204 protein-coding genes, 3 tRNA genes and 1 pseudogene (2 of these 208 running past the window's edge) are annotated in these 230,159 nt (G+C 70.0%); 119 read left to right on the forward strand and 89 right to left on the reverse strand.

Annotation, left to right across the window (positions count from 1 at the left end; genetic code table 11):
- The 4 genes from efeB to AB0K36_RS02320 form a co-directional block, all read left to right on the forward strand.
- On the forward strand, positions 1-1,211 hold the 3' portion of the coding sequence (gene efeB, locus AB0K36_RS02305; protein WP_364587106.1) for an iron uptake transporter deferrochelatase/peroxidase subunit. 55 nt of this gene lie to the left of the window's left edge; the window shows 1,211 of its 1,266 coding nt (coding positions 56-1,266); its start codon lies off the left edge, out of view; the stop codon is at positions 1,209-1,211.
- 32 nt (positions 1,212-1,243) lie between these two features.
- Entirely contained in the window at positions 1,244-2,179 is a 936-nt protein-coding gene (pheA, locus tag AB0K36_RS02310) for a prephenate dehydratase (protein WP_159690004.1), read from the forward strand.
- A 566-nt stretch (positions 2,180-2,745) separates the two neighbouring features.
- Positions 2,746-4,023, forward strand: coding sequence for a serine--tRNA ligase (gene serS / locus AB0K36_RS02315; protein WP_189474278.1), 1,278 nt, complete (start codon positions 2,746-2,748; stop codon positions 4,021-4,023).
- Positions 4,020-4,832, forward strand: coding sequence for an HAD family hydrolase (locus tag AB0K36_RS02320; RefSeq protein ID WP_364587110.1), 813 nt, complete (start codon positions 4,020-4,022; stop codon positions 4,830-4,832). Before serS ends, AB0K36_RS02320 begins: the two co-directional genes overlap by 4 nt.
- A gap of 255 nt (positions 4,833-5,087) precedes the next feature.
- Here AB0K36_RS02320 and AB0K36_RS02325 read toward each other — a convergent pair whose 3' ends face one another.
- The 5 genes from AB0K36_RS02325 to AB0K36_RS02345 form a co-directional block, all read right to left on the reverse strand.
- Entirely contained in the window at positions 5,088-5,780 is a 693-nt protein-coding gene (locus tag AB0K36_RS02325) for a hypothetical protein (protein WP_364587113.1), read from the reverse strand.
- A 269-nt stretch (positions 5,781-6,049) separates the two neighbouring features.
- Positions 6,050-6,769, reverse strand: a complete 720-nt coding sequence (locus AB0K36_RS02330; protein ID WP_159689993.1) for an ABC transporter permease — start codon at positions 6,767-6,769, stop codon at positions 6,050-6,052.
- Positions 6,770-6,786: 17 nt separating this feature from the next.
- On the reverse strand, positions 6,787-7,698 hold the full coding sequence (locus tag AB0K36_RS02335) for an ABC transporter ATP-binding protein (RefSeq protein ID WP_159689990.1): 912 nt from the start codon (positions 7,696-7,698) through the stop codon (positions 6,787-6,789).
- 49 nt (positions 7,699-7,747) lie between these two features.
- Positions 7,748-8,656, reverse strand: a complete 909-nt coding sequence (locus tag AB0K36_RS02340) for an ABC transporter permease (protein ID WP_364587117.1) — start codon at positions 8,654-8,656, stop codon at positions 7,748-7,750.
- Entirely contained in the window at positions 8,656-9,615 is a 960-nt protein-coding gene (locus AB0K36_RS02345; protein ID WP_364587716.1) for an ABC transporter ATP-binding protein, read from the reverse strand. The genes AB0K36_RS02340 and AB0K36_RS02345 overlap by 1 nt, the downstream gene beginning before the upstream one ends.
- A gap of 360 nt (positions 9,616-9,975) precedes the next feature.
- Here AB0K36_RS02345 and AB0K36_RS02350 point away from each other — a divergent pair, with 360 nt between their 5' ends.
- The 3 genes from AB0K36_RS02350 (at position 9,976) to AB0K36_RS02360 (ending at position 13,466) form a co-directional block, all read left to right on the forward strand.
- Complete coding sequence (locus AB0K36_RS02350; RefSeq protein ID WP_364587120.1) at positions 9,976-11,772, forward strand: SDR family oxidoreductase; 1,797 nt, start codon at positions 9,976-9,978, stop codon at positions 11,770-11,772.
- Between the two features lie 33 nt (positions 11,773-11,805).
- On the forward strand, positions 11,806-12,747 hold the full coding sequence (locus AB0K36_RS02355; RefSeq protein WP_364587123.1) for a MerR family transcriptional regulator: 942 nt from the start codon (positions 11,806-11,808) through the stop codon (positions 12,745-12,747).
- Between the two features lie 128 nt (positions 12,748-12,875).
- Complete coding sequence (locus tag AB0K36_RS02360) at positions 12,876-13,466, forward strand: RNA 2'-phosphotransferase (RefSeq protein WP_364587126.1); 591 nt, start codon at positions 12,876-12,878, stop codon at positions 13,464-13,466.
- Positions 13,467-13,489: 23 nt separating this feature from the next.
- Here AB0K36_RS02360 and AB0K36_RS02365 read toward each other — a convergent pair whose 3' ends face one another.
- On the reverse strand, positions 13,490-14,389 hold the full coding sequence (locus AB0K36_RS02365) for an LLM class flavin-dependent oxidoreductase (RefSeq protein WP_364587129.1): 900 nt from the start codon (positions 14,387-14,389) through the stop codon (positions 13,490-13,492).
- Between the two features lie 95 nt (positions 14,390-14,484).
- Here AB0K36_RS02365 and AB0K36_RS02370 point away from each other — a divergent pair, with 95 nt between their 5' ends.
- Entirely contained in the window at positions 14,485-15,351 is an 867-nt protein-coding gene (locus AB0K36_RS02370; protein WP_364587132.1) for an HAD hydrolase family protein, read from the forward strand.
- A gap of 78 nt (positions 15,352-15,429) precedes the next feature.
- Here AB0K36_RS02370 and AB0K36_RS02375 read toward each other — a convergent pair whose 3' ends face one another.
- From AB0K36_RS02375 to hisC, 6 genes are all read right to left on the reverse strand, one after another.
- A complete protein-coding gene (locus AB0K36_RS02375) occupies positions 15,430-16,476 on the reverse strand; it encodes a M23 family metallopeptidase (RefSeq protein ID WP_364587135.1) in 1,047 nt (348 codons plus the stop codon).
- Between the two features lie 480 nt (positions 16,477-16,956).
- On the reverse strand, positions 16,957-18,708 hold the full coding sequence (locus AB0K36_RS02380) for a sensor histidine kinase (RefSeq protein WP_364587138.1): 1,752 nt from the start codon (positions 18,706-18,708) through the stop codon (positions 16,957-16,959).
- A 9-nt stretch (positions 18,709-18,717) separates the two neighbouring features.
- Complete coding sequence (cydD, locus tag AB0K36_RS02385) at positions 18,718-22,332, reverse strand: thiol reductant ABC exporter subunit CydD (RefSeq protein ID WP_364587141.1); 3,615 nt, start codon at positions 22,330-22,332, stop codon at positions 18,718-18,720.
- A gap of 15 nt (positions 22,333-22,347) precedes the next feature.
- Positions 22,348-23,349 (reverse strand): cytochrome d ubiquinol oxidase subunit II, encoded by a 1,002-nt coding sequence (cydB, locus tag AB0K36_RS02390; protein ID WP_364587144.1) that lies wholly within the window; start codon positions 23,347-23,349, stop codon positions 22,348-22,350.
- A gap of 23 nt (positions 23,350-23,372) precedes the next feature.
- Positions 23,373-24,881, reverse strand: a complete 1,509-nt coding sequence (locus tag AB0K36_RS02395) for a cytochrome ubiquinol oxidase subunit I (RefSeq protein WP_364587147.1) — start codon at positions 24,879-24,881, stop codon at positions 23,373-23,375.
- Positions 24,882-25,131: 250 nt separating this feature from the next.
- Positions 25,132-26,211: a histidinol-phosphate transaminase gene (gene hisC / locus AB0K36_RS02400; protein ID WP_364587149.1), complete on the reverse strand. Its 1,080-nt coding sequence runs from the start codon at positions 26,209-26,211 to the stop codon at positions 25,132-25,134.
- A 403-nt stretch (positions 26,212-26,614) separates the two neighbouring features.
- Between hisC and AB0K36_RS02405 the strand changes: the two genes are divergently transcribed.
- From AB0K36_RS02405 to AB0K36_RS02415, 3 genes are all read left to right on the forward strand, one after another.
- Complete coding sequence (locus AB0K36_RS02405) at positions 26,615-27,727, forward strand: LacI family DNA-binding transcriptional regulator (RefSeq protein ID WP_364587152.1); 1,113 nt, start codon at positions 26,615-26,617, stop codon at positions 27,725-27,727.
- A 181-nt stretch (positions 27,728-27,908) separates the two neighbouring features.
- A complete protein-coding gene (locus AB0K36_RS02410) occupies positions 27,909-29,006 on the forward strand; it encodes a metallophosphoesterase (RefSeq protein WP_435877767.1) in 1,098 nt (365 codons plus the stop codon).
- A 145-nt stretch (positions 29,007-29,151) separates the two neighbouring features.
- Entirely contained in the window at positions 29,152-29,982 is an 831-nt protein-coding gene (locus AB0K36_RS02415) for a hypothetical protein (RefSeq protein ID WP_364587158.1), read from the forward strand.
- A 101-nt stretch (positions 29,983-30,083) separates the two neighbouring features.
- Here AB0K36_RS02415 and thiC read toward each other — a convergent pair whose 3' ends face one another.
- Complete coding sequence (thiC, locus tag AB0K36_RS02420; RefSeq protein ID WP_364587161.1) at positions 30,084-31,871, reverse strand: phosphomethylpyrimidine synthase ThiC; 1,788 nt, start codon at positions 31,869-31,871, stop codon at positions 30,084-30,086.
- A gap of 196 nt (positions 31,872-32,067) precedes the next feature.
- Here thiC and AB0K36_RS02425 point away from each other — a divergent pair, with 196 nt between their 5' ends.
- Positions 32,068-33,402 (forward strand): YibE/F family protein, encoded by a 1,335-nt coding sequence (locus AB0K36_RS02425; protein ID WP_364587164.1) that lies wholly within the window; start codon positions 32,068-32,070, stop codon positions 33,400-33,402.
- Between the two features lie 32 nt (positions 33,403-33,434).
- On the opposite strand, the gene AB0K36_RS02430 is transcribed toward AB0K36_RS02425, so the two are convergent.
- From AB0K36_RS02430 to AB0K36_RS02445, 4 genes are all read right to left on the reverse strand, one after another.
- Positions 33,435-33,869 carry an SsgA family sporulation/cell division regulator gene (locus AB0K36_RS02430; protein WP_364587167.1) on the reverse strand — a complete coding sequence of 145 codons (435 nt, stop codon included), beginning with the start codon at positions 33,867-33,869 and terminating at the stop codon, positions 33,435-33,437.
- Between the two features lie 135 nt (positions 33,870-34,004).
- Complete coding sequence (locus AB0K36_RS02435; RefSeq protein ID WP_364587170.1) at positions 34,005-34,772, reverse strand: IclR family transcriptional regulator; 768 nt, start codon at positions 34,770-34,772, stop codon at positions 34,005-34,007.
- Between the two features lie 249 nt (positions 34,773-35,021).
- A complete protein-coding gene (locus AB0K36_RS02440) occupies positions 35,022-35,234 on the reverse strand; it encodes a DUF5326 family protein (protein WP_189473268.1) in 213 nt (70 codons plus the stop codon).
- Positions 35,235-35,362: 128 nt separating this feature from the next.
- Entirely contained in the window at positions 35,363-35,680 is a 318-nt protein-coding gene (locus tag AB0K36_RS02445) for a cupin domain-containing protein (RefSeq protein ID WP_005315079.1), read from the reverse strand.
- 51 nt (positions 35,681-35,731) lie between these two features.
- On the opposite strand from AB0K36_RS02445, the gene AB0K36_RS02450 reads away from it, so the two are divergent.
- The 5 genes from AB0K36_RS02450 (at position 35,732) to AB0K36_RS02470 (ending at position 39,405) form a co-directional block, all read left to right on the forward strand.
- Positions 35,732-36,109, forward strand: coding sequence for a phage holin family protein (locus AB0K36_RS02450; RefSeq protein ID WP_364587173.1), 378 nt, complete (start codon positions 35,732-35,734; stop codon positions 36,107-36,109).
- A 7-nt stretch (positions 36,110-36,116) separates the two neighbouring features.
- Positions 36,117-36,614, forward strand: a complete 498-nt coding sequence (locus AB0K36_RS02455; protein ID WP_364587176.1) for a low molecular weight protein-tyrosine-phosphatase — start codon at positions 36,117-36,119, stop codon at positions 36,612-36,614.
- Positions 36,611-37,777, forward strand: coding sequence for a cystathionine gamma-lyase (locus AB0K36_RS02460; protein WP_364587179.1), 1,167 nt, complete (start codon positions 36,611-36,613; stop codon positions 37,775-37,777). Before AB0K36_RS02455 ends, AB0K36_RS02460 begins: the two co-directional genes overlap by 4 nt.
- 196 nt (positions 37,778-37,973) lie before the next feature.
- The gene (locus AB0K36_RS02465) at positions 37,974-38,864 is read left to right on the forward strand and encodes a LysR family transcriptional regulator (protein WP_364587182.1); all 891 of its coding nucleotides are present in this window, start codon (positions 37,974-37,976) and stop codon (positions 38,862-38,864) included.
- A 61-nt stretch (positions 38,865-38,925) separates the two neighbouring features.
- Entirely contained in the window at positions 38,926-39,405 is a 480-nt protein-coding gene (locus tag AB0K36_RS02470) for an NUDIX domain-containing protein (protein ID WP_189473100.1), read from the forward strand.
- Between the two features lie 14 nt (positions 39,406-39,419).
- On the opposite strand, the gene AB0K36_RS02475 is transcribed toward AB0K36_RS02470, so the two are convergent.
- A complete protein-coding gene (locus AB0K36_RS02475; RefSeq protein ID WP_364587185.1) occupies positions 39,420-40,061 on the reverse strand; it encodes an HAD family hydrolase in 642 nt (213 codons plus the stop codon).
- A gap of 77 nt (positions 40,062-40,138) precedes the next feature.
- Here AB0K36_RS02475 and AB0K36_RS02480 point away from each other — a divergent pair, with 77 nt between their 5' ends.
- From AB0K36_RS02480 to AB0K36_RS02490, 3 genes are all read left to right on the forward strand, one after another.
- Positions 40,139-40,684, forward strand: coding sequence for a DUF2269 domain-containing protein (locus AB0K36_RS02480; RefSeq protein ID WP_364587188.1), 546 nt, complete (start codon positions 40,139-40,141; stop codon positions 40,682-40,684).
- Between the two features lie 4 nt (positions 40,685-40,688).
- On the forward strand, positions 40,689-41,543 hold the full coding sequence (locus AB0K36_RS02485) for a GNAT family N-acetyltransferase (protein WP_364587191.1): 855 nt from the start codon (positions 40,689-40,691) through the stop codon (positions 41,541-41,543).
- A gap of 124 nt (positions 41,544-41,667) precedes the next feature.
- Positions 41,668-42,135, forward strand: a complete 468-nt coding sequence (locus AB0K36_RS02490) for a MarR family winged helix-turn-helix transcriptional regulator (RefSeq protein ID WP_364587194.1) — start codon at positions 41,668-41,670, stop codon at positions 42,133-42,135.
- A 109-nt stretch (positions 42,136-42,244) separates the two neighbouring features.
- Here the strand turns inward: AB0K36_RS02490 and AB0K36_RS02495 are convergent, their stop codons facing one another.
- The 3 genes from AB0K36_RS02495 to AB0K36_RS02505 all read right to left on the reverse strand — a co-directional run bounded on the left by AB0K36_RS02495 (position 42,245) and on the right by AB0K36_RS02505 (position 46,765).
- The gene (locus AB0K36_RS02495) at positions 42,245-43,627 is read right to left on the reverse strand and encodes a serine hydrolase domain-containing protein (RefSeq protein ID WP_364587197.1); all 1,383 of its coding nucleotides are present in this window, start codon (positions 43,625-43,627) and stop codon (positions 42,245-42,247) included.
- Between the two features lie 134 nt (positions 43,628-43,761).
- On the reverse strand, positions 43,762-46,152 hold the full coding sequence (locus AB0K36_RS02500) for an ATP-binding cassette domain-containing protein (protein WP_364587200.1): 2,391 nt from the start codon (positions 46,150-46,152) through the stop codon (positions 43,762-43,764).
- Positions 46,153-46,354: 202 nt separating this feature from the next.
- Positions 46,355-46,765 carry a VOC family protein gene (locus AB0K36_RS02505; RefSeq protein ID WP_189473114.1) on the reverse strand — a complete coding sequence of 137 codons (411 nt, stop codon included), beginning with the start codon at positions 46,763-46,765 and terminating at the stop codon, positions 46,355-46,357.
- Positions 46,766-46,973: 208 nt separating this feature from the next.
- Between AB0K36_RS02505 and AB0K36_RS02510 the strand changes: the two genes are divergently transcribed.
- The gene (locus AB0K36_RS02510) at positions 46,974-47,348 is read left to right on the forward strand and encodes a helix-turn-helix transcriptional regulator (protein WP_364587719.1); all 375 of its coding nucleotides are present in this window, start codon (positions 46,974-46,976) and stop codon (positions 47,346-47,348) included.
- 9 nt (positions 47,349-47,357) lie between these two features.
- Entirely contained in the window at positions 47,358-47,774 is a 417-nt protein-coding gene (locus tag AB0K36_RS02515; RefSeq protein ID WP_189473118.1) for a VOC family protein, read from the forward strand.
- 66 nt (positions 47,775-47,840) lie between these two features.
- Here AB0K36_RS02515 and dnaB read toward each other — a convergent pair whose 3' ends face one another.
- Positions 47,841-49,301 carry a replicative DNA helicase gene (gene dnaB / locus AB0K36_RS02520; RefSeq protein WP_364587722.1) on the reverse strand — a complete coding sequence of 487 codons (1,461 nt, stop codon included), beginning with the start codon at positions 49,299-49,301 and terminating at the stop codon, positions 47,841-47,843.
- 457 nt (positions 49,302-49,758) lie between these two features.
- On the opposite strand from dnaB, the gene AB0K36_RS02525 reads away from it, so the two are divergent.
- A complete protein-coding gene (locus AB0K36_RS02525) occupies positions 49,759-51,096 on the forward strand; it encodes an MATE family efflux transporter (protein ID WP_364587203.1) in 1,338 nt (445 codons plus the stop codon).
- A gap of 112 nt (positions 51,097-51,208) precedes the next feature.
- Here the strand turns inward: AB0K36_RS02525 and rplI are convergent, their stop codons facing one another.
- The 4 genes from rplI to rpsF all read right to left on the reverse strand — a co-directional run bounded on the left by rplI (position 51,209) and on the right by rpsF (position 52,917).
- Positions 51,209-51,655 (reverse strand): 50S ribosomal protein L9, encoded by a 447-nt coding sequence (gene rplI / locus AB0K36_RS02530; protein WP_189473123.1) that lies wholly within the window; start codon positions 51,653-51,655, stop codon positions 51,209-51,211.
- Positions 51,656-51,673: 18 nt separating this feature from the next.
- Positions 51,674-51,910 (reverse strand): 30S ribosomal protein S18, encoded by a 237-nt coding sequence (gene rpsR / locus AB0K36_RS02535; RefSeq protein ID WP_003956534.1) that lies wholly within the window; start codon positions 51,908-51,910, stop codon positions 51,674-51,676.
- Positions 51,911-51,952: 42 nt separating this feature from the next.
- Positions 51,953-52,552 (reverse strand): single-stranded DNA-binding protein, encoded by a 600-nt coding sequence (locus tag AB0K36_RS02540; RefSeq protein ID WP_364587207.1) that lies wholly within the window; start codon positions 52,550-52,552, stop codon positions 51,953-51,955.
- Between the two features lie 74 nt (positions 52,553-52,626).
- Entirely contained in the window at positions 52,627-52,917 is a 291-nt protein-coding gene (gene rpsF, locus AB0K36_RS02545) for a 30S ribosomal protein S6 (protein WP_093655579.1), read from the reverse strand.
- Between the two features lie 270 nt (positions 52,918-53,187).
- Here rpsF and AB0K36_RS02550 point away from each other — a divergent pair, with 270 nt between their 5' ends.
- The 3 genes from AB0K36_RS02550 to AB0K36_RS02560 all read left to right on the forward strand — a co-directional run bounded on the left by AB0K36_RS02550 (position 53,188) and on the right by AB0K36_RS02560 (position 55,889).
- Positions 53,188-53,502, forward strand: coding sequence for a hypothetical protein (locus AB0K36_RS02550; protein ID WP_364587210.1), 315 nt, complete (start codon positions 53,188-53,190; stop codon positions 53,500-53,502).
- A gap of 160 nt (positions 53,503-53,662) precedes the next feature.
- On the forward strand, positions 53,663-54,781 hold the full coding sequence (locus AB0K36_RS02555; RefSeq protein WP_005315017.1) for a lipid II:glycine glycyltransferase FemX: 1,119 nt from the start codon (positions 53,663-53,665) through the stop codon (positions 54,779-54,781).
- A 76-nt stretch (positions 54,782-54,857) separates the two neighbouring features.
- Entirely contained in the window at positions 54,858-55,889 is a 1,032-nt protein-coding gene (locus AB0K36_RS02560) for an alanine racemase (RefSeq protein WP_159689867.1), read from the forward strand.
- 77 nt (positions 55,890-55,966) lie between these two features.
- On the opposite strand, the gene AB0K36_RS02565 is transcribed toward AB0K36_RS02560, so the two are convergent.
- Together AB0K36_RS02565 and AB0K36_RS02570 are read right to left on the reverse strand one after the other, a co-directional pair.
- Positions 55,967-57,508, reverse strand: coding sequence for a glycosyltransferase family 87 protein (locus AB0K36_RS02565; RefSeq protein WP_364587213.1), 1,542 nt, complete (start codon positions 57,506-57,508; stop codon positions 55,967-55,969).
- A gap of 119 nt (positions 57,509-57,627) precedes the next feature.
- Complete coding sequence (locus AB0K36_RS02570) at positions 57,628-60,024, reverse strand: transglycosylase domain-containing protein (protein WP_364587726.1); 2,397 nt, start codon at positions 60,022-60,024, stop codon at positions 57,628-57,630.
- Between AB0K36_RS02570 and AB0K36_RS02575 the strand changes: the two genes are divergently transcribed.
- From AB0K36_RS02575 to AB0K36_RS02595, 5 genes are all read left to right on the forward strand, one after another.
- On the forward strand, positions 60,004-60,183 hold the full coding sequence (locus tag AB0K36_RS02575) for a hypothetical protein (RefSeq protein WP_364587752.1): 180 nt from the start codon (positions 60,004-60,006) through the stop codon (positions 60,181-60,183). The two genes, AB0K36_RS02570 and AB0K36_RS02575, sit on opposite strands and share 21 nt — an antisense overlap.
- Positions 60,184-60,674: 491 nt before the next feature.
- The gene (locus tag AB0K36_RS02580; RefSeq protein ID WP_364587216.1) at positions 60,675-61,388 is read left to right on the forward strand and encodes a PadR family transcriptional regulator; all 714 of its coding nucleotides are present in this window, start codon (positions 60,675-60,677) and stop codon (positions 61,386-61,388) included.
- A 60-nt stretch (positions 61,389-61,448) separates the two neighbouring features.
- Complete coding sequence (locus AB0K36_RS02585; protein WP_364587219.1) at positions 61,449-62,531, forward strand: inositol-3-phosphate synthase; 1,083 nt, start codon at positions 61,449-61,451, stop codon at positions 62,529-62,531.
- A gap of 76 nt (positions 62,532-62,607) precedes the next feature.
- Positions 62,608-63,876 (forward strand): MFS transporter, encoded by a 1,269-nt coding sequence (locus tag AB0K36_RS02590; protein WP_364587222.1) that lies wholly within the window; start codon positions 62,608-62,610, stop codon positions 63,874-63,876.
- Positions 63,877-63,923: 47 nt separating this feature from the next.
- A complete protein-coding gene (locus tag AB0K36_RS02595; protein ID WP_364587225.1) occupies positions 63,924-64,430 on the forward strand; it encodes an LppU/SCO3897 family protein in 507 nt (168 codons plus the stop codon).
- 93 nt (positions 64,431-64,523) lie between these two features.
- On the opposite strand, the gene AB0K36_RS02600 is transcribed toward AB0K36_RS02595, so the two are convergent.
- A complete protein-coding gene (locus AB0K36_RS02600) occupies positions 64,524-65,990 on the reverse strand; it encodes a CCA tRNA nucleotidyltransferase (protein ID WP_364587228.1) in 1,467 nt (488 codons plus the stop codon).
- A 179-nt stretch (positions 65,991-66,169) separates the two neighbouring features.
- On the opposite strand from AB0K36_RS02600, the gene AB0K36_RS02605 reads away from it, so the two are divergent.
- From AB0K36_RS02605 to trxA, 8 genes and pseudogenes are all read left to right on the forward strand, one after another.
- On the forward strand, positions 66,170-68,497 hold the full coding sequence (locus AB0K36_RS02605) for a DUF6049 family protein (protein WP_364587231.1): 2,328 nt from the start codon (positions 66,170-66,172) through the stop codon (positions 68,495-68,497).
- A 45-nt stretch (positions 68,498-68,542) separates the two neighbouring features.
- Entirely contained in the window at positions 68,543-70,687 is a 2,145-nt protein-coding gene (murJ, locus tag AB0K36_RS02610; protein ID WP_364587234.1) for a murein biosynthesis integral membrane protein MurJ, read from the forward strand.
- 148 nt (positions 70,688-70,835) lie between these two features.
- Entirely contained in the window at positions 70,836-72,590 is a 1,755-nt protein-coding gene (locus tag AB0K36_RS02615) for a protein kinase family protein (protein WP_364587237.1), read from the forward strand.
- Positions 72,591-72,617: 27 nt separating this feature from the next.
- Positions 72,618-73,322, forward strand: a complete 705-nt coding sequence (gene sigM / locus AB0K36_RS02620) for an RNA polymerase sigma factor SigM (protein ID WP_364587240.1) — start codon at positions 72,618-72,620, stop codon at positions 73,320-73,322.
- A pseudogene (locus tag AB0K36_RS34780) lies at positions 73,319-73,429 on the forward strand (hypothetical protein); the annotation flags it as partial. The gene sigM and the pseudogene AB0K36_RS34780, both read left to right, overlap by 4 nt.
- Before the next feature lie 360 nt (positions 73,430-73,789).
- Positions 73,790-74,224, forward strand: coding sequence for an RsmA family anti-sigma factor (locus tag AB0K36_RS02630; RefSeq protein ID WP_364587755.1), 435 nt, complete (start codon positions 73,790-73,792; stop codon positions 74,222-74,224).
- A gap of 124 nt (positions 74,225-74,348) precedes the next feature.
- Entirely contained in the window at positions 74,349-75,323 is a 975-nt protein-coding gene (trxB, locus tag AB0K36_RS02635) for a thioredoxin-disulfide reductase (RefSeq protein ID WP_364587243.1), read from the forward strand.
- Positions 75,324-75,376: 53 nt separating this feature from the next.
- Positions 75,377-75,709, forward strand: coding sequence for a thioredoxin (gene trxA / locus AB0K36_RS02640; RefSeq protein WP_189473150.1), 333 nt, complete (start codon positions 75,377-75,379; stop codon positions 75,707-75,709).
- A 76-nt stretch (positions 75,710-75,785) separates the two neighbouring features.
- On the opposite strand, the gene AB0K36_RS02645 is transcribed toward trxA, so the two are convergent.
- The 9 genes from AB0K36_RS02645 to rpmH all read right to left on the reverse strand — a co-directional run bounded on the left by AB0K36_RS02645 (position 75,786) and on the right by rpmH (position 82,665).
- A complete protein-coding gene (locus tag AB0K36_RS02645) occupies positions 75,786-76,403 on the reverse strand; it encodes a GNAT family N-acetyltransferase (RefSeq protein WP_189473151.1) in 618 nt (205 codons plus the stop codon).
- Positions 76,404-76,721: 318 nt separating this feature from the next.
- Positions 76,722-77,819 carry a ParB/RepB/Spo0J family partition protein gene (locus AB0K36_RS02650; RefSeq protein ID WP_364587247.1) on the reverse strand — a complete coding sequence of 366 codons (1,098 nt, stop codon included), beginning with the start codon at positions 77,817-77,819 and terminating at the stop codon, positions 76,722-76,724.
- Positions 77,816-78,889 (reverse strand): ParA family protein, encoded by a 1,074-nt coding sequence (locus AB0K36_RS02655; RefSeq protein WP_189473153.1) that lies wholly within the window; start codon positions 78,887-78,889, stop codon positions 77,816-77,818. The genes AB0K36_RS02650 and AB0K36_RS02655 overlap by 4 nt, the downstream gene beginning before the upstream one ends.
- A gap of 233 nt (positions 78,890-79,122) precedes the next feature.
- Positions 79,123-79,839, reverse strand: coding sequence for a 16S rRNA (guanine(527)-N(7))-methyltransferase RsmG (gene rsmG, locus AB0K36_RS02660; RefSeq protein WP_189473154.1), 717 nt, complete (start codon positions 79,837-79,839; stop codon positions 79,123-79,125).
- 112 nt (positions 79,840-79,951) lie between these two features.
- Positions 79,952-80,464, reverse strand: a complete 513-nt coding sequence (locus AB0K36_RS02665; protein ID WP_189473155.1) for a Jag family protein — start codon at positions 80,462-80,464, stop codon at positions 79,952-79,954.
- Positions 80,465-80,476: 12 nt separating this feature from the next.
- Positions 80,477-81,775 carry a membrane protein insertase YidC gene (yidC, locus tag AB0K36_RS02670; RefSeq protein WP_364587250.1) on the reverse strand — a complete coding sequence of 433 codons (1,299 nt, stop codon included), beginning with the start codon at positions 81,773-81,775 and terminating at the stop codon, positions 80,477-80,479.
- Between the two features lie 3 nt (positions 81,776-81,778).
- A complete protein-coding gene (yidD, locus tag AB0K36_RS02675) occupies positions 81,779-82,141 on the reverse strand; it encodes a membrane protein insertion efficiency factor YidD (RefSeq protein ID WP_189473157.1) in 363 nt (120 codons plus the stop codon).
- Complete coding sequence (gene rnpA, locus AB0K36_RS02680; protein ID WP_005314963.1) at positions 82,138-82,509, reverse strand: ribonuclease P protein component; 372 nt, start codon at positions 82,507-82,509, stop codon at positions 82,138-82,140. Before rnpA ends, yidD begins: the two co-directional genes overlap by 4 nt.
- Before the next feature lie 18 nt (positions 82,510-82,527).
- Positions 82,528-82,665, reverse strand: a complete 138-nt coding sequence (gene rpmH / locus AB0K36_RS02685; RefSeq protein WP_014047156.1) for a 50S ribosomal protein L34 — start codon at positions 82,663-82,665, stop codon at positions 82,528-82,530.
- A 360-nt stretch (positions 82,666-83,025) separates the two neighbouring features.
- Between rpmH and dnaA the strand changes: the two genes are divergently transcribed.
- The 11 genes from dnaA (at position 83,026) to AB0K36_RS02740 (ending at position 97,503) form a co-directional block, all read left to right on the forward strand.
- Complete coding sequence (gene dnaA, locus AB0K36_RS02690; protein WP_364587255.1) at positions 83,026-84,771, forward strand: chromosomal replication initiator protein DnaA; 1,746 nt, start codon at positions 83,026-83,028, stop codon at positions 84,769-84,771.
- A gap of 814 nt (positions 84,772-85,585) precedes the next feature.
- Entirely contained in the window at positions 85,586-86,716 is a 1,131-nt protein-coding gene (gene dnaN, locus AB0K36_RS02695; RefSeq protein WP_005314958.1) for a DNA polymerase III subunit beta, read from the forward strand.
- Positions 86,717-86,817: 101 nt separating this feature from the next.
- Positions 86,818-87,696, forward strand: a complete 879-nt coding sequence (gene gnd / locus AB0K36_RS02700; RefSeq protein WP_159689825.1) for a phosphogluconate dehydrogenase (NAD(+)-dependent, decarboxylating) — start codon at positions 86,818-86,820, stop codon at positions 87,694-87,696.
- Between the two features lie 57 nt (positions 87,697-87,753).
- Positions 87,754-88,881 (forward strand): DNA replication/repair protein RecF, encoded by a 1,128-nt coding sequence (gene recF, locus AB0K36_RS02705; protein WP_364587258.1) that lies wholly within the window; start codon positions 87,754-87,756, stop codon positions 88,879-88,881.
- Positions 88,878-89,438, forward strand: a complete 561-nt coding sequence (locus AB0K36_RS02710; RefSeq protein WP_364587261.1) for a DciA family protein — start codon at positions 88,878-88,880, stop codon at positions 89,436-89,438. Before recF ends, AB0K36_RS02710 begins: the two co-directional genes overlap by 4 nt.
- Positions 89,439-89,747: 309 nt before the next feature.
- The gene (gene gyrB, locus AB0K36_RS02715) at positions 89,748-91,817 is read left to right on the forward strand and encodes a DNA topoisomerase (ATP-hydrolyzing) subunit B (RefSeq protein WP_364587264.1); all 2,070 of its coding nucleotides are present in this window, start codon (positions 89,748-89,750) and stop codon (positions 91,815-91,817) included.
- Between the two features lie 41 nt (positions 91,818-91,858).
- The gene (gene gyrA / locus AB0K36_RS02720) at positions 91,859-94,483 is read left to right on the forward strand and encodes a DNA gyrase subunit A (protein WP_189473163.1); all 2,625 of its coding nucleotides are present in this window, start codon (positions 91,859-91,861) and stop codon (positions 94,481-94,483) included.
- Between the two features lie 87 nt (positions 94,484-94,570).
- Positions 94,571-95,152: a DUF3566 domain-containing protein gene (locus AB0K36_RS02725; protein ID WP_364587267.1), complete on the forward strand. Its 582-nt coding sequence runs from the start codon at positions 94,571-94,573 to the stop codon at positions 95,150-95,152.
- Between the two features lie 82 nt (positions 95,153-95,234).
- Positions 95,235-95,308: transfer RNA gene (locus tag AB0K36_RS02730), tRNA-Ile, on the forward strand.
- 170 nt (positions 95,309-95,478) lie between these two features.
- The gene (locus AB0K36_RS02735) at positions 95,479-95,613 is read left to right on the forward strand and encodes a DLW-39 family protein (protein ID WP_003958712.1); all 135 of its coding nucleotides are present in this window, start codon (positions 95,479-95,481) and stop codon (positions 95,611-95,613) included.
- Positions 95,614-96,093: 480 nt separating this feature from the next.
- On the forward strand, positions 96,094-97,503 hold the full coding sequence (locus AB0K36_RS02740; RefSeq protein WP_364587270.1) for a hypothetical protein: 1,410 nt from the start codon (positions 96,094-96,096) through the stop codon (positions 97,501-97,503).
- A gap of 178 nt (positions 97,504-97,681) precedes the next feature.
- Here the strand turns inward: AB0K36_RS02740 and AB0K36_RS02745 are convergent, their stop codons facing one another.
- Together AB0K36_RS02745 and AB0K36_RS02750 are read right to left on the reverse strand one after the other, a co-directional pair.
- On the reverse strand, positions 97,682-99,031 hold the full coding sequence (locus AB0K36_RS02745; protein ID WP_364587273.1) for a serine/threonine-protein kinase: 1,350 nt from the start codon (positions 99,029-99,031) through the stop codon (positions 97,682-97,684).
- A gap of 49 nt (positions 99,032-99,080) precedes the next feature.
- Positions 99,081-99,629 (reverse strand): helix-turn-helix domain-containing protein, encoded by a 549-nt coding sequence (locus AB0K36_RS02750; protein WP_189473167.1) that lies wholly within the window; start codon positions 99,627-99,629, stop codon positions 99,081-99,083.
- Positions 99,630-99,818: 189 nt separating this feature from the next.
- Between AB0K36_RS02750 and AB0K36_RS02755 the strand changes: the two genes are divergently transcribed.
- The 15 genes from AB0K36_RS02755 (at position 99,819) to AB0K36_RS02825 (ending at position 114,193) form a co-directional block, all read left to right on the forward strand.
- Positions 99,819-99,891, forward strand: a tRNA-Ala gene (locus AB0K36_RS02755).
- Positions 99,892-100,235: 344 nt separating this feature from the next.
- Positions 100,236-100,511 (forward strand): hypothetical protein, encoded by a 276-nt coding sequence (locus AB0K36_RS02760; protein WP_364587276.1) that lies wholly within the window; start codon positions 100,236-100,238, stop codon positions 100,509-100,511.
- A 61-nt stretch (positions 100,512-100,572) separates the two neighbouring features.
- Positions 100,573-101,715, forward strand: a complete 1,143-nt coding sequence (gene lxmK / locus AB0K36_RS02765; RefSeq protein WP_364587279.1) for a class V lanthionine synthetase subunit LxmK — start codon at positions 100,573-100,575, stop codon at positions 101,713-101,715.
- A complete protein-coding gene (locus AB0K36_RS02770; RefSeq protein WP_364587282.1) occupies positions 101,712-102,677 on the forward strand; it encodes a T3SS effector HopA1 family protein in 966 nt (321 codons plus the stop codon). Before lxmK ends, AB0K36_RS02770 begins: the two co-directional genes overlap by 4 nt.
- 160 nt (positions 102,678-102,837) lie before the next feature.
- Complete coding sequence (locus tag AB0K36_RS02775; RefSeq protein WP_037774183.1) at positions 102,838-103,032, forward strand: LxmA leader domain family RiPP; 195 nt, start codon at positions 102,838-102,840, stop codon at positions 103,030-103,032.
- A 71-nt stretch (positions 103,033-103,103) separates the two neighbouring features.
- Entirely contained in the window at positions 103,104-103,283 is a 180-nt protein-coding gene (locus tag AB0K36_RS02780) for an LxmA leader domain family RiPP (RefSeq protein WP_005314921.1), read from the forward strand.
- 2 nt (positions 103,284-103,285) lie between these two features.
- Positions 103,286-103,474, forward strand: coding sequence for an LxmA leader domain family RiPP (locus tag AB0K36_RS02785; RefSeq protein WP_364587285.1), 189 nt, complete (start codon positions 103,286-103,288; stop codon positions 103,472-103,474).
- 124 nt (positions 103,475-103,598) lie between these two features.
- Complete coding sequence (locus AB0K36_RS02790) at positions 103,599-104,666, forward strand: methyltransferase (RefSeq protein ID WP_364587288.1); 1,068 nt, start codon at positions 103,599-103,601, stop codon at positions 104,664-104,666.
- Positions 104,659-105,558 (forward strand): ABC transporter ATP-binding protein, encoded by a 900-nt coding sequence (locus tag AB0K36_RS02795; protein ID WP_364587291.1) that lies wholly within the window; start codon positions 104,659-104,661, stop codon positions 105,556-105,558. The genes AB0K36_RS02790 and AB0K36_RS02795 overlap by 8 nt, the downstream gene beginning before the upstream one ends.
- A 115-nt stretch (positions 105,559-105,673) precedes the next feature.
- Positions 105,674-106,882 carry an ABC transporter permease gene (locus AB0K36_RS02800; protein ID WP_364587294.1) on the forward strand — a complete coding sequence of 403 codons (1,209 nt, stop codon included), beginning with the start codon at positions 105,674-105,676 and terminating at the stop codon, positions 106,880-106,882.
- 208 nt (positions 106,883-107,090) lie between these two features.
- Positions 107,091-108,905 carry an ABC transporter ATP-binding protein gene (locus AB0K36_RS02805; protein ID WP_364587297.1) on the forward strand — a complete coding sequence of 605 codons (1,815 nt, stop codon included), beginning with the start codon at positions 107,091-107,093 and terminating at the stop codon, positions 108,903-108,905.
- A gap of 131 nt (positions 108,906-109,036) precedes the next feature.
- A complete protein-coding gene (locus tag AB0K36_RS02810) occupies positions 109,037-110,029 on the forward strand; it encodes an LLM class flavin-dependent oxidoreductase (protein ID WP_364587300.1) in 993 nt (330 codons plus the stop codon).
- Between the two features lie 179 nt (positions 110,030-110,208).
- Complete coding sequence (locus tag AB0K36_RS02815; protein ID WP_364587303.1) at positions 110,209-110,799, forward strand: flavoprotein; 591 nt, start codon at positions 110,209-110,211, stop codon at positions 110,797-110,799.
- Positions 110,796-111,683, forward strand: coding sequence for a phosphotransferase family protein (locus AB0K36_RS02820; RefSeq protein WP_364587306.1), 888 nt, complete (start codon positions 110,796-110,798; stop codon positions 111,681-111,683). The genes AB0K36_RS02815 and AB0K36_RS02820 overlap by 4 nt, the downstream gene beginning before the upstream one ends.
- Positions 111,680-114,193, forward strand: a complete 2,514-nt coding sequence (locus AB0K36_RS02825) for a M16 family metallopeptidase (protein ID WP_364587309.1) — start codon at positions 111,680-111,682, stop codon at positions 114,191-114,193. Before AB0K36_RS02820 ends, AB0K36_RS02825 begins: the two co-directional genes overlap by 4 nt.
- A gap of 88 nt (positions 114,194-114,281) precedes the next feature.
- Here AB0K36_RS02825 and AB0K36_RS02830 read toward each other — a convergent pair whose 3' ends face one another.
- On the reverse strand, positions 114,282-114,719 hold the full coding sequence (locus tag AB0K36_RS02830; protein ID WP_364587312.1) for a hypothetical protein: 438 nt from the start codon (positions 114,717-114,719) through the stop codon (positions 114,282-114,284).
- Between the two features lie 202 nt (positions 114,720-114,921).
- Here AB0K36_RS02830 and AB0K36_RS02835 point away from each other — a divergent pair, with 202 nt between their 5' ends.
- Positions 114,922-115,206 (forward strand): hypothetical protein, encoded by a 285-nt coding sequence (locus AB0K36_RS02835; protein ID WP_364587314.1) that lies wholly within the window; start codon positions 114,922-114,924, stop codon positions 115,204-115,206.
- A 61-nt stretch (positions 115,207-115,267) separates the two neighbouring features.
- Here the strand turns inward: AB0K36_RS02835 and AB0K36_RS02840 are convergent, their stop codons facing one another.
- Entirely contained in the window at positions 115,268-116,269 is a 1,002-nt protein-coding gene (locus AB0K36_RS02840) for a helix-turn-helix domain-containing protein (protein ID WP_005314895.1), read from the reverse strand.
- A 456-nt stretch (positions 116,270-116,725) separates the two neighbouring features.
- Here AB0K36_RS02840 and AB0K36_RS34690 point away from each other — a divergent pair, with 456 nt between their 5' ends.
- Positions 116,726-117,523 (forward strand): DUF6344 domain-containing protein, encoded by a 798-nt coding sequence (locus tag AB0K36_RS34690; protein WP_435877761.1) that lies wholly within the window; start codon positions 116,726-116,728, stop codon positions 117,521-117,523.
- Positions 117,524-117,575: 52 nt separating this feature from the next.
- Here the strand turns inward: AB0K36_RS34690 and AB0K36_RS02850 are convergent, their stop codons facing one another.
- Positions 117,576-118,253 carry a DUF5324 family protein gene (locus AB0K36_RS02850; protein WP_364587317.1) on the reverse strand — a complete coding sequence of 226 codons (678 nt, stop codon included), beginning with the start codon at positions 118,251-118,253 and terminating at the stop codon, positions 117,576-117,578.
- 275 nt (positions 118,254-118,528) lie between these two features.
- On the opposite strand from AB0K36_RS02850, the gene AB0K36_RS02855 reads away from it, so the two are divergent.
- Positions 118,529-119,056, forward strand: coding sequence for a peptidylprolyl isomerase (locus AB0K36_RS02855; protein WP_189473187.1), 528 nt, complete (start codon positions 118,529-118,531; stop codon positions 119,054-119,056).
- Positions 119,057-119,157: 101 nt separating this feature from the next.
- Complete coding sequence (locus AB0K36_RS02860) at positions 119,158-120,057, forward strand: rhomboid family intramembrane serine protease (protein ID WP_364587320.1); 900 nt, start codon at positions 119,158-119,160, stop codon at positions 120,055-120,057.
- Positions 120,058-120,328: 271 nt separating this feature from the next.
- On the opposite strand, the gene crgA is transcribed toward AB0K36_RS02860, so the two are convergent.
- A complete protein-coding gene (crgA, locus tag AB0K36_RS02865) occupies positions 120,329-120,586 on the reverse strand; it encodes a cell division protein CrgA (protein WP_159689758.1) in 258 nt (85 codons plus the stop codon).
- A gap of 140 nt (positions 120,587-120,726) precedes the next feature.
- On the opposite strand from crgA, the gene AB0K36_RS02870 reads away from it, so the two are divergent.
- The 6 genes from AB0K36_RS02870 to AB0K36_RS02895 are packed head-to-tail and all read left to right on the forward strand — an operon-like array spanning position 120,727 to position 125,076.
- Complete coding sequence (locus AB0K36_RS02870) at positions 120,727-121,494, forward strand: DUF881 domain-containing protein (RefSeq protein ID WP_364587323.1); 768 nt, start codon at positions 120,727-120,729, stop codon at positions 121,492-121,494.
- 33 nt (positions 121,495-121,527) lie between these two features.
- On the forward strand, positions 121,528-122,226 hold the full coding sequence (locus AB0K36_RS02875; protein ID WP_364587729.1) for a class E sortase: 699 nt from the start codon (positions 121,528-121,530) through the stop codon (positions 122,224-122,226).
- Between the two features lie 56 nt (positions 122,227-122,282).
- Positions 122,283-122,456: a hypothetical protein gene (locus AB0K36_RS02880; RefSeq protein WP_159689746.1), complete on the forward strand. Its 174-nt coding sequence runs from the start codon at positions 122,283-122,285 to the stop codon at positions 122,454-122,456.
- The gene (locus AB0K36_RS02885) at positions 122,453-123,091 is read left to right on the forward strand and encodes an aminodeoxychorismate/anthranilate synthase component II (RefSeq protein WP_364587327.1); all 639 of its coding nucleotides are present in this window, start codon (positions 122,453-122,455) and stop codon (positions 123,089-123,091) included. Before AB0K36_RS02880 ends, AB0K36_RS02885 begins: the two co-directional genes overlap by 4 nt.
- Positions 123,088-124,371: a class E sortase gene (locus AB0K36_RS02890; RefSeq protein WP_364587330.1), complete on the forward strand. Its 1,284-nt coding sequence runs from the start codon at positions 123,088-123,090 to the stop codon at positions 124,369-124,371. Before AB0K36_RS02885 ends, AB0K36_RS02890 begins: the two co-directional genes overlap by 4 nt.
- 27 nt (positions 124,372-124,398) lie before the next feature.
- On the forward strand, positions 124,399-125,076 hold the full coding sequence (locus AB0K36_RS02895; protein ID WP_364587333.1) for a class E sortase: 678 nt from the start codon (positions 124,399-124,401) through the stop codon (positions 125,074-125,076).
- Between the two features lie 83 nt (positions 125,077-125,159).
- Here AB0K36_RS02895 and pknB read toward each other — a convergent pair whose 3' ends face one another.
- The 6 genes from pknB to AB0K36_RS02925 form a co-directional block, all read right to left on the reverse strand.
- Positions 125,160-127,187: a Stk1 family PASTA domain-containing Ser/Thr kinase gene (pknB, locus tag AB0K36_RS02900; protein ID WP_364587336.1), complete on the reverse strand. Its 2,028-nt coding sequence runs from the start codon at positions 127,185-127,187 to the stop codon at positions 125,160-125,162.
- A gap of 169 nt (positions 127,188-127,356) precedes the next feature.
- Positions 127,357-128,817, reverse strand: coding sequence for a peptidoglycan D,D-transpeptidase FtsI family protein (locus tag AB0K36_RS02905; protein ID WP_189473201.1), 1,461 nt, complete (start codon positions 128,815-128,817; stop codon positions 127,357-127,359).
- The gene (locus AB0K36_RS02910) at positions 128,814-130,241 is read right to left on the reverse strand and encodes an FtsW/RodA/SpoVE family cell cycle protein (protein ID WP_159689727.1); all 1,428 of its coding nucleotides are present in this window, start codon (positions 130,239-130,241) and stop codon (positions 128,814-128,816) included. Before AB0K36_RS02910 ends, AB0K36_RS02905 begins: the two co-directional genes overlap by 4 nt.
- Positions 130,242-130,266: 25 nt before the next feature.
- Positions 130,267-131,760 (reverse strand): Stp1/IreP family PP2C-type Ser/Thr phosphatase, encoded by a 1,494-nt coding sequence (locus tag AB0K36_RS02915; protein WP_364587339.1) that lies wholly within the window; start codon positions 131,758-131,760, stop codon positions 130,267-130,269.
- A gap of 141 nt (positions 131,761-131,901) precedes the next feature.
- Positions 131,902-132,414, reverse strand: coding sequence for an FHA domain-containing protein FhaB/FipA (locus AB0K36_RS02920; RefSeq protein ID WP_005314841.1), 513 nt, complete (start codon positions 132,412-132,414; stop codon positions 131,902-131,904).
- 10 nt (positions 132,415-132,424) lie between these two features.
- The gene (locus AB0K36_RS02925) at positions 132,425-133,273 is read right to left on the reverse strand and encodes an FHA domain-containing protein (RefSeq protein ID WP_189473206.1); all 849 of its coding nucleotides are present in this window, start codon (positions 133,271-133,273) and stop codon (positions 132,425-132,427) included.
- 338 nt (positions 133,274-133,611) lie between these two features.
- On the opposite strand from AB0K36_RS02925, the gene AB0K36_RS02930 reads away from it, so the two are divergent.
- From AB0K36_RS02930 to AB0K36_RS02945, 4 genes are all read left to right on the forward strand, one after another.
- Positions 133,612-133,695: transfer RNA gene (locus tag AB0K36_RS02930), tRNA-Leu, on the forward strand.
- 271 nt (positions 133,696-133,966) lie between these two features.
- Positions 133,967-135,466: a DUF2252 domain-containing protein gene (locus AB0K36_RS02935; RefSeq protein ID WP_364587343.1), complete on the forward strand. Its 1,500-nt coding sequence runs from the start codon at positions 133,967-133,969 to the stop codon at positions 135,464-135,466.
- A gap of 33 nt (positions 135,467-135,499) precedes the next feature.
- Positions 135,500-136,357 carry a J domain-containing protein gene (locus AB0K36_RS02940; RefSeq protein WP_364587346.1) on the forward strand — a complete coding sequence of 286 codons (858 nt, stop codon included), beginning with the start codon at positions 135,500-135,502 and terminating at the stop codon, positions 136,355-136,357.
- A gap of 90 nt (positions 136,358-136,447) precedes the next feature.
- Complete coding sequence (locus AB0K36_RS02945) at positions 136,448-136,792, forward strand: rhodanese-like domain-containing protein (protein ID WP_364587349.1); 345 nt, start codon at positions 136,448-136,450, stop codon at positions 136,790-136,792.
- Positions 136,793-136,837: 45 nt separating this feature from the next.
- Here AB0K36_RS02945 and AB0K36_RS02950 read toward each other — a convergent pair whose 3' ends face one another.
- The 6 genes from AB0K36_RS02950 to paaA form a co-directional block, all read right to left on the reverse strand.
- On the reverse strand, positions 136,838-137,980 hold the full coding sequence (locus AB0K36_RS02950; protein ID WP_364587352.1) for an acyl-CoA dehydrogenase family protein: 1,143 nt from the start codon (positions 137,978-137,980) through the stop codon (positions 136,838-136,840).
- A gap of 286 nt (positions 137,981-138,266) precedes the next feature.
- Positions 138,267-139,322, reverse strand: a complete 1,056-nt coding sequence (locus tag AB0K36_RS02955; RefSeq protein WP_364587355.1) for a 2Fe-2S iron-sulfur cluster-binding protein — start codon at positions 139,320-139,322, stop codon at positions 138,267-138,269.
- Positions 139,323-139,841 (reverse strand): 1,2-phenylacetyl-CoA epoxidase subunit PaaD, encoded by a 519-nt coding sequence (gene paaD / locus AB0K36_RS02960; protein WP_364587358.1) that lies wholly within the window; start codon positions 139,839-139,841, stop codon positions 139,323-139,325. It lies immediately after the preceding gene.
- A complete protein-coding gene (gene paaC / locus AB0K36_RS02965) occupies positions 139,835-140,575 on the reverse strand; it encodes a 1,2-phenylacetyl-CoA epoxidase subunit PaaC (RefSeq protein WP_364587732.1) in 741 nt (246 codons plus the stop codon). The genes paaD and paaC overlap by 7 nt, the downstream gene beginning before the upstream one ends.
- Before the next feature lie 32 nt (positions 140,576-140,607).
- A complete protein-coding gene (paaB, locus tag AB0K36_RS02970) occupies positions 140,608-140,898 on the reverse strand; it encodes a 1,2-phenylacetyl-CoA epoxidase subunit PaaB (RefSeq protein WP_159689704.1) in 291 nt (96 codons plus the stop codon).
- Entirely contained in the window at positions 140,895-141,863 is a 969-nt protein-coding gene (gene paaA, locus AB0K36_RS02975) for a 1,2-phenylacetyl-CoA epoxidase subunit PaaA (RefSeq protein WP_364587361.1), read from the reverse strand. Before paaA ends, paaB begins: the two co-directional genes overlap by 4 nt.
- A 390-nt stretch (positions 141,864-142,253) precedes the next feature.
- On the opposite strand from paaA, the gene AB0K36_RS02980 reads away from it, so the two are divergent.
- From AB0K36_RS02980 to AB0K36_RS02990, 3 genes are read left to right on the forward strand one after another with little or no spacing between them, the layout of a single operon-like run.
- Positions 142,254-142,922: a DUF5819 family protein gene (locus AB0K36_RS02980; protein WP_435877762.1), complete on the forward strand. Its 669-nt coding sequence runs from the start codon at positions 142,254-142,256 to the stop codon at positions 142,920-142,922.
- Positions 142,919-144,097: an HTTM domain-containing protein gene (locus AB0K36_RS02985; protein ID WP_364587367.1), complete on the forward strand. Its 1,179-nt coding sequence runs from the start codon at positions 142,919-142,921 to the stop codon at positions 144,095-144,097. The genes AB0K36_RS02980 and AB0K36_RS02985 overlap by 4 nt, the downstream gene beginning before the upstream one ends.
- On the forward strand, positions 144,094-144,753 hold the full coding sequence (locus tag AB0K36_RS02990; RefSeq protein WP_364587370.1) for a TrmH family RNA methyltransferase: 660 nt from the start codon (positions 144,094-144,096) through the stop codon (positions 144,751-144,753). Before AB0K36_RS02985 ends, AB0K36_RS02990 begins: the two co-directional genes overlap by 4 nt.
- 119 nt (positions 144,754-144,872) lie before the next feature.
- Here AB0K36_RS02990 and paaN read toward each other — a convergent pair whose 3' ends face one another.
- Positions 144,873-146,549, reverse strand: coding sequence for a phenylacetic acid degradation protein PaaN (paaN, locus tag AB0K36_RS02995; RefSeq protein ID WP_364587373.1), 1,677 nt, complete (start codon positions 146,547-146,549; stop codon positions 144,873-144,875).
- Positions 146,550-146,671: 122 nt separating this feature from the next.
- Between paaN and AB0K36_RS03000 the strand changes: the two genes are divergently transcribed.
- Together AB0K36_RS03000 and AB0K36_RS03005 are read left to right on the forward strand one after the other, a co-directional pair.
- Positions 146,672-148,210: a 3-hydroxyacyl-CoA dehydrogenase gene (locus AB0K36_RS03000; RefSeq protein WP_364587375.1), complete on the forward strand. Its 1,539-nt coding sequence runs from the start codon at positions 146,672-146,674 to the stop codon at positions 148,208-148,210.
- Complete coding sequence (locus AB0K36_RS03005; RefSeq protein WP_307707410.1) at positions 148,207-148,800, forward strand: TetR/AcrR family transcriptional regulator; 594 nt, start codon at positions 148,207-148,209, stop codon at positions 148,798-148,800. Before AB0K36_RS03000 ends, AB0K36_RS03005 begins: the two co-directional genes overlap by 4 nt.
- Positions 148,801-148,847: 47 nt before the next feature.
- On the opposite strand, the gene AB0K36_RS03010 is transcribed toward AB0K36_RS03005, so the two are convergent.
- The gene (locus AB0K36_RS03010) at positions 148,848-149,384 is read right to left on the reverse strand and encodes an Lrp/AsnC family transcriptional regulator (protein WP_364587735.1); all 537 of its coding nucleotides are present in this window, start codon (positions 149,382-149,384) and stop codon (positions 148,848-148,850) included.
- 229 nt (positions 149,385-149,613) lie between these two features.
- Here AB0K36_RS03010 and pdhA (AB0K36_RS03015) point away from each other — a divergent pair, with 229 nt between their 5' ends.
- The 7 genes from pdhA (AB0K36_RS03015) to AB0K36_RS03045 all read left to right on the forward strand — a co-directional run bounded on the left by pdhA (AB0K36_RS03015) (position 149,614) and on the right by AB0K36_RS03045 (position 157,707).
- Positions 149,614-150,756: a pyruvate dehydrogenase (acetyl-transferring) E1 component subunit alpha gene (pdhA, locus tag AB0K36_RS03015; protein WP_364587738.1), complete on the forward strand. Its 1,143-nt coding sequence runs from the start codon at positions 149,614-149,616 to the stop codon at positions 150,754-150,756.
- The gene (locus AB0K36_RS03020) at positions 150,753-151,757 is read left to right on the forward strand and encodes an alpha-ketoacid dehydrogenase subunit beta (RefSeq protein ID WP_364587379.1); all 1,005 of its coding nucleotides are present in this window, start codon (positions 150,753-150,755) and stop codon (positions 151,755-151,757) included. Before pdhA (AB0K36_RS03015) ends, AB0K36_RS03020 begins: the two co-directional genes overlap by 4 nt.
- The gene (locus tag AB0K36_RS03025) at positions 151,757-153,187 is read left to right on the forward strand and encodes a dihydrolipoamide acetyltransferase family protein (RefSeq protein WP_364587382.1); all 1,431 of its coding nucleotides are present in this window, start codon (positions 151,757-151,759) and stop codon (positions 153,185-153,187) included. The genes AB0K36_RS03020 and AB0K36_RS03025 overlap by 1 nt, the downstream gene beginning before the upstream one ends.
- Before the next feature lie 120 nt (positions 153,188-153,307).
- Positions 153,308-154,207, forward strand: coding sequence for an NTP transferase domain-containing protein (locus tag AB0K36_RS03030; RefSeq protein WP_364587385.1), 900 nt, complete (start codon positions 153,308-153,310; stop codon positions 154,205-154,207).
- Positions 154,204-155,631: a molybdopterin molybdotransferase MoeA gene (locus tag AB0K36_RS03035; RefSeq protein WP_364587388.1), complete on the forward strand. Its 1,428-nt coding sequence runs from the start codon at positions 154,204-154,206 to the stop codon at positions 155,629-155,631. Before AB0K36_RS03030 ends, AB0K36_RS03035 begins: the two co-directional genes overlap by 4 nt.
- On the forward strand, positions 155,628-156,707 hold the full coding sequence (locus AB0K36_RS03040; RefSeq protein ID WP_189473223.1) for a potassium channel family protein: 1,080 nt from the start codon (positions 155,628-155,630) through the stop codon (positions 156,705-156,707). The genes AB0K36_RS03035 and AB0K36_RS03040 overlap by 4 nt, the downstream gene beginning before the upstream one ends.
- 10 nt (positions 156,708-156,717) lie before the next feature.
- The gene (locus AB0K36_RS03045) at positions 156,718-157,707 is read left to right on the forward strand and encodes an NAD(P)H-quinone oxidoreductase (protein ID WP_364587391.1); all 990 of its coding nucleotides are present in this window, start codon (positions 156,718-156,720) and stop codon (positions 157,705-157,707) included.
- Between the two features lie 240 nt (positions 157,708-157,947).
- Here AB0K36_RS03045 and AB0K36_RS03050 read toward each other — a convergent pair whose 3' ends face one another.
- The 6 genes from AB0K36_RS03050 to AB0K36_RS03075 form a co-directional block, all read right to left on the reverse strand.
- A complete protein-coding gene (locus AB0K36_RS03050) occupies positions 157,948-158,490 on the reverse strand; it encodes a bacterial proteasome activator family protein (protein ID WP_189473225.1) in 543 nt (180 codons plus the stop codon).
- 145 nt (positions 158,491-158,635) lie between these two features.
- Positions 158,636-161,500, reverse strand: coding sequence for an ABC transporter permease (locus AB0K36_RS03055; RefSeq protein WP_364587394.1), 2,865 nt, complete (start codon positions 161,498-161,500; stop codon positions 158,636-158,638).
- Positions 161,497-162,258: an ABC transporter ATP-binding protein gene (locus tag AB0K36_RS03060; protein ID WP_189473227.1), complete on the reverse strand. Its 762-nt coding sequence runs from the start codon at positions 162,256-162,258 to the stop codon at positions 161,497-161,499. Before AB0K36_RS03060 ends, AB0K36_RS03055 begins: the two co-directional genes overlap by 4 nt.
- A gap of 398 nt (positions 162,259-162,656) precedes the next feature.
- Complete coding sequence (locus tag AB0K36_RS03065) at positions 162,657-163,298, reverse strand: PadR family transcriptional regulator (protein WP_364587397.1); 642 nt, start codon at positions 163,296-163,298, stop codon at positions 162,657-162,659.
- A gap of 84 nt (positions 163,299-163,382) precedes the next feature.
- Positions 163,383-163,958, reverse strand: coding sequence for a hypothetical protein (locus AB0K36_RS03070; RefSeq protein WP_364587400.1), 576 nt, complete (start codon positions 163,956-163,958; stop codon positions 163,383-163,385).
- A gap of 185 nt (positions 163,959-164,143) precedes the next feature.
- Entirely contained in the window at positions 164,144-165,748 is a 1,605-nt protein-coding gene (locus AB0K36_RS03075; protein ID WP_364587403.1) for a protein kinase domain-containing protein, read from the reverse strand.
- Positions 165,749-166,118: 370 nt separating this feature from the next.
- Here AB0K36_RS03075 and AB0K36_RS03080 point away from each other — a divergent pair, with 370 nt between their 5' ends.
- Positions 166,119-167,672, forward strand: coding sequence for a protein kinase domain-containing protein (locus AB0K36_RS03080; protein ID WP_364587406.1), 1,554 nt, complete (start codon positions 166,119-166,121; stop codon positions 167,670-167,672).
- Between the two features lie 52 nt (positions 167,673-167,724).
- On the opposite strand, the gene AB0K36_RS03085 is transcribed toward AB0K36_RS03080, so the two are convergent.
- The 3 genes from AB0K36_RS03085 to AB0K36_RS03095 form a co-directional block, all read right to left on the reverse strand.
- Positions 167,725-168,732 carry a phosphotransferase gene (locus tag AB0K36_RS03085; protein WP_364587409.1) on the reverse strand — a complete coding sequence of 336 codons (1,008 nt, stop codon included), beginning with the start codon at positions 168,730-168,732 and terminating at the stop codon, positions 167,725-167,727.
- A gap of 15 nt (positions 168,733-168,747) precedes the next feature.
- The gene (locus AB0K36_RS03090) at positions 168,748-169,164 is read right to left on the reverse strand and encodes a pyridoxamine 5'-phosphate oxidase family protein (protein WP_364587412.1); all 417 of its coding nucleotides are present in this window, start codon (positions 169,162-169,164) and stop codon (positions 168,748-168,750) included.
- 121 nt (positions 169,165-169,285) lie between these two features.
- A complete protein-coding gene (locus AB0K36_RS03095; RefSeq protein ID WP_364587415.1) occupies positions 169,286-169,951 on the reverse strand; it encodes a response regulator in 666 nt (221 codons plus the stop codon).
- A gap of 327 nt (positions 169,952-170,278) precedes the next feature.
- Here AB0K36_RS03095 and pdhA (AB0K36_RS03100) point away from each other — a divergent pair, with 327 nt between their 5' ends.
- From pdhA (AB0K36_RS03100) to AB0K36_RS03120, 5 genes are all read left to right on the forward strand, one after another.
- The gene (gene pdhA / locus AB0K36_RS03100; protein ID WP_037774160.1) at positions 170,279-171,430 is read left to right on the forward strand and encodes a pyruvate dehydrogenase (acetyl-transferring) E1 component subunit alpha; all 1,152 of its coding nucleotides are present in this window, start codon (positions 170,279-170,281) and stop codon (positions 171,428-171,430) included.
- A 2-nt stretch (positions 171,431-171,432) separates the two neighbouring features.
- Positions 171,433-172,413, forward strand: coding sequence for an alpha-ketoacid dehydrogenase subunit beta (locus tag AB0K36_RS03105; protein WP_189473234.1), 981 nt, complete (start codon positions 171,433-171,435; stop codon positions 172,411-172,413).
- A 14-nt stretch (positions 172,414-172,427) separates the two neighbouring features.
- Positions 172,428-173,858: a dihydrolipoamide acetyltransferase family protein gene (locus tag AB0K36_RS03110; protein WP_364587420.1), complete on the forward strand. Its 1,431-nt coding sequence runs from the start codon at positions 172,428-172,430 to the stop codon at positions 173,856-173,858.
- 160 nt (positions 173,859-174,018) lie between these two features.
- Positions 174,019-174,672 (forward strand): GntR family transcriptional regulator, encoded by a 654-nt coding sequence (locus tag AB0K36_RS03115; RefSeq protein ID WP_189473236.1) that lies wholly within the window; start codon positions 174,019-174,021, stop codon positions 174,670-174,672.
- Positions 174,669-175,976 carry an MFS transporter gene (locus tag AB0K36_RS03120; RefSeq protein WP_364587423.1) on the forward strand — a complete coding sequence of 436 codons (1,308 nt, stop codon included), beginning with the start codon at positions 174,669-174,671 and terminating at the stop codon, positions 175,974-175,976. Before AB0K36_RS03115 ends, AB0K36_RS03120 begins: the two co-directional genes overlap by 4 nt.
- 120 nt (positions 175,977-176,096) lie before the next feature.
- Here AB0K36_RS03120 and AB0K36_RS03125 read toward each other — a convergent pair whose 3' ends face one another.
- Positions 176,097-176,921, reverse strand: a complete 825-nt coding sequence (locus AB0K36_RS03125; protein ID WP_364587426.1) for a maleylpyruvate isomerase family mycothiol-dependent enzyme — start codon at positions 176,919-176,921, stop codon at positions 176,097-176,099.
- 167 nt (positions 176,922-177,088) lie between these two features.
- Here AB0K36_RS03125 and AB0K36_RS03130 point away from each other — a divergent pair, with 167 nt between their 5' ends.
- The gene (locus AB0K36_RS03130; RefSeq protein ID WP_189473239.1) at positions 177,089-177,895 is read left to right on the forward strand and encodes a carbon-nitrogen family hydrolase; all 807 of its coding nucleotides are present in this window, start codon (positions 177,089-177,091) and stop codon (positions 177,893-177,895) included.
- 39 nt (positions 177,896-177,934) lie between these two features.
- Here the strand turns inward: AB0K36_RS03130 and AB0K36_RS03135 are convergent, their stop codons facing one another.
- A complete protein-coding gene (locus tag AB0K36_RS03135; RefSeq protein WP_364587429.1) occupies positions 177,935-178,429 on the reverse strand; it encodes an LURP-one-related/scramblase family protein in 495 nt (164 codons plus the stop codon).
- Positions 178,430-178,616: 187 nt separating this feature from the next.
- On the opposite strand from AB0K36_RS03135, the gene AB0K36_RS03140 reads away from it, so the two are divergent.
- A complete protein-coding gene (locus tag AB0K36_RS03140) occupies positions 178,617-180,434 on the forward strand; it encodes an NHL domain-containing thioredoxin family protein (protein ID WP_364587432.1) in 1,818 nt (605 codons plus the stop codon).
- Between the two features lie 147 nt (positions 180,435-180,581).
- Here AB0K36_RS03140 and AB0K36_RS03145 read toward each other — a convergent pair whose 3' ends face one another.
- The 3 genes from AB0K36_RS03145 to AB0K36_RS03155 all read right to left on the reverse strand — a co-directional run bounded on the left by AB0K36_RS03145 (position 180,582) and on the right by AB0K36_RS03155 (position 184,400).
- Positions 180,582-180,881 carry a hypothetical protein gene (locus AB0K36_RS03145; protein ID WP_364587435.1) on the reverse strand — a complete coding sequence of 100 codons (300 nt, stop codon included), beginning with the start codon at positions 180,879-180,881 and terminating at the stop codon, positions 180,582-180,584.
- A 207-nt stretch (positions 180,882-181,088) separates the two neighbouring features.
- Positions 181,089-182,384, reverse strand: coding sequence for a M18 family aminopeptidase (locus AB0K36_RS03150; RefSeq protein ID WP_364587438.1), 1,296 nt, complete (start codon positions 182,382-182,384; stop codon positions 181,089-181,091).
- A 189-nt stretch (positions 182,385-182,573) separates the two neighbouring features.
- Positions 182,574-184,400, reverse strand: a complete 1,827-nt coding sequence (locus tag AB0K36_RS03155; RefSeq protein ID WP_364587441.1) for an acyl-CoA dehydrogenase — start codon at positions 184,398-184,400, stop codon at positions 182,574-182,576.
- Positions 184,401-184,532: 132 nt separating this feature from the next.
- Here AB0K36_RS03155 and AB0K36_RS03160 point away from each other — a divergent pair, with 132 nt between their 5' ends.
- From AB0K36_RS03160 to AB0K36_RS03170, 3 genes are all read left to right on the forward strand, one after another.
- Positions 184,533-184,985: an SseB family protein gene (locus tag AB0K36_RS03160; protein ID WP_005314710.1), complete on the forward strand. Its 453-nt coding sequence runs from the start codon at positions 184,533-184,535 to the stop codon at positions 184,983-184,985.
- 143 nt (positions 184,986-185,128) lie between these two features.
- On the forward strand, positions 185,129-186,085 hold the full coding sequence (locus AB0K36_RS03165; RefSeq protein WP_364587444.1) for a pirin family protein: 957 nt from the start codon (positions 185,129-185,131) through the stop codon (positions 186,083-186,085).
- 162 nt (positions 186,086-186,247) lie between these two features.
- Positions 186,248-187,315 carry an AI-2E family transporter gene (locus AB0K36_RS03170; RefSeq protein ID WP_364587741.1) on the forward strand — a complete coding sequence of 356 codons (1,068 nt, stop codon included), beginning with the start codon at positions 186,248-186,250 and terminating at the stop codon, positions 187,313-187,315.
- Here the strand turns inward: AB0K36_RS03170 and AB0K36_RS03175 are convergent.
- Complete coding sequence (locus tag AB0K36_RS03175) at positions 187,243-189,369, reverse strand: ATP-binding SpoIIE family protein phosphatase (protein WP_364587447.1); 2,127 nt, start codon at positions 189,367-189,369, stop codon at positions 187,243-187,245. The two genes, AB0K36_RS03170 and AB0K36_RS03175, sit on opposite strands and share 73 nt — an antisense overlap.
- 139 nt (positions 189,370-189,508) lie before the next feature.
- On the opposite strand from AB0K36_RS03175, the gene aspS reads away from it, so the two are divergent.
- Positions 189,509-191,281 (forward strand): aspartate--tRNA ligase, encoded by a 1,773-nt coding sequence (gene aspS, locus AB0K36_RS03180; RefSeq protein ID WP_364587450.1) that lies wholly within the window; start codon positions 189,509-189,511, stop codon positions 191,279-191,281.
- Between the two features lie 151 nt (positions 191,282-191,432).
- On the opposite strand, the gene metG is transcribed toward aspS, so the two are convergent.
- Together metG and AB0K36_RS03190 are read right to left on the reverse strand one after the other, a co-directional pair.
- The gene (metG, locus tag AB0K36_RS03185; RefSeq protein WP_364587453.1) at positions 191,433-193,040 is read right to left on the reverse strand and encodes a methionine--tRNA ligase; all 1,608 of its coding nucleotides are present in this window, start codon (positions 193,038-193,040) and stop codon (positions 191,433-191,435) included.
- Between the two features lie 141 nt (positions 193,041-193,181).
- The gene (locus AB0K36_RS03190; RefSeq protein WP_364587456.1) at positions 193,182-194,894 is read right to left on the reverse strand and encodes a VWA domain-containing protein; all 1,713 of its coding nucleotides are present in this window, start codon (positions 194,892-194,894) and stop codon (positions 193,182-193,184) included.
- Between the two features lie 273 nt (positions 194,895-195,167).
- Between AB0K36_RS03190 and AB0K36_RS03195 the strand changes: the two genes are divergently transcribed.
- Positions 195,168-197,216: a PhoX family protein gene (locus AB0K36_RS03195; RefSeq protein WP_364587459.1), complete on the forward strand. Its 2,049-nt coding sequence runs from the start codon at positions 195,168-195,170 to the stop codon at positions 197,214-197,216.
- Between the two features lie 13 nt (positions 197,217-197,229).
- On the opposite strand, the gene AB0K36_RS03200 is transcribed toward AB0K36_RS03195, so the two are convergent.
- Together AB0K36_RS03200 and AB0K36_RS03205 are read right to left on the reverse strand one after the other, a co-directional pair.
- A complete protein-coding gene (locus tag AB0K36_RS03200) occupies positions 197,230-198,186 on the reverse strand; it encodes a hypothetical protein (protein ID WP_364587462.1) in 957 nt (318 codons plus the stop codon).
- Positions 198,187-198,246: 60 nt separating this feature from the next.
- Positions 198,247-199,719 (reverse strand): APC family permease, encoded by a 1,473-nt coding sequence (locus AB0K36_RS03205; RefSeq protein ID WP_364587465.1) that lies wholly within the window; start codon positions 199,717-199,719, stop codon positions 198,247-198,249.
- A gap of 265 nt (positions 199,720-199,984) precedes the next feature.
- On the opposite strand from AB0K36_RS03205, the gene AB0K36_RS03210 reads away from it, so the two are divergent.
- Positions 199,985-200,389 carry an RNA-binding S4 domain-containing protein gene (locus AB0K36_RS03210; protein WP_364587468.1) on the forward strand — a complete coding sequence of 135 codons (405 nt, stop codon included), beginning with the start codon at positions 199,985-199,987 and terminating at the stop codon, positions 200,387-200,389.
- Positions 200,390-200,436: 47 nt separating this feature from the next.
- Here the strand turns inward: AB0K36_RS03210 and AB0K36_RS03215 are convergent, their stop codons facing one another.
- From AB0K36_RS03215 to AB0K36_RS03225, 3 genes are all read right to left on the reverse strand, one after another.
- Positions 200,437-202,398: an FUSC family protein gene (locus AB0K36_RS03215; protein ID WP_364587471.1), complete on the reverse strand. Its 1,962-nt coding sequence runs from the start codon at positions 202,396-202,398 to the stop codon at positions 200,437-200,439.
- A gap of 135 nt (positions 202,399-202,533) precedes the next feature.
- The gene (locus AB0K36_RS03220) at positions 202,534-202,803 is read right to left on the reverse strand and encodes a DUF2630 family protein (RefSeq protein WP_189473253.1); all 270 of its coding nucleotides are present in this window, start codon (positions 202,801-202,803) and stop codon (positions 202,534-202,536) included.
- Positions 202,804-202,964: 161 nt separating this feature from the next.
- Entirely contained in the window at positions 202,965-203,990 is a 1,026-nt protein-coding gene (locus tag AB0K36_RS03225; protein WP_364587474.1) for an endonuclease/exonuclease/phosphatase family protein, read from the reverse strand.
- A gap of 193 nt (positions 203,991-204,183) precedes the next feature.
- Here AB0K36_RS03225 and AB0K36_RS03230 point away from each other — a divergent pair, with 193 nt between their 5' ends.
- From AB0K36_RS03230 to AB0K36_RS03240, 3 genes are all read left to right on the forward strand, one after another.
- Positions 204,184-204,588 carry a hypothetical protein gene (locus AB0K36_RS03230; protein WP_364587477.1) on the forward strand — a complete coding sequence of 135 codons (405 nt, stop codon included), beginning with the start codon at positions 204,184-204,186 and terminating at the stop codon, positions 204,586-204,588.
- A gap of 235 nt (positions 204,589-204,823) precedes the next feature.
- Positions 204,824-205,792 (forward strand): ATP-binding cassette domain-containing protein, encoded by a 969-nt coding sequence (locus AB0K36_RS03235; protein WP_364587480.1) that lies wholly within the window; start codon positions 204,824-204,826, stop codon positions 205,790-205,792.
- Positions 205,789-206,646: an ABC transporter permease gene (locus AB0K36_RS03240; protein ID WP_364587483.1), complete on the forward strand. Its 858-nt coding sequence runs from the start codon at positions 205,789-205,791 to the stop codon at positions 206,644-206,646. Before AB0K36_RS03235 ends, AB0K36_RS03240 begins: the two co-directional genes overlap by 4 nt.
- A gap of 98 nt (positions 206,647-206,744) precedes the next feature.
- Here AB0K36_RS03240 and AB0K36_RS03245 read toward each other — a convergent pair whose 3' ends face one another.
- The 4 genes from AB0K36_RS03245 to AB0K36_RS03260 form a co-directional block, all read right to left on the reverse strand.
- Positions 206,745-207,197 (reverse strand): universal stress protein, encoded by a 453-nt coding sequence (locus tag AB0K36_RS03245; protein WP_364587486.1) that lies wholly within the window; start codon positions 207,195-207,197, stop codon positions 206,745-206,747.
- 68 nt (positions 207,198-207,265) lie between these two features.
- Positions 207,266-207,877: an FMN reductase gene (locus AB0K36_RS03250; protein ID WP_364587489.1), complete on the reverse strand. Its 612-nt coding sequence runs from the start codon at positions 207,875-207,877 to the stop codon at positions 207,266-207,268.
- Positions 207,874-208,968, reverse strand: coding sequence for an LLM class flavin-dependent oxidoreductase (locus AB0K36_RS03255; RefSeq protein WP_364587492.1), 1,095 nt, complete (start codon positions 208,966-208,968; stop codon positions 207,874-207,876). The genes AB0K36_RS03250 and AB0K36_RS03255 overlap by 4 nt, the downstream gene beginning before the upstream one ends.
- A gap of 129 nt (positions 208,969-209,097) precedes the next feature.
- Positions 209,098-209,886 carry a bestrophin-like domain gene (locus tag AB0K36_RS03260; protein ID WP_364587495.1) on the reverse strand — a complete coding sequence of 263 codons (789 nt, stop codon included), beginning with the start codon at positions 209,884-209,886 and terminating at the stop codon, positions 209,098-209,100.
- Positions 209,887-210,795: 909 nt separating this feature from the next.
- Here AB0K36_RS03260 and AB0K36_RS03265 point away from each other — a divergent pair.
- From AB0K36_RS03265 to AB0K36_RS03280, 4 genes are all read left to right on the forward strand, one after another.
- Positions 210,796-212,844, forward strand: a complete 2,049-nt coding sequence (locus AB0K36_RS03265) for an FAD-dependent oxidoreductase (RefSeq protein WP_364587497.1) — start codon at positions 210,796-210,798, stop codon at positions 212,842-212,844.
- Between the two features lie 181 nt (positions 212,845-213,025).
- Complete coding sequence (locus AB0K36_RS03270; protein ID WP_189473264.1) at positions 213,026-213,910, forward strand: septum formation family protein; 885 nt, start codon at positions 213,026-213,028, stop codon at positions 213,908-213,910.
- A 103-nt stretch (positions 213,911-214,013) separates the two neighbouring features.
- Complete coding sequence (locus AB0K36_RS03275) at positions 214,014-214,589, forward strand: PadR family transcriptional regulator (protein ID WP_364587501.1); 576 nt, start codon at positions 214,014-214,016, stop codon at positions 214,587-214,589.
- 12 nt (positions 214,590-214,601) lie between these two features.
- The gene (locus AB0K36_RS03280) at positions 214,602-214,784 is read left to right on the forward strand and encodes a hypothetical protein (protein WP_159689553.1); all 183 of its coding nucleotides are present in this window, start codon (positions 214,602-214,604) and stop codon (positions 214,782-214,784) included.
- A gap of 67 nt (positions 214,785-214,851) precedes the next feature.
- Here AB0K36_RS03280 and AB0K36_RS03285 read toward each other — a convergent pair whose 3' ends face one another.
- Positions 214,852-215,412: a potassium channel family protein gene (locus AB0K36_RS03285; protein WP_435877768.1), complete on the reverse strand. Its 561-nt coding sequence runs from the start codon at positions 215,410-215,412 to the stop codon at positions 214,852-214,854.
- A gap of 165 nt (positions 215,413-215,577) precedes the next feature.
- The gene (locus AB0K36_RS03290; protein WP_364587505.1) at positions 215,578-216,345 is read right to left on the reverse strand and encodes a DUF72 domain-containing protein; all 768 of its coding nucleotides are present in this window, start codon (positions 216,343-216,345) and stop codon (positions 215,578-215,580) included.
- A 323-nt stretch (positions 216,346-216,668) separates the two neighbouring features.
- Between AB0K36_RS03290 and AB0K36_RS03295 the strand changes: the two genes are divergently transcribed.
- Positions 216,669-218,390: a ricin-type beta-trefoil lectin domain protein gene (locus tag AB0K36_RS03295; RefSeq protein ID WP_364587508.1), complete on the forward strand. Its 1,722-nt coding sequence runs from the start codon at positions 216,669-216,671 to the stop codon at positions 218,388-218,390.
- Between the two features lie 92 nt (positions 218,391-218,482).
- Here the strand turns inward: AB0K36_RS03295 and AB0K36_RS03300 are convergent, their stop codons facing one another.
- Positions 218,483-219,805: an extracellular catalytic domain type 1 short-chain-length polyhydroxyalkanoate depolymerase gene (locus AB0K36_RS03300; protein ID WP_364587511.1), complete on the reverse strand. Its 1,323-nt coding sequence runs from the start codon at positions 219,803-219,805 to the stop codon at positions 218,483-218,485.
- Between the two features lie 27 nt (positions 219,806-219,832).
- Between AB0K36_RS03300 and AB0K36_RS03305 the strand changes: the two genes are divergently transcribed.
- Positions 219,833-221,104 (forward strand): PucR family transcriptional regulator, encoded by a 1,272-nt coding sequence (locus AB0K36_RS03305; protein WP_364587514.1) that lies wholly within the window; start codon positions 219,833-219,835, stop codon positions 221,102-221,104.
- A 12-nt stretch (positions 221,105-221,116) separates the two neighbouring features.
- On the opposite strand, the gene AB0K36_RS03310 is transcribed toward AB0K36_RS03305, so the two are convergent.
- Positions 221,117-222,076: an alpha/beta hydrolase gene (locus AB0K36_RS03310; protein ID WP_364587517.1), complete on the reverse strand. Its 960-nt coding sequence runs from the start codon at positions 222,074-222,076 to the stop codon at positions 221,117-221,119.
- A gap of 573 nt (positions 222,077-222,649) precedes the next feature.
- On the opposite strand from AB0K36_RS03310, the gene AB0K36_RS03315 reads away from it, so the two are divergent.
- The 5 genes from AB0K36_RS03315 to AB0K36_RS03340 all read left to right on the forward strand — a co-directional run bounded on the left by AB0K36_RS03315 (position 222,650) and on the right by AB0K36_RS03340 (position 229,415).
- On the forward strand, positions 222,650-223,324 hold the full coding sequence (locus tag AB0K36_RS03315; protein WP_364587520.1) for a polysaccharide deacetylase family protein: 675 nt from the start codon (positions 222,650-222,652) through the stop codon (positions 223,322-223,324).
- 31 nt (positions 223,325-223,355) lie between these two features.
- Positions 223,356-224,705, forward strand: coding sequence for an SGNH/GDSL hydrolase family protein (locus AB0K36_RS03320; protein WP_364587523.1), 1,350 nt, complete (start codon positions 223,356-223,358; stop codon positions 224,703-224,705).
- A gap of 804 nt (positions 224,706-225,509) precedes the next feature.
- Positions 225,510-227,051: an alanine/glycine:cation symporter family protein gene (locus AB0K36_RS03330; protein WP_364587526.1), complete on the forward strand. Its 1,542-nt coding sequence runs from the start codon at positions 225,510-225,512 to the stop codon at positions 227,049-227,051.
- A 278-nt stretch (positions 227,052-227,329) separates the two neighbouring features.
- Positions 227,330-228,703, forward strand: a complete 1,374-nt coding sequence (locus tag AB0K36_RS03335) for a TrkH family potassium uptake protein (RefSeq protein ID WP_364587529.1) — start codon at positions 227,330-227,332, stop codon at positions 228,701-228,703.
- The gene (locus AB0K36_RS03340; protein WP_364587531.1) at positions 228,696-229,415 is read left to right on the forward strand and encodes a potassium channel family protein; all 720 of its coding nucleotides are present in this window, start codon (positions 228,696-228,698) and stop codon (positions 229,413-229,415) included. The genes AB0K36_RS03335 and AB0K36_RS03340 overlap by 8 nt, the downstream gene beginning before the upstream one ends.
- A gap of 88 nt (positions 229,416-229,503) precedes the next feature.
- Here the strand turns inward: AB0K36_RS03340 and AB0K36_RS03345 are convergent, their stop codons facing one another.
- A protein-coding gene (locus AB0K36_RS03345) for a helix-turn-helix transcriptional regulator (RefSeq protein WP_364587534.1) crosses the window boundary here: on the reverse strand, positions 229,504-230,159 show its 3' portion. Its footprint extends 313 nt past the window's final position; only the last 656 of its 969 coding nucleotides appear in the window; its start codon lies beyond the right edge, outside the window — the gene reads right to left on this strand; its stop codon occupies positions 229,504-229,506.

The raw sequence follows: 230,159 nt of genomic DNA on the forward strand, positions 1-230,159 counted from the left end.
GACGACGACTGCTCGGCACCGCGGGCGCCGCCGGCGCGACCGGTCTCGTGCTGGGCGCGGCGGGCGGCGCCGCGGCGTACGCGGTGGCCGTGGAGAGCCCCACGGCGCTCTCCACGGTCGGGGCCACGGGTGTCGCCTTCCACGACCGCCCGCACCAGGCGGGCATCACCGAACCCCAGCAGGCGCACGGCCATCTGGCGGCCTTCGACCTCGTACCCGGCGCGGGGCGCAAGGAGGCGGCGGCGCTGATGCGGCGCTGGTCGTCCCTGTCCGCCGACCTGATGGCCGGCCGGCCCGCCGGCGACGGCGACACGGGCGTCGCGCTGGACGCGGGACCGTCCTCGCTCACCGTCACCTTCGGATTCGGCCGTACCTTCTTCGACCGCACGGGCCTGGTGGCGCAGCGGCCGCCGGGTCTCGACCCGCTGCCGGCGTTCTCCTCCGACCAGCTGGACGCGGGACGTTCCGACGGCGATCTCTGGGTACAGATCGGGGCCGACGACGCTCTCGTCGCCTTCCACGCGCTGCGCGCGATCCAGAAGGCGGCGGGTGCGGCGGCGCGGGTGCGCTGGCAGATGAGCGGCTTCAACCGCTCGCCCGGCGCGACCGCGCAGCCGATGACCGCGCGCAATCTGATGGGACAGGTCGACGGCACAGGAAATCCCAAGCCGTCGGAACCCGACTTCGAGCAGCGGATCTTCGTACCGTCCGGCAGTGATCAACCGTGGCTCGACGGCGGGTCGTACGCCGTGGTGCGCCGCATCAGGATGCTGCTCGACGACTGGGAGAAGCTCTCGCTCCACAAGCAGGAGCAGGTCATCGGACGGCGGAAGTCGGACGGCGCCCCGCTGACCGGCGGCACGGAGACGACGGAGCTCGCCCTCGACGAGACCGGGCCGGACGGGAAGCTGGTCGTGCCGGAGAACGCGCACGCCCGTATCTCGGCGCCGGAGCAGAACGGCGGAGCCGCGATGCTGCGCCGGCCCTTCTCCTTCCATGACGGGTTCGGCCCGGACGGAACCCCCGACGCCGGGCTGCTCTTCATCTGCTGGCAGGCCGACCCGCTGCGGGGCTTCGTGCCCGTGCAGCGCAAGCTGGACCGGGGCGACGCCCTCTCGGCATTCATCCGGCACGAGGCGAGCGGACTGTTCGCCGTGCCGGCGGCCCCGAAGAAGGGCGAGTACGTGGGGCAGCGGTTGCTGGAGACGTGATGGGCGGTTCCGCGGCCCATTAGGGTGACGGTATGTCGGCCACGCGCTTCACATATCTCGGTCCCGAGGGCACCTTCACCGAAGCCGCCCTGCGTACTCTCCCGGAAGCCGCGACCAGGGAACTCGTCCCGATGGTCTCCGTCCCCGCCGCGCTCGACGCCGTACGGGCCGGGGAGGCGGCGGCCGCCCTCGTACCGATCGAGAACTCCGTGGAGGGCGGCGTCACGGCCACGCTCGACGAGCTGGCCTCGGGCGAGCCGCTGATGATCTACCGCGAGGTGCTGCTGCCCATCGCCTTCGCGCTGCTGGTGCGGCCGGGGACGAAGCTCTCCGAGGTGAAGACGGTGACCGGCCACCCGGTCGCACAACCGCAGGTCCGGAACTGGCTGCGCAACAACCTTCCCGACGCGCTGTGGGAGTCGGCCGCCTCCAACGCGGACGGCGCCCGGCTGGTGCAGGAAGGCCGCTACGACGCCGCCTTCGCCGGCGAGTTCGCGGCGGCCACGTACGGCCTGGTGCCCCTGGTCAGCGAGATCCACGACGCGGAGAACGCGGAGACGCGCTTCGTCCTGGTGGGGCGGCCCGCGAGGCCCTCGGCCCCGACCGGTGCCGACAAGACGTCCGTCGTCATCTGGCTGGGCGACGACCACCCCGGCGCGCTGCTGGAACTGCTCCAGGAGTTCGCGGTGCGCGGCGTCAACCTGATGCTGATCCAGTCCCGGCCGACGGGCGCCGGCATCGGCAACTACTGCTTCGCGGTGGACGCGGAAGGCCATATCGCGGACCGGCGGGTGGGCGAGGCCTTGATGGGGCTGAAGCGCATCTGTCCCAAGGTGCGTTTCCTCGGTTCCTATCCGAGGGCCGGTGTGACGGCGGACGACGTGCGGCCGCTGCGTGCCGGAACCTCGGACGTGGAATTCACGGCCGCGTCCGACTGGCTGGCGCGCTGCCAGGACGGCCGGGCCTGAGGCGTCCTGCCCTGGGGCGGCTGGTCCTACCTGCAGATTTTCGTTGTCCACAGAACTTTTCCACAGGCACGCTTCTCGACCTGGGGACAAGTCGACAACAGAACGTCACAGGGTCGACAAATCGGCCGACCCGCACACTTCCGTCCACAGAGCGACAGGTCGGCCCCTGTCACCCAAATTCCATTGATCAACTCTTTGGAGCGAGGAATTCCCACCCGAATGAGTGTGTGAGGCCGGTTTGAGATGGGAATTCCCGGCCCTGCGGACGCCCACCGGAATGATCACTTCCGTAATCCACAGATCATGCACACAGGCTGTGGATAACTTTACGGACCGGCGCATCCCTGTGGACAAGCCCCTCCAGGCGCGGCCGCCGGGGAGCATCCGGCCAAAGCTGGAAGCACCCCCGTGCACCCTTTCGGCGAAAGAGCCTTGATTGTTTGACGCTGCCTGATTTGTTGTGCCGCACCTTTATCAATTTGGCCAACTGCCCACAATCCGGGCAAAGCGACACGCACTTAGATATCGGGTGGGGTGGGGCGAGTCGGCACCGGTAGCCTGGTGGGGTGATTGACCTTCGCCTGCTCCGTGAGGACCCTGACCGTGTCCGCGCCTCCCAGCGCGCCCGTGGAGAGGACGTCGGCCTCGTCGACGCCCTGCTCTCCGCCGACGAGCGGCGAAGGTCCTCGGGCCTCCGCTTCGACGAGCTGCGCTCCGAGCAGAAGTCGCTCGGCAAGCTGATCCCCAAGGCCACGCCGGACGAGCGCGCCGAACTGCTCAAGAAGGCCGAGCAGCTCAAGAGCGACGTCAAGGCCGCCGAGGCCGAGCAGAACGACGCCGAGGAAGAGACCCGCCGGCTGCTGCTGCAGCTCGGCAACCTCGTCCACGAAGACGTCCCGGTCGGCGGCGAGGAGGACTTCGTCGTCCTCGAGACGCACGGCACGATCCGCGACTTCGGCGCGGAGGGCTTCACCCCCAAGGATCACCTCGAGCTCGGCGAGGCGCTCGGCGCCATCGACGTCGAGCGCGGCGCCAAGGTGTCCGGCTCGCGCTTCTACTACCTCACCGGTGTCGGCGCGCTTCTCGAGCTCGCCCTCGTCAACGCGGCGATCGCGCAGGCCACGGAGGCCGGCTTCATCCCGATGCTCACGCCCGCGCTGGTCCGCCCGCGCGCCATGGAGGGCACCGGGTTCCTCGGCCAGGCCTCGGAGAACGTGTACCACCTGGAGAAGGACGACTACTACCTGGTCGGCACGTCCGAAGTACCGCTCGCCGCGTACCACATGGACGAGATCCTCGACGCCGACAAGCTGCCGCTGCGGTACGCCGGCTTCTCGCCCTGCTTCCGCCGGGAGGCCGGCACCTACGGCAAGGACACCCGCGGCATCTTCCGCGTCCACCAGTTCGACAAGGTCGAGATGTTCTCGTACGTCGCGCCGGAGGACGCGGAGGCCGAGCACAAGCGGCTGCTGGACTGGGAGAAGCAGTGGCTGACCGCCCTGGAGCTGCCGTTCCAGGTGATCGACGTGGCCACCGGTGACCTCGGCGCGTCCGCGTCGCGCAAGTTCGACTGCGAGGCGTGGATCCCGACGCAGGGCAAGTACCGCGAGCTGACCTCCGCCTCGAACTGCGACGGCTTCCAGGCGCGCCGCCTGTCCGTGCGTATGCGCGAAGGCAAGAAGGTGCAGCCGCTGGCGACGCTGAACGGAACGCTGTGCGCCGTGCCGCGCACCATCGTGGCGATCCTCGAGAACCACCAGCTGGCCGACGGTTCCGTGCGGGTTCCCGAGGTGCTGCGCCCGTATCTGGGTGGACGCGAACTGCTGGAGCCGATCTCCAAGTGAGCCCCGCCCCCTTCCCGTACAAGCTCGTCGCCACCGACCTCGACGGAACGCTGCTGCGCGGCGACGACACGGTCTCGCAGCGCACGCGCGACGCGCTCGCCGCTGTCACGGAGGCGGGCGCCGCGCACATCGTCGTCACCGGTCGTGCGGTGCCATGGACGCGGCACATCCTCGACGACCTCGGGTACGACGGTCTGGCGGTCTGCGGGCAGGGGGCGCAGGTCTACCACGCCGGCGAGCACCGGCTGCTGACCTCCGTGACGCTCGACCGGCAGCTGGCCGGGCTGGCCCTTTCCAAGATCGAGGCCGAGGTGGGGCCGCTGCTGCTCGCCGCGAGCCGCGACGGACTCGAGGGCGACGTGCTGGTCGGCTCCGGTTACCGGGTGCTCGAGGGCCCGCTTCCGTACGTGCCCATGCACGACCCCGCCGACCTGTGGGCAGCACCGTTGAACAAGGTCTACATACAGCACCCGACGCTCGGCGACGACGAACTGGCGAAGGCGGCCAGGGAGACGGTCGGGAACCTGGTGGACGTGGTCATGGCCGGCGCGGGCGTCGTGGAGATCCTGCCGCTGGGACTGAGCAAGGCCACCGGCCTGTCACTGGCCGCCCGGCGGCTGGGACTGCGGGCGGCGGACACCATCGCCTTCGGTGACATGCCGAACGACATCCCGATGTTCGGCTGGGCGGCGCACGGCGTGGCGATGGCGAACGCGCACGACGAACTGAAGGCCGTGGCCCACGAGATCACCGCGTCTAACGACAACGACGGCATCGCGGTGGTGCTGGAGCACCTGCTCGCCGGTTGAGTGTCCGGGAGGGGGCGGCCCGCGCGGATGCGCGCTCGAAGCGGCCGCCCCCTGGGCGGCCGCCCGGCGGCCGTGCGGAGTGTGATGACTACTCCGCGGCCTGCCGGTTGCCGCCTCGACGGGAGCACGACGGACTCGGGCTCGAACCCTCGGTCATCGCCGCGCTCCTCTCCCGGTCGGTGGCGCCGGTCGCACAGATGTGCTGTCCCGGCCCCACAACTGTGCCGGGCCGGTCGGTCCGGCGCCACCGATTAATCAGCGGTGCCTGCGACGACGAAGATCCCGCAACTGACGGGCGAAGTCGTCCATCCTGGCGTCCATCCGGGCCATGTCGTCGGACAGCTCGCACAGCCGGTTGCTCATCGCGGCGACGACCCGGTTGGTGGCGTCGAGCCGGTGGTCGAGGCGGTCGAGCCGCTCCGACATCCGGTTGAGCACCGGACCCAGTTCCTGCAGGGCCGTGCCGACACCGGCGAGGCAGTGCTCGACGGCTGTGACACGCCGGTCGAGGGAGGCGTAGCCCTCACGCAGGGACTCCTCGGCGTCGAGGAGGTGGGTGCGGACGCGGCGGGCGATGTCACTGTCGCGCAGCAGCATCGCGATGTTGAGCACCGTCCGGCGGGTGAAGAGGGTGAGGCTGGAGCGGCGCTGTGGATAACTTTTCGCTCCGGCCGCGGATGAGAGTGACATCTTGTCACTCTGATATTCGCGCAGGTCAGAGCCACGCAGTACGTGCATTCCGTTCTCTGCGAGCTCCTCGCGGTGCCGTGACGTCACCTGCCTGATGACCTCTGTGGATACTTCGAAGTAGCGCGCGACGCCCTCTGTGGACACATGAATGCTGTCGGGCAGCAGGGCAAGAGCCTTCACCTTGTCCAGCGCCTCGACCCGCCCCGCGTGCTCGACGCGCATCGCGCGCGACTCGAGCAGGGCAATTTCCGTCGGCATGGGAATGCCTTCCGTTCGTGAAACCTTCAGGGACAGCCCTCTCCCCGGGCCCAGGAGCGGAGGTCGGCTCACGGTGCATCCCACTCAATGACCGGCCCGGGCGAGAACGTCGCCCCGGCACCGGCAATCCCCGACTTCACGAACCCTCGACGTCACGAACTCCAGTTGCCTCCACGCACGGTGGACAACGAGCCGATAACCGTACAGTTACGCGATATGCCGCGGCCCCTGCCGGAAGGGCAGGGGCCGCGGCCGGGACCGATCGCGGCTCACTCCTCGCCGGCGAGCTTGAGCACCCGCAGCTTCTGGCCCGCGTACCAGGTCGCGGCCACCGTGACGCCGGCTAGCAGCGCCACCGCCGCGGGCAGGCCCACGTCGGAGCCGATCAGCCCTTCGCCGCCGATCTTCTCGGCGAGCGCCAGCGACCACTGCTGGACGCTGAGCGTGCGGGCGCCGGGCACCAGGCTGCCGAAGAGGGTCTCCCACACCAGGGCGTAGACGAGGCCGATGACCACCGCGTGCCGGCTGACCGTGCCGAGCAGCAGGAAGAGCGCGCTGTAGGCGATCGACGCCACCAGGGCCGCCACGGTGTAGGCGATGGCCACCTGCTGGCCGTTGCCGTTCAGGATGAAACCGGCGATGAACGTGGGCACCGCGGAGAAGGCCATCGTGACGGCGATCGCGACGATGAGTTTGGTGAAGATGATCGTCGGCCGCTTCACCGGCTTGGCGAGCAGATAGACGATCGAGCCGTCGTCGATCTCGGGGCCGATCGACCCCGTGCCGGCGATGACACCGATCAGGGGCACCATCGTGGCGATGGCGAACCCGCCGAGGACATCGGCGGCGACCTGGTCGTCCGCCCCGTTGAAGCCCCGTACGGCGGCCGCGATCAGCAGCAGCAGTCCGGGGAGCACGAACAGGATCGCGGCTCGGCGCCTGCCGAGGACGGCCCGATAGGTGAGCCGGGCGACTGTGGGGTTGTACATGTCCGTCACAGCTCCTTTCAGGCCGCTACGAGGTAGGAGAAGACCGACTCGAGGGACTCGTCCGAGGGCGAGACCGTCAGCAGCCGGATGGAGTGCTCGCGGGCGACCTTCGGAAGGAGCTCGGTGAACCGGCCGAAGTCGACTGCCTGGATACGCAGCGCGCCCTCGGCCAGGTCGACCTCGATCCCCGCGGTCGACGGGTCGGCGATCAGGGCGGCGGCGAGCGCCCGGTCGTCGCTGGAGCGCACCAGATAGCGGTGCGGCCGGTCGGTCATCAGCCGGCGGATACGGCGGAAATCACCGCTGGCCGCGTGGCGTCCGGCGACGATCACCTCGATGTGCGAGGCGAGTTGCTCCACCTCCTCCAGGATGTGCGAGGAGAACAGGACCGTGCGGCCCTCGGCGCCCATCCGTCGCAGCAGATCCATCAGCTGCATCCGCTGGCGCGGGTCCATGCCGTTGAACGGTTCGTCGAGCAGCAGCACCGACGGGTCGTGCACGAGGGCGGAAGCCATCTTCACCCGCTGGCGCATGCCCTTGCTGTACGTGGAGACCTTGCGGTCCTGCGCGTACTCCATCTCGACCGTCGCGAGAGCCCTTTGGGCCTCCTTCGCGCCCAGGCCGTGCAGTTCGGCGTTGGCGACCACGAACTCACGGCCGGTGAGGAAGTCGTACATCGCCTCCCGCTCCGGGACGACCCCGATCTGCCGGTAGACGGACTCGTTGCGCCAGATCTGGGCCCCGTCGAGGGTGACGGTGCCGTTCGAGGGGGCGAGGAAGCCGCCCATCATGTTGATGAGGGTGGACTTCCCCGCGCCGTTGGGGCCGAGGAGGCCGGTGACGCCGGGGCCGATGGTCATCGTCACGTCGTTGACGGCGACGACGTTGCCGAACCACCGCGAGGTGTTGTCGATGCGAAGAGTGCTCATGGGCGCAGCGCATTCCTAGGAAGGGTGGTGGCGGGCGACGGTTCCGGGCTCACAGCCCGACCTTTCGGTAGCGGCGCATGAGGACGCCGTACGAACCGGCGACGAGCGCGAGGACGACGAGCAGATAGACGACTCCGACGCCGGCGCCGGGTCCCTCGCCGCCGGGGAAGGCGGAGGTCGCGCCGAGGAAGGCGGTCTGCAGCCCGTCGATGAGCGTGACCGGTGAGAACAGGCCCAGCCACTGGATCACTCCGGCGGAGCCCGTCTCCCAGGCGATGGCCTGGACGGTGGAGACCGCGCCGTAGGTGATGGTGAGCGTCGCGATCACGGCGGCGACGCCGAAGCCGCGGCGGGGGGTGAACGCGGCGAGCACGAGCCCGATCCCGCCGAAGAGGACGGAGAGCACAGCCACGGAGACCAGTCCCTGCGCGAAGCCCTTCGTCTGGTCGGCGAAGTCGAACTTCGCCAGCAGCGCGCCCGCGTAGAGGATCACCAGCGGTGCGGCGGTGAGCACGAAGACGGCGGAGGCCATGGCCGCGAACTTGGCGAGGACGTAGTCGACGCGTTCGATCGGCCGTGAGAAGTACAGCGGCACGGACTTGAAACGCAGATCGCGGGAGACGGACTGCGGTGCCTGCGAGGCGAGGAACAGCGCGATCAGGGCCTGCATGATGATCGCGTAGCGCGTGTACTTCAGCGGCAGGTCGGTCATGTTGGGGGTGGCGACGGCCACGGCCACGATGATCGCCGCGACCATGCACATGATGCCGAGCAGGATCATCGGCAGCACCTTGGACTTGGCCGAGCGGCCGAGACCGAAGGCGCCGCGCAGCGACTGCGAGTAGAGGGAGCGGCGCGCGTAGGCGCGGCCGAGGCGGGGGCCGTCGTAGTTGCGGTATCCGATGTTGTGGATCCGCGTCGTACCGGGGACCTGGCCGCCCTGGGTCTGGGTGCTCATCAGGCCTGCACCTCCATGGCCTTGGCGGCCTCAGGGCGGAAGACCTCCGCGATGTGGTGGCGTCGCTGTTCCATGCGGACGAGCCCGAGGCCGAGTTCGGCGACGGCGTCGCGCACGGTGTCGTACGTCTCCTCGCCGGCCGCCTCGAGCAGGAGGATGTGGCCGGCGCCGGGCAGCCCGTCCTCCGTGCGGTCGTGCAGCTTGAGCCCGGCGGCGGTGAGGGCCGCACGGAGCGCGGCCGTACCGTCGGGGTGTGCGTCGGAGTCGGTGACCTCGACCGCGAGGGTGGTCGTCGTCTGCGTGAACTCCTTGGTGGAACTGGAGCGCAGCAGGGTGCCGCCGTCCACGACGACGACATGGTCGCAGGTGCGCTCGAGCTCTCCGAGCAGATGAGAGGTGACCAGGACCGAGATGCCGAAGTCGGTGTGGACCCGCCGGATCAGGTTGAGCATCTCGTCACGGCCGACCGGGTCGAGACCGTTGGTCGGCTCGTCGAGCAGGACCAGCTTGGGGTCGTGGACCAGGGCCTGCGCGAGTTTCACCCGCTGCTTCATGCCGGTCGAGTAACCCCCGATGGGGCGGTACCGCTCCTCGTACAGGCCGACGTGGCGCAGCGTGTCCGCGGTGCGTTCTCGTGCGGCGGTCGGCGGGAGGCCGGACATGCGCGCCATGTGGACGACGAACTCCGTGGCGGAGACGTCCGGCGGCAGGCAGTCGTGCTCGGGCATGTAGCCCACCTGCTCGCGGATACGGGCGCCGTTGGTGGCGACGTCCAGGCCGAGCACGGCGGCGCGGCCTTCCGTGGCGGGGGACAGACCCAGCAGGATCTTGATCAACGTGGACTTGCCGGCTCCGTTGGCGCCCACCAGGCCGGTCACACCGGGGCCGATGTCCAAGGAGAGCCGGTCAAGCGCGGTCACCCTGGGGAACCGCTTGCTCAGGCTTTCGGTCGCGATCACAGTCACGTTTCGAAGGTAGTGGCGTGCGGCAGGTCTGACGTCAGCCTCGCGGCTCTTTCCGTCTCCGACTCAAGAGGTACAGGCCCGTAAGGGCTGTCCGACCTTGGTGGACGGGACCGTCGGGGGCGTACCCGGCGGTCGCGTCCCTCCACAGGCGCCGCATGCCCCTTGACGTAGCCGCCGGGCATTGTCACATTCATCAGTGGCAGGTTACGGCGCGTGCCGCCCGGGGGACGGACGGTGGCAGGGGGATCCGGGGGCTCGGTGACCGCATGGCGGCCGCGGCTCCGACGACCCTGGCGAAGCGCTTTTCCGGCCGGACGATGCCCGCGTGCGGAAGCTGTGCCGAGGAGAGGACCGTTGAGCGTGCGAGGACTGCCGACGGCGCGCGAGCGCCGGATCAGTACGGGAGGGATCGAGCTGTGCGTCGCCGAGCTCGGCGACCCGACACGGCCGACCGTGGTGCTCGTCCACGGCTACCCCGACAGCAAGGAGGTCTGGTCGGAGGTCGCGACCCGCCTCGCGGAAAGCTTCCATGTGGTGCTGTACGACGTCCGTGGACACGGCCGCTCCACGGCCCCGGTCCCGTTGCGCGGCGGATTCACCCTGGAGAAGCTGACGGACGACTTCCTGGCGGTCGCCGACGCCGTGAGCCCGGACCGGCCCGTGCACCTGGTCGGACACGACTGGGGCTCCGTGCAGGGATGGGAGTTCGTCACGGTCGGGCGCACCGAGGGCCGCATCGCCTCCTTCACCTCCATGTCGGGCCCGTCCCTGGACCACTTCGGCCACTGGATCAAACGACGGACGATGCGTCCCACCCCCAGGAGGGTCGGACAGCTGCTCGGCCAGGGCGCCAAGTCCTGGTACGTGTACCTGCTGCACACACCGGTACTGCCCGAGCTGGCCTGGCGCGGCCCGCTGGGCAGGTACTGGCCGGGGATTCTTCAGCGGGTCGAGAAGGTGCCCCAGGGCGACTACCCGACGGCGTCACTGCCGCAGGACGCGGCCCGCGGCGCCTGGCTCTACCGCGACAACGTCCGTGCGCGGCTGCGCCGGCCGCGCGTAGACGCCCACGCCCACGCTCCGGTCCAGCTGATCACTCCGACCGGTGACGCGTTCCTCTCCGAGCGGCTGTACGACGATCTCGACGAGTGGGTACCGCGGTTGACCCGTCGCTCACTGGCGGCCAAACACTGGGTTCCCCGGACCCGGCCCGATCAACTCGGCACATGGATCACCGACTTCGTCGAGACGCACGAGGGCGGTGCCGACGGGTCGGGCGGGTCCGGCAGGCGGCAGACGGGGGCGCGGCCCGCAACGGGCCCGTATGCGGAACACTTCGCCGGCCGGCCGGTCCTCGTGACAGGGGCGGCCAGCGGCATCGGCCGGGCCACGGCGCTCGCCTTCGCGGCGGCCGGGGCGCGCGTCGTGGCCGCGGACCGGGACGCCGTCGGCGCGGCCGGCACGGCTGAGGCGTGCCTGCTCGGAGGCGCCCTCGACGCCTGGGCCGAGGTGGTGGACGTCAGCGACGAGCAGGCCATGGAAAAGCTGGCGGAGAAGGTGGCCGCCGAGTACGGCGTCGTCGATGTGCTGGTCAACAACGCCGGGATCGGGCTCTCCGGGCCCTTCCTGGACACGAGCTCGGAGGACTGGAAGAAGGTCCTGGACGTCAACTTGTGGGGAGTGATCCACGGTTGCCGGATCTTCGGCGGTCAGATGGCCGAGCGCGGCCAGGGTGGCCACATAGTCAACATCGCCTCCGCCGCCGCCTATCTGCCGTCGAGGGCCCTTCCCGCGTACAGCACCTCGAAGGCCGCGGTGCTGATGCTCAGCGAGTGCCTGCGCGCCGAGCTGGCCGGCCGGGACATCGGGGTCACCGCTGTCTGCCCCGGGATCGTCAACACCAACATCACCGCCACCGCTCGCTTCGCAGGGGTGGACGAGATGGAGGAGAAGCGGCGGCAGAAGAAGACGGCCCGGCTGTACGGGCTGCGCAACTACCCTCCGGAGAAGGTCGCGGACGCCGTCCTGCGGGCGGTGGTGCGGAACCAGGCCGTCGTACCGGTCACTCCGGAGGCCCGAGCAGCCCACCTGCTGTCACGCGTCTCACCGGGACTGCTGCGCGCGTTCGCCAGAATCAGGCCGAGGCTTTGACGCTTGCCTCCGGCCGTAGTTGAGGGAGCGGGTTTGCCGGAACAGTCCGCAGCCGAATACCGGATCGAGGACCTGGCGCACCACAGCGGGGCCACGGTCCGGACCATCCGCGCCTATCAGGACCGCGGGCTGCTGCCCAGGCCGGAGCGGCGGGGCCGTTCCAACGTGTACGGCCCCGTGCACCTCGACCGCCTGCACCAGATAGCGGACCTCCTCGACCGGGGTTACACACTGGCTTCCATCAAGGAGCTTCTGGACGCCTGGGACACCGGCCGTGGTCTCGGCGGAGTGCTCGGTCTGGTGGCCGAGGTGCAGGGTCCGTGGACCGACGAGAAGGTCGCGAGGATCTCCCGCGCCGAGCTGGAGCGACGGTTCGGCGGGGTTCCCGACGAGGACGCTCTCGCGGAAGCGGTGACGCTCGGCGTACTGGAACCGGTCCCTGGCAACGAGGACGAATTCCTCGTACCTAGTCCACAAGAGCTGGCCGTGGCAGTCGAGTTGCATGCGGCGGGCGTGCCACTGGTCGCGATCTCGGGGCATCTCAAGGAGGTTCGGCAGCAGGTCGAGCACATTGCCTGCCGATTCCTGGAGTTCACGACGGAGCACGTCTTCGCGCGGTTCCTGGAGCATGGCCCGCCGACCGATGCCGACGCGACGGAGGCAGCGGCACTGGTGCGGCGGCTGCGCCCTCTCGCCCAGCAGACGATCGACGCCGAACTGGCCCGTGCCATGCGGGTGTTCGCCACTCTCCACCTCCGTCAGCACCTCCTGCCCGACGCGCCGCCGAGAGCGGAGGAAGAGCGCACGACGGTCGCCCTGCCGGCCGGGACGATGCGGGCCGTACGGCGGCTGGTTGGCGTGGCCGACGCCGCGGCCTTTGTTCACGCCGCCACCGAACGGGAGCTGCACAACAGGACATTGGATGCATTGACGTCAAATTATGCGAAGTCAGGGCAAGTTGATCAAATCGACTGAGTTGCAAGAGGAGTTCTCCACAGAATCGCCAATTCCCCTGTGGATAAGCGGAGTTGGTTGTGGATCAAACCTCGGTGCCGAACTTTTCTCAGTGGCGTCGGCGACATCCCACCGGGCACGCTGGCGGCATGAACCCGAAACCTGAGAACGGCGGAGCAGCGCCGCCCGACGAGAGACGCACCGTCAAGGTGTCGAAGTACCTCTCGAAGCATCTGCGTCACCAACCGGAGCGGATCGGCATCACTCTCGACGCCAACGGCTGGGTGGAGATCGACGAGCTGATGCGTGCCGCGTCCGAGCACGGCTTCCGTTTCACCCGTGCAGAGCTCGACCATGTCGTCGCCGTCAACGACAAACGCCGCTTCACCATCGAGGGCACACTGATCCGCGCCAACCAGGGGCACACCGTCGCCGTCGATCTCGACCTGCCCACCGCGGAGCCACCCGAGTACCTGTACCACGGGACCGTCTCCCGCAACCTGGACGCGATCCGCGCGGACGGCCTGCTGCCCATGGCCCGACACGACGTGCACCTGTCGCCGGACCGGGAGACGGCGACCCGCGTGGGCGCCCGGCGCGGCCGCCCCGTCGTCCTCTCCATCCACGCGGGAGCGCTGCACCGGGCCGGCCATGTCTTCCGGGTGAGCGCCAACGGCGTCTGGCTCACCGCCTCCGTACCGCCCCGGTTCATCCGCTTCCCCGACGCACGGCGCCCCTGAGGGCAGCGGCGCCCGCGTCCGCGTCAGCCGCCCAGCTGGGCCGGCGCCTCGGTCGCGATCCGCTCGAAGACCGCCTGGTCGGCGGCGAAGTCCGAGTCGGGGATCGGGGCGTGGACGACGATCTCGGTGAACCCGAGCTCGATGTGCTTGCCCGCGAAGTCCACGAACGCGTCCAGTGACTCCAGCGGACGCCCGCGGTCGGGGGTGAAGCCGGTGAGCAGGATCTTGTCCAGCTCCGCCACGTTCCGGCCGGTCTCGGCACAGGCCTTGGCGAGCTTGTCGATCTGGCCGCCGATGGCCTCCAGGGACTGCTCGGGGGTGCCCGTCTCGAACAGCTTCGGATCTCCGGTGGTCACCCATGCCTGCCCGTACCTGGCTGCAAGCTTCAGCCCGCGCGGGCCGGTCGCGGCGATCGCGAACGGGAGCCGCGGCCGCTGTACGCACCCAGGGATGTTCCTGGCCTCCACCGCCGAGTAGAAGGCCCCCTCGTGCGTCACGGAACCCTCGGTCAGCAGCCGGTCGAGCAGCGGCACGAACTCGGCGAAGCGGTCCGCCCGCTCCCGCGGTGTCCACGCCTCCTGGCCCAGGGCGGTGGCGTCGAAGCCCGTTCCGCCGGCACCGATCCCCAGCGTGATCCGCCCGTCCGACACGTCGTCCAGCGAGATCAGGTCCTTCGCCAGGGTCACCGGATGCCGGAAGTTCGGCGAGGTGACCAGCGTCCCGAGGCGCAGCCGCTCGGTCGCCGCGGCAGCGGCGGTCAGCGTCGGGACGGCCCCGTACCAGGGACCGTCACGGAAGGTCCGCCACGAGAGGTGGTCGTACGTGTACGCGGTGTGGAAGCCGAGCTGCTCGGCGCGCAGCCATTCGTCGCGGCCACCGCTCCGCCAGGGGCGGACGGGGAGTATCACAGTGCTCAGACGCATGGCCCCGAGCCTACGTGGCCGGGCCGGTTTGCCGGTGTCCACTCAAATGTGCGCCCTCTCGCACGCACGTGCACCCGGTACGGGAGAATGAACCTGTGACCTCAGCTACCGATCCCCTCCGCCTGCCCGCCACCACACCCCGGCTGATCGCCACCGACCTCGACGGCACTCTGCTGCGCGACGACAAGTCGGTCTCCGACCGTACGATCGCCGCACTCGCGGCCGCCGAGGAGGCAGGGATCGAGGTCTTCTTCGTCACGGGCAGGCCCGCCCGCTGGATGGACGTCGTCAGCGCCCACGTCCACGGCCACGGACTCGCCATCTGCGCGAACGGCGCCGCAGTGGTCGACCTGCATGCCGGCGGCAAGATGCTGGAGGTCCGCGACCTGCCCCGGGACACGGCCATGGAGGTCGTGCGGACGCTGCGCACGACCGCCCCCGGCACGGCGTTCGCGGTCGAGCTGACGACCGGCATCCACTACGAGCCCGACTATCCGCCCTTCCATCTCGACCCGGGGGCGACCATCGCTCCCGTGGAGAAGCTGCTCCACGAGGAGGAGCCGGGCGAGGGCGCCCCCGTGCTCAAGCTGCTCGCCCACCATCCGGACCTCCAGCCTGACGGCTTCCTCACGCTGGCCCGCACGGCGGCGGGCGCCGTCGCGTCGTTCACCCGCTCCAGCCCGACCGCGCTCCTGGAGGTCAGCGGACCGGGCGTGAGCAAGGCCAGCACCCTCGCGCTGTGCTGCGCACAGCGGGGCATCTCCTCCGACGAGGTGGTGGCGTTCGGTGACATGCCGAACGACGTGGAGATGCTGACCTGGGCCGGAACCTCCTACGCCATGGGCAACGCCCATCCCGACGTGATCGCGGCCGCCTCCGGGCGCACGGTCGCCAACAACGACGACGGTGTCGCGGTCGTCATCGAAGAGATCCTGGCCCGGCGCTCGGGGCAGCAGCTCTGACACGGGTTCCCCGCATCCTCGACGGTGTGCCGCGCTGAAGCAGAGGCCGTGCGCGGCTCCTGTCAGTGGGTCGACCGCTCAGAGGATCACACCGCGCTCGCGCAGCCACACGGCCGGATCCACACCGGAACCCAGATACGGCGTGAGCCGCACCTCGAAGTGGAGGTGCGGCCCCGTCGAATTCCCCGTCGTACCCGCCTGCCCGATCCACTGACCGGTGGCCACCCGCTCGCCCTGGTCGACGGTGACCCCCGCCAGGTGCGCGTACTGGGAGTAGTAGCCGTCGGGGTGCTGCACCAGGACCTCGATCCCGAAGGCCCCGCCGCACGACACGGAGGCCACCCGCCCCGCCCCGACCGACCGCACAGGGGCTCCGATGTCGACGGCGAAGTCCTGGCCCGTGTGCCGGCTCGCCCATCGCTCACCGGCACCTCCGAAACCGGCGGACAGCGCGTAGTTCTCCACGGGCGTCACCCACTCGGGGCCCCGCGGGGCCCTGCCCGGCTGCTCGATGCGTACGGCCCCGGCGCACCTGCCCGCCGCCACGCTGCGGTCCGCCTCGGCCTGAAGCTTCCACTGCGCGGACTCCAGCTTCGTCTCGATACCGCGCTTGACGACTGCCAGCCGTGCGTTGCGTGCGGCGAGGTTCTGCCATGCGGCACGGGCGCTCGTCTCCGCCGCGACGAGATCGCGCTCCGCCGTCCGCTCGCGGTCCAGCAGCCGGCTGACCGCCTTCTCGGCCCGGGCGGCGAGCCGGTAGCCGCGCAGCAGCGCATCCGGATCGTCCGCGAGCAGGAGGCGGCCGGTGTGGGCGAGCGAACCGCCGGTGCGGTACTGCTCCCGGGCGACGCCGCCGATGGCGTCATGGACGGCGCCGAGGCGCTCCCGTTGTCGGGCGACCCTGCCTTCGAGCCGCTTCGCCGTGGCCCGCTGCCGCTCCGCGGCGCGCCTGCCTTGCTCGTACTGCTCCGTCGCCTTGGCCGCCTCCGCGTACAGCCGTGCCACTTCGGCGCCCGCCGGTGGCGCCGGGCCGTCGGACGCCACGGCTGTGGATGCCGGCGTGCCGAGGAGCGTGCACAGCATCACCGGGACGATCAGAAACCGGTCGCGGTGTCTCGAGCTCATTGACGGATCGTCACCCGGGAACGGCGGGATGCCGGGGACCGGAACGGTGTCGTACGGCCGGCTGGCCCAGTCACAGCCGCAACACGGGCGACAACGAGGGTGCGGCCCCTCCGGTGGGGTCAGGCCGTCCGGGGACGGTCCGATCCCGGACGGCCACGTCGGGACCAGGGTCCCGTCGGTCCGAATCCGGGTCAGCCCAGTACCGGCCAGGGCCGCATCAGACACAGCCCGTCCGAGCCGGAACCGGGCCCAGGCCCGTCCAAGGCAGCATCAGACACCGGCCCGTCCGAGCCAGAACCGGGCCCAGCTCCGCCCCAGTAGGGTCAGGCACCGGTCCTCCAAAGCGGAAGCAGGGCCCCGGCAGGCGACGTCCGGCAACGGGTCCCGGTTGGATCAGGGCCGGACCAGGCCGACGTCGGTCGAAGACCGTTCGGCCCAACTCCTCCCCGCCCGGGCCAAGCCCGGGCCCGCCAGGTCCGGTCAGTCCCCGGTGGTCGGTGGCCGGAGCTGTCCCGTCGGCGTGGGCCGCAGCGGGGCCTCCCACGTGACGGTGGTTCCGGCCCCGTCGTGGCCGATGCCGGGCCCGTAGCGGCTCGATCCGCCGAGCGATTCCGCCCGCCGCGCGAGGTTGCGCAGTCCGCTGCGCCTGCCGCCGGGCGGCATTCCGACGCCGTCGTCGGCGACCGTCAGGCGTACGCCTTCGGTGCCGTCGGGGAGCCGCACGGTCGCGTCGACGACGACCTCGATGCGCGACGCACCCGCATGCCGGAAGGCGTTGGAGAGGGCCTCCCGAAGCGCTGCCACCAGGTTCTTCCCGGTGAGTTCGCCGACCGCCCGGTCGATCGGTCCGACGAAGCTGTGGCCGGGCCGGAAACCCAGCGGCACGGCCGCCATGTTGATCTCCCGCGTCACGCGGGTGCGCAGGCCCGAGGGCGCTTCCGCCGCCCCCTGCTGGAGGGCGAAGACAGCCGTACGGATCTCCTGGATGGTCACGTCGAGTTCGTCGACGGCCCTGCCGATTCCGTCCCGTACCGCGGGAACGGCGGAGCCGCGCTGTGCGCTCTCGAGCATCATGCCGGTGGCGAAGAGCCGTTGGATGACGAGGTCGTGCAGATCGCGGGCGATACGGTCCCGGTCCTCGAGCACCGCCAGCCGCTCCCGGTCCCGCTGGGCCTCCGCCATCATCAGCGCCAGCGCGGCCTGTGAGGCGAACCGGGTGGCGAGCGTGCGCTCTGCCTCGGTGAACGGGGGCGCCCCGGCCTCCCGCGGTGTGGCGAGCGCGCCGAGCACGCGTCCGCCGCTCTGCAGCGGCAGCATCATGGTAGGTCCGTACCGGTGGGCCACCCTGGTGAGCATCCGCGGGTCGGTGGCCGCGTCCGTGGCGAACACGGCCCGGCCCGCCAGGAGTCGGGCCACGACGGGACTGTCCGCGGGGATCACCACGCCGAGGGAGGCGGCGGGCCGGTCCGCGGAGACGGCGACGACCTCCAGGCCGCCGTCCTGGGTCGTCAGCAACACGATCCCGGCGGCCGAGTCGGCAAGGTGGCGCGCCTGTTCCGCGACGACGGAGAGCGCGTCGTCCGCGTCGCTTCCGGCGAGCAGCGCGGTGGTGACGGCCACCGATCCGTCGATCCACCGCTCGCGCCGGCGGGCCGCCTCGTACAGCCGGGCGTTGCCGATGGCGATACCCGCCTCGGCGGCGAGCAGCCTGACCATGTGGAGGTCGTCGACGTCGAACGACCCCCCGTCGGCCTTCTCCGTCAGGTACAGATTTCCGAAGATCTCGCCCTCGACACGGATGGGTACCCCGATGAAGGAACGCATCGGCGGGTGTCCGGGGGGAAATCCGGTGGCCCTGGGATCGGTCGTCAGGTCGGTGAGCCGTACCGGTGAGGGCTCACGGACCAGCGCACCCAGCAGCCCCCGCCGGCCGTCGGGCCGGCGCCCGATGCGCCGCGCCACCTCCTCGTCGACGCCGCACGTCACGAAGTCGGCGAGGCCCTGCCCCTGGGCGTCGAAGACGCCGATCGCCGCGTAGCGGGCGTCTGCCAGCGCGGCGGCGGTCCGGCAGATCCGGTCGAGCGTCCCGTGCAGTTCCAGTCCGGTGCCGACCGATCGCATGGCCTCCAGGAGCTGCGGCACCCGGGTGGTGACCTCCGCGGACAGCACCGGAGGGGCAGGCGCCTCCCGGGCCGCGGCATCGGATGGGCCCTGTGGTTCGGAGGCGGTCATGCCCTGAGACTAATTAGTCCCATTTGACAGGGAAAGTCGGGCACCGATCCGGTCGGCGGCGTACTCGCGCTCGAGCATCGTCCGCAGCGGCCCGTCGATCACGGCAAGGGCCTCGTACGTCCCTCGCTGCACCACCCGTCCGGATTCCAGCACCACGATCTCGTCGACCGCGTCCAGGCCGCGCAACCGATGCGTGATCAGCACGGTCGCCGGCGCTGTCGCGGCGGCGGCCGCCGGACCCGTCCCGTACGCGGGCGGGGCGGCTGTCGCTCCTGCCGGGCCTCCCGGACGCGTCACGTGCCGTTCCGTCACCGCCAGAAGGTCGGCGGTGAGCGCGTCGGCCGTCGCCAGGTCGAGATGTTCGGCGGGCTCGTCCAGTACGAGTACGGGGAAGGCGGCGAGGAGGGCCCGCGCCAGGGCGAGCCTCTGCCGCTGACCTCCGGAGAGCCGGGCGCCGTGCTCCCCGACGAGGGTGTCGAGTCCGTCGGGGAGGGCGTCGACCCAGTCCAGCAGCCGGGCGTCGTCGAGCGCTCCCCTCAGCTCCTCCTCCGTGGCGTCCGGCCGGGCGAGCCTGAGGTTCTCGCGTACCGAACTGTCGAAGAGATGGGCGTCCTGGGCACACAGCCCCACGAACCGCCGCACGGCGTCGCCTTCCATCTCACCGGCGGGCACACCGCCGAGGGTGTACGTCCCCGATCCGGCGTCCAGGAACCGGAGCAGCACCTGCGCGAGCGTCGTCTTCCCCGAGCCCGAGACACCGACGACGGCGACCCGCTTCCCGGGGGTCAACGTCAGGTCGAACCCGCTCAGCGCGTCCCGCCGCTGGTCCGCGTACCGGGCGCCGATACCGCGGAGCTCCAGCGGGAATGCCGTGGCGGGCGGAGCGGCCGGCCGGACCGGCTCCCGCACGGGAACGGGCGCGTCGATGACCTCGTACACCCGCTCCGCGCTGCGCGCGACCCGCCGCCGGTACTGCACCGCGAGGGGCAGGGCGGAGACCGCCTCGAAGGCGGCGAGCGGTGTGAGCACGACGACCGCCAGGCTGGTCCCGTCGAGACGCCCCGCCGCCACCGCCTGCACACCGACCAGTGCGGTACCCACCACGGTCAGGGAGCAGACGAGGGCGGAGAGCCCACCGCCGAGCGCGGTGGCGGCGGACTGGCGTGCCGCGATGCGGGTCAGTGCCCGGTCGGCGTCGCGTGCCGAAGCGACACGCCGCGGCAGCGCACCGGCGACGGACAGTTCGGCCGTCCCCCTCAGCAGGTCGACGACCCTGGTCGCCAGGACGCCGCGGGCGGGGGCGAGTTGCCGCTCGGCACGCCGGGCGATCGTCCCGCCGATCAGCGGGACGCCCACTCCTGCCACGAGCAGTCCGACGGCGAGGACCAGGCCCGCCTCGGGCAGCAGCCAGGCGGTGAAACCGACCGACCCGGCGCAGACCAGGACCGCCGTGCCGGCAGGCAGCAGCCAGCGCAGCCAGTAGTCCTGGAGGGCGTCCACATCGGTGACGAGCCGGGACAGCAGGTCACCGCGCCTGGTCCGGCCCAGTCCGGCTGGCGCGATGCGTTCGAGCCTGCGGTACACCTCGACGCGCATCTCGGCGAGCATGCGCAGCACGGCGTCGTGGGACACGAGCCGCTCCGCGTACCGGAAGACGGCGCGTCCGATCCCGAATGCCCGGGTGGCCGTCACGGCCACCATCAGGTGCAGCACCGGCGGCTGTTCGGACGCACGGGAGATGAGCCATCCCGACACGGCCATGAGCCCGACCGCCGAGCCGAGAGCGAGACTGCCCAGCAGCAGGGCCAGTGCGAGCCGTCCGCGCAGGTGCCGGGCCGCTTCCCGTACCCGTACCAGCGGCCGGCGTGCCGTCCCGCCCGGCGCTCGGGCCGGGGCCGGACTTCCCGCAGACGCCGGATCGGCCGCCATAGCTCCCGCCGCCTTGGCTGCCGTTGCCGCCGGTGCACCGATCTCCGCATGCTGAGGGACTGCCGGCCGGGAGAGTGTGACGACCCGGTCCGCCACCGCCAGGAGTGCCGGACGGTGTACGACCAGCAGCACGGTCCGGCCCTCGGCCAGCCGCCGCACCGCCTCGACGATGCCTTCCTCCGTCGCCCCGTCCAGCGCGGCCGTCGGCTCGTCGAGCAGCAGCAGCGGCCTGTCCGCGAGGAACGCCCTTGCCAGCGCGAGCCGTTGCCGCTGCCCTGCGGAAAGACCGGCGCCGTCCTCGCCGATCAGCGTGTCCGGCCCCTCGGGGAGGTCGGCGACGAAGTCGTACGCCCCCGCCTCGCGCAACGCCCCCACGACGGCCGCGTCGTCCGCGTCCGGCCTCGCGAGCCGCACGTTCTCCGCGATCGTTCCGGCGAAGAGATACGGCAGCTGGGGAACCCAGGCGACCTGCCGCCTCCACTCCTCCATGTCCAGATCCGCCAGGTCCGTGCCACCGACGCGTACGCGGCCTTCTGCCGGGTCCACGAACCCCAGCAGCACGTCGAGCAGGGTGGATTTGCCGACGCCGCTCTCCCCGACGAGGGCGACCGTCTCGCCCGGCTCGACCACCAGCGAGGTACGGCTCAACGACGCTTCGCGACGGCCCTGGTGGCGGACCGTCACCCCGTCGACCTCCAGACGGAGCGTGCCGGGAACGGGAGCCGCACCGGATCGCCGCGGTGCGGTCTCGAGCACGTCGAAGATCTCCTCCGCCGCGGAGAGTCCCTCCGCGGCGGCGTGGAACTGGGCCCCCACCTGCCGGATCGGCAGGTACGCCTCGGGCGCGAGGACGAGGATCACCAGTCCGGTGTACAGATCCAGATCACCGTGGACCAGTCGCATACCGACACCCACGGCCACCAGGGCCACCGACAGCGTCGACAGCAGCTCCAGCGCGAAGGACGACAGGAACGCGATCCGCAAGGTGCGCATGGTCGCTCGGCGGTACTGGGTGGTGATGGTCCGGATGGACTCGGCCTGCGCCTTCGCCCGTCCGAACACCTTCAGTGTCGGCAGCCCCGCGACCACGTCCAGAAAGTGGCCGGACAGCCGGGACAGCAACCGCCATTGGCGGTCCATGCTCGACTGTGTCGCCCAGCCGATCAGCACCATGAACGCCGGGATCAGCGGCAGGGTCACCACGATGATCCCGGCCGAGACCCAGTCCTCCGTCACGATGCGGGCGAGCACCGCCACCGGCACCACGACCGCGAGCCCCAGTTGCGGCAGATAGCGCGAGAAGTAGTCGTCCAGCGCGTCGACGCCGCGCGTGGCCAGCGCGACGAGCGAGCCGGTGTTCTGTCCGCTCAGCCTGCCCGGCCCCAGCTCTGCGGCCCGTTCCAGGAGCCGGCGCCGGAGCTCGGACTTGACCGCGGCGCTCGCACGGTGCGCGGCCAGTTCCGTCAACCAGGAAACGGCCGCGCGTCCGACCGCCACCGCGGCCAGCAGCATCAGCGGTGTGCCCAGCCCCGCAGCGGACAGCCCTTCCTGGAACGCCCCGACCACCACCTCGGCGATGAGCATCGCCTGGGCGATGACCAGGACCGCTCCGGCGATCCCGAGCACCACTACTGCGGCCAGGAAGCGGCGGGTCGCGTGCGCGTACCGCAGCAGCCGCGGGTCGATCGGTTTCACGTGAAACATCCCCCGCTAGTGCGCATCGGCGATGTGCTGGGTGCCGATCCGCTTGCGGAACACCCAGTAGGTCCACCCCTGGTAGAGCATCACCAGCGGGGCAGCGACGGCCGCACACCACGTCATGATCTTCAGGGTGTACGGGCTGGACGAGGCATTGGTGACGGTCAGGCTCCATGCCTCGTCGAGAGTGGAGGGCATCACGTCGGGGAAGAGCGCCAGGAACAGCATCGCCACCGAGGCGGCGACAGCCACTCCAGAGAGAGCGAACGACCAGCCCTCCCGGACCGCCTTCACCGCGACGACCGATCCGGCCAGCGCCAGCACCGCCACGATCAGCGCCACCAGGCTCTTGCCGTCACCGCGCAACGCCTGGGTCCACAGCAGGAAGCCGAGCGCCGGGGCCATGGTGAGCAGTCCGAGCTTCAGGGCCAGTGCCCTGGCGCGGATCCTGATGCCCCCCGCCGTCTTCAGCGCCGCGAAGACCGCGCCGTGGAACGTGAACAGCGTGAGCGTCACCAGCCCGCCGAGCAGGGCGTACGGGTTGAGGAGGTCGAGGAGACCGCCGACGTACTCCTTGTTCTCGTCGATCTCCACGCCCCGCGTGATGTTCCCGAAGGCGACGCCCCACAGGAAGGCCGGCAGCAACGAGGTCCAGAAGATCGCGTGCTCCCAGTTGGTCTGCCAGCGCTCCTCCTTCCGCTTGTGCCGGTACTCGAACGCGACGCCCCGCACGATCAGGCAGACGAGGATGAGCAGGAGCGGGAGGTAGAAGCCCGAGAAGAGCGTGGCGTACCACTCGGGGAACGCGGCGAACGTGGCGCCGCCCGCCGTGAGCAGCCACACCTCGTTGCCGTCCCAGACCGGTCCGATGGTGTTGATCAGGACACGTCGCTCCGAGCGGTCCCTCGCCAGCAGCTTGGTGAGGACGCCGATACCGAAATCGAAGCCCTCCAGGAAGAAGTAGCCGATCCACAGGACGGCGATGAGTGCGAACCAGACGGTGTGGAGTTCCATGCCTCAGCAGCTCCTCAGCGGACTCAGTACGAGAAGGCCATCGGCCGGTCGGCGTCACGGTCGTCGCCGCCGATCTTGGTGGGCGGGGTGAGGTCGGCCTCCGTGAGTTCGGGCGGCCCGGCCTTGACGTACTTCACGAGCAGCCTGACCTCGATCACCGCGAGCACGGCGTAGAGCAGCGTGAAGACGGCCATCGAGATGAGCACCTCGCCCTGGGACACACCGGGGGAGACCGCGTCGCGAGTGCGCATGACTCCGTAGACGACCCACGGCTGCCGGCCCATCTCGGTGAAGATCCAGCCCCAGGAGTTGGCGATCAGGGGGAAGGCCATCGTCCACAGCGCGATCAGCCAGTACCACCTGCCCAGACGAGGGCTGAGCGCCATGTTCCTGAAGAGCACGAGGTTGGGCACTTCGTCTTCACCCGTGCGCAGCGCGGCGGGCAGCAGGAACTTTCTGCGGGTCAGCCAGAGCCCGATCATCCCGATGGTGAGCGAGGCCATGCCGAAGCCGATCATCCAGCGGAAGCCCCAGTAGGCGACCGGGATGTTGGGCCGGTAGTCGCCGGGCCCGTACGTCTCCTGGAGTTCCTCGTTGACGTCGTTGATGCCTGGGACGTGGGAGTCGAAGTCGCTGTGCGCGAGGAAGGACAGCAGGCCCGGGATCTCGATGGCCACCTTGTTGTGACCCTTGTCGACGTCCCCGTAGGCGAAGACCGAGAACGGCGCGGGGGCCTCGCCGTCCCAGAGCGCCTCGGCGGCCGCCATCTTCATGGGCTGCTGCTCGTACATCACCTTGCCGAGCAGGTCACCGCTGACCGCGGTCATCAGACCGGCGATCGCGACCGTGACCAGGCCCACCCGCAGGGACGACCGCATGACGGGGATGTGCTTCCGGCGCGCCAGGTGGAAGGCCGATATGCCCGCCATGAAGGCTCCGCCGACGAGGAAGGCCGCCGTCATGGTGTGGAAGAACTGGGTGAGCGCGGTGTTCTGGGTCAGGACCAGCCAGAAGTCGGTGAGCTCGGCCCGTCCGCGCTCCTCGTTGATCCGGTAGCCGACCGGGTGCTGCATCCAGGAGTTGGCCGCCAGGATGAAGTAGGCGGAGAGGACCGTGCCGATCGAGACCATCCAGATGCAGGCCAGGTGGATCTTCTGCGGCAGCTTGTCCCAGCCGAAGATCCACAGCCCGATGAACGTGGACTCGAAGAAGAAGGCGATCAGCGCCTCGAAGGCGAGGGGGGCGCCGAAGACGTCACCGACGAAGCGCGAGTAGTCGGACCAGTTCATCCCGAACTGGAACTCCTGGACGATGCCCGTGACGACGCCCATGGCGATGTTGATCAGGAAGAGCTTCCCCCAGAATTTGGTGGCCCTGAGGTACTTCTCCTTACCCGTGCGCACCCAGGCGGTCTGCAGGCCGGCGGTGAGTGCCGCGAGCGAGATCGTGAGGGGGACGAACAGGAAGTGGTAGACGGTGGTGATGCCGAACTGCCATCGCGCCAAGGTCTCTGGCGCCAGAGCGAGGTCCACGTCGTCTCTCCTTACGTCGCCGTGGTCACAGCGGCAGCCGCCCCCTCCCTTCGGCTGATTCCGGGAGGAACCGGGACGCGCTTGTGAACGCGTTCACATTCACAAGCATTATTGCGCACAGCCATTCGGACACGTCGACCGGGGGTGCCCCTTGCACGGAGAACCCCCGCGAGCAGAGTGCTCGCGGGGGCCGGAAGGTTTCTCCTGTTCAGACCACCTGCCGCCCGCCAGGGCACCGGGCGGCAGGCCGTCAGTCCTCCTTGCGGAACGTCCCGGCCGTGTGCAGAAACACATCGTTCGCCTCGCACTCGCCGATGGTCACGCGCACACCCTCACCCGCGAACGGCCGGACGACCACGCCGGCCTTCTCGCACGCGGCGGCGAAATCGAGCGTGCGGTCGCCGAGGCGCATCCAGACGAAGTTCGCCTGCGTCTCGGGAACCGTCCAGCCCTGCTCGACCAGGGCATGGTGCACCCGGGCCCGCTCCGTGACCAGACTGCCGACCCGGCCCAGCAGCTCGTCCTCGGCGCGGAGCGAGGCGACCGCCGCGTCCTGCGCGAGCTGGCTGACCCCGAAGGGGACCGCCGTCTTGCGCAGCGCCGCGGCCACCGGCTCATGGGCGACCGCGAAGCCGACCCGCAGCCCCGCCAGCCCGTATGCCTTGGAGAAGGTGCGCAGCACCGCGACGTTCGGCCGGTCACGGTAGATCTCGAGGCCGTCGGGGACATCGGCGTCGCGGATGAATTCCCGGTACGCCTCGTCGAGCACCACCAGGACGTCCGAGGGCACCCGGTCCAGGAACCGCTCCAGCTCGGCACGCCGCACGACGGTGCCGGTCGGGTTGTTCGGGTTGCAGACGAAGATGAGGCGGGTGCGGTCGGTGATCGCCTCGGCCATGGCGTCGAGGTCGTGCACCTCTCCCTCGGTCAGCGGGACCTGCACGGACGTCGCTCCGCTGATCTGCGTGATGATCGGGTACGCCTCGAAGGAGCGCCAGGCGTAGATCACTTCGTCGCCGGGTCCGGAGGTGGACTGCAGCAGCGACTGCGCCACACCGACGGATCCGGTGCCCGTCGCCAGGTGGGTCACCGGCACCCCGAACCGGTCCGCGAGCTCGTTCATCAGCCCGGTGCAGGCCATGTCGGGGTAGCGGTTGAAGTTCTGCGCCGCGGCGATCGCGCTCTCCATCACGCCGGGCAGCGGCGGATAGGGGTTCTCGTTGGAGGACAGCTTGTAGGCGACCGGGCCGCCGGCCGCCGCGGGCTTGCCCGGCTTGTATGTGGGGATGCCGTCCAGCTCGGCGCGCAGCTTGGGGCTCGTCTCGCTCACCGCAGGTCCTCCTCGACCGTCCGTGCACATCGGTACTCAACCAATACTGCTCACCTTATGAGGATTCCCCTCTGCTGCGTATGGCCGGAGGCACGGAACCTGGCGAAGCCCTTCGGGAAGGCTTCGCGAGGGCCCGATCCAGGGGGAGCGCCCAAGACTCTGGCGCGCGCCGGTGGCTCACGCCGTGGCGCGCATCCCCCGTAGTGATGAGTTGAGACCTCTTCGAGACATGGAGCCTTCGCCAGGCCTCAGCGGCCCGGTACCCGATACTCCATTGCACCGATGGTCAACTTCCATTGTTTCCAAGGGAGTCGGGCTTAAACGATCATGCAGAAACGTGCCTGTCAACGTGCGCATATGCGACCGGCCCTACCACCTGCGCGAGCCCTACTATCGGCTCGCCATGACAGCAGCAGGGAAGCATCAGGTGAGCCGGACGGACACATCCCGCCGGAGCGGTAGGCAAGGCCGGGCAGGCATCAGGGACGTGGCCGCCGCGGCCGGGGTCTCCATCACAACCGTCTCCGACGCCCTCAACGGCAAGGGCCGGCTCCCGGACGCCACCCGCCGACACGTCCGCGAGGTCGCAGACCGGCTGGGCTACCGCCCCTCCGCCGCGGCCCGAACCCTCCGTACCGGAAAGTCGGGCTTAATCGGCCTGACCGTGACGACGTACGGGGATGAACCTTTCACCTTCACGGAGTTCGCGTACTTCGCCGAGATGGCCAGAGCCGCGACCTCGGCCGCGCTCGCCCGCGGCTACGCACTCGTCATTCTGCCCGCCACCTCACGACACGACGTCTGGTCGAACGTCGCCCTCGACGGCACGGTCGTCATCGACCCCTCGGACCACGACCCGGTGGTCACGGAGCTGGTGCGCCAAGGACTGCCGGTCGTCTCCGACGGCCGCCCCGCGGGCACCCTCCCGGTCACCGCCTGGGTGGACAACGACCACGAAGCCGCCGTACTCGATCTGCTCGACCACCTCGCCGCCGCCGGGGCCCGCCGCATCGGCCTGCTCACCGGCACCACCACGGACACGTACACCCGGCTGTCCACCACCGCCTACCTCAACTGGTGCGAGCGCGTCGGCCAGGACCCGGTCTACGAGTCCTACCCCGCGCACGACCCGTGCGCGGGCGCCGTCGCCGCCGACCGGCTGCTGGCCCGGCCGGACCGGCCCGACGCCGTGTACGGACTCTTCGACCCCAACGGCACCGATCTGCTGGCCGCCGCCCGCAGGTACGGCCTGCGCGTCCCCGACGATCTGCTCCTCGTGTGCTGCAGCGAGTCGACCGTGTACGCGACCACGGAGCCGCCCATCACCACGCTCTCGCTCAAGCCGCGCAGAATCGGCACGGCGGTCGTCCAGTTGCTGATCGACGCGATCGAGGGAATCGACGAGGACCGGCCGGTCGAGCAGGTGATACCGACCGAACTGATCGTCAGGACCTCGTCGCAGCGCCGTCCTCCGCGGACAACCGTGAGCCCACCACGGTCTCCTTCGAAGAACTGAACCGTCCCCACAAAGGACTGGACCTTCCCAATTGGGACGAAACGACCGACGCACCAGGGATACGCAAGGATTTCACCACCCCTGGTGCGTCACACACCGCCTGGCTCATTCCTATGATGGGCGAACGACACCGCGGACCACCCCGACCAGGCTGGGCCGAGAGGTGAACGGCGGCGCGACGGTGGTGGAGGGGTCGATGACTCAGGGGGCCGGTCAAGGACCCGTGGTCCGGACGGCGACGTTGCGCGATTTCCGCGTACCGCCGTACGCGCAGGTTCCCGTGCAGTCACACACAGCGGACCCGATCCGTTCGGGCCATCCTGGCAACGCCTTCCCCGAGGGCGAGCCGCCGGAGGGTTACACGCCCACCGCGCGCGATCTTCCCGTCATCGGCCGCGGCGGCCCGGGCGACACCGTCCAGATCCATGTCGACCCGGACGAGGCGCCCGCTCCCGACGGACGGGGCCCGCTGTACGTCGTCGGCGACGTCCACGGCTACCTCGACGAGCTCGTCGCCGCCCTGGCCGCGAAGGGCCTCATCGACGCCGAAGGGCACTGGGCCGCCGGCAACGCCCGGCTGTGGTTCCTCGGCGACTTCACCGACCGTGGTCCCGACGGGATCGGCGTCATCGACCTGGTCATGCGCCTCTCCGCGGAGGCCGCCGCTGCCGGCGGCTACTGCAAGGCCCTGATGGGCAACCACGAACTGCTGCTGATCGGCGCCAAACGCTTCGGGGACACGCCCGTCAACTCCGGTGCCGGCACCGCCACCTTCCAGGCCGCGTGGCTCCTCAACGGCGGCCAGAAGACGGACATGGACCGGCTGCAGGAGGTCCACCTGCAGTGGATGGCCAGGCTCGACGCGATCGTCGAGGAGGACAGCCATCTGCTGCTGCACTCCGACACGACCGCGTATCTCGACTACGGGTCCACCATCGCGGACGTCAACGACACCGTGCATGCGGTCCTCACCCGGGCCGACGCGGACGAATGCTGGGACCTCTTCCGCAAGTTCACCAAGCGCTTCGCGTTCCGCGACGAGGGCGGACCGGAGGCGGTGCGCGAGCTCCTCTCCGCCTATGGCGGCCGGCGCATCGTGCATGGTCACAGCCCCATCCCGTATCTGCTGGGCGAGGTGGGCACGGAGGACGGCGAGGACGGCGACCGCCCGGCGGTCGAGGGCCCGCACGTCTACGCGGACGGGCTCGCCATCGCCATGGACGGCGGCGTGACCATGGCCGGAAAGCTTCTTGTCCAGCAACTCCCCCTGACGGACTGAGCCGACTACGGCAGGCGATTTACGGAAACCCCCTGTCACCCTGTGCCGTAACCGCTCTACCATCGGCTTATCCGTAGCAGACTCTCCTCCGTTTCCGCTCGACCGCCCGCCATACGGGCCGTCCGGCCCTACGGAGCATCGGGGGATGCACATGAACAGCGCTCCGCACCTGCTGAACGAGGACCGCGCCGAGTACCAGCGGGTCCTCGACGAAGCACTGCGCAACGCCCATGAACGCCCTGACCTCGCCGCCGTGGGGCTACGCCTCAACGCCGAGCAGTTGCGCACCATGGCGCTCAACGCGACGGCATTGATAGCGGCTTCCGCCGCCGCCGAGTACGAGCATTACGTGAAGGTGCGCCGGGAGATGCGCACGTCCACGGCGGCCGCCTCGGCAGGCGGCTCCGTGCTGTCCCCGGCCGTCGGGCAGAGCGCGGAGAGCGGCGGCGCCGGCTTCGCCGCCGTCATCGCGGTGCTCGCCCCCGTCCTCGCCGGGACCGCCGCGGCGATCTTCCTGCTCGTCGGCTACATCCTGAAGATGCTCAGCCCGACGCCGTCGTTCGCCGACGCCCTGCTGACGGCCGGGTGGTTCTTCGGCGCCCTCACCGCGGCCGCCATCCTGGTCGCCGCGGTGGGGCTGCTCCTGACCGCTCTGCGCAACGGCGCCGCCCAGGTGGCGGAACAGGTGCCCGCCGGAGAGCTGCCGGACGAGGTGTCCAGAGCGAAGGACGCCTGGCGCCACGCACTCCTCGAGCGCGGAATCCTGCCCTTCCTCCGGGCGGCGCTCGCCGACCCGAGCGCCGATCCGGCGTCCACCGCACCACCACGGCCGGTCAGCCGGATCCCCAAGATCGGGTTCAGCGGACCGGAGTTCTCCAGCCCCGCGGAGGGGTCGACCGCCGGGCAGCGGCCGACCTTCACCAGCCCGGACTTCACCAGCCCCGACTTCGGCGGGCCGGAACACCGACCGGAGTGATCAGCGGCCGGCACCCGGCCGGGGCGGGTGCGGGTCGGGTGGAGGACGCGGGCCGGTCCACAGACCCGGCCCGCCCACTCACCCGTCGCTGCGTCTGCGGGTCAGTCCGCGAGCGGCAGATAGACCCGGTTGCCCGCCGCGGCGAACTCCTTCGACTTCTCCAGCATCCCGGCCTCGATCTCCTCCGGAGTCGCGTCCGCGTCGCCGCCGTGCTTGCGCCGGATGTCCTGGGAGATCTTCATCGAGCAGAACTTCGGACCGCACATCGAGCAGAAGTGCGCCGTCTTCGCCGGCTCGGCCGGCAGCGTCTCGTCGTGGAACTCCCTGGCCGTGTCCGGGTCGAGTGCCAGATTGAACTGGTCCTCCCACCGGAACTCGAAGCGCGCGTCCGACAGCGCGTCGTCCCACTCCTGGGCACCCGGGTGGCCCTTGGCGAGGTCCGCCGCATGCGCGGCGATCTTGTAGGTGATGACGCCGGTCTTCACGTCGTCACGGTTCGGAAGGCCCAGGTGCTCCTTGGGCGTCACGTAGCAGAGCATGGCCGTACCCCACCAAGCGATCATCGCCGCTCCGATGCCGGAGGTGATGTGGTCGTAGGCGGGAGCCACATCGGTGGTGAGCGGGCCGAGGGTGTAGAACGGGGCCTCCTCGCAGATCTCCTGCTGGAGGTCGATGTTCTCCTTGATCTTGTGCATCGGGACGTGACCGGGGCCTTCGATCATCGTCTGCACATTGAAACGCTTGGCGATCGAGTTCAGCTCCCCGAGCGTCCTCAACTCGGCGAACTGTGCCTCGTCGTTGGCGTCCGCGATCGAGCCGGGCCGCAGGCCGTCACCGAGGGAGTACGTCACGTCGTACGCCGCGAGGATCTCGCACAGCTCCTCGAAGTGCTCGTACAGGAAGGACTCCTTGTGGTGCGCGAGGCACCACGCCGCCATGATCGAGCCACCGCGCGAGACGATGCCGGTCTTGCGGCGCGCCGTCAACGGCACGTAGCGCAGCAGCACTCCCGCGTGGACCGTCATGTAGTCGACACCCTGCTCGGCCTGCTCGATGACGGTGTCCTTGTAGACGTCCCAGGTCAGCTCCTCGGCCTTGCCGTCGACCTTCTCCAATGCCTGGTACAGCGGCACGGTGCCGATCGGCACGGGGGAGTTGCGCAGCACCCACTCACGGGTCGTGTGGATGTTGCGCCCCGTCGAGAGGTCCATGACCGTGTCGGCGCCCCAGCGGGTCGCCCACGTCATCTTCTCCACCTCCTCCTCGATGGAGGAGGTGACCGCGGAGTTGCCGATGTTGGCGTTGACCTTCACCAGGAACCGCTTCCCGATGATCATCGGCTCGATCTCGGGATGGTTCACGTTCGCCGGGAGCACGGCCCGGCCGGCCGCGATCTCCTCCCGGACCACCTCGGGGGAGACGTTCTCGCGGATGGCGACGTACTCCATCTCCGGCGTGATCTCACCCCGGCGGGCATACGCGAGCTGGGTGACCGCCTGGCCGTCACGTCCGCGGCGGGGCTGGCGCGGGCGGCCGGGGAACACCGCGTCGAGGTTGCGCAGCCCGCCGCGCGGCGACGTGTGCTTGATCCCGTCGTCCTCGGGCCTGACGGGCCGCCCCGCGTACTCCTCGGTGTCGCCGCGACCGATGATCCAGTTCTCCCGCAGCGGCGGCAGGCCACGGCGAACGTCGGTCTCGACGTTCGGGTCGGTGTACGGGCCGGACGTGTCGTAGAGCGTCACGTCCTTGCCGTTGGTGAGATGCACCTTGCGGACCGGCACACGGAGGTCGGGGCGCGAACCCTCGACGTATCCCTTGTGCCAGCCGATGGACTTCCCGGCCTCGTCGTTCTGGTTCGAGGCAGGCGTGCGTGCGTCCGATACGGTCATGAGACCTACTCCCTACGCCGGCATTACCCGGTAACAGGTTCGGCGGTCGGCGCAGCTGTCCCGTACGGATGTACGAAGGTCAGCGCCCTCTCAGCCCGGTGCTCCGAGCTCCCGCGTGTGCAAAGGTGCCACCACGCTAGCGTCATATCTGGCGCGCTGAACAGAGGGCCCCTCCCGCTCTTGCGATGATCGGTCCGTGACCTCATCGCCGCAGCCCCCAGAACCGCACGGCCAGGCCCACAGTCATGCGCACAGTCATGGGCCCGCCGCGCCAGTCTCCAAGCACCTTCGCAAGGTCATCGCCGCTGTCCTGATTCCCTTCGCGACGGCCGTCCTCGTCGGGCTCGCCGTGCTGTGGCCGGGGGGCGCACCCGGCCATGAGCGCACCGGTGTCGGCTTCGACCGGCAGACCGAGCAGGGCAAGGTGGTCTCTCTCGAGCGGGTCGACTGCAAGGACGTCAACGCCGCTCAGGTCCCGCCGACCGGCGACACCTCCACGCCGGAGGGCCGCGAGGCGGTCAACTCGCAGCAGGGCCGGTGCGCCAAGGCGACCGTCGAAGTGACCACGGGCGACGACAAGGGCCGCACCTTCGTCGAGATCGTCCAACCGGACGCGCCGCGGCAGTTGGAGGAAGGCCAGGGTGTGGTCGTCGCGTACGCCCCGGACGCACCCCGCGATCTCCAGTACTCGGTGACGGACGTCGACCGGGGATTCCCGATGGCGCTGCTGGCCGGGATCTTCGCACTCGTCGTGGTGCTCGTCGGCCGGATGCGCGGCGTGATGGCCCTGATCTCGCTCGCCGTCTCGTTCGCCCTCCTGACGCTCTTCATCCTGCCCGCGATCCTGCAAGGGTCCAATCCCCTGATCGTGGCCATCGTCGGGGCGAGCGCCATCATGCTGATCGCGCTCTACATGTGCCACGGAGTGACCGCGCGGACCTCCGTCGCGGTGCTCGGGACACTGATCTCCTTGCTGCTGATCGGGCTGCTCGGTTCACTGTTCATCGGCTGGGCGAGTCTGAGCGGGAACACCGACGACAACACCGGTCTGATCCACGGCCTGTATCCGGAGATCGACATGAGCGGCCTGCTGCTGGCCGGCGTCATCATCGGCTCGCTCGGTGTCCTGGACGACGTGACGGTGACGCAGACCTCCGCCGTGTGGGAACTGCATCAGGCCGATCCCGACATGGGACCCCGGGTGCTCTACCGCTCGGCCATCCGCATCGGCCGCGACCACATCGCGTCCGTCGTCAACACGCTGGTGCTCGCCTACGCCGGTGCGGCGCTGCCGCTGCTGCTGCTCTTCTCCATCGCGCAGTCCAGCGTGGGCACCGTCGCCAACAGCGAGTTGGTGGCCGAAGAGATCGTACGGATGCTGGTGGGCTCGATCGGCCTGGTCGCTTCGGTGCCGGTGACGACCGCCCTCGCCGCCCTGGTCGTCTCCGCGGACCGTTCCGGTCCGGCGGGGCCGGGCAACGCGAACGGGGCGGCGGTGCGGACCGGCAGGGGGCGGCGGCGCAAGGCATGAGCGGACGGCGAAGCCGGCGGCGAGCAGGCGCGTCAGCCGGCGTTCTCCTCGGCGAGGATGCGGCCGAGCGCCTCCCCCAGACTGAGCTCGAAGTGACCGAGAGTGAGCTCCTGCCCCATGGGCAGCAGCTTGTCCGTGCGGTCGAGAAAAGCGACCAGCGGCGCCGCTCCCGCCCTGAACAGTGCCGAATCCGCGCCGACGCGAAGCCTGATGATCACGTCCGACAGGCTTTCCGGTCCGACGGGCGCGATGTGCACATCACCGTCGCCGCTCGGCCCGTTGATCCCGTCGAGCAGCAACTCCCGCCCGAATGCCCAGGTCACAGGCGCATCACCGGGCAGGTGGAAGGTCATCCGCACCGCGTACGGATCCCCTGTCTCGTAATCCAGTCCCACCGGAATCCGGAAGGAGAGTTCCTCGGAGACGAGGAACCTCATCAGAACCTCGGCCTGGACCGACTCGCGCATCACATACCCCGCAGCAGATGAAGCAATGAATGAACCCGCACTGACAAAGCAGAAGGAAACGACCAGGAACGATCCCCCTAGGCCCTCTTGACGCCATCGTGGTCGAAGGCTTAGCAGATCACAAGGAGTGATATTTCAGATACTGATAGAGAAGGCAAGTGACCCCAACAGCCCACCGATTCCGGTGCGCAACTGCTCAACTGCCGGAAGCAGCCTGGCCTCCTGGTCCAACGGAAGTGAAATGGCCATCGTTGCGGCATGGCAACCAAGAGTGATCGGAATGGCGGCACAGACCGTGCCAAGCGCATATTCCTGCCGTTCGACGACGGGTTCCATCGAGCCACGGGCGGCCAGCCGTTCGAGCATCGTGCGCCCGTCACGCACCGTGTACGGCGTCACCGGCTGCACGGGATGGCGGCTCAGGTGGTCGCGGCGCGACGATTCGTCGAGCTGTCCGAGCAGGCACTGGCCGATCGCATGCGCGTGTCCGGTCTCCCGGAAGTCCGCCCATTCGGGCACCGCGGGAGCGTAGGGCGTGTCGGAGACCGCGACGATGTCGATCTCACCCTCGCGGTAGAGGGCGAAGTAGACGGGGACGCCGATCGCGTCCCGCCAGTGCGCGAGGGAATCCTCGAGGGTGGTGCGACGATTCCCAAGCTTGCCGCCGACCAGGCGTTCGACGGCCTCCCCGAGCGTGTACACGCCGCTCCGACGCCGCAGATAGTCGTCGTGGGTCAGGGTCCGCAGCAGGTGGTAGGCGGTGGGCAGAGGGATCCCGGCCTCACGGGCGAGCTGTTTCGCGGGAGCCCCGTCCGGATGCGCGCCGGCCGCTTCCAGCAGCCTCAACGCACGCTGCACGGAGCTGATCAGGGTAGGTGCAGCGGCTTTCGTCGCCCCGGCCACAGGTCACCCCCAGGCATGGTGGCGGGCAGCACGCCCACCCGCGGGGGTGCCGCCCCCGCGCGGCCGCCGCGGCCCCGAGCCCTTCACGGGCATCGGCCCCGGGGCACCGTGAAGTGCTGGTGGGAGCGCCAGGCTTCCAGGTGTCCCGAGGGGCGGCAGATGGGGAGCCACTTTAACGGGAGCGCCTGACCGCGTATGCCGATTGCCCGGCCGTTCCCCCGGCCGGGCTAACGGCGGCGGGACGTAGGGCTACCAGTCACTGCGTGAGCTGGAGGACGACATGAACTTCCTTACGACGAAGACCAGTCCGCCGACCAGGGCGACGAAGACCAGCAGCTTGAAGAGAAGCCCGATCACGAACCCGACGACGCTCGCGATGAGTCCACCGAACACGACCAGCGCGATCACAGGGATCGCGACCCACTTGACCCACCACGGCATCCCCGTGAAGATCTCCCGCACAGCCATCGTCCCTACCTCGTTTCTCCGGTTTGCCTGCCTTCGATGCTAGGCGGGCGGAAGCGTGGAAGGGGGCCCGCGACCCCTTGAACTCCCCTGACCGAACCCCTAGGGACCGGCGGGGTGGACCGTCAGCTCTCAGGCGGAGAGAAGACCACCATGACCCGCAGGTCCTCGCTGATGTGGTGGAACTTGTGCGGGACCCCCGCCGGCACGTAGACGACGCTGCCACGCCCCACCTGCGTGGTCTCCATGCCCACGGTGATCGCCGCCCGGCCGCTGACCACGAAGTAGACCTCGTCCTGCTTGTGGGGCAGCTGGGGGTCGATCTCACCGGCATCCAGCGCGTACAGGCCGACCGACATGTTCCGTTCCCGCAGGAACTGCAGATATGCCCCGTCGTTCGCGGCGCGTTCCGCCTCGAGTTCGTCCAGCCGGAATGCCTTCATGCCTGTCCCGCCCCTGCCGTCGGTCCGATCACGTCTGCCACGATCAGACACATGATGAATTTTCTAGTCAAGACGATCGCCAACGCAGGCGCCCTCTGGGTGGCCGTGTGGTTGCTGCAGGACATCACACTGACCGGTGACAGCACGGGCAAGAAGGCCTGGACGCTGGTCCTGGTCGCTCTTCTCTTCGGCCTGGTGAACTTCGTCGTCAAGCCTGTGGTGAAGCTGCTGACCCTGCCACTGTTCATCCTTACCCTCGGTCTGATCACACTGGTGATCAATGCTCTGATGCTGCTCCTCACGTCCTGGCTCGCCGACAAGCTGGACCTCAGCTTCCACGTCGACGGCTTCTGGACGGCGGTGCTCGGCGCCCTGATCATCTCCGTCGTCTCCTGGGCGCTGAACCTCGTCCTGCCCGACAAGGACTGAGCAGCGTATGAATTCCCCGTATCGCGTGGGCTTCGTGTGCACGGGAAACATCTGCCGGTCGCCGATGGCCGAGGCGGTCTTCCGCGCCTTCGTCGAGGACGCCGGGCTCGGCCCCGTCGTCCGTGTCGACAGCGCCGGCACCGGTGGCTGGCACGAAGGGGACGGTGCCGACCCGCGCACCGTCTCCGTGCTCGAGGCGAACGGCTACCTCTCTGATCACTCCGCAAGGCAGTTCCGGTCGGAGTGGTTCGACGGCCTGGACCTCGTGATCGCGCTGGACGCAGGGCACTTGCGAGCGCTGCGGAGGCTGGCGCCGACGCCGGCGGACGCCGCGAAGGTGCGGCTGTTGCGCTCGTACGACCCCGCCCAGCCGGAGGACCTCGACGTCCCCGACCCGTACTACGGCGGCATGGACGGATTCGAGGAGTGCCTGGAGATGGTGGAGGCGGCGGGCAAGGGCCTGCTCGACGCCGTGAGAACTGCACTTGAGGAGCGAGCGGCATGACAGGCACGACCCAGGGGGACGGCACCACGGCGGTACGGGCGGGGCTGCCCGAACCGGTGAAGTACGAACCGACCCTGCCCGGGCCCGTCTTCGCGGCTCACTTCCATCTGCCCGGAGAGCCGACGGGCCCCTACACCTACGGCCGCGACGAGAACCCGACCTGGACCCATCTGGAGCGGGCCATCGGTGAGCTCGAGGCCCCGGGGGAGGCCGTCGAGACCGTCACGTTCGCCTCCGGCATGGCGGCGATCTCCGCCGTTCTCATGTCGCAGCTGAAGGCGGGAGACGTCGTCGTGATGCCCGACGACGGTTATCAGGCACTGCCTCTGGTGCACGAGCAGCTGCGCGCGTTCGGCATCGAGGTACGCACGGCGCCGACCGCCGGGGACGCACAGGCCGCCCTGATCGACGGGGCGCGCCTGCTGTGGATCGAGACGCCCTCCAACCCGGGACTCGACGTGTGCGACGTGCGGCGGCTGGCCGAGCTCGCCCACGCGGCAGGCGCGCTCGTCGCCGTGGACAACACGCTGGCCACCCCCCTCGGCCAGCGGCCGCTCGAGCTGGGCGCCGATTTCTCCGTGGCCAGCGACACCAAGGGCATGACCGGCCACGGAGACATCCTGCTCGGCCACGTGACCTGCCGTGATCCGCAGCTCGCGGCCGGAGTACGGCGGTGGCGCAAGATCGTCGGGGCGATCCCGGGCCCGATGGAGTCCTGGCTCGCGCACCGGTCGCTCGCCACACTGCAGCTGCGCGCGGACCGGCAGAGCGCGAACGCGCTGGCCGTCGCACAGGCGTTGAACGGCCGTGCCGAGGTCAGCGGTCTGCGTCATCCCGGATTGCCGAACGACCCTTCGCACAAGATCGCCGCACAGCAGATGCGGCGCTTCGGATGCGTCGTCTCCTTCAACCTGCCCGACCGGGCTCACGCGGAGCGCTTCCTCAACGGGCTGCGCCTGGTCGACGACGCCACCAGCTTCGGCGGGGTGCGCTCGACCGCCGAACGCCGCGGCCGGTGGGGCGGTGACGCCGTACCCGAGGGCTTCATCCGCTTCTCCGCCGGCGCCGAGGACGGCGACGACCTGGTGGCCGACGTGCTTCACGCACTGGACGCGGCCGCCGCCCCGGCAGGGGACGTATCGCCGTCCACGCCCACGGCCTGACCCGGCGCACGGTGACGGGCGGTCCGAGCCTCCCCCCTCATGGCTCGGACCGCCCTCGGCTCCTGCGCGCGAAGAACCGTGCCGACAAGGCTAGTTGACTCTGCGTCAGTGTCCAATCACGCTAGCGACAGAGACCTATCGACTTATTTATAGTTGGCCGGGTTCGGGGGCAACGTCGGATCGGGAAGGGCATGGCATGGATCTGGCCCTACTGCGCACATTCGTCACCGTGCACCGGGCCGGGTCGTTCACACGCGCCGCCGCACTGCTCGGACTCTCCCAGCCCGCGGTCACCGGTCAGATCCGCACGCTGGAGCGACAGCTCGGCAGGCCGCTCTTCCTCCGGCAGGCGCGCGGCGTCACCCCGACCACCATCGGGGACGAACTCGCACACCGCGCGGCACCGCATCTGGACGCCCTGCTCGAGATAGCCGAGGTAGGTCTCGACACCGAGACCGGCATCCGCACGCTCCACCTCGCAGGGCCGCCCGAATTCACCTCCGCGCGCGCACTTCCCGCACTCACGCCCCTGATCGGCCAGGGATCCACCCTGCGCGCCTCCTTCGGGACCGCGGAGGAGGTCCTCGAAGGCCTCGCCGCAGGCCACCACGACCTCGCCATCACCACCGCCAGGCCCCGTGGCCGGATCCTCACCGCCACGCCACTGTGCGACGAGGAGCACGTGCTCGTCGCCGCTCCCCGCTGGGCGGTCCACCTGGGGCCCTCGGTGTTACGCAAGGGCCATGTGGTCCTCGAGCAGCTCCCGGTGGTCGAGGTCCATGAGTCCCTGCCGTTCGTCTCGAGGTACTGGCACTCCGTCTTCGACTCACGGCCGGCCGCGGCCGGCACCGTCATCGCGCCCGATCTGAGGGCCGTCCTGGAAGCGACCGCATCCGGAGCCGGGCTCGCCGTACTGCCGCGCTACCTGTGCGAGGACGCCCTCGAACGCGGCCGCGTCGTCGCTCTCCTCGAACCACCGGTGCCTCCCCTGCGCACGTACTTCCTGGTCATACGCACCGGCACCCTCGCCCATCCCCACATCGCCCGGGCGCACGAAGGCCTGCTGCGCGCCGCGGCCGATTGGTGAGGACACGGCACAGAATGCCCACAGGAGTTTCAAGAGCGAAGACATGGGCCACTCTCTTGCCATGACCGAACGACCAGTGGTCAAGCGCACCGCACGCGCCATCCTGCTCGACGGCGACGACCTCATCCTGATCAAGCGGACCAAGCCCGGCGTGGATCCCTACTGGCTCACGCCCGGCGGCGGGGTCGAGCCCGAGGACGCCACTGTCGTCGACGCCCTCCACCGGGAGGTCGACGAGGAGCTCGGCGCCAAGATCACCGATGTCGTTCCGTGCTTCGTCGACACCGTCGAGCACATCGCCGACGGCGGCGTGACAGGGGTGAAGGTGCAGCACTTCTTCGTCTGCCGTCTGGAATCCATGGACCCTTCCTTGCGACACGGCCCGGAGGTCGACGAACCCTGCGGAGGGTACGAGATCGTGCGGGTGCCGTTCAGCCGCGTCGGAATCGCCGCCGTCCATCTGGTGCCCCTGTCGCTGCGCCACTACCTGGACGGCAACATCGAAGGCGTCAGGGCCATGCACGCACCCGACCTCGGTTGATCCGCCGGATCGAACTATCCGGCGGGCAGCACCAGTTCATACGCCTCGCGCAGATCACTCCCCACATAGGTGTGGCTGGCCAGTCCGGCGACATGGTGGTCGGCGTTCACGGCCACCGCCGTGGGCACCGCTGCGAAGATCGCGGCATCCGACAGGGAATCCCCGTAGGCGACGCAGTCGTCCAGCCCCAGTCCGAAGCCTGTGCAGAGCCGGCCGGCGATGTCCACCTTCGCGGCCGCGCTGAGGATGCCTGCCGGATCCACAGGCTGGGTGAACGGAACGTCGGGGAAACGTGATCCATGAGCCGCGTGGGCGCCCCAGTCCAGCAGCCGCTCCACGAAGAACGACGGCGACAGGGAGATCACAGCGCAGTAGTCACCACGCGAGCGGATCTCGCGCCACACCTCCCGGATGCCCATGAGCCAGGGAGCGGACTCAAAGGCAGCCGCCACATGGGCCTCGGTGAGGTCCGTCCACAAGGCGTGCACACGCACCGCGTACTCCGGAGGACCGATCCGGCCTGCGATCAGGTCCCGCTCCACCTCACCGATCTCCTCCAGCAACCCGAGCTGGCGTGATATCTCGACCGGGGCCGCCGAGCCGCGGATCAGCGTGCCGTCCAGATCGAAGATGTGAAGCCTTGGCCGTCTGCTCATGTACGCCGAGGTTAGTACCCGTGATTACTCCCGCTGTCAGACGCAGCAGGACCATCGCGACAGGCACCGTGTTTCACGTGAAACCACTCAAGCGTCCCGTTCGCCGCACCACACTCGTCGTCCATGTCGCCGCGTCGGCCGGCTGGCTCGGTCTCACCCTCGGTCTGCTGGCCCTTGCGCTCGCGGCGTACACCTCGGAATCCACGTCCATGGCCGAAGCTTCGTACCGGTCGATGGAGGTCTTCACCGACTGGCTGGTGCTTCCCCTGGCGCTGCTCACTCTGACCAGTGGCCTCGTACTGTCACTGGGCACGCAGTGGGGACTGGCGCGCCATCGATGGGTGTTCATCAAGTTCTGGCTCACCCTCGCGACCACCACGGCATCCGCCCTTGTGCTTCGCCCTGGGGTCGACAGGGCCGCCGACACCATCACCTCGGGCGGAGTGGTCGCCGAGCCTCGCGACCTTCTGATGGGACCGGCGGTATCCCTGACCGCTTATGTGTTCATGACCGTCGTCTCGGTCCTCAAGCCGTGGGGCCTCACTCGCCGCGGCCGCCGACTTCGTGTCTCGACCAGTTCACGAAAAGTGGTGGACGAACGATCAACGCGTCAGACAGCCTGACCTCATGCAGACACCGCTGTCCCAACTTCCCATCAGGCGCCTCACCAAGGACGACGTGGCCGCGTGTGCCGATCTCTCCGAGGACCGCGGGTGGCCGCGGGAGGAGCACAAGTGGGGTCTGCTCCTCACCGCAGGTACGGGATACGGGATCGACGACCCCGACGGCAAGGGCCTGGTCACCTCCTGCGTCGTCACGCACTACGGCACCGGCCTTGCCGCCATCGGCATGGTGCTGGTGGCTGAGCGGTACTCCCGCCAGGGCGTCGGGCGCCGTCTGATGAAGCACGTGCTGCAGGAGATGAGCAGCACTCCGCTCACCCTCCATGCCACGCCCTACGGACAGCCCCTCTACGAAGAACTGGGTTTCACCACGACCGGCCGAGCGGAGATGGTCCGGGGCCGCTTCACCGATTCCGACCCACAACCGCAGGTGTCGACCCGCCCTGCGACCGCCGAGGACCTCGCCGCGGTTATCCGCATGGACACCGAGGTCTTCGGCCTCGACCGCACCCACATGATCACGCGGCTTCCCTCGTTCGCCGACCAGTTCCGCGTCGCGGAAGAGGACGGCACACTGACGGGCTACGCGGCGGCCTGGCCGAACATGGACACCCATGTCATCGGTCCTCTGATCGCCCGGGACACGGAGACCGCGAAGGCTCTGATCTCCTCGCTGGCCGACGGAACGGACCGGCCGCTGCGCACCGACATCGACGTGCGGCACAAGGAGCTTCTCGACTGGGTGAAGGAGCGGGGCCTGGAGCCGATCGCCTTCAACGCCGTGATGACCCTCGGAACAGCGGACCTTCCCGGCGACTGGAGCCGCCGTTTCGCGCCGCTGACGGTCGCGGCGGGCTAGTCGGTCAGTCGGGCCATGGAACCCAGGGGCACATAGTTGCACGCGCCCTTAAATTGCATACGCGGTCTATTGCAGTTATGGCCTACCCTGGTGGTAAGCCGCTCCGACCCCGAGGAGGAGACAGATGACAGCGACCGACCCCGCCCTTACCGCCCTCGCGCAGGGGTGGTGCGCTCTCTCGCTGCTTCACGGCCGGATCGAATCCCACATCGGCCGGGCCCTCGAGGCGAAGCACAACCTCAGCGTCCGCGAGTACTCCCTCCTTGATGTTCTCAGCCGCCAGCACAGCGGCGAGGGCGGCCATCTCCAGATGAAGCAGGTCGCCGACGCCGTGGTCCTCAGCCAGAGCGCCACCACCCGGCTGGTCACTCGCCTCGAGGACCGTGGACTTCTGGCCCGCTACCTCTGCCCCACCGACCGGCGGGGCATCTACACCGACGTCAGCGAAGCGGGCCTGCAGCTGCTGTCCGAAGCCCGGCCCACCAACGATGCGGCACTTCGCGAGGCACTCGATGAGGCGGCCAAGGACCCGGAGCTCGCCCCGCTGGTCAGAGCCGTCGAGGAGCTCAAGGCGCCCGCTGCCGCGGCATAGGCCTGGGGCCGCGGCCGGGCGGCCGCTGGTGGCAGCGGCGCCCTGCGGCCGATCGACGTTTCACGTGAAACCGGACACCGCCGGTTTCACGTGAAACCTCACCTGCGCTTCAGAAGCGGAATCCCCGCCAGCCCTCGGGGTCCACGCCCCCGGGCACAGCGTCGCCGGGCTCGTAGGGCTCCCGGGTGAAGACGAACGAGCCCAGATCCAGATGACTCACCGAACCGTCACCTCGGCGCACCACCCGCAGTGTCTCTCCTGCGTAGTAGCCGTCGAGGCCGGTCCACGTCCCGTCGGCGCCGACCAGAAAGCGCGACCGGCGGCCCCCGCCGCGCAGCGGCTCCAGCTCCACACCCCGATCGGCGACGAGACGCAGGACATAGGCAGAGGTCCCCCAGTACCAGGGGCCGGTCAGTCCCAGGAGCTCCTGGTCGACCTCGGGCAGCGGTCGCCACGGCTCAGGAATCTTCGGCTCGGCGTCGGCGACGATGTGCACGAGGTCTGCGGCGACCGTCGCCGCCGGCGGCCCCGAGGTGGCGTTGGCGAGCGCCACCGCAGCGACGCCGTCCTCCACGCTCACCCACAGTCCCGCGACGAATCCGGGCAACGAGCCGGAGTGGCCGACGAGAGTCCGCCCCTCGTGCCGCAGGATCTGGAGCCCGAGCCCATAGGTGCCGTTCCACTCCCCCGCCTCCAGCGGCACGGACGGCACCCGCATCTCCCGCACGGACTCGGCACCGAGCACCCGCTCGTCACCCGCGGCCAGGAAGGCGGCGAACCGGCACAGGTCGGCAGGGGTGGACCAGAGCTGCCCGGCTGGGGCCATGAGCCCGAGGTCCTCGACAGGCTCGGGAAGCATCACGTCCGCCCAGGGGTGAACGGCCCAGCCGCCTGCATGGGGAGCCTGCGGCTGTGCACTCGTCCGCTCCAGCCCAAGAGGCTCGAGGATCTCCCGCCTCAGCGCCTCCTCCCATGACACCCCTCGGACGGCTTCGACCAGCGATCCGAGCAGGGTGTAGCCAGGGTTGGAGTAGTGGTGCCGTCGGCCGGCGGGGTGCATCGCCGTGTCTTCACCGAGCACGTCGGAGAGCTCGGGACGCATCGAACCAGGGGTCCGCTCCCACCACGGCGGCGGGGTCTCGGCGCTCAGGCCGGCACTGTGCCCCAGCAGTTGGGCAATGGTCGACTCACCCACTCCTGTGCCGGGCAGATGCTTGTCCAGCGGGTCGTCGAGACCGAGCAGCCCCTCGTCACGCAGCCGCATCACCAGGACGGCGGTGAACGTCTTGGTGATGGAACCGATGCGGTACTGGGTGTCCGCGTCAGGAGCGTGACCGGCGACGGACGTACGGGACCCCGTCCACACCAGGTGCCCATTCCGTTGTACCGCGGCGGCCAGCGACGGTGCCCGCCCTTCGCTCTGGGCTACGGCGATGCGGTACAGCAGGGCACGTCGGGTACCGGGCAGCAGTTCTTCCATGGCTGAAGTCATGGCTCAGGTCTATCGGTGACGTCCATCTGCGTCGACCGCATTACCGCTGACACGGGGACGCACCGGTGACACGGGGACGAGGTCGTCGAGCGTGCGTCGAGCAACCTCGTCCCGGCGTGTCCGTGAAGCCTCGGTCAACTGCGGACGTAGGCCGCGAGGTGCTCCCCGGTGAGGGTGGAGCGCGCGGCGACGAGGTCGGCCGGTGTGCCCTCGAAGACGATCCGGCCGCCGTCGTGGCCGGCGCCGGGACCGAGGTCGATGATCCAGTCGGCGTGCGCCATCACGGCCTGGTGGTGCTCGATGACGATGACCGACTTGCCGGAGTCGACGAGCCGGTCGAGAAGGCCGAGCAGCTGCTCGACGTCGGCGAGGTGAAGGCCGGTGGTCGGCTCGTCGAGGATGTAGACGCCGCCCTTCTCGCCCATGTGTGTGGCCAGCTTGAGTCGTTGCCGCTCGCCGCCGGACAGCGTGGTGAGAGGCTGCCCCAGGGTCAGATAGCCGAGGCCGACATCGGCGAGCCGCTCAAGGATCTTGTGCGCGGTCGGCGTGTGCGCCTCGCCGGCGCCGAAGAAGTCCTCTGCCTCGGTCACCGACATCGCCAGCACCTCGCTGATGTCGCGGCCGCCGAGGTGGTACTCCAGCACCGACGCCTGGAACCGCTTGCCCTCGCACTCCTCGCACGGTGTGGCGACGCCGGCCATCATCGCCAGGTCGATGTAGGTGACGCCGGCGCCGTTGCAGTTCGGGCAGGCGCCCTCGGAGTTGGCGCTGAACAGCGCCGGCTTCACGCCGTTGGCCTTCGCGAACGCCTTGCGGATCGGGTCGAGCAGTCCGGTGTAGGTCGCCGGGTTGCTCCGCCGGGAGCCGCGGATCGCGCCTTGATCGACCGACACGACATCCTCGCCGGCCGGGATCGACCCGTGCAGGAGCGAACTCTTCCCGGAACCGGCGACGCCCGTGACGACGGCGAGCACGCCGAGCGGGATGTCGACGTCGACGTCACGCAGATTGTTCGCCGTCGCGCCGCGGATCTCCAGCGTGCCGGTGGGCTTGCGCACCGTCTCCTTGAGAGCCGCCCGGTCGTCGAGATGACGGCCGGTGATGGTGTCACCGGCCCGCAGGCCCTCGACGGTGCCCTCGAAGCAGACGGTGCCACCCGCCGTACCGGCTCCAGGACCGAGGTCGACCACGTGGTCGGCGATCGCGATCGTCTCCGGCTTGTGCTCCACGACGAGCACCGTGTTCCCCTTGTCCCGCAGCCGCAGCAGCAGGTCGTTCATCCGCTGGATGTCATGGGGGTGCAGGCCGATGGTCGGCTCGTCGAAGACGTAGGTGACGTCGGTGAGCGAGGAACCGAGGTGGCGGATCATCTTGACGCGCTGCGCCTCGCCGCCCGAGAGCGTGCCCGACGGCCGGTCCAGCGAGAGGTATCCCAGCCCGATCTCCACGAACGAGTCGAGAGTTCCCCCCAGCGTCGTCAGCAACGGTGCCACCGACGGCTCGTCGAGGCCGCGGACCCACTCGGCCAGGTCGCTGATCTGCATCACGCAGGCGTCGGCGATGCTGATGCCCTTGATCTTCGACGACCGGGCCCCCTCGCTGAGCCGCGTCCCGTCGCACTCGGGGCAGGTGGTGAAGGTGACCGCCCGCTCCACGAACGCCCGGATGTGCGGCTGCATCGCCTCCTTGTCCTTGGACAGGAACGACTTCTGGATCTTGGGGATCAGCCCCTCGTAGGTGAGGTTGACTCCTTCGACCTTCACCTTGGTCGGCTCCCGGTAAAGGAAGTCCTGCATCTCCTTCTTGGTGAACTTGCGGATCGGCTTGTCCGGGTCGAGGAAGCCCGACTCGGCGTACAGCCGCACGGTCCAGAAGCTGTCCGACTTCCAGCCGGGGATGGTGAAGGCGCCCTCGGCGATCGACTTGGAGTCGTCGTAGAGCTGGGTGAGGTCGATGTCCGAGACCGAACCCCGGCCTTCGCAGCGCTGGCACATGCCACCGGTGCGGGTGAAGGTGGCCTTCACCGCCTTCTTCGCACCGCGCTCGACGGTGATCGCACCGCTCGCCCGGACCGACGGGACATTGAAGGCGTACGCGCTGGGCGGGCCGATGTGCGGCTGCCCGAGCCGGCTGAAGAGGATGCGCAGCATCGCGTTGGCGTCGGTGGCGGTGCCCACCGTGGAGCGGGGGTCGGCACCCAGACGCTGCTGGTCGACAGTGATCACAGTCGTCAGCCCGTCGAGTACGTCCACCTCGGGACGGGCCAGCGTCGGCATGAAGCCCTGGACGAAGGCACTGTAGGTCTCGTTGATCATCCGCTGCGATTCCGCGGCGATCGTGTTGAACACGAGCGAGCTCTTGCCCGAGCCGGAGACACCGGTGAACACCGTCAGACGGCGCTTCGGGATCTCGATGCTGACGTCCTTGAGGTTGTTCTCCCGCGCGCCGTGCACCCGGATCAGATCGTGGCTGTCGGCAACGTGCGACGCAGGCGATCGCGTGTCCGTCCTCGTGGCCTTGCTCATCGTGTCTCCATCTGTTGGGCGGGCCGCCTTCGCGGTCTCCGTCGGCGTCGCCTGCTCGACTGGTCGGCTTCGAGCAGTATGTCTGTTTCTCCTTCGCCGGCGCGGCCGAGGCGACGATCCTCTGTGACGCGGGCGACCGGGGTTCCACCGTCGTTCTGCACGGCCCCGTCCATGCAGATCACGACCGCGATCGCCGGACGGCTCAGCGGAGTTCGTTGATGCGGATCACGTTGCCGGCGGGGTCGCGGAACGCGCAGTCGCGGATGCCGTAGGGCTGCTCGGTCGGCTCCTGGACGACCTCGGCACCGCCGGCCTGCAACCGCGCGAAGGTGCCGTCGAGGTCGGCGGCGGCCAGGGTGATGCGGGCGTAGCGGCCCTTGGCCATCATCTCGGCGATGGTGCGACGCTCTTCGTCGGTGGTGCCGGGGTCGGCGGCCGGCGGCTCCAGGACGATGGACGTCCCGGGCCGGTCGGCGGGGCCGACCGTGATCCAGCGCATGTCGCCGTATCCGACGTCGTTGCGGACCTCGAAGCCGAGGGTGTCGCGGTAGAAGGCCAGGGAGGCGTCCGGGTCGGTGTGCGGGAGGAAGGTCCAGTGAATGCTGATGTCCATGGCGATCACGCTAGTTACGGCGCCATGGCCCGCGCTTCTCGATTCCTGACCGATCCCGTCGCCGCTCTCGCCACGGCCCCTCTCGCCGACTCGGGCTCCGCGTATCGTCCCTGTTCCCCCATCGCCGGCCGCGGCGCTGTGGGAAAATGCTCAGGTGAGACGGCAGGATCTCGACGACCTCGTACGCCTGCGGCGGGCCCGCGACCGGATGGACCGCGACTACGCCGAGCCGCTCGACGTCCCGGCACTTGCCCGTGACGCCCTGATGTCGCCGGGACATTTCTCGCGCAGCTTCCGTGCCGCCTACGGCGAGACGCCGTACAGCTACCTGATGACCCGTCGCATCGAACGCGCCAAGGCACTGCTGCGGCGCGGCGACCTCACGGTGACCGACGTCTGCTTCGCGGTCGGCTGTTCGTCGCTGGGGTCGTTCAGCTCGCGCTTCACCGAGCTGGTCGGCGAGACCCCGAGCACCTACCGGGCCCGGAGCCACGACCAGGGCGCCGCCATCCCGGCATGCATGGCCAAGATCCACACGCGGCCGGTCAGGAACGGAGAAGCGAACCCCGCCGCCCGGCCGTAGCGTGACGGCATGGACATCAGGCTCTCCCAATGCTTCATCGCCGTCGACGACCACGACAAGGCGATCGCCTTCTACCGCGACGTGCTCGGCCTTGAGGTGCGCAACGACGTGGGGTTCGAGGGGATGCGCTGGGTGACCGTCGGCGCGCCCTCACAGCCGGACGTCGACATCGTCCTCGAACCGCCCGTCGCCGACCCGAACGCCTCACCGGCCGACAAGCAGGCCATGGCGGAGTTGATGGCCAAGGGCCTGCTGCGCGGCGTCATCTTCGCGACGGACGACTGCGACGCCACCTTCGAGCGCATCAGCGCCGCGGGTGGCGAGGTGTTGCAGGAGCCGATGGACCAGCCCTACGGCGTCCGCGACTGCGGCTTCCGCGACCCTGCCGGCAACCTGCTGCGCTTCACCCAGCCCCTCGGGAAGTGAGCCCCTGCCGGACCGTTCATCAACCGTTCCAACGCCTCCGTCACACCCCAAGGCCCTCGCCGGGCATCAGGTCTGTGCCATGTCCACGAACCGCGAGTAGTGGCCCTGGAAGGCCACGGTGATCGTCGCAGTGGGGCCGTTACGGTGCTTGGCCACGATCAGGTCCGCCTCGCCTGCGCGCGGGGACTCCTTCTCGTAGGCGTCCTCACGGTGCAGAAGGATGACCATGTCCGCGTCCTGCTCGATCGAGCCGGATTCACGGAGGTCTGACACCATCGGCTTCTTGTCCGTGCGCTGCTCGGGGCCACGGTTCAGCTGGGAGAGCGCGATCACGGGAACCTCGAGCTCCTTCGCGAGCAGCTTGAGGTTACGGGACATGTCGGAGACTTCCTGCTGGCGGCTCTCGGCCCGCTTCGAACCGCCCGACTGCATCAGCTGCAAGTAGTCGATGACGACGAGCTTGAGGTCGTTCCGCTGCTTCAGCCGGCGGCACTTCGCGCGGATCTCCATCATCGAGAGGTTCGGCGAGTCGTCGATGTAGAGAGGCGCCTGCGACACGTCCGGCATCCTGCGAGCCAGTCGCGTCCAGTCCTCGTCCGTCATCGTGCCCGACCGCATGTGGTGCAGAGCCACCCTGGCCTCTGCGGACAGCAGTCGCATCGCGATCTCGTTGCGGCCCATCTCGAGCGAGAAGATCACGCTGGGCAGGTTGTTCTTGATCGAAGCGGCCCGCGCGAAGTCGAGCGCCAGCGTCGACTTACCCATCGCCGGACGCGCGGCGATCACGATCATCTGGCCGGGGTGCAGGCCGTTGGTCAGGGAGTCGAAGTCGGTGAAGCCCGTCGGCACACCGGTCATCTCGCCGCTGCGGGAACCGATCGCCTCGATCTCGTCGAGGGCGCCCTCCATGATGTCGCCGAGCGGCAGGTAGTCCTCGCTCGTGCGCTGCTCGGTGACGGCATAGATCTCGGCCTGGGCGGAGTTCACGATCTCGTCGACGTCACCGTCGGCGGCATAACCCATCTGCGTGATCTTGGTGCCGGCTTCCACCAGCCTGCGCAGCACGGCCCGTTCGTGGACGATCTCCGCGTAGTACGAGGCGTTGGCCGCTGTCGGGACCGACTGGACCAGCGTGTGGAGGTACGGTGCGCCGCCGACCCGGGTGATCTCGCCCCGCTTGACCAGCTCGGCCGCCACGGTGATGGGGTCGGCCGGCTCGCCCTTGGCGTACAGGTCGAGGATGGCCTGGTAGACCGTCTCGTGCGCCGGCCGGTAGAAGTCGTGGCCCTTGATGATCTCGACGACGTCGGCGATCGCGTCCTTGGACAGCAGCATGCCGCCGAGGACCGACTGCTCGGCGTCCAGGTCCTGCGGCGGGACGCGCTCGAACCCGGGGGAGCCCCCGTCCCAGCCGCCGCTCTCCCCGCCTCGGTCGTGCTGGTCCTCACGGCCGCGCCCTTCGTGGCGCCGCTGACGGGAGGCGGGGAGACGGTCCCCCGGACTGTCGGCCGCCCACGGGTCGTCCAAGGGTTCGGAAATGCTCACCCGGGCCACCTCCTCCCGTCCGCTCCACGGACCTACGCCGTGGCAGTCTTTTCTATGCCACGGCACTGACAGATCGAGTCGCCGGACTCCGTTCGAAGCAGGGGCTTCCGCACGTCGGGCGACGGTCCACGGTAGGCCCGGCGGGGGCATCAGCCAATCTGGTTATCCACAGGCACTGTGGACGAAGGATCAGATGCTGTGGAGAACCCTCCGCAACCTGTGCACGGACCGGGGGACAGCACTGTGGAAAAGTTCACGTCCCGCCCCTCTCATCCCGTCTCACCTGCGGTTTTCGCATCCACCGCCTGTGGGGGAGAAAAACTTTGTCCGCCGGATCAAGATCAGAACAAACGGCGCACGAACCAAGGGGTGACACCCCTCAAGGTAAGGACTGCTGGCAGCTTGCATCACTTACCTGTGGAAGATTAGATTGGCGCCCATGACACAGGTACCGGCAGGGCCGAAGGAACGTCTGCGGCGACACGACCGGGAGATCATCGCGCTCGCTGTTCCGGCCTTCGGCGCCCTTGTCGCCGAGCCGCTGTTCGTCATGGTCGACAGCGCCATCATCGGCCATCTCGGTACCCCGCAACTGGCGGGCCTGGGCGTAGCGGCTGCCCTGTTGATGACCGCGGTGAGTGTGTTCGTCTTTCTGGCCTATGCGACCACGGCCGCCGTTGCCCGTCGGGTCGGAGCGGGTGACCTCCAGTCAGCGATTCGGCAGGGGATGGACGGCATCTGGCTGGCTCTGTTCCTCGGGCTCGCCGTCATCGCCGTCACTCTTCCCGCAGCCCCATGGCTGGTGGAGGTCTTCGGAGCTTCCGATACCGCCGCACCTCATGCGATCACGTATCTCCGCATCTCCAGTCTCGGCATCCCCGCCATGCTGATCGTGCTCGCGGCCACCGGAGTGCTCCGGGGTCTCCAGGACACCCGTACCCCCCTCTATGTCGCGGTCGGCGGCTTTGCCGCCAACGCGGGACTCAACGCCGGACTGGTCTACGGAGCCGGCTTCGGTATCGCCGGCTCGGCCTGGGGCACCGTGATCGCACAGTGCGGAATGGCGGCCGCCTACCTGATCGTCGTCGTCAGGGGAGCGCGTAAGCACGGGTCCTCACTCCGTCCCGACGCGGCAGGTATCCGGGCGAGCGCCCAGGCAGGGGTACCGCTGCTCGTGCGTACGCTCTCCCTGCGAGCGGTCCTTATGATCGCCACCGCGGTGGCGGCCAGGCTGGGCGACACGGACATCGCCGCTCACCAGATCGTGCTGTCCCTCTGGAGTCTGATGGCCTTCGCGCTGGACGCGATCGCCATCGCCGGACAGGCCATCATCGGGCGCTATCTGGGAGCCGGTGACGCGGAAGGCGCCAAGCAGGCCTGCCGGCGGATGGTGCAGTGGGGAGTGGTCTCGGGCGTGGTGCTCGGGATCCTGGTGGTGGCCGCCCGGCCCTTCTTCATCCCTCTCTTCACGAGTGATCAGGCTGTCCGTGACACATTGCTCCCCGCGCTGCTGGTCGTCGCGGTGTCCCAGCCGATCGCCGGTGTGGTGTTCGTGCTGGACGGTGTCCTGATGGGCGCCGGTGACGGCCCTTATCTGGCAGCGGCCATGCTGCTCACCCTGGCCGTCTTCGCCCCGGTCGCCTTGCTGGTTCCCGCCCTCGGAGGTGGACTGACCACTCTGTGGTGGGCGATGACCTTGATGATGACCGTCCGTCTGATCACGCTGTGGTGGCGGGCACGTTCCGGTCGATGGATCGTGACGGGGGCTGCCCGCTGATCGCCGTTTCACGTGAAACGGCGCCACCATGAAAGACCCGCCACCGCGAGACGGCGGAAGGGCCGCACCCGTCGGGTGCGGCCCTTCCTACTTCTCTGCCGAGTGTCAGCGCTTAGGCGGCGATGACCTCGACGCCGAGCTGCGCGGCAACCTCGGGGTGCAGACGCACAGACACCTGGTGCGAGCCCAGGGTCTTGATCGGCGAACCGAGCTCGACACGACGCTTGTCGACCTCCGGGCCACCGGCAGCCTTGATCGCCGAGGCGATGTCAGCCGGGGTGACGGAGCCGAAGAGGCGGCCGGCGTCGCCGGAGCGAACGGCAAGGCGCACCTTGACGGCCTCGAGCTGACCCTTGATGGAGTTGGCCTGCTCGATGGTCGCGATCTCGTGGATCTTGCGGGCGCGGCGGATCTGCGCCACGTCCTTCTCGCCACCCTTGGTCCAGCGGATCGCGAAACCGCGCGGGACCAGGTAGTTGCGAGCGTATCCGTCCTTGACGTCGACGACGTCGCCGGCGGCACCGAGGCCAGAAACCTCGTGGGTGAGGATGATCTTCATGTTTCGGTCACCCTTCCCTTATCGCGCGGTGGACGTGTAGGGCAGCAGCGCCATCTCACGGCTGTTCTTGACGGCCGTGGCGACGTCACGCTGGTGCTGCGTGCAGTTGCCGGTCACGCGGCGGGCACGGATCTTGCCGCGGTCGGAAATGAACTTCCGCAGCATGTTCGTGTCCTTGTAGTCCACGTACACGGTCTTGTCCTTGCAGAAAGCGCAGACCTTCTTCTTAGGCTTGCGCACAGGCGGCTTCGCCATGGTGTATCTCCTGTGTGATCAAGAAGTGGGGTACGAGCTGCCCTAGAAGGGCGGCTCGTCCGAGTAGCCGCCGCCAGAGCCCCCGGAGCCGCCGGAGCTTCCGCCCCAGCCGCCCCCGCCCTGCTGGCCGCCGCCGGACGGCGCACTGGTGGCCCAGGGGTCGTCGGCGGGAGCACCGCCGCCACCCTGCGGCTGACCACCGCCGGGGCCGCCGCCCCAGCTGCCGCCGCCCTGCTGGCCGCCGGCACCGCCGCCGTAGCCGCCCTGGCCGCCGCGACCGGTGGTCTTGGTGACCTTGGCCGTGGCGTTCTTGAGGCTGGGGCCGACTTCCTCGACGTCCAGCTCGTAGACCGTGCGCTTGACGCCCTCGCGGTCCTCGTAGGACCGCTGCTTGAGCCGGCCCTGCACGACGACACGCATGCCGCGCTGGAGCGACTCGGCGACGTTCTCCGCCGCCTGACGCCAGACCGAGCAGGTGAGGAAGAGGCTCTCGCCGTCCTTCCACTCGTTGGTCTGGCGGTCGAAGGTGCGGGGAGTGGACGCGACGCGGAACTTCGCGACCGCCGCACCGGACGGGGTGAAGCGCAGCTCGGGGTCGTCGACGAGATTGCCGACGACCGTGATGACGGTCTCGCCTGCCATGGGTGAACCTCTCGGCGGGATTGCTGCTGGCTGCTTGCTGCTACTCGAAACCCGATGACCTCTGAGCTAGGTGCTCAGTGGGTCTCGGGACGGAGGACCTTGGTCCGGAGGACCGACTCGTTCAGGTTCATCTGGCGGTCGAGCTCCTTGACGACCGCAGGCTCGGCCTGCAGGTCGATGACCGAGTAGATGCCCTCGGGCTTCTTCTTGATCTCGTAAGCGAGACGACGACGGCCCCAGGTGTCGACCTTCTCAACCTTTCCGTTGCCCTCACGGACGACGGAGAGGAAGTTCTCGATCAGCGGGGAGACAGAACGCTCCTCGAGATCGGGGTCGAGGATGACCATCACCTCGTAGTGACGCATGTGGAACCCACCTCCTTTGGACTCAGCGGCCACGGTCGTTCCGTGGCAGGAGGGTCGTGATGCGTAAGCAACGGTATCGGCCGCCACTGACAATCCCCCTCGTCGAGTGGAGATCGCGTCGTGGCCTGGACAGACACCGGTGCAGACCGTACAGAGTACCCGCACTCCGGCTTCCGGTTGAAATCCGGTGGCCCATGGCCGCAATCTGTACACATCGGGTGGACGCGGCGCTACGATGCGCCGCCTTCCGGCAAAGCCAGGAGGTGCCTCATGGCACAGGCAATGCGACGTCACTCCTCTATCTCGCTGTTCGCCACGGACGGCAAGCCTCATCCCCTTCAGGACACCCTGATGGCGGTGACGCTGGTACTGGGCGCTCTCGCGTTCATCTCGGCGATGTTCCACAACCTGCATCTGCTCAGCTCGTGGGCGGGGCTCATCGGAATCGCGACAGGTGCCTACGGGCAGTTCATCTCCGCGACGACCCGTGAGCGGTTCCTGCTGATCATCGGGCTGGGCGCGTCCGCGGTGGGGTTCTTCCTCGGGATGGCGCACGGCGGGCTCTTCGGTGGCGTCCTCGGCTGAGGCCGGGGGGCGTCGAACCCAGGGGCGGGGGCGGGAGCGGGCCGACCGGCGGCCCGCTCCCGCGCACAGCCATTCGGGCCCCAGCCTCGGACCAGTAGGCTTCGGCGCGAGAGCCGGAGCCCCTGACCCATGGGGACACACCTGCCGAGGAGCGCCCCGCATGAGCCTGACCCTGAGGACCATCAGTCGTGAGCAGCATCTGGCATACATCCAGACCCTGCCCTCGGCGAGTCACTGCCAGGTCCCGGCGTGGGCGGACGTGAAGACGGAATGGCGCTCGGAGAACCTCGGCTGGTTCGACAAGAACGGTGAGCTCGTCGGCGCGGGCCTGGTGCTCTACCGCCAGCTGCCCAAGATCAAGCGGTATCTGGCGTACCTCCCCGAGGGCCCGGTGATCAACTGGTACGCCCCCAACCTGGACGACTGGCTCCAGCCGATGCTGGCGCACCTGAAGAACCAGGGCGCGTTCTCGGTGAAGATGGGTCCACCCGTCGTGATCCGCCGCTGGGACGCCCCGGCGATCAAGGCCGGCATCCAGGACCCGGACGTGAAGCGACTGCGCGACGTGGAAGCGACGCACATCGAACCGCGCGCGTTCGAAGTGGCGGACAGGCTGCGGAAGATGGGCTGGCAACAGGGCGAGGACGGCGGTGCCGGCTTCGGTGACGTCCAACCCCGCTACGTCTATCAGGTGCCGCTGGCCAACCGCTCGCTCGACGACGTCCTCAAGGGCTTCAACCAGCTGTGGCGGCGCAACATCAAGAAGGCCGAGAAGGCCGGCGTGGAGGTCGTGCAGGGCCGCTACGAGGACCTGGCCGAATGGCAGCGGCTGTACGAGATCACTGCTGAGCGGGACCGCTTCCGGCCGCGCCCCCTCTCGTACTTCCAGCGCATGTGGACGGTGCTGAACAACGAGGACCCGAACCGCATGCGCCTGTACTTCGCGCGGCACAACGGGGTCAACCTGTCCGCGGCCACGATGCTGGTCGTCGGTGGCCATGTCTGGTACTCGTACGGCGCCTCCGACAACATCGGGCGCGAGGTCAGGCCCTCGAACGCGATGCAGTGGCGGATGCTCCGCGACGCGTACGCCATGGGCGCGACGGTCTACGACCTGCGGGGCATCAGCGACTCTCTCGACGAGACGGACCACCTCTTCGGGCTGATCCAGTTCAAGGTCGGGACCGGCGGTGAGGCCGTCGAGTACGTCGGTGAGTGGGACTTCCCGCTGAACAAGCTCCTCCACAAGGCGCTGGACATCTACATGTCGCGTCGCTGACGACGCCGCGGCCGACTCCGTAGTCTCGTACATGTCTCTGATACACCGCAGCCACCAGAAAGGTTCCGGGCCGGCCATGGCGCTCTCCCTCTACGTCGACACCGCTCGCTGGCGGGCGCACCAGAAGTCGGTGATCGACCAGTTCCCCGGTCTCGTCCCGGTCTGCAAGGGCAATGGCTACGGCTTCGGCCACGAACGGCTGTCGGAGGAGGCGTCACGCTTCGGCGCCGACATGCTCGCCGTGGGCACGACGTACGAGGCCGCACGGATCAAGGACTGGTTCAGCGGCGATCTCCTGGTGCTCACGCCCTTCCGGCGTGGTGAGGAACCGGTGCCGCTGCCCGACAGGGTGGTCCGCTCCGTCTCCTCGGTCGACGGTGTGCACGCGCTGGTGGGAGCCCGCGTCGTCATCGAGTGCATGAGCTCGATGAAGCGCCACGGCATCTCCGAGCAGGATCTCGGCCAGCTGCACGCCGCCATCGAGGACGTACGGCTGGAGGGCTTCGCCCTGCACCTGCCGCTGGACCGGACCGACGGTTCCGACGCGGTCGAGGAAGTCATCGGCTGGATGGACCGGCTGCGTGCGGCCAGGCTGCCGCTGCACACGATGTTCGTGAGCCATCTGCGCGCCCAGGAGCAGGCCCGGCTGCAGCAGCAGTTCCCGCAGACCCGCTTCCGCGCGCGGATCGGGACACGGCTGTGGCTCGGCGACCACGAGGCCACCGAGTACCGCGGCGCCGTTCTCGACGTCACCCGCGTGGCCCGGGGGGATCGTTTCGGCTACCGCCAGCAGAAGGCCGCCTCCGACGGCTGGCTCGTCGTGGTGGCGGGCGGCACGTCGCACGGTGTCGGTCTGGAGGCGCCCAAGGCGCTGCACGGCGTGATGCCGCGCGCGAAGGGCGTAGCACGGGCGGGTCTGGCGACGGTCAACCGCAATCTGTCGCCGTTCGTGTGGGCGGGCAAGCAGCGCTGGTTCGCCGAGCCGCCCCACATGCAGGTCTCGATCCTGTTCGTGCCCGCCGACGCTCAGGAGCCGAAGGTCGGTGACGAGTTGGTGGCGCACCTCAGGCACACGACGACCCAGTTCGACCGGCTGGTGGACCGCTAGCAGGCCCTCGTCCCCCTGCCGACTGTCCGGGGACGGACGCGCGCCGTCCCCGGGCGTGCCGCGCTCGCAGAGGGGCTTCAGACGGAAGGATGCGGTCCGGTCTCCCGCCCGCTCCCGGCCTCAACGCCCCACTCGACGCGCGGACCTTCCTCGGCGTGAGCGGCGTGCCGCGGCGGATGCGCCGCCGGCCCCAGCACGAACGCGTCCGGAGCGCCGTCGAGAACGCCCCCTCCCGGATCGTCGGAGCCGTCCTGACGTACCCCGTCCCGTTCCGGCATGAGGATGTCGCGCACGATCACGGCGCACAGGTACAGCGTCCCGAGCAGATGCAGCGCGATGGCCAGCTGGTAGCCCTCTTGCGGCAGCCCCTGGTGCTTGGGGCTGGTCGTGTAGGCGAGGTACATCCAGATGCCCAGGTAGTACATGACCTCGCACGCCTGCCAGATGAGGAAGTCACGCCAACGGGGACGGGCGAGGGCGGCGAGCGGGATCAGCCACAGCACGTACTGCGGCGAGTAGACCTTGTTGGTGAGGATGAAGGCGGCCACGACCAGGAAGGCGAGCTGGGCGAAGCGGGGGCGGCGCGGTGCCCTCAGCGTGAGCAGACCGACGCCCGCGCAGGCCAGGACCATCAGCAGGGTTGCGTAGGTGTTGACCCTCTCGACGTCGATGGACTGACCGGTGCGCTGCGTGATGATCAGCCAGAACGATCCGAAGTCGACCTGGCGTTCCTGGCTGAAGGTGTAGAACTTCTTCCAGCCCTCCGGCGCGAACAGCATCACGGGCAGATTGACCACGAGCCAGGCTGCCGCCGCGCCGAGCGTCGCCGTGATGAACTCCCGCCACTTGCCCGCCCGCCAGCACAGGACGAGCAGAGGGCCGAGCAGCAGCACCGGATAGAGCTTGGCGGCGGTCGCGAGTCCGATCAGGACGCCGAAGGCGAGAACCCTGCCGCGTGACCACATCAGCATCGCCGCAGCGGTGAGAGCCACCGCGAGCAGGTCCCAGTTGATGGTGGCCGTCAGCGCGAAGGCAGGGGCGAGAGCGACGAGCAGCGCGTCCCAGGGGCGCCGGCGGTGGGTGCGGGCGACACAGACCGCGATGACCGCGGCGCAGATCATCAGCAGCCCCGCGTTGACCATCCAGTACATCTGCTGCTGCGCCAGGCCGGAGCCGCCGCCGAGGCGGCCGATCCAGGAGGCGACCTGCATGAAGAGGCCCGTCAGTACGGGGTACTCGAGGTACTCCATGTCACCGGGCAGCCGGTCGAAGTACGGGATCAGGCCTTCGGAGAAGCCGCGGCCCACGAACAGATGCGGGATGTCCGAGTAACAGGCATGGGTGTACTGCGAGCTGGTGCCCCTGAACCATGCCCAGTTGTAGCAGGGCAGCTTCTGCACCATGCCCAGCGCGAACATGCCGATGGCGACCAGCGCCACCACACGCACGGGGGTGAGCGGGCCGTCCCCGCTGCGCGACGCCCAGCGCCCGGCCGGGCCGCCGATCAGCTCGCTGCCTGCCGCGGCGATCCGGTCACGCCGTGTGGGGCGTACGTCGGAAGCCTCGGGGCGTAGGTCAGGCCGTTCGTCGTACACGCTCGTCTCGTCTGCGCTGGGCATGGTGCACATCCTGCCGTACGGGGAGGGGGATACGACGAGGGCCGCCGCTCCGGGGGCTCGGCACGGATGCCGATCCATTCCCGGTGCGGCGGCCTCGTCATGGCCGGTGCGGGTGACCGTCAGCCTTCGCCGTCGGTGCCTCCGAAGAGGCCGCCGCCCCCGTTGCCACCGCCGTTCCCGTTGCCTCCGCCGCCGTCGGCGCCGCCATCGGTGCCGGGTGATGAAGACGGGCTCGACGTCACGCCGCCGTTGTCACCACCCTGATCGGTGCCGCCGTTGCCGCCGCCACCGTCGACGCCGCAGGTCCAGTCCTCCCACGGGTTGCAGGACTCCGAGGGGCCGGGGCTGGTGGACGGGCTGGGTGATGTCGACGGGGACGGGGACGCGGACGGAGACTCGGACGGGCTGCTGCTCGGCGTCGGGGACGGGCTGACAGCACCGCCGCCCCAGACCGCCTCACCGTCGATCGGTTCCGGCTTCGGGAACTTGAGGACCTTGGTGCCCTTGAGCGCTTCAGTCATGTAGTCCTGGAAGATCTCGGACGGGAACGACGAACCGTGGATCTTCTTCTGACCGCCGGTGTCGTACATCTCGAGGAACTCGCGCTTCTTGTTCTTCTCGTTGTCGTCCAGGCGGTACATGTCGATGGCCGTCGACAGCTGGGGCGTGTAGCCGACGAACCAGGCCGACTTGTTGCCGTCCGTCGTACCGGTCTTGCCGGCGACCTGCCGCCCCTTGACCTGGGCGTTGTTACCGGTGCCTTCGGGATCCTCGACGACGTCCCTGAGCACGTCGGTCACGTTGTTGGCGATGTCCTCGTCGAATGCCTGCTCGGCCTTGTCCTCGTGCTTGTAGACGGTCACGCCCTCGTGCTTGACCTCTGTCACCGAATACGGGTCACGCTGCTCACCCTCGGCGGCGAAGGTGCCGTAGGCGCCTGCCATACGGATGGCGCTTGGCTCGGAGATACCGAGCGAGAAGGAGGGCACGTTCGACTTGCTCAGGCTGGACTCCAGCAGACCGGCGGCGATGGCCGCGTCCCTCACCTGCGGGATACCGATGTCCATGCCGAGCTGCACGTAGGGGGAGTTGGCGGAGTGGATCATCGCCTCGCGCAGGCTGATGTTGCCGTAGCTCTGCTGACCGTCGTTGGTCTGATTCCACTCCTTCCCTTCTTCGTTCTGCCAGACGGAACCGTCGTAGTTCTTGATCTTCAGCTTGTTCTTGCCGCTGTACCGGCTCTTGTCGGGGTCGACGATCCGGCGGTCGTCGGGCCCCTGCTCCTCCCCGAGCTCGGGGTTGCGGACGCCGTCGCGCATGGCAGCGGCGAGGACGAAGGGCTTGAACGTCGATCCGACCTGGGCGCCGGTGGCATCGGCGTTGTTGGTGAAGTGCTTGGTGGCGTCCTCACCGCCGTAGATCGCGACGATCTTGCCCGTCCCGGGCTCGACCGAGGCGCCGCCGAACTGGACGTGCGTGTCCGTCTTCGGGCGCTTCTTCGGGTCGATGTTCTCGTCGCGGACCTTCTTGACCGCCTTCTCGAGGGCCGCGACCCGCTTCTTGTTGAAGGTCGTGTAGATCTCGTAGCCGCCCTTGGACAGGTCGACTTCCTCGTCGTGGTTGTTGAGGAAATTGGCCTTGGCCAGGTCGACCAGATAACCGATCTGACCGCCGAGCTGGGCGTTCTTACGGGGCGACTCCGACTTCGGAAGCTCCGTGTACTTCTGGCGCTCCGCCGCGTCGAGGTACTTGTCCTTGACCATCTCGTCGAGGATCCAGCTCCAGCGGATCTTCATCCGCTTGGTGTTGGCCTCCTCGTTCGCCGCGGGGTCGATCGCCGTGGCGCCGGCGGGGTCGTAGTAGGTCGCGCCCTTGAGGAGCGACGCCAGGAAGGCGCACTCGCTCACGTTCAGCTTGTCGGCGTCCTTGTTGAAGTACGTGCGGGCCGCGGCCTGGATGCCGTAGGCGCCTCGACCGTAGTAGGAGGTGTTGAGGTACCCCTCCATGACGTCTTCCTTCTTCATCTCCGTGTCGATCTTCATGGAGATGAAGAGCTCTTGGAACTTACGGCTGAGGGTCTGGTCCTGGTTGTCCAGCATCGCGTTCTTCACGTACTGCTGGGTGATGGTGGACCCACCCTGGGTCTGCTCGCCCCGGGCCATGTTGAAGAGGGCCCGGCCGATGCCCATCGGGTCGATGCCCGAGTCGTCGCGGAAGGTCTTGTTCTCCGCGGAGATGACCGCGTTCTGCATCTCGATGGGGATCTTCGAGATGGGGATGATCTGCCGGTTGACCTCACCACCGGTGGCCACCATCTGGGTGCCGTCGTCCCAGTAGTAGACGTTGTTCTGCGCTCCGGCGATCAACGCCTGCTCGGGCACACCCACCATGGCGTAGGCGATGGTGCCCGCCGTCATCAGACTGGCGAGGAAGCCGAGGAACAGGCCGGTCACGAGCTTCCACGAGGGCACCCAGCGCCGCCACCCGTACCTGTCGTGGCGCGGGTAGTCGATCAGCCTCTTCTTGCCCGGCCGCCCACCACGGCGGCCGGCACCGTCGTATCCGCCGTCACCGCCACCCCCGCCACGACGGCCACCGCGCCCTCCATGGCCGCCGCGCTGTGCGGCGCGGCGCGCCTCGGCGCGACTGCTGTAGGGCCGTTCCTCACCATGTGAAGCGGCAGGTGAGGCCGACGTGGCGCCCCGGGGTGGGACGCCCCGGCGGCCTGAAGACTGCTGGGCGGCGCGTCTGGCCGCGGCGCGCCCGCCACCCTGTGGCTGCGGCGGTTTGCGACGGTGCTCGCTCATCGAACGACTACTCCTCGGGCAGGCGAGACGCCTGGAAGCGGCAGTTGAGTTCCGGTCCCCCCGAAATGGATACGGACGAGCTCTGGGAAGGGCTCATCCGCTGTGCATCCACGGCGATGACGCATGGAGACGTCACATGGTTCCCGGTGGTCTGCATCCGCACAGACTACGCACGGCCAAAACCCTCCTAGGCCTGAAGTTCACCCCATTTCAGGCAACTCTCTCCCTATGAATTGACGATGTGACGCCGCTCACCATGGCGCCCCTTGTCGGGACAGTCGCGCCGTTCTATCGTGCTGATGTATCGAGTCGATACATCAGCACGGCATACACGGCCAGGACCGGCGAGGGAGGCGACTGTGAGCAGGCGCTCCGGCATCCTCGAGTTCGCCGTCCTCGGTCTGCTCCGCGAAGCCCCGATGCACGGTTACGAGCTGCGCAAGCGGCTCAACACGTCACTGGGAATCTTCCGGGCCTTCAGTTACGGGACCCTCTACCCCTGCCTCAAGACGCTGGTCGCCAACGGCTGGTTGATCGAGGAACCGGGAAACGCTCCCGAGGACGCCCTCGCAGCCTCGCTCGCGGGCCGGCGCGCCAAGATCGTCTACCGGCTGACGGCGGAAGGTAAGGAGCACTTCGAAGAGCTGCTCTCCCACACCGGCCCCGACAGCTGGGAGGACGAGCACTTCGCGGCACGCTTCGCCTTTTTCGGGCAGACCGAGCGCGAAGTGCGGATGCGGGTGCTGGAAGGCCGCCGCAGCCGGCTGGAGGAGCGTCTGGAGAAGATGAGCGCCTCCTTGGCCCGCACCCGGGAGCGCCTCGACGACTACACCCTCGAGCTGCAGCGGCACGGCATGGAGTCCGTGGAACGTGAAGTGCGATGGCTGAACGAGCTCATCGAGAGCGAGCGGGCAGGGCGGGATCAGAGATCCTCGCCCGAGAGCACCGCGCAGCAGGACAACACATCTGGAGCGACGGGCGGCCTGCCCCGGCACAGGGGTGCCGAGTCTTCCGGAGGGACGCCTCCCGATGACTCCACCCCGCCGGATCCGTCCGACGACCCCGCCAAGTGAAGCCCCGCGCACCGCAGGGTTTCATCCGGAACACCGAGAACACACAGGGAGCAACCGCCAATGGGTTCGGTTCGCGTAGCCATCGTCGGCGTGGGCAACTGCGCCGCCTCGCTGGTGCAGGGCGTCGAGTACTACAAGGACGCCGACCCGGCCGGCAAGGTGCCGGGTCTGATGCACGTCCAGTTCGGCGACTACCACGTCCGTGACGTCGAGTTCGTGGCCGCCTTCGACGTGGACGCCAAGAAGGTCGGCCTCGACCTCTCGGACGCCATCGGCGCCAGCGAGAACAACACCATCAAGATCTGCGACGTGCCGAACACCGGCGTCACGGTTCAGCGTGGCCACACGCTCGACGGTCTCGGCAAGTACTACCGCGAGACCATCGAGGAGTCCCCCGAGGCGCCGGTCGACATCGTCCAGACCCTCAAGGACAAGCAGGTCGACGTCCTGGTCTGCTACCTGCCCGTCGGCTCCGAGGAAGCTGCGAAGTACTACGCGCAGTGCGCCATCGACGCCAAGGTCGCGTTCGTCAACGCCCTCCCGGTCTTCATCGCCGGCACCAAGGAGTGGGCGGACAAGTTCACCGAGGCCGGTGTCCCGATCGTCGGCGATGACATCAAGTCCCAGGTCGGCGCCACCATCACGCACCGCGTGATGGCCAAGCTCTTCGAGGACCGGGGCGTCATCCTGGACCGCACGATGCAGCTGAACGTCGGCGGCAACATGGACTTCAAGAACATGCTCGAGCGTGAGCGCCTGGAGTCCAAGAAGATCTCGAAGACGCAGGCCGTCACCTCGCAGATCCCCGACCGCGACATGGGCGAGAAGAACGTCCACATCGGGCCGTCGGACTACGTGGCCTGGCTGGACGACCGCAAGTGGGCCTACGTGCGCCTCGAGGGCCGTGCCTTCGGTGACGTCCCGCTGAACCTCGAGTACAAGCTCGAGGTCTGGGACTCCCCGAACTCTGCCGGTGTCATCATCGACGCCGTGCGCGCCGCGAAGATCGCCAAGGACCGCGGCATCGGCGGCCCCATCCTCTCCGCGTCCTCGTACTTCATGAAGTCCCCGCCGGTGCAGTACTTCGACGACGAGGCTCGCGAGAACGTCGAGAAGTTCATCCATGGCGAGGTCGAGCGCTAAGCGTTTCCACCTGCCGTCGCGGAGGGTCCCCGGGTCGTACACCCGGGGACCCTCCGCGTGTGTGACCCTTGCTCGCATGCCCGTCGTACGTGATCTGCGCGTACTCCTGCGCCTCGCCGACTTCCGCCGGCTGTTGACCGTGCGTCTGCTCTCACAGGCAGCCGACGGCGTCTACCAGGTCGCTCTCGCCACATACGTGGTCTTCTCCCCGGAGCAGCAGACCTCTCCGGCCGCGATCGCGTCCGCCATGGCCGTCCTGCTCCTCCCCTACTCCCTGGTCGGCCCGTTCGCCGGGGTGCTGCTCGACCGGTGGCAGCGCCGCCAGGTGTTCCTCTACGGGAACCTGCTTCGTGCACTGCTCGCTTGTTGTACCGCCCTGTTGATCCTCCTTTCCGTCCCCGACTGGCTCTTCTACGCCTCGGCCCTGTCGGTCACGGCCGTCAATCGCTTCGTTCTGGCCGGGCTTTCCGCGGCGCTGCCACGCGTCGTTGATTCCGAGCACCTCGTCATGGCCAACTCCCTCTCGCCCACCGCGGGGACGCTCGCGGCGACAGCCGGCGGCGGTCTCGCCTTCCTTGTACGACTGATCGCCTCGGACTCGGACGCTGCGGTGGTCCTGTTCGGAGCGGCGCTCTACCTCGGCGCGGCCCTGGCTTCACTGCGGATGGGCAGAGAGCTGCTCGGCCCGGACCCCGACGTGGTCCAGCCCCGTCTGGGTGCCGCGATCGCCTCTACGGCGCGGGGACTGCTCGAAGGGCTGCGATACCTGAAACAGCGGCCTGCGGCGACCCATGCGCTCGCCGCCATGACGCTGCTGCGCTTCTGCTACGGAGCGCTGACGGTGATGGTGCTCATGCTCTGCCGCAACGCCTGGTCCACCGACGAGTCGGACGGACTCGCGCTGTTGGGACTGGCTCTGGCCGCCTCGGGCGCCGGCTTCTTCGCTGCGGCCGTGCTGACCCCGTGGGCGATCGGGAAGCTGGGCCGGTACGGATGGATGGTGGCCTGCGCGGCGACTGCCGCAGTCCTCGTACCTTCTCTGGCCCTGCCGTTCAGGCCCGGCCCGATGCTTGCCGCGGCCTTCCTGCTCGGGCTCGTGACCCAGGGGGCGAAGATCGCGACGGACACGGTGGTGCAGACATCCGTGGAAGACGCGTTCCGTGGCCGGGTCTTCTCCCTCTACGACGTGCTGTTCAACGTCGCCTTCGTCGGCGCGGCGGGCGTCGCCGCGTTGATGCTTCCCCCCGACGGCCGGTCGGTTCCGCTGGTCCTGATGGTGGCGGGGGTCTATGCCACGGCGGCCGCGGGCCTGGTGCGTTGGGGCCATGCAGGTCGAGTGCTATAGCGTGCCCGCGTCAAACACCGAGAGCACTTTCACAGGGGGAATCCCGCATGACCTATCCGCCGCAGCAGGGACAGGGCCCCTACGGGCAGCCGCCGCAGCAGCCGCAGCCGGGCTACGGTTACCCGCAGCAGCCGCACACACAGCAGCCCCAGCCTGGCTATGGACAGACTCAGCCGCAGCAGTGGGGCACAGCACCGACGCCGCCCCCCGCGCCCTCGGGCGGTGGTCTCAGCCTCAAGAAGAAGTTCCAGATAGTCGTGGGCGTTCTGGCCGTCATCGCCTTCGCCGTGTTCTGGTTCATGGGCCGCGACGATGCCGACACAGCGAAGGCCGGCGATTGCCTCAAGAACAGCGGCAATGACATCAACCCGGATCTCCAGGTCGTCGACTGCGGCGGCGCCGAGGCGGCCTACAAGGTGGTCTCCGTGCACAGCGACACGACGGACCAGAAGGTCTGCGAAGGCAAGGCCGACATCGGTTACTACGAGCAGACCAGCGGTCGGCGCAGCTCCGGCAAGTCGTTCGTGCTCTGCCTGAACGAGATCAAGAAGTAGCCGCTGCAGCGGGGCTTGTTTCACGTGAAACAAGCCCACTCGGCTCGTGGCGACGGCGCGATGTTTCACGTGAAACATCGCGCCGTTTCACGCTCAGCCCTGCTTGGCCCACCACTCCATGAGCGCCGACACCGCAGCGTCGCGCTCCATCGGCCCGTTCTCCAGCCGCAGCTCGAGAAGGAACGCGTACGCCTTGCCGACCACAGGGCCAGGACCGATGCCCAGAACTTCCTGAATCTCGTTGCCGTTCAGGTCCGGCCTGATGGCATCCAGCTCCTCCTGCTCCTGGAGCTGCGCAATGCGGTCCTCAAGACCGTCGTAGGCGCGTGAGAGGGCTGCCGCCTTCCGCTTGTTCCGCGTGGTGCAGTCGGAGCGGGTCAGCTTGTGCAGGCGGTCCAGAAGCGGCCCGGCGTCACGCACATACCGCCGCACAGCGGAGTCGGTCCACTCACCGGTTCCATAGCCGTGGAAGCGCAGATGCAGCTCCACGAGCCGCGAGACGTCCCTGACCATCTCGTTCGAGTACTTCAGCGACGTCATACGCTTCTTGGTCATCTTCGCCCCCACCACCTCGTGGTGATGGAAGGAGACCCGGCCGTCCTGCTCGAAGCGGCGAGTCCGGGGCTTACCGATGTCGTGCAGCAACGCGGCCAGCCGGAGCACCAGATCGGGCCCGTCCTTCTCGAGGGCGATGGCCTGGTCCAGCACGGTCAGCGAGTGCTCGTAGACGTCCTTGTGCCGATGATGCTCGTCACTCTCCAGACGGAGCGCCGGCAGCTCGGGCAGCACATGGGTGGCAAGGCCCGTGTCGACGAGGAGCGACAGTCCCTTACGGGGGTGTCCGGACATGAGCAGCTTGTTGAACTCGTCACGCACCCGTTCGGCCGAGACGATCTCGATGCGCTCCGCCATGGCCTTCATGGCAGCGACGACGTCCGGCGCCACCTCGAAGTCGAGCTGCGCGGCGAAACGGGCGGCCCTCATCATCCGCAGCGGGTCGTCGGAGAAGGACTCCTCGGGAGTTCCGGGCGTACGCAGAACCTTCGCGGCAAGGTCCTTGAGACCCCCGTGGGGATCGATGAACTCCTTGGCCGGCAGCGCAACGGCCATCGCGTTGACCGTGAAGTCACGCCGGACCAGGTCCTCCTCGATCGAGTCGCCGTAGGACACCTCCGGCTTACGTGACGTCCGGTCGTATGCCTCCGAGCGGTACGTCGTCACCTCGATCTGGAAGGGCTGGACCGCGTCACCGACGCGTCCGGCCTTCTGAGCACCGACCGTGCCGAAGGCGATACCGACGTCCCACACCGAATCCGCCCACGGCCGGACGATCTTCAGCACATCCTCGGGGCGGGCGTCCGTCGTAAAGTCGAGGTCATTGCCGAGCCGACCGAGCAACGCATCACGGACCGACCCTCCGACCAGGGCAAGACTGAATCCGGCATCCTGGAAACGGCGCGCCAGGTCGTCGGCGACGGGTGACACCCGCAGCAGTTCGCTCACCGCGCGGTGTTGCGCCTGGCTCAGGGCAGTGGGGTTGTCTTCATTGGCGTTCGGCACAACAGAAAAGGGTACGTGCCCGGGCCGACCGGGTCGTCCCTGTTTCCGGCGCCCCGCCGGTCCGTTCCGATCTTGTGGGGCACTCCGCGGCACTTGAACACAGCGGGCCTCGTTACCATGCGTGGACGCAAGAGCAGAGAACCACCAAGGACAGCAGACGACGAGGGACGGGCGAGCGCGTGGCCGAGGCGGCAGACTTCCAGGGGATGCGTAGTTCTCCTGCGCGCCGGTGGCTGCGTCGCACAGCCTCCCTGATCACCGGCGTGCCACTCCTGACCGGACTGCTGTGCGGCCCGGCAGCACCCGCGGCACAGGCCGCGGAACCCACCGGATCCCGGACCGTGGATGTGTCGCTGGACACGGTGACGCCGGAAGCGCCCGGGAAGGACGACACGATCACGGTCTCGGGGACCGTGGTCAACGAGGGTCGACGAACGATCACAGGCGCACACGTCGATCTCCGGGTGGGCCCCAAGCTGGCCGGCAGAACAGGCATCGACCGGGCCGCCGAGAGGACCGGCTACACCTACGGTGTGGACGGCCCGACGGTCGACGACAAATACAGCGTCGAGCTCCCGAAGCTCGCCTCGGGCATCAGTTACGACTTCAAGCTCTCGGTGCCCGCCGAGGAACTCGATCTCGACGACAACGGAGGCGTCTACGAGCTCGGTGTGTCCCTGACGGGGCAGACCTCGAGCCAGTCCTTCGAGCGCGTCCTCGGCATCGAGCGGACCTTCCTTCCGTGGCAGCCGGAGAGCTTGGAGAAGAAGACACGGCTCACCTATCTCTGGCCGCTGATCTCCTCGACCCACCTCACGTCGGAAACCGGCTCGGACGAACAGCAGACCCCTGTCTTCGAGGACGAGGCGCTGGCGGCCGAGCTTGCTCCCGGCGGGCGGCTCGACCAGCTGGTGTCACTCGGCAAGGAGCTGCCGGTCACCTGGGTCATCGACCCGGACCTACTGGCCACCGTCGACGCCATGACGCGGAGCTACCGGGTCAAGAGCGGGGACTCCACGGTCGCCGGCAGGAACCAGGCCGTCGCCAAGCGATGGCTGAGCTCGGTCGAGGCCGCGGTACAGGGCAAGAAGGTGGTCGCCCTCCCGTTCGCGGACCCGGATCTCGCCTCGCTGGCGCACAGGGGCAAGTCGGTCTCCGGCTCGCTCAGCCATCTCCAGCCGGCCACCCAAGTGTCGGAGATCACAGTGGAGACGATTCTCCATGTGAAGCCCTCCGTCGACTTCGCCTGGCCGGTGGACGGCGCGATCGACTCGTCGATCGTGGACGTGGCCACCTCGGCCGGCGCACACAAGGTGATCGCGCGGAGCGACAGCCTCCAGGACAACCTGTCGTACACCCCCACCGCGGCCCGTCCCATCGGTGGCGGCACCACGGCCGTGGTCGCGGACGCCCGCCTGTCGACCGCCTTCCAGGGCGACATGACGGACGCCGGCGACTCCACGCTCGCGGTCCAGAAATTCCTGGCACAGTCGCTGGCCCTCAGCCTCCAGGACCCCGAGAAGCAGCGGAGCATCGTCGTCGCCCCGCAGCGCGTGCCCACAGTTGCCCAGGCCCAGTCCATGGCGCGCGCCCTACGTGCCCTCGAGCCCAAGCGCTGGACACAGCCGATGGACCTGGTGGCGGCGGCGTCCGCCGAACCGGACGCCGATGCGAACACCAAGGTGCCCAGCGCTGCCCAGTACCCTGCACGGCTGCGCCGACAGGAGCTGCCGGTCCAGGCCTTCGAGAACATCGGCGAGACACAGAGCACGCTGGACAAGTTCAAGGTCATCCTCACCTTCGCCGACCGCGTGGAAGCCCCCTTCGGCAGGGCGATCGACCGTGAGCTGTCGACGGCGTGGCGGGGCAAGCCCGAGGCGGCTCAGCGCTACCGCGACGAGGTCCAGTCCTATCTGCGGAGCCTCACCGAAGAGGTCCGGCTGATCGAGAAGTCGGACGTGACCCTCTCCGGTCGCAGTGCGACCATCCCCGTCACGGTGCAGAACCAGCTGGTCCAGGGCATCGACGACCTTGTGCTGCGGCTGAGGTCCAACAACCCGAACCGTCTCCACTTCGATGGGGACAAGGGCATGGCGGAGCAGCCGATCAAGGTCGAGGGAGGCCACAGCCAGTCGGTGAAGTTCCCGGCGGCGGCCAATGCCAACGGTCAGGTCCAGATGACCGCCCAGCTCTTCACGAAGGACGGCACACCGTACGGCCCCGAAATGTCGTTCACGGTGAGGGTCTCCGAGATCACTCCGACCGTCATGCTCGTCATCGCCGGCGGTGTTCTCCTGCTCGTCCTCGCAGGCATCAGGATGTACACCCAGCGCAAGCGAGCTGCCGCCGGGGAGACCGGCGATGCCGAAGAGCCCGGGACCTCGGACACGCCGGACACAGAGGGCGGCGGCAGCGGCTCGGATCCAGGGCAGCCGAGTGACCTCGCCCCTGACACCGGACCGGAAAGCGGCAACCCGTCCGGCGCTGGTGAGAAAGTGGACCGTTGAGCGATGTCGTGGCCGGTCGGCCGGGGACGATGAGGTGGGGTAGTCATGAACGCGCCGTACGACGGTGACCGCGGTCAGGGCGCGGGCGGTGACCCCGCAGGCTCCTTTCCGCCGCAGCAGCCCTCGTCAGACCCGTATGCGCAGGACCCCTATGTCCAGGACGCCTACGCCCCGGATCCCTTCCAGGCTCAGGACCTCGCGGCTCAGGACCCGGTGAACGAAGCGCTCTACGACCGCTCCGCGCACCCCCCGCCGCCTCCCGGCACCTACGAGGAGCCGCAGCCGCTCTACCAGCAGCCCGCGACGCCCCAGTACGCCCCGGACCCCCGCATCTGGGCGCAGACCCCGCCACCGGAGCCGGAAGGCCCCTCCCGCCACCTCCCGTACGGCGACGACGCGCGGACCACACAGTTCACCGGAGTCGACGACCTGGTCACGCGGGCCGGCGAGGAGAAGCCGGAGCCCGACGCGTTCGCTCATCTCTTCAAGGACCAGCAGTCCTCGGTGCCGCCGCCCGCTCCCGAACCGATGCCGGCGCCGCCTGCGCCCAAGAAGCCCGCCGGCCGGGCCACGGGCCTGCTGAAGTCGAGTGCTGTGATGGCGGCCGGAACCCTGGTCTCCCGCCTCACGGGCTTCGTACGCAGTCTCGTGATCACCGCCGCCCTCGGCGCCGCGCTCCTCGGCGACACGTACACCATCGCCTACACGCTGCCGACGATGATCTACATCCTCACGGTCGGCGGCGGGCTCAACTCCGTCTTCGTTCCGCAGCTGGTCCGTGCGATGAAGAACGACGACGACGGCGGCGAGGCCTACGCCAACCGTCTGCTCACGCTCGTGATGGTGGCTCTCGGCGCGATCGTCGCCGTCGCCGTCTTCGCGGCACCGCTGCTGATCCGGCTGATGTCGGACACGATCGCGAGCGATCAGGCGGCCAACAGCGTCGCGGTCACGTTCGCCCGCTACTGCCTGCCCACGATCTTCTTCATGGGCGTCCATGTGGTCATGGGCCAGATCCTCAACGCCCGCGGCAGGTTCGGCGCGATGATGTGGACCCCGGTCCTCAACAACATCGTCATGATCACCACCTTCGGGCTGTTCATCTGGGTGTACGGCACCTCTGCCGAATCCCAGATGGGTGTGCAGACGATTCCCGCGGAGGGTGTCCGGCTGCTGGGCATCGGGACGCTGCTCGGTCTCGTCGTCCAGGCACTGGCGATGATCCCGTACCTCCGGGAGACGGGCTTCCGTTTCCGTCCCCGGTTCGACTGGAAGGGGCACGGTCTCGGCAAGACCGTGAAGCTGGCCAAGTGGACGGTCCTCTTCGTCCTGGCGAACCAGGCGGGAGTGCTGGTCGTCACCCAGCTCGCCACGGCCGCGGGCGAGGCGTCAGGAAAGCAGGGCGCGGGCTTCATCGCCTACACCAACGCCCAGCTGATCTGGGGCATGCCGCAGGCCATCATCACCGTCTCCGTCATGGCTGCCCTGCTGCCGCGCATCTCCCGCGCGGCCCACGACAACGATCCCGGTGCCGTCCGCGACGACATCTCCCAGGGCCTTCGCAATTCGGCCGTCGCCATCGTTCCCGTGTCGTTCGCGTTCCTCGCGCTCGGACTGCCCATGTCGACGCTGCTCTTCGCCTCCACCGGTACCGAGGCGGCCCGGGGCATGGGCTTCATCCTCATGGCCTTCGGACTCGGCCTCATCCCGTACTCCGTGCAATACGTGGTGCTGCGCGGCTTCTACGCCTACGAGGACACCCGGACGCCCTTCTACAACACGGTCATCGTCGCCGTCGTCAACGCCGGTGCTTCCGCCCTTTGTTACGTGCTGCTGCCCGCCCAGTGGGCGGTGGTCGGCATGGCAGCCTCCTACGGGCTCGCCTACGCCGTCGGTGTCGGCGTCGCCTGGCGGAGGCTCAAGAACCGTCTCGGCGGCGATCTGGACGGCGCTCACATCATGCGCACCTATGCACGGCTGTCCATGGCGTCCGTCCCCGCGGCAGTGGTCGGCGGCGCCGTGGCCTACGGCATTCTGACGGGACTCGGCAGCGGCGCGGGGGGCTCCGTGGTCGCGCTCGTCGTCGGCGGCGTCGCACTGCTGGGAGTCTTCTTCGTGGCAGCGAAGAGGATGCGTATCGAGGAACTCAACGCCATGGTCGGCATGGTCCGTGGCCGGCTCGGCCGCTAGACGCCGTCACACGCACGCCGACGGCCGGCTTCGGGCAGGTTCCGCACAACCATCGTCGGACGCCGTGTGTCGTGCATAGCGTCGGACTGTGGGCACAATTGGCATGGCTGTTGGACATGGCGCAACGGATGGGGAGGCAGGAACGACGGTGGCGGAACGTAGCACGGCTGCCGTCGACGTGGCCGACAACGGCGGGGACGAACCGCTGACCGCGAAGGCGGGCAAGGCCACGACCGACGGGGCGGCAGACACCCAGGCGGCAGAGTCTCCGGCAGCGGGCTCTCAAGACGCGGCGGAAAAGGCCGCGCTCGACAGGGACGGCGAACGGCAGGGCGGCGAACCGTCCTACTCGACGCCCGAACTTCACAGCGGTCACAAACTCGCCAGACGCTATCGGCTCGAGGAGTGCGTCACCCGTCTGGACGGTTTCAGCAGTTGGCGCGCCGTCGACGAGAAACTCCGGCGCGCGGTCGGCGTGCACATCCTGCCGGCCGACCACCCCAGAGCACGCTCGGTTCTGGCGGCTGCCAGGTCCTCGGCCCTCCTCGGCGACCCCCGTTTCGTCCAGGTCCTCGACGCGGTCGAGGAGAACGACCTCGTCTACGTCGTGCACGAATGGCTGCCCGACGCCGTTGAGCTGACCGCCCTCCTGGCCGCCGGCCCGTTCGAGCCGCACGACGCGTACCAGCTCGTCGACCAGGTCTCCCAGGCGATGGCTGCCGCCCACCGGGAGGGACTCGCCCACCTGAGGCTCACCCCCGGTGCTGTGCTGCGCACCTCGACAGGGCAGTACCGGATCCGCGGACTGGCGGTGAACGCCGCCCTGCGCGGTATCTCCGTCGACGGCCCCCAGCGCACCGACACCGAAGCCATCGGTGCCCTCCTGTACGCGGCACTCACCCAGCGCTGGCCGTACGAGAACGACGCGTACGGCCTCACGGGCCTCCCCAAGGGAGTCGGCCTCGTGGCTCCCGACCAGGTGCGGGCCGGCGTCCACCGCGGCCTGTCCGAGCTGGCCATGCGGGCCCTGGTCAACGACGGCGCCACCGCGTCCCGCCAGGAACCGCCCTGCACGACGCCTGACGAACTGGCCAAGGCCGTCGCCGCGATGCCGCGCATCCGCCCGCCGGAGCCGGCCTTCACGGCACCACCCGAGTACCAGCGCACGACCTATCAACAGGGCAACTACGCCCGCCCCGCGCCCATGCCGGGAGCCGGCGCCGCCCAGCCGACGCCGACCCCGCCGCCGCCCTTGCAGACCCGTACGGGCAAGGCCCTCAAGTGGGCCGTTTCGGCACTCCTCATTGCCGCTCTCGGACTCGGTAGCTGGCAGGTCGCCGACAAGTTGCTGGACAACCGCAACGGCTCGGAAGAGCCCGGGACCTCGGAGACCGAGACCACGAACCAGGACGGGGACAAGCCCGACGCACCCGTGCCTCTGGCCGTCCAGGACGCCCAGGAGTACGCACCGGACGGGTCGCCGCAGAACGCGAACAACGTCGGGGCCACTCATGACTCGGACAGCACCACCTATTGGCGGAGCCGGAGCTACTTCGACGGACCGGATCTGGTGCCGTCCGTGAAGCAGGGCGTGGGCATCGTCTACGACCTCGGTTCCGACAAAGACGTCGCCGGCGCGTCCATAGCGTTGCGCTACGGCGGAGATCACACCACCATCAGCGTCTACGCCGTTGATTCGCTGAATCCGTCCGGTCCGGTCAGCTCCATGAAGCAGATCGCAACCGGCCGTACCAGCGATTCCACTCTGAAGGTGACCGCCAAGGCGCCGGTGAAGAGCCGGTACGTGCTGCTGTGGATGACGGCGATGCCGTACTCGCCGCAGGACGAGTACAGCGATCCGGGCTACAAGCAGGGCATCACGGACGTCGCCTTCACCGGCTGACACGGAGGTATGGGAGGGGGCTCACCGTTGGACGACGCGACACTCGGAGACGTAAGCGACCAGGACCTGCTGGCCCGCCACGTCGACGGGGACCCGGACGCCTTCGGCGAGCTCGTACGTCGCCACCGCGACAGGCTGTGGGCCGTGGCGTTGCGCACGTTGGGGGACCGTGAAGAGGCCGCCGACGCGGTTCAGGACGCTCTCGTATCGGCCTTCCGCGCGGCGCACACCTTCCGGGGTCATTCGGCCGTCACGACGTGGCTGCACCGCATCACGGTCAACGCCTGCCTGGACCGCGCACGGAAGGCTGCCTCACGCAAGACCTCGCCCGTGGACGACACGGAGCGCCTGGAGCAGCTCCTGGAGCCCCACGAGTCGGCAGAGGCTCCCGCCGAGCGTCACGATCTCCACCGGGAGCTCCTGGCCGCCCTGGCGAAACTTCCGGTGGACCAGCGCGCGGCGCTGGTACTCGTGGACATGCAGGGCTATCCCGTCGCCGAAGCCGCGCGCCTGCTGGATGTCCCTACGGGAACGGTGAAGAGCCGCTGTGCCCGGGGCCGCGCCCGTCTCCTGCCCATGCTCGCGCATCTGCGTGGTCAGGCCGGGGATAACACCGACCTCACCATGGGAAGGAACCGGACGCCGGGGACATCCGTCCCACCGGCGTCTGGACCAAGAGAGACAGGGCCGAGTGACCCTGCGGCAGTGAAGGGCGGAGGTGGGCGCGCGTGACATCGACCGACACGACTGGGCACCCGCACGTCTCGGAAATCTCCGACCTCACCGAAGGCCTTCTCCCGCCGGCACGCACGGCCGAGGTGCGCCGTCACCTCGATGACTGTCCACTGTGCGCCGACGTGCAGACGTCTCTTGAAGAGATCCGTGGTCTGTTGGGCACCCTGCCGGGGCCTCCACGCATGCCTGCCGACATCGTCGGCCGAATCGATGCCGCTCTGGCCGCAGAGGCTCTCCTCGAAGCCACGGCACCTGAAGATCGAGCGCATGTTTCACGTGAAACAGTGCCTCGCTCGCCGGCAGCAGAGACTGCGTCGACGTCCGTCCGACCGGCAGGACACCCCCGTGCGACGACCGGTCCGGGTCGAAACGGACGGGCTCGTCGTCGACGCGGTGCCGTTCTCGGCGCCGTCTTCGGGGCCGCCGCGGTAGGCGTCGGCGTGATGTTCCTCCAGTCGGCCCAGATGAACACTGCCAACGACGCTTCGGCCGGCAAGAAGGAGACGAGTGTGAGCTCCGCGGCGCGGGACACCGTGGAGTTCTCTGGCAGCACCCTCGAACGTCGGGTCCAGTCACTGCTGGCGGCCGGACCGGCGCCAGAGGCTGAGCCCAGGATCGAGAAGGTCCCCTCCCTCGAGAGCGGGCCCGCCACGATGTCGCCCAAGGACGCTCCGGACGCCGCGGTGCCTGCCTGTATTCAGCAGGGAACCGGCCGGACGGACGGCCCCATCGCCGCTGAGCGGGGCACTTATGAAGGCGTCAACGCCTACCTCGTCCTGATGGCACACGCCAGGGACAGCACCCAGGTCCAGGCCTACGTCGTCGATGCCGCATGCGTGGATCACGCGGCGAAGTCGCCCGGAGAGCTGCTCCACACGGAGTCCTATCCCCGCCCTTGAGACATCGTCTGTGCCGCTCCGGCTTCACGGGAATGCAAGCCCCGTAGGATCCGTTGGGTGGGGTGAGAGTCCATGAACCCGCCCCGTAGGCAGTAGGCAGTCTGCAGAGACGAGGAACAAACCCGTGAGCGACGTCCGTAACGTGATCATCATCGGCTCCGGGCCCGCGGGCTATACAGCGGCGCTCTACACCGCGCGGGCATCGCTTCAGCCGCTGGTGTTCGAGGGAGCTGTCACCGCCGGCGGTGCGCTGATGAACACGACCGAGGTGGAGAACTTCCCGGGCTTCCGCGACGGCATCATGGGGCCCGACCTCATGGACAACATGCGCGCTCAGGCCGAGCGCTTCGGAGCCGAACTCGTGCCCGACGACATCGTGTCCGTCGACCTCACCGGCGACATCAAGACCGTCACCGACACGGCCGGCACCGTCCACCGCGCGAAGGCCGTGATCGTCACCACCGGCTCCCAGCACCGCAAGCTCGGCCTCCCCAACGAGGACGTGCTCTCCGGCCGCGGTGTCTCCTGGTGCGCGACCTGTGACGGCTTCTTCTTCAAGGACCAGGACATCGCTGTCGTCGGCGGTGGCGACACGGCGATGGAGGAAGCCACCTTCCTCTCCCGCTTCGCCAAGTCCGTCACGATCATCCACCGACGGGACACCCTGCGGGCCTCCAAGGCCATGCAGGAGCGGGCCTTCGCCGACCCGAAGATCTCTTTCGCCTGGGACAGCGAGGTCGCCGAGATCCACGGTGACCAGAAGCTCGCGGGTCTGACCCTGAACAACACCAAGACGGGCGAGAAGTCGCCGCTCGCGGTGACGGGTCTGTTCATCGCGGTGGGCCACGACCCCCGGACTGAGCTGTTCAAGGGACAGCTCGAACTGGACGGCGAGGGCTACCTGAAGGTCGACGCCCCGTCGACCCGCACCAACGTCACCGGAGTGTTCGCCGCCGGTGACGTCGTCGACCACACCTACCGTCAGGCCATCACGGCCGCCGGGACCGGCTGCGCCGCTGCCCTGGACGCGGAGCGCTTCCTCGCCGCTCTTTCGGACAGCGAGAAGGCGGCCGAGCCGGAGAAGACCCCCGTGGTCTGACCATCCCTGGACCACCCCACCCCACACCCCGCAGAGAAGTTAAGGAGGCCGCCGTGGCCGGCGCCCTGAAGAACGTGACTGATGACTCCTTCGAGGAGGAGGTCCTCAAGAGCGACAAGCCCGTGCTCGTGGACTTCTGGGCCGCCTGGTGCGGTCCGTGCCGCCAGATCGCGCCGTCCCTCGAAGCCATCGCGGCGGAGCACGGCGACAAGATCCAGGTCGTGAAGCTCAACATCGACGAGAACCCGGCCACCGCAGCCAAGTACGGCGTCATGTCGATCCCGACGCTGAACGTGTACCAGAACGGCGAGGTCGCCAAGACCATCGTCGGCGCGAAGCCGAAGGCCGCGATCGTCCGCGACCTCGAGACCTTCATCGGAGAGTAGAGACGTCTCCGCTGTTTCACGTGAAACATGAATGGGCCCATCCCCAAGGGGGACGGGCCCATTCTCACGTTCGCAATCAGAGAGGCCGCAGTGCCGGCTCCTTCTGCACTGCTCCCAGCAGGCGGTCCAGAGCCAGCTCCACATCTTCCTTCCAGGAGAGTGTCGTGCGCAGCTCCAAGCGCAGGCGTGGATATGTGGGGTGCGGTCGGACCGTCTTGAAGCCGACCGCGAGGAGATGGTCGGCCGGCAGGACACAAGCCGGTTCCTGCCACCGTGCATTGCCGAATGCCTCGATCGCACGGAACCCCCGGCGCAGCAGGTCCTTGGCGACCGTCTGGACGATGACCCGCCCAAGGCCCTGCCCCTGATAGCCAGGCATGACCCACGCCGTCATCAGTTGGACCGCGTCGGCTGCGACGGGGCTCGTGGGGAAGGCGGTGGAGCGCGGTACATACGCAGGCGGGGCATAGACAACGAAGCCCACCGGAACCTCGTCCACGTAGACCACGCGACCACAGGAACCCCACTCGAGGAGGACAGCCGAGATCCAGGCCTCCTTCTCGAGCTCAGGGGTTCCGGCCTTTACCGCGGCTTCACCGCTGACCGGGTCAAGTTCCCAGAAGACGCACGCACGACAACGCTTGGGAAGGTCCGAAAGGTTGTCCAGCGTGAGCGGTACGAGCCGACGCCCCATGGAGGCTGTTCCTCACTTCCCTCGTGTGCCGCGCTGCGAGCATCTGCCAGCCTGCTCCGCTCGAGGAGGAAGCTGCTGACGAAGCCGCTCACCGCCCCGAGCCCCAGGCCTGCCATCACCAGTCGGCCGCAGATCACCGATCGCATGGCCTTGCCTCTTTCCGAAGTGGCTCAAGGAGGATGCGTCATACCAGAACGCATCGTATCCACCCGACCCCGGCACGGATACCGCACCAAGCCGAAGGGGCGGGTGGTGTTCCGGAGCACGGAACACCACCCGCCCCTTCAGACAGCTTCGACACCGCCGAGCAGAGGAGACTCAGGCGTCGTCGTCCTCGGCGGAGCCCTCGCCGAGTCCCTTCTCCAGCACGCGTCCTTCACCAGGAGCGAGCGTGCCCAGGATTCGCTCAAGGTCGTCCATCGAGGCGAACTCGACAACGATCTTGCCCTTCTTCTGACCGAGGTCGACCTTCACTCGCGTCTCGAAGCGATCGGAGAGCCGAGAGGCAAGATCCGTGAGTGCCGGGGACAGCCGGGTGCCGGCCCGGGGTCCCTTCGGCTTGGGCGCGGTCTTGGGGTTCGAGTTCAGCAGCGTCACGATCTCTTCGACGGCCCTGACCGAGAGGCCCTCGGCGACGATCCGGTGCGCCAGCCGGTCCTGCTCCTCCGAGTCGTCCACAGAGAGCAGAGCCCGGGCGTGCCCGGCTGAGAGCACTCCCGCCGCGACCCGGCGCTGGACGGGCGGGGAAAGCCGCAGCAGGCGAAGCGTGTTGGACACCTGCGGGCGAGAACGCCCGATCCGGTCCGCCAGCTGATCGTGGGTGCAGTTGAAGTCCTTCAACAGCTGGTCGTAGGCGGCCGCCTCTTCCAGCGGGTTCAACTGGGCCCGGTGCAGGTTCTCCAGGAGAGCATCCAGCAGCAGCTTCTCGTCATCGGTGTCCCTGACGATTGCGGGGATCCGATCGAGGCCGGCCTCCCTGCAGGCCCGCCAGCGACGCTCACCCATGATGAGCTCATAGCGGTCCGGGCCCAACTGCCGTACCACAACCGGCTGAAGGAGCCCCACTTCCTTGATGGAGGTGACCAGCTCAGCGAGGGCATCCTCGTCGAAGACTTCGCGCGGCTGACGCGGGTTGGGCGTGATCGCGCCGAGCGGTACCTCGGCGAAATGCGCACCAGCCGGAGAGCTCGCCGACGTGCCCGCAGCCTCCCCTTCCTGGGCGGGGGCCGCTGCCTGGGGCGTCACTGCTGTGGGCAGCGTGGCGACCTTGGCCGCCGCCACTCCCCGTTCCGCGGTCAGCACAGGGGACGATCCGGGTGATGACTCCGGTCCCGAGGCAGTCGGCTGCTTCTCCTGCGGAGCGGCAGGAATCAGCGCACCGAGCCCACGCCCCAATCCTCTACGTCGCTCGCTCACTGGATCCCCTCCGACATGTTCTGCTGACTGTTCTGGCCCACCTGGGCGTGGTGCGGGTCGTACTGCACTCCGACCCCACGCAGCGCGATCTCGCGTGCGGCTTCGAGATACGACAGGGAACCGCTGGACCCCGGATCGTAGGTCAGCACCGTCTGCCCATAGCTCGGCGCCTCCGAAATGCGCACCGAGCGCGGGATGCTCGTGCGCAGGACCTCTTCGCCGAAGTGACTGCGCACCTCGTCCGCGACCTGCGAGGCGAGCCGTGTCCTGCCGTCGTACATCGTGAGCAGGATGGTCGAGACATGCAGCGCCGGGTTGAGATGGCCGCGCACCAGGTCCACGTTCCGCAACAACTGCCCGAGCCCCTCCAGCGCGTAGTACTCGCACTGGATGGGGATCAATACCTCAGCGCCGGCGACCAGCGCGTTGACCGTCAGCAGGCCCAGCGAGGGCGGACAGTCGATGAGGATGTAGTCCAGCGGCTGCTCATAGGCCTGGATCGCCCGCTGCAGTCTGCTCTCCCGCGCCACCAGCGACACCAGCTCGATCTCCGCACCGGCGAGATCGATGGTGGCGGGGGCGCAGAAGAGTCCTTCGACGTCCGGGACCGGCTGGACCACTTCGGCGAGAGGCCTGCTCTCCACCAGGACGTCATAGATCGAGGGAACTTCCGCATGATGATCGATCCCCAGAGCCGTGGAGGCGTTTCCCTGCGGATCCAGGTCGATCACCAGAACGCGCGCGCCGTGCAAGGCGAGCGAAGCGGCGAGATTGACCGTGGTGGTGGTCTTACCTACGCCGCCCTTCTGATTGGCAACGACCATGATGCGTGTCTGCTCAGGTCGGGGCAGACCCTCACCGGCACGCCCCAGCGCCTCCACGGCCAGCTGAGCAGCACGGCCGATGGGGGTGTCATCCATGGGGGGCGGTGTTTCACGTGAAACATCGTCCCCCGCGGACTCGGTACGGGGACCGGGGACCGGATCGGTCATCGGTCCCGCGATGTTGGCGTCGGACCGCAAGGATTCACTCTCCTCGACATCAGGCTCGCAATGAGCAGAGCCTGCCATGCTTTCGGGGTCGCGAACCAGCGAGCCCCGTGGATCTGTGGAGGAATCCACCTCTGTGGACAACTCTGTAGCCCTCAAGAGGGGCCTGCGGCCCTTGATCGGGGCGGCCGCACGGCCGCGGCTGATGATTCCCTGCAGCAGTGAGCGACGTTTCACGTGAAACACGATGCCCAAGCCGCATGACCAGACCGGGACGACACTCCGAAATCAGTACGTATGGCAACGTGTATGGCTCAGCGGCGACGGCGCGTGCGACTGGTGCGAGCCGCTTTCGCCCTCTTCGCGGCGAACCTCACACCGCCAGGGCTCTCCCCGACCTCCACCCGCACGACTGTGGACAGTGGATCAACGAGGCCTTCACCGACCTGAAGGACCGAGGTCTCCACCACACCCAGCTTGCTGAGTGCGGCGCGTGCGCCCTGGATCTCCTCTTCGGCGGTGTCGCCCTTGAGAGCCAGCATCTCGCCGTAGGGCCGCAGCAGAGGCACGCCCCAGCCGGCGAGACGGTCCAGCGGGGCGACTGCCCGCGCCGTGACCACGTGCACCGGAGGAACCTTCCCGAGGACTTCCTCGGCCCGTCCACGCACCACGGTCACATGGTCCAGGCCGAGCAGCTCCACCACTTCCTGCAGGAAGTTCGTCCTACGGAGCAACGGTTCGAGAAGGGTGATCTTCAGATCCGGTCGCACCAGCGCCAGCGGGATCCCGGGGAGCCCCGCGCCGGAGCCGACGTCGCAGACCGTGACGCCCTCCGGCACCACTTCCGAGAGGACGGCGCAGTTCAGCAGATGCCGCTCCCACAGCCGCGGCACTTCGCGTGGGCCGATCAGACCGCGCTTGACCCCGGCGTCCGCGAGCAGCTCCGCGTACCGCACGGCTTCGGGAAAGTACTCTCCGAACACCTTCCGTGCCGCCTCGGGCGCCTGGGGAAGCTGTGCTGCCTCCGTCACGGGGACCGTCCTTCCGTACCGCACTGCCGCAAAGTGGACTGTGGTGGCTGACTAACAGGCTGACAAAGATCGGCCCCGCCTGCGAACAGACGGGGCCGACAGAACAAAGCGGTCAGGCAGGGAGCACGACGACGAAGCGCTGAGGCTCCTCGCCCTCGGACTCGCTGCGCAGTCCCGCCGCCGCGACGGCGTCATGGACGACCTTGCGCTCGAAGGGCGTCATCGGGTCGAGCTTCACCGGCTCACCGGTGCTCTTCACCTCGGCAGCGGCCTTCGCACCCAGCTCGGCCAGCTCGGTGCGCTTGTTCGCCCGGAAGCCGGCGATGTCCAGCATCAGCCGGCTACGGTCGCCCGTCTCCCGATGCACGGCCAGACGCGTCAGCTCCTGAAGCGCCTCAAGAACCTCGCCGTCCTTGCCCACGAGCTTCTGCAGGTCACGGCCGGCGGTGTCGCTGATGATCGAAACCGCAGCGCGGTCGGCCTCGACATCCATGTCGATGTCACCGTCGAGGTCTGCGATGTCGAGCAGGCCCTCGAGGTAATCGGCCGCGATCTCCCCTTCCTGCTCGAGGCGGGTCAGGGTGTCGCCACCCTCGGCGGCGGCGGAGATGGTGCCTTCCGTCACGGATGCTCCTTCTTACTTCTTGGACGACGGGTGCTTGGGCCGCTGCGAGCCCTTGCGCTGTCCGGACTTGGGCTGGCGTGCGGAGCCGGTGGCCTTGTTACCGCCGGCACCCTGCTTGGCGTCGCCCTGGGAGGAACCGGCCCTGGAGCGGCCCTCCGCCGGCTTGTCCTTTTCCAGGGAGGTCTTGGCAGTGGCGCCTGCGGGGTCGGAACCCTTGGCGGCACCCGGCTGGGCCGTCGTGGTCTGGCGCTTGGACTTGCTCTGGCGCTTGGGCTGCTGGCGCCTCTGCGCGGCTCCACCCTCGGCCTCGGCCTCGGCGGTCTCGCTCTTGGTCACCGTGCCGTCCGCCTGCGCGGCCAGGCCGGCCTTGGCGAGACCGGAGATGAACCGGCGCTCGTTGTCGTTGCGGTCGGTCCCCTTGGCCACGATCGCCTGGATGACACTGCGCTTGCGCCGCGAGCGGACCTCGCCCTGTGCGGTGATGCTCTTGAGCAGCCGCTGCAGGTAGTGGTCCTGGGCCTTGCTGCCCGGGGTGGGGTTCTGGTTGATCACGTACATCTGCTGGCCCATGGTCCACACGTTGGTGGTCAGCCAGTAGACGAGGACACCGACGGGGAAGTTGATGCCCATGACGGCGAAGATCAGCGGGAAGATGTACATCAGCATCTTCTGCTGCTGCATGTACGGCGTCTTGACCGTGAGGTCGACGTTCTTCTGCATCAGCTGACGCTGGGTGTAGAACTGCGACGCCGACATCAGGATGATCATGATGGCGGTGACGATGCGGACGTCGGTCAGCGAGGCGTTGAGCGCCTCCACCTTGGCCGGGTCGTCCATGAACTTCGCGGCGATCGGAGCACCAAAGATGTGCGCCTCACGCGCGCTGTTCACGAGATCCTTGTTGAGCACCCCGATCTCGTCACCCGAGGCGATCTTGCTGAGCACGTGGTACAGCGCGAAGAAGAACGGCGACTGGGCCAGGATGGGAAGGCACGAGGAGAGCGGGTTGGTGCCCGTCTCCTTGTACAGCTTCATCATCTCTTCGGACTGACGCTGTCGGTCGTTCTTGTAGCGCTCCTGGATCGCCTTCATCTTCGGCTGGAGCGCCTGCATGTTCCGGGTCGACTTGATCTGCTTCACGAAGAGCGGGATCAGACAGATCCGGATCAGGATCACCAGCGACACGATGGACAGTCCCCAGGCCCATCCCGTGTCAGGGCCGAAGATCGCCCCGTAGAGACTGTGGAACTGGACGATGATCCACGAGACAGGCGTGGTGATAAAACTGAACAGACTGGCAATCGTGTCCACTAATCAGGCTCCTTGAGCATTGGGCGAGGTCTCTGCGGCCGGGCCCTGGGATACGGAGGCCGCTCCCGGGGCAGGCAGATCAGCGGCGGCGTCCCCGCCCTTGCTGTCGCCGCGCAAGGCATTACGCAGCATTTCGTGCCACCGCGGGCGCTTGCGCTCAGGCACGTGGTCCACCCCGCCCGGCGACCACGGATTGCACCGCAGGATGCGCCAGGCGGTCAGCACCGTGCCCTTGACCGCGCCGTGCCGGTCGATGGCCGTGTATCCGTAGTGGGAACACGACGGGTAGTACCTGCAGACGGGCCCCAGCAGCGGGCTGATCGTCCACTGATAGATCTTGATCAGAGCCAGCAGCGGGTACTTCATCGCGCGCCCCCTCCCAGCAGCCGCTGAAGAGCGGCGTCCAGGTCTCGGGCCAGCTGTGCATGTTCGGCGTCACCCGCGCCGGGCAGCGCCCGTACGACCACCAGGCTACCGGGGGGCAGCTCGGAGAGCCGATCGCGTATGAGATGGCGCAGTCTCCGCTTGACCTTGTTGCGGACCACAGCACCGCCCACAGCCTTGCTCACGACGAAACCCGCACACGTCGGGGAGGCGCTCTCCCCAGGCGCGTGCGGGTCCGTTGTGCCGCTGCGAAGGTGGACGACGAGTAGTGGGCGGCCTGCCCTGCGTCCCCGCCGTACCGCAGTCGCGAAGTCCTCGCGCCGCCTCAGCCGATTCTCGGTAGGCAGCACGTCATGACCTGTACGCGATCAGGCGGACAGGTTGGCGCGACCCTTGCCACGGCGGTTCGCCAGGATGGCGCGGCCGGCACGGGTACGCATGCGCAGGCGGAAACCGTGGGTCTTCGCGCGACGACGGTTGTTCGGCTGGAAGGTGCGCTTGCTCACTCGGGGGCTCCAGAAATGATTCGTAGACGGCGGGACATCGCCTGGCTGTCACCGTGCGCCCACGAGAAGCTCGCGTTTACGCCCGTGTGCACCGCTTCACAATCACAGATCGTGATCTTTGCCCATCGGAGGCAGGCGGCAGCAGCCATCGACAACTCGACCTGGTCACGGTACGCGCGGCTGCGCCATCCGGTCAAACCGTCCCCATGGCGTGGTCCACTGTGCACAGGCTGTGGACAACAACTTGAACCACGCGGGTCGCCCTGACTACCGTGGCTGAACTTGGATTCTTTTCCTGCCTGTCTTCCCATCCCGTCCCGAGAACCACACATTCGTGGGACCTGCGAGAGAGCGTGCCTTGTGGCTGACGTACCTGCCGATCTTGCCGCAGTGTGGCCACGAGTGCTGGAGCAGCTCCTCGATGAGGGCCAGCAGGGCGTCGAGCCGAAGGACAAACAGTGGATCGAGCGCTGCCAGCCGCTCGCCCTGGTCGCCGACACCGCACTGCTCGCCGTCCCCAATGAATGGGGCAAGCGCGTGCTCGAAGGCCGGCTCGCCCCCCTCATCAGCGAGACGCTGAGCCGTGAGTGCGGCCGTCCCATCCGGATCGCGATCACCGTCGACGATTCCGTCGGCGAGGGGCCGGTCCCCCAGGGGCCTCCTCAGCAGCAGCAGCCTCGTTACCAGGGACCGCAGCACGACGAGCCCCGGCCCGGAGATCCGTACGACTCGTACGGTCACCGCTCCTCCGACGACGGGCTGCCGACGGCCCGGCCCGCCTATCCCGAGTACCAGCAGCGCCCGGAGCCGGGCTCCTGGCCGCGTACCCAGGAGGACCTGTCGTGGCAGCAGCCGCGGCTCGGGGGCTTCCAGGACCGCGACCCGTACGCCTCCGCGCCGCAGCGGCAGCCTCAGCACGATTACCGGTCGCCGCAGCCGCCCGAGCGCCGGCAGTACGACTCACGTCCGGAGCGGCATTCGATGCAGGAGCCGCAGGCTCCGCACCGCGGCCCCTCGGGAGCTCCTGGGCCGCTCGGCGCTCAGCCGGCACCGGCGCCGGGCCCCGGCGAGCCTCACGCCCGCCTCAATCCCAAGTACTTGTTCGACACCTTCGTCATCGGCGCGTCCAACCGCTTCGCACACGCCGCGGCCGTCGCTGTCGCCGAGGCTCCGGCCAAGGCGTACAACCCCCTCTTCATCTACGGGGAGTCGGGGCTCGGCAAGACGCACCTCCTGCACGCGATCGGGCACTACGCGCGCAGCCTCTACCCGGGGACCCGCGTCCGGTACGTGAGTTCGGAGGAGTTCACCAACGAGTTCATCAACTCGATCCGGGACGGCAAGGGCGACACCTTCCGCAAGCGCTACCGGGACGTCGACATCCTCCTCGTCGACGACATCCAGTTCCTCGCGAGCAAGGAGTCGACGCAGGAGGAGTTCTTCCACACCTTCAACACCCTCCACAACGCCAACAAGCAGATCGTGCTGTCCTCCGACCGGCCGCCCAAGCAGCTGATGACGCTGGAGGACCGGCTCCGCAACCGGTTCGAGTGGGGCCTGACCACGGACGTGCAGCCGCCGGAGCTCGAGACGCGCATCGCGATCCTCCGGAAGAAGGCCGTCCAGGAGCAGCTCAACGCCCCGCCGGAGGTACTGGAGTTCATCGCCTCCCGCATCTCGCGCAACATCCGTGAGCTCGAGGGCGCGCTGATCCGTGTGACGGCGTTCGCGTCCCTCAACCGGCAGCCGGTGGACCTGGGGCTCACCGAGATCGTGCTGAAGGATCTGATCCCCGGCGGCGAGGACGCGGCTCCCGAGATCACCGCCGGCGCCATCATGGCGGCGACCGCGGACTACTTCGGGCTCACGGTCGAGGACCTCTGCGGCTCCTCTCGCAGCCGGGTGCTCGTGACGGCGAGGCAGATCGCCATGTACCTGTGCAGGGAGCTGACGGATCTGTCGCTGCCGAAGATCGGCGCACAGTTCGGCGGCCGGGACCATACGACGGTGATGCACGCGGACCGGAAGATCCGGGCCCTCATGGCGGAGCGGCGGTCCATCTACAACCAGGTCACCGAGCTCACCAACCGCATCAAGAACGGCTGACAGGCCGGCCACGACGGCCTCTGAGGGCGCTCCGGGAACCGTCCCGGAGCGCCCTCAGGCGTTTCGCCCGCACCGGTGTGTTCGAATTCGAGCCGGCCTCGAGCCGTTCTCCACAGTTGTGCGGGGAATCCTCCGTCCACAGCCTGGGGACCAGGAAGTTGTCCACGACCGGTCCACAGGCACACCGACCACCGGGCCGTCACCCCAGGTCAGCCCCTTGGGGATTTGTGGCAAACCACGTTCCACAGACTGTGGACACGAAAAGCTTCCACAGGCTGTGATCGTCGTTGTCCACCGCCGCCCCACAGGCAACGGCCCGTTGCCCACAGCTTCTCCACACCCCTGTCCACTGTTCGGCAACGAAACACACCCGCTCACCGCGTCGAGTGAAAGCCGTCACACCAACGAGGTCGGTTGGCCTGTGGGGAACCGGGGTAAAGCTGGGGACGGGACTGGGGAGAAGTCCCCGCGGCCTGTGCATCGGGTGTGCAGAACTTTCGCGTGTCCACAGAAGCGCCCGGTTGTCCACGGTCCCCGCCCACAGGCGCGGTGGACAAAAAAGCGGGCTTGACCTGGGCAAACGACGTTATCCACCGTTTCCACAGCCCCTACTACTACTCCCACCTAGAGTTACCGGGGAATTCGCTTCGAAGAAGGCCCTGTGCACAACTCGAGCCCGGACCGCCGGGCAGCTCTTGCCACGACTTGACCCCGACCCGCACCGACTGTCGGCGTCGTGCGTCAGACTGGTCCCCGGCATCAAGCCGACGAGAAGGCCAGCAGGGCGAGCCAGCAACAGCAGGAGGCGGTTCCGGTGAAGATCCGGGTGGAGCGCGATGTACTCGCGGAGGCGGTGGCGTGGGTGGCCCGTAGCCTCCCGGCCCGGCCGCCGGCGCCCGTTCTCGCGGGCCTTCTCCTGAAGGCGGAGGACGGCGCCGTCAGCTTCTCGAGCTTCGACTACGAGGTCTCGGCCCGTGTGTCGGTGGAGGCTGAGGTGGACGAGGACGGCACCGTCCTGGTCTCCGGCCGCCTTCTCGCCGACATCTGCCGCGCCCTCCCCAACCGTCCGGTGGAGATTTCCACAGACGGTGTACGAGCGACCGTGGTCTGCGGCTCCTCCCGATTCACACTCCACACCCTGCCTGTGGAGGAGTACCCGGCACTGCCGCAGATGCCGACCGCGACCGGCACCGTGCCCGGTGAGGTCTTCGCCTCGGCCGCTGCCCAGGTCGCCATCGCCGCCGGCCGCGACGACACGCTCCCCGTCCTGACCGGTGTGCGCATCGAGATCGAGGGCGACACCGTCACGCTGGCGTCCACCGACCGCTACCGCTTCGCCGTCCGCGAGTTCCTGTGGAAGCCCGAGAACCCGGACGCCTCCGCGGTCGCCCTGGTGCCCGCCAAGACGCTGCTGGACACCGCCAAGGCGCTCACCAGCGGTGACACCGTCACCCTGGCGCTGTCGGGTTCCGGCGCCGGTGAGGGCCTGATCGGTTTCGAAGGAGCGGGGCGCCGGACCACGACGCGACTGCTCGAGGGCGACCTGCCGAAGTACCGGACGCTCTTCCCGACCGAGTTCAACTCGGTGGCCGTCATCGAGACTGCGCCGTTCGTCGAGGCCGTCAAGCGCGTGGCCCTCGTCGCCGAGCGCAACACCCCGGTGCGCCTCAGCTTCGAGCAGGGCGTGCTGATCCTGGAGGCAGGATCCAGCGACGACGCACAGGCTGTGGAGCGGGTCGACGCGCAGCTCGAGGGCGACGACATCTCGATCGCCTTCAACCCGACCTTCCTGCTGGACGGGCTGAGCGCGATCGACTCGCCCGTCGCCCAGCTCTCGTTCACCACCTCCACCAAGCCGGCGCTGCTGAGCGGCCGGCCGGCCGTGGACGCCGAGGCGGACGAGGCCTACAAGTACCTGATCATGCCGGTGCGGCTGAGCGGCTGATCAGCGGCTTCTGAGCGCTTGACCCCACAGGTGTGCACCCGTGTCCGGGCGTAGGCTCGGACACGGGTAGGTACTGCACACAACGATTGAGGAATCATCTGATGGAGCTCGGTCTCGTCGGTCTCGGCAAGATGGGCGGCAACATGCGTGAGCGCATTCGCCGCGCCGGCCACACCGTCATCGGGTACGACCGCAACCCTGACGTCGCTGATGTCCACAGCCTCGAGGAGCTTGTGGGCAAGCTCAAGGGCCCGCGGGTCGTCTGGGTCATGGTCCCGGCCGGCGCCGCCACGCAGTCCACGATCGACGAGCTGGCCGAGCTGCTCTCCCCGGGCGACGTGGTCGTCGACGGCGGCAACTCCCGCTGGACCGACGACGAGAAGCACGCAGTCGAGCTGGGTCTGAAGGGCATCGGCTTCGTCGACTGCGGTGTGTCCGGCGGTGTGTGGGGCCTGGAGAACGGCTATGCGCTGATGTACGGCGGTGACGCCGAGAACGTCGCGAAGGTGCAGCCGATCTTCGACGCCCTCAAGCCCGAGGGCGAGTTCGGCTCGGTCCACGCGGGCCGGGTCGGCGCGGGCCACTTCGCGAAGATGGTCCACAACGGCATCGAGTACGCGATGATGCAGGCCTACGCCGAGGGCTGGGAGCTCCTGGAGAAGGTCGACTCGGTCACCGATGTGCGCGAGGTCTTCCGTTCCTGGCAGGAGGGCACGGTCATCCGCTCCTGGCTGCTCGACCTCGCGGTCAACGCGCTGGACGAGGACGAGCACCTCGAGCAGCTGCGCGGTTATGCACAGGACTCGGGCGAGGGCCGGTGGACGGTGGAAGCCGCCATCGACAACGCCGTCCCGCTGCCCGCGATCACCGCGTCGCTGTTCGCCCGTTTCGCGTCCCGTCAGGACGACTCCCCGCAGATGAAGATGATCGCCGCGCTGCGCAACCAGTTCGGTGGCCACGCGGTGGAGAGCAAGAAGTAGTCCACAGGCTGTGCACCAGTGGTGCACAGCCATGCCGGGGGAAGGTCGGCGCACACCATGCACGTCACGCATCTGTCGCTGGCCGACTTCCGCTCGTACGCCCGGGTCGAGGTCCCTCTCGATCCGGGCGTCACCGCTTTCGTGGGGGCGAACGGGCAGGGCAAGACGAATCTCGTCGAGGCCGTCGGCTATCTCGCCACGCTCGCCAGCCACCGCGTTTCCTCGGATGCGCCGCTGGTACGGATGGGGGCCGACCGGGCCGTGATCCGGGCCGCTGTGACCCAGGGGGAGCGCTCGCAGCTCGTCGAGCTCGAACTCAATCCAGGACGGGCGAACCGTGCCCGGATCAACAGGTCGTCGCAGGTCAGGCCGCGTGACGTGCTGGGGATAGTGCGGACGGTGCTCTTCGCCCCGGAGGACCTGTCGCTGGTCAAGGGGGATCCCGGCGAGCGCAGGCGCTTCCTCGACGAGCTGGTCACGGCGCGCTCGCCGCGCATGGCGGCCGTGCGCTCCGACTACGAGCGTGTGCTGAAGCAGCGCAACACCTTGCTGAAGTCGGCGGCCATGGCGCGGCGGCACGGTGGCCGTGGCATGGACCTGTCCACCCTCGACGTCTGGGACCAGCATCTGGCTCGCGCGGGCGCCGAGGTGACCGCCCAGCGGCTCGACCTGATCGCCGCCCTGCAGCCGCTCGCGGACAAGGCGTACGAGGCGCTCGCACCGGGAGGCGGTCCCGTCGCGCTCGAGTACCGGTCCTCGGCGGGCCCCATGGACGAGGCGCACGGCCGCGAAGCGCTGTTCGAGCAGCTGACGGCGGCGCTGGCCGATGTGCGCAAGCAGGAGATCGAGCGGGGCGTGACCCTGGTCGGTCCCCACCGTGACGAACTGGTCCTGAAACTGGGGCAGATGCCCGCCAAGGGGTACGCGAGCCACGGCGAGTCCTGGTCGTACGCGCTGGCGCTGCGGCTGGCCTCGTACGACCTGCTGCGGGCCGAGGGCAACGAACCCGTTCTGGTCCTCGACGACGTCTTCGCGGAGCTGGACGCCCGGCGCCGGGAGCGGCTGGCCGAACTGGTGGCCCCTGGCGAGCAGGTGCTGGTGACAGCGGCCGTGGACGACGACGTCCCGGGAGTGCTGGCGGGTGCCCGCTACGAGGTCTCTGGCGGGACGGTGCAGCGCGTATGACCGGCGAGGGCGGCGAGGGGCCGGCAGCGGCGGGGCCGTCGGGCGCCGGCGAGTCCTCCGGCGTGGACCTGGCACGCGTGGCGCTGCGCGCCGCGAAGGAGCAGGCAAAGGCCCGTGGCGCGGCGGCGCAGCAGAAGAAGCAGGCCAGGCGGGGCGGCGGGCTCCGTTCCGGAGCCCGGGCCGACGGGCGCGATCCGCTGCCGCTGGGGGCGGCGATCAACCGGCTGATCACCGAGCGGGGCTGGGAGACGCCGGCCGCCGTGGGCGGGGTGATGGGCCGCTGGCCGCAGATCGTGGGCGAGGACCTGGCCAACCACTGTGTCCCGCTGCGATACGACGAGGCTCCGGACGAGCGCCTGCTGACCGTGCAGTGCGACTCGACGGCGTGGGCCACCCAGCTGCGGCTGCTGGCTCCGCGCCTGGTCGCCCGGCTCAACGAGGACCTCGGGCACGGGACCGTCCGCGCGATCAAGGTGCTCGGTCCCCAAGGCCCCGCGCGCCGGTTCGGACCCTTGCGGGCACCGGGAAGTACGGGCCCCGGGGACACGTACGGCTGACGTCCGGACGTCGCGTGGACACCGATGTGGCAGAAGGAAACCGCCGTCGCGGATGAGGTGTCCCTCACGGTAGCGAGAGGTTGACAGCCCGAAAGCGCTCAAAGCCCGTGTGAGCCTCTTGGAGCCCCTTCCCGGATATGGGGAGTCGGACGGCGATGGTTCAGGGCGCCACAGGCGGACTCAGCTACCGGCAAACCGCCATTAGTGTCGGCGTTACCGGTAGACTGGTGGACAGTCCCGCTTCTGTTGCGGGACACGTCGATTAGATGCCGAACGACGCAGCCGCTCCCGCATGCCGGTGAACGGCTCGTGCTGTGCCAGAAAGGGCGCTTCGTGGCCGATTCCGGCAACCCCAACGAGAACACTCCGTCCACCCCTGCCGGTGGGAACGGCGAGGTCACAGCCTCGTACGACGCCAGCGCGATCACCGTCCTCGAGGGTCTGGACGCGGTCCGCAAGCGCCCCGGCATGTACATCGGCTCGACCGGTGAGCGTGGACTCCACCACCTCGTCCAAGAGGTCGTCGACAACTCCGTCGACGAGGCGATGGCCGGCCACGCCGACGCCATCGACGTCACGATCCTCGCCGACGGCGGCGTACGCGTCATCGACAACGGCCGTGGCATCCCGGTGGGCATCCACCCCGTCGAGAAGAAGCCGGCCGTCGAGGTCGTGCTCACCGTGCTGCACGCGGGCGGCAAGTTCGGCGGCGGCGGCTATGCCGTCTCCGGCGGTCTGCACGGCGTCGGTGTCTCCGTGGTGAACGCGCTGTCCTACAAGCTCGCCGTCGAGATCAGGACGGACGGTTACCGCTGGACGCAGGAGTACAAGTCGGGCGTCCCCACCGCGCCGCTGGAGCGGCACGAGGCCACCACCGAGACCGGCACCTCGGTCACCTTCTGGGCCGACGGCGACATCTTCGAGACGACGGAGTACTCCTTCGAGACGCTCTCGCGCCGTTTCCAGGAGATGGCCTTCCTCAACAAGGGCCTGACCCTGACGCTGACCGACGAGCGCGAGTCGGCGAAGGCCACCGCGGGCGCGGAGACGGGCCAGGAGCCGGAGGACATCGAGCAGCCGGCCCGTACGGTCAAGTACCACTACGAGGGCGGCATCGTCGACTTCGTGAAGTACCTGAACTCCCGCAAGGGCGAGCTCATCCACCCCACGGTCATCGACATCGAGGCCGAGGACAGGGAGCGGATGCTCTCCGTCGAGATCGCGATGCAGTGGAACTCGCAGTACACGGAGGGGGTCTACTCCTTCGCGAACACGATCCACACGCACGAGGGCGGCACCCACGAAGAGGGCTTCCGCTCCGCACTCACCGGTCTGGTGAACCGTTACGCGCGCGAGAAGAAGCTGCTGCGCGAGAAGGACGACAACCTCTCCGGCGAGGACATCCGCGAGGGTCTCACCGCGATCATCTCGGTCAAGCTGGGCGAGCCGCAGTTCGAGGGCCAGACGAAGACGAAGCTGGGCAACACGGAGGCCAAGACCTTCGTGCAGAAGGTCGTCCACGAGACACTGACCGACTGGTTCGACCGCAATCCGAACGAGGCCGCGGACATCATCCGCAAGGGCATCCAGGCGCAGACGGCCCGCGTCGCGGCCCGTAAGGCGCGGGACCTGACGCGCCGCAAGGGTCTGCTGGAGTCGGCGTCGCTGCCGGGCAAGCTGAGCGACTGCCAGTCCAACGACCCGACGAAGTGCGAGATCTTCATCGTCGAGGGTGACTCTGCCGGCGGCTCTGCCAAGTCCGGACGTAACCCGATGTACCAGGCCATCCTGCCCATCCGCGGCAAGATCCTGAACGTCGAGAAGGCGCGGATCGACAAGATCCTCCAGAACACCGAGGTCCAGGCGCTGATTTCGGCCTTCGGCACCGGTGTCCACGAGGACTTCGACATCGAGAAGCTCCGCTATCACAAGATCATTCTGATGGCGGACGCCGACGTCGACGGCCAGCACATCAACACCCTGCTGCTGACGTTCCTGTTCCGCTTCATGCGGCCGCTCGTCGAGGCGGGTCACGTCTTCCTCTCGCGCCCGCCGCTGTACAAGATCAAGTGGGGCCGGGACGACTTCGAGTACGCCTACTCCGACCGCGAGCGCGACGCCCTGGTCGAGCTGGGCAAGCGGGGCGGCAAGCGGATCAGGGAAGACTCCATCCAGCGCTTCAAGGGCCTCGGCGAGATGAACGCCGAGGAACTGCGCATCACCACCATGGACCAGGACCACCGAGTGCTCGGCCAGGTCACGCTGGACGACGCGGCCCAGGCCGACGACCTGTTCTCCGTGCTCATGGGTGAGGACGTGGAGGCGCGGCGTTCGTTCATCCAGCGCAACGCCAAGGACGTTCGCTTCCTCGACATCTGAGTCGGTCTCAGCTGACCGTACGAAAGGACTGAAGACCAGCAATGGCCGACGAGAACACGACAGTGACGCCTGAAGAGGAGCCCATCGTTCCGGGCGTGGGCATGCGCGTGGAGCCCGTGGGGCTCGAGACCGAGATGCAGCGCTCGTATCTCGACTACGCGATGTCCGTCATCGTCTCGCGTGCGCTGCCGGACGTGCGGGACGGGCTCAAGCCCGTCCACCGCCGTGTGCTGTACGCGATGTACGACGGTGGCTACCGGCCCGAGAAGGGCTTCTACAAGTGCGCCCGCGTCGTCGGCGACGTCATGGGCACCTACCACCCGCACGGCGACTCCTCGATCTACGACGCCTTGGTCCGCCTGGCCCAGCCGTGGTCGATGCGCATGCCGCTGGTGGACTCCAACGGCAACTTCGGCTCCCCGGGCAACGACCCGGCCGCCGCCATGCGGTACACCGAGTGCAAGCTCATGCCGCAGTCGATGGAGATGCTCCGGGACATCGACGAGGAGACCGTCGACTTCCAGGACAACTACGACGGCCGCAACCAGGAGCCGACGGTTCTGCCGGCGCGCTTCCCGAACCTCCTGGTCAACGGCTCGGCCGGCATCGCGGTCGGTATGGCGACCAACATCCCGCCGCACAACCTGCGCGAGGTCGCGGCCGGTGCGCAGTGGGCGCTGGAGCACCCGGACGCTCCGCACGAGGAACTGCTCGACGCGCTCATCGAGCGGATCAAGGGCCCGGACTTCCCGTCCGGCGCGCTGGTCGTGGGACGCAAGGGCATCGAGGAGGCGTACCGCACCGGTCGCGGCTCCATCACGATGCGCGCGGTCGTCGAGGTCGAGGAGATCCAGAACCGCCAGTGCCTGGTGGTCACGGAGCTTCCCTACCAGGTCAACCCGGACAACCTCGCGCAGAAGATCGCCGATCTGGTCAAGGACGGCAAGATCGGCGGCATCGCCGACGTCCGTGACGAGACGTCTTCGCGCACCGGCCAGCGCCTGGTGATCGTGCTGAAGCGCGACGCCGTCGCCAAGGTCGTGCTGAACAACCTCTACAAGCACACCGACCTGCAGACGAACTTCGGCGCGAACATGCTGGCGCTCGTCGACGGCGTGCCGCGCACCCTGTCGCTGGACGCGTTCATCCGCCACTGGGTGACGCACCAGATCGAGGTCATCGTCCGGCGCACCAAGTTCCGCCTGCGCAAGGCGGAGGAGCGCGCGCACATCCTGCGCGGTCTGCTCAAGGCACTGGACGCGATCGACGAGGTCATCGCGCTGATCCGGCGCAGCGACACGGTCGACGTCGCACGAGAGGGCCTGATGGGCCTGCTCGAGATCGACGAGATCCAGGCCAACGCCATCCTCGAGATGCAGCTGCGCCGACTGGCCGCCCTGGAGCGCCAGAAGATCGTCCAGGAGCACGACGAACTCCAGGCGAAGATCAACGAGTACAACGCGATCCTCGCCTCGCCGGAGAAGCAGCGCGGCATCGTCAGCGACGAACTCGCCGCGCTCGTCGAGAAGTTCGGCGACGACCGGCGCTCGAAGCTGGTGCCCTTCGACGGTGACATGTCCATCGAGGACCTGATCGCCGAGGAGGACATCGTCGTCACGATCACGCGTGGCGGCTATGTGAAGCGCACCAAGACCGACGACTACCGCTCCCAGAAGCGCGGTGGCAAGGGCGTGCGCGGGACGAAGCTCAAGGAAGACGACATCGTCGACCACTTCTTCGTCTCCACCACCCACCACTGGCTGCTGTTCTTCACCAACAAGGGCCGGGTGTACCGGGCCAAGGCGTACGAGCTGCCGGACGCCGGCCGTGACGCCCGCGGCCAGCACGTCGCGAACCTGCTGGCATTCCAGCCGGACGAGCAGATCGCCGAGATCCTCGCGATCCGCGACTACGAGGCCGCGCCGTACCTGGTGCTCGCCACCAAGGCCGGCCTGGTGAAGAAGACGTCCCTGAAGGACTACGACTCGCCCCGCTCCGGCGGTGTCATCGCGATCAACCTCCGGGAGACGGAGAGCGGCGACGACGACGAACTGATCGGCGCGGAGCTGGTGTCGGCGGAGGACGATCTGCTGCTCATCAGTAAGAAGGCGCAGTCGATCCGGTTCACCGCGACCGACGAGGCGCTGCGGCCGATGGGCCGCGCGACCTCCGGCGTCAAGGGCATGAGTTTCCGAGAGGGCGACGAACTGCTCTCGATGAATGTCGTCCGGCCCGGTACGTTCGTGTTCACAGCCACCGATGGCGGGTACGCGAAGCGGACCGCCGTCGACGAGTACCGCGTCCAGGGCCGCGGCGGCCTCGGTATCAAGGCCGCCAAGATCGTGGAGGACCGTGGGTCTCTCGTGGGCGCGTTGGTGGTCGAGGAGACCGACGAGATCCTGGCCATCACGCTCGGCGGCGGTGTGATTCGTACGCGAGTCAACGAAGTCAGGGAGACGGGCCGTGACACCATGGGCGTCCAACTGATCAACCTGGGCAAGCGCGATGCCGTCGTCGGTATCGCTCGCAACGCCGAGGCCGGTCGTGAGGCCGAAGAGGTCGAGGCGGCCGTCGAGGCCGAAGGGACCGAGGAGGCCGCCGTCGAGGCGACGGCCGAGGCGGCAGCCGAGGGCACACAGTCCTCGGCCGGGGAGCACGAGGAGTAAAGCGTGAGTGGAGCCACGGGCGCCGGACCGGCAGCATCCGGAGCGAACGGTGCCCGTGGCCCTGCCGCGGACTCCCAGGGGGCCACAGTGACGGACACCCGGGGGCAGCAGCCCCCGTACCAGATGTTTGGCGGCGAGCAGCCTGCCCAGCAGCAGGCCGGCCAGCCGTACCACCCGCCGCAGGCGTATCCGTCGCCCGGCGGGACCCAGGGCGGTCAGCAGCGGCCGTCCCAAGGTCCGGGCGCGGGTCCGGGCGCGGCGGTGCGCAGGCCGCGCACAGGGGCCCGTACGACGCCGCGCACGCGCAAGGCGCGGCTGCGGGTGGCCAAGGCCGACCCCTGGTCGGTGATGAAGGTCAGCTTCCTGCTCTCCATCGCGCTCGGCGTGTGCACCGTGGTCGCGGCCGCGGTGCTGTGGATGGTCATGGACGCGATGGGCGTCTTCTCGACCGTCGGCGGCACGATCAGTGAGGCGACCGGCTCCAACGAGAGCAACGGCTTCGACCTCCAGTCGTTCCTGTCGCTGCCGCGGGTGCTCATCTTCACCTCGGTGATCGCGGTGATCGATGTGGTGCTCGCCACAGCGCTGGCGACCCTCGGAGCCTTCATCTACAACCTCTCCGCCGGTTTTGTGGGCGGAGTCGAGCTCACGCTCGCCGAGGACGAGTAGCGCCGCGGAGGGGTCCTCGGATTCCGATTTTGGCGCTGCACCGCGTGTGCGCTAATCTTCAGAGGTCAGCGCGCAGCGCGGAGGGGCTATAGCTCAGTTGGTTAGAGCGCATCCCTGATAAGGATGAGGCCACAGGTTCAAATCCTGTTAGCCCCACAGTGACGACAGGCCCGGACGGAGATTCTCCGCCGGGCCTGTCGCTTTGTGCCCGGCACGAGTTGGTGTGCTGCGGGTGCCGCCGGGCGTAGGTCACCGATCGGTATCGGTCGGTGTGTATAGTCGGGCGCCAGAAGTCCTCATACGTCAAGGAAAGACGAGGTCGCGCGGTGAAGAAGCTTCTCCTGGTCGCACTGGCCGCCATCGGCGGGCTCCTCGTGTACCGCCAGATCCAGGCGGATCGCGCCGAGCAGGATCTGTGGACGGAGGCGACCGACTCCGTGCCCGCAGGTTCGGGTGTGTGAGACGCAACGTTTCTTGGACATGAGCCCCGGTCGCCGTAGCGGCCGGGGCTCTGTGCTGCCCGGCCTGAGGATGCCGCGGCCGGAGGGGCTGCGGATGCCTCTGTCCGGAAAGGAGTCACGGACCGTCATCGGTTGTGACGGGATCCTGTGGATTTCGCTTCCGTGAATGAATTGCTTGCGGTAGCGAACCGTGGGTCGTTCCCGGCTGTGTGGGAAAGCCGCCCCGCCGTGGATCAGGGACCGGACAGGGGCGCCGGTGGTGGCGTGCCGGGATGCCGTGGCGGACCACGGGGGACGATTCGCCCGTGCGCGCAGACAGCGGAGCGGGGTCCGGGGCAGGATGGTCCGGGCCACGGTCGCGTGGTGCCGGGCGCGGGGCGTCCAGGCCCCGGCCGGGGTGTCGTTCCTGGGGCGGCGAGGAGCACGGCGGCCACAGACCGTCCGGCTATCGGCGGACTCATCGACCACAAGGAGAAGCGCGTGAAGAGGCAGCGCGGCAGGGCCCGGGTGGCGCTCGCCGGGGCGGCGGCGTTGTGCGCGGTGGCGGCGCTGCCGGGGCAGTCCTGGGCGGCGGGCCGGCCGAGCCCCTATGCCTTCGAGGCGGAGGCCAAGCCGGTGAAGGGCACGCCCGTCAACATCAACGGCCCCGAGCTGACAGCCGGTTCGGCGTACAAGGACTCGATCAAGCCGGGTGAGAAGCGCTATTACCGCGTCAACCTGGACGCCAGGTCCAACGCCTATGTGTCGGCGGTCGCGGTTCCCCGGCTGGGCACCAAGGTCACCTACGCGGACCAGCTCGAGGTGTCCATCGAGAACGGCTCGGGCACCGAGTGCAGCGACGGTGAGGCGCGGTTCGGGTCGGCCGCCTACCCCCGGCCGGTGGCCGACTACGCGAGCCGCAGGATCGAGAAGGACAACAGCAGCTGTCAGGAGGCCGGGGCGTACTACGTGCTCCTGGAGCGGGACTCGGACGCCGCGTCCACGACCGAACCGTGGGACGTGGAACTCCGCTTCGCCTCCGAACCGGCGCTGAAGTCCGCCGGACCCACCGCGGCTCCCGAGGGCTGGCCCTCCGCCTCGCCCGCGGTACCGGCAGGCGGTCCGCAGCAGCGCCACGGAGGCACGAGCTTCCACGACTCCACCAGCCTCAAGCAGGGCGAATGGCAGGACAGCATCAAGCCCGGCGAGACGCTCTTCTACCGGGTGCCGGTCGACTGGGGCCAGCAGATCTTCGTCCGCGCCGACCTCGCCAACAGCCCGAGCGGCGACGCGGCGAAGAGCGTCGGCAACGCCCTGGTGCTCGCCCTGCACAACCCGGCGAGGGGCTTCGTCGACGACGAGTCGGGCATGTACTACGACGGCAAGCAGAAGTCGGTCTCGCTGGACCCGCTGCCACCCGTGAGGTACGAGAACCGCTACGACTCCGACAGCGCCACCAGCGCCATGCGGTTCGCCGGCTGGTACTACCTCTCGGTCACGCTCAGCCCGGAGATCGAGGAGGCGTACGGCGGCAACGCCGTCCCGCTGACGCTGCGCGTGAACGTCAAGGGGGACGCGAAGGCAGCACCCGCGTACGCCGGGCCGGCCGGTGACTTCCGCGTCACGGAAGACGACCAGGCGGCCGCGGAGAGCGGTGCGAGCGCCCAGGAAGCGGCCAAGAGCGACACGATGATGCTCGTCGCGGTCGGCGGGCTCGGAGCGGGGACCGTGCTGGTGCTCGGGCTCGGCGTCTGGACGCTGCTGGCACGGCGCAGGCAGCCCGTGGACGCGGCACCGGCCGCCTGTTCCGTGCCCGGCCAGGGCGGCCCGCAGGGGCCCGCTCAGGGAGTGGGGCACGCACCCGCCCAGGGCTACGGGTACGGGCAGTACGGGCCGCCGCCGGGGCAGTAGCGGCCGGCCAGCCGGCCGGACGGGCGGTGGTCACCGGTTCCGCGGCGACGGGTGCCGGGGGCGGCACGGCTCTCCTGCCCGGCGACTGCCGCTACGGAGTACGGTCCCGCCCGAGGACTGCTCGGCGGGGAGTACGGCCCTGCCCGGCGACCGTTGCGCAGGGGCAGGCGACGCCGACTCAGACCTGGGTCAGCGCCCAGATGCCCACCGCGAAGCACAGCACAGCGACGAGCAGCACCGGGACCGCGACCTTCGGGGGCGGTCCCGGTCGCTTTCCGGTCCCTGCCGGCGGAACCTGCGGGCCGTGAGCGGTGTAAGTACGAGTAGAGGGACCGCCGTACGACGTCGCCGGCGGCTGATGGGGGGAGGCGGCATGCGCGGTGACAGCATCGGCAGCCTGCACATGGGCGGGGACGCCAGGAGCCGCACCGGCCGGACCGGGGACCGGGCCCGGGACCGAGGGCGGAACGGGTGCGGGACCAGACGCGGGCTGCGCCCCGGCGGGAGAGGCCGGCGGAGCGTGCGGCCCGCCGGTGTGCGGCAGTGGGGATGGCTGCTGTGGTGGCGGAGCCAGATGGAAGCTGCCCGTCTCCGAAGGGGGAGAAGGCGGCAGCACGGCCGTGCTCCGGTCGGCGGCCTGCTGCGCCGTCTCCGGCCCGTTCGGGCCGAACCCCGGCGGCAGCGGACCGAGTTGGTCGAAGATCTCGACGGGCTCCTCGCCCGGTACCGGCTCGGGAAGCAGGTCGACGGCAGCCGTGAGGGCCTTGCGTGCCCCTGTGGCGGTACGGAACCGCGCCTGCGGATCGGGCTGGAGCAACCCTGCCAGCACCTGCCAGAGCGGCTCCGGAATGCCCTGGGGGGCACTCGGTGTGCCGTGGGCGGCGTAGTGCTCGACCAGGGCCTGGGAGTCGGGTTTGCGGCCCTGCAGCAAATAGAGGCCGACCAGGCCCGCCGCGAACAGGTCGGCCGTGAAGTCGGGCTCCGCGCCGAGCATCTGCTCCGGCGCGAAGTAACCCGGCGTGCCCACCACATAGTTGGTCTCGGTCAGCCGGGGCTCGCCCTTGCGCATCGAGATCCCGAAGTCGGAGACCCGAAGATGGGGCCGTCCCTTTCCTGTCGCCTCCATCAGGATGTTGGCGGGCTTGATGTCGCGGTGCACGACGCCTTCCGCGTGGACCGCGGCGAGACCGGACAGCAGCTGGTCGAGCAGGGTGCAGACGAAGCGCGGCGGCAGCGGCCCGTAGTCACCGATGACATGGGCCAGCGAACCGCCGCTCACCAGGTCCATGGTGAACAGAACCTTGTCGTCGTCCGCGGCCCAGCTGGCCGGAGCGAGCACATGGGGATGGTCGATGCGCATCGCCTGCTCCCGCACGAATCGGAGCAGCGTGTGCGCATCGCTCTGCTGGAGAACCTTCGCCGCCACATAACGGCGGCGACGGTGGTCCCAGGCGCGCCAGACGGCGCCGACACCACCGCGCCCGATCGGATCGATCAGTTCGTACCGACCGGCGAAGACCTCACCCATTGTGCTGCGCCAGCTCCCCGTTCCTCATGGAGGCGACCGCCCGCCTCGTTCAGCTCTGGTGCGACTCGAAGTGCGAGACCGCGTCGGCAGTGCGCCCGGCGCCGTACACCCGGAGGAACTCTGCCAGCTCCGGGTGGGTGGGGGCGAGTGAGTCCGCCGCATCGATGATGTCCCCGGCCGCCGCGACGGAGCGCAGCAGGGACTGGATCTCACGCACCACGCGACGGACCGTCGGCGCCCCCGAGCCGCTGGTCGACGGGGCGGTGCTGGTGAGGACCGAGCCGCCCTGAGACTTCTTGATCTCGTCCATCCGCGCGGTCGCCTCCACGGCACTCACACTGCCGTCGGCGACCTGACCTGCCAATTCCTGCAGCGCCTGAACGCGTTGGACCACCGCCGGGTTTCCGATCTTCGCCCGCTGGCCGCTCATCAGCTGGGAAAGCATCGGAGCCGAGAGACCGAGGACGCCGGCGAGTCGCGCCTGGTTGAGCCCCAGGTCATCGATCAAACGACGGAAGAGAGCACCGAGGGGCTCCCCGTACCAGCTGCGCTGCAGTTCCCTGGCTCTTGCGGTTGTCTCCTGCTGCGCTGCGTCCATTGCGTCTCCCCATCGCTTCCCCAAGCGGCTTCGCTGCTGCGAACCTTGTGCTGCATCTTACGGAGCGTGGTCGGTCACGGGGAGTCCCGGCCGGAACCCCGATATTTTTGCAGGATCACGGGGATGACCCGGTACTCTTGTGCACGACGGTTGCCGGGGCACGGTTGCCCACGGCCCTTCCGTCGTTCCGGGGCCTTAGCTCAGTTGGTAGAGCGCTGTCTTTGCATGGCAGATGTCAGGGGTTCGACTCCCCTAGGCTCCACAGCAGGAAGAGGTCCCCCGACCGCGGAAGCCGGTCGGGGGACCTCTTCGTTGTTTCCGCCGACGCGCGCCCCGTGCCCGACGTGATCCGTCGCCGAGCCCCGCGGCGCTCCCTTCCATGTGGCCGCCGCCTGCTCCGGGACCAGCGCGCCCGTTCTCTGCGGGGCGTCCGCCGATTCCTTTCCCGGCACCTTCATGCCCGTTTCCGGGGTCTGCACCATGCTGCACGAGCGGCTGCAGCAAGCTGACACTTCTTTCCCTTCTGGCACCCCCGTCCCACTGGCAGTCTTCTCGTACAGGCAAACGGGCCGGGAACAAAACCCGGAAAGTCCAGTAGGGGGAACCATGAAGAAGAACACCGCGCTCCGCACCGCAGGCGCTTTCTTCCTCGTCATCGGCGGCCTTGCGATCGCCGCCGCTCCGGCGCAGGCGAATGAGGCTCCCGGCGCGGGTACCGGTATTCCTTCCTCCATCACCTGGCAGACCACGGCGCCGATCCCGGCCGACGGTTCCATCACCTGGCAGAGCCCGGTTCCGGACGCGTCGGTCCTCGATTCCATCACCTGGCAGGTCGTGGCCCCGGGCCTGCCGAACGGCGACAACTCCATCACCTGGCAGTAATACGCCGGCGGGCCGGTTCGGAAAAAGAAGCTGTCCACGGAGAAAGCGCGAACGAGGAATCATGACAGTGATGCTGGAGGCCACGGAACAGGCGGCCAAGCCCGGCTACAAGCCGGTGGACCTGGACCGGTACCCCGCGGTGGACGCCTTGGTCCAGCGCCTCGGACTCGGGGTCTTCGACCGCGACACGCTCACCGCCCCGGTCGGTCGCAACGACTGCTGGGCCGGGGTCACCGACCGGGGCCACCCCGTCTTCGTCAAGCGCCTGGTCGGTCCCGAGGACGATGTGCGGGCCAGGATGCGCAGGCTCCGGTCCTTCGAACGGTGCGCGCGGACGCTGCCCCTGGACGCGCTGCGCGGGCCCCGGCTGCTCGGCTTCGACGACGCGGCCGCCCTGGTCGCCTTCGCTCTGGTGGAAGACGCGCGCAACGGCGCGGAGCTGATGGTCGACGAGGCCTTCGACGGCGACCTCGCCCGCCGGATCGGCACCGCCATCGGGCTGCTGCACGAAGCACGGCCCGCCGGTTACCAAGAATTCGACGACTCGCCGCCCACCCAGCCTTCCGTACGCCTTCTCCACGGAATTCCGCTGCCGATGTTCGAGAACCTCAGCTTCGGTGAGACGCAGGCCTGGCGGCTCATGCAGCAGGACACGGAATTGGTCCGCGGGGTCACCCGGCTGCGCGAACAGGAGAAGCGGGCTCCCAAGGTTCCTTCTCACTGCGATCTGCGCGTGGACCAGTTCCTGATCAAGGGTGAGGAATTCCATGTGACCGACTGGGAGGAGTTCCGCCTCGCCGATCCCGCCCGTGACGTCGGTTCCTTCACCGGCGAATGGCTCTACCGCTCGGTGCTGGACATCGTGACGAATCGCGGCGACGCGACGACGTTCGAGGTCGAGCTCACCCATGACATCGTGCTCAGCCGCGGCGCGGAAAAACTGGAACGACTTCTTCCGATCATCCGTGAGTTCTGGTCCGGATACCGAAAGGCCCGCCCCGAGATCGACCCGGGACTGGCCCACAGGGCGACCGCCTTCGCCGGTTGGCATCTGCTGGATCGGCTCATGGCCGGCTCGCAGCGCAGCGCACGCCTCTCCGGCATCGAGCGCGCAGCCGCCGGTATCGGCCGCGCGGCCCTGCTCGCCCCGCACAAGTTCGCGGCCACGCTCGGCCTCGACGATTCCGAGGAGATCAGCAGATGACGGCGATCACCGCCGCCACGGCACTGCCGGACCGGCTCGTCAGAGCCCTTCGGGACGTTCACGTCACCGACGACGGCACCACCGCCCGTCTTGGTTCCCGTACGGTCACCTCCGACAACCCACGTGAGATGCGCAGGCTCCTCGCCGAAGCGCTGTACGACGTGCTCCACGCCGGCCAGGATGTGGACAAGGGCGACCTGCCTCTCAATCTGCGTGACGAGAGCTTCGAGAAGGAACTCGCCGCGGTGGTACCGCACCGCGGCACCACAACCCGGGTGCGGGCGCTCGACGCCGGTGACCACACCGCGGCCGGTGACGGACCGCTGCTCGTGGAACGGGACGGCGTCCGCGTGTGGGTTCCCCGCGACCACGTCGTGGACGGCGACCCCGCCGTCCCCGGCAGCATCCTGACCCTGCGCGTCGCCGCGCTGCGACCCGCCCTGTCGCCGGGCTTCTTCATGGTCGACGGCGCGCGCCCCAGGCCGCGCGGCGACCGCACGCTACGGGTGTACGTGCACGTCACGGCCGCCCGGTTCGCGCCGCCCGTGTGGGGACGGGTGCTCGCCCGTCTGGAGGCCGACGGTGTCCCCTACCGCAGCAAGGCGCTGTCCGCCCGTGCGCTGTACCCCCGGCGTGATGCGCTGGTGGTCTATCTGACGGGAGAGGCGGCGGACGCGGCCGGCGCTGTGGCCGAGGCGGTACGCGGCGCTGACGGCGTGGGACCGGAAACGTCCGTGTTCACCCGCGAGTTGGCCCCGGGCGTCTCCGTCGCGGAGGAGCCGGACGACCCGCGACCAGCCATGTCCGGACTGAGCTTCGGCCAGCACCGGGCCACCGCCACCGCGCACGCCCTGCTCGACGCCGCCCGCGGCGACGGACCGTTCGAGGAGCTGCTGGCCGAGGCGCTGAGCGACGCGGGCGCCGACCCGGCCGCCCCGTACCGGAATCTGCCTCGCCGCTGAGGACCCCTGCCGGAGCCGGTTTTTCCCCCGTCCCGGTTCCGGCAGGAAGAACCGCTCACACGGCTGAGGCGGTTGCAGGGGGCGACCCAGAGCGCCCTCTGTTTTCGACTCAGCCTCGTCCGGGCCGGCCGATGCCGACCCCTGCTTCCAGGAGAACACCATGCAGAACAACACCGAGATCATGGACCTCATCGCCAACTACGACGCCTACGCCGATGTCGACGAGCTGAACGTCACGGCCGCCGCGGACGCCCCGGCCACCACCCCGGTCTGCGCCGCGAGCGTCGCCAGCTCCACCTGGTGCGCCTCGGCCGCCTCGGCGATCTCCGGTGCCACCTACGAGGCCGGCTGCTGACACGCACCTCGTGTTCCGGGCGCCACTGCGCGCCCACATCTGACGAGTACCTGACATACGAAGGAGTTTCCATGGACAAGACCGGTGCGATCACCGAGCTGATCGAGGGCTACGACTCGTACAGCGACGCGGAGGAGCTCAACTCCACCGCCGCCGCCGAGGCCCCGGCCACCAGCGCCCCGTGCGGCGCGGCCAGCGTCTCCTGGCTCGCCAGCCAGTTCACCGTCAAGACGTACAAGGAAGGCTGCTGACCATGGCCGACTTCCAGCAGACGGGTTCCATCAGCGAGCTCGTCGCCGGCTACGACACGTACAGCGAGGCGGGCGAGCTCGTCGCGGAGGCGGCGGCGGATGCTCCGGCGTCCACCCCGACCTGCGCCGCGGCGACCATCTCCTGGCTGGGCAGCCAGCTCACGGTGAAGACGTACAAGGAAGGCTGCTGAGCGGACGGCACCAGCCGGGCGTCCGGGCGTGGCACCGCCGCACCAGCGGCGGTCCCGCCCGGCCCCGCCCGGCCCCTTCCCCGGCACGGACCCGCCCTCAGGGCGAGAAAGGCACGACACCGTCATGTCTGTCACCACAGCGGAACGCACCGAAGGCGCGACCGGGGACGACGCGCTCCGGACCGCCCAGGAGCGCGCCCAGGAACTGATGGGGATGGCCGACATCCTGCGTCCCGCCGCCGTCCGCACGGCGGCCACCCTGCGGCTGGCCGACCACATCGACGCCGGCGCCACCGGCACGGCCGAGCTCGCGAAGCTGACCGACACGCGTCCCGAACTGCTCGACATGCTGCTGCGCCACCTGGTGCGGCTCGGCATCCTCGACCGGGACGAGCACGACGGAAGCTACTCCGTCACAGGCCTCGGCTCGCTCCTGCGTGACGCCGACCCGGCGGGGCTCCGGCAGCACCTCAGCATGGACGGCCTGTTCGGCCGTACCGACCTCGCGCTGATCAACATCCTCCACACCGTGCGGACCGGAGAGCCGGCACACGCCTCCGTCTTCGGCCAGGGCTACTGGGAGACCGTCAACGAGGATCCGCGGTTCGCGGCGGCCTTCCGGAAGGAGGGACCCCAGCAACTGGGCTGGGGCGCCGATTTGATCCACGAGGCCTACGACTGGTCGGACGTGGGATCGGTCACCGACGTCGGCGGCAACAACGGCACGCTCCTCATCGAACTCGCCCTGCGCAACCCGCACCTGCGCGGTCGGGTCCTCGACCTCAAGAACGCCTCCGAAGTGGCGGCACTGCGCTTCGAGGAAAGCGGACTGGACGACCGGCTCACCGCCGAGACGGGCAGCTTCTTCGACCCCATCACCCCCGGCTCCGACGTCTACCTGCTGTCCGCGATCCTGGCGGACTGGGACGACGAGCAGGCAGTCGCGATATTGCGCCGGGTCGCGGAGGCGGCAGGCCACGACGGCCGGGTCCTCATCGCCGACGTCAGCATTCCGGTGGAGGCCGACGGTCCCGCGACCGCCGCCACCGAGCTCTACATCCGTGCCGTGATGCCGCGCCCGGTCCGCACGGTCGCCGAGATCAAGGCACTGGCCGCCACGGCCGGCCTGCGGCTCTCGTGGGAGGGCCCGGCCACCCCGGTCCGTTCCCTGCTGGAGTTCCGCAATGCTTGAGTTCCACGCGCTGCACAAGGCCTTCGGTGAGCGGAAGGTGCTGCGCGGGCTGACGTTCGGCGTCAGGCCGGGCGAACTCTTCGGCTTCTGCGGGGCCAACGGCGCCGGCAAGACGACAGCCATGCGCATCGCACTCGGTGTACTGCAGGCGGACAGCGGCGAGGTCCGCTGGCAGGGCCGGCCGGTCGACGCCGCCTCACGGGCCCGCATCGGCTACATGCCGGAGGAGCGGGGCCTCTACGCCAAGATGACGCCGCGCGACCAGCTCGTGCACTTCGCTGTTCTGAGCGGTGTCGAGCGGGCTGTCGCACGCCACCGTGCGGAGGAGTGGATGGAGAGGCTCGGCGTCGTCGCGGCACCCAAGGACGCGCTGGAGAGGCTCTCGCTGGGCAATCAGCAGAAGGTCCAGCTCATCGCCTCCCTCATCCACGACCCTGATGTCCTGGTGCTCGACGAACCCTTCTCCGGACTCGACCCGGTGGCCGTGGACGCCATGGCCGACGCACTGACGGACTTCGCCCGCCGAGGGGTTCCCGTGGTCTTCTCCAGCCACCAGCTCGACCTCGTGGAACGGCTCTGCGACCGCGTCGGAATCGTCAGGGACGGTGCTCTCGTCGCGGAAGGCACCGTCGAGGACCTGCGCGCCGGTGCCGACCGCGGACCGGTCGAGATCGAACTGAGCGGCGCCCGAGACGACTGGTCCGGCGCTCTTGAAGGCATCGACGGCGTCGAGGTCGTCGGGCAGCAGGGCCGTACGGTCCTGCTCCGGGTGGCCGACGGCGTACCGGCCGCGCGGATCCTCGACGTGGCGGGTGCTGCGGGCGAGGTCGAGCGCTTCGGGCGCCGCATGCCGGCACTCGCCGACATCTTCCGTGAATCAGTGGGGGGTTGACCCCCCGATGGCACCTCAGACGATGAAACGCGACGATCACATGGCACAGCAGACGGAACAACAGTCCGCGGCTCCGACCGGACAGCATTCCGCGGACCACAGGGGAGCCGGGGCCGTGCCGCGGCCAGGTGACGAGACGGGAACGGACCCGCGCCGCGTGCGCGACGGCGCGCTCGTCCTCGCCATCGCCCGCAGGGAACTCGTACAGCAACTGACCAACAAGGCCTTCTGGATGTCGGTCGCGATCACCGCGATCATGATGGCCGTCACCTTCGGTGCCACCAGCCACTTCCAGAGCGGCGGGGGCGAACGGCCGAGCGTGGTCCTCACCGGGGAGCAGTCGGCGCTCGCGCCCGCCCTGAGCCCCCACGCCGACGTCTCCACCGCCCCTGACGCGGACACGGCCCGGGCAGCGGTGCGTGACGGCAAGGCCGATGCCGCCGTGATCGACGGACCGGGCGGCATCGTCGTCCAGCGCGAACTGCCGGAAGAGCTGGGCCGCCTGCTCCAGGAGGCCCACCGGGCCGTCGTCCTCGACGCGTCGCTGCGCGGGCACGGGCTGAGCGCGGCGGAGGCCGCCGAGGCCGCCGCGGTGCCCCCGCTGCCGACCACCACGCTGGACCCGGACGCCGTACGCACGATCCAGCGCACGACCACCGCGGCCACCGCGGTCTTCATCCTCTTCATGCTGATGCTGGTGTCCGGCCTCGCCGTCGCACAGGGTGTCGCGGAGGAGAAGTCCAGCCGGATCGCGGAAGTGCTGCTCGCCAAGGTCAGGGCCCGCCATCTGTTGGCAGGGAAGATCGTGGGCCTCGGCGCCTCGGCCCTGGTCCAGATCCTGGTGCTGGCAACGGCCTGCCTGGGCGCGGCGGTCGCCTTCGGTCTCTTCGAGGCCCCGGCGGACGCCGTCGGTGCCGGACTGAACGTGCTGGTCTGGTTCGTCCCCGGCTACATCCTCTTCGTGACGCTCTACGCGGTGGCCGGCTCTCTCGTCTCCCGCCCCGAAGACGTCAACCATGTGGTCGGACCGGTCAACGGCATCCAGATGCTCGGACTGATCGGGCCCGGTCTGGCCCTGGCCGGGTCGACCGACTCGGCCACCGTCGAGATCCTCTCGCTGGTGCCCGGCGTCTCCTGGGCCGCCATGCCTGTCCGCATGGCCTACGAGGACGTGCCCTGGTGGCAGATCGGCACGGCTTTCGGGCTGATGCTCGTCACCGCCGCCGTACTGATCCGCCTCGGCGGCCGGGTCTACGCCGGAGGGCTGCTGCAGCACGGCGGGATCGTCAAGGTGAAGGACGCCCTGCGCGGCGCCCGTCTCTGAGCCGGACGCCGTCCCTGAGACGGCCCCCGTCTCCGCCCCGCGCCGCCGCACCTCCAGCCCGCCGCGCGCCGCCGTCACGACGCCGCACCTCCAGCCCGCTGCGCGCTGGAAAGAGCTGCCGTGAACGGCTTCGGCACAGCCGCCTGGCCGGCGTGAAGCCGATGCGCGCCGCGCCCGACCACCGTACTGATCTGAGGAGTTGGATGCCATGAAGCACACAGCCGGGCCCGGGGCGGCCCCCGCGGCCGAGCTGAAGGTGCTGCGGGAACTCGCCCGCGGCAACGGACCGCAACTGGCGGCCGTCGGCCTGCTCGCCCTTGTCTCCACCGGGGCGACGCTCGCTCTGCCGCTGGTCGTCGGCAAACTGCTCGGCGCGATCCAGAGCGGGGAAGGCCTTGCCGTATGGGCCACCGTGATGGTGGCCGCGGGATTCGGGTCCGCCGCCGCCGGAGCGCTGGCGTCCTTCCTGCTCGGCCGGATGGGTCAGCGGCTGATCTGCCGGCTGCGGGTGCGGACCATGCGGCACTCGCTCGGTCTGCGGCTCGCTGATGCCCGGCGGGAGGGCAGCGGCAATCTCGTGGCCCGGCTGACCTCGGACGCCGCCCGGATCAAGAACCTGATCGACATCGGCCCCGTGCAGCTGCCGATGGCAGGCATCACCGTCCTCGGCACCCTGGTGGTCATGGGGCTGCTCGACTGGGTCCTGCTGCTGATCACGGTCGGCGCGTTCCTGGCCGCCGTCGGCATCATCACGCTCGTCGTGAAGGGGCTGCGCCGCAAATACGCCGCCGTGGGCGAGGAGGTCGGCACACTCGCCCAGAGCTTCGTCGCCGCACTCGACTCACTGACCGTCATCAAGGCGTACCGGGCCGAGGACGTTGTGTCCGCGAGCCTGGCGGAGCGCGCCCGGCGGGTGGCGAAGCTCGAGACGGATGCCGCGCGCATGGAGTCCTTGATGGTGCCGGTGATCAATCTCGGACAGCAGATCGCGTTGGTCGCCGTCGTCGTCGGCGGCGGTGCGCGCATGCTGGACGGCCACCTCGTTCTCGCGGACTTCGTCGCCTTCCTTCTCTACCTGCTGCAGCTGACCGCTCCGCTGATCATGGCGGCCTCCGGGGTCAGCGGGATCCAGCTGGGCCTGGTGGCCCGTAAGCGGTTCGAAGACATCTTCGCGCTGCCGGCCGAGGAGGGCACCTACTCGCCGACCGTGTCGGAAGCCGCGCCCCTGTCCGCCTCCGTGCAGACACGAGCCGTAGCCTCCGCAGAGGTTCCGGCCGTCCGCTTCGAGGATGTGGTGTTCGGCTACGAGGCCGAGCGCCCGGTGCTGCGCGGCGCCCGCTTCACTGTTCCCGGTCGGGGACTTACCGCGGTCGTGGGTCTGTCCGGCTCGGGGAAGACCACAGTCCTCTCTCTGATCGAGCGCTTCATGGAGCCCGACAGCGGCCGCATCGAGGTCCACGGCCGGAACCTGGCCGACTGGTCCCCGGCCGATCTGCGGAGCCGTATCGCCTATGTCGACCAGGCATCCACCCTGCTTCAGGAGTCCGTGCGGGCCAACCTCGTCCTCGGACGCCGGCGGCCTGCCGACGACGCCACCCTCTACTCCGTACTGGACAGGGTCGGTCTCGCCGAGGACATCCGGGCGCTCCCCGAGGGTCTGGACACCGTGCTCGACGGCGCCACCGGGCTGTCCGGCGGCCAGCGGCAGCGACTGGCGCTGGCCCGTGCGGTCCTGGCCGACGCGGACCTGGTGCTCCTCGACGAGCCCACCTCGCATCTGGACAGCGTCAACGAGCAACGGCTGCGACTGGCCGTCGACCGACTGGCGGCAGAGCGTGCCGTGGTCGTCGTCGCCCACCGGATCTCCACCATCCAGCACGCGGATCACGTGGTCGTCATGGACCGGGGTGCCGTCATCGACGAGGGAGGGCACGCCGCTCTTGTGGACCGCTGCCCGGCCTACGCCGAGCTCGTGGCAGGCCAGTCGCTCGGTGCGGATTTCCGCGCCCCCATCGCCGCCTGACCGGCTCCCCGCCTTGGCCAGACCGCCGGCTTGTTTCACGTGAAACATCGTCCGGCCGCCACCGCCCTGCCACGTTTCACGTGAAACACGGTCGGGCCGACATCGCCCCGACACCGTTCCCAGGAGCCTTCATGACCGGCACCGCCGTCTCCGCAGCCACGCCTCAGTACTCGGTGCTGATGCCCTTCACCCCGTCGCGTCCGGAGCAGGCACTGCCGTACGCGGCGCTGACCCAATGGACCGGCGCCCACCGGCTGTGGCAGGGCCAGTCCTCCGTCGGTGAACCGCACCAGACGTTCGCCTACATGGCCGCCTCCGGCTTCCGCGTCCCGGCCGGTACCGGAGTGACCGTGATGCCGCTGCGTCACCCGTACGAAGCCGCACTTCAGGCACAGTCGCTGGCGGTCACCATGAACCATCCCGTGGTGGCGGGCTTCGGCCCAGGTGCCGGCGTCCTGCAGAAGAACCTGCTCGGTGCTCCCTATCGCAGTCAGCTCGGCGCGTGCCGGGAGTACGTCACGGCTGTACGCGGGCTGCTGGACGGTGAAGCGGTCGACCTGGACGGCGAGTTCTTCCGGGTCCGCGGCCGACTCCCGGTGCAGCCGCGGCCCGAGGTGGAGGTAGGGCTCGGAGTACTGCGCCCCGGAATGGCCAGGCTCGCCGGTGAGGTCGCCGACACGGCCATCACCTGGCTGACCCCCGCGAAATACCTGCGCGACGTGGTGGTGCCGGCGCTCGAGGAAGGCGCGGCACGCGCCGGACGTGACCGGCCCCGGCTGGTGGCCATGGTGCCGGTGGCCCTGGCCGCGGACGGCCGGGAACCGACGGATGTGGCACTCGCCAGCAACTCGGCCCACATGTCGCTGCCGCACTACCGGGACATGCTGCGCCGGTCCGGAATCGATGTGGACATGGAGACCGACCCGGTGGCCAGTGCCAAGGCCCTGATCGAGGGCGGCGCCTTTGTGTACGGCGGGCCGCTGGACATCGCCGAGGCGTTCGCCGAGTACCGAAGCGCCGGTGTCGACGAGATCGTCCTGAACGTCTCCGGGGTTTTCGCCACCACCGGGACCCGGACAGCCCTGAAGGAACTGGAAACGCTCCTGCGTGAGGTGCTCTCATGACCCGAACCCCGCTGTGGTCCCCGCAAGCTCCCTCCCCCGCACGGACCCTGCTGCCCCGCTCGCCCGCGGCTCCGAATGGTGTGACTCCATCCGCCGATGCTTCGTCGGCAGCGCGTCCAGTGGCTGCTCCGTCATCACAGGAGTCACCGGCGCCGACGCCACAGGCACCTGAACTGGGCGTGGAGCGACTCCTGGTGGTGAGCACCGGCTCCGCGTACGCGACCAGCCTTCCCTTCTGGCTCGACTGGCTGCGCGCCTCCTACACCGGCCTCGAAGTGTCCGTCGTCCTCACCGGCAGCGCCCGGCGGTTCGTCACCCGGCAGGCGCTCGCCCACCGGGTCGCCGGCGACGTCCTCTTCGACGAGTGGCCGGAGGACGAGGTGCACGCCCGCCATGTGGCGCTCGCCGAATGGGCCGAGGCACTCGTCGTCTACCCCGCGACGCTCCACTACACGGCACGTCTGGCCCTCGGCCTCGCGGACAGCCCTTCCCTGCTCGCCGCCCAGTGCACCCGCGCTCCGATCGCCGTGGCGCCCGCACTCCCGCCCGGCGGTCTCGACAGTCCTGCCTTCCGTGAGCACTGGTCGCAGCTGTCGGCCCGTCCCAACGTCGTGATGGTGCCGCCCGAGCAGGGCCGGAGCCTGACCACCGGCCGTATGGAGGCATGGGTCCCACCGACCCTGCCCGAGGTGATCGAGCGGCTCGAGGGCCGACGCGTCCAGCTCGTCGACGACCAACGTGTCCACCCGGAAAGAAAGGCGCTGCTGTGACGCTCCCGACCATCGAAGCGGGCGCGGTGACCCGCTACGGCACCGGCCTGCTGCGCACCGAGGTCCGTCCGTTGCCCGGCGGGCTCCACCAGTGGCGCAGGTCTCCCGGTCCGTATGCTCCCGCTCCGTTCGTTCCCGTGCCGCGTACACCGCTCGCCGTGACAGGTCCCGGTGCCCGTGTCGTCTTCGGCGCGGCCGACGGCAGCGGCCGCACGTACCACCTCGAGGGGGAGCACTCCGTCGCGTATCTGCTGCTCACGGGTGGCCCAGGTGCCGTCCCACCGCAGGCACTGCGGGACCTCGGCACGACCCTGAGGGTGCTGCACGACGTGCCGCCGCCGGCCTCGGCCCGCGCCCACGGGTCCCGCGGGCTCGACCGGCTGGACAGCTGGCTGACCGGCCGCGCCCCGACACCGCGCGCGGCACATGCCGCCGAGCAGATGCGCAAGGCGCTCGGTGACCCGGCATGGGCGACGGTACGGGGATGGCACCAGCGGGTCCTCGGGGACACTCCCACGGTGCTGGCCCACGGTGCGGCCGGCCTGGGCTCGCTGATAGCCGGCCCGGACGGTTCGGCCACGCTGCTGGCCGGTGAGGACCTGAGCGTCCTTCCCTGGTACGTCGACATCGGCTGGATCATCGGCGAACTCGTCGAACTCAAATGGCAGTTGGGCGGCGACCCCGTCGCCTGGCAGGCCCACATCGACGCTCTGTGCGAGGGGTACGGCCGTGATCCGGGCGCCGACTGGCAGTGGCTCGCGGTGCTGCGCATCATGCTGCACGTCCACGACATCGCCGCGTATCTCGACGAACCGGTGGACAGCTTCCAGCAGTACGCCGACTTCCTGCGCTTCCTCATCGGCCTTCGGGGAGCGGTGACATGACGCTGGCGCCGCCGGCCACCGCCGGCCTGGACCGTTTCACGCTGCCCAACGGACTGCGGGTGCTGCTGCAGCATCAGCCGGGCATCCCGCGGGCGGCCGTGTCCGTGCACTACGGCGTCGGATTCCGCTCCGAGCCACCCGGCCGCGAAGGCTTCGCACACCTCTTCGAGCACCTCATGTTCCGTGGCAGCGCCAGCCTTCCCGGAGGCCGGTTCTACGACCACGTGCACCGGCTCGGCAGCCGTGCCAACGGAACCACGCACCAGGACTACACGGACTACTACCAGGTCGCGCCGGCGGAGGCCCTGGAACAGGCGCTCTTCGCGGAGGCCGACCGGATGCGGGCGCCCCTTTTCACAGAACTCCACCTCGCCGAACAGCTGGCAGGTGTGGCGGAAGAGATCCACGGCGCGACCACGGACCGGCCTTACGGCGGCCTCCCCTGGCCGCTGCTGCCCGGGGTTCTCTTCAGCCGGCATGCCAACGCCCATGACGGATACGGCGATCCGGGAGTGCTGGCGCAGACCACGATCGAGGACTGCGAGGAGTTCTTCACCGCGCACTACGCACCGGGCAACGCGGTCCTCACCGTTGTCGGCGCGGCCGAGCCGACTGTCACCCGCGCGCTGATCGAGCACCATTTCGGCGGTATCCCCGCTCGTCCGCATCCCCTGCCACCCACCCTTCACGAGCCCCTTCCGACGGCGGACCGCTGGGCCAGGTACCAGGAGCCCGGGGTCAGCGCCACCGTGCTGGCCATGGGCCACCGCCTGCCCGACCCGGAGACCGATCTGCCCGGATATCTCGCGCATGCCGTCCTGGCCGCACTGCTGAACCGACACGGGGCCGCCGCCCTCGGCCTTCCCTCTGCCGCCGCGAGCTGTGGATTCTTCGGGCCGCTGGACGCCAGGGACCCGGATCCGCTGGTGGTGACGGCCGTCCTTCCGGCCGGCCGGACCCCCGAGCAGGTGGTCCGTGCGATCAGCGACCGGCTGCGTACCTGGGCCGAGGATCCCGGCCTGGACGACGCCGTCCCCCGGGCGGCCCGGCTGATGGCGGTGGAGCACGAGCGCGCCCACGCGGACATCGAGACAAGGTCCCGCGCGCTCGGCCGGCTGGAGAGCCTGTTCGGCAGAGCGGAACTGCTCGAAGAGCTCCCTGGGCTGATCAGGGCCGTGAGAACCGATCAGGTGGCCGAGGCGGCTCGTGCACTGGCGCAGCAGCCGAAAGCGGTCCTGGTCATCGAGCCGGGCGACCGTCGCACCCGTCCCGTTCCGGTGCGCCCGGATGGCCCGTCGGCGACCGCGGCCGGCCGGGCCGCGGAGGAGGTCGGCGCGTTCCCGCGCCCCGGCGCTCTGCCGGTGCCCGGACCCGGAGCGCCGCTCGAGCCGGGACGCCTGCCCACCCGGGAAGTGGAACTGCCCGGAGGCCCGCGTGTGGTCGCGGTCGCCGATCGCCGCTCCCCTCTGGTGGAACTGCGCTGGCGAGTGCCGCTCGGGCGGGCCGGATGGCGTAACCCGGCCGCCGCCCGCGAACGGTTCCGTGTCCGTGCCCGGCACATCCGTGCCGCCGCGCGGACCGAGGACTTCGGCGGATCGCTCGCTGTCGCCGTCGACGGTGAATGGCTGGACGTCTCGGGTCACGCACCGACCGGACGGACCGCCGACTGGCTGACGGTGCTCGCCGACCTGGCGCCCGCCATGTCCGCCGAGCGCTCGACCCTCGATCGTCCGGGTACGCCGGATTCCCCGCGTACTCCGGATGAGGAGCTCGACGACCGTGTGCGTGCGCAGCTGATCCCGCACGCCACGGTCGGCGCCGGCACGCTGATCGCCGTAGGGGAGCTGGACCCGGACACCCTGGTCGGCCGGGCGGCGGACACGCTCGACCCCTGGACCACGGTGTGCGAGCAGTCCGCATCCGCGCCGGAAACCGCCGGGCCGCCGTACAGGCAGGACGACGGACCGCCGCGGGAGTTGCACGCCGTCGACGGCACGCATGTGCGGCTTCTGCTGTCCGTCATGGAGCGGCCCGTCACCGGTGCGGCCGACGAGGCAGCACGGTTCCTGGCCACGGCGGCCATGGGCGGTTTCTTCGGCGGCCGGCTCGCCGGGCGGTTCGCGGACCGCACGGTCGCGGGCTTCGAGATGTACACGGGGCGGGACACGGTCTGCGGGGTGCCGCGTGCCTTTCTGCGCGGACGAGTGCCTGCCGACGCTGTGGAGGAAGCGTGGGCCGGCATCCGCGCCGAGGCCGGCCGGCTTGCCGCCGAGCCCTTCACGGAACGGGAACTGCGGCCCGTACGTGACTTCTGCGCCGCCCAGTTGCTCGCCGCATTCGATTCCCCGGCGGCCCGCGCGGACCTGCTCCGGCGAACGGTGTCCAGCGGGGGCGATGCCGGCCTTCCCCTCCTGCTGCCCGGTCTGCTGCGTGTGGTCGCCGCCGAGGACGTCTCCCGCGCGGCCGGGCGGCTGTTCCTGCCACGGTCCGTGCCGGCGGCCGCCCACTGAGGTGGGGACGACGGAAAGCGCCACCGGGTCGGTCGGGACCCGGTGGCGCCGTAAGCGGGGAGGCGGAGCAAGGACGATGGGTGGGAGGTCAGGAGTGGCCGGGACGGGTGACGGCGCGGTCCGCCTGACGGCCCAGGACCACGGTCAGGGCGAGCGCCACGAGACCGGCGGCACTCGCCGCGCCGGTGAGGTCGGTTCCCAGACCGAGTCCGAGGCCCACCGCGGTGACCACCCCGAGCAGTACGAGGTAGAGACCGAAGAGGTTGCGCGAACCGGTCGCGGAGAGCGCCTTCGTGGCGGCGCGGCCACGGGTGCGGGACGCGGCCCAGGTCAGCAGGGAGGGGCCGAGGACGGCACCGGCGATCGGGCCGGCGGGCACGAGGCTGCCACCGATGTCGATGCAGACGAAGGCGACGGCGAGCGACGCGCCGAGCCCCGGGTAGTACCACCAGGGACTCCTGCCGGGGGATGTGTCCTGTCGGCCGTCACCGGTGCTGTGTGGGGGGTGCACTGATTCGTTTGCCATGCACAGAAAGCTAGTTGGGCCCGGACCGGGCAGACAGCCGCGGCGGCTGCAGGATCATGGCCCCCCGCTGCAGCATGCTGTCAGCGAGGGGACCTCCCCGCGGCTCACCCGGGTGCCAGGCTCACCCTGATCCCCACGCACGGGCGGGGGACAGGACGACGGGGGACACGACGGCTCATGCGAGCTCTACCGGGAGGAACCAATGAAGGACGACGGGCCGGCCGAAGCGCCGCCGGGCACCGCTGAGCAGCTGTTGTTCACGGTGGTCCGGACCGACGAGACCGCCGCGCCGGGCCAGACGACGGCGATCCGGCTCATCGGGCTGCTGCCCGCCGACTGGGCATGCGTGTCGACGGTCGGCAACAACGAGATCGCCCTGGGCATCCCTCTGCGCTCCGTTCCCGGAACCCCCGGTGAGATCCGCGCGCGTCTGGAGACGGTGCTCACGGACAGCGCGCTGACCGGGTGGCGCATCAGACCGTCCTAGAAGGCCCCGCAGCGGCGGGCCGGGTGGCCGCCCGGCCGCCCCGCCACCGCGGACCCACGCGTCAGACCCAGCCTCGTTCCCGAGCCAGCAGTGCCGCCTGCGCACGGCTGCCGGCGCCGAGGATGCGGAGCAGGTCGGCGATGTGCCGCCGATAGGTCCGCACGGAGATCTTCAGCTCCCTGGCACCGACCTCGTCCTTCTCGACCCGGCACATGGATTCCAGCACCAGCCGCTCCGTCTCGGACAGCCCGCCGCTGGTGGTGTCCGTCGGATCGGTGAGCTCGGCCAGGGGCTGGGCCTGGTCCCAGATCTTCTCGAACAGCGCCAGGATGTTGGCCACGAGCCCGGTCTCCCGCGCCATCAGCGCGCCCCGTGCCGTGTCCGACGGATCGAGCGGGACGAGCGCCGTGCGCCGGTCGAAGACGATGATGCGCTCCGTCACCTCCTCTGTCACCCGGATCTCGGCCCCGTGCGCGGCGATCTCCCGCAGGTAGGCGAGCGTCGGCGGATCGTCGAGGGCCTCCTTGATGACGATGTTCCGGATGCGCAGGCCCCGCCGCAGGCAGCGCAGGTCCAGGGGGCGCGAGTGCGCGATGCTGTCGGCGGTCAGCGCGGTGTAGGGGTCGACGGACAGCACCTCCTCACGGGCGAAGAAGGCCAGGTCGTCCAGTCGGCTGCGGATCTGCGGAATGCTCTCCATCCGCTCCACGCTCTGCGGCGGGAGCGCGTGCACCCCTTGTTCGGCACAGAGGGAGGCCGTCAAGTGGCGTGCCTGCGTGACGGCTTGCAACTCCTGATGCAGTTCCCGCAGGCGTACGTCGATCAGCTGGTCGACGGCCGTGGCCGGGTCCGCCGCGGACAGGGTGGGGCCGCCTTCGCCTTCCGTGGATCTCAGCAGACGCAGTTCGCACAGCCGGTCCCTGGCGGCCGCGGCGGACTCGAGCGAGGTGTGGAACAGAAGATGGATGTCGTCCGCGGAGGTGTCGGGATTACGCAGGAAGTGCCGGTAGATCGACTCCTCCAGTGCGGAGATACCCAGGACGGACAGGTCGTTGACGGTCAAATCTTGCTCCCCGGTTTTCTGCCGACGCGCCTGGTCAGGTGGCGTGCGCGGCGTTGGGGCTGATCGTAATGGGATAGCAAAGTAGGCAAGTAGCCCCCGTAGCGGCGCGATCCGCGTCTGTCGAATCGGATCCCGGCGCTTCTTCCGTGCCCGTGTTGCCTCCTGAAGGGGGATCAGGCCGGCGCGAGGACGGCGGATCGCCCCCGCGCCGGCCTGCGGACAACAGGCGCCGCGTACGCGCTGACCTGCGCGATCACTGGGTGGCGAGAGGTGGAGGAAGCCCATGGACGGCCTCGGGCGGGTACGCAACTCGGAGGCTGTTCCCCGGCGGGCTGGACCATCCGAGTGGTGTTCATCAGAAGAACTGCGCAGCGGCGGCGTCGCTCCCCCACTTCTCGGAATGCGTACACATCATGAGGAAGGTATGTAAAGCGCTCAACCCGAAAGCGAGGGGTCATGGCCACCTTCAAGGTCAGGAATCTGTGGAACGCGTTCATCACCGCGTTCTTTGCTCTGCTTGCCTCGGTGGGGTTCACCACCGCCGCGACCGCCGCCACGGCACAGCCGGCCGCGCAGTCCCCGGAGGAGCCGGCCGGCGCGGCCCGTCCGAAGGCGCTGCGCGCGACGGTTCCGGCTCAGACCAGGCGGGAAGTCACATGGCCGGCGCCGACGGTGCGCGACCGGTCGCTGCCACCCACGATGAAGCAGCGCATCAGCGCCGAGGCACACGGGTCGTCTCCCGCTGTGCGGCATCTGTCAGGGCTCGACAGGAGCGGCGCGTACCCGGTCGCACCGTACGGAGGCGCGTTCGGCGCCCCCGCGTCACCCGGTGTCTCCTCGGCAGCCGCACCTGTTCCCGCGGTGCCGTCCCCCGCAGCATCCGCCTCCGCCGACGCGGCAAGGCCCACCACCCGCTTCGGTGACAGCCCGTCGATGAGCAACGCCACAGGCGCCGACACTCGGTCCGGCAACCGGACCGCTCCTTCGGCCGCCCCCTCCGCGGACTCCCAGGCCGGCGTCTCCGACGGCTCCTCCGCCGCAACCACGGCCGACGTCGCCGACAGCTCTTCCGGTGCCGCTCCGACCGGTGCTGCCGAAGTCTCTGCCGCGCCGGCCACGGTCTCCCGCACCCTCGCGGCCGTCCCCGCCGAGTCCCCGGCGGACGCCCCCGCAGACTCCGCGGTCGTCCTCACGGCCGATTTCGCGGCCGCGCGCAATGACCAGGGTGACGGCCCCGCACTCCTCGCAGCATGAGGCGCCGGGAGCGTTCTCCACTCCCGGCGCCTGTCGTAGGACGGACAAGTCGTCAGCGGCGGTCCTCGTCGCCCGCCTCGGCCTCGTCCTGCTTCACCTGGACGTCAGGGTCCAGCCCGGCCTGGGTGCTGCCGTCGACCGACGTCAGCGGGGCACGGTCGGAGACCTCCGTCGCAGCGGGCGGTTCCACCAGCCAGTCGGGATTGGCCTGCTTGTCCCACCACTTCCAAGCGGCGAAAGCCCCGCCGGCCAGTACGCCGAGGACCGCGAGACCCTTGGCGAGACGACCGGCCTTCGACCGCCGCTCGTGCTTCCTCACAAGCTTCCGAATCTCCTTGGCCGTCACCTGACCGCGTAGCGCGGCCAGAGCGGCAGCCGAACGGGCCGTAGCCTCCTCACGAACGGGCTGAGCCACGGCCATCGCGTGCTCGACACGCGGGACGGTGTAGTCGGCCGCCTGACGGGCGGCCCTCCTGGCCTGTACCGCTGCGCGGCGCGCGGCCACATCGACTTTCGGCGGTACGTGTGGTGCGACACGACTGCCGTACTGAACACGGGCCGCGGTAGCGGCCTGCGAAACCTTCGGCGCGAGCCGTACGCGGGCCTCGTGCGCATAATGCGCGGCCTGGTCCTTGGCCGTGCCGGCGTAAGGCGCCACCACGTCCGCGGCGTGCAGCACGCTGTCCTTCGCCGTACCGGTCGCGGCGCGCACGCTGTCCATGCGGGTCACGGGATCCTCCTCCTCGGTGGCGTTCTGAGGGTGACCGGGGTTGTCCCCAGTTGGGGTACAGTCCCGCCTTTCCACCCGATTGAAAATCATGCCCGTTGAACGCCGCCCCGGCATGCGGGGCGGGCATCCGGGTCATGCCGGGAGCTTGTGGACGACGATGCCACGGATCCCCCCAAAGCGTGCCGCTCGGGCGACGACCCGGCGGCCTTTCTCCGTGAGCGGCTCTTCCGTGCAAGGATCGGGAGACGTCAGAGAAGACTTACGGAAGGCAGATCGTGGCCGAGCAGCTTTACGCCACCCTGAAGACCAACCAAGGCGACATCGAGATCCGGCTTCTGCCGAACCACGCGCCCAAGACGGTCAAGAACTTCGTCGAGCTCGCGCAGGGCAAGAGGGAGTGGGTCAATCCGGCGACCGGCAAGAAGTCCACGGACAGGCTGTACGACGGCACGGTCTTCCACCGCGTGATCAGCGGCTTCATGATTCAGGGCGGCGACCCGCTGGGCAACGGCACGGGCGGCCCGGGCTACGAGTTCGAGGACGAGTTCCACCCGGACCTGGCCTTCGACAAGCCGTACCTGCTGGCCATGGCCAACGCCGGTCCGGGGACCAACGGCTCCCAGTTCTTCATCACCGTGGCCCCGACCGCGTGGCTGACGCGCAAGCACACCATTTTCGGTGAGGTCAGCACCGACGCCGGCAAGAAGGTCGTCGACGCGATCGTGGGCACCCAGACGAACCCGCGCACCGACCGGCCCGTCAACGACGTCGTGATCGAGTCCGTCGTCGTCGAGACGCGCTGACGCCCGCCGCAGGCGGTTTTCCCCAGGGGAACCTTTGCGCCCCGTCCATCCGTAAGGATGGGCGGGGCGACGTCGTGAGCCCAGATTGGTGAGGTGATCCCATGGACCAGGCGCCAGGCGGTCCGCAGGAGCCGGGGGACGCCCACGGCCTGCGCAGTTGCTACCGCCACCCCGGCCGCGAGACGGGCATCACGTGCACCCGTTGCGAGCGGCCGATCTGCACGGACTGCATGGTCGACGCGTCTGTCGGGTTCCACTGCCCGGAGTGCGTCCGCACCGGTTCCGGTACGGGACACCACCCGAACGCGACCCGGCCGCGGACCATCGCGGGTGGTGCGATCACGGCAGACCCACGGCTGATGACAAAGATCATCCTGGCCCTCAACATCGCCATGTTCGGTCTGGCGCTCGGGCTCGAGGACCAGTTCGTCCACCGGTTCACGATGATCGGCTACGCGTACGACCGTAGCCTCGCGGAGGTCGTGGGCGTCGCGGACGGCGAGTGGTACCGCCTGGCCACGGCGATGTTCCTCCATCAGGAGGCGTGGCACATCTTCTTCAACATGCTGCTGCTGTGGTGGCTGGGCGGCCCGCTGGAGGAGGCGCTCGGGCGGGTGCGCTACCTCGCGCTCTACCTGATCTCGGGCCTGGCCGGCAGCGCCCTCACCTATCTGCTCGAGACGCCGGACCAAGGGTCGCTGGGCGCCTCCGGCGCGATTTACGGCCTGCTCGGCGCCACCGTGGTGCTGATGCGCAGGCTGCGGCAGGACCTGCGTCCGATCATGGTGCTCATCGCGATCAACCTGGTCATCACGTTCTTCTGGGCGAACATCGCCTGGCAGGCGCACATCGGCGGCCTGGTCGCCGGAGTCGTGATCGCGTACGGCCTGGTGCACGCACCGCAGGGAAAGCGCCGCAACGCCGTGCAGCTCGCCGTCTGCGCGGCGGTCCTACTCCTGAGCGTCGTCGCTGTCGTGGCCAGGACCGCCGCCATCACATGACCTGACAGCAACGGGAGTGGAGCTTTCCCCAGAGTTGTCCACAGCGTGTGGCGGATCTTGTGCATCGTGTGTGGAACAAGCGTGCCCCTTGTCCCTGACCTGGGTTTTTTCAGGAGAGACAAGGGGCTGATCGCTTCACCGGCCCGGCTGCCGCAGTCACATCGGCGTCAACGGGCCGAGAGTTATCCACAGATCTTCTGACCTTTTCCCCGGCCTGTGGAAAACGGTGTGGACAACTGGGGACCCGGCCCCGTGCCCGGCTGCGGAGCAGCTACTTCCACTGGGTGGAGACGCCGAACCCGGCGGCGATGAAACCGAAGCCGGCGACGATGTTCCAGTTGCCGAAGCTCTTGATCGGCAGGTCGCCCTCGGTCACGTAGAACAGGACGATCCAAGCGAGTCCGATCAGGAACAGGGCGAGCATCACCGGCGCGACCCAGCTGCGGTTGGTGAGCTTTATGGTCGCCGCCTGCTTCGCGGCCGGAGGCGGCGTGAAGTCGGCCTTCTTGCGGATACGTGACTTCGGCACGAGGGACTCTCCTGTCGATGCGCTGCGTTACCGCGCAGGGAACTGTGGCTGGCGCCGGGGCCGGAGCCAGGGGGGCCACTGCCGCCCCCGGGCGTCCGTTAGCGTAGTGCTTCCGCGGTGCCGAAGGAGATAAGGGTACGTTGAGCAATTCTGCCGACTCCCCGCAAGGCCCCGTTCGCCGCTCGAAGTGGCGACCGGTCCGGCTGCTGACGGCTGCCGTTTTCGCCCTCGCGGGGCTGATCTTCGTGACCAGCTTCAACACCGCCAAGGGTACGGACCTGCGCACCGACGACTCCTTGCTGAGGCTCTCGGACCTGATCAAGCAGCGCAGCGAGAAGAACGGCGACCTCGAGGAGTCCACCTCGGCCGTGCGCGGCGACGTGGACGCCCTCGCACAGCGCGACGACGGCTCCACCGAGGCCGAGGACGCGAAGCTGGCGGCGCTGGAGAAGACCGCGGGCACGGAGCCCCTCAAAGGCAGTGCCCTGACCGTCACCCTCGACGACGCCCCGCCGGACGCCCGGGCCGCCCCCGGCTACCCGGAGCCGCAGGCCAACGACCTGGTCATCCACCAGCAGGACCTGCAAGCCGTCGTCAACGCCCTGTGGCAGGGCGGCGCCAAGGGCATCCGCGTCATGGACCAGCGGCTGATCTCCACCAGCGCCGTGCGCTGCGTGGGCAACACGCTGATCCTCCAGGGCCGGGTCTACTCACCGCCCTACAAGGTCACCGCCGTCGGTGACCAGGACGTGCTCAAGAAGGCACTCGCCGACTCTCCCGCGATCCAGAACTACCAGCTGTACGTGGAGGCCTACGGTCTCGGCTGGAAGGTCGACGAGAACGAGACCGTGACTCTCCCCGGCTACTCCGGCACAGTGGATCTGCACTACGCGAAACCCGTCGGGTAAGCCTGCCTGTGGCGCTTGGGGGAGCCGGTGTCGATATCGGTGCGTGCGCTCGTGAGGACCTTCAGCGAGCTGTGCATCACCATCGGCGCCCTGATCGTGCTTTTCGTCGTCCATCTGCTGTTCTGGACCGGGATCGAGGCCGACAGGGCCACGGCCGGCGAGATCGGCAGACTGCGGGCCGACTGGGCGGCGAACGCGCCCGAGCCCGGCAGTGCACCCGCACCCGGGCCGACGGCCACGGCGTACGAGCCAGGTGAGCCCTTCGCGGTCATGTACATCCCCCGGTTCGGCAAGAACTGGGACCGGCCCGTTCTCCAGGGCACGGAGCCCGGGGTGCTCAGGAAGGGGCTCGGGCACTACGCCTCCACGGGCAGGCTCGGAGCCACCGGCAACTTCGCGGTCGCGGGCCACCGTCGTACGCACGGAGACCCGTTCAAGGATTTTCCGGAGCTGCGTCCCGGTGACGAAGTCGTGCTCACCGACGGTACGACCTGGTTCACCTACCGCATCGCGAACAGGCCCCACCGGACCGTCCCCGACGACATCGGCGTGATCGAACCGGTGCCCCGCCCGCTCCGGCGGGAGGCGGCACCCTTCGACGAGCCGGGGCGCTATCTGACACTCACCACCTGCGAGCCCGAGTGGGGCAGCAGCCACCGTCTCGTCGTCTGGGCGCACCTCGATGCGACCCACCCTGTGACCGACGGCGAACCACCGGCTTTGCGCAGCTGACCCACAGGCCTCCGCGGCCCTTTAGTCTGGTGCCGTACCGAACGGAAAGGGACGGCATGTACGGCTGGATCTGGCGGCATCTGCCGGGCAACGCGTGGGTGCGGGCGGCTCTCTCGCTCGTGCTCGTCCTGGCGGTCGTCTACGTGCTGTTCCAGTACGTCTTCCCGTGGGCCGAACCGTTGCTCCCGTTCGGTGACGTGACGGTCGACGGAGAGGGAGCAGCCCGATGAGCGCGCGCATTCTCGTCGTCGACAACTACGACAGCTTTGTCTTCAACCTCGTCCAGTACCTGTACCAGCTCGGCGCGGAGTGCGAGGTGGTGCGCAACGACGAGGTCGCCCTCGAGCACGCGCAGGACGGCTTCGACGGGGTGCTGCTGTCACCCGGTCCCGGCGCTCCCGAGGAGGCCGGCGTGTGCATCGACATGGTGCGGCACTGCGCGGCCACCGGAGTGCCCGTGTTCGGCGTGTGCCTGGGCATGCAGTCGATGGCCGTCGCGTACGGCGGGGTGGTGGACCGGGCCCCCGAGCTGCTGCACGGCAAGACCTCGCCGGTCACCCACGAGGGCACGGGCGTCTTCGAGGGCCTGCCGTCACCCTTCATCGCGACCCGCTACCACTCGCTGGCGGCGGAGCCGGCGCGGTTCCCGGCCGAGCTGGAAGTGACGGCCCGTACGGCGGACGGCATCATCATGGGGCTGCGCCACCGTGAACTGCCGGTCGAGGGCGTGCAGTTCCACCCCGAGTCGGTTCTCACCGAACACGGCCATCGGATGCTCGCCAACTGGCTGGAGCAGTGCGGCGACGCCGGGGCTGTCGGGCGTTCGGCGGGACTCGCACCGGTGGTGGGCAAGGCTCTGGCGTGAGCGCCGTGCGCCCGGGGCACGAGCACGAATACGAGTACGAGGGCCGGTACGGGTACGGCCCCGAGGGGCAGGAGCCCGCGTACGACCCGTTGACGGACCCCCTGCCTCCTGACCGGCAGGGCTCACCGTGGTTCCGGGCGACGAACATCCCGCCGGAAGCGGACGACGCGGCACCGGACTTCGGCGCCACCGGCATGGCGGCGCCCGCCGGGCCACAGCGGCAGGAGCCGGAGCCGCAGGAGTGGGCGGCGCTCCAACAGCCCCTGAACGCCGCGGAGGAGCCCCCGCACGACTGGTACGCGCCCGGGGCGGCGGCGGACCCTGTCACGGCCTCCTTGCCCGCACAGGCGCCCGCGCCGGGGCAGGAACAACGGCGAACCCCCGTGTCGGACCCGATTCTTGTGCCCGACGACGAGACGGTGGCCCTGCGCACGTCCGACACCCGCCGTGCGGCGGAGACACCACCGGGTCCGGGGCGGGCCGAGCGGCGACGCGCCGCCAAGGGCCGCGGTCGCAGACGCGCTTCCGCCCCGGCAGCGGCACCGGTGGCCGGGGAGCCGGGGAAGCCGCTCTCCCGGGTCGAGGCCCGGCGTGCGGCGCGTGCCGCGAAGGACAGCCCGGCGGTCATCGCCAGCCGTGCCATCGGTGAACTGTTCATCACCTTCGGCGTATTGATGCTGCTGTTCGTCACCTACCAGCTGTGGTGGACGAACGTGCTCGCCGGACAACAGGCCGACAAGGCGGCGAACAAGATCCAGGACGACTGGGCGAACGGCCGCAAGCCCGACGCGTTCGAGCCCGGTCAGGGATTCGCCATCATGTACATCCCCAAGCTGGACGTCGTCGTGCCGATCGCGGAGGGCATCGACAAGCAGAGCGTGCTCGACCGGGGCATGGTCGGCCACTACGGCGAGGGAAAGCTCAAGACGGCGATGCCCGAGGACAAACAGGGCAACTTCGCGGTCGCGGGCCACCGCAACACCCACGGCGAGCCGTTCCGGTACATCAACCGCCTCGAGCCCGGAGATCCGATCGTCGTCGAGACGCAGGACACGTACTACACGTACGAGATGGCGAACATCCTTCCGCAGACCTCGCCGTCGAACGTGAGCGTGATCAGTCCTGTACCGGCGCAGTCCGGGTTCAAGGGGCCCGGCCGTTACATCACATTGACGACCTGCACCCCAGAATTCACGAGTACATATCGAATGATCGTGTGGGGCAAGATGGTCGAGGAACGGCCGCGCAGCAAGGGCAAACCCGACGCGCTCGTCGGCTGAGACACCTCAAGACAGGGAACAGGTGCAGTGGCACGTGCACGAGGCCGGGTCGCCGGCGCCATCAGTGTCTTCGGAGAGCTGCTGATCACCGCGGGTGTGGTGCTGGGGCTCTTCGTCGTCTACTCGCTGTGGTGGACCAACGTTCTGGCCGACCGCGAGTCGTCCAGGCAGGGCGACCGGATCCGCGACGACTGGGCGAACAGCGGCCCCGGGGCGCTGGACACGAAGGACGGCATCGGCTTCCTCCACGTACCCGCGATGGGCGACGACGAGGTCCTGGTGAAGAAGGGCACGAACACCAAGGAGCTCAACAACGGCATCGCCGGTTACTACACCGAGCCGATCAAGTCGGCCCTCCCCTGGGACGACAAGGGCAACTTCACGCTGGCCGCGCACAGGGACGGGCACGGAGCCAAGTTCCACAACATCCACAAGATCAAGAACGGTGATCCGGTCGTCTTCGAGACCAAGGACACCTGGTACGTCTACAAGGTCTACAAGACGCTGCCGAAGACGTCGAAGTACAACGTGGAGGTCCTGCAGCCGGTCCCGAAGGAGTCCGGGAAGACGAAGCCGGGCCGCTACATCACGCTGACGACGTGCACGCCGATCTACACCTCGGACTACCGGTACATCGTGTGGGGCGAGCTGGAGCGCACGGAAAAGGTCGACGCGAAGCGCACGCCTCCGGCGGAGCTGCGCTAGGTTCCCACCGCCCCGGACGCGGGTGAGCCCCGGCACCCTTGGGGGTGCCGGGGCTCACTGCTTGCCGTTCGCGGAGGCGGGCGTCAGTCGTCGCCGCCGATTCCGCCGAAGAAGCCGCCGCCGTCGTTGCCGCCGTTCCCGTTGCCGCCGTTGCCGCCGTCACCACCGATCGTCGTGAGGACGATCGGTGTGGTGGCCGGGTCGGCGGGAGTGCCGGGGGGAGGATTGGAGCCGGTGACGATCGCGTTGTCGTCGCCCGGGTTGCCGGGCGCGACCTGTACGTTGGTGAAGCCGGCCTGGGCAAGGATCTGCTTCGCCTCACCGACCCGCTTGCCAAGGATCTGGGCGGGGACCGGTACCTGGGTCTGGGCCGGGCCCTTGGAGACCTGGAGGGTGACCTTGCTGCCCTTGGCCACCTTGCCGGGCTGCGGGTCCTGGGCGACGACCTGGTTCGCCGGCTTGTCCGAGTCGACGTCGACCCTGACGACCTCGAACCCGAGCAGCTCGAGCTGGTTCTTCGCCTGTTCGAACTGCTGGTCGACGACGTTGGGCAGGTCCCGCTTGGCCTGCTTGGCGACGGTCAGTGTCACCGTCGCGCCGGTCTCGGCCATGGAGCGGCCTTCGGGGGTCTGCTCGAGGACCGTGCCGGGCTCCTCCTCCGCGGACTCGACTTCCTTCGTCTCGACCTCGAACTTGTCAGCTTCGAGGATCTCCGTCGCGGATTCGACGTCCTTGTCCACGACGTCCGGGACCTTGACCTTCGGCGCGCCCTCCGAGACGACGACCTGGATCGTCTCGCCCTCGTTCATCTTCTCCGGGGGCGCCGGGTCCTGGGAGCAGATACTGCCCTTCGGCTGGTCGCAGCGCGCCGTGCTGGCCTGGGAGACCTCCACCTTGGAGTTCTCGGCCGCTCTCTGGGCGTCGCTCATCGTGAGGCCGACCAGCCGCGGCACGTCCACCTCTGCGGTGCCGCCGGTGGGACCGAAGAGGGACTTGCCGATCAGCACCGCGCCGACGAGCACCAGGATGCCCGCGAGCACCAGCAGGATCGTCGAGGTGTTGGACTTCTTCTGGCGGCGGCGGTCCGGACGGTCGTCGTAGGAGCCGAAGCCGCCGTCGTCCGGGTTCATGGGCGGCAGCATCGACGTCTGGCCGGCCGGGTCGGCCTGGCGCAGCGCCGCGGTCTGCTGGTCGTCCCCGTAACCGCCGCCGTAGCCGACCGCACCCATCGCGGCCGTGGCCGCGACCGGCTGGCCGTCGAGGCACGCCTCGATGTCCGCGCGCATCTCGTCCGCGGACTGGTAGCGGTAGTCGGGGTCCTTGACGAGCGCCTTCAACACGATCGCGTCCATCTCGGGCGTGATCTCGGGGTCGAAGTTGCTCGGCGGCTGAGGCTCTTCCCGTACGTGCTGGTAGGCCACCGCCACCGGGGAGTCGCCCACGAAGGGGGGACGCACGGTGAGGAGCTCGTAGAGCAGGCAGCCGGTGGAGTAGAGGTCCGAGCGGGCGTCGACCTGCTCGCCCTTGGCCTGCTCCGGGGAGAGGTACTGGGCGGTGCCGATGACGGCGGCCGTCTGCGTCATGGTCATGCCGGAGTCGCCCATGGCCCGGGCGATGCCGAAGTCCATGACCTTGACCTGACCGGTGCGCGTCAGCATGACGTTCGCCGGCTTGATGTCACGGTGGACGATCCCGGCGCGGTGCGAGTACTCCAGCGCCTGGAGGATGCCCACGGTCATCTCGAGCGTGCGCTCGGGCAGCAGCTTGCGGCCGGAGTGAAGCAGCTCACGCAGCGTGGAGCCGTCGACGTACTCCATGACGATGTACGGGATCGAGACCCCGGACCCGCCGGCGCCGCCGTCGTACACCATGTCCTCGCCGGTGTCGTAGACAGCGACGATCGCGGGGTGGTTGAGGGAGGCGGCAGACTGGGCCTCACGGCGGAACCGGGCCTGGAAGGACGGGTCGCGGGCGAGGTCGGCCCGCAGCGTCTTCACGGCGACAGTGCGGCCGAGCCGGGTGTCGTGGGCGAGGTAGACCTCGGCCATGCCACCACGGCCGAGCACCGAGCCCAGTTCATACCGGCCGCCGAGGCGACGCGGCTCTTCCATAACTGTTCCAGCCCTCTCCGTCAGTCCCGACCGCACCCGTGTGTGGTCCTCCGGTGTGCTGTTTCGCGCAAAGGCTACCGGGCACGCCGTACTTGATCCGCCCGCAATCGGCAGCTGATACCCGACCGGTATCGCAATGTGCAGGTATGGAGGCCGGGAGTGATCCTCGTCACTGCCTGTCGCCCAGCACCGCCTGCATCACGGCCTTGGCGATCGGGGCCGCGAGGCCGCCACCCGAGATGTCGTCACGGCGGGCGTTGCTGTCCTCGACGACGACCGCGACGGCTACCGGTGAGCCGTTGTCGGTCTTGGCGTACGAGATGAACCAGGCGTACGGGTTCTTGCTGTTGTTCTCACCGTGCTGCGCCGTACCGGTCTTTCCGCCGACCTTGACGCCGTCGATGGCGGCGTTGCCGCCGGTGCCGTTCTCGACGACGTTCTCCATCATCTGCTGGAGCAGCTGGGCGTTCTCCGCGGAGATCGGCCGGCTCATCTCCTCAGGGTCGTTCTGCTGGATGACGTCCAAGTCGGGGGAGACCAGCTTGTCGACCATGTACGGCTTCATCAGCCTGCCGTCGTTGGCGATCGCCGCCGTGACCATCGCCATCTGCAGCGGGGTGGCCGCGGTGTTGAACTGGCCGATGGAGGACTGCGCGTTGCCGTCCCGGCTCATCTTCTTGTCGTAGACGGAGGCGGCGGCACGGATCGGGGTGTCGATCTCCGTGTTGTTGAAGCCGAACTTCTCCGCCATCTCGACCATCTTGTCGCGGCTCACGTCATCGCCCAGCTTGGCGAAGACGGAGTTGCAGGAGACCTCCATGGCCCTGTTCAGGGTGGCGTTCTCGCAGCCACTCGCGTGGTTGACCATGGGGGTGCGGGTGCCCGGCAGGATGTACGGCTCCGGAGTCTCCGTCGGGTCGTTGATGTCCTTGACCGCACCGTATTCGAGTGCCGCGGCAGCCGTGAGCACCTTGAACGTGGAGCCCGGCGGGTACGTCTCGCGCAGCGCGCGGTTGAGCATCGGCTTGTCGGGGTCGTTGGTCAGCGCTGTCCACGCCTTCCCGTCCTTCTCCAGACGGCCGGCGAAGGACGAGGGATCGTACGACGGGGTGGAGGCCAGGGCGAGGATCTTGCCGGTCTTCGGGTCGATCGCCGCGACGGCGCCCTTCTTGTCGCCGAGTCCCTTGTAGGCCGCTTCCTGCGCCTTGCCGCTGAGGGTGGTGACGGCGTTGCCGCCCTTCTTCTTGTCGCCGGTGAACATCGCCATCGTGCGGTCGAAGAAGAGCTGGTCCGAATTGCCGCTGAGGATGCCGTCCTCGAGCTTCTCGAGCTGATTGGCACCGAAGACCTGCGAGGCGTAACCCGTCACGGGAGCCCACATGGGCCCGTTGGTGTAGGTCCGCTTGTACTTGTAGTAGTTGTCGTCCGTCTCGACGGAGCCGGTGATCGACTTGCCGTCGACGATGATGTTGCCGCGTTCGTGCGCGTAGCGCTCGATCTCGACGCGCTTGTTGTACTTGTTCGCGTTGAGCTCGTCGGCCCGGACGTACTGGAGCCAGTTGTCCCGGATCATCAGGGCGAGGACCAGGATTCCGCAGAAGATCGCGATCCGGCGCAGAGGCTTGTTCACGGTCGGACCACCTGGGTCATCTCGGCGTCAGGGGACGGTGCGGGGGAAGGCGCGGGGCGGCGCGCGGTGTCGCTGATACGGATCAGGATGCCGATCAGCGCCCAGTTGGCGATCACGGACGAACCACCGGCCGCGAGGAACGGCATCGTCATACCGGTCAGCGGGATGAGGCCCATCACACCGCCCGCGACGACGAAGACCTGGAGCGCGAACGCGCCGGAGAGGCCGATCGCGAAGAGCTTTCCGAACGGGTCGCGCGCGGCGAGGGCCGTGCGGACACCGCGCTCGATGATGAGTCCGTACAGGAGCAGGAACGCCATCACGCCCGCCAGGCCGAGCTCTTCGCCGACGGTGGCGAAGATGAAGTCGGAGTTGGCGGCGAAGGCGATCAGGTCGGAGTTGCCCTGTCCCCAGCCGGTACCCAGCGTTCCACCGGCGCCGAACGACATCAGCACCTGGGTCATCTGGTCGCAGGCGTTCAGCATGTTCGAGCCTTCGGGGGCCGTCTCCAGGCATCCGAACGGGTCGAGCCACGCTGCCACACGGGACTGGACATGGCTGGCGAACGAGGAGACGACGACGGCTCCGCCCGCGGACATCAGCAGACCCATGACGATCCAGCTGGTCCGCTCGGTGGCGACGTACAGCATGATCACGAACATGCCGAAGAACAGCAGCGAGGTGCCGAGGTCGTTCTCGAAGACCAGGATGAGCAGGCTCATCGCCCAGATCGTGAGGATCGGTCCGAGGTCACGACCGCGCGGCAGATAGAGCCCCATGAACCGGCGGCTGGCGAGGGCGAGCGCGTCACGCTTCACCATCAGGTAGCCGGAGAAGAACACCGCGATCACGATCTTCGCGAACTCACCGGGCTGGATGGAGAAGCCGCCGACCCGGATCCAGATCTTGGCGCCGAAGACGTCCGCGCCGAGCCCCGGGACGAGCGGCAGCAGCAGCAGGACGATGGAGACCGCCATCGAGATGTACGTGAAGCGCTGCAGGACCCGGTGGTCCTTCATGACCAGCAGCACGCCGACGAACAGCGCGATGCCGAGTGCCGAGTACATCAGCTGGTTCGTCGCCTGCGGGGCGAAGTCGCTGCGCGCGAGGAGCCGGGGAGACTGGTCCAGCCGCCAGATGAGCACCAGGCCGAGGCCGTTCAGCAGTGTCGCCAGCGGCAGCATCAGCGGATCGGCGTACCTGGCGAACCGGCGCACCACGAGGTGGGCCACGCCCGCGAGCAGGCCGAGGCCGAGGCCGTAACCGAGGACGCCTGCCGGCAGCTCGCCGTCGAGGGCGAGGCCGACGTTGATGTAGGCGAACACCGGGATGGCGACGGCGAAACCGAGCAGCATCAGCTCGGTGTTCCGCCGGCTCGGTGCGTCGATCGCGCCGATCGTGGTCGTGTTGGTGACAACGCTCATGGTGGAGAAGGCCCCCTACGGACGATTACTGCTTGCCGCAGTTCGAGGCCAGCTTCTGCTCCTCCTCCGAGAGGGTGGGACCCGGGGAGGGAGAGGCTGCGGTCGGCTTGGTCTGTGCGTCCTGGGTAGTGGGCGTGCCGGCGGTGCCGCCGGCCTCGCCCTCGCCGGGAGGCGGGGTGCTCGCGCGATCGGCCGCCTCGCGCCGCTCCTCGTTCTTCTTGCAGGCGCCTGCCTGCTTGGCGAGCTCGTCGATCTTCGCGCGGGCCGTGACGAGGCTGTCCTCGGTGATCGTCGCCTCGACCTGCTTGCGCTGGTAGGGCGGTAGGTACTTGAGTTCGATCTCGGGGTGGTCCTTCTCGACCTCCGAGAGCGAGAGCCAGGCGAGGTCCTGGCTGATGCCGCGGTACAGGGCTACGTGCTCGCCCTTGGTGCCCACGTAGTACTGGGTCTGCGTCCAGCGGTAGCCGCCGTACAGACCGCCGCCGAGGACCGCCAGCGCGAGCACGGTGTACAGCGAGCGCTTCAGCCACTTACGGCCTCCGCGCTTGACGAAGTCGTCGTCCGTGTAGGCGCCGAAGCTGCCCTCGGGGGGCATGCCGCCGTAGCCGCCGTCGCCGGATCCGGGCGGGCCGAAACTCCCGTTGGGGGCCTCCGGCGCGGAGGGACGTCCCAGTCCCGCGGCGCGGCCGGCCGGCGTCTGCATGGCGCCGCCGTCGTTCAGCTGGTGCTGGTTCTCGGCGACCGCGCCGACGACGACGGGGGTGTCGCTGAGCTGCCCGGCCAGGGTGTCGCCCGAGTCGGTGTCGAGGACGTCGGCGACGATGCAGGTGATGTTGTCGGGACCGCCGCCGCGCAGGGCGAGCTGGATCAGGTCCTGCACGGTCTCCTGCGGGCCCTGGTAGCTGGCGAGCGTCTCCTCCATGGTCTGGTGGGAGACGACGCCGGACAGCCCGTCGGAGCAGATCAGGTAGCGGTCACCGGCGCGGACCTCGCGGATGGAGAGGTCGGGCTCCACATGGTCGCCGCTACCGAGCGCGCGCATCAGCAGGGAGCGCTGCGGGTGGGTGGTGGCTTCCTCTTCGGTGATCCGGCCCTCGTCCACGAGCCGCTGTACCCAGGTGTGGTCCTGGGTGATCTGCGTCAGCACGCCGTCGCGCAGCAGGTACGCGCGGGAGTCGCCGACGTGGACGAGGCCGAGCCGCTGGCCCGTCCACAGCAGGGCGGTGAGCGTGGTGCCCATGCCCTCGAGCTGCGGGTCCTCCTCGACCATCATCCGGAGCTGGTCGTTGGCACGCTGAACGGCGGTGCCGAGCGAGGTGAGGATGTCGGAGCCGGGCACGTCGTCGTCGAGGGTGACCAGCGTGGAGATGACCTCGGAGGAGGCGACCTCGCCGGCCGCCTGGCCACCCATGCCGTCGGCGATGGCCAGCAGACGGGGGCCGGCGTAACCGGAGTCCTCGTTGCCCTCGCGGATCATGCCTTTGTGCGATCCGGCGGCGAAACGCAGAGAAAGACTCATGCGCACCTCACCCGTCGGCTCGCCGGTCGACTGTCGCGCCAGCCGGTCTCGAGCCACACTGCCCACCCTCCGGTCGGGAGCCCGTGCCGGTCGCCGGTGGGGACCGCTGCGGCTCGCTCGCTCCGCTCGCTCATTGTCGTACTACTTCCGCAGCTCGATGACGGTCTTGCCGATGCGGATCGGCGCGCCCAGCGGAATCGGTGTCGGGGTGGTGAGTCGGGTCCGGTCGAGATATGTGCCGTTGGTGGACCCGAGATCCTCGACGATCCACTGGCCGTCACGGTCCGGGTAGATCCTGGCATGCCTGCTGGACGCGTAGTCGTCGTCCAGCACGATCGTGGAGTCGTGCGCCCGGCCCAGGGTGATGGTCTGGCCCTGGAGGGCGACGGTGGTGCCTGTGAGTGTGCCTTCGGACACGACCAGCTTCGTCGGCGCTCCACGCCGCTGGCGGCCGCCGGCCTGTTGGCGCTGCTGCGGCGGCGCGGCGTTCTGGCGCGGCTGCTGCGGACGCGCGTCGGCGCCGCGGCGCGAACCGCGCTGCGTCACCCGCGTACCGAACAGATCGCTGCGAATGACCTGGACGGCCACGATGACGAACAGCCACAGAACGGCCAGGAAACCTAGCCGCATGACCGTCAGGGTCAGCTCTGACATTGCCCCCGCTTCACCCTTCGGCTTGCCGGTAAACGATGGTGGTGCTGCCCACGACGATCCGCGAGCCGTCGCGGAGCGTAGCGCGGGTGGTGTGCTGCCCGTCCACCACGATGCCGTTGGTGGACCCGAGATCCTGGATCGTCGAGGGCGTTCCGGTCCGGATCTCACAGTGCCGGCGCGATACGCCGGGGTCGTCGATCCGCACATCGGCGTCGGTGCTGCGACCCAGCACCAGCGTCGGGCGGGAGATCTGATGGCGGGTGCCATTGATCTCGATCCAGCGTCGTACTTGTGCGTTCGGCATGGCGCCCGGGCCTGCTGCGCGCTGGCCCGCAGCGGGGCCGGGACGCGGACCCGCGGCCATGCCGGGAGGTGGTGCGGCCGGCATGGGAGGAGCACCGGCTGGAGGGTAACCGTAGCCGCCGGCGGGGCCGGCCACTGCCTGGGGGCCTCCGCCGGGCCTGCCTCCGGGGGCCTGTGACGTACTCGACGCCAGTGTGCGGCTGCGTACCCGGTACAGACCCGTGTCGAGGTCGTCCGCCTTCTCGAGGTGGACCTTGATCGGGCCCATGAAGGTGTAGCGCTGCTGCTTGGCGTAGTCACGGACCAGGCCGGAGAGCTCGTCGCCGAGCTGGCCCGAGTACGGGCTCAGGCGCTCGAAGTCGGGCGCGCTGAGCTCGACGATGAAATCGTTGGGGACGACGGTCCGTTCGCGGTTCCAGATCGTCGCGTTGTTGTCGCACTCCCGCTGGAGGGCGCCCGCGATCTCGACAGGCTGGACCTCGGACTTGAACACCTTGGCGAAGGTGCCGTTGACCAGACCTTCGAGACGCTGCTCGAAACGCTTCAGGACTCCCATGGGGCACCTCCTCCGTTGCTGTCGTCCTGGTACTGCTTACTGATCGTATCCACGCGTCGGGAAATCGGCTGGTTCCCCTTGTCTGCCCCGTCGATGAGTGTCACCTCTCACACCGGATCGTAGAGGCGGCCTCCTGACAGTGTCCCGCACCCGGGGTGCATACAGGAGGAGTGGGGGGCGCCGCCGTTCGTTCCCCCGACCGCTCGCTTCGTTCCCTGTTCGTTCACCGGGCCACCCAAACAAACGGATGTGAATCCACCCTGTGCAGCGTGCTAATCTTCTGCATGTCGCCAGGGGGTCGCACCGAACAGGTGAGGCACTCGAGCACAACACCCAATGCGCGGGTGGCGGAATAGGCAGACGCGCTGGATTCAGGTTCCAGTGCCCGAAAGGGCGTGGGGGTTCAACTCCCCCCTCGCGCACAGCGGAGAAGGGTCTCCACCGGACGAAAGTCCTGGTGGGGGCCCTTTTCTCATGCCTCGGAGCGGGTCGGGCGCGTACGTCGGTACGCCGGGGCCACCGCTGATGTTTCACGTGGAACGTCCGCCGGCCGGCGACTGATCGGGATCGGTTCCGCCCTGGCTGCGCGGCTTGTACCGGGGTTTTCCACAGGGGCAGACGGCCGTCGGGACACGGCGGTACCGTCAGGGCACTTGATGTTGATGGCGCACGTCGCCGGGGGAGGCCGCGGGCATGAGTGAAACCATGGCGACGGTGTCGGAGCAGCCGACGGAGCCCGGCCGGGAGAGCCAAGGCGGCGCGGCCTCCCGCGGTTCCGTCGGGGTGCCGTGTCCGCGTATTCCCGTGGTGGCGGGGTTCGCACCCCGCAGGGCGTCGGGCGTGACCTCTCCGAAGGACGCCGGCAAGGCGCTTCGTAAGAAGGTGTCACGGTCCTCGCACGACCAGCTCCAGCCCCCGGTGGGGCGCCCGGACGCCGTGCAGGCGGTGGAGGAGTCGAGCCGCGGACGAGTGCCGGAGCTCACTCCGATACGGGTGGGACGGATGGCGGCCTCCCCGTTCGCGTTCCTGCGGGGCGCGGCCGGTCTGATGGCCCACGATCTGGTGGGCACCCCGGTCACCGGTATCGCCGCACAGATATGTGGTGACGCGCACGCCGCGAACTTCGGCCTCTACGGAGACGCCCGTGGCCGGCTCGTGATGGACCTCAACGATTTCGACGAGACCGTCGTCGGCCCCTGGGAGTGGGACCTCAAGCGGCTTGCGGTGTCGCTGGTGCTGGCGGGCCGCGTGGCGGGCGGCAGTGAGGACTCCTGCCGCGCGGCGGCCTTCGACGCCGTGGGCGCCTATCGCCGGACCATGCGGTTGCTGGCCAAGCTGCCGGCCCTGGACGCGTGGAACGCCATCGCCGACGAAGAGCTCGTCTCGCACACGGACGCGCGGGATCTCCTGGGTACGCTGGAGCGGGTCGCGGCAAAGGCCCGCAACAACACGAGTGCGCGTTTCGCGGCCAGGTCGACCGAGGTCGTGGGGGAGGGCGACGATGCCGGCGGGCGTCGCTTCGTGGACGCCCCGCCGGTCCTGCGCCGCGTGTCGGACGAGGAGGCGGCAGCGGTCGCGGCCTCGCTCGGGGAGTATCTGACCACCGTCGCGGAGGACCGTCGTCCGCTGCTCGCCCGCTACGCGATACACGACGTGGCCTTCCGCGTGGTGGGGACCGGAAGCGTGGGGACGCGCTCGTATGTGGTGCTCCTCCTCGACCACCGCGGCGATCCGTTGGTGCTGCAGGTGAAGGAGGCCCGTGCCTCGGCGCTCCTCCCTCACCTGACGTCCGTCGGCTTCCCGGCACCGGACCCGGAGCACGAGGGGCGCCGGGTGGTGCAGGGGCAGAAGCGGATGCAGGTCGTCAGCGACAGCCTGCTGGGCTGGACGACGGTGGAAGGTCGCCCCTTCCAGGTGCGGCAGTTCAGGAATCGCAAGGGGAGTGTCGACCCCGCGGCTCTCACCTCCGACCAGCTCGACGACTACGGCCGGATGACGGGGGCGCTGCTCGCCCGTGCCCATGCCCACAGCGCCGATCCGCGGCTGCTCGCCGGGTACTGCGGCAGGAGCGAGGAGCTCGACGAGGCGGTTGCCGCGTTCGCGGTGACGTACGCGGACCGTACGGAAGCGGACCACGCGGACCTGCTGACCGCCATCAAGAGTGGTCGGACAGCCGCTGAGCTGGGTGTGTGACAACGGGGCCGGCCACGCCCGTAGGCTGGAGCGGTGACTCAGGATGCCGCCGGGGGACCGACGACCCACAACGACGACGACCAGTCTGTGCGGCATGCCGCACAGACCGGCGAGCAGGACCGGCCCGAGGCCAGGCTGGCGAAGGCAGTGGGGGCGGCGGAGCACGCGCTGATCGAGTTCGAGATCGCGGTGGAGACCTTCCGGGTCGAGGTGGAGAACTTTTCCCGGCTGCACCACCAGAAGCTCGGGCCGATGTACGCGCGGCTGGACGAGCTCGACGCGCAGATCGCGGAAGCCCGGGCGGCACGCAGCGGTGATCCGGAGGATCTGCGGAAGGCGCAGGAGGCACGGGCCCTGGTGCTTCCGATGCCCGGCGTCGACGAGCTGTTCCATGACTGGATGGACTCCGAGGGCCTCTCCCCCGAGGCCGCGGCGATGCTCACCGATCAGCCCGTACAGGCGCCGAAGCGGGTCCGGCCGAGCGAAGAGGCACGCAAGCTCTACCGTGAGCTGGCCCGCAAGGCGCACCCCGACCTGGCACAGGACGAGACGGAGCGGGCGCGACGCGACGAGTTCATCGCGCGTGTGAACGCCGCCTACGGTCTCGGTGACGCGGCGAAGCTGAGGGAGCTGGCGGAGGAATGGGCCGCCGGCCCCGCGCCGGCCGCACCGCGTCCCAGTGAGCGCGAGGAGCTCTACGCCCGGCTCGAGTGGCTGGCCCAGCGCAAGGAGCTTCTGACCGTGGTCGCACGGGAGCTGGAGGAAAGCGCGATCGGCGCGATGCTGCGGATGGCGCCCGATGATCCGGACCGGCTGCTGGAGGAGATCGCCGAGCAGCTGCTGGCGCAGGTGGCCGAGCGTGAGGCCGAACTCGCCGCGCTCGTGCAGTAGGTTTTCCGGAGCCCTCGGCAGTCGGGATCCCGCACCGGACCGCTGCGGTACGAGGGCCGGCCCCCACACGAAAGAGAGAAGGCATCACTCATGAACTTCGCCCCGCTGCCCTCCGTGGAAGCCACGGCGGTACCGGACGACGCCCTGGTGCTGGACGTCCGGGAGGCCGACGAGTGGGCTGCCGGGCATGTCGAAGGCGCGCTGCACGTGCCGATGAGCGACTTCGTGGCCCGGTTCGGGCAGGTGACGGAGGCGCTGGCCGACGGGCGCCGCGCCTTTGTGATGTGCCGGGTCGGCGGTCGCTCCGCGCAGGTGACGCAGTATCTGGTGCAGCAGGGCCTCGACGCGGTGAACGTCGACGGGGGCATGCTCGCCTGGGACGGGGCGGGACGCCCCATGGTCGCCGAGAACGGCAGCCCCGCCTTCGTGCTCTGACCGCCCGCGGCCCCGGCGGGCACGCGGTCGGCCGCCCACCGGGCGCTAGTCGAGCGGATGGGCGGCGAGAAGGTCGCCCAGAGCCTCCTCATGAGCGGCGGCGGGACCGAGGGAGAGCTCGAGCTGCTTTGCCCAGGCGTGGTAGCGGTGGAGCGGATAGTCGACGTCCGCGCCGAACCCGCCGTGCAGATGCTGAGCGGTCTGGACCACGCGCCTCACCCCTTCCGACGCCCAGATCTTGGCCACCGCGATGTCGCCGGCGGGCGGCAGCGCTCCGCCGGAGCCGGTGCCGATCCGCCAGGCGGCCTGCCAGAGGGTGGCCTCCATGGCGCGCAGGTCCATGTACCGGTCGGCTGCCTGCACGGCCACGGCCTGGAAAGTGGCCACCGGGAAGCCGAACTGCTCACGCCTGCCGGTGTATTCGCCGGTCATGGCCAGCACCTGCTCCCCGAGGCCGAGCGCCAAGGCGCAGGTGCCCGTGGCGAGAAGGCCGCGGAGAAACTCCCAGGCCTGCTCGTCGTCGATCAGACGGTTCTCGTCGATCCGTACACCGTCGAGGCGGACCTCCGCCAGGCGCTCGCCGTTGGTGGAGATCTGCTCGGCCAGGGCGAGGCCGTCGTGGATCCGAGGGACGAGGGCGAGGACCGGCCTGCCGCCACCTGTGTGGGCGGGGACGGCGACAAGGTCCGCGCACTGTGCCCAGGGCACCGCGGTCTGAGCCCCGTCGAGGATCCAGTCGCCTGTTGACCCGGCCTGACGGTGTGCGGTGACGGCGAGCTCGGCGGCGTCGTGGCCTGTGCGTCCGCTGGCTCCGGCCGTGAGCACAAGACCGCCGTTCCCGACGCGGGGGAGGACCTCTTCCCGGAGCGCGGCACTGCCGTAGCGCTCCACGGTCATGGCGACGGCGCTCGTCTCCAGCAGCGGCACGCGCGCCAGTACCTTGGCGGACTCGCGCAGCACCAGGCAGAGCGCGATGGGATCGAGACCGGCGCCGTCGTGCTCCCGCGACAGCATCAGCCCCAGCAGGCCGGAGTCGGCAAGCCGGGCCCACAGCACACGGTCGAAGTCCTCGGCGACCGCACCGGCGGTCATCGCGGGGCTCGGTACCGCGTCGGGCGCCACAGCCGAGAAAACGGCCTTCGCCGCCTCTGCGGCTGCCAGGTGTTCCTCGGTGAAGGTGAAGTCCACTGCCCGCTCCTTCCAACGACCGCCGTATCTGACGGACCGTCAAGATAGGTCAGGCCGGGCAGGAAGGGAATGGGCGCGGAGCCCGGGAGAACACGGTCGATGGTCTTCCGGGCCGGCCGGCGACGCGCGCCTTTGCGCTGTGTCAGCGGTTTGCCCGCTGGTGGCAGCGGCACAGGCTCCCCTCAGCGGCACGGACTCCCCTCAGCGGTACAGACTCCTCAGCGGTACAGACTCCTCAGCAGTACAGACCTTCTCAGCTGTACCGGCTTCTCAGCTGTGCGGGTTGTCAGCGGTCGAAGTCCAACTCCACCTTCGCCGTGGCGGGATGGGACTGGCAGGCCAGGACATAGCCGGCTTCTGTCTCCTCCGGCTCCAGTGCGAAGTTGCGGTCCATACGGACCTCGCCCGACACCAGGAACGCCCGGCACGTACCGCACACGCCGCCCTTGCAGGCGTACGGGGCGTCCGCCCTGCTGCGGAGCACCGTCTCCAGGAGGGACTCCCCTTCCTGTACCGGCCAGCTCCCCGACCGGCCGTCGAGCGTCGCGGTGAGGGAGGCGTGGGCAGGCGCGGCCATCGCGGCGCGCGTCGGTGCGGAGCCGTCGTCGACGTGGAAGATCTCCTGGTGGATGCGACCGCGGTCCACTCCGAGCCCGCGCAGCGCACGTTCAGCGGCGGTGACCAGTCCGAACGGCCCGCAGAGGAACCACCCGTCCACTTCCGCGACCGGAAGCAGCGCGGGAAGAAGACCGGTGAGCCGCTGCTGGTCGAGCCTGCCCGACGGCAGACCCGCCTGCTGCTCCTCGCGGGAGAGCACGGTGACAAGTTGGAAGCGGTCCGGGAAGCGGTCCTTCAGATCCGCCACCTCTTCGAGGAACATCGTCGAAGCCGCGGTGCGGTCGCTGCGGATGAGGCAGAAGCGGGCCTCGGGCTCGGTCGCCAGCAGTGTGGCGGCCATCGACAGCACCGGTGTGATGCCGCTGCCGCCCACCACCGCCGCGAAGTGGCCCGGCCGCGGCGGGAACAGGAACCGGCCTGCCGGCGGCATGACGTCGACGACGTCACCGACGGACAGCTCCTTGAGGGCATACGTGGAGAACTCGCCGCCGTCGACCAGCCGGATCCCGACACGGAGCACGGGGGCTTCGCCGGCCGGAGCGGCCGGGGAGCAGATCGAGTACGTGCGGCGGATCTCCGCACCGTCGACGAGCCGGCGCAGCGCGATGTGCTGGCCGGGGGTGTGCCGGAAGGTCTCGCGCAGTTCGAGCGGTACGTCGAAGGTGACAGCCACCGAGTCGTCCGTGAGCCGTTCGACCGTGCTGACCCGGAGCGGATGGAACATCTACAACTCCTTGAAGTGGTCGAACGGTTCGCGACAGGTGACGCACCTGCGCAGGGCCTTGCAGGCCGTGGAGGAGAACCTGCTCAGCAGTTCCGTGTCGGTGGAGCCGCAGTGCGGGCAGCGCACCGAGAGCGTGAGCGGCACGGGCCCGTCCGCCGCGTGGGCACGGGGCGGTGCTATGCCGAACTCGTCGAGCTTCCGGCGTCCTTCGGCGCTGATGTCGTCGGTCGACCAGGCCGGGGAGAGGACCTTGACGACGGAGACCTCCGTCATCCCGTGTGCGCGGAGAACCTGCTCTATGTCCGACGTCATCGCCTCGATGGCCGGACACCCTGTGTACGTCGGTGTCAGATCGACCTCGACACTGGTGGGGCCGAGCAGGCGCACGCCGCGGACGACACCGAGATCCTCAAGAGTGAGCACCGGCAGTTCCGGGTCGGGCACCGAACCCGCCAGCCTGCGCAGCTCCGCCTCCAGCGCCGTATCGGCCCCGGTCTTCCCGGCTGTTCCCGTCACCATGACGCCCCCGGGTGGCTGCGGTGCAGGTGCTGCATCTCGGCGAGCATCCGCCCGAACGACTCGGTGTGGAGGCCCTGGCGCCCTGCTCCGGCCGACCAGGCGCCCGTGCGGGCTCCGGAGGGAACGGTGAGCGTGGCGCGCTCGAGAACGGCCGTGACGCGCTCGAGCCAGCGGGCTTCGAGGGCCATCAGGTCCACCTCGAGGCCGTCCACCGGCTCGAACATCTCACCCGTGAACCCCCAGAGCGCATCACAGGCACGCTGCATCCGCTCGTGGCTCTCCGCCGTACCGTCGCCGAGCCGGGCGATCCAGTGCTCGGCGTGGTCCTGGTGGTAGGCAACCTCCTTGACGGCCTTGGCGGCCAGCCCGGCGAACGGGCCGTCTGTGACCGCCAGCTGCCCGTAGAGAAGGTGCTGGTGGACGGAGAAGTAGAACTGGCGGGCGATGGTGTGCGCGAAGTCGCCGTTCGGCTGCTCGACCAGCTGGAGATTACGGAAGGAGCGCTCTTCACGCAGGAACGCCAGCTCGTCCTCGTCGCCCACGAGGGACAGCAGCACGCGCGCCTGCCCCAACAGGTCGAGGGCGATGTTGGCGAGGGCGACCTCCTCCTCGAGGACCGGTGCGTGCCCCGCCCACTCCCCCAGCCTGTGGGAGAGCACCAGGGCGTCGTCGCCGAGCGCCAGGGCCGCGGCGGCGGGCACGCCTGAAGCGGTGGGCTCCGTGCTCGAGGTCACCGTCGGGACGGGCTCAGCCGTCGGCGTCGCGCTCACAGGTGCTTCACCCCTTCCGGGATCTCGTAGAAGGTGGGGTGCCGGTACGGCTTGTCGGCGGACGGTTCGAAGAAGGGGTCCTTCTCGTCCGGTGAGGAGGCGGTGATCGAGGTGGAGGGCACCACCCAGATCGAGACGCCCTCGCTGCGCCGGGTGTAGAGATCGCGGGCGTTGCGCAGGGCCATCTCCGCGTCCGGCGCGTGAAGGCTTCCCGCGTGGGTGTGGGACAGCCCACGGCGCGAGCGCACGAAGACCTCCCACAGCGGCCATTCGGTCGAGCTGCTCATGCCGTCGCCTCCACGGACTCGGTGTGCTGTGCTGGCTGGTGCTTCTCCGCGTAAGCGGCGGCGGCGTCCCTGACCCAGGCTCCCTCTTCGTGAGCTCGCCGGCGCTGGTTGATCCGCTGTTCGTTGCAGGGGCCGTTGCCCTTGAGGACGGCCTGGAACTCCGCCCAGTCGATGGCGCCGAAGTCGTGGTGCCCGCGCTCCTCGTTCCACCGCAGATCCGGGTCGGGGAGGGTGAGACCCAGTGACTCGGCCTGGGGAACACAGATGTCCACGAAGCGCTGGCGCAGCTCGTCGTTCGAATGCCGCTTGATCTTCCAGGCCATGGACTGTGCCGAGTGTGCCGAGGCGTCGTCCGGCGGGCCGAACATCATCAGCGACGGCCACCACCAGCGGTCCACGGCGTCCTGCGCCATCGCGTGCTGCTCGGGCGTCCCGCGGGACAGGGTGAGCAGCAGCTCGTAACCCTGACGCTGGTGGAACGACTCCTCCTTGCAGATCCGCACCATGGCACGGGCGTAGGGCCCGTAGGAGCAGCGGCAGAGCGGCACCTGGTTGGTGATCGCCGCCCCGTCCACAAGCCATCCGATCGCGCCGACGTCGGCCCAGGTCAGCGTGGGGTAGTTGAAGATCGAGGAGTACTTCTGGCGGCCGGTGTGGAGCTTGTCGAGCAGTTCGTCGCGGCTGGTGCCCAGCGTCTCGGCGGCGCTGTACAGGTAGAGGCCGTGGCCGGCTTCGTCCTGGACCTTGGCCATCAGGATCGCCTTGCGGCGCAGCGACGGCGCACGCGTGATCCAGTTCGCCTCGGGCTGCATCCCGATGATTTCCGAGTGCGCGTGCTGGGCCATCTGGCGGACCAGCGTCGCGCGGTACGCCTCCGGCATCCAGTCACGAGGCTCGATCCGCTCGTCGGCGGCCACGGCAGCGTCGAACGCCGCCTCATACGCATCCGCAGTCACTGCCGTCATCCGGACTCCCCTACCGACCGATCGTTCGGTTCATCGGCTTCAATGGTCGGTCGGCGGCCCGTAGGGTGTCAACCCTGTGGATAACCGAGGTGACCGACGGGGATCGGGGCGGGGATGGACTCCTACGAGGACGAGGAAGGCAAAGGCACCGGTTTTCCGGGCGCCGGAACGCCTCCGCTTCCCCCCGCCCGGCAGCCGGAAGACGGCCGTCCGGACGACCGCCGTGAGAGCTGGCCGATAGCCCGGCTCCGGCCTCCTCCTGGCATCCCAGCAGGTCATGCGGAGGTTCCGGGGCCCGCAGCCCCTGCGGAACCTCCCGGTCAGCAGGGCCCTGCCGACTCCGCCAGCGCCGCCCCCGCTCCGCCGGAGCCGACAGCCTCCGGCGGAGGAATGGCCGGACTGTCCCTCCCGTACCAGGTGGCGGCGGCCGTCTCACTCGCGCTGATCGCGGCGGTCGCATGCACCCACCTGGCGATGGTCTTCCTCCATGTCGCCCCGTCCAACACCGTGACGAAGCAGCACGGCGAGGTGGTGGACTTGTGGGTCTATCCCGAGTTCGAGCAGAACTGGAAGCTCTTCGCTCCCAACCCGCTCCAGCAGAACATCGCCGTTCAGGTGCGTGCCCAGTACACGACCGACGACGGCAGCCGCCGCACCAGCGACTGGATCGACCTGTCTGCGGAGGACGGTGCGGCGATCCGCGGCAACCCTCTCCCGAGCCATCTCCACCAGAACCAGCTCCGCCGGGCCTGGGACTTCTACGTGGGCTCCCACGACACCGGTGACAGTCCCAGTGGGCTGCGCGGCCGGCTCTCGGAGACCTACATCCGCCGCATCGTCATGCTGCGCCTCGAGCGGCACGACCTCGGTGGTCCCGTCGAACGCATCCAGCTCCGCGCCTCGACGACATCGATCGAGGCCCCTCGGTGGAGCGACGAGAAGATCGACACCCGGCCCGTCCACCGCGAGCTGCCGTGGTGGACGGTCACCGCGGCGGATCTGCCCGGAGGCGCGCAGAACAAGGACCGCGCCACCGGCCGGACGGAGGCGGCGCGGTGAAGCAGGCCCAGGAGCGCAGGCTCGCCCGCGCCGTTCAGCGCGTCACCGCCACGGCACTCGGCCCGTATCAGAGCGCCGTCGTCCGGATCGGTTTCGGTGCGACCTGGCTGCTGTTCCTGCTGTCCGAGTTCCCCCACCGGCACGACCTCTACGGACCCGACGGTCCGTGGAGCTGGGAAATGGGCAAGGAGCTGATCGCGGACAACGAGGCGTTCAGCGTGCTCCTGTGGTCCGACAGCACCCTGTGGTTCGAAGTCGTCTACGGCGTCGGTGTGCTGTCCAGCCTGCTCATGGTGCTCGGCTGGCACACCCGCGCGGTGTCCGTGCTGTTCATGATCGGTGTGCTGTCCCTGCAGAACCGGTCGATCTTCGTGGGCGACGGTGGCGACAACGTCGTCCACCTCATGGCCGTCTACCTGGTGATGACGCGCTGCGCACAGGTCTGGTCCCTGGACGCGCGGCGTGCGGCACGCCCTTCCGCGAGGGACCGTACGGGCCCGGTCCTGTGGACCGTGCTGGGCGCCCTGCTCTTCGTGGAAACGATCGTGGGCAGAGCCGGCGGGGAATCATGGATCCTGGTCCTGTTGTGGGGCGTGTGGACGGCACAGGGCCTGTGGTGGGCCGTGAACCGCTACGCGCCGGACAGCGAGCCCCGCACCTTGCTGGACGTCCTGGCGAACCTCGTCCACAACGCCGCCCTCGCCGTGATCATGGCCGAGGTCTGCGTGATCTACGCGACCGCCGGCTGGTACAAGATCCAGGGTTCACGCTGGCAGGACGGCACCGCCCTGTACTACCCGCTCAAGCTGGACTACTTCGCTCCCTGGCCGGCGCTCTCCGGGCTCCTCGCGTCCGGCGGGGTGGTGGTCATGCTGCTCACCTACGGCACCGTCATCGTGCAGGTGGCCTTCCCCTTCACCCTGTTCAACCGGCGCGTCAAGAACGTGCTGTTGGTGATCATGATGCTCGAGCACGCCGGCATCGCCGTACTGCTGGGGCTGCCGTTCTTCTCGCTGGCGATGATCGCGGCGGACGCCGTGTTCCTGCCGACCGGCTTCCTGATCGGCCTCGGCGCCCTGGTGGTGCGCAGAAGGGACCGGCTGCTGGCCGGCAGTGCCATTCCGTCCCAGCTGCGGCGCCGAAGCGAGGAACAGCCCCGTACGCTCGTCGGGTGAGCACCACCGAAGAACCGCTGCAGTACGACGAGGGTTACGCCCCCGAGGTCGGCGTCGGCCCCCACCCGCTGCCCTGGCCGCAGGGCGAGCGCTACGACCCCGAACTGCTGGCCGCGGGCGACCGCCGCAATGTCGTGGACCGGTACCGCTACTGGACCCGCGAGGCGATCGTCGCCGATCTGGACACCCGCAGGCACGGGTTCCATGTGGCCGTGGAGAACTGGGGCCACGACTTCAACATCGGCTCGGTGGTGCGCACCGCCAACGCGTTCCTGGCCAGGGAGATCCACATCATCGGACGCAGGCGCTGGAACAGGCGCGGCGCGATGGTCACCGACCGGTACCAGCATGTGCGGCACCATCCGGACACGGCCTCGCTGACCGAGTGGGCGGCTGCGGAGGACCTGCCGATCATCGGTATCGACAATCTGCCGGGGGCCGTGCCCATCGAGCGGACCGAGCTGCCGCGCCGGTGCGTGCTTCTCTTCGGCCAGGAGGGCCCGGGCCTCACTGAGGAGGCCCGCAAGCACGCGTCCATGGTGTGCTCGATCGCGCAGTTCGGTTCGACGCGGTCCATCAACGCGGGTGCGGCGGCGGCCATCGCGATGCACGCCTGGGTGCAGCGGTACGCCGATGTACCGGCTCCGCGGGAATGACAGCCGCTTCCCTCTGAGAACCCGCCGGACGGGGTGACCTTCCCCGTCGGACCTGTGCCGCGCGGCTCGGGGCCGAGCCGGAGGGACTGCGGGGTGCAGGCCCCGCAGTCCCGTACCCGTCAGGCCTGGCGGCGGACCTCCACCACACGGAAGCGGTTGGCGACGAACGCGGCGTCGCACAGGGCCGCGTTCGCGGCGGGGTTGCCGCCGGAGCCGTGGAAGTCGGAGAACGCGGCGGTCTGGTTGACGTACACCCCGCCGGTCAGGTTCAACGAGAGCTGCGCGGACTCCTCGAAACAGACGTCCTCGATCGCGCGCTCCGTCTCCGTGGACGTGGTGTACGCCCCGACGGTCATCGCACCCTTCTCGCGGACCGTGCGGCGCAGAAGATCCAGGGCGTCGGCCGTGGAGTCCACGGCCACCACGAAGGACACCGGACCGAAGCACTCGGAGAGATACGCGGGCTCGGTGTCCGCCGACTCCCAGTACTTACGGGCGCCGTCGAGCTTCACGATCACGGGCGTCCGTACCGTCGCGCCCGGGAAGTCGGGGTTGGGCACCTCCCGCGATTCGAGAGCCACCTCGCCCAGGTCGGCCGCCGCCTCGAGCCGCGCCTTCACATCGGGGTTGACCAGGGCGCCCAGCAGCGCGTTCGCCCGGGCGTCGTCGCCGAGCAGACCGCCCACGGCGGCGGCCAGGTCCGCGGCCACCTCGTCGTAGCTCTTGGGGCCCGACTCGGTGGTGATGCCGTCCCTGGGGATCAACACGTTCTGCGGGGTGGTGCACATCTGGCCGCTGTAGAGGGACAGCGAGAAGGCCAGGTTGGACAGCATTCCCTTGTAGTCGTCGGTGGAGTCGATGACGATCGTGTTGACGCCGGCCTTCTCCGTGTAGACCTGCGCCTGACGGGCGTTGGCCTCCAGCCACTCGCCGAAAGCGGTGGACCCCGTGTAGTCGATGATCTTGATTTCGGGGCGCGTCGCGAGGATCTTCGCGATGCCCTCCTCCGGGCGCTCGACGGCGAGACAGACCAGGTTCGGGTCGAAGCCCGCCTCGGCGAGCACCTCGCGGGCCACCTTCACGGTGAGGGCCAGCGGGAGCACGGCCCGGGGGTGCGGCTTCACCAGGACCGGGTTGCCCGTGGCCAGGGAGGCGAAGAGGCCCGGGTAGCCGTTCCACGTCGGGAAGGTGTTGCAGCCGATCATCAGCGCGATGCCGCGACCGGCGGTCGTGAACGTCTTCCGCAGCTGAAGCGGGTCGCGCTTGCCCTGGGGCTTGGACCAGTCAGCGGCGGCGGGGGTGCGGGTCTGCTCCGCGTACGCGTACGCCACGGCCTCCAGGCCGCGGTCCTGGGCGTGCGGGCCGCCGGCCTGGAACGCCATCATGAAGGCCTGCCCGCTGGTGTGCATCACCGCGTGCGCGAACTCATGGGTGCGGGCGCTGATCCGGGAGAGGATCTCCAGGCAGACGAGGGCACGCGTCTCGGGGCCGGCCTCGCGCCAGCCCGCCATCCCGGCGCGCATCGCGGGCAGCAGTACGTCCAGGTCGGGATGCGGATACTCGATCCCCAGCTCCGGTCCGTACGGAGAGACCTCGCCGCCGGTCCAGCCGTCGGTGCCGGGCTGGTCCAGATCGAAACGGGAGCCCCGGAGTGCCTCGAAGGCGGCCAGGCCGTCGGCGGGCGCGCTCTCGCCGTACGCCTTGGGGTGCTCGGGATGCGGAGACCAGTACGCCCGCGTACGGATCGCCTCGAGGGCCTGGTCGAGCGTGGGCCGGTGGGTCTCGGTCAGCTGCATGCGGACCAACTCCTCGTCGAGCTGGGCAGGGGAGTGATGACAGAGTTAGAGTAACCGAACGATCGGTCGGTACAAGGGGGCCTGTCGAACCTGTGGACAACTCATCGGGGAGGATCGCCTCCATGACCGCCATCGACTCCACGACCGCGATCGGCACGAGCCGCACCGTCGCCGTCGTCGGCACCGGAACCATGGGCCAGGGGATCGCGCAGGTGGCCCTGGCCGCAGGCCACCCCGTACGTCTCCACGACGCCGTTCCCGGCCGGGCCCAAGAGGCGGCGGAGGCGATCGGCGGGCGCCTGGACCGGCTCGTCGAGAAGGGGCGGATGACGTCCGCGGAGCGCGACGCCGCCCGCGGCCGGCTGCTTCCCGCCACGGACATCTCGGAGCTCGCCGACGCCGCACTGGTCGTCGAAGCCGTCCTGGAACAGCTCGCGGTCAAGCAGGAACTGTTCACGGAGCTGGAGAAGACCGTCTCCGACGACTGCCTTCTCGCCACCAACACCTCCTCCCTCTCCGTCACGGCCGTCGCCGGGGCGCTGCGCAGGCCGGGCCGCTTCGTCGGCCTCCACTTCTTCAATCCGGCGCCCCTTCTGCCCCTCGTCGAGGTCGTCAGCGGCCACGCGACCGACGAGGCGGCTGCCGAACGGGCCATGGCCACCGCCGCCGCCTGGGGCAAGACCCCCGTGCGCTGCGCGGACACGCCCGGCTTCATCGTCAACCGCATCGCGCGCCCCTTCTACGCGGAGGCGTTCGCCGTCCACGAGGAGCGTGGCGCCGACCCGGCCACCATCGACGCGGTGCTCCGCGAGTGCGGCGGGTTCCGGATGGGGGCGTTCGAGCTGACCGATCTGATCGGCCAGGACGTCAATGAAGCGGTCACCCGTTCCGTCTGGGACTCCTTCTTCCAGAGCCCGAAGTTCACGCCGTCTCTGGCGCAGCGCCGGCTGGTCGAGTCGGGCCGCCACGGCCGCAAGTCCGGGCACGGCTGGTTCTCGTACGCACCAGGCGCCGAGCGCCCCCGGCCGCAGACCCAGCCGCCCGCCGCTGCTCCCACGAGCGTGGTCGTGCAAGGCGACCTCGGTCCCGCGGAGCCGTTGGCGGAACTGATCGAGCGGGCCGGAATCACCGTCCACCGCGAGGAGGGCGACGGCTGCATATCCCTCCCCGGCGGCGCGGAGCTCGGACTGGTGGACGGGGAGACGTCGTTCGAGTTCGACGACGGGATCGTCTACTTCGACCTCGCCCTGGACTATGAGAAGGCGACGCGTATCGCCCTTTCCACGTCCGAGAGCACGCTCAGGAACATGCCCGGCGCGGTGGAGGAGGCCGTCGGCCTCTTCCAGGCCCTCGGCAAGGACGTCTCGCTGATCGGGGACGTACCGGGCATGATCGTCGCACGTACGGTGGCGATGCTGGCGGACTTCGCGGCCGACGCGGTCGACCGCGGTGTCGCTTCCGGCCCGGACATCGACACCGCGATGAAGCTGGGCGTCAACTACCCGGCCGGACCGCTGGAGTGGGGCGAGAAGCTCGGCTTCCAGCGGGTGCGTGCGCTGCTCGACGCCCTTCACGAGCGCTACCCCACCGGCCGGTACGCACCGTCCCTGGCGACCGCGCGCCGCGCCTGCGCCGACACTGACGAGGCGGACGGCCGATGACCACAGCCAGGCGCGACGCGTACACGCCGGAGACGCTGCTCACCGTCGCGGTACGGATCTTCAACGAGCGTGGCTACGACGGTACTTCCATGGAGCACCTGTCGAAGGCGGCCGGTATCTCCAAATCGTCGATCTACCACCACGTCGCGGGCAAGGAGGAGTTGCTGCGCCGGGCCGTCAGCCGGGCGCTGGACTCCCTGTTCGCGATCCTCGACGAGAACGGCGCCAGGCGGGGCCGTGCCATCGAGCGGGTGGAGTACGTCACGCGGCGCACCGTCGAGGTGCTGGTGGCCGAACTGCCCTACGTGACCCTGCTGCTACGGGTCAGAGGGAACACGAAGACCGAACGCTGGGCGCTCGAGCGGCGCCGCGAGTTCGACCAGCGCGTCGCGGACCTGCTGAAGGCTGCCGCCGCGGACGGTGACCTGCGTGCCGACGTCGACATCCGGCTGGCGACGCGGCTTCTCTTCGGCATGGTGAATTCCCTGGTCGAGTGGTACCGCCCGCACCCGGGCGGCGGCTACGACGCGGACCAGGTCGCGGAGACGGTCGTGCAGCTCGCCTTCGACGGGCTGCGCACGGACTCCTGATCCGGCCCGCCCAGGGGCAGCGGCATTCAGGGGGATCCCCGAGGGCGTCAGAGCGGATCGGCGTCCTGGCCCGCCGCCGCCCCGGAACCGGGGACCGGACCGGGGCCGGGATCGAGGTCCGTCTCCTCGAACACCAGCAGCGTCCGGGTCGACAGCACCTCCGGGATGGCCTGGAGCCTGGTCAGGACCAGTTCACGCAAGGTGCGGTTGTCGGGCGTGTGCACCAGCAGAAGGACGTCGAAGTCCCCGCTGACGAGCGCGATGTGGGCGGCGCCGGGGAGCGCCTGCAGCTGTTCCCTGACCGTCCGCCACGAGTTCTGCACGATCTTGAGGGTGATGTAGGCCGAGGCCCCCTGGCCCGCCCGCTCATGGTTCACCCGCGCGCTGAAGCCGCGGATCACGCCGTCGTCGATCAGCCGGTTGATCCGGGCGTACGCGTTGGCGCGGGACACATGCACCCGGTCGGCGACGGAGCGGATGGAGGCGCGCCCGTCCGTCTGGAGCATGCGCAGGATGTCGCGGTCGATGGCGTCCAGCGGGCGCGGCGGAGGGCTCTGCCCTGTGCGGTCCCCGCCGTCGGCCATTTGTTCAGTTGCCATGTCCCCCCGCCTTCCTAGCATGGACGACCTGTCTCCATCTCATGCTGTGGAGAACCGTTTGTCCACAGGCTGCCCGCGCCTGTAGCCAAAATGCGTCCACGACCGAACAATCGGTAGGTGAGGCGCGCCACACACCCGTGCGCCGCCGCCCCGTTTTCTTCATCGCTTTCGTCGTCGCTCCCACGAGGAGGTGCTCGCGTTGAGAAAGAGCAGCATGACGGTCCAGGAGCTGCCCGGTTCCGCTGCCGCCGCCTACCGGCCCACACCGCCCCCGGCGTGGCAGCCCCGCACCGACCCTGCGCCGCTGCTCCCCGACCCCGAGCCGTACCGCGTGCTCGGCACGGAAGCCGCTGCCTCCGCCGATCCCGAGCTGCTGCTGCGGCTCTACGCGGAGCTGGTGCGTGGCCGCAGGTACAACGCGCAGGCCACCGCGCTCACCAAGCAGGGCCGGCTCGCCGTCTACCCCTCGAGCACCGGGCAGGAGGCCTGCGAGGTGGGCGCCGCGCTCGCGCTCGAGGACCGGGACTGGCTCTTCCCCAGTTACCGCGACACCCTCGCGGCCGTGGCCCGCGGCCTGGACCCGGTCCAGGCCCTGACACTGCTCCGCGGCGACTGGCACACCGGATACGACCCGCACGAGCACCGCGTCGCGCCGCTGTGCACGCCGCTGGCCACGCAGCTCCCCCACGCGGTGGGACTGGCGCACGCGGCCCGGCTCAAGGGTGACGACGTCGTGGCGCTGGCCATGATCGGTGACGGCGGCACCAGCGAGGGCGACTTCCACGAGGCACTGAACTTCGCCGCCGTGTGGAACGCGCCGGTGGTCTTCCTCGTGCAGAACAACGGTTTCGCGATCTCCGTCCCGCTGGCCAAGCAGACCGCTGCGCCCTCCCTCGCCCACAAGGCCGTCGGTTACGGCATGCCGGGCCGGCTCGTCGACGGCAACGACGCGGTCGCGGTGCACGAGGTGCTCGGCCAGGCCGTCGCCCGTGCCCGTCGCGGTGGCGGACCCACCCTGATCGAGGCGGTCACCTACCGCATGGACGCCCACACCAACGCGGACGACGCCACCCGCTACCGCGCGGACAGCGAGGTCGAGACCTGGCGCGCGCACGACCCGATCCAGCTCCTGGAGCGGGAGCTGACCGAGCGGGGACTGCTCGACGACGGGACCAGGCAGGCCGCCGCCGAGGCGGCGGAGACCATGGCCGCCGATCTCCGGGAGCGGATGAACGCCGACCCGGTGCTGAACCCGATGGATCTTTTCGAGCACGTCTACGCCCGGCAGACCACGCAACTGCGTGAGCAGGCCGCGCTGCTCCGGGCCGAGCTGGACGCTGAGGAAGAGGCACGATGACCACGGCCGCGGTGAAGCCCGCAACCATGGCCCAGGCCCTGCAGCGCGCGATGCGCGACGCGATGGCCGAGGACCCGACCGTCCATGTCATGGGGGAGGACGTCGGCACGCTCGGCGGCGTCTTCCGGGTCACGGACGGGCTCGCCAAGGAGTTCGGCGAGGACCGCTGCACGGACACTCCGCTGGCCGAGGCGGGCATTCTGGGCACCGCCGTGGGCATGGCGATGTACGGTCTGCGGCCGGTCGTGGAGATGCAGTTCGACGCCTTTGCGTATCCGGCGTTCGAGCAGCTCATCAGCCATGTCGCCCGCATGCGCAACCGTACGAAGGGCGGCATGCCGATGCCGATCACCGTGCGGGTGCCGTACGGCGGCGGGATCGGTGGTGTCGAGCACCACAGCGACTCCTCCGAGGCGTACTACATGGCGACCCCGGGCCTGCACGTCGTCACCCCGGCCACGGTCGAGGACGCGTACGGACTGCTTCGTGCCTCCATCGCCTCCGACGACCCCGTCGTCTTCCTCGAGCCCAAGCGGCTGTACTGGTCCAAGGCGGAGTGGTCGCCGGAGTCACCGGCCGCCGTGGAGCCCATAGGGCGTGCCGTGGTGCGCCGCTCCGGGCGCAGCGCCACGCTCATCACCTACGGCCCCTCCGTGCCGGTGTGCATGGAGGCGGCGGAGGCCGCGGCGGCGGAGGGCTGGGACCTCGAGGTCGTCGACCTGCGTTCCCTGGTGCCGTTCGACGACGAGACGGTCTGCGCGTCGGTGCGGCGCACCGGCCGGGCGGTCGTCGTCCACGAGTCGACCGGCTTCGGCGGCCCTGGTGGAGAGATCGCGGCCCGGGTGACCGAGCGCTGCTTCCACCACCTGGAGGCGCCGGTGCTCCGGGTGGCCGGTTTCGACATCCCGTACCCGCCGCCGATGCTGGAGCGGCATCATCTGCCGGGAGTGGACCGTGTGCTGGACGCGGTGGCACGGCTGCAGTGGGAGGCGCAGAGCTGATGGCGCAGGTGCTCGAATTCAAGCTTCCCGATCTCGGGGAAGGGCTCACCGAGGCCGAGATCGTCCGCTGGCTGGTGTCGGTCGGCGACGTGGTCGCGATCGACCAGCCCGTCGTCGAGGTCGAGACGGCCAAGGCCATGGTGGAAGTGCCCTGCCCGTACGGCGGCGTGGTGACCGCGCGCTTCGGTGAGGAAGGCACGGAGCTGCCCGTCGGCGCACCGCTGATCACTGTGGCGGTGGGAGCGACGGAGAGCACCGGCGCGGCACCCGCGCGTCCGGAAGCGTCCCCGTCGTCCGGAGACACCGCGGAGTCGTCCGGCAACGTCCTGGTCGGTTACGGGACCGGCGCGCCCGCGGCGCGGCGACGCCGGATCCGGCCCGCGGCCCCGGCGGCCTCCGTCGTCGAGCAGGCGCACGGGCCCAGCAGGACCACGGGACACATGGCAGCGCCGGCTCCGGCGCAGGTCCGGTCGTCCGCCACGGCCTCCGCGGTCGGCGGCACCGCTGTCGCACCGGGCCAGGTCCACCGCACAACGGCCGTGGCGCAGGACGGTCCCGTGGCCGTCATCTCTCCGCTGGTCCGCAAGCTCGCACGCGAGCACGACGTGGATCTGCGGGCGCTCACCGGCTCGGGCCCGGACGGCCTGATCCTGCGGGCCGACGTGGAGCGTGCCCTGCGTGCTCCTGAGACGGCCCCCGCGACGCCCGCCGCCGCGGCAGTGGCCTCGGCCGGCACGGCGCAGGGCGAGCGGGTGCCGCTGCGCGGGGTGCGCGGCGCGGTGGCCGACAAGCTGTCCCGCAGCCGGCGGGAGATCCCGGACGCCACGTGCTGGGTCGACGCCGACGCGACCGAACTGATGGCCGCACGGGCGGCGATGAACGCCGCGGGCGGACAGAAGATCTCGCTGCTGGCACTGCTGGCCCGCATCTGCACGGCCGCCCTGGAGCGCCACCCGGAGCTCAACTCCACGGTGGACATGGACGCCCGGGAAATCGTGCGGCTGCCCGCCGTGCATCTCGGTTTCGCGGCGCAGACGGAGCGCGGACTGGTCGTTCCGGTCGTGAAGGACGCCCACAAGCGGTCGGCCGAGTCGCTGACGGCCGAGTTCGCCAGGCTCACCGAGGCAGCCCGCCAAGGGGCGCTCACCCCGGCGGACCTGACAGGCGGCACGTTCACGCTGAACAACTACGGCGTGTTCGGTGTGGACGGCTCCACGCCGATCATCAACCACCCCGAGGCCGCGATGCTCGGCGTGGGCAGGATCGTGCCGAAGCCGTGGGTGCACCAGGGCGAACTGGCCGTCCGGCAGGTCGTCCAGCTCTCGCTCACGTTCGACCACCGGGTCTGCGACGGCGGCACCGCGGGAGGATTCCTGCGCTACGTCGCCGACTGTGTGGAGCAGCCCTCGGTGCTGCTCCGCACCCTCTAGGGGCAGGCAGAGCCGCGGAGCGCCCGCGGCGGCGGTGAGTATCCGCCGCGGAGCGCCAGCGGCGGAAGAGAGATCGAACCGGGCCTCCCCGCCTGCCGGATCGCGGACCATACTTCAGGAATGACCGCGACTACCGCGTACGACGCCATCGTGCTCGCCGGAGGTGCCGCCAAGCGGCTCGGCGGGGTGGACAAGCCGGCGGTGAGCGTGGGCGGGCGGGCCCTGCTCGACCGCGTGCTGGCGGCCTGCCGCGACGCCGGCCGCACCGTGGTCGTCGGCGGGCGCAGACCCACCCCGCGCCCCGTCGTGTGGGCGCGCGAGGAGCCAGCCGGGGGCGGCCCGCTGGCCGCGCTCGACGCCGGCGTACGGCAGACCGCGGCCGAGTCCCTCCTCGTGCTCTCGGCCGATCTACCGTTCCTCTGCGAGGGGACGGTGCGCCGACTGGTGGAGGCGCTCGCCGCGCGGGACGGCGAGGGAGTCGTTCTGACCGACGCCGACGGCCGTGACCAGCCCCTGGTGGCCGCCTACCGCGCCGAGCCCCTCCGACGTGAACTTGCTCTCCTCGCAACCGAATACGGGAGCCTTTCCGGGCTGCCGCTGCGTCTACTGACCCGGGAACTCGACCTGGCCCGGATCGATGCCGACCCTCTCGCCTCCTTCGACTGCGACACCTGGGAGGACATCTCAACAGCCCGGGCCCGCATCAGGGAGCATGTGTACGTGCTGGATGAATGGATCAACGCAGTCAAGGACGAACTCGGCATCGAGCTGGACGTCGACACCCATGTCCTTCTCGACCTCGCCCGCGACGCCGCCCACGGCGTCGCGCGCCCTGCCGCACCACTGACCACCTTCCTGGTGGGCTACGCGGCGGCCAAGGCGGAGGGGGGACCCGAGGCTGTCGCGGAGGCCGCCCGTAAGGCGGCCGCGCTGGCTGCACGCTGGGCCGAGGAGGCGGAGCAGAGCGCTCGGCCGGACGACCCGGCACCGGACGCGAGTGGTGGTGACGCGGCCCGATGACCGGTCGCGACAGCCAGTCCGCGGCAGCCCCCGGCAACGAGCAGCCGCCGGGGCCCTCCGCCGGAGCGGCACCGCCCGACACGGGCGACCTGGACGGTGTCGACGAAGCACTGGCCCTGGTCGGTCCGAGGCCGGACGACGGAACCGGCCCGGCCGCCGACCCGGTCCCTCCCACCGGTGGCGGCCCCGGCCCGCACCGCCGACGTGCCGCCGCGTGGCCCGCTGCACGGGCCCGGGCCGGGCAGGCCGGCCATGCAGCCGTCCCCCGTACCCGCCGCGTGCCGCTGGACGAGGCGCTGGGGCAGGTGCTCGCCGAGCCGCTTGCGGCACTGTGCGACCTTCCCTCCTTCGACACCTCCGCCATGGACGGCTGGGCGGTCGCCGGCCCGGGACCCTGGACGCTCCGTGGTGACGGCTCGATCCTCGCGGGCCACGGCGACAGCGGGCCGCTGCCCGACGGAACGGCGGTACGGATCGCCACCGGCGCGCGTATCCCACCGGAGACCACCGCGGTCATCCGCAGCGAACACGCCCGGGTCGACGCAGCCGCGCAGCAGCTCCACGCCGATCGTGAAGTGACCCCCGGACAGGACATCCGCCCTCGTGGCCAGGAGTGCCGGACGGGCGACCGGCTGCTGCCGGCCCTGGCCGTGGTGACACCGCCGGTGCTCGGGCTCGCAGCCGCGGCCGGATACGACGAGCTGCTCACGTTCGCCCGTCCGCGCGTGGAGATCCTCGTGCTCGGCGACGAACTGCTCGCCTCCTCCCTGCCCCACGACGGCCTGATCCGTGACGCCCTCGGGCCGATGATCGGCCCATGGCTGCGTGCCCTGGGCGCGGAGGTACTGGCCACACGCCGTCTCGGGGACGATGCCGAGGCCCTCCACAGGGCGGTCACCACCTCGGAGGCGGACGTGGTGGTCACCACCGGCGGTACGGCGGCCGGCCCCGTGGACCACGTTCATCCGGTCCTGCGGAAGGCGGGGGCGGAACTGCTGGTCGACCAGGTCGCCGTACGGCCCGGCCATCCGATGCTGCTGGCGCGGCTTGCTACAGGGAAGTACTTGGTGGGCCTCCCGGGCAACCCACTGGCCGCCGTCTCCGGTCTCCTGACGCTGGCCGAGCCGCTGCTGCGCGGGCTTGCGGGCCGGCCCGCTCCCGCGCCGTACAGCGCCCCCGTGAAGGACGAAGTGCACGGCCACCCGCACGACACCCGGCTCGTTCCCGTCGTGCACCGGGACGACCAGCTGGTCCCTCTGCACTACAACGGCCCGGCGATGCTGCGAGGCACCGCGGCGGCCGACGGGCTCGCAGTGGTCCCGCCGGGAGGCGCGAGAGCCGGTGACGAGCTGGAGGTTCTCGATCTCCCCTGGGCCACCTTGGCGCCTTGGACCCCATCGGACACGGGAAGGTGTTTCACGTGAAACTTCCCGGCCAGGACGCCATGGCCCGGCACGCCGATGAGCACCTCGTCAGCGGCCGTGTGAAACTCCCCCGGCGAATCGTCGAGCGTCCGCTGCGCCAGGTGAGCAAGCGGCTGCTGATGGCGTTGATGGTGCTCGCCATCACGGTGTTCATCGTCTGGACCGACCGAGCCGGCTACCACGACAATTCGGACGAGAAGGTCACGTTCCTCGACGCCGTCTACTACGCCACGGTCACCCTCTCCACCACCGGCTACGGAGACATCGTTCCGTACAGCGACGGGGCACGGCTCACCAACGTGCTGCTGATCACGCCGCTCCGCGTTCTCTTTCTCATCATCCTGGTCGGCACCACTCTCGAGGTCCTCACGGAACGCACCCGGGAGGAGTGGCGGCTGAACCGCTGGAGGTCCAACTTGCGCGAGCACACCGTCATCGTCGGCTTCGGCACGAAGGGACGATCGGCGATGCAGACGCTCTGTGCCACAGGGCTGAGGAAGGACCAGATCGTCATCGTCGACCCGAGCGCCAAGGTGATCGAAGCCGCCAACGCGGAAGGATTCGTCGGCGTCGTCGGCGACGCGACCCGCAGCGACGTCCTCATCCGTGCCGAACTGCAGAAGGCCCGGCAGATCGTGGTCGCACCCCAGCGGGACGACACCGCGGTGCTGGTCACCCTCACCGCCCGCCAGCTCAACCGCGGCGCGAAGATCGTCGCCGCGGTCCGCGAGGAGGAGAACGCCCCGCTGCTGCGCCAGTCCGGGGCGGACGCAGTGATCACCAGTTCCGGCGCGGCCGGACGGCTCCTCGGCCTGTCCGTCCTGAGCCCCAGCGCGGGAACGGTGATGGAGGATCTGATCCAGCAGGGCAGCGGCCTCGATCTGATCGAACGTCCGGTGATAAAGGCCGAGGTGGGCCGCAGTGTCCGCGAGACGGAAGACCTGGTCGTGTCCGTGCTGCGCGGCCACCGCCTGCTGGGATACGACGACCCGGCCGCGAGCCCGCTGCAGCTCACCGACCGGCTCATCACCATCGTGCGGGCGCAGAACGACTCCGCACCGAACTCGTCCGAGTAGCCTCGCCGCCATGTATGCGATCACGATTCCTGAGCCCGGCGGTCCCGAATCCCTGGTCTGGGCGGAAGTTCCCGATCCGGTGCCCGGCGAGGGGGAAGTCCTCGTCGATGTCGCAGCGAGCGCGGTGAACCGCGCCGATCTGCTGCAGCGGCAGGGCTTCTACGACCCGCCGCCGGGCTCTTCCCCGTACCCCGGCCTGGAGTGTTCGGGCCGGATCTCGGCCGTGGGACCAGGTGTCTCCGGCTGGGCCGTCGGCGACGAGGTGTGCGCGCTCCTGGCGGGCGGCGGCTACGCGGAGAAGGTGGCCGTGCCCGCGGGGCAGTTGCTGCCCGTCCCGGACGGCATGGACCTGATCACGGCCGCCGCGCTGCCCGAGGTGACGGCGACGGTGTGGTCGAACGTGTTCATGATCGCCCACCTGCGTCCCGGCGAGACGCTTCTCGTCCACGGTGGCGCGAGCGGCATCGGCACCATGGCCGTGCAGCTGGCCAAGGCCGTGGGCGCGCGGGTGGCCGTCACCGCGGGCAGCCCCGAGAAGCTGGCGCGCTGCGCCGAGCTGGGCGCGGACATCCTGATCGACTACCGGGAACAGGACTTCGTCGAGGAGATCGGCAAGGCCACCGGCGGCGCCGGCGCCGACGTCATCCTCGACATCGTCGGCGCGAAGTATCTGGACCGGAACGTGAAGGCGCTGGCCGTCAACGGCCGGCTCGCCGTCATCGGTCTCCAGGGAGGTGTCAAGGGCGAGTTGAACCTCGGTGCGCTGCTGCGCAAGCGTGCCGCTGTCACGGCCACATCGCTGCGCGGCAGGCCGCTGGGTGAGAAGGCGGCGATCGTGGCCGCCGTACGCGAACACGTCTGGCCCCTGATCGGCGGGGGACGTGTGCACGCGGTCGTGGACCGCAAGGTCCCCCTCGCGGACGCGGCGGAAGGCCACCGCGCGCTGGAGTCCGGTGACCATGTGGGCAAGGTACTGCTGATCGCGCCCGGGCGGTCCTGAACAACCTCCCGGTCAGGGGAGTCGGGCAGACACGCGACGAGGGCCCGGCCACCGACAGGTGACCGGGCCCTCGTGCCGAGACCGGACCGGGCTCGTGCCGAGACCGGACCAGGGCCCTCGTGCCTGAACAAGACCGGACGTGCGGGCCGGATCCGGGACCGGGCCGCATGTGCGGGCCGGACCGGGACCGGACCGGACGTGCGGCCCGATCAGAGACCGGACCGGACGTATGGTGCCGGACTAGAGGTACGGGCCGGAGCGGATCGCGCCGTGCTGACCGCCCTCGTCGTCCTCGTTGGACCCACCGGGCGGCAGTGCGCGCCGCATCTGCTCCAACTGGGCCCGTGCGGCCATCTGCTGGGCGAACAGCGCCGTCTGGATCCCGTGGAAAAGACCTTCGAGCCAGCCCACCAACTGGGCCTGCGCGATCCGAAGTTCCGCTTCGGACGGAATCGCGTCGTCCGTGAACGGGAGGGAAAGGCGCTCCAGTTCCTCCACGAGCTCCGGCGCGAGCCCGTCCTCCAGCTCCTTGACCGAACCGGCGTGGATCTCCTTGAGCCGGACCCGGCTCGCCTCGTCCAGAGGAGCTGCCCGTACTTCCTCGAGCAGCTGCTTGATCATGCTGCCGATGCGCATGACCTTCGCCGGCTGCTCGACCATTTCCGTCACCGGGACCTCGCGCGACTCATTGTCACCGTCACCCTGGCTGAGGGCCATACCGTCCTGTCCCACGACGAGGACGTGTGGGCTCTCCTGCGACCGTTCATTCCTCGGCATCTCCATGCCGCCATTCTCTCGTACATGCGCGTAACCAGACGTGTGCCCCCGTAGGAGAGTGATCCACCCTCCTACGGGGGCACAAAACTGCTGGACATCGACCCGCCGGGACAGGTTTATCCGGTCGGCGCCGGATGCCCTGGGGGCGTGATCAGGCGGCCTCGCGCCGGGCGAGCGCGCCCCGGGAGCGGGTGACCAGGGCCGCCAGGAGGGCGGCGCCCACCGGAACGGCGACCAGCAGAGCGGCCAGCGTCTCCCACGGCACGACGATCGGGACGTACGGCACCGAGTCCAAGCCGCCCCAGCCCTCGTCCAGAGCCTGCTCGTACCAGGCGCGCTGCTGACGCTCCTCGGTGAGCCTCAGCCCGATCGCCGGCAGTACGCCGGCCGCCGAGCCGAGGACGACGCCCATGGCGGCCACCACCCCGCACTGGAAGCCGCTGAGCGTCCTGCGGACCCTCGGCGGGGCTCCGACGGCGGCGAGGGTCTTCAGGTCGGCCTCTGCGTCCGCCTGGGCCAGTCCGGTGGCGATGCCCGCCGCGCCGATCGTGATCAGACCGGCGAACACCGTCAGCGCCAGCAGGACGATGCCGTTGTCGCTGGTGTAGCCCTCCTCGATGTGAAGGCTGACCTCGGCGCCCGTCTTGTCCAGCTCGCCGTCGAGCCGCTGCCGCTGCTCGGTGCTCGGCATCTTGTCCGTCGAGAAGTACGCGCCGAGCGGCACCGTGGTGAGTCCCGCCGACTCGGCCGCGGCGGGCGAGAGCAGAGCGGAGAGGCCGTACGAGTTCGTTTTCGCGTCAGCCGTGTGAGCGGTGAAGGTCTTGATCTCGCCCGGGGGCTGTTGGCCCTTCTCGGCGGCCCTGTCGGCCGCCTCGATGTCGGTGATCAACCGGATGCCGATCTCGCCCTTGCTGTCGATGTTGCGCTTGTCGAAGGACACGATCTGTCCGGCCGCCAAGGCCTTCTCAGCGGCGGGATCGTCGATGCCCAGCACCTTGAGCAGCTTGGCGTCCGCGACGGTCACGCCGCCGTCGACGTAGGCCCCGCCGCCGTCACCCGCCTTGCAGCGCCAGTCCTCGGCCAGCTTGCGGCGTTCCTCCTTGCTGAACTTCTCCGAGGGGTCCTGGTCCGGGTGCGCCGGGTCCACGGCCCACAGCGGGCACTCGTTGGCCTTGGGCACGATGATCTCGTACCGTCCGCACCCCTCCCCGTCGGCGTACATCCCGCAGCCGGCCCTGCCCACGGAGATCCGGTCGACGTCCGCCCGCACGTCCACGGGCAGCAGCTTCTGTACGGTGCTCCGCACGCCTGGTACGTCGCGCCCGCCGCCCTCGTCGATCGTCATGGAGACGGCGCCGTGCGGCAGCTGTGCCTGGTACTGGGCGGCGCCCTCGGCATCAGCGCTCGCGGCGTAGGTGGCGACGGCCACCGTGCCCGCGACGGCGGCCAGCACCGCGGCGACGGCGGGAGCCGTGCGTCCCCGGTTGCGTACGGCGTCGCGCAGGGCGAGCCGGGGGGAAAGCGGCAGGATCCGGCCGATCCGGCCGAACAGGCCCACCAGGGCGGGAGTCAGCGCGACCACGCCCAGCTCGGCCAGGGCACTGCCGCCGGCGACGATCGCGAACTGGTCGGTCATCGTCGACCCGTACAGCGCGATGGAAGCACCGAGAGCCACCGCGATCAGACCGATGACCGGCAGGACACGGCTGCTGCGGCGGACGCCTCGGCGGCCGGTGAGCGAGGCCAGGACAGTCTGCCGCGACGCGGTCACGGCAGGGACGACCGCGGCCAGCAGACCGGTCAGCACGGCGAGCAGAGCGATACCCAGCAGCTCGAGCGGCCGGATGTCGAAGTGGCCGAAGCGCTTGCCCAGGTAGCCCTCGAGTACTGGTTGCAGCAGGAAGGTCAGGGCAAGTCCGAGGACCGTGCCCACGACAGCCGCCGCGACGCCGATCACCAGACCGCCACCGAGAACGATGGCCCGGATGTGCCGGCGGTCACCGCCGTTCGCCCCGACCAGGCCGAGCTGGCGGCGGGAGCGCCGGGCGCCCACGGCGAAGGCAGGGCCGGCCAGCAGGCAGATCTCCAGCATGGCGAGGCCCACGACGGTGCCGACAGCGGCGAGCGCCGCCGCCTTGGCGGCCGTGCTCTCCTCGAAGTTCCCCCAGCCTTCCTCCTGGAAGAGGGGCACCTCGGAGTCGGCCGGCGGGTTCAGCGCCACCGCCCGTGATTCGACTGTCACACCCTTGGTGTTGATGTCCTTGACGATGTTCCACGTGAAACCGCCGGGAACGGTCGCAAGCAGCGTCGTGGAAGGCGAAGCGCCGGACAGTCCCGCTGTTTCCAGCGCCTTGTCGAGCGGCGCGAGCATGGCACCCGGCAGGGCGTTGACCTGGTCCGTGTCCAAAGCGTTGGGGAGTTCGTACGAGCCGACGATGCGGTACGCGCGCTCGAATCCGCGAGCGGTGAGCGTGGAGCCCACCTTGAGGCCGCTGCTCTCGAGGAAGTGCGTGGTCGCGGCCACCTCGTCGGGCTTCTGCGGCAGCCGGCCGCTGACCACGTCCAGGATGCCCTCGGCCATCGGGTCGGACGCGTTCAGCTCACGGATCTCCGTGTGCAGCAGACCGTGTGTCGTGCGGAGCTTTGCGGAACCGACCGTGTCCTTCAGCGTCTTCGCGCCCGCGGGCAGGGCCTTGGTGATGTCCGCCTTCCCGTCGGGCCACGGCTTGCCGTCGAAGTCGCCGACCGGGTTGTAGTTGCTGCCGTCCGGGGACTGCATGAGCGGTACGCCGCCCAGACCCGGGTCGGAGATCCTGCCGTCGGCGGCACCGAGCGAGCGCTCGAGGCCCTGTTCGGTGGAGAGTTCCGCACTGCGGACGGTCAGGTCCGCGGCGCTCACACCGAGGATGGGCAGGGCGATCATGGCCAGGACCAGGAAGCTGCGGCCCTTCGAGCGCCAGGCGTCGCGGCGCGCGATCCGGATCGCGGCGCGCCAGGAGTGGTACCAGGTGATCACAGCTCGGCCGCCTGGCCGGAGAGCAGGGAGTCCGCCTGACTGCGCACGGTCTGGTCGACGACCGCGCCGTCGCGCAGGAACACCACTCGGTCGGCCCAGGCGGCGAAGCGCGGCTCGTGGGTGACCAGGATGCCGGCCGCGCCGGCGTCGCAGCGGGAACGCAGCAGGGCGAGCACGGACTCGCCGGTCTCCGAGTCCAGAGCACCGGTCGGCTCGTCGGCGAGCACGAGGCGGCGGTCACCGACGAGGGCCCGCGCGATGGCCACCCGCTGCTGCTGGCCGCCCGACATCTCGTCGGGGAAGCGGTCGGCGAGGTGTCCGAGGTCCATCTCCTCGAGAGCGGCGACGGCTTCGCCACGGGCCTTCCGGGCGGAGATGCCGTCGAGCTCGCGGGGCAGGGCGACGTTCTCGGCGGCGGTGAGCGCCGGGATGAGGTTGTAGTCCTGGAAGACGTAGCCGATGCTGCGCCGGCGCAGAGCGGCGAGCGTCTTGCGGTCGGCGGTCGTGATGTCGGTGTTCTCGACGATCACGCGTCCGGAGGTCGGGGCGTCGAGGCCGCCCGCGATGGTCAGCAGCGTCGACTTGCCGGAGCCGGACGGGCCCATGACGGCGACGAGTTCACCTGGGAAGACGTCGAGGTTGATACCGCGCAGGGCATGCACCTCGGTGGCACCGCTGCCGTGCACACGCGTCAACTGCTGGAGTTGCAGCACCGGTTGCTGTGCAGGCTGAGGCTGCTGTGACAGCTGATCGGACATAGGTGGAGTCCCCCTTGGTCGGGCGCGTACACACGAGCGGGTGTACGGAGAGGTGAGTGGCCGGCCGGGTGGGCCGATTCGGGTCTGTGGGCCGCGCCGCGGCCGAGCGGCCGGTGCGGAGCGGATGTTCGCCCCTGCGCCTGTGGCGGCCGGCCGGAGCGGGTGCCGGCCCGGTGTGGCGTCCGGCACCCGTCCGATGCCCACCCCCGGGCCTGGTGGCCGTCGAGGGGCGGTGGCCTGAGCGGACGAGCGGTGCCGGCCTGTGCGACGTGCGGTCCGTGCGGCGGACCGGGGCCGGGGCCCTTCGTGGCGGATGCTTCCGGCTCGTCGAACCGGAAGAGCCGGAAGAGCCGGAAGAGCCGGAAGAGCCGGAAGAGCCGGAAGAACCGGAAGCGGGCCTAATCGGGCCGCGCCGGACGGGTGCCCGCCGTGGTCGGGTGCGCCGACGGCGCGGCGGCGGGTGGGGCCGGGGCCGGTCCCGTTCCCCGCCCGGCCGCCGCCGAGAGCCTGATCAACCGCACCTCGCAGTGGTCGAGCCAGCGCGCCTCGGCCTCCGTCTGGAAGATCAGCTGCTCCAGCACGAGCAGCCACGCCACGTCGTCCCGCTCCCGCGAGCCCCCGCCCTCGATCGCGGCGAGCGCCTGCGCCTTCAGACGGGTGTAGTCCTGCATGGCGTTCACCGTGTGGTGGCGCTGGGACTGGATGACGGCACGGATGTCCACGCCCGGTGCGCCGACCGCCATGGCGAGTTTGATGGCCAGTTCGTCGCGGGGCGGACTGCTGCGGTCCACCGGCGTCTCGAACCAGTTCCTGAGCTCCGAGCGGCCGGCGTCCGTGATGACGTACAGCGCGTGCCCGGCCTCGTCCTCGCCGTTCTGCGCGACCATCCCGTCGCGTTCCAGACGGTTGAGGGTCGTGTAGACCTGGCCGACGTTGAGCGGCCAGGTGGCGCCCGTGCGCGACTCGAACTCCGACCGGAGCTGGGAGCCGTAGCGGGGGCCGTGTTCGAGGAGGGCGAGTAGCCCGTGCCTGATGGACATACTCAGTATGTATACCGAGTATGCCGATGGTGGCAACCATCGCTGGAGGGACTCACGGCGTCCCCCTTGAGAGGGACACAGGAGTCAGCGGCGGCGCAGACGCATGCCCAGGAAGCCGATACCGAGGCCCATCAGGGCCATGCCGATGCCCAGGGAGAGCGGTGAGATCTGGTGGGCGACGGGCACCGGCGCGGCCTGGGGTGCCTGGTGGCGGGCGGCGGCGGGCTCGCTTCGGCGGGGGCCGGAGGTCGGCGCGTTCCAGGCGTCGGCGGGCGCCTCCGTCTCGGGTGCCCCGTCCTCCTCCGGAGGGGCATCCTCCGAGTACCGTCCCGTGCGGGACGGCCCGTCGTGGTGCGGCCGGGGCGGCGAAGCCGGCGCCGAGGACTTCGCGGGGGCGCCGGTCCCCGACGGCGACACCGCCGCGGCGGGACTGCCCGAAGGCGTGGCGGAAGGACTCACGCTCGCGCTCGGCGACGGCGTCGTACGACGGCCTGGGCGCTGGCGCCCTTCCCCCGCCTGCCGCCCCGCGAGCGACTTGGAGACGGAAGGTTCGGGGGACGCCTCCCGTGGCTGCCGTTCCCCGGCGTGGGCGGCCGGAGTGGCCAGCAGGAGAAGCGAAGCGACGGTGATCGCGCATCGAGTGCGCAGCGCTGGAGTCACCGGATGACCCCTCCCGTGCCGAGTCGTCGTCACCGACATATCGGAGTCAGCGTCACATGACGCCCTGTCTCCGGCATCTCGGGCATCGGCTCGCCCGGGGCCGTGGGGACGGCGACGGCCCGGTACGCAGGGCGCGTACCGGGCCGTTTGCTTCGTGAGGTGTCCCTGAAGGACCTCCGCAGGGGCTACTCCGGATAGCCGGTGGAGACCTCGAGGTCGAACGTCGCGTCGTCCTCCGACACCTCGACGTCGGCGCCGGGGAACTGGGTCACCACGACGCCCTCGCCCCATTGCGCGTTCGGCACGTCCTTGACGTTGACCTTCCAGCCGGCCGCCTGCGCGCACTCCTTGACCGACAGGATGTCCTTGTAGACGAAGTCGGGGGCCTGGACCTTGGACGGGTCGTCGTAGCCCTCCTGTGCGTCCGAGCACTTCGTCTTGTCGATCTTCCGCTGGCGCTCCGGGCCCTTGTAGCCGGCCTGCTGCGACTCGCCGGCCGTCGGGTCGCCGCCGGCTCCGGTGCTCGGATCGTCGTCCTTGTTCATCGCGATCGCGGTGATGAGACCGCCGACCGCGAGCAGAGCCACGGCGATCGCGCCCACGATCACCGGCATGTTCCGCCTGCCGCCGCCACCGCTGCCGCCGGTCGTGGCGGGCTGCGGAGAGATCGTGTACGGCGGCGGGGTCGAGACCGCCGGAGCCGGTGTCTGGTACGCCGGGGCCGGCGTCGGGTAGCCGTAGTGCGGCGCAGGGGCCGGCGTGGGCGGGCCGTAAGGGCCGGGCTGGTAGGGCGTCTGGACGCCGCTCTGCGGGGGCGGGGCCGACTGGTCCAGAGGCGGGAAGACGGCCGAACCGACTCCGGCGCCGCTGCTCGCCGGCGCGCCGCTGATGATCACGGGCGCGCCGGTCTGTCCGGCGCTCGCGACCCGGGCGCACTCGTCGCGCATGGCCGCGGCGCTCGGAAAACGCTCGTTCGGGTTCTTCTTCAGGGCGCGGGCGACGAGCGCGTCCATCGCGGGGGTGACGGACCGGTTGACGGTGGACGGCGCGACCGGCTCTTCCTGGACGTGCGCGTACGCGATCGCCAGCGGCGAGTCCGCGTCGAACGGCAGCCGGCCGGTCAGCAGCTGGAAGAGCATGATCCCGACCGAGTACAGGTCGGAGCGGGCGTCCACACCGCGTCCGAGGGCCTGCTCGGGGGAGAGGTACTGCGGGGTGCCGACGACCATGCCCGTCTGCGTCATCGACGTGACGCCCGACTGCATGGCGCGGGCGATGCCGAAGTCCATCACCTTGACGATGCCGCGCTTGGTCATCATCACGTTGCCGGGCTTGATGTCGCGGTGGACCAGGCCCATCTCGTGGCTGGTCTCCAGGGCCGCGAGAACGTCGGCGGTGACCTTGAGCGCCTTGTCGGCGGGCATCGCCCCGTACTGCTGGATGTCGGCGGCCAGGACGGATCCCAGCGGCTGCCCCTCCACGTACTCCATGACGATGTACGGCATCAGCGAGCCGTCGAGCTCGTCCTCGCCGGTGTCGAAGACGGACACGATGTTGGTGTGGGACAGCTTGGCGACGGCCTGCGCCTCACGCCGGAACCGCTCGCGGAACGACTGCTCGCGCCCGAGTTCCGTGTGGAGCGTCTTGATGGCCACCTGGCGGTCGAGCGCGGAGTCGTAGGCCAGGTAGACGGAGGCCATGCCGCCTTCGCCGAGAAGATCGCGAAGCTGATACCGGCCGCCCGCCACGGAACCACCCGCATAGCGGCCCTGCGCGCCGTCCTGGCTCATGACTGTGCATCCCCCTCGGCGCGGTGGCCCGACGGCCCGGTCCGCGATGGTTCGCAATTGCTTGCCGATCCTTGTCTCGAGGACCGAGAAACCTGGACCGTGATCCCGTATTACGGGGCAAGTCTGCCGCAGGGGTCCGACACGTCAAGCCAGGTGCCCGTTCCGTGACCGTACGCACAACAAGCGTCTCGGAAGCGTTACAGGAACAGCATGGAATTTGCACGGCTCCGCGCCCAGCAGGTTTGATGGCCGGTCTCTCTCGAAAACCGGCCTGCCGCGCCAAGGCTGTAGCGTGACGTGGCACAGCATCCCGAGAAATGACACCCCGCAGGCAGAGTACGCACGCGGACAGATACGACGGCGAGGACTGATGGCACCCGAACCCGGAGCAGACGGCAGCGGAGTGCCGGATTCTGCGGACGCCTGGGGTGTCGGCGGACTGGTCGGCGACGGCCGCTACCGCCTGACGCACCGTCTCGGCCGCGGCGGCATGGCCGAGGTGTTCGCGGCGGAGGACGTACGGCTCGGCCGTACGGTCGCCGTCAAGCTGCTGCGCCCGGACCTGGCAGAGGATCCGGTCTCCAAGGCCCGCTTCACCCGTGAGGCGCAGTCGGTCGCCGGCCTCAACCACCATGCGGTGGTGGCCGTCTACGACTCCGGCGAGGACGTGGTGGGCAGCCAGACCGTCCCCTACATCGTGATGGAGCTCGTCGAGGGGCGCACCATCCGCGACCTGCTCGTCAACGCGGACGCGCCGCCGCCCGAGCAGGCCCTGATCATCGTCTCCGGCGTCCTCGAGGCCCTCGCGTATTCGCACCAGCACGGCATCGTGCATCGCGACATCAAGCCCGCCAACGTCATCATCACCAACTCCGGTGCCGTCAAGGTGATGGACTTCGGCATCGCCCGCGCACTGCACGGCGCCCAGTCGACGATGACCCAGACCGGCATGGTCATGGGCACCCCCCAGTACCTCTCCCCCGAGCAGGCGCTGGGCAAGGCCGTCGACCACCGTTCCGACCTGTACGCGACGGGCTGCCTGCTGTACGAACTGCTCGCGCTGCGGCCCCCGTTCACCGGTGAGACGCCGCTCTCGGTCGTCTACCAGCACGTGCAGGACATTCCCGTGCCGCCGTCCGAGGTCTCGGACGTGGTGCCGCCCGAGCTCGACGGGCTGGTCATGCGCTCCCTCGCGAAGGACCCGGACGACCGGTTCCAGAGCGCGGAGGAGATGCGCGGACTGGTGCAGTACGGGCTGCAGATGCTGCAGCAGCAGGGCAGCCACAACGGCACCTGGAACACCGGCCCGGTCCAGCTCTACGACGGCGGCGGCACCCCGGCGAGGGGCATGACCGGCGCGACCGCGGCGCACCCGGTGCACGGTGAGACCTCACAGGGCCCGATCCTCCCCCCGATGAACCCGAACGACGGGGGCTACGACGGCGGTTACGGCGCCGGCCGGCGCGGCGGCAACGGCGGCCGGGGCAAGGTGTGGCTGCTCGCGGCCCTTGCGGTGGTCGCGGTGGTCGTGGGCATCGCCTTCGCGCTCGACAGGGCGAACGACGACGGCGGTCCGAAGCCTGGGGACGGCAAGACGGTTTCCGAGACGCCGTCGACTCCGGAGGAGTCGCCCACGCCGACCGAGGAGGAGACCGAGCCGACGGACGAGCCCGACACCTCCACGGGCGGTAACCAGCAGCCGTCCTGGACCCCTTCGGACGTGCCGTCGTTCACGCCGAGCACCCAGCCGACACCGTCCTGGACGCCGTCCCCGACGGGCAAGCCGACCGACCCGACGGGCAAGCCGAGCGAGCCGACGGGCAAGCCGACGGCGACGACGCCGACGGAGGACCCGCCCCCGACCGAGTCGGGCGGTACCACCGAAGGCGGCGGCATCGTGGAGGGCGCCGAAGGCGGCGAATGACGGGCCGGATCCGGTCCTTCCAGGTCCGGCCCCGTACCGCTTGCCGCGGCTGTCACCCGGCGAAGGCGTCGCACACCGCGTCGTACTCCTTCGTCCACCACACCGCCAGGGCCGACACCGCGGGGAACTGCGGGTCGGCCCTTCGGTCGTGCAGCTGGTAGCGCCAGCGCAGTATCCAGAAGTCGTTGAGCCGCTCCCACCAGACCCGGTGGACAGCGGCCCGCAGTTCGGCCGGGTCGGCGCCCGCGGCACGCCGGTACGCCCGTGCGTAGGCCCGCACCTTCGTGAGCTCCAGCCTGCCGGCCGGGAGGACGAAGAAGATCGCCGCCGCCCGCACCGCCTCCTCCGCCCGTGGCTGGACCCCGAGCCGGTCCCAGTCGACGATCGCGGCCGGCTCGGCCCCCCGGTAGAGCAGGTTCAGCGGGTGGAAGTCGCCGTGCACCCAGCCGCCCGCGCCGCCCGGCGGCGGCCTGCGCCCGGCATGGCGCTCCAGCAGCGTGCGCCGCTGCAGGAGGCGGTGTTCCGCGAGGGTGTCGAAGGAGTCGCGGGGCCGGGCCGACCTGGCGAGCTCCAGCAGCTCGTCGATGAGGCTGAACGTCTCTTCGGGATCGGCGCTGACGTGCTCGGTGTGACGGGCGGCGCCGTCGTCCATGACCTGCGCCAGGCACGTGTGGACCAGGCCGAGGAGCGATCCGAGCCGCCGTGACTGGGCGGTGCTGAGCTGGGCGCCGTTGCGGTGACGGCCCTCGATCCAGGGGTGCAGGGCGTAGCAGTGGCCGTCGATCACGGCGACCGTGTCACCGCCCTGGTCCTCCAGAGGCGGCGCGACGGGCACGTCGAGGGCCTGGAGCCGCTGGGTGGCGCGATGCTGCCGCGCGATGGCCTCGTGGTCGCCGTCGAGGTGGTGCTTGAGGAAGTACGCACCGCGGGTGGTCGCCAGGCGGTAGCCGCGGTTGAGGAGCCCCTGGGTGACGGGTTTGCAGGAGAGGGGCTCGCCCGCGTTCTCGTAGCGGCGCAGAAGCACGGAGAGGGGCGGAGCGGTATCAGATGAGCGCGGCACCCGCCAGATGTTAGATCACTCCGTGTGTCGCGCCGAATTCCCTTCGGAGTCGCCCATGGTTCGCACGGTGGCGAAGTGGGGTTCGACGCACAGATATGCCGGCCGGAAGTCCTCGCCGTCGATGCGGTGCGGCCGAGGCCCGAAGCGCGCCAGCTCCTCTTCCGTCGGCCTGACCGTCTCCGCGGTACCGGTGAACTGCACCGACCAGAGAGCCGCCGAGCCGGAGTTGAGGTTGTCCGCGCCGTAGGCGACCACGCTGCCGCAGCCGGCCCGCGGATGCTCGCCGGTGGCCTGCAGGCGCAGCAGCACCCGGCCGTCCGCCACGACGTGGCGTGCGGGGACCAGGACGGGCATGGCCCGGACGCTGGTGGCCAGGAGGCCGTAGCGGACACGGCCGAGCAGCTCGATGGCGCGGAGTTCCTCTGAGGGCATGCCGTCCACTCTTCGTGACCGGCGGCTCCGCAGGGTAGGGCCGCCGGCCCCCGATGTGACGGGACCTAAGTCCCGTGACCTGGCGTGGCGGCGTTGGTCCGAACGAGTGACAGCGGCCGGCTCAGCGGTGCTGACGCTCCGTCTGGATCCTCGCGACGTACGCGGCGGCCTGAGCGCGCCGTTCCATGCCCAGTTTGGAGAGCAGGCTGGAGACGTAGTTCTTGATGGTCTTCTCCGCGAGGTGGAGCCGCTCGCCGATGGCCCGGTTGGTGAGTCCTTCCCCGATCAGATCCAGGATCCTGCGTTCCTGGTCCGTGAGGTTCGCGAGCCGCGAGTCGCCGACCGGCCTGTTCCCCTCGCGCAGCCGCTCGAGGACCCGGGCGGTCGCCACCGGGTCGAGCAGTGATCTGCCCGCGGCGACGTCCCGCACCGCTGCGAGCAGCTCGCTGCCGCGGATCGCCTTCAGCACGTATCCCGAGGCACCGGCCATGATCGCGTCGAAGAGGGCCTCGTCGTCCGCGAACGAGGTGAGCATCAGGCACGTGATGTTCTCGTTCCGCGAACGGACCTCGCGGCACACCTCCACGCCGCTCCCGTCCGGCAGCCGCACGTCGAGCACGGCGACATCGGGAGCGGCCGCAGGGATCCTGACCAGGGCGTCTTCCGCGGTTCCCGCCTCGCCGACGACCTCGATGTCGGCCTCGGCGGAGAGCAGCTCATGAACGCCGCGCCGGACCACTTCATGGTCGTCGAGGAGAAATACAGTGATTTTTCCCTTTTCGTGCACGGAGGCAGTCTCACATATTGACTCTTCCCGTGTCCGGGGTGGCCGGGATAACGTGCCCGTGTTCCGGCGGCCTGCAGGGCTGTGACCAGTGGTTGTTCCCCTATTTCTCGATTTACTTGGAAATCCAAGCAAAATCGCAGGTCAAATGGGGTTTCGCAGTAATGCTGCCCACTGGGTAACGTGCCTGTGACAGGACGTTCGCCGGGGCACCTGTCACGCCTGACTTCCGGCCGCGTCGCACACACCCCGTGCGCGGGCACGGACGTGGGCGAGCCGCACTGGCTTTCCGGCGGACCCCGGGGGCCGGACCGACGGAGGAGCACGCACGTGACCGTGGAGAGCACTGCTGCCGCGCGTAAACCGCGACGCGCCAGCAAGCGCGCCAGCGCCACCAAGAAGCCGCAGAGTTCCGAGCCCCAGCTCGTACAGCTGCTGACGCCCGAGGGCGAGCGCGTCCAGCATCCCGAGTACGACATCGATCTGAGCGCCGACGAGCTGCGCGGGCTGTACCGGGACATGGTCCTGACCCGCCGCTTCGACTCCGAGGCCACCGCCCTGCAGCGCCAGGGCGAGCTGGGCCTGTGGGCCTCGCTGCTGGGTCAGGAAGCCGCGCAGATCGGCTCGGGACGCGCCCTGCGCGACGACGACTACGTCTTCCCGACCTACCGCGAGCACGGCGTCGCCTGGTGCCGCGGTGTCGACCCGACCAACCTGCTGGGCATGTTCCGCGGGGTGAACCACGGTGGCTGGGACCCGACCACCAACAACTTCCACCTCTACACGATCGTCATCGGCTCGCAGACGCTGCACGCCACCGGCTACGCCATGGGCGTGGCCAAGGACGGCGCCGACTCGGCCGTGATCGCGTACTTCGGCGACGGCGCCTCCAGCCAGGGCGACGTGGCCGAGTCGTTCACGTTCTCCGCGGTCTACAACGCCCCGGTCGTGTTCTTCTGCCAGAACAACCAGTGGGCGATCTCCGAGCCCACCGAGCGCCAGACCCGGGTGCCGCTGTACCAGCGCGCGCAGGGATTCGGCTTCCCCGGCGTCCGCGTCGACGGCAACGACGTCCTCGCCTGCCTGGCCGTGACCCGCTCCGCCCTGGAGCGGGCCCGTCGCGGCGAGGGCCCGACGCTCGTCGAGGCCTTCACGTACCGGATGGGTGCGCACACCACCTCGGACGACCCCACCAAGTACCGCCACGACGACGAGCGTGCGGCCTGGGAGGCCAAGGACCCGATCCTGCGCCTGCGTACGTACCTCGAGGCCGAGGGCCACGCCGACGAGGCGTTCTTCACCTCCCTCGACGAGGAGAGCGACGTGCTCGCCAAGCGGGTCCGTGAGGCGGTCCGGGCCATGCCCGACCCCGAGGACATGGCGATGTTCGACCATGTCTACGCCGACGGGCACTCGCTCGTCGACGAGGAGCGCGCCCAGTTCGCCGCTTACCAGGCGTCGTTCGCCGAGGAGGGCAACTAGTCATGGCTGTACAGAAGCTTCCTCTCGCGAAGGCGCTCAACGAGTCGCTCCGCAAGGCCCTCGAGACGGACCCCAAGGTCCTGATCATGGGTGAGGACGTCGGCAAGCTCGGCGGCGTCTTCCGTATCACCGACGGCCTCCAGAAGGACTTCGGCGAGGACCGGGTCATCGACACCCCGCTCGCCGAGTCGGGCATCGTCGGCACGGCCATCGGTCTGGCCCTGCGCGGCTACCGCCCCGTGGTGGAGATCCAGTTCGACGGCTTCGTCTTCCCGGCGTACGACCAGATCGTCACGCAGCTCGCGAAGATGCACGCCCGCGCGCTCGGCAAGATCAAGCTGCCGGTCGTCATCCGCATCCCCTACGGCGGCGGCATCGGCGCGGTCGAGCACCACTCCGAGTCCCCGGAGGCGCTCTTCGCGCACGTGGCCGGCCTCAAGGTGGTCTCCCCGTCGAACTCCTCGGACGCCTACTGGATGCTCCAGCAGGCGATCCAGAGCGACGACCCGGTGATCTTCTTCGAGCCGAAGCGCCGCTACTGGGACAAGAGCGAGGTGGACACCGAGGCCATCCCCGGCCGGCTGCACGCGGCGCGTGTCGCACAGCCCGGGTCCGACATCACGCTGGCCGCCTACGGCCCGATGGTGAAGGTCTGCCTCGAGGCGGCCGCGGCCGCCGCCGAGGAGGGCAAGTCGGTGGAGGTCATCGACCTGCGCTCGATGTCCCCGATCGACTTCGACACCATCCAGACGTCCGTGGAGAAGACCCGCCGGCTGGTCGTGGTCCACGAGGCCCCCGTCTTCTACGGCTCCGGCGCCGAGATCGCGGCCCGCATCACCGAGCGGTGCTTCTACCACCTCGAGGCCCCTGTGCTGAGGGTCGGCGGCTTCCACGCCCCGTATCCTCCGGCGCGGCTCGAGGAGGAGTACCTTCCGGGTCTGGACCGTGTGCTGGACGCCGTCGACCGCTCGCTCGCGTACTGAGGAGTGCCGTGACCATGACTCAAGACACTTCCCTTCGCTTCCGCGAGTTCAAGATGCCCGACGTGGGCGAGGGACTCACCGAGGCCGAGATCCTCAAGTGGTACGTCCAGCCGGGCGACACCGTCACCGACGGCCAGGTCGTGTGCGAGGTCGAGACGGCGAAGGCGGCCGTCGAGCTGCCGATCCCGTACGACGGCGTGGTGCACGAGCTGCGCTTCGCCGAGGGCACCACCGTCGACGTCGGCACCTCGATCATCACGGTCGATGTGGCGCCGGGCAGCGGTGACGCGGCTCCGGCGGAGGCCGCCGCGGTGCCGCCCGCCCAGACCGAGGCGTCGCCCGTCGCCGAGGCCGCCGCAGAGGCGGAGGAGGCGAAGCCGCAGGGCCGCCAGCCGGTCCTCGTCGGCTACGGCGTCGCCGAGTCGTCGACCAAGCGCAGGCCGCGCAAGCAGGTGGGTGCGCCCGAGCAGAACCAGGCGGCCGCGGCCGTCCAGGCGGAGATGAACGGCCACGGCGCGCCGACGGCGCCGCGTCCGCTCGCCAAGCCGCCGGTGCGCAAGCTCGCCAAGGACCTGGGCATCGACCTGGCGACGGTCACCCCGACCGGTCCCGACGGCGTCATCACCCGCGAGGACGTCCACGCGGCCGCCGCCCCGGCCGCCGTCGCGGCACCGGTCACCGCGCCGGCAGCCGAGCCGTTCACCGCACAGGAGCCGCTCGCGGCCCCCGCCGTCGACGCGGGCGCGCGAGAGACCCGGGTGCCGATCAAGGGCGTGCGCAAGGCGACCGCCTCCGCGATGGTCGGCAGCGCGTTCACCGCACCGCATGTCACGGAGTTCGTCACGATCGATGTGACGCGCACCATGAGGCTGGTCGAGGAGCTGAAGACCGACAAGGACATGGCCGGTCTGCGGGTCAACCCGCTGCTGTTGATCGCCAAGGCCCTGCTGGTCGCCATCAAGCGGAACCCGGAGATCAACGCCTCCTGGGACGAGGCGAACCAGGAGATCGTGCAGAAGCACTACGTCAACCTGGGCATCGCCGCGGCAACTCCGCGCGGCCTGATCGTGCCGAACATCAAGGACGCGCACGACAAGACACTGCCGCAGCTGGCATCGGCGCTGGGCGAGCTGGTGGCCACGGCCCGCGAGGGCAAGACCACCCCGGCAGCGATGCAGGGCGGCACGGTGACCATCACCAACGTCGGTGTGTTCGGCGTCGACACCGGTACGCCCATCCTCAACCCCGGTGAGTCCGCGATTCTGGCGGTGGGTGCGATCAAGCTCCAGCCGTGGGTCCACAAGGGCAAGGTGAAGCCCCGTCAGGTCACCACGCTGGCGCTCTCCTTCGACCACCGCCTGGTCGACGGCGAGCTCGGCTCCAAGGTTCTCGCCGATGTCGCGGCGATCCTGGAGCAGCCGAAGAGGCTGATCACCTGGGCCTGACGGGCCTGAAGTCCTGTTTCACGTGAAACGCCCGGCCGGGTGGTCCCGGTCGGGCGTTTCGCGTTGAAGGCGATGTGTTTCATGTGGTTATGCCGGAAATGGCCTTCCGTTATGCGGACGTGACTGCCTGATGCACCTGTGTTGTATCTATGCTGTGCGCATGCCTGCCGCGCCCGTGAAACGACCCCCTGCCGCCGACCGCGTCTACACCCACGTCAAGCAGGCCGTCCTCGACCGGCGCTACGAGGGCGGCACCCTTCTCACCGAAGGCGAACTCGCCGAAGCCGTAGGGGTCTCCCGCACCCCGGTACGGGAGGCCCTGCTCAAGCTCGAGGTCGAAGGGCTGATCAAGCTCTATCCCAAGAAGGGCGCGCTCGTCCTCGCCGTCTCCGCCCAGGAGATCAGGGATGTGGTCGAGACCCGCCTGCTGGTCGAGGAGTTCGCCGTACGCCGGGCCGTGCCCGCGCCCGCGGTGCTCGTCGCACGCCTGGAGGAGCTGCTGGCCGAACAGCGCCGCCACGCCGACGCCGGAGATCTCGCCGCCTTCGCCGTCAGCGACCGGTGCTTCCACGCCGAGATCGTCAAGCACGCGGGCAACGACATCCTCTCCAGGCTGTACGACCAGCTCCGCGACCGTCAGCTGCGCATGGGCGTCGCGATGATGCAGGCGTTGCCGGACCGCATCACCCGCAACCACGACGAGCACGCCGAGATCCTCGAAAGGATCAAGGCCGGGGACGCCGAGGGTGCCGCCGCCTGCGTGCGCGGGCACCTCGGCCGGGTCGAGGACCTGGTCCGGGGTGAGACACGGTGAGCGGCTCAGGCCCCGCGCTGTCCCTGCCCGGTGATCCCCCCGGTGGCCGGCGCGCCGCCGCGGTCTGGGGCATCGGCGTCGCCGTCTACTTCGTCGCTGTCATCTTCCGTACCAGCCTGGGCGTCGCCGGCCTCGACGCCGCCGACCGCTTCGACGTGGGCGCCTCCGCCCTGTCCACCTTCTCGATCCTCCAGCTCCTCGTCTACGCGGGCATGCAGATACCGGTCGGCCTGATGGTCGACCGGCTGGGCACCAAGAAGGTGCTCACCATCGGCGTGGTGCTGTTCACCGTCGGCCAGCTGGGCTTCGCGCTCTCGCCCTCGTACGAGACGGCTCTCGCGTCCCGGGCACTGCTCGGCTGCGGCGACGCGATGACCTTCATCAGCGTGCTGCGTCTCGGATCGCGCTGGTTCCCCGCCCGCCGCGGACCCCTCATCGGGCAGGTCGCCGCCCTCTTCGGAATGGCAGGCAACCTCGTCTCGACGCTCGTCATCGCCCGCATGCTGCACGGTGTCGGCTGGACCGCCACCTTCGTCGGCAGTGCCGCGTGCGGCGTGGTCGTCCTGATCCTGCTCTCGCTCTTCCTCTCCGACCACCCGGAAGGCCACGAACCCCCGCCGGCCCGGCACGCGGGGCCCGCCTTCGTGCGGAAGCAGATAGCCACGTCCTGGCGCGAGCCCGGAACCCGGCTCGGCATGTGGGTCCACTTCACGACCCAGTTCCCCGGCATGGTGTTCCTGCTGCTGTGGGGGATGCCGTTCCTGGTGGAGGCGCAGGGCCTGTCCCGCGAGACCGCGGGCAGCCTGCTGACGCTGGTGGTGCTCTCCAACATGCTGGTGGGCCTGGTGTACGGCCAGGTCATTGCCCGCCACCACGGAGCACGGGTGCCACTGGCGCTCGGCACGGTCGGGGCCACCGCCGCCCTATGGGCGGCCACCATTGCCTACCCGGGTGACCATGCGCCCATGTGGCTGCTGATCACACTGTGTTCGGTGCTCGGCGCCTGCGGCCCCGCCTCGATGATCGGGTTCGACTTCGCGCGTCCGGCCAACCCGCCGGAACGACAGGGCACCGCGTCCGGGATCGTCAACATGGGCGGGTTCGTCGCCTCGATGACGACGTTGCTGGCGGTGGGCGTCCTTCTGGACGCCACCGGCGACGACTACCGCATCGCCTTCTCGTCGGTCTTCGTGCTGGAGGCGCTCGGGATCACCCAGATCCTGCGGCTGCGCGCCCGCGCGGCACGACGCGAACGGGAACGGCTGGTGGCGAGCCGGGTGGAGGCGGTGCACGTCCCGGCCTGAATGCCCGGCCTGAATGCCCAGCCCTGAGTGCCCAGCCCTGAGGGCCCGGCCGAGGACGGGATCCGGCCCTCGGCGGCGCGCACGGGCCCCGGGGCCCCTCCCCGGGCCCCGCAGGCCCGTCTACGGCGTGACCGCGAACTCGCGCAGGATCGCCGCCGCCAGCTCCGTGTCCCCGTCCACCTTGATCCGGTCGGGCACGGCCGCCGCCCGGACGCGTCCGCAGGCCAGCCGGTAGTAGGTCTCCCAGTCCAGGGCGAGGGTCACCAGCGGGCCGAGCGAGGGCGAGCCGTCGATCGAGCCGCGTCCGTCGGAGTCGACCCGCACCGTGCGCAGGAACTCCAGCGGGCCGTGCACATCGAAGACGACGGCCGAATTCGCGGGCGCGCCCGCCTCCTTGGCGACCACCTTGGGCAGGCCCTGGAGAAGCACGTCCCGGGCGACGTACGCGCCGGGGGAGTCGAGGTTGCCGGGCTTGTTCAACGCGGTCCGCAGGTCCTGCTCGTGCACCCACGCGTCGAACGCCCGCATCCGGTAGGCCACTTCGACGGTCTGCTCGGCTCCGAGCGGCGCTCGGATCAGGGCGTCGGGGCTGCGGTTCTCGTTACGCAGCTGACGTGCCCGCCGAATCATCGTGTACTCGAGTTCCGCGGTCATCTCCGGCGCCGTGTGGTGGCGCCGCACATCGACCTGCATCTCCATGTAGCGGGCGAACTCGCTCTGCACATGGTAGAGATCGCGCGGCAAGGAGTGGATGGGCCGCGGGTCGCCGAGCATCTCGCACTCCATGCCGATGACATGCGAGACGATGTCCCGCACCGACCAACCCGGGCACGGAGTGGCGCGGTTCCACTCACCCTCGACGAGCGGCCCGACCAGCTCGGCTATCGCTTCGATGGAGTGGGTCCAGGCATCTGCGTAGTTCTGGAGGCTGGGATGGACGGTCACGGGACCCCTCGGCGGTCGTACGCGGACAAATTGGACTGGCAGCGCTGTGGGGGTCCGGGGGTGGCCCCCGGATGAGCACAGTACGCTGCCCGAAGGCACCCCGGCAGTGCTTTCGTGTGACGATCGTAGGCCCGTGTTGACGGCTCGAATGCCAGGACGGTGGTAGTGTGCGCGCCTCTCTCCTTCAGATCGCAGTAGACCCGGACGAAACGGCCGATTCCCGTAGGCGGCGTGCGGCCTCTCTGGTGCGGGAACAGGCGGGCTCCGAACTGGTGATCCTCCCCGAGCTGTGGCCCGTGGGCGCCTTCGCCTACCAGCAGTTCGAGCAGGAGGCGGAGCAGCCCACCGGACCGACCTTCGAAGCCATGGCCGAGGCCGCGAAGGACGCGGAGGTCTGGCTGCACGCCGGTTCCGTCGTGGAGAAGGCCGATGACGGCACCCTCTACAACACCGCGCTCGTCATCTCCCCCACCGGCGAACTCGCCGCCGTCTACCGCAAGATCCACCGCTTCGGCTTCGACAAGGGCGAGGCCGTGATGATGGGCGCGGGCGAGGACCTGGTGACCGTCCCGCTCCCGGGCGCCCTCACCATCGGTCTCGCCACCTGCTACGACCTCCGCTTCCCCGAACTGTTCCGCGGCCTCGTCGACGCCGGCGCCCAGGCGCTGGTGATCCCCGCCGGCTGGCCCGCCCGCCGCCGCGAGCACTGGACCCTGCTCGCCCGCGCACGCGCGGTGGAGAACCAGGCCTACGTCCTCGCCTGCGGCACGGCGGGCACCCACGCCGGCGTCGAGCAGGCCGGCCACAGCATCGTCGTCGACCCCTGGGGCGAGGTCCTCGCGGAGGCGGGCCCCGGCGAAGAGGTCGTCACCGTGGACCTCGACCCCGCGAAGGTCACCACCACCCGGGACGACTTCCCCGCCCTCAAGGACCGCCGCCTGGGCCTGCCGGCCCCCGCCGCCCCGAGGCTCTGACCGCACGCGTCGAGGGAGGGTCCTTGAGCGGATCCTCCCTCAGCGGTCCTCCCGCTCCTTCTCCGCCATCCGGATCACACACACCGCCACCGCGATCAGCAGCGCCGCGTCCGCGTCCTCCCGTACGACGTCCACCCCGTACGTGTCCCGCAGCGTCAGCCAGCGCCGCGAGATGTGGGCCAGGAGCTCCCCCTCGTACTCGACCGCGAACTCCCGGTCCAGGATCCGCCCGCTGACGTCCAGCTCGGTGCCCTCGGCCAGCGTCACCCGGTAGTGATTGCGCAGCAGTGACATGCGCTTCCTGCGGACGGTGGCCAGCGTCCCGCCGTCCCGTTCGATCGTCATCGCGTCCCGGACGCTGAACATCCGCCGGCGCAGAGTGATCAGCACCCGCCCGTCCGGGTCCTTGATCTCCAGGGTGTCCCGCAGCCGCATGGCCTTCCCGTCGACCAGGAAGGCGTGCCGCCCGTGCTCGTCATCGATCCAGTAGTCGTCGCCGATCGCGAAGATCCTGTCCCGCACCAGATATTTCATGGCGGAATGAGTACCCCCGCGAGGGCGGCGGGACGGGGGTACGGCCGCACGTGCACGCGTTCGGGTGCCCCGCGCGTGCCGGACCGGTCCCGGTCCACGGCCACGACCAGGGGGCGCCGTGGCAGGGCGTCGGCCGCGTTGCCGTACGCGTGATCCGGCGTTCGTACCCGGATGGCAAGCTTTAAGCATGAACGATGCCGCCCCGGCGCCCACCCCCGCGCCCGCGCCCCGCCGTGCCCGTGTCCGTGCCCCCGAGCTGATCGGCAAGGGCGGCTGGCTCAATACCGGAGGGAAAGACCTCACCCTCGCCGATCTGCGAGGGCGCATCGTAGTTCTCGATTTTTGGACGTTCTGCTGCATCAACTGCCTGCACGTCCTCGACGAGCTGCGCGAGCTCGAGGAGAAGCACCGCGACACCGTGGTGATCATCGGGGTCCACTCGCCGAAGTTCGTGCACGAGGCCGAGCACCAGGCCGTCGTGGACGCCGTCGAGCGCTACCAGGTGCACCACCCCGTCCTCGACGACCCCGAGCTCGGCACCTGGAAGCAGTACGCGGTACGCGCGTGGCCGACGCTCGTCGTCATCGACCCCGAGGGGTACGTCGTCGCGCAGCACGCCGGCGAGGGGCATGCGCACGCCATCGAGAAGCTGGTCGAGGAGCTCGAGGCGGAGCACGCGGCGAAGGGCACACTGCGCCGCGGCGACGGCCCCTACGTCGCTCCGGAGCCGGTCGCCACCGACCTGCGCTTCCCCGGCAAGGCCCTGCTGCTGCCCTCCGGGAACCTCCTCGTCTCCGACTCCACCCGGCACCAGCTGGTCGAGATGGAGGCGGACGGCGAGAGCGTCGTGCGCCGCATCGGCGACGGTGAGTTCAACGAGCCGCAGGGGCTCGCCCTGCTGCCGGACGGGCGGGTCGCCGTCGCCGACACCGTCAACCACGCCATCCGCGCGTACGACCCGGCGACCGGCGCGATCGAGCTGCTCGCCGGGACCGGGAAGCAGTGGTGGCAGGGCTCGCCCACCTCCGGGCCCGCGCTCGAGGTGGCTCTCTCCTCCCCGTGGGACGTCGCCTGGTGGCAGGGCCGGCTGTGGATCGCCATGGCCGGCGTGCACCAGCTGTGGACGTACGACCCCGAGCAGGGCACGGTCCAGGTCGCGGCAGGCACCACCAACGAGGGTTTGGTCGACGGGCCCGCCGCCGAGGCCTGGTTCGCACAGCCCTCCGGGCTCGCGGCCACCGAGGACCGGCTGTGGATCGCGGACTCGGAGACGTCCGCGGTCCGCTGGATCGACCGCGACCTTCAGGTCCACACCGCCGTCGGCACCGGACTCTTCGACTTCGGGCACCGCGACGGCGACGCCGGACAGGCGCTGCTCCAGCACCCGCTGGGGGTCACCGCCCTGCCCGACGGGTCCGTCGCCGTCAGCGACACCTACAATCACGCCCTGCGCCGCTTCGATCCCGCGACGGGTGAGGTGACCACCCTGGCGACGGATCTGCGCGAGCCCAGCGGGGCGGTGCTGGTCGGCGAGGACATCGTGGTCGTGGAGTCGGCCAGGCACCGGCTGACCCGGCTGCGGCTGCCCGACGAGGCGGTACGGGTGGAGTCGGTCGCGCACCGTACGCAGCGTGCGGCGACCGACGTCGCGCCGGGCGCGCTCCGGCTGGACGTGGTCTTCGAGGCCCCGGCCGGCCAGAAGCTGGACACCCGGTACGGGCCTTCGACGCGGCTGCTCGTCTCCTCGACCCCGCCGGAGCTGCTGCGTGCGGGCGAGGGGGCGGGGACGGACCTGAGCCGTGAGCTGGACATCGACCCGTCCGTCGGGGAGGGCGTGCTGCACGTCTCCGCGATGGCCGCGTCGTGCGACGACGACCCGGAGAACGAATACCCGGCCTGCCACGTCCACCAGCAGGACTGGGGCGTTCCGGTGCGGATCACGGCCGAGGGCGCGACCCGGCTGCCGCTCGTGCTGGCGGGGATGGACCGGGCCGAGGCCCAGTAGTTCCGGCCCGGCGGAAGCCGCGCCCAGCGGAAGCCCGGATCAGCGGAAGCCCGGACCAGCGGAAGCCGGGCCCGGCAGCGACCGGGCCCGGCGAGCGGCCCGGGAGGAACAGGCTCAGCGGGAAACGGGAAAGGGGACGTGGGGCGGTCAGCGCGCCTTGGCCGCCTCTTCGAGGCCCCGCATCAGGTCGTCCTTGTTCATGCACGGCTGGATCTCGACCTGCGCCCCGAGCTCACGGAAGAGCGGTTCGAGGAGGACCGGCAGCTGGGCGCTGTCCTGCATGTCGAAGACGATGACGCAGGAGCGGCAGCCCTGGTGCGGGCTGAAGTAGGCCGCCTCCGGATCGAGCCGGCCGAGGATGCGGCCCCAGATCTCCTGGATCCGTGCCGGGTCGGTCAGGTCGTTGGTCTGCTTCGTGTCCATGACGGCCCGCAGCATCATCCTCATGACGGTCGCTCCGATCGTGTCGTGCCGAGTGGGCCCCCCTTGCCGCACTCAGCGTCGACCGCCCCGGAGGCGGCGGCAACATCTGCTACGCCGCCCCGGTGGAACCGGGCACTGCCGGAACAGGCCCCCTTCGGGCAGCCTGCGTCACCGTCGCACCCGGCGGCACCCGGCCGCGACCCCTGGGCGGGGCCGCGGCCGGCGCTGTCCTCAGCCCTCCAGGAAGGCGGCGAGCGCGTTGGCGAGCAGGTACGGGTCGTCCGCGCCGCACAGTTCGCGGGCGCTGTGCATCGACAGGATGGCGACGCCGATGTCGACGGTGTGGATGCCGTGCCGGGCCGCCGTGATGGGGCCGATGGTGGTGCCGCACGGCATCGCGTTGTTCGACACGAACGTCTGCCACGGCACGCCGGCCTTCTCGCAGGCCGCGGCGAAGTAGGCCCTGCCCTGGCCGTCGGTGGCGTACCGCTGGTTGACGTTGACCTTGAGGATGGGGCCGCCGTTGGCGCGCGGGTGGTGCGTCGGGTCGTGCCGCTCGCCGTAGTTGGGGTGGACGGCGTGGCCGGTGTCGGACGACAGGCAGACCGTTCCCGCGAAGGCGCGGGCCCGGTCCTCGAAGCTGCCGCCGCGGGCGAACACGGAACGCTCCAGCACCGACCCGAGCAGCGGGCCGTCGGCGCCGGTGTCCGACTGGGAGCCGTTCTCCTCGTGGTCGAAGGCGGCGAGGACGGGGATGAAGGGCAGCTCGGAAGAGGCCGAGACCGCGGTCAGCGCGGCCGTTCCGGCGTGTACGGAGACGAGGTTGTCCATCCGCGGGCCGGCGAGCAGTTCGCGGTCGCGCCCCAGATAGGCGGGCGGTTCGACGGAGTGGGCCATCAGGTCCCATCCGGTGACCTCGCCCTGGGGGATGCCGGACTCCGCCTCGAGGAAGCGGATCAGATCGCCTTCCTCGACATCGCCGAGCCCCCAGATCGGCTGCATGTGGCGCTGCCGGTCGAGCTTGAGGCCGTCGGTGTTGACGGAGCGGTCGAGGTGGACCGCGAGCTGCGGTACACGCAGCAGCGCCCGGTCGATGTTGACCAGCCGGTGGGACCCGTCGCGCAGCGTGAGCCGGCCGGCGAGCCCGAGGTCGCGGTCGAGCCAGGTGTTGAGGAGGGTGCCGCCGTAGATCTCGACGGCGACCTGCCGCCAGCCGTAGGCGCCGGTGTCGGGCAGGGGCTTGACCCGCAGGTTCGGCGAGTCGGTGTGCGCGCCGACGATGCGGAACGGGGTGTGGGCCGAGGCGCCTTCCGGCACGTACCAGGCGATGAGGGCCCCGCCGCGCAGTACGTACTTGCCGCCGGTGGTCCCGTCCCAGGCGTCGGTCTCGAGGACCTGCCGGAAGCCGGCCTTCTCGAGCCTTTCGGCAGCTGCGGCGACCGCGTGGTACGGCGTGGGTGCTGCCGTGAGGAAGGACATGAGGTCGTCGGTGTGGCCGCGATCGAAGCGGGCAGGTTCGCTGCTCATGGGTTCACCTTAACGAGGGGGTAAGTTGCCCGGTCGTCCATCTGTGACACCTGGTCCACAGGGTGCCGGCGACGGCTGGAAACGGCTGCCGCGACGGTCCGGCGGGGCACGGGCCAGGGTACCGAGGGGACGCGGCAGGGCCGCCGTCCGAGGAGTCGGACGGCGGCCCTGTGACGGTCTGACGGGAGCCTAGAAGGCGGCCTCGTCGAGGTCCATCAGCGAACCGTCGACGGTCTCGGCGAGCGCGCGCTCGACGGAGACGCCCGGGAGGACGTTGGCGGCGAAGAACTTCGCCGCCGCGATCTTGCCCTGGTAGAACGGCACGTCCTTGGCGGAAGCGGTCTCGAGCTTCTCGGCGGCGACGGCCGCGCCGCGCAGCAGCAGGTAGGCGACGACCACGTCACCGGAGGCCATCAGCAGGCGGGTGGTGTTGAGGCCCACCTTGTAGATGTTCTTGACGTCCTCGCCGGTGGCGATGAGGTCGTTCGTCATGGTGCCGACGATCGCCTCGAGGTCCACGGCGGCCTTGGCCAGCGCGTCGCGGGCGGATGCCAGCTCCTCGCCGCCGGTGCCGACCGCGAGGAACTTCTTGATCTCCTCGGAGAGGGCGTTCAGCGCCTGGCCCTGGTCGCGGACGATCTTCCGGAAGAAGTAGTCCTGGCCCTGGATGGCGGTGGTGCCCTCGTAGAGGGTGTCGATCTTGGCGTCGCGGATGTACTGCTCGACCGGGTACTCCTGGAGGTAGCCGGAGCCGCCGAAGGTCTGCAGCGACTGGGCCAGCTGCTCGTAGGACTTCTCCGAGCCGTAGCCCTTGACGATCGGCAGGAGCAGGTCGTTCAGCGCCACGAGCGACTTGGTGTCCTCGCCCGCGGCCTCCTTGACGGCGATGTCGTCCTGGATGGAGGCGGTGTAGAGCACAAGGGCGCGCATGCCCTCGGCGTACGCCTTCTGCGTCATCAGGGAGCGGCGCACGTCGGGGTGGTGCGTGATGGTGACCTTGGGGGCGGTCTTGTCCGCGAAGTTCTTGAGGTCCGGACCCTGGACGCGCTCCTTGGCGTACTCCAGCGCGTTGAGGTAGCCGGTGGACAGGGTGGCGATGGCCTTCGTGCCGACCATCATCCGGGCGAACTCGATGATCATGAACATCTGGCGGATGCCGTCGTGCTTGTCGCCGATCAGCCAGCCCTTGGCGGGGTGCTGGTCGCCGAACGTCATCTCGCAGGTGTTGGAGGCCTTGAGGCCCATCTTGTGCTCGACGTTCGTCGCGTAGACGCCGTTGCGCTCGCCCAGCTCGCCGGTCTCCCAGTCGAAGTGGTACTTGGGCACGAGGAAGAGGGAGAGGCCCTTGGTGCCCGGACCGGCACCCTCGGGGCGGGCGAGGACGTAGTGGAGGATGTTCTCCTCCATGTCGTGCTCACCGGAGGTGATGAAGCGCTTCACGCCCTCGATGTGCCAGGAGCCGTCCTCCTGCTGGATCGCCTTGGTGCGGCCGGCGCCCACGTCCGAGCCGGCGTCCGGCTCGGTGAGGACCATGGTGGAGCCCCAGCGCTTCTCGACGGCTATCTCGGCGATCTTCTTCTGCGCCTCGTTGCCCTCGTCGAAGAGGACGCCGGCGAAGGCCGGGCCGGAGGAGTACATCCACACGGCCGGGTTCGAGCCGAGCAGCAGCTCCGCGTAGGACCAGATCAGGGAGCGGGGCGAGGTGGTGCCGCCGATCTCCTCGGGCAGGCCCAGACGCCAGTACTCGGAGTCCATGAAGGCCTTGTAGCTCTTCTTGAAGCTCTCGGGGACCGGGGCGGTGTTGGTCGCGGGGTCGAACACCGGCGGGTTGCGGTCGGCGTCGGCGAAGGACTCGGCGAGCTCGTTCTCCGCGAGGCGGGCGATCTCCTCGAGGATCGACTTGGCGGTGTCGACGTCCATCTCCGCGAACGGGCCGGTGCCGTACAGCTTGTCGCGCCCGAGGACCTCGAAGAGGTTGAACTCGATGTCGCGGAGATTCGACTTGTAGTGCCCCATGGCGACGGCTCCGTAAGGATCGGAAGTCTGGATTTCTCATCCACGTACCAGCAAGTAGCTACGATAATGCTACCCGTCGGTAATAAGATGCAACCCCTATAGGGGCAACTGTGACTCGTTACTCTTGCGGGCATGTACGGCTACGACCAGACCCCGGGCGCTCAACAGCAGCAGTACGTGCCTCAGCAGCCCTCCTACGGGGAGCAGCCGCTGTACCCCGAGCCGTCGCCGCCGTCACTGGCCGACGCGGTGCGGGCCTTCACGACGGGGTCGATGGCGGCCGAGGACTTCCAGCAGATCTTCGCGACGTCGAAGGTCTACTGTCCGCGCGGCGACAACCCGGGGTTCCTGGCCCTGCACAACACGCAGCAGCCGGTGATCCCGATGTTCACCTCGCTCAAGGAGCTGCGCCGGTACGCCGGCAAGGAGTCGAAGTACTTCGTGATCACGGGGGCCGAGGTGATCGACCTGCTGCCGACGGGCTACGGCTTCGTGCTGGACATGGAGGGCGACCACCGGATGGTCTTCGACGCGAAGGCCGTCGAGCAGATGGTCGACTTCGCGATGCGGCGGATGTACGGGTAACCGTCGCCACGCCGTGCCGGGGGTCCGCCGCGGCCTCGCGCACTTGTTTCCGCGCCCGGGAGGAATTCCTCCCGGGCGTTCTCCGTTTGCGGTGGCAAGAAGTTCACTCTTCAACTAAAGTCGTCGCACAAGGAGGTCCCGCCATGCCCGCAGTGACTGTCGAGAACCCGATCACCCTGCCGCGCGTCGCCGCGCCCGCCGAGGCGCTGCCGAGGCCCGTGCTCGCCGTGACCACGGCCCCGAGCGGCTTCGAGGGGGAGGGATTCCCGGTGCGGCGCGCGTTCGCCGGGATCAACTACCAGTACCTCGACCCGTTCATCATGATGGACCAGATGGGCGAGGTGGAGTACGCGCCCGGCGAGCCGAAGGGCACGCCCTGGCACCCGCACCGCGGCTTCGAGACGGTGACGTACCTGGTCGACGGGACCTTCGTGCACCAGGACAGCAACGGTGGCGGCGGAACCATCCAGAACGGCGACACGCAGTGGATGACGGCCGGAAGCGGCCTGCTCCACATCGAGGCCCCGCCGGAGGAGCTGGTGGTGTCGGGAGGCCTGTTCCACGGCCTCCAGCTGTGGGTGAACCTGCCCGCGCGCGACAAGATGATGGACCCGCGCTACCAGGACATCCGCGGCGGCCATGTGCGCCTGCTGACCTCCCCCGACGGCGGTGCCCTGCTCCGCGTGATCGCCGGCGAGCTCGGCGGCCATGAGGGCCCGGGCATCACCCACACCCCCATCACCATGGTCCACGCGACCCTGGCGCCGGGCGCGGAGATCACCCTGCCGTGGCGCGAGGACTTCAACGGCCTCGCGTACGTCCTCGCGGGCCGCGGCGCGGTCGGACAGGAGCTGCGGCCGGTGCGGAAGGGGCAGACGGCCGTCTTCGGCGACGGCGGATCGCTGACCGTTCGCGCGGACGAGTCGCAGGACTCCAACACGCCCGACCTGGAGATCGTGCTGCTCGGCGGACAGCCGATCAGGGAGCCGATGGCGCACTACGGCCCCTTCGTGATGAACACCCAGGACGAGCTGCGGCAGGCCTTCGAGGACTTCCAGCGGGGCCGTCTCGGCACCGTTCCGGCGGTCCACGGCATGTAGTCGCTCTCCCGCCGCCCGTCCGGTCCGCGTCGGCCCGGAGGGCCTCTCCCCGCCGTTGGTTTGACGGGCCGTCACCCGTGCGGACCGGATGGGCGGGACGGGTGCGGGCGACCGTGGTCGGGTGGGGCTGTGCCCCAGTCGAAGCCGCTGCTGCCGGAGCCCATGAAGCGCCTCGCCGCCTGGTGCGTCGTCGCACTGCTCGTCACCGGGGTCGCGGCCGTCGGGATCTGGCTCGTCGTCAGGTTCCAGACGGCCGTGACGCCCGTGCTCCTCGCCCTGCTCGGGGCCGCGCTGCTGGGACCGCTGTACCGGCGGCTGGTCCGGATGAAGGTGCAGCAGTCGCTGGCCGCGGGACTCACCTGTGTCGCCGCGGTGGCCGTGGTCGGCGGCGCGGTCTACATCGTCGTCAGTGCGCTGATCGAGACCGGCGATCAGATCATCGCCTCGCTGCGGCAGGCGGCCTCCGACCTCTCCCGGCACTTCGGAGCCGCCGGGACCTCGCTCGACGACCTGGCCTCGAATGCCAGGGAGCTGCTCGGCAAGTTCGGCGGGACGGCGGCCTCCGGTGTGATCTCCGGCCTGGGCGTGGTCAGCGAGATGATCGCGATCGCCGTCCTGGCGCTTCTGCTGATCTTCTTCTTCCTGCGGGACTCCGACCGCGCCGTCGGAGCGCTGCGCTCCGTCGCGCCGGGCGAGGCCGGCGAACTCGTCGAGGCCATCGGGCGCCGCGCCTTCCGCGGCGTCGAGGGCTTCATGCGGGGGACGACGTTCATCGCGCTGATCGACGCCCTGTGCATCACGCTCGGGCTGCTGATCCTGCGGGTGCCCGGCGCGGTCGGACTCGGGGCGCTCGTCTTCGTGGGCGCCTACATCCCCTATCTCGGGGCATTCATCTCCGGCGCGGTCGCCGTCCTGGTCGCTCTCGCCGACCGGGGGTTCGTCATCGCGCTGTGGGTGCTCGGGGTGGTGCTGGCCGTACAGGTGCTGGAGGGACATGTGCTCCAGCCGATGATCCAGAGCCGCACGGTCCACATGCATCCCGCGGTCGTCCTGCTGGCGATCACGGCGGGGGCCAGCCTCGCGGGCATCCTCGGGATGCTGCTCGCCGTGCCCGTGACCGCCGCGGTGTTCGGCGCCGTCCGTGAACTCCGGACGCGTTACGGCCCCGGGGGCGATGAGCCCGGCGCGGCCGGTCCGTCGCCCGGCGCGGCCGGCGCGCCCGGCTCGTAGAGCTCGAACCAGATCGACTTGCCCTCGCCCCTCGGGTCCACACCCCAGTTGTCCGCCAGCATCTCCGTCAGCAGCAGCCCGCGTCCCGAGGAGGCCATCTCGCCGGGCCGGCGGCGGTGGGGCAGTTCGTCGCTGGTGTCGGTGATCTCCACGCGCAGACGCCGTTTCGGGGTGTGGTGTGCCACTTCGGCGACGATGAGCGCGTCGCCGTCGGTATGGACGAGCACGTTCGTGACCATCTCCGAGACCATCAGGACCGCGGAGTCGACCTGTTCCATGTCCTCCCAGTCGTGGAGCAGCTCGCGCAGATGGCGCCGGGCGGCCGCGATCCGCTCCGGCTGCGCCTGGGCGACGGCCATCGCGGTACGGCGCGGGGCCCGGCGGGACGGCTGTCCCTCCCGGCACAGCAGCACCAGCGCGATGTCGTCCTCCCGCCGGTCGGCGAGCGGACCGGTCGTGTAGTGGGACGACGGCCCGTGCACGGCCTGCACCAGGTTGTCGGCGAGGTCCTCCAGCGATCTGCCGGAGTGCTCCTCCAGGACGCCGCGCAGTCTGGCCCAGCCGGTGTCGAGGTCGTGCCCGCCGGTCTCGACGAGGCCGTCCGTGCAGATCATCAGCGTCTCGCCCGGCTCCAGGAGGAACCGGGTCGTCGGGTAGTCGGTGTCCGGGTCGATGCCCAGCGGCAGCCCGCCCTCCGTGGGGCGCAGCAGCACCGTGCCGTCAGAGGTCCGCACGGCCGGCTCCGGATGCCCGGCGCGGGCGATCTCGACCAGGCCGGTGGCCGGGTCGACCTCCAGATAGAGGCAGGTCGCGAAGCGGGGGCTCGAACAGTCGCCCTCCGCGTAGGTGTCGGTGATGCCGTGCAGGAAGCGGGAGGCGCGGGAGAGGACGGCGTCCGCTCGGTGGCCCTCGGAGGCGTACGCGCGCAGCGCGATCCGCAGCTGGCCCATCAGCCCGGCGGCCCGTACGTCGTGCCCCTGGACGTCCCCGATGACCAGGGCGGTTCGCCCGGAGGGCAGCGGGATCATGTCGTACCAGTCGCCGCCGACCTGAAGTCCGCCGCCGGTCGGCACGTACCGCGCGGCCACCGCCATGCCCGGGATCTCCGGGCCGAGCTGCGGCATCATCGAGCGCTGCAGTCCGAGCGAGAGCTCACGCTCGGTCTCGGCGACCTCGGCGCGTGCCAGCGCCTGGGCGAGCATCCGGGCGACCGTGGTGAGGACCGAGCGCTCGTCGGGCGTGAAGGCGACCGGATGGCGGAAGGCCGCCATCCAGGCGCCCATGGTCCGGCCGGCGACGATCAGGGGCAGGAACGCCCACGACCGGCGGCCGAAACGCTGGGCGAGGGGCCAGGTGACGGGGTAGCGACGCCGGTAGTCGCCCGGGGTCGGCAGATAGACCGCCCGCCCCGTCCGCACCACCTCGGCGGCCGGGTAGTCGGTGTCGAGCGGCAGGTCCGTGAACGGCTGCTCGTCCTCCGCGCTGTGCCCGTGGTGGCCGATGATCGTCAGGTGGTCGCCGGCCACCCCGAAGACCGCCAGGCCGTCCGGTGAGAAGCCGGGCATGGACAGGGACGAGGCGACCCGCAGCACCTCGGCCGTGGACCTGGCCTCGGCGAGGGCGCGGCCCGCGTCCAGCAGGAACGCCTCGCGGTGGCGGCGCCAGTCACCGGTGACCGGTGTCTTGGCGGCCGTGGTGCCCGGATGCGGCTCCGCCACCTCCTGGAGGGTGCCGACCAGCAGGTAGCCCTCACCCTCCGCGCGCGCCTTGGTGCGGCTGCGGACGGTCCGCAGCACCCGTCCGGTCCCGTCCACGACCCGGAGCCTGGCCTCGGCGAGGGTGCCCTCGGCGACCGCCATGGAGATGACGCCGTTGATCTCACCCCAGTCGACGGGGTGGAAGCGGGCACGTACGGCGGATGCGGGGACGTCACCGGCGCCGGCGGGAAGCTCGATCAGCCGGGCGGCCTCGGCGTCGAGGGTGACCGTGCCCGATGTGGTGTCCCATCGCCATACGCCGGTCGCGATCGCGGCAAGAACATCCTCCGTGCCCATTGGTTCACTTTATTCCGATCATCACGGTTATGACCTGCGGGGAGGCTGTCGCGTCTATGTCAATGGGCGGCGGGGAGGCCGGGCGGTAACCTTGCAACGGTTGTGCCCACCCCGAATCGCTAAGACTGGATGAACGACGATGCATCGGTACAGGTCCCACACCTGCGGCGAGCTCCGCGCCTCTGACGTCGGAGCCGACGTCCGGCTGAGCGGCTGGCTGCACAATCGGCGCGACCTGGGCGGCATCCTCTTCATCGATCTGCGCGACCACTACGGCATCACGCAGCTCGTCGCCCGGCCCGGAACCAAGGCCGCCGAGGTGCTCGACAAGCTGACGAAGGAGACCGTCGTCCGCGTCGACGGCAAGGTCGTCTCCCGCGGCGCCGAGAACGTCAACCCGGACCTCCCCACCGGTGAGATCGAGGTGGAGGCCGCCGAGGTCGAAATCCTGGGCGCCGCCAAGCAGCTTCCGTTCACCGTCAACACCGACGACGGTGTGAACGAGGAGCGCCGGCTGGAGTACCGCTTCCTCGACCTCCGCCGCGAGCGCATGCACCGCAACATCATGCTGCGCACCGCCGTCATCTCCGCCATCCGGCACAAGATGACCGCGCTCGGCTTCAACGAGATGGCGACCCCGATCCTCGCCGCGACGTCCCCCGAGGGCGCCCGCGACTTCGTGGTGCCGTCCCGCCTCAACCCGGGCAAGTTCTACGCGCTGCCGCAGGCCCCGCAGCAGTTCAAGCAGCTGCTGATGATCTCCGGCTTCGACCGCTACTTCCAGATCGCGCCCTGCTTCCGCGACGAGGACGCCCGCGCCGACCGCTCGCCCGGCGAGTTCTACCAGCTCGACGTCGAGATGAGCTTCGTCGAGCAGGAGGACGTCTTCCGGCCGATCGAGAAGCTGATGACGGAGCTCTTCGAGGAGTTCGGCGGTGGCCGCCACGTCACCTCCCCCTTCCCGCGGATCCCGTTCCGCGAGGCGATGCTGAAGTACGGCTCCGACAAGCCGGACCTGCGCGCCAAGCTGGAGCTCGTCGACATCTCCGACGTCTTCGCGGGCTCGGAGTTCAAGGCCTTCGCCGGCAAGCACGTCCGCGCGCTGGCCGTGCCGGACACCGCCGACCAGCCCCGTAAGTTCTTCGACGGCCTCGGCGACTACGCCGTCGAGCAGGGCGCCAAGGGCCTCGCCTGGGTCCGCGTCGGCAACGACGGCGCTCTGACCGGCCCCATCGCCAAGTTCCTCACCGAGGAGAACGTCAAGGTCCTCACCGAGCGCCTGGGGCTCGCCGCGGGCCACGCGGTGTTCTTCGGCGCCGGCGACTTCGACGAGGTCTCGAAGATCATGGGCGCCGTCCGCGTCGAGGCCGCCAAGCGCGCCGGCCACTTCGAGGAGAACGTCTTCCGCTTCTGCTGGATCGTCGACTTCCCGATGTACGAGCGGGACGAGGAGACCGGCAAGATCGACTTCTCGCACAACCCGTTCTCGATGCCGCAGGGCGGTCTCGAGGCCCTGGAGACCAAGGACCCGCTGGACATCCTCGGCTGGCAGTACGACATCGTCTGCAACGGCGTCGAGCTGTCCTCCGGCGCGATCCGGAACCACGAGCCCGAGATCATGTTCAAGGCGTTCGAGATCGCGGGCTACTCCCGCGAGACCGTCGAGCAGGAGTTCGCCGGCATGCTCCGCGCCTTCGAGTACGGCGCCCCGCCGCACGGCGGCATCGCCCCCGGCATCGACCGCATCGTGATGCTGCTGGCCGACGAGCCGAACATCCGCGAGACGATCGCGTTCCCGCTCAACGGCAACGCGCAGGACCTGCTGATGGGCGCGCCCACCGAGCTGGACGAGGCCCGTCTGCGCGAGCTGAACATCCAGCTGCGCAAGCCGGTCGCCAAGTCCGGCGAGTAGCAGCCCGTACGGCACCGCACGAAGAAGGGCCCCGGAACCGCGAGGTTCCGGGGCCCTTCCGGTTCGCTGCGCCCCTACAGGTAACGCCCCGTTCCCGGGCACGTCCGGGAACGGGGCGTTACGTGTACGTGGAGTGTCCGCGCCGGGCGGGTCAGGCCTTCTTCGGCTCCTCCAGGCGCGGGAACAGGACCGCGCCCTTCGTCACCGTCGTTCCGGCGGGCAGCTTGCCCCACTCGCCGGCCTCCTGGACCCTCTGGTCCGCGAGTGCGCCCAGCGGGGCCTCGGCACCGAGGGAGTCCCACAGCTTCTGGGACGTCTCCGGCATGACCGGGTTGAGCAGGACCGCGACCGCGCGCAGGGACTCCGCCGCCGTGTACAGGATGGTTGCCAGGCGGGCCCGGCCCTCCGGGGAGTCGTCCTTCGCGACCTTCCACGGCTCCTGCTCCGTGATGTAGCCGTTGACCTGCTTCACGAACTCGAAGACGCTCAGGATGCCGCTCTGGAAGTCCAGCTCCTCGCCGATCTTCCGGTCGGCCTCCGCGACCGCCTTCGCCAGGCCGTCCTGGACGGCCTTCTCCGCCTCACCCGAGGCCGTGGCCGCGGGCAGCGCACCGTCGAAGTACTTGCCGACCATCGCCGCCACGCGGGAGGCGAGGTTGCCGTAGTCGTTGGCGAGCTCGGAGGTGTACCGGGCGGTGAAGTCCTCCCAGGAGAACGAACCGTCCTGGCCGAACGCGATGGCGCGCAGGAAGTACCAGCGGTACGCGTCCACACCGAAGTGCGAGGTGAGGTCCTGCGGCTTGATGCCGGTCAGGTTGGACTTCGACATCTTCTCGCCGCCGACCATCAGCCAGCCGTTGGCCGCGACCTTGCCGGGCACCGGCAGGCCCTGCGCCATCAGCATCGCGGGCCAGATGATCGCGTGGAAGCGCAGGATGTCCTTGCCCACCAGGTGGACGTTGGCGGGGAAGGTCTCGTCGAACTTCGCCTGGTTCGAGCCGTAGCCGACAGCGGTGGCGTAGTTGAGGAGCGCGTCGATCCACACGTAGATGACGTGCTTCTCGTCCCACGGGACCGGAACGCCCCAGTCGAACGTCGAGCGCGAGATGGACAGGTCCTGAAGGCCCTGCTTGACGAAGTTCACGACCTCGTTGCGGGCCGACTCGGGCTGGATGAAGTCCGGGTTCGCCGCGTAGAAGTCGAGCAGCTTCGGGCCGTACTCACTGAGCTTGAAGAAGTAGTTCTCCTCCTTGAGGATCTCCACCGGCTTCTTGTGGATCGGGCACAGCTTGGTGCCGTCCTCGGCCTCGATGAGGTCGCCGGGGAGCTTGTACTCCTCGCAGCCCACGCAGTACGGGCCTTCGTACCCGCCCTTGTAGATCTCGCCCTTGTCGTACAGGTCCTGCACGAACTCCTGCACACGGTCCGTGTGCCGCTTCTCCGTGGTGCGGATGAAGTCGTCGTTCGCGATGTTCAGGTGCTCCCAGAGGGGCTTCCAGGCCTCCTCGACGAGCTTGTCGCACCACTCCTGGGGCGTGACCCCGTTCGCCTCCGCGGTGCGCATGATCTTCTGACCGTGCTCGTCCGTGCCGGTGAGGTACCACACCTTCTCGCCACGCTGACGGTGCCAGCGTGTGAGCACGTCGCCTGCGACGGTCGTATAGGCGTGGCCCAGGTGAGGAGCGTCGTTGACGTAGTAAATGGGGGTCGAGACGTAGTACGCCTTCGCCCCCTGCTTCTCGGATCCAGTGGCCGCCATGGTCGAAATCCTATCGGGCCCGAGAAGATCGACTCACACGCGTGCCGAGGGCACGGGTGACGTCCGGCACCCTCTGTGACGTCCGGGCGGACGCTTTCCGCGTCCGCCCGGACATCACCGGGGGTCACCGCCGGGTCGTGCTCACGGCCGCCAGACCTCGAGGATCCCCTTGAACAGCTCCGCGTGCGGGAGCTCGAGGGGCGCCGGGCCGGCATGGAAGAAGGCGGCGTTGTCCAGCTGGAGCTTGCGCAGGTAGTCGAACGCCTTGGCGTCGTGCTCGCCGAACGCCACGAACTGCCAGAACACCGGCTTGCCGGCGGTCGCCGCGAGCGCGGCGGTGGCGGCGGTCTTCGACTCGGGGGCGCCGTCGGTCTGGAAGATCACGAACGCGGGGGCGTCGGTGTTCTTCTTCGCGTGCAGGGCGAGGACCTCCTCGACGGCGAGGTGGTAGTTCGTACGGCCCATACGGCCGAGCCCCGCGTGCAGCTCGTCGACGCGGCCCTCGTGGGAGTCGAGGGTCAGCTCGCCGGTGCCGTCGATCTCGGTCGAGAAGAAGACGACATCGACGGTCGCGTCGGCGTCGAGGTGCGCGGACAGCGCGAGAGCCTGCTCACCGAGACGCTGGGCGCTGCCGTCCTTGAAGAACGGGCGCATGGATCCGGACCGGTCGAGCACGAGGTACACCCGGGCCCGCGCCCCGGTGAGCTCCGCCTTCTTGAGGGCGGCGCCGGCGGCCTTGTACGCGTCCACCAGCTGCGGCGCCCGCGCCTTGAACCGGGCGAGTCCGATGGCGGCGCGCCCGGCGGGCTCGTCGGTGACGGTGGTCTCGTCCATGGCCGTGGGCGCGGGCGCGGGCGCGGGGGCCTCGGTCTCGTCGGCCTCTGCGGCCTCGGTGGCCTCGGTGACGGGGGCGGCTGCGGCCTCGGGCTCCTCGGCCTCGGCCGCGACCGGGGTTTCGGCGGCGGGCTCGTCGGTCGCGACCGGCGAGTCGGCGACGGACTCCTTGGCCGCGACCGGCTCGGCCGCGGCGGGCTCGTCGGCCGCGGTGACCTCGGGCTCCTCCGCGGCCGCCTCGGGCTCGGTCACGACCGGGTCAGCGGTGACGACCGGCTCGGCCGCAGCGGGCTCCTCGGCCGCGACGGCCTTGTCCTCGGCGACCTCGGCGGTCGTGTGCTCCACGACCTCGTCCACGGCGGCCTTCTCGGCCGCGGGCTCGGCCTCGACGGCCTCGGCCTCGACGGACTTGTCCTCGGCCGCATCGACCACGGCCTCTGCGACCTCGGCCTCGGTGGTCGCGGCCACGACCGCCTTGTCCGCAACGACCTCGGCCTCGGGAGCCTCCTCCGTCGCCGGCTCGGTCACCGGGGCCTCGGCCCCGGCAGCCTTGTCCTCAGCGGCCGTCTCCGCCGCGGGCTCCGCAACCGGAGCCTCGGCAGCCTCGGCCCGGGCAACCTCGGCCTCGGCGGCCTTGTCGGCCCGGGCAACCTCGGCCTCGGCGGCCTTGTCGGCCCGGGCAACCTCGGCCTCGGGGGCCTCGGGGGCCTCGGGGGCCTCGGTGGCCTCGGGGGCCTCGGCCGGCTTCGGCTCGGCCGTCTCGGTGGAGGCGCTCGGCTCCGGCGATGTGCCCTGGGCCGGGACCGACGTGGGGCGGTGGCGCGGGGCCGGGTTGTCGAACGCGGCGGAGACCAGGTCCGCCGCCCGGTCGGCCGGGGGCTGCGCGGGAACCGTCGCGTCGGACGTGTCCTTGGCCGGTTCCGTGCGCTCGCTCTGGGCCGGAACGGAGGGTGCCGCCGACCCGTCACGCTCATCGCGGTCGCGGCCGAACACCTTGCGCAGCATGCTCCGAATACCCATGGGCGAGGCCTTTCACATGAGTTGGGTGCGGTGACTGTCCGCTCCTGCCCGGGGCTACAAGGCCAGGGCGGACACGTAAGGTTAGCGGCCGCCCGGCGCGGCTCCGGGGAGGGCACCCGTCGGACCGTTCCACACACCTCGACCGGGCCCCGGCCGTGCCCCATTCATCCGTCGTTCACCTCGCGTCCGCCGCCGTGCAGATGTGCGCCTCTAACGTCATGGCCGGAATCATTCCGACACCATGTCGGCGCAGGTGCGCCGAAGGAGGACGAAGTGCGCAAACTGCTGCCGCTGTTGACCACCACTCCGCACGCGGGCGGACGTTCCGCCCTCACCTGCCGTTACCGCTGCGGCGACGCCTGCTTCCACGAGGTCCCGAACACCAGCGACAACGAGTACGTCGGTGATGTCATAGCGAGCGCCCTGTCGCGTCGTTCGATGATGCGCGCCGCCGCGGTCGTGACCGTCGCCGCCGCGGCCGGCGGCTCGGCCGTCGTCCAGGCGGCCACTCCCGCGGAGGCCCACGGCGGCAAGCGGACTGCCGGGAAGGTGGACGGCGCCCGGGGTCTGCGCTTCGCGCCCGTCGCCCCCAACAAGGACGACAAGGTCACCGTCCCGGAGGGCTACGCGCAGAGTGTGGTCATCCGCTGGGGCGAGCCGATACTCCGCGGCGCCCCCGCCTTCGACCCGGACCGGCAGTCGGCGAAGGCGCAGGCCGGTCAGTTCGGCTACAACAACGACTTCCTCAGCCTGCTCCCGCTCCCGGGCGAGCGCGGCCGCCAGGTCCTCGTGGCGAACCACGAGTACACGGACGAGGTCCTGATGTTCAAGGGGTACGACCCCGAGAACCCGACCCGCGAGCAGGTCGAGATCGCCTGGGCCGCGCACGGTCTGTCGGTCGTCGTGGTCCAGGAGGAGAACCGTTCCGGCAGGCTCACCCCGGTGAACCGTCACCCGCTCAACCGCCGTCTCACCGCGACGAGCGAGTTCGAGGTCACCGGCCCGGCCGCCGGCAGCGCGCTGCTGCGCACCTCCGCCGACCCCGCGGGCACCAAGGTGCTCGGCACGCTCAACAACTGCGCCGGCGGCACCACCCCGTGGGGAACCACCCTCCACGGCGAGGAGAACTTCAACCAGTACTTCGCGAACGGTTCGAGCGCGACGGACAAGCGCTACGGCATCGGCTCCGGCGCCACGGAGCGCAAGTGGGAGCGTTTCGACAAGCGTTTCGACGTCAAGCAGGAGCCCAACGAGGTCCACCGCCACGGCTGGGTCGTCGAACTCGACCCGTTCGACCCGGACTTCACGCCCGCCAAGCGCACCGCGCTGGGCCGGTTCAAGCACGAGGCCGCGCAGCCCAGGCTCACCGCCGACGGCCGTCCCGTCGTCTACATGGGCGACGACGAGCGCTTCGACTACTTCTACAAGTTCGTCTCCTCGAAGCGGATGAAGAAGGGCGGCGGCCGGGCCGCGCGCGAGCACAACCGCACGCTGCTGGACGAGGGCACCCTGTACGTCGCCAAGCTGACCGGCGACAGCCCCGCCGCCGAGATCGACGGCACCGGCAAGCTCCCGAACGACGGCGAGTTCGACGGTTCCGGCGTGTGGATCCCGCTCGCGACGGGAGACGTGTCGCACGTGCCCGGCATGACCGCGGAGGAGGTGTACGTCTTCACCCGTCTCGCCGGTGACAAGGTCGGCGCGACGAAGATGGACCGCCCCGAGGACGTCGAGCCGAGCCCCCGCTCCGGCCGGGTGTACGTGGCGCTCACGAACAACAAGGACCGCGGTGCCGCCGGCAAGGCGGGCGCGGACGAGGCCAACCCGCGCAACGGCAACAAGCACGGCCAGGTCCTCGAGCTCGCCGAGCACTGGGACGACCCGGCGTCGGACGGATTCGCCTGGCGTCTCTTCCTCGTCGCCGGCGATCCGAACGACCCGGCGACCTACTTCGCCGGCTTCCCGAAGGACAGGGTCAGCCCCATCTCCTGCCCGGACAACGTGGCGTTCGACCCGCACGGGAACCTGTGGCTGTCCACGGACGGCAACGCGCTCGGCACCCACGACGGCCTGTTCGGCGTGGCGACGCAGGGAGAGCGCCGTGGTGAGCTGAAGCAGTTCCTGACCGTGCCGATCGGTGCGGAGACCTGCGGCCCGATCATCCAGGACCGCCGTGTCCTGGTGGCGGTGCAGCATCCGGGCGAGGTCGACGGCGCGTCCGTCGAGAAGCCCGCGAGCGCCTGGCCCGACGGACCGGGCAAGCTGGTCCGCCCGTCGGTCGTCGCCGTCTACCGCAAGGACGGCGGGGACATCGGCGCCTGACCCGGCAGCGGATTCACGAGGTGGCGCCCACGTGTGCGCGCCACCTCGTGAACTGTTCGGCGGCGTCTCCCGTGTACGCCCACGGGAGGTACGCCGCCCGGGTGCCGAGCAGCGTGAACAGTCCGCCCGCCTCCTGCCGCAGTCCCGCGAGGCACGCGGCGTGCGTGAGGTAGTTGAGCTCCCCGATCTCCTGGGGCGCGACGGGTCCGTCCGTACGCCACAGGACCCACCGCTCCCAGGTGCGGCGGATCTCCCTGATCGCCAGCTCGTGCTTCCAGTGCTGGTCGAATCCGCGCACGACCCGGCCTTGCGCGGCGTCAGCGACGTACCGGTACTCCTCCGCGCGGGCGATCTGCACCAGCACCGGCAGCGGTGAGCCGGGCGGTGACGCACCGGCCGCGTCGCGGGCGAAGTCGTACATCCTGCCGTGCGTGCCGTGCCAGCGGGCCGAGTGGTAGCGCAGCAGCTGCACATGGCCTTCGACGTTGTACGGGTCGCGCCGGCGCAGCTCGTCCCACCAGCCGCGCAGTTCACGGCGGGGGACCCCGTCCTCGTAGAGCCGGGCCACGGTCAGCAGCGACACCCACGGCATGGGGTCGGCCGGGTGGGCGTCGGCGGCGGTGAGACAGGCCCGTACCGCCGCGTCGAGCCGCGCGCGGCCGGCTCCGCCGCGGCCCGTGGCGATGACCCGCTGGAACGCGCGCACGACGTCCGTGGCGGCGCTCAGGACCGCGGCGTCCGGGCGGTCCGGTTCCGCGGCCCGCCAGATCTCGGCCGCGGAGGAGCCGGCCGCGGCGTGGGCGAGCAGCCGGATCCGGTGGGTGCGCAGCGGCCAGTCGTCGCCGGTGGTGTGCAGCAGGTCGCGGACGCCCTGCCAGCGGCCGATGACGATGTCGTGCAGGGCGTCGGCCAGGGGACGGTCCCCGAACGCGGGATCGAAGTCCGGTACGAAGCGGCGGCGTACGGCCATCTGCGTCACTCCCCTCGGCGGTGCGTTCGTGCGACGTGCCTTCAGCGGTCCCGGTGGCGTTCAGAAGTCCGTGGCCAGCGCCTTGTCGGCGTAGTCACCGCGATGGGGGCCGCGGTCACCGGCGCCGTCCCCGGCGACGGCGCGGGCCGCGTCCAGCCGGGCCGGCCGGTAGTACGCGCTGCCCCGCCGCCAGTAGAGGACCATCGGGACGAGACCGGAGGCGAGGCCGCCGAGACCGATCGCGACCGACGCGCCGCTCAGCTCACCGAGCGACTCGAAGAAGATCCACAGCATGAACAGCGCGCCCAGCAGCGGCCACACGCCGCCGAGCAGGAACTCGCGCACGGACACCAGCAGCATCCTGCGGTACGCGACGACGGCGGCGATCCCGGCGAGCCCGTAGTAGAAGGCGATCTGGAGGCCTATCGCGGCGACCGCCGCGGCGACCACGTCGGCGACGGAGCCGAGCGCCGTGGAGGCCATGAACATGGCGAGGGCGACCACGCCGACGACCGCTACGGCCGCCCAGGGCGTGTTCCAGCGCTGGTGGACCAGGCCCAGCGCCGCGGGCATCGTCCGGTCGCGGCCCATCGCGAACAGCGAGCGGGTGACCTGGATCAGGGTGGTCTCCAGGGTGGCGACGGTGGACAGCAGTACCGCCAGGACCAGCAGTTTTCCGCCGACCCCGGGCCAGACGGCGGCCCCGAGCACGGCCGGCACGTTCGCTCCGGCGGCCTGGATCTCGCCGGACGTCAGGACGACGTTGACGGCGATCGTGAACGCCTCGAACAGCAGGAAGACGATCCCGACACCGACGAGCGCGCCGAGTCCGGCGGTGCGGCGGCTGTTCCGGGTCTCCTCGCTGAGGTTGCTGGTGACGTCCCAGCCCCAGTAGTAGAAGGTGGCGATCAGCGCCCCGGAGGCGAAGCCGGCCGTCCCGTCGAAGTGCGAGAAGCCGAACCAGGACCAGTCGAAGGTGGTCGCGGCGCCCTCGTGCAGCACGGCCGCCCCGACGAAGAAGAGCAGGATCGCCAGCTCGGTGCCGGTCAGGAGCAGCTGGGCGCGCACCGTCAGCCGCGCCCCGCCGAGTACGACGAGCAGCATCGCGAGGAACCACGCCGCTCCCACGGCCGTGGCGAGGAACCGGTCGTCGGCGAGGTCCGGGTCGAAGAGCGACAGGGTCATCGCGCCCGCGGGCAGCGAACCCGCCACCATGAAGATCGTCGTCGAGACGACCAGCGCCCATCCGGAGAGGAACCCCAGGAACGGGTGGAGGGTCCGCCCGACCCAGGAGTAACCGGCGCCCGCGTTGACGTCGATACGGCCGAGCCTGCCGAAGGCAAGGACGATGCCGAGCATGGGGATCGCGCAGTACAGCAGCGCCGCGGGCCCGGCGAGTCCGACCGTGGCGACGAGCACCGCCGTGGTGGCCGCGATCGAATAGGCGGGGGCGCTGCCCGCCACGGCCATGACGACGGTGTCGAACGTCCCGAGGACATTGGGCCGGAGCCCTCTGCCGGAGCCGCTGCGCATAGAAGTCTCCGAATGCCCTTGTGCCGCGCGGAATGTGCCGGCGCATCAGAAAGGGGTCGCCCGTACGGAGAGAACGCTCCGCGCCGGGGGATCGTGCGCATCGTAGTCGGATGTGTGCACACAGGTGAGGGGGCGGGGTCCGCTTCCGTCCGCACGGGCGGAGGCGGACGGGGCCCTTCCCCTCCGCACGGGCGGAGGCGGGCGGGTCCGCTCCCGTCCGCACGGGTCCGTGCCACTGAACGGCCGCGGGTCGTAGAGTCGGGACATGGCTGCAGAGGGAGCGTCCACGTCAGGCGAGGGGACCGTACGCGTCGACGTGTGGATCTGGTCGGTACGGCTCACCAAGACCCGCTCGCAGGCGTCGGCCGCCTGCCGCGCCGGCCATGTGCGTGTCAACGGCGAGCGCGTCAAGCCGGCCCAGTCACTGCGCGTCGGCGACCAGGTGCGGCTGTTCCACGCCGGGCGCGAGCGTCTGGTCGTCGTCTCGAAGATCCTGCGGAAGCGGGTCGGCCCGCCGGTCGCGGCGGAGGCGTACGTGGACAACAGCCCGCCGCCCCCGCCCAAGGAGTTCGCCGCCCCGGCGGCGGTACGTGACCGCGGGGCCGGCCGTCCGACCAAGCGCGACCGGCGCGAGCTGGAACGGCTCCACGGCGCCCGGCACAAGGGCTGACCGGTCCGGCGGCGAGCACGACCGGGAGCACCTGCGGCGAGGCCGCGTCACGACCTCGGCGCGGGTGACGCGATCGCCCGGGCCGCCCGCACCTCCTGGCGCAGCGGCGCCAGCACACCCTCCTCGTCGCCCGGCAGATCCGCCCGCACCTCGACCAGCACCTCGCTCGACCGCAGCCCGTCCGCCAGCTCGCGCAACTGCCGCTCGATCTCGGTGACCTCGGCGGCGCCGGGCGGTTCGGCGCCGTGGTCGACGCGGACCCGCGCCGCTGTCGTCGCGTCCACGATCCGCTCGGCGGCGACGACCAGCGGCCACCAGGCCGCGGCCCGCGTCCCGGTCGGCGGCGGCTCGGTCAGCGCCCGCTGGAACTCGGAGCGCACGGAGGACAGGTCGCGGTAGATACGCCGGCGGTTGTGCGCCCGCTCGGCATGGCCCGTGCCGCCGAACGCGGACGCCACATAGTTCGCCGTGTCCTCCACACACTGCGCGAGCCGGTCCCCGATCCGGGTGTGCCAGCTCTCCGGCCACATCAGATAGCCGGCCACCAGCACGATGGCGCACCCGATGAGGCTGTCCACCAGACGCGGCAGCACCAGGTGGAAGCCCTCGTGGTCGATGATGTCCGACAGCATCAGGATCACCGGGGTGATCGCCGCGGTCTGGAAGGCGTAACCCTTGACGGAGAACGCCGGGATCAGTGCCGCGAGGACCATCATCACGGGCACGTCCCACCAGCCGCGCTCCACCGCCGCCAGCACGGCGGCCGCCACGAGGAGACCTGCGGCCGTGCCGAGCGCCCGCAGCACGGCGCGGGAGAACACCGAGCCGAAGTCCGGTTTGAGGACGAACGTGACGGTGAGGGCCACCCAGTAGGAGCGCGTGACCGGCACCAGCGACACCAGCGTCTGCGCCAGCCCGATGCAGAGCGCGAGCCGCAGCCCGTAACGCCACGAGGGCTCCGACAGCAGGACGTTGCGGGCCGCCCGGCGCGCCCTGACGCCGAGCGCCGCGGGCCGGCCCAGCCGGTCGTCCACGCCCGCCGGGTCCGGGTCGGTCCGGTGGACGACTGCCGACGCGTGGCGCAGGGCGCTGTTCACGGCGCGGTCCGCCGGGCCTTCGGGGTCGGGCAGCGCGAACTCGGGCGCGGCGGTGCGCCGCTGCTCCACCGAGTCGGCCAACTCGCCGACCGCCGCCGCGATCTCGGGCCGCCGGGAGGCCCGGCCGTAACGGTGCGCCGCGGCCGCGGCCTCGACGAGCGGGACGACGACGTTGAGCTGGGCGAGCAGCCGGACCAGCCCGCCCCGCCGGCCGTGGTCGCGGGCGCGCCGGGCCAGGACGAGGTCGTACGAGGTGTTGAGCGACTCGGTGACGTCCTGACGGCGGGCGTCGTAGTCGGTGGTGCCCGCGGCGGCGAGCAGTGCGGCGACGCTGCGGTAGGTCGCGGCGACCGCCGCCTGCTCCGGGACCCGGGCACGCACCGGCCAGGCCAGCAGGGTCAGTACGAGGACGAACAGCCCGCCGAGCGTGAGCAGCAGCGGGGCCTTCCACCAGGGTCCGGGCATCGGCAGCCCGGCCCCCACCACGGCGTTGAGCAGGAGCAGCAGCCCGGAGACGGAGGCCACCGCGCCGATGGAGGAGATCATGCCGGAGACGAGCGCGACGAGCGTGAGCGCACCGACCGCGACCCAGCCCTCCCCGTGTACGAGGATGCCGAGGGTCACGCCGACCGCTCCGAAGAACTGCGGGACGGCGATGTTCAGCAGACGCATCCGGTAGGCGTCGGCGGTGTCGCCGATGACACCGGCCAGGGCGCCCATCGACACCAGCGCGCCGTATTCGGGGCGTCCGGTCGCCAGACCGACCGCCAGTGGCGCGGCGAGGGCGACGGCGGCGCGGCCGACGGCGGCCTTGGGGACGGGCACGGACGCGGGCCGCAGACCGTGCATCAGCCAGTCCGGCGGCGTCAGGCGCCCCGTGCGGCCGCCGTTGCCGCCCTCGCGTCGTCCCATGGCTTCAAGAGACCCCGAACGGGCCGCCGGACGCAAGCTTCACCGCGACCCGCCCCGTTGCGGGCAGGGGCTCACGGCACTCGGACGGGGGCGGGCCGACGGCACTTCGGCCGCGGGCGGGGGCCGCGTCCGTGCTCAGCTGCGGTAGTTCTCCACCTCTTCGGCGGGCCGTTCGCGCACCGTGCCGGGGTCCTCCCCGAACTCGGCCTTCGCACGGCGCCGGCGCAGCAGGTCCCAGCACTGGTCGAGCCGGATCTCCAGCTGACGCAGCCGGGCCTGCTCGTCGGGGCCGAGGCCGCGCTGGTCGGTGGAACGGTCGCGCAGCGCCCGCTCCTCGGCGACGAGGTCCCCGATGTCGTCGATGATCTGCTCGTCGACCTGCTCGTTCTTCTGCTCGTGGTCCATGGCGTCCGCTCCGTGGTCCGTCGTGCGGGTGCTCGGTGCCCGGTGCGCCGTCCTCGGCGGTGAGCCGGTCGTACGGTCACGGCGCGGGGCGCGCGTCCGCGGTGCCTCCTGCCCGGGCCCGCCGTCCCGCACCACGTACCCACTTTCGCGCGCACCGGCCGTCAGCGCACATCGTGCAGTTCCAGCTCCACGAGGAGCGAGCGGTGGTCGGTGTCGGGGAGGTCCAGGAAGCGGGCCCGGCGCACCGAGAAGTCCTCGCTGACCAGCACATGGTCGATCTGCGTGCCCAGCGGGCGGCGCAGCGCGGCCGGCCAGGAGGGCGTTCGGGCGGCTCCGGCGAGGGTGGCGCTGTCGCTCAGTCCGCCCGCCCGGAGGATGCGGCGGAAAGCGGCGTGGTCCTGGCCCGCGTTGAAGTCGCCCGCCACGACGGTCGGCGAACCCTTCGTGCGGGCCGCGTGGTTCCGCAGCAGCCCCAGTTCCCGGCGCCAGTCGTCCACGGCGTCCGGGACCGGCGGCAGAGGGTGCGCGAGCTGGAGGCCCACCTCACGCCCGGCGACGTCGACGACCGCCCCGGGCATGGCGAGCGCGCTGTCGACACCGGGTGCGGGGCGCAGCGGATGCCTGCTGAGGATCGCGGAACCGGCAGCGGAGAAATCCGCCACGACATGCCGGTACGGGTAGTCGGCACGCGGCACGTCCGCCTCCAGGATGCCGGCGCAGGCGTGGTCGCATTCCTGGACGAAGACGATGTCCGGCTGCTCGCGGCGCAGCGTGGCCACCAGCGCCCCCGTGGCCTGCCCGAATTCGACGTTCGAGGTCAGCACGTCGAGGCGGGCGACGACGGGACCGGGCGGTTTGTCGGTCAGCCCGGTGTCGTAGGGCCTGACGAACCACCCCGTGACCGCGAGCACCGCGACCGCCCAGCCCGCGAGGAAGCGGCTGCGTGCCGGAAGGGCGAGGAGCAGGGCCGCGCCGGCGGGCAGCAGCAGCCACGGCAGGAACGCCAGCAGTTGCGGGACGGGCGTGACACCGTCCGTGTCCGCGGCACGGCAGGCGGCGACGGCGGTGGGGGCGAGGAGCAGCAGCGCGGCGAGCCACCCCGAGGCGCGACGCGCACCGGACCCCGCCGTGCCGTGCGGGGTTTCTGCCCCGCCCTCCTCCGTGCTCTGCCAGGTCGCCCTGTCCAAACCGGCCTCCGAGCCTGTGCGTACGGGAACTGTGCGGTCCCGGGCATGAGACGCACGTTTCCGCGGGTTCGTTGCGGACGCCCCCGCGGCACGGAGGGCCGGTCGCGGTCCGGCCCCTGCCCAGGACTTGCCTGCGGCCGCCCGCGGGTGTGCCCTGAAGAGGCGCGGGGGAAGAGGGAAGGAGCGTTCCGCCATGGCCGCACACGCAGCGATGCCGCACCGCCGGCGCCGGTCCACAGAACGACAGCACCACAGTCCCACCGCCTGGGCGCTGCCCGTCGCCCTGGGCCTTGTCATCGGCATCTGGGCAGCGTTCATCAAGCGGGCGGAGAACGACGGCGTGGCGACCGGGGGCCAGTGGGTCCTCGGAGTGATCACCGCGGTGGTACTCGCGGCGCTGCTCTTCGCGTTGATGCGCGTCCAGCACGCCCTGCCGCGCGAACTGCGTGCCCTGGCCTATGGGGCCCTGAGCGGGGCGACGGTCGGCTTCCTGACCAGCCTCGCCGGAGGGAGCGTCCTGCGGGCCGCCGGGATCGGCGTGGCGGTCGGGGCCGGTGTGGCCGCCATGACCTTCTACTTCTATTACACGCGGGAGTAGGACAGGCGCAGCCCCGGGGCCGGACACTGTGATCGGCGGGCCGCCGTTGGCGGCCCGCCGACGCGATGCCGCCCGGGGCGCGTCGCGCCGCGACCGCCGCGGCGGCCGGTCCGGTGGGGCGCCGCTGTGCGACGCACTACCCGGCCCGGACGAGGGATTCCGCGCCCGACCGATGACTTCCCGCACCCGACGGCGTCTCCACTGCACGGGCACGAAGGGACCGAAGGACTTGACGATGACTGATCTGGCAATCGAGACCACCGGACTGGTGAAGGTCTTCGGCGACAACCGCGCCGTGGACGGCGTCGACCTCCGGGTGCCGGCCGGCACGGTCTACGGGCTTCTCGGACCGAACGGCGCCGGCAAGACGACCACCGTCCGGATGCTCGCCACCCTGCTGCGACCGGACGGCGGTGAGGCCCGCGTCTTCGGCAAGGACGTGCAGAAGGACGCCGACGCGGTCCGCAGCCGGGTGAGCCTCACCGGGCAGTACGCCTCCGTCGACGAGGACCTGACGGGCACGGAGAACCTGGTGCTGCTGGCGCGGCTGCTCGGCCACGCCAAGCCGGCCGCCCGGGACCGGGCCGCCCAGCTGCTGGAGGCGTTCGGCCTGCGCGAGGCCGCCGGCAAGCAGGTGAAGAACTATTCGGGAGGCATGCGGCGCCGCATCGACATCGCCGCGTCCATCCTCAACACCCCGGACCTGCTCTTCCTCGACGAGCCCACCACCGGCCTCGACCCGCGCAGCCGCAACCAGGTCTGGGACATCGTGCGGGCCGTCGTCTCCCAGGGGACGACGGTGCTGCTGACGACGCAGTACCTCGACGAGGCCGACCACCTCGCCTCACGCATCGCCGTGATCGACCACGGCAAGGTCATCGCCGAGGGCACCAAGGGCGAGCTGAAGGCCTCCGTCGGGTCGGGGGCCGTGCACCTGCGGTTGCGCGACGCCGATCAGCGGCCGGCGGCCGAGCGGGTGCTCGCCGAGGCGCTGGGCGCGGAGGTGCTGCTCGACGCCGACCCGGTCGCCCTCACCGCCCGGGTCAACGGCCAGGGCACCGAACGCGGAGCGGCGGAGCAGGCGGCGCACGCGCTGGCCGAGCTCGCCCGCTCGGGCATCACCGTGGACAACTTCGCGCTGGGACAGCCCAGCCTGGACGAGGTCTTCCTCGCCCTCACCGACAAGAAGGGGCAGGCCGCATGAGCACCGCGACCACCACCAAGGACCCCGGCGAGCTGGAACTCGAAGCACCGAGCGCCGAGGATCTCGCCTCGCTGCTGGTGGCCGCGGAGCGGCCCCCGAGGCCCAGTGCGTGGTCGGCGTCGCTGACGTTCGGCTGGCGCGCCATGCTCAAGATCAAGCATGTGCCGGAGCAGCTGTTCGACGTGACGGCGTTCCCGATCATGATGGTGCTGATGTACACGTACCTCTTCGGAGGCGCGATCGCCGGCTCCGTCGACGCGTACATCCAGTTCCTGCTGCCCGGCATCCTGACCATGAGCGTCGTGATGATCACGATGTACACGGGTGTCGCCGTCAACAACGACATCTCCAAGGGCGTCTTCGACCGGTTCCGCACGCTGCCGATCTGGCGGCCCGCGCCGATGGTCGGCTACCTGCTCGGCGACGTGGTCCGCTATCTGATCGCCTCGGTGGTGATGCTGGCCGTCGGCCTGATCATCGGCTACCGCCCCGACGGCGGGCCGGTGGGCATCGTCCTCGGCATCGCGGTCCTGATGGTCTTCTCGTTCGCGTTCTCGTGGATCTGGACGATGTTCGGTCTGCTGCTGCGCACCGAGAAGTCGGTGATGGGCGTCAGCATGATGGTCATCTTCCCGATGACGTTCCTGAGCAACGTGTTCGTCGACCCGCGGACGATGCCCGGCTGGCTCCAGGCCTTCGTCAACAACAGCCCTGTCACCCATGTCTCCACCGCGGTGCGCGAGCTGATGGCGGGCAACTGGCCCGCGGCGGACATCGCCTGGTCGCTCGGCTGGTCGGCCGTGCTGGTGGTCGTCTTCGGCACGGTCACGATGCGCCTCTACAACCGCAAGTGATCCGGCCTGCCGCAACGGCGACGCCCCCGGCCCGTGAAGAGGCCGGGGGCGTCGCCGTCGGCGCGGGCGGGCCGGCGCCGACCAGGGCGATGGTGCGTTCAGTCGCTCTCGGCGCGTACGACGACGACCGGGCACGGCGCGTGCTGGGAGAGGTGCAGGCCGACGGAGCCGAGCAGGGTCGCCTTGAAGCCGCTGTAGCCACGGTCGCCGACGACCACCAGCGAGGCCCCCGCGGCCCTGTCCATCAGGGCCTGTGCCGCACTGCCGATCATGACGGTGCGGGCCACGGCAGCGGCCGCCTCGGCGCCGAGCGTCTGCTCGAGGGTGTCGTCGAGCACCTTGGCGGCCAGCGCCTGAGGGTCGAAGTCGGCCGGGATGGCGGCGACCATCGACGCCCAGCCGGCGGCCGGGTACTCCCAGCTGATGACGGCTTCCAGGGAGTCCCCGGTCAGCCCGGCCTGCCGTACGGCCCATCGCAGGGCCCTGACCGACGGCTCCGAGCCGTCGACGCCCACGACGATCCTGCCCGCCGTGCCGGTCGTGTCCGTCATGTCCGCCACCTCCGTAGCCGCCTGGCCTTGGCCCTGTCCGGCCGTAGCCGATGCAAGCCTACGTAAATCTACGCAAACAGGTCGGCCGTTGCCGTGGCGTGGTCCGGTTCGGCGGCGGTTCGCGAGGCCATCAGAGTGGCGAGCTCGCGGCCCGCGCGGGCGATGCGGTCGGGCAGCGTGTCGGTCATCGGATCGCCGGAACCGCCCCAGTCCTCGGACGCCGCGTACACGGCGGTCGGCACGACGAGCGCCCGCAGATAGGCGAACAGCGGCCGCAGCGCGTGCTCCAGGACCAGCGAGTGCCGTGCGGTCCCGCCGGTCGCCGCGATCAGCACCGGCTTCCCGGTGAGTGCGTCGGGTTCGATCAGGTCGAAGAACGACTTGAACAGTCCGCTGTACGAGGCGGTGAACACGGGCGTCACGGCTATCAGCCCGTCGGCGCCGGTCACCGCGTCGATCGCGTCGGCGAGCGGCTCCGCCGGGAAGCCGGTCACCAGGTTGTTGGCGATGGGCACGGCGAGGTCGCGCAACTCGACGACCGTCACCCGCACCTCGCGCCCGCCCGCGAGCTCACGGCGCACGGACTCGGTGATCCGGTCGGCCAGCAGCCGGCTGGAGGAGGGGACCCCCAGGCCGGCCGATACGACGACGAGGTTCATGGGCCGTGATGTCTGCGTCATGACGTCTCCTTCGTGTTCTCCGGGCGGCCGAGGACGGCGGGGTGCAGCGGGGCGGTCTCCGGGACTCCGGCCGGCCGCAGCTTGGCGAACTCCTCACGCAGCACCGGCACGACCTCCTCGCCGAGGATGTCGAGCTGCTCGAGGACGGTCTTCAGCGGCAGCCCCGCGTGGTCCATCAGGAACAGCTGGCGCTGGTAGTCGCCGACCGCGTCGCGGAAGCCGAGCGTGCGCTCGATGACCTGCTGCGGGGAGCCGACGGTCAGCGGTGTCTGCTCGGTGAAGTCCTCCAGGGACGGCCCGTGGCCGTACACGGGCGCGTTGTCGAAGTACGGACGGAACTCGCGCACCGCGTCCTGCGAGTTCTTGCGCATGAACACCTGGCCGCCCAGACCGACGATCGCCTGCTCGGGAGAGCCGTGGCCGTGGTGCGCGAACCGCTGCCGGTACAGCCCGACCATCTTCTTGGTGTGGGACATGGGCCAGAAGATGTTGTTGTGGAAGAAGCCGTCGCCGTAGTACGCGGCCTGCTCGGCGATCTCGGGGGAGCGGATGGAGCCGTGCCACACGAACGGGGGGACACCGTCGAGCGGGCGCGGGGTCGCGGTGAAGCCCTGGAGAGGGGTACGGAACTTCCCCTCCCAGTCGACGACGTCCTCCCTCCACAGCCTGTGGAGGAGCGCGTAGTTCTCCACGGCCAGGGCGATGCCCTGACGGATGTCCTTGCCGAACCACGGGTAGACGGGGCCGGTGTTGCCGCGGCCCATCATCAGGTCGACGCGGCCGTCCGCGATGTGCTGGAGGTACGCGTAGTCCTCGGCGATCTTCACCGGGTCGTTGGTGGTGATCAGCGTGGTCGACGTGGAGAGCGTGATCCGCTCGGTCAGGGCGGCGACATGCCCGAGCAGGGTGGTCGGGGACGAGGGGACGAACGGCGGGTTGTGGTGCTCGCCGGTGGCGAAGACGTCGAGACCGACCTCCTCCGCCTTGCGGGCGATGGCGACCGTCGCCTTGATCCGCTCGTGCTCGCTCGGCGTACGGCCGGTGGTCGGGTCCGGCGTGACGTCGCCGACCGTGAAGATGCCGAACTGCATGACGGGTTCACCTCTCGGGCTTGGTTGAACGTTGAACTAACTATACCGCTCAACCGTGGCACCCCGGTGGCTATTCCGGCCCGCGCCGGCCCGCCATCGCCCCGCCGTCCCCGCCGCCGCCCGCGGGCCTCAGCTTCGGCCCGCGGCGTTCGGGAAGAGCTGGCGGAAGGCGTCCGCCGACTCGGAGCCCGACCGGCCGAAGGGCGCGTCGAAGTCCCACACCAGGAAGAGGAGGAACGCGATCAGCGCGCTGAAGAGACCCGCGAGCAGCAGCTCCCGGAACGAACGGCCGATCTGCATCGTGAAGATCAGTCCGATCGTGACGGCGGCCCCGCTGATCAGGCCGAACCATACGATGCCGGGCAGTGTCTCCTCGGCACCCGAAGCGCGGGCGTTGCGCGCGTCCTCCGCTGCCGCCACCTGGTCGAGCATCGGCTGGTAGGCCTGGGCCTCGAGCTCGTTCTTCGGCTCGCGCTCCGCGACGCCGGTGCGCACGGCGGCCAGCAGTTCGGTCCCCCGTGGCGACAGCTCCTTGTGGTCGACCATCCGTGGCCACTCGGTCTCGACGACCTCCGAGACGTAGACATCGATGTCCGCGCGGAGCTGCTCGCGGAAGTCGGCCGGATAGACCTGGGCACGCTGGGTGACCTCGTGCAGTGCCTGGGCCTCTGTGCGGACGGCGTCCTGCGCCGCCCCGCGCGCCTCCCAGACGCCGGCGATGGCGAGACCGAGCACGATCGCGTACACGACGCCGACCATCATCACCATGTACTCGAGCACGTCGGGCGTCTCGGGGGCCTCCCGCTCCTCGAGGTCCGCCTCCGTCGCGACGCGGGTGCGCTGGCTGAGGAGGGTGACGACGAGTACGACGGCGCAGGCGGCGGCCATCACGATGGCCAGGACCAGCCATTCGGACATGGGGGTCTCCGATGGTGAGGTGAGATCTGGGAAGTGCGGGGTGGGTCAGGCCCGGCCGCGCCGGTTGGCGGCGGACTGCGAGCGGGGGCGCAGCAGGGCCGCGGCGAGCACGGCCGGAGTGGTGGTGACCAGCATCAGGATCGTGAGGGGCGTCCCGTCGGGAGGCTCGATCCCCCCGGTCGCGGGCCGGTACGTCCGGATGGCGACGGCCTCTGCCCGTGGCGGCGCGGGAGCCGCGGCGGGCGGGGCGGGCGCCGCCGGTTCGGTTGCCGGTGGCGCCGGGGCCGGTGGTGCCGGCACTGCGGGTGCCTCGGTCCGCACCTCCGGCGGGGCCGGCGGTTCGGCGGACGGCGACGGCGTGGGCGACGGGGGCGGCGAGGGCGTGGGCGCAGGTGTGGGCGGCGGCGAAGGGGCGGGCGTCTCGGGGGGTTCGGGCGACGGCGGCACCGGCGGAGTGGGCGGCGGGGGCGGCGTCGGCGTGGGCTCGGGAGGGCAGTCCGTACCGATGGTCACGGACAGCCCGACGCCGATCAGCCCTGGAACCGCCACCGACACCGAGAGGGTCGGATCCTGCGTGCTGTGCTCCGGCGCAGGCTCGTGATCGGATGCGGCCACCGATACGTCGGCATGCCCCGATCCGCCGGCATCCCCGGACGTGGTGGCAACGATCCCCACCCCGTGTGTTCCGAGAATCGCCGCGACCCCCAGTGCGCTCACGTGCTGCCATCCCGCCACGACGCCACGGTAGAGGTCCAGGAAGGGGTCGTATGAGCAAAATCACCCGTTTGGATGATTAGTGAGTTCATTCGACCGCGCGGACCCTCTGTGGTGCGAGTCATTTTGCACTTTGTTGCAAAAGGCCTTCGGGGCGGCTAGAAATTCAGTCGACACCCCGCGCGAGGAGGACCGATGAACACGAGCACCACCACGGCCGGGCCGACGCCGTACCCGCATCTGCTGAGCCCGCTCGACCTCGGGTTCACCACCCTGCCCAACCGGGTGCTGATGGGCTCCATGCACGTCGGCCTCGAGGAGGCGGAGCGCGGCTTCGAGCGCATGGCCGCCTTCTACGCGGAGCGCGCCCGCGGCGGTGTCGGCCTCATCGTCACCGGCGGCATATCGCCCAACGACCGCGGCCGCCCGTACGAGGGCGGCGCCAGGATGACCACCGAGGAAGAGGCGGCGCAGCACCGCCTCGTCACCGACGCCGTGCACGCCGAGGGCGGGCGGATCGCCATGCAGATCCTCCACTTCGGCCGGTACGCCTACCACCAGGACCTGGTCGCGCCGAGCGCCATCCAGGCGCCCATCAGCCCGTTCGTGCCGCATGCCCTGAGCGACGCCGAGGTCGAGGAGACGATCGACGACTTCGTCAGGGCGGCCACCCTCGCCAGGTCGGCGGGCTACGACGGCGTCGAGATCATGGGCTCCGAGGGCTACTTCATCAACGAGTTCATCGCGAGCGCCACCAACCACCGCACCGACCGCTGGGGCGGCAGCTACGAGAACCGCATCCGGCTGCCCCTGGAGATCGTCCGCCGCACACGCGAAGCGGTCGGCACCGACTTCATCCTGATCTACCGGCTCTCCATGCTCGACCTGGTGCCCGGCGGCTCCTCGCTCGAAGAAGTCGTGACGCTCGCCAAGGAGATCGAGGCGGCCGGCGCCACGATCATCAACACCGGCATCGGCTGGCACGAGGCCCGCATCCCCACCATCGCGACGTCCGTGCCGCGCGGCGCCTACAGCTGGGTGACCAAGAAGCTGATGGGCGCCGTCTCGGTGCCCCTGGTGACGAGCAACCGGATCAACACGCCCGAGGTCGCGGAGGAGCTGCTCGCCGACGGGCGCGCCGACATGGTGTCGCTCGCCCGCCCGTTCCTCGCCGACCCGGCGTTCGTGGCCAAGGCGCGGGCCGGCCGCGCCGACGCGATCAACACCTGCATCGGCTGCAACCAGGCCTGCCTGGACCACACCTTCAACTTGAAGATCACCTCCTGCCTCGTCAACCCGCGCGCCTGCCACGAGACCGAACTGGTCCTCGCGCCCACCCGGCTGAAGAAGCGCATCGCCGTGGTCGGCGCCGGCCCCGCCGGTCTCGCCTGCGCGGTCTCCGCCGCCGAGCGCGGCCACGAGGTGACCCTCTTCGACGCCGCGGACGAGATCGGCGGCCAGCTGAACATCGCCAAGCGGGTCCCGGGCAAGGAGGAGTTCGACGAGACCCTCCGCTACTTCCGCACCCAGCTCGCGGAGCACGGCGTCCGCCTGCGTCTCGGCACCCGCGTGGGCGCCGGCGACCTTCCGGCCGCCGACTTCGACGAGGTCGTCGTCGCCACCGGCGTCACCCCGCGCACCCCTGAGATCGACGGCATCGACCACCCGAGCGTCGTCAGCTACCTCGACGTGCTGCGTGACGGAGCCCCGGTCGGCGAGCGCGTCGCCGTCATCGGCGCCGGCGGGATCGGCTTCGACGTCGCGGAGTTCCTCACCGACGGCGGCGAGGGCGCGAGCCAGGACCCGGAGACGTACTTCCGCCAGTGGGGCGTCGACACCGGTTACGCGGCCCGCGGCGGGCTGACGAAGCCCGTGCGCCCGGCCCCGCCGCGGGCCGTGCACCTCCTCCAGCGCAAGACCAGCAAGGTCGGCGCCGGCCTCGGGAAGACGACGGGCTGGATCCACCGCACGGAGCTCAAGCACCGCGGCGTGACGATGACGGCGGGCGCCACCTACGAGCGGATCGACGACGAGGGCCTGCACCTGACCGTCGACGGCACCGCGTCCGTGCTGCCCGTCGACACGGTCGTGCTCTGCACCGGCCAGGAACCGCGGCGCGGCCTGTACGACGAGCTCGCCGCGGCCGGGCGGACCGTGCACCTCATCGGCGGGGCGGATGTGGCCGCCGAGTTGGACGCGAAGCGCGCCATCGACCAGGGCACCCGGCTGGCCGCCACGCTCTGACCGTCCATCGGGGGTCGGGGCGGCGGGACGTCGGCGCGCTGCCCCGACCTCGCTGCCCGGCCCGGGCACGCGACCCGCTCGGGACCCTCCGGCCACCTGGCCCGCGCCCACGAAGCGGTCACAGGGGTGGCATACCATGCGCACGACATTCATAAGACTTTCGTAAGAGGATGTACGCGCCATGGCAGTCCGCCCCCTGTCCCGTTCCCTGCGCGGTATATCCGCCGTCGTCGCTCTGCTCGCGGTCGGCGCGGTCGGATGCTCGGAAGTCGTCGACAGCGCCAAGGACGGCGCGAAGAAGGTGGCCCGGCAGCGGTCCGTGTTCTCGCTCAACCCTGGCGACTGCTACAACCCGAACAGCAAGGCCACCGAGGGCGAAGCGGTCGCCATCGAGGTCGTGCCCTGCGCCGAGCCGCACCAGGGCGAGGTCGTCGGTGAGTTCACGCTCGACGACGCCAAGACCTTCCCCGGCAACGACGCGATCTGGGCGATCGCCGACGAGCGGTGCCCGGCAGAGGCGCAGAAGTTCTCGCCGGACACCTGGGCGCTGCCCGCGGGCGTCGAGATCTTCTACTACACGCCCACCAACGAGAGCTGGGCGACGGGTGACCGCGCCGTGAGCTGCAGCTACACCAAGGAGACGGGCAAGCTCACCGGCTCGCTGAAGGCCGGCCCCGAGGCGTCGAAGCCGGAGCAGACCGCGTACCTCAAGGGCGCCAACGCCGTCTACGAGGCGCTGTGGACGACCCAGCCCGAAGCGGAGAACGTCGAGGAGGACCTCGACGGCTTCAAGGCCCAGGCCAAGGCCGTCGCCGCCGCCCTCGACGCGCACATCGCGGGCATGAAGGACATCAAGGGCGCGGAGACCGGCAAGCTGCGCGCGCAGTTGGAGAAGACCGCCGGACACTGGAAGAAGGCCGCGAACGCCGCCGACTCCGACGCGTTCTACGTCGCCTACGACCCGGCCTTCACCGGCCTCGACCCGAACGGGACGGTCGCCGCGCGCAAGGAACTCGGCCTGGCCACCACCGTCCCCGCCGACGACGCCGAGGTCTGGGCGGGCTGACGCCGCCGGAGCGAGCGGGGCCCGCGTCCGCCGAGGCGCCGGTCCCGCCCGCGTGGGCCGGGCGCGTGACGGCCCGCGGTGGGGCGAGTCCTACGATGCGGCCATGTCCCTGCCGCACGCCATCCTCACCGCCCTGCTGGAGAAGCCCTCCTCCGGCCTGGAGCTGACCCGCCGGTTCGACCGGTCGATCGGCTACTTCTGGTCGGCGACCCACCAGCAGATCTACCGGGAGCTGGGCAAGCTGGAGCAGGCCGGGCAGATCCGGGAGCTGCCGTCCGAGCAGCCGGCCCGCGGGCAGAAGAAGGAGTACGAGGTCCTGCCCGCCGGCATCGAGGAACTGACGGCCTGGGTGACCCGCCCCGAGGACCCCCGGCAGATCCGCGACCCACTGCTCCTGCGGCTGCGCGCGGCGGCGGTGGTGGGCGGCGCGGACATGGAGGCGGAGCTCGTACGCCACCTGGAGCTGCACCGGGCCCAGTTGGACGACTACCTGGCGTTCGAGCAGCGCGACTTCCCGCCAGAACGCCGGGTGACCCGGCAGGACCGGCTGCGCCACGTGGTGCTGCGGGGCGGCATCGAACTCGAGACGTTCTGGACGAAGTGGCTGACGGACACCCTGGCCGAACTCAGGGATCCCGAGGACGGACCCTCCCGACATGCGGCACCTGACGGGCCGTGAGATCGTCGCCGCGTGACGGACACCTTGATGGCCGCCTTCTGCGTGGCTGCTCTCGCCCTGTTGCTCAAATCCGCTGTCGGCCTTGCCCGCGCCGACGGCGCCGACCCGTCCGCGGAGGCCCGCTCCGTGACGACGGCGCTGTACGGATGCGGGATCGCCGTACTGACGCTGGGTCTGTTCATCACGCTGACCTGACGCCCTGCGGCCCGCGCAGGGTCCCGCCCGCCGTACTCGTGGGCCGGTTCTCGTCGCACGGGCCAGGTCAGTCCGGGTCGGTGCCCGAGCGGGTGGTCCCACCGGCCTCCTGCGCGCGGTAGGTGAGCCGGGCGTGGAGCCAGCGGGAGAGGGCGGTGGCCGCGGCGGTGAGGAAGACGAAGGTGTAGAGGATCTGGAGGACGGTCACGAGGCGGGCACTCTGACCGCGTGGGTGGATGTCGCCGTACCCGACCGTCGCGAGGGTGACGACGGTGAAGTACAGGGCGTCCAAACGGGTGTTCAGGCCGGTGAACTCGCCCGGCTCCTTGGCGAGCGTGTGGTACGCGCCGGAGAAGACGAGCACGGAAAGGCACATCAGCAGCGGGATGGCGACGCCCGGGCGGGTGCCGGGCCGCTCGGTGAGCACGTCCCTGACCTGGAAGAGAAGCAGCAGGGCGATCGACACCAGCGCCAGGGTGAACAGGGTCCAGCTGACGGCGGGGCGCTCGGGGCCGAGCTCCTCCAGGGGGAGAAGGAAGTACGCCACGGTCATGAGGACGCCGCCACAGAGGGCGGCCAGCCTCAGCCGTCCCCGCCCCGGGCGGCCTGCCGCGCGGTCGTCCGCCATCCGTGTGCCTCCCCGCTCGCCGTCGTCGCCCACGAAGTTCGCTCGCTTCCCGTCGTCGCCCACGATCGGCCGGTCCTTCGGCCCGCCGCCATCCGGGCACGGCCGAACGGCGCACGCGGGCCCGTGGTCCGGAGGGGTGGCCCGCCCCGCACGTGCGGCCCGGGATCACGGACCGCCCGGCGTACGGCTCACGGTCCGGCCCAGCGCGCCGGCGGCCCGTGCGAACTGTGCCGCGTCCAGGACGGCGGCCCCACCGGGATCGTTGTTGAAGTACACGTACACGTCGTCCTCGTCGGACCAGGCGCCGCTGATGCGGCCGGCCCAGGACCTCAGCGCGGCGCGGCCGTAGCGCGGCGGCGGCTGGGCGAGGCCGGCGTGGAAGCGCACGTAACCCCATGACGCCGTCCGCCACAGCGGTGTCACGGGGCGAGAGCCGCGGTCCGCCCAGCACAGGGCGGCGCCGTGCCGTTCCAGCACCGTACGGACTCCGGGCTCCGCCGCCCACCACGAGGCGTGCCGGAGTTCGACGGCCACGCGGACGGTGCGGGGGAAGCACCTCAGACAGGCGTCCAGTGCGTCGGTGTCCGCCCGGAAGTTCGGTGGCAGTTGCAGCAGGACCGGACCCATCCGGTCGCCGAGGCCCGCTGTCCGGTCCAGCAGCCGGTGCACCGGCTCGGCGGGCTCCCTGAGCCGCTTCAGGTGGGTCAGGAAACGGCTCGCCTTGACCGCCATGACGAACCCGTCCGGTGTCCGCTCACGCCACGACGTGAAGATCTCGGTGGTGGGGAGCCGGTAGAAGGCGTTGTTGTTCTCCACGGTGGCGAATCGCGCGGCGTACTCCTCGAGCCACAGACGCTGCGGGAGGCCGGGCGGATAGAGAATGCCGCGCCAGTCCCTGTACTGCCATCCGGAGGTTCCGACCAACATGGGCATGGGCTGATGCCTGCCCGTGCCGCGCGCGGGTCTATCGCCCCCACGGGGGTGCCGCGGATGCCGAGGGTGCCCCGCGTGAGTGGCGTGGGCAGGCCCGCGGGCCTTTCCGCCGCTCGTTCCGCCTCGCGTGCCGCGGACCGGAGAGGGCCGGGCGAAGGGGCCGGAGAAAGGCCGGTTCAGGCTCTGTTGTTACCTGCGGGAACACTTTCCAGGCCGGTGGCCCTGCTCCACTATGGGGTCCTGTTTCCGGCCAGTAACACGGGAGCCCTCCGATCACGGGCGGGCGGATCTGCCGCGTCGTAACTGAACGAGGAGTCAAGAGGGTGTCGAAGCCGAAGCTCCAGAAGGCCGTCGCGGACACGGCGGCCGAGAACGCCGGCTGCACCGCTCTGCCCGACGGGGAGCTCACCGAACGCATCCGTGCCGGCGCACCGTCCGCGTATCCCGCCGTCCAGGAGCTCAGGCGCCGCCACATGCCGGCCCTCCGCGGCTACGCCATGCTCTGCGGGCGCAACACCCTCGCCGGCAACCAGCTGGCGGTCCAGGCCTTCGACCTCGCCACCCAGGAGGCGTGCAGGGGCATCGGTCCCGAGGGATGCTGGGGCCGGCACCTGCTGACGGTGCTTCAGCGGATCGGGCTCACCTGGGCGGCGGGCAGCCGCCGCGCCCGGCTCGAGCCCGGCTTCGCCGCGTGGCTCGACGACAACACCGACGTCGCGCCGCCGTATCCGCCGGACTCCCCGCGGCCCCGGCTCCGGGCCACGTCCCCCATGCTGACCGGCTTCCAGCGGCTGCCCGAGCAGACCAGGGGCGTCCTTTGGTACGCGGTGGTCGACGACGAGCCGGACGCCACGGTCGCGACGTTCGTCGGGGTGAGCCCGGCCGTGGTCCCCGAGCTGCGGGCCAAGGCGCTGGACGCGTTGCGCCGTGCCTACATCCAGGCGTATCTGGAGCACAGCGGCAGCAGGAAGTGCCAGGGCTTCCGCCGCATCATCGAGGCGGCGTCACAGCCGGGGGACGGGCGGCGCAGCAACGACCTGGCCCTTCATCTCGCCGAGTGCCCGAGCTGCGCCCGGCTGACCGAGGAGCTGACCCGGATGGCGGCCGGCCCGCGGGCCGTGCTCGCCGAGGGCCTGCTCCGGTGGGGCGGCGCGGCCTACGCGGCGGGTGGCCCCGTACGGGCACGGACCGCCGCCGCGCCCGCCACCATCGAACGGTGGGAGACCAGGACGGCGGCGCTGCCCGTGCCGCACATCTCCGCCGGCCGTCGGCGACGGAGCGGCGGGACAGGGGGGAACGGTGCGAGGCGACCGTCCCGGCTCACCGTCCTCGTCGCGGTGGCGGTGGCGGCCGTCGTCATCGGAACCCTGGTGGCGACCGGGTCCGGGGACCCGGCTCCCGGACGCGACCGTGACCGTGCCCGGGCGGAAGAGCCCTCGCGCTGGGAGGCGCGGCCGCCCGCCGCCCTGCCCACGGCCGCGCCCTCGGTGACCGCCGCGCCGTCGCCGTCGCCGTCGAAGAAACCCTCTCCCTCTCCGAGCCGGATCACCGGGGCGCCCACGAAGGCGGCTCCCGCCCCCGAGCCCCCGCCGCCCGCCCCTTCGAAGAGCACACCGCCCCGGCCGGTGCCCATCGCCGCCGGCAGCGGATACACGCAGGTCGTCAACGCGGCCTCCGGGCTGTGCCTGGACATCGCGGGCGGTGTCATGGAGGACCGCACCGACGTCCTCACCGCCCCGTGCGACGGCACTCCGAGCCAGCGGTGGAAGCTGGAGCCCATCGGCCTCCTGCGCAGCAGCGCCGACCCCGACTACTGCCTGGACTCGCGCGGTGCCACGGACCGGGGGGTGGGCATCTGGTCCTGTTCCTCCGTCAACGGCAGGAACGGTCTCAACCTGCTGTTCGTCGTCGACTCCGCCGGAGTCGTCCGCCCTCGGATCGCGCCGGACTTCGCGCTCGAACCGCTCGGGGACTCCGGCGGCGGCACCCTCGACTTCGATCCGGCCGACGGGGACAGCGACCAGCGCTGGACCGCCGGCCGCTGACCCGCCCGAGAAGACCACCGTCCGGTGCCGCCCCCGGCCCCGGCGGCCCGGCGTTCCGCGGGGCCGGGTGGCGCCGCCGGGCCCGGGTGCCGTCAACCGGCGGAGCAGAGGGCTCCGTTCAATGTGAAGGCAGCCGGCGTCGCGGTGTTCCCGGTGTGGCTCGCCTGGAGGCCGATCTGCGTACTCGCCCCGGCGGCGAGCGTCCCGTTGTACGCCACGTTCCTCGCGGTCACGGCGCCGCTGCCGGGGCTGTACGTCGCGCCCCAGCCGGAGGTGACGGTCTGGCCCGCGGGCAGGGTGAAGGCCAGTGCCCAGCCGTCGATGGGTGCGGTGCCCGTGTTGGTGATGGTCATGGTCGCCGTCAGCCCGGTGTTCCACGCGCTGGTGGTCCAGCCGATCCGGCACGTCCCCGGCGCGGGGCCGGGGCCGGTGTCCGGCGGCAGGGTGGTGCCGTCCAGCCCGAAGAACGCGACGGCGCCGGCCGCCATGCCACCGGTCGGCAGAGTGTGGCCGGCGCCCTGGACGCTGATGGCCTCCACGGGCGCCTGGCTGCCGGTGGCGCCGTAGCGGGTGCGGATCCGGTCGGGCTGCGGACGGTCGGTGTACGCGGGTGTCCGGCTCACGCCGTGGACGTCGGTCCACTGGTCGATCTGCTCGGCGAAGTTGGGGTGGCGCAGGGTGCTGTCCTCCGTGCCGTGCCAGATCTGCATCCTGGGCCGCGGCCCGGTGTGACCGGGATACGCGGCACGGACCAGGGCGCCCCATTCCTGCGGCGTCCGGTCGACGGCGCCGTTCGCGCAGGCGCTGTTCCAGCCGGAGCCGTCCGTGGTGGCGAAGCACGAGTGCGGTACGCCCATGAAGGCCGCCCCCGCCCGGAACACATCGGGGTAGTTGCCCAGCAGGACGTTGGTCATCATGGCGCCGGACGAGGCGCCGGTCACGAAGATCCGGCCCGGATCGGCGCCGTACCGCTGCTGGACGTGGGCGACCATGGACCTGATACCCACCGGGTCGCTGCCTCCGTCGCGCCGCAGCGCCTGCGGCGAGGAGACGTCGAAGCAGTTGCCGCTCCTGGTCGCCGACGGGTAGACGACGATGAACCCGTACCGGTCGGCCAGCGACGCGAACTCCGTGCCCGAGTGGAAGGCCGGGCCCGATCCGGTGCAGTAGTGCACCGCCACCAGCACGGCCGGCCGCTCCCGGACGCTGTCCGGCACGTACAGATGCATCCTCAGATTGCTCGGGTTGCTGCCGAAGGCCGTCACCTCCGTCAGCGAGGCGGCCGACGCCGGGGGCGCGGCGACGGCGACGACGAGCGCCGACAACAGGGTTAAGACGGCGGCAAGAAGCACTGTGAGCAGTGCTCTCACCGGCCGCCCGGCCGAGGTCGGCACGTGCGGGGATCTGTCGGTCATGTACCTGTCCTTCCTAGACTGCCTGGCGTGAAGGGACTGCTGCTGCGGCTGTCCGCGCTCGACGCGGACGCCGCCACCGCCGTACGCGTGATCGCGCACTTCGAGGCGCTGCTCGGCGGTGGTCTCGACCCGGCGTCCCTGACCCGGTCCACCGCCGGACTCGCCGGATGCCCGGCCGGACTCGAACTGCCCGACGGCCGCTCGGCACGGTCCGGGCCTGACGGCGTCGCCCTGCGGGGCGTGCCCGAGCACGTCTCCGGACGGGTCGGGCTGGAGCCGGCGGGAGGCGTCTGGCTGGAACGGCCCGGGGCGCCGGGCCCGTTCGACGAACTGGTCCTTGAATGGATGGCCATCACCGCCCGGGTGCTGGCGGGCCGGCCCTGGCAGTCCCGGGTGCCCCAGGCCGCCGATCCCGCGCTGGTCGAGCTGGTGCTCTCCGGCCGGGAGGAGGCACCGGACCGCGTCCGGGCGCTGCGACTGCTGGGCCTGTCGCCCGAGGTGCCGCTGCGGGTGATCGCCGTGGCCGGGCGGGCGGGGACCGACGTGGGGATGGAGGCCGTGGCGCTGCTCGGGCGCGGCGGTCTGCGGGGCACGGTCAGGGTGGCACGGGCCGGGTCGCTGGGTGCGGTGCTGGTGCAGCGGCCGGAAGGGCCGGTCCGTGCGGGTGACGCCACGGGCGGCTCCCAGCACGGCGGCGCGACCGGCGGCGAGTCCCCGGACGGGTCCGGCTCGACGGCCTGCGAGCTGCGGTCGGCCCTGCACGAACGCGCCCGTGAGCGCGGCGCGGCCCACGGTGCCGCGCAGGGGATCCGGGTGGGCGTCGGCGGCGGCGCAGACCCGCTGGACGCGCGTACCTCGTGGGCCGAGGCGCGTTCCGCGCTGCGCTTCGCCGTGCCGGGCAGCCCGCGCGAAGCGGTGGTGGACCACGACGAACTCGGCCCCGTCGCGCTGCTGGCCGACATCCCGGTGGAGCGGCTGAGCACCCAGGAGGACGTACGGCGGCTGGGGAGGCTGGCCCGCGGGGAACGCGGCGAGCGGGCAGGGCACGGCGGCGAGCTCCTGGCGGCCCTGGCCGCGTTCTGCCGCACCGGCTCGCTGCGGCAGGCCGCCGGTGAACTCCACCTGCACCACAGCTCGGTGGCAGCGCGCCTCGCACACGTCGAGAAGGAACTCGGGTGGCGGCTGCGCGACCCGCAGGACCGGTTCCGCGCACAACTGGCGCTGTACGCCCTGCGGCTGGCGGACGGCGGCGACGGCTTCGGCGGCTTCGGCGGCTTGGGCGGCCTCGGCGGGGGATGAGCGCTCACCGGCTCACCGGCCCAGGGCACGCCGCAGCACGGCGACCGCCTCGGCGGTCGCGCCCTGAATGACACCGGCGTGCTCCACGGCCCATGCGCCGTGGAAGGTGCCGGGGATCAGCCGCAGTTCCGTGGGCACCGCCGCGGCCGCCAGGGCGCGGGCGTAGGCGACGCCCTCGTCCCGCAGGGGGTCGAACTCCATCACGGAGACGTACGCGGGCGGCAGCCCGGAAAGAGCGGAGGAAGCGGCGCGGGCGGGAGCCGCGTACGGGGAGACCCCGGCGGTCCCGCGCAGGCCGGGCCCCAGATACGCCTCCCAGCTCAGGGCAGCGCTGCGCCGGTTCCACACGGGCGTGTCGGTGAACATCCGGGCGCTCGCGGTCTCCAGCCGGTCGTCCAGCGCGGGGCTGCACAGGTGCTGGAAGCACAGTGCGGGCCCGCCGCGGTCGCGGGCGAGCAGCGTCAGCGCGGCGGCCAGACCCGCTCCGGCGCTGTCGCCCCACAGGGCGATCCGGTCGGGGCGGACGCCGAGCCGGCCGGCGTTCCCGGCCAGCCAGCGCAGACCGGCGTAGCAGTCGTCCAGCGGGGCGGGGAACGGGTGCTCGGGGGCGAGGCGGTAGGCGACGGAGACCACCAGGGCCTCGAGCTCCCGGCACAGCAGCAGGTTCCAGTCGTGGTCGACGTCCGGGGACCCGAGGACGAAGCCGCCGCCGTGGATGCTGTAGACGGCGGGCAGCGGCCCGGCCCCTGACTGCCGCGGCCGGTAGGTCCGCACCCGCACCGCGGGGGCGCCGTCCGTACCGGGGGCCAGGGCCTCGCCGACCTCCACCCCCTTCGTGTCCGTCACCGCGACCGCCACCGCCAACTGCTCCGCCTGGGCGGCACGGGCGCGGCCGATGTCGGTGATGTCGACCTCGGGCATCATCGGCAGCGCCGCGGCCAGTTCGGGATCGAAACGGTGGCGCGAGAGCATGTCCCTCCTCCGGTCGGCCCTCCGTGACGCAGCGGCGCGCGGGTCCATGGCTCCGCGACTCCGCGACTCCACGACTCCGCGACCCGATGGGTTCGCGACTCCGCGACTCCGCGACTCCGGGGCTTCGTTGCTTCGTGCTGAGACGGTGTCACGCGCGTTCTCCCAGGTCATCAGACGTGTGTCGGGACAACGGGTGCTCCCGACCGACAGCCGTCCGTTTTTCGGGCGTCCTGTGGGTCGCCAGTGGCCTTCGACAGCCCCGCAGAACCCCTCCCACCTGCGCAAATGCGCTCGGGGCTATGGAACGGGCCGCTCTTGACGCCCCGTCGGCGGCTCCCTACGTTCTCCCCCGCCGGGCCGCCGGGCCGCAGCGCCTTCCATAGATCGCGACACGACGCGCTGCCCCGGGAGACCACCCGACGCAGGGGACGGACACCGCCCGGCGTACGGACGTGGAGCACCGCCCGGCGTACGACATCCGGTACCGAGAGAGGGACCCCCTTGACCACTTCAGCGAACACCGCCCCAGGCTCGGTCCCACCGCGGACGCGCCTCCCTCACCGTCCCCGGCTGGTGCCACTGCTCCTCGCGGGCGGAGCGTGCCTGGGTGCCCTGACCGCGACGGCGCCGGCCCACGCCGCGCGGGCCGACGCCGGGATCGTGGACTCCACCCGGCACGGCGGGAAGAGCGTCGCCCTCACCTTCGACGACGGCCCCGATCCCGACGACACCTCCCGCCTTCTCGAGGTGCTCCGCAAGCACGACGTCAAGGCGGTGTTCTGCCTCTGGGGCGACCACGTCCGGGAGCATCCGGAGCTCGTGCGCGCGATCGTCGCCGGCGGCCACACCCTGTGCAACCACTCCATGCACCACGACGACCTGGCCGGCCGGACGCCGGAGGAGATCCGGGCGGACCTCGAGCGCACCAACGCCGAGATCCGCCGGGCGGCCCCCGGCGTACGCATCCCCTATTTCCGTGCCCCGTACGGAAGTTGGGGCAAGAGCGCGAAAGTGGCGGCCGGGCTCGGCATGCAACCGCTGGGATGGCGGCTGGCGGTCGGCGACTGGGAACCGCCGGGCACCGACGAGCTGGTCCGCCGGATCCAGGAGGGCGTCACGCCGGGGGCGGTCGTGCTGCTGCACGACGGAGGCGGCGACCGCAGCGCGACCGTGGCGGCCGTCGACCGGATCATCCCCGTGCTCAGGGCCGACGGGTGGCGTTTCGACAAGCCCGCCCGCCGAGGCTGATCCGCTCCGACGACGCACCTGGAGGCAGTGAATGACCGCACGACCGAAGTGGTCCCCCGTCCGGGGCCGCGCACGAAGAGCCGGCCGTCACCTGGTGGGCGTGCTCGCCGGCGCCCTGCTCCTGGCCTTGGTGCCGGGCACCTCCGCCGTGGCCGGCGCCCAGGCCTCGCCGGACGGGCCCGCCGCCGGCGGGGCGTGGACGGGCACCTGGTCGACGACACCCACAGCGGTGCCGGCCTCGGACGCCACCGCGTTCGAGAACCAGACGATCCGGCAGACCGTCCGCACGAGCATCGGCGGTGACCGGATACGCGTCCGGTTGTCCAACGAGTTCGGCGACCGGCCGCTGGTGATCGGCGAGGCGCGGGTCGCCCGCCGGGCCGCCGGCGGACCGGCCTCGCGAATCGAACCGAGCAGCGACCGGCCGCTCACCTTCGGCGGCCGGACGTCCGTGACGATCCCCGCGGGCGCGCCGGCGGTCAGCGATCCGATCCCGCTCCGGGTGCCCTCGGGATCCGACCTCGTGGTCAGCATCCACCTGCCGGAGCGGACCCCGGGCTCGACCGTCCACGCGTTCGCCTTCCAGCACAACCACGTCGCCTCCGGCAACGTCACCGGGCGGACCGACATCGACGCCACCGCCACCGTCGACCGCTGGTACTTCCTGACCGGTGTGAGCGTGAGCAGCGGCCGGCCGGGCCGCTCCTCGGCCGTCGTCGCGTTCGGCGACTCCATCACCGACGGCTCCGACACCGACGTGAACGCCAACCACCGCTGGCCCGACTTCCTGGCCCGGCGCCTGGACGCCGCCCCCGGGCCGTACACCGCCGGTGTGCTCAACCAGGGCATCAGCGGCAACCGTCTCCTCCACGACCCGAACCCGCCGGCCGGGTCCGACGCGGAGAACTTCGCGGCGTACTTCGGACAGAGCGCGCTGCGGCGCTTCGACCGCGACGTCGCCGCGCAGCCCGGGGCCCGGCACGTCATCGTGCTCCTCGGTGTGAACGACCTCGGCCACCCCGGCACGGTCGCGCCCGCGTCGGAGAAGGTCTCCGCGGCGGACATCATCGACGGGCACCGCCAGATCATCGCCCGTGCGCACGAACGCGGCCTGAAGGTCCACGGCGGCACGATCCTGCCGTTCAAGGACGACACGTTCGGCTTCTACAGCCCCGAGAACGAGGCCGCCCGCCAGGCCGTCAACCACTGGATCCGCACCGGCGGCGAGTACGACGCGGTCATCGACTTCGACAAGGCGCTGCGCGACCCGGCCGACCCGCAACGACTCCTCGCCCGCTACGACAGCGGCGACCACCTGCACCCGGGCGACGCCGGGGCCGAGGCGATGGCCGCGGCGGTACCGCTCCACCTCCTGCGCTGACCAGGTACCGGGCCCGGGGCGCGTCCGCCCGTGCCCGGCACTTCGCCCCACGGGGGACGGCCCGGACAGCGAGCCGATCCAGCAGTACGAGCGCCCTCACGGACGCGGACCTGACCTCCGCCGTACTCGTCGGAGCAAACAGGGACGGGGCGGTCATGACGGGCACCCGGCTGGACGGTGCGCGCCGCGGTTCCCTGTGACTCTGGGGCCCCCGACGGGCGGCGCGTCGCCACGCACCGTGATCATCGCCCATCCCTACGGGTGAGACACGGCCGGGTCGGGCAGGAGGTCGCAACGCATGCTCCCAGCAGGCGGGGTGCGCTTTCATTGCCGGGTTCCGGCAGTCTTCGCGCCTCTTCGGTGCCACCTGCCCGGGTGTCCCCCGGGCATATCCCGTGGTACAAGCTCCGCAGGTCCCGGTGTGTCCGGTACGACGGATCGGCTGCCCCGTCCCGTGCCGGTGTCACTTGCGCATTTGTAAGTGTCCGTTACACGGTTCTTCGCTTCCGGATAACGATCCAGTCACCATGCCTGGGGCTTTACAGGTTACTTACCGTTATGTGGCCTGGGTCACCCGGGATCTCGTGGCGGGCGTGGTAGACATGCGCAACTCCGTCGGCGGCCCCGCTCGGCCGCGGCGCGGAGTGCCGGCTCCGGGCCGGCAGCAAGACCAGGGTGATCACGGTCCGAGTCCGCGGACCGCTCGCCCCGGGTCGCCGATCGGACAACGGCGTTCGCTCAAAGCCCGCACATCGACCGGCGCACACCCCTCCGCGCCGGTCCTGCGCCATCGAGGTAGCCAACGTGTCACTCGACTCCATGACCAAATCCGTCGACGAAGCAGTCAGCGGATTCTTCGAGCCCATAGCCACATGGCTGGGTGAGGTCGTCTTCTACGCCGTCCCCGTGGGCGGGACCGACCTGCCGCTCATCGTCGCCTGGCTGGTGGTGGCCGGTCTGGTCTTCACCGGATGGTTCGGCTTCGTCCAGCTCCGCAAGTTCCGGCTCGCCATCGACGTGGTCAGAGGGAAGTACGACGAGAAGGGGTCGGCCGGTGAGGTCAACCACTTCCAGGCGCTGACCGCTGCCGTCTCCGGCACCGTCGGGCTCGGCAACATCGCCGGTGTCGCCGTCGCCGTCTCCATCGGTGGCCCCGGTGCCACGTTCTGGATGATCCTCTGCGGTCTGCTCGGCATGGCCACCAAGTTCGTCGAGGTCACGCTCGGCGTGAAGTACCGAGAGGTGCACGCCGACGGCACCGTCTCGGGCGGGCCGATGCACTACCTGCCCAAGGGCCTGGCCGACCGGTTCGGCAAGAACGGCAAGACCCTCGGCAAGGTCCTCGCCGTGCTCGCGTCGATCATGGTCCTCTTCTTCGGTCTCTTCGGCGGAAACCTCTTCCAGGTCAACCAGTCCTACGCCCAGCTCGTGTCCGTCACCGGCGGCGAGAGCGGCATGATGGGCTCCTCGGCCGGCGCCCTGTTCTTCGGCATCCTGATCGCCGCGCTCGTCGGCATCGTCCTGCTCGGCGGCATCCGCTCCATCGCCTCGGTCACCAGCCGCCTCGTGCCCGCCATGGCCGGCATCTACATCGTGGCCTGCCTGGTCGTCATCCTGGTCAACGTCTCCGCCGTGCCGTCCGCTGTCGGCACGATCATCGAGGGCGCCTTCAACCCCGAGGGCGTCGCGGGCGGTGTGCTCGGTGCGCTGATCGTCGGCTTCAAGCGGGCCGCGTTCTCCAACGAGGCCGGTCTCGGCTCCGCGCCGATCGCCCACTCCGCGGTGAAGACCAAGCACCCCGCCAGCGAAGGCCTGGTCGCCCTGCTGGAGCCGTTCATCGACACCGTGGTCATCTGCACCATGACCGCGCTGACCATCGTCGTGGCCAACCCGGCCAGCTGGGGCGAGGCCCGCGCCAGTGGCGGAGATTCCATCGGCGGCGTGACCATCACGTCGGACGCGTTCGCCACGGTGCTGCCCTGGTTCCCGTACATCCTCACGATCGCGGTCATGCTCTTCGCCATCTCGACCGTGCTCACCTGGGGCTACTACGGCCTCAAGGCGTGGACGTACCTCTTCGGCCGCAGCAAGGCCAGCGAGACGATCTACAAGGTGGTCTACACCCTGTTCGCCGTGGCCGGTTCGCTGCTCACCCTGCAGACGCTGATCGACATGGCAGACGCGGTGCTGTTCATGCTCGCCGTCATCAACATCATCGGCCTCTACCTGCTGGCGCCGGTCGTCAAGCGGGAACTCAACTCCTTCCTGGAGTTCGTCCGGGCCCGCAAGGCCGGCGAGATCCCGGAGGACGGCGACGAGGCGGAGTCGGTGAAGGCCTCCGTCTGACCGCGCGACACCGCACCGCTCCCGCCTGCGCGGGAACGGGGCCGGCCAAGGGCCCGTACACACCGAGCATCCGGTGTGTACGGGCCCTTGCCCGTGCCCCGCACCGGCGTGGATCCGGCGTACGGGGCACGGCTCGCCGGGGCGCCCGGACGCTCACGTACCGAGCCTCCCGCCGCGGGTAGGGTGACCGCCGCCGGGCGACCGGCCCGGCGTGCCGCGCAACCGGCCGCAGCGCGCGGCGCAAGAGCGTGGCAGGGACGCGCGAAAGGGTGACCGCCGTGGCAGGACGGGCGACACGGTTGTGGCACTCGCTGTCGACCGTCCATCCCGCCCGCACGGTCGTCGCGGCGTTCGCGGGGGTGATCCTGCTCGGGACGGCGCTGCTCTCACTGCCGCTGTCCTCGGAGCAGAGCGGCGCCACCGGGTTCGTGACCTCCGTCTTCACGGCGACCGCGGCCGTGTGCGTCACCGGGCTCACGGTGGTCGACACCGGCACCTACTGGAGCGGATTCGGTGAGGGAGTCATCCTCGCCCTGATCCAGGTCGGCGGCTTCGGCATCATGACGATGGCCTCCCTGCTGGCGCTGCTGATCTCCGGGAAGTTGCGGCTGCGCATGCAGCTGACGGCCCAGGCGGAGACCAAGAGCCTCGGCATCGGGGACGTGCGCCGCGTGCTGATCGGCGTCGCGGGCATCACCGCCGCCGTCGAGCTGGCGGTCGGCGCCGTACTCGCCCTGCGCTTTCGCTTCGGATACGGCGAATCCGTCGGCGAAGCGGTGTACCTCGGCTTCTTCCACGCGGTGGCCGCCTTCAACAACGGGGGCTTCAGCCTCCACGCCGACAGCCTCACCCGCTACGCGGAGGACCCGTGGGTGACCCTTCCGATCGCGGCGGCCGTCATCCTCGGCGGCATCGGTTTCCCCGTGCTGCTGGAACTGCTCCGCCACCGTGAGCGGCGCCGCAGGACAGGACGCCGCGGCTGGTCGCTGCACACCAGGCTGACGCTGATGACCACGGCCGTCCTGCTGCTGACAGGGACTGTGCTCACCTGCCTGCTCGAGTGGGCCAACCCGCGCACACTCGGCTCCTTCGACTGGGACGAGAAGCTTCTGAACGGCTTCTTCCACTCCGCCATGACCCGCTCCGCCGGCTTCAGCACCCTCGACATCGGCGCGATGGAGGCCTCCACGCTGTTGATGACCTGTGCGCTGATGTTCATCGGAGGCGGCAGCGCGGGCACGGCGGGCGGCATCAAGGTCACCACCTTCGCCGTGCTGGGTGTCGCGATCCTGGCCGAAGTGCGGGGCGAGCCCAGCTCCGGGATCCTCGGGCGGCGGCTGGCGCCGCACGTCCTGCGCCAGGCGCTGACCGTGGCGCTGCTCGGCGTGGGGCTGGTGATGGCGGCCGCGCTCGTCCTGCTCACCCTCGTCGAGGCGCGCGTCGAGGCCGTGCTGTTCGAGGTGGTGTCCGCTTTCGGGACCGTCGGACTGTCCACCGGGATCACCGCGGACCTTCCCGTCTCCGGACAACTCGTGGTCGCCCTGCTCATGTTCGTCGGCCGGCTGGGGCCGGTCACCCTGGTGTCGGCACTGGCCCTGCGCGAGCGGACCCGCCGCTACCAGCTACCCGAGGAGCGACCTGTCATTGGGTAAGTACCTGAACCCCCTTCGCCGTCGCAGCCGCAAGGGACACGACGACCGCCGCCCCGAACCGAGCGACCAGCGGGTCGCCGTGATCGGGCTGGGCCGGTTCGGCAGCTCCCTGGCGCACGAACTGACCAGGCGCGGCTGGGACGTTCTCGGCATCGACACCGACGCCACGCTCGTCCAGCGCCACAGCGACGCGCTCACGCACTCCGCCGTCGCCGACTGCACCGACCCCGAGGTGCTCGAGCAGCTCGGCGTGCACGAGTTCACCAGTGCGGTCGTCGGCATCGGGACCGACATCGAGGCGAGCATCCTGATCACCTCCAACCTGCTCGACGCGGGGGTGCCCAACATCTGGGCCAAGGCGATCAGCCGCCAGCACGGCCAGATCCTGGAACGGCTCGGGGCCCATCATGTCGTGCTGCCCGAGCACGACATGGGGGAGCGGGTGGCGCACCTGGTGACCGGCCGGATGCTCGACTTCATCCAGTTCGACGACGACTACGCCCTGGTGAAGACCGTCGCACCGGACATCGCCACCGGTGTCCCGCTCGGCGAGAGCGCGGTCCGCTCCAAGTACGGCGTGACGGTGGTCGGCATCAAACGGCCTGGCCAGGACTTCACGTACGCCACCGCGGAGACGGTCGTCGAGTCCGGCGACGTCATCGTCGTCACCGGCAAGACCCGCGCGGTGGAGGCGTTCGCCGCGCTCGGCTGACTCGGGCGGCCGCCGACGAGCCCTCCGCGCAGGGTCGTCGGCGTGCCCTCCCCGCAGGGGCGTCGGCGTGCCCCAGTATCCGCCGTGGTCAGTCGTGCCGGGAGTCGTGCCGACCGGTGCCGCAGCGGCAGTCCGGGCTCGGGGACCCGTCCAGCAGACCGCTCTGGGCGGTCAGATACGCGAGCTGGGCCCGGCTCTTGCTGCCCAGCGCGTCCGACACCTTCTTCAGATGGGTCGCCACGGTACGGACGCTCATCCCGAGCCGGGCGGCGATGGCGGCGTCGGTGTAGCCGTCGACCATCATCCGCAGCACGCGGCGGCGCGTCTCGTCGGTGAGGATCTTCGGGCGCTGCTGGTCGGGCTCGTAGACGACCGGTTCCGCACGGTCCCAGGCGTGTTCGAAGACGGAGACGAGGAAGTGCACGATGCCGGGGTCGGTGACTCTCAGCGCGTGGTTGTGATGCTCCTTCTCCTTGTCGGGGATGAAGGCGACCGAGCGGTCCCAGATGAGCAGCCGGTCGAAGACCTCGTCGACGGTGCGCACTTCGGCCCCGGCGTTGGTGGCGGCCTTGATGTAGTCCAGCGTCGGGCCGTGCGTCCGTACCGTGTGCTGGTACAGCGTCCGCTGCCTGACGCCGCGCTTCTTCGCCTCCAACGTGTACGACAGGGACTTGGCGAGGACCTCCTCCGGACGGCCCCCACCCGGGTGCGCGGTGAGCGTCTCACGCGTGGCGGACTGCGCCT

The organism is Streptomyces kurssanovii (assembly GCF_040677245.1).
In the GTDB taxonomy this organism is placed as follows: Bacteria; Actinomycetota; Actinomycetes; order Streptomycetales; family Streptomycetaceae; genus Streptomyces; species Streptomyces kurssanovii.

Coding starts and splice junctions, on each gene's coding strand:
- AB0K36_RS02340 (WP_364587117.1), bottom strand. CDS start 8,656: ATGAGCACCCAGACCCAGGGCGGCCAGGTCCCCGGTACGACGCGGATC.
- AB0K36_RS03220 (WP_189473253.1), bottom strand. CDS start 202,803: ATGGACCACGAGCAGAAGAACGAGCAGGTCGACGAGCAGATCATCGAC.
- murJ (WP_364587234.1), top strand. CDS start 68,543: ATGAACGCGCCGTACGACGGTGACCGCGGTCAGGGCGCGGGCGGTGAC.
- AB0K36_RS02405 (WP_364587152.1), top strand. CDS start 26,615: ATGACAGCAGCAGGGAAGCATCAGGTGAGCCGGACGGACACATCCCGC.
- AB0K36_RS02565 (WP_364587213.1), bottom strand. CDS start 57,508: ATGCCCAGCGCAGACGAGACGAGCGTGTACGACGAACGGCCTGACCTA.
- AB0K36_RS02980 (WP_435877762.1), top strand. CDS start 142,254: ATGGCCGGACTGTCCCTCCCGTACCAGGTGGCGGCGGCCGTCTCACTC.
- paaA (WP_364587361.1), bottom strand. CDS start 141,863: ATGACGGCAGTGACTGCGGATGCGTATGAGGCGGCGTTCGACGCTGCC.
- AB0K36_RS02910 (WP_159689727.1), bottom strand. CDS start 130,241: ATGAGCGTTGTCACCAACACGACCACGATCGGCGCGATCGACGCACCG.
- AB0K36_RS02885 (WP_364587327.1), top strand. CDS start 122,453: ATGAGCGCGCGCATTCTCGTCGTCGACAACTACGACAGCTTTGTCTTC.
- AB0K36_RS02505 (WP_189473114.1), bottom strand. CDS start 46,765: ATGGACATCAGCATTCACTGGACCTTCCTCCCGCACACCGACCCGGAC.
- AB0K36_RS03300 (WP_364587511.1), bottom strand. CDS start 219,805: ATGACCGACAGATCCCCGCACGTGCCGACCTCGGCCGGGCGGCCGGTG.
- AB0K36_RS02365 (WP_364587129.1), bottom strand. CDS start 14,389: ATGCGTCTGAGCACTGTGATACTCCCCGTCCGCCCCTGGCGGAGCGGT.
- AB0K36_RS02805 (WP_364587297.1), top strand. CDS start 107,091: ATGAAGCACACAGCCGGGCCCGGGGCGGCCCCCGCGGCCGAGCTGAAG.
- AB0K36_RS02785 (WP_364587285.1), top strand. CDS start 103,286: ATGGCCGACTTCCAGCAGACGGGTTCCATCAGCGAGCTCGTCGCCGGC.
- AB0K36_RS02490 (WP_364587194.1), top strand. CDS start 41,668: ATGACAGCGACCGACCCCGCCCTTACCGCCCTCGCGCAGGGGTGGTGC.
- AB0K36_RS02525 (WP_364587203.1), top strand. CDS start 49,759: ATGACACAGGTACCGGCAGGGCCGAAGGAACGTCTGCGGCGACACGAC.
- pknB (WP_364587336.1), bottom strand. CDS start 127,187: ATGGAAGAGCCGCGTCGCCTCGGCGGCCGGTATGAACTGGGCTCGGTG.
- AB0K36_RS02470 (WP_189473100.1), top strand. CDS start 38,926: ATGACCGAACGACCAGTGGTCAAGCGCACCGCACGCGCCATCCTGCTC.
- lxmK (WP_364587279.1), top strand. CDS start 100,573: ATGACAGTGATGCTGGAGGCCACGGAACAGGCGGCCAAGCCCGGCTAC.
- AB0K36_RS02500 (WP_364587200.1), bottom strand. CDS start 46,152: ATGAGCAAGGCCACGAGGACGGACACGCGATCGCCTGCGTCGCACGTT.
- AB0K36_RS02360 (WP_364587126.1), top strand. CDS start 12,876: ATGAACCCGAAACCTGAGAACGGCGGAGCAGCGCCGCCCGACGAGAGA.
- AB0K36_RS03190 (WP_364587456.1), bottom strand. CDS start 194,894: ATGGGTATTCGGAGCATGCTGCGCAAGGTGTTCGGCCGCGACCGCGAT.
- AB0K36_RS03090 (WP_364587412.1), bottom strand. CDS start 169,164: ATGCCCTCAGAGGAACTCCGCGCCATCGAGCTGCTCGGCCGTGTCCGC.
- gnd (WP_159689825.1), top strand. CDS start 86,818: ATGGAGCTCGGTCTCGTCGGTCTCGGCAAGATGGGCGGCAACATGCGT.
- AB0K36_RS02835 (WP_364587314.1), top strand. CDS start 114,922: ATGAAGGACGACGGGCCGGCCGAAGCGCCGCCGGGCACCGCTGAGCAG.
- AB0K36_RS02485 (WP_364587191.1), top strand. CDS start 40,689: ATGCAGACACCGCTGTCCCAACTTCCCATCAGGCGCCTCACCAAGGAC.
- AB0K36_RS02745 (WP_364587273.1), bottom strand. CDS start 99,031: ATGGGTGAGGTCTTCGCCGGTCGGTACGAACTGATCGATCCGATCGGG.
- AB0K36_RS02450 (WP_364587173.1), top strand. CDS start 35,732: ATGATGAATTTTCTAGTCAAGACGATCGCCAACGCAGGCGCCCTCTGG.
- AB0K36_RS03110 (WP_364587420.1), top strand. CDS start 172,428: ATGACTCAAGACACTTCCCTTCGCTTCCGCGAGTTCAAGATGCCCGAC.
- AB0K36_RS02710 (WP_364587261.1), top strand. CDS start 88,878: ATGACCGGCGAGGGCGGCGAGGGGCCGGCAGCGGCGGGGCCGTCGGGC.
- AB0K36_RS03215 (WP_364587471.1), bottom strand. CDS start 202,398: ATGGGACGACGCGAGGGCGGCAACGGCGGCCGCACGGGGCGCCTGACG.
- AB0K36_RS02380 (WP_364587138.1), bottom strand. CDS start 18,708: ATGACCGCCTCCGAACCACAGGGCCCATCCGATGCCGCGGCCCGGGAG.
- AB0K36_RS02475 (WP_364587185.1), bottom strand. CDS start 40,061: ATGAGCAGACGGCCAAGGCTTCACATCTTCGATCTGGACGGCACGCTG.
- AB0K36_RS02555 (WP_005315017.1), top strand. CDS start 53,663: ATGAGCCTGACCCTGAGGACCATCAGTCGTGAGCAGCATCTGGCATAC.
- AB0K36_RS03105 (WP_189473234.1), top strand. CDS start 171,433: ATGGCTGTACAGAAGCTTCCTCTCGCGAAGGCGCTCAACGAGTCGCTC.
- AB0K36_RS02780 (WP_005314921.1), top strand. CDS start 103,104: ATGGACAAGACCGGTGCGATCACCGAGCTGATCGAGGGCTACGACTCG.
- AB0K36_RS03285 (WP_435877768.1), bottom strand. CDS start 215,412: ATGGCGGACGACCGCGCGGCAGGCCGCCCGGGGCGGGGACGGCTGAGG.
- AB0K36_RS02550 (WP_364587210.1), top strand. CDS start 53,188: ATGGCACAGGCAATGCGACGTCACTCCTCTATCTCGCTGTTCGCCACG.
- AB0K36_RS02925 (WP_189473206.1), bottom strand. CDS start 133,273: ATGGGAGTCCTGAAGCGTTTCGAGCAGCGTCTCGAAGGTCTGGTCAAC.
- metG (WP_364587453.1), bottom strand. CDS start 193,040: ATGGCGGCCACTGGATCCGAGAAGCAGGGGGCGAAGGCGTACTACGTC.
- AB0K36_RS34690 (WP_435877761.1), top strand. CDS start 116,726: ATGGCCACCTTCAAGGTCAGGAATCTGTGGAACGCGTTCATCACCGCG.
- AB0K36_RS03240 (WP_364587483.1), top strand. CDS start 205,789: ATGAGCACCGCGACCACCACCAAGGACCCCGGCGAGCTGGAACTCGAA.
- aspS (WP_364587450.1), top strand. CDS start 189,509: ATGCATCGGTACAGGTCCCACACCTGCGGCGAGCTCCGCGCCTCTGAC.
- AB0K36_RS03035 (WP_364587388.1), top strand. CDS start 154,204: ATGACCGGTCGCGACAGCCAGTCCGCGGCAGCCCCCGGCAACGAGCAG.
- AB0K36_RS02825 (WP_364587309.1), top strand. CDS start 111,680: ATGACGCTGGCGCCGCCGGCCACCGCCGGCCTGGACCGTTTCACGCTG.
- AB0K36_RS03230 (WP_364587477.1), top strand. CDS start 204,184: ATGGCCGCACACGCAGCGATGCCGCACCGCCGGCGCCGGTCCACAGAA.
- AB0K36_RS03255 (WP_364587492.1), bottom strand. CDS start 208,968: ATGCAGTTCGGCATCTTCACGGTCGGCGACGTCACGCCGGACCCGACC.
- AB0K36_RS02920 (WP_005314841.1), bottom strand. CDS start 132,414: ATGTCAGAGCTGACCCTGACGGTCATGCGGCTAGGTTTCCTGGCCGTT.
- AB0K36_RS03050 (WP_189473225.1), bottom strand. CDS start 158,490: ATGGAGATGCCGAGGAATGAACGGTCGCAGGAGAGCCCACACGTCCTC.
- AB0K36_RS02795 (WP_364587291.1), top strand. CDS start 104,659: ATGCTTGAGTTCCACGCGCTGCACAAGGCCTTCGGTGAGCGGAAGGTG.
- AB0K36_RS02955 (WP_364587355.1), bottom strand. CDS start 139,322: ATGTTCCATCCGCTCCGGGTCAGCACGGTCGAACGGCTCACGGACGAC.
- AB0K36_RS02325 (WP_364587113.1), bottom strand. CDS start 5,780: ATGCCGACGGAAATTGCCCTGCTCGAGTCGCGCGCGATGCGCGTCGAG.
- AB0K36_RS03275 (WP_364587501.1), top strand. CDS start 214,014: ATGTCCCTGCCGCACGCCATCCTCACCGCCCTGCTGGAGAAGCCCTCC.
- AB0K36_RS03075 (WP_364587403.1), bottom strand. CDS start 165,748: ATGAGCCAGGACGGCGCGCAGGGCCGCTATGCGGGTGGTTCCGTGGCG.
- AB0K36_RS03145 (WP_364587435.1), bottom strand. CDS start 180,881: ATGAGGATGATGCTGCGGGCCGTCATGGACACGAAGCAGACCAACGAC.
- AB0K36_RS03065 (WP_364587397.1), bottom strand. CDS start 163,298: ATGTCCATCAGGCACGGGCTACTCGCCCTCCTCGAACACGGCCCCCGC.
- AB0K36_RS03010 (WP_364587735.1), bottom strand. CDS start 149,384: ATGGCCGACGGCGGGGACCGCACAGGGCAGAGCCCTCCGCCGCGCCCG.
- rpsR (WP_003956534.1), bottom strand. CDS start 51,910: ATGGCGAAGCCGCCTGTGCGCAAGCCTAAGAAGAAGGTCTGCGCTTTC.
- AB0K36_RS03115 (WP_189473236.1), top strand. CDS start 174,019: ATGCCTGCCGCGCCCGTGAAACGACCCCCTGCCGCCGACCGCGTCTAC.
- AB0K36_RS03160 (WP_005314710.1), top strand. CDS start 184,533: ATGTACGGCTACGACCAGACCCCGGGCGCTCAACAGCAGCAGTACGTG.
- AB0K36_RS03000 (WP_364587375.1), top strand. CDS start 146,672: ATGACCGCCATCGACTCCACGACCGCGATCGGCACGAGCCGCACCGTC.
- AB0K36_RS03205 (WP_364587465.1), bottom strand. CDS start 199,719: ATGCGCAGCGGCTCCGGCAGAGGGCTCCGGCCCAATGTCCTCGGGACG.
- AB0K36_RS02790 (WP_364587288.1), top strand. CDS start 103,599: ATGTCTGTCACCACAGCGGAACGCACCGAAGGCGCGACCGGGGACGAC.
- AB0K36_RS03260 (WP_364587495.1), bottom strand. CDS start 209,886: ATGTCCGAATGGCTGGTCCTGGCCATCGTGATGGCCGCCGCCTGCGCC.
- AB0K36_RS03135 (WP_364587429.1), bottom strand. CDS start 178,429: ATGAAATATCTGGTGCGGGACAGGATCTTCGCGATCGGCGACGACTAC.
- AB0K36_RS02595 (WP_364587225.1), top strand. CDS start 63,924: ATGACCTATCCGCCGCAGCAGGGACAGGGCCCCTACGGGCAGCCGCCG.
- rplI (WP_189473123.1), bottom strand. CDS start 51,655: ATGAAGATCATCCTCACCCACGAGGTTTCTGGCCTCGGTGCCGCCGGC.
- AB0K36_RS02750 (WP_189473167.1), bottom strand. CDS start 99,629: ATGGACGCAGCGCAGCAGGAGACAACCGCAAGAGCCAGGGAACTGCAG.
- AB0K36_RS03320 (WP_364587523.1), top strand. CDS start 223,356: ATGACCGCACGACCGAAGTGGTCCCCCGTCCGGGGCCGCGCACGAAGA.
- AB0K36_RS03270 (WP_189473264.1), top strand. CDS start 213,026: ATGGCAGTCCGCCCCCTGTCCCGTTCCCTGCGCGGTATATCCGCCGTC.
- AB0K36_RS03045 (WP_364587391.1), top strand. CDS start 156,718: ATGTATGCGATCACGATTCCTGAGCCCGGCGGTCCCGAATCCCTGGTC.
- AB0K36_RS02510 (WP_364587719.1), top strand. CDS start 46,974: ATGGACCGCGACTACGCCGAGCCGCTCGACGTCCCGGCACTTGCCCGT.
- AB0K36_RS02375 (WP_364587135.1), bottom strand. CDS start 16,476: ATGAGCTCGAGACACCGCGACCGGTTTCTGATCGTCCCGGTGATGCTG.
- AB0K36_RS02630 (WP_364587755.1), top strand. CDS start 73,790: ATGAACACTGCCAACGACGCTTCGGCCGGCAAGAAGGAGACGAGTGTG.
- paaB (WP_159689704.1), bottom strand. CDS start 140,898: ATGAGCAGCTCGACCGAATGGCCGCTGTGGGAGGTCTTCGTGCGCTCG.
- AB0K36_RS02935 (WP_364587343.1), top strand. CDS start 133,967: ATGAGTGAAACCATGGCGACGGTGTCGGAGCAGCCGACGGAGCCCGGC.
- paaN (WP_364587373.1), bottom strand. CDS start 146,549: ATGCAGCTGACCGAGACCCACCGGCCCACGCTCGACCAGGCCCTCGAG.
- AB0K36_RS02495 (WP_364587197.1), bottom strand. CDS start 43,627: ATGACTTCAGCCATGGAAGAACTGCTGCCCGGTACCCGACGTGCCCTG.
- AB0K36_RS02775 (WP_037774183.1), top strand. CDS start 102,838: ATGCAGAACAACACCGAGATCATGGACCTCATCGCCAACTACGACGCC.
- AB0K36_RS03265 (WP_364587497.1), top strand. CDS start 210,796: ATGAACACGAGCACCACCACGGCCGGGCCGACGCCGTACCCGCATCTG.
- AB0K36_RS02415 (WP_364587158.1), top strand. CDS start 29,152: ATGCACATGAACAGCGCTCCGCACCTGCTGAACGAGGACCGCGCCGAG.
- pheA (WP_159690004.1), top strand. CDS start 1,244: ATGTCGGCCACGCGCTTCACATATCTCGGTCCCGAGGGCACCTTCACC.
- pdhA (WP_364587738.1), top strand. CDS start 149,614: ATGACGGTCCAGGAGCTGCCCGGTTCCGCTGCCGCCGCCTACCGGCCC.
- AB0K36_RS03030 (WP_364587385.1), top strand. CDS start 153,308: ATGACCGCGACTACCGCGTACGACGCCATCGTGCTCGCCGGAGGTGCC.
- AB0K36_RS02585 (WP_364587219.1), top strand. CDS start 61,449: ATGGGTTCGGTTCGCGTAGCCATCGTCGGCGTGGGCAACTGCGCCGCC.
- AB0K36_RS03200 (WP_364587462.1), bottom strand. CDS start 198,186: ATGGCCGTACGCCGCCGCTTCGTACCGGACTTCGATCCCGCGTTCGGG.
- AB0K36_RS03060 (WP_189473227.1), bottom strand. CDS start 162,258: ATGTCCGATCAGCTGTCACAGCAGCCTCAGCCTGCACAGCAACCGGTG.
- AB0K36_RS02915 (WP_364587339.1), bottom strand. CDS start 131,760: ATGAGTCTTTCTCTGCGTTTCGCCGCCGGATCGCACAAAGGCATGATC.
- rpsF (WP_093655579.1), bottom strand. CDS start 52,917: ATGCGTCACTACGAGGTGATGGTCATCCTCGACCCCGATCTCGAGGAG.
- AB0K36_RS02560 (WP_159689867.1), top strand. CDS start 54,858: ATGGCGCTCTCCCTCTACGTCGACACCGCTCGCTGGCGGGCGCACCAG.
- AB0K36_RS02540 (WP_364587207.1), bottom strand. CDS start 52,552: ATGGCAGGCGAGACCGTCATCACGGTCGTCGGCAATCTCGTCGACGAC.
- AB0K36_RS02760 (WP_364587276.1), top strand. CDS start 100,236: ATGAAGAAGAACACCGCGCTCCGCACCGCAGGCGCTTTCTTCCTCGTC.
- AB0K36_RS03155 (WP_364587441.1), bottom strand. CDS start 184,400: ATGGGGCACTACAAGTCGAATCTCCGCGACATCGAGTTCAACCTCTTC.
- AB0K36_RS03140 (WP_364587432.1), top strand. CDS start 178,617: ATGAACGATGCCGCCCCGGCGCCCACCCCCGCGCCCGCGCCCCGCCGT.
- AB0K36_RS03020 (WP_364587379.1), top strand. CDS start 150,753: ATGACCACGGCCGCGGTGAAGCCCGCAACCATGGCCCAGGCCCTGCAG.
- AB0K36_RS03175 (WP_364587447.1), bottom strand. CDS start 189,369: ATGGGCACGGAGGATGTTCTTGCCGCGATCGCGACCGGCGTATGGCGA.
- AB0K36_RS03025 (WP_364587382.1), top strand. CDS start 151,757: ATGGCGCAGGTGCTCGAATTCAAGCTTCCCGATCTCGGGGAAGGGCTC.
- AB0K36_RS02430 (WP_364587167.1), bottom strand. CDS start 33,869: ATGCGCGAGTCGGTCCAGGCCGAGGTTCTGATGAGGTTCCTCGTCTCC.
- AB0K36_RS03235 (WP_364587480.1), top strand. CDS start 204,824: ATGACTGATCTGGCAATCGAGACCACCGGACTGGTGAAGGTCTTCGGC.
- AB0K36_RS03245 (WP_364587486.1), bottom strand. CDS start 207,197: ATGACGGACACGACCGGCACGGCGGGCAGGATCGTCGTGGGCGTCGAC.
- AB0K36_RS02830 (WP_364587312.1), bottom strand. CDS start 114,719: ATGGCAAACGAATCAGTGCACCCCCCACACAGCACCGGTGACGGCCGA.
- AB0K36_RS03165 (WP_364587444.1), top strand. CDS start 185,129: ATGCCCGCAGTGACTGTCGAGAACCCGATCACCCTGCCGCGCGTCGCC.
- AB0K36_RS02330 (WP_159689993.1), bottom strand. CDS start 6,769: ATGTACAACCCCACAGTCGCCCGGCTCACCTATCGGGCCGTCCTCGGC.
- AB0K36_RS02945 (WP_364587349.1), top strand. CDS start 136,448: ATGAACTTCGCCCCGCTGCCCTCCGTGGAAGCCACGGCGGTACCGGAC.
- AB0K36_RS03150 (WP_364587438.1), bottom strand. CDS start 182,384: ATGAGCAGCGAACCTGCCCGCTTCGATCGCGGCCACACCGACGACCTC.
- AB0K36_RS02810 (WP_364587300.1), top strand. CDS start 109,037: ATGACCGGCACCGCCGTCTCCGCAGCCACGCCTCAGTACTCGGTGCTG.
- AB0K36_RS02465 (WP_364587182.1), top strand. CDS start 37,974: ATGGATCTGGCCCTACTGCGCACATTCGTCACCGTGCACCGGGCCGGG.
- recF (WP_364587258.1), top strand. CDS start 87,754: ATGCACGTCACGCATCTGTCGCTGGCCGACTTCCGCTCGTACGCCCGG.
- AB0K36_RS02645 (WP_189473151.1), bottom strand. CDS start 76,403: ATGGGGCGTCGGCTCGTACCGCTCACGCTGGACAACCTTTCGGACCTT.
- cydB (WP_364587144.1), bottom strand. CDS start 23,349: ATGGAACTCCACACCGTCTGGTTCGCACTCATCGCCGTCCTGTGGATC.
- AB0K36_RS03005 (WP_307707410.1), top strand. CDS start 148,207: ATGACCACAGCCAGGCGCGACGCGTACACGCCGGAGACGCTGCTCACC.
- AB0K36_RS02445 (WP_005315079.1), bottom strand. CDS start 35,680: ATGAAGGCATTCCGGCTGGACGAACTCGAGGCGGAACGCGCCGCGAAC.
- AB0K36_RS02590 (WP_364587222.1), top strand. CDS start 62,608: ATGCCCGTCGTACGTGATCTGCGCGTACTCCTGCGCCTCGCCGACTTC.
- AB0K36_RS03080 (WP_364587406.1), top strand. CDS start 166,119: ATGGCACCCGAACCCGGAGCAGACGGCAGCGGAGTGCCGGATTCTGCG.
- AB0K36_RS02860 (WP_364587320.1), top strand. CDS start 119,158: ATGGACCAGGCGCCAGGCGGTCCGCAGGAGCCGGGGGACGCCCACGGC.
- AB0K36_RS02460 (WP_364587179.1), top strand. CDS start 36,611: ATGACAGGCACGACCCAGGGGGACGGCACCACGGCGGTACGGGCGGGG.
- AB0K36_RS02770 (WP_364587282.1), top strand. CDS start 101,712: ATGACGGCGATCACCGCCGCCACGGCACTGCCGGACCGGCTCGTCAGA.
- AB0K36_RS03210 (WP_364587468.1), top strand. CDS start 199,985: ATGGCTGCAGAGGGAGCGTCCACGTCAGGCGAGGGGACCGTACGCGTC.
- AB0K36_RS03290 (WP_364587505.1), bottom strand. CDS start 216,345: ATGCCCATGTTGGTCGGAACCTCCGGATGGCAGTACAGGGACTGGCGC.
- AB0K36_RS03250 (WP_364587489.1), bottom strand. CDS start 207,877: ATGACGCAGACATCACGGCCCATGAACCTCGTCGTCGTATCGGCCGGC.
- yidD (WP_189473157.1), bottom strand. CDS start 82,141: ATGAAGTACCCGCTGCTGGCTCTGATCAAGATCTATCAGTGGACGATC.
- AB0K36_RS02455 (WP_364587176.1), top strand. CDS start 36,117: ATGAATTCCCCGTATCGCGTGGGCTTCGTGTGCACGGGAAACATCTGC.
- AB0K36_RS02880 (WP_159689746.1), top strand. CDS start 122,283: ATGTACGGCTGGATCTGGCGGCATCTGCCGGGCAACGCGTGGGTGCGG.
- AB0K36_RS02335 (WP_159689990.1), bottom strand. CDS start 7,698: ATGAGCACTCTTCGCATCGACAACACCTCGCGGTGGTTCGGCAACGTC.
- AB0K36_RS02515 (WP_189473118.1), top strand. CDS start 47,358: ATGGACATCAGGCTCTCCCAATGCTTCATCGCCGTCGACGACCACGAC.
- gyrA (WP_189473163.1), top strand. CDS start 91,859: ATGGCCGACGAGAACACGACAGTGACGCCTGAAGAGGAGCCCATCGTT.
- AB0K36_RS02655 (WP_189473153.1), bottom strand. CDS start 78,889: ATGGCAGGCTCTGCTCATTGCGAGCCTGATGTCGAGGAGAGTGAATCC.
- thiC (WP_364587161.1), bottom strand. CDS start 31,871: ATGACCGTATCGGACGCACGCACGCCTGCCTCGAACCAGAACGACGAG.
- AB0K36_RS03170 (WP_364587741.1), top strand. CDS start 186,248: ATGAAGCGCCTCGCCGCCTGGTGCGTCGTCGCACTGCTCGTCACCGGG.
- paaD (WP_364587358.1), bottom strand. CDS start 139,841: ATGGTGACGGGAACAGCCGGGAAGACCGGGGCCGATACGGCGCTGGAG.
- AB0K36_RS03310 (WP_364587517.1), bottom strand. CDS start 222,076: ATGCTCTCGCGCCACCGTTTCGATCCCGAACTGGCCGCGGCGCTGCCG.